Genomic DNA, 230686 nt, shown 5'->3' with positions numbered 1-230686 from the left:
GTACTCTGCGCCCGCGCTGGGGCGTGGTGTGGGGAACCCTCCTGTCGGGGCACCTGGGACTCGCGCTGTCCGCGGTCGCGGTCGCATCAGTGGGGAGCACCGCGGCCGGCAGGCTGCCGGCCGCGATGGCGACGGCCGTCGCCGGCGGCCTCGCGATCGGCTTCTTCCTGCACTACCTGACGACCTACCTCCACGAAGGCGCCCACTACAACCTCGCACCTGCCCGCCGGGCCAGCGATGTGCTGACGAACGTCTTCGTCGGGAGCCTCGTCGGAATGGACGTCAGGGCGTACCGGAAGGTGCATTTCGATCATCATCGCTATCTCGGGACGACGCGGGACCCCGAGCGCAGCTACTTCCTTCCGCTCGATTCGCGGTTCCTCCTCGAAGGGGTCACCGGCATCCGCCTGGTCCGCGCCCTGAAGGAGTACCGCGAGACGATGAGGAGCAAGTCGCCGGCCGCGGAGACCGGCAGGACCGCGTCCTTCGGCCCGGTGTTCCTGGCCGCCTGCCTGGTCAACGGCTCGATCGTCGGCTGCGCCCTGTGGCGGGGGGCGTTCGCGCTGGCCGTCTCCTGGGTGCTCGGCCAGCTCGTGTTCCTGCCACTGATCAACACGGTGCGCCAGGTGCTCGAACACCGCAGCGAGTTCGCCGATGACAGGACCGACTACCGGCGCGTCGCCCACGGGCCGGTGAACCGGCTCTTCGGCGGCGGCCCGTTCGCGACGGTCTTCGGCTCGGCGGGATTCAACCGCCACCTGCTGCACCACTGGGACCCGAGCGTGTCCTTCACCCGGCTCGGAGAAGTGGAGAGATTCCTGATGGGCACCGAGATCGCCCCTCTGCTGCGGCAGCGCCAGACCACCTACTACCGCGCCTGGCGCCAACTGGACCGGATATGAGCGAGTCCACCGCGCCGCGGGCGGCGGCGGGTCGGTACAGCGGCAAGCCGGCGCCCACGTGCCCGGCGTGTGACGGTGACACGGCACGCCGGTGGGCGCGGGCGCGCGACGTCGAGTACCGCACCACCGACGAGGAGTTCGACTACTACCGCTGCGCCTCGTGCGGCGTCGTGTTCATCGACCCCATGCCGGTCGACCGGCTCGGCCAGATCTATCCCCCCAACTACTACGCCTACAGCGCCGAGGAGCGGTCGTTCGTCCACCGGATCAAGGACGCCCTGGACGCCCTGCGCTTCCGCCGCATCCTGTCCGGGCTGTCCGGCACCCGCCTGAGCGTTCTGGACGTGGGCGGCGGAGACGGCCGGCAGCTCGACGTGGTACGCGGGCTCGACTCCCGCGTCACGTTCACGCAGGTCGTCGACCTCGACCCGGAAGCCCGCACCCGGGCCGTCTCGCGGGGACACCACTACTTCTGCGGCCGTGTCGAGGACTTCGCCACGGACGACCGGTTCGACCTCATCCTTCTCATCAACCTGATCGAGCACGTCAGCGAGCCTGGCGAGGTGCTGCGCACGCTGCGCCGCCATCTCACCCCTCAGGGCACGGTTCTGATCAAGACGCCGAACACCGACAGCTGGGACGCGCGGCTGTTCCGGCACCGCGACTGGGGTGGCTACCACTGCCCGAGGCACTGGGTCCTGTTCGACCGGCGGAACTTCACGAAGCTGGCCGAGGAGAGCGGGTTCGCCGTGCGCCGGTTCTCCTACACGCAGGGGGCGCCGTTCTGGAGCACCAGCGTGCTGGCCGCGCTGGCGCGCCGGGGGTGGGTGACGATATCGGCCGAGCGGCCGGTGACACGGCACCCGCTGTTCCCGCTGCTCGCCTCCGCGTTCGCGGGCCTGGACCTGGTGAGGATGAGGATGGGCGGGCGCCCCTCCCAGATGTTCCTCGAACTGGTGCCGGTCAAGTAGCCGCCCGTAGGTAACGCGGCAGGGCCCTGGCCCGGCCCCGTCACCTGACGTCTCCTCCCCCCTCCCCGATCTCAGGGGAGGGGGGAGGCGCGGCTAACTGCTGGGGTCGAACAGCACGTCGACCCAGTAGTTGGTGGCCTGATAGGTGTTCGACGGGAACGTGTTCGTCCCGCTGTAGTTGTACACGCCGTTGCCGCCGGACGCGCCGTCGGCCGGTGCGAGGAGCGGGTTGTTCGTGTACTGGCCGGTGAAGTACTGCAGTGTGTACGAGAAGTGCCCGGTCGTCGTGTTGTACGAGGCGACGTAGGTGGTGCCCGCGGTCACCGGGACAGGAGTGTCGAAGAACACCTGCTGCCAGCCGGAGGCGGTCTCGTTGCTGAAGGTCGCGCTGGCGAGCAACTGGCCGTCGGTGGTCCACAAGCTGCCGATATGGGTGCCGACGTTCTGCGCGCCCTTGTAGAACCGGATGCCCCTGATCGTCCCGCTGGTGGTCGCCTGGAACTTCACTCCCAGCACGACCGGACTGGGATCGGGATGCGAGTCGACGGCGGGAACCGTCGTGTTGTCCCACAGGCTGTTGGACGGCGCGAACACCACGTCGACCCAGTAGTTGGTGGCCTGGTAGGTGTTCGACGGGAAGGTGTTCGCCGCGTTGTAGTTGTACACCCCGTTACCCCCCTGCGCGCCGTTCGCCAGCGCCAGGAGCGGCGGGTTGCTGTACTGGGTGTTGAAGTACTGCAACGTGTACGGGAAATGTCCCGACGCCGTAAAGGCGGACGCGATGTAGGTGGTACCGGCCGTGACCGAGATGGGCGTCGCGAAGTTCACCTGCTGCCAGCCCGACGCGGTCTCGTTGCTGAAGGTCGCGCTGGCGAGCAACTGGCCGTCGGTGGTCCACAGGCCGCCGATATGGGTGCCGACGTTCTGCGCGCCCTTGTAGAACCGGATTCCCCTGATCTCTCCGGTGGTGTTCGCCTGGAACTTCACGCCGAGCGTGACCGGGGTGGAGTCCGGCGCGGCGCCGACGGCCGGAACCGCCGAGTTGTCCCACAGGCTGTTGGACGGCGTGTAGACCACGTCGACCCAGTAGTTGGTGGCCTGGTACGTGCTCGTGGGGAAGACGCTGGTCGCTCCGTACTGGTAGACGCCGTTACCCCCGTCGACACCGTTGGCGAGCGCCGTGAGCGCCCCGTTCACCACCCCCGTCTGGAAATACGAGAGGTCGTAGGAGTACCTGCCGTTCGGCGCGAAGTAGGAGGCCACGTAGGTGGTGTTGATGCTCACTGGGACGGGCACCGAGAAGTTCACCTGCTGCCAGCCGGACGCGGTCTCGTTGGTGAACGTCGCGGTGGCCAGCAGCTGTCCCGTGGAGGTCCAGAGTTCACCCGTGTGCGTGCCCGTGTTCGTCGTGCCCTTGTAGAACCGGATGCCTCTGATGAACCCCGCGGTGGTCACGCGGAACTTCACGCCGAGCTCGACGGACTTGGTGTCGTTCGCCGAGACGATGGTGGGCACGGCCGTCGGCGGCCAGATCGTGCAGGGGCACTGCACGGTGACGTTGACGGTGATCGAGGTCGGGACCACCTGGAGGTTGCCGATGTCGTCGACCGCCCGCACCATGATGGCGACCGGCCCGGAGATGTTGGGCGGGGCCCAGTCGTACTGCCAGTTGGTGAGCCCGGTGGCCTGGAACCACCGGGTGCCGCCGTCGAAGGAGATCTCGATGCCCGCCACGACCCCGCCACCCGTGTCGGCCGCCGTTCCCTGGACGGTGACGGTGGTGCCGCCCACCAAGGAGGCACCGGTCGACGGAGTGGTGATCGCCGAGGTCGGAGGAGCGGTGTCCGTCGACTGGGTGGCCGGGACCAGACCCGGTTGCAGCGTGACCGGCTGGCAGTTGCACAGGTCGGCGAAGAGGTTCACCGTCGCCTGCTGCATGTCGATGCTGGTGGGGGTGCCCGGATAGGTGTGGTTGGCGTCCAGCCCCCACGCCCACTGGACGGTGCCCGCTCCGAACACCAGAGAGCCGCTCGCGGTCTTGTAGAGCTTGAGACTGTGCGTGGCGACCCCGGCGCCGAACGTGCTGCCGAAGTCCAGCAGATACTGCGTCGGCTTCGCCAGGGTCGTGCTGGAAAGCTTCACGGGCCCCGGCTGCATGAATCCGTTGTCCGGGGCCTCGTCCCACTCGAAGCCGAGCGTCCCCGCCGGGAAGGTCGCCACCTGGCCCGGCTGGAGGTTCGCGACGGAGGTGTTCCGCCACAGCCGCATCTGGGCGAAGGTGGCGGGCACGGTCATCGAGTCGTTCACGACGCCGTTGACCATGAACAACGTGCCCGTCACGGCGTTCTCCGGTCTTCCGCCGTCGGACGGCGGGGAGAAGCGCGGGTCGCGCCACGACCCGGTCCACTGAGGGCTCGGATCGATCTTGGCGTTGGCGTGTGTCTCCTTGTAGCAGACCATCGTGCGGAACGCGGTCGACGTGCCGTCGATGCTGGGCTCCCACCTGGTCTTCCAGAACATCTCGTTCCCCGAGAAGAAGGCCAGATTGACCCCGTTATCTCGGGCGTTCTCCACGTTTGTTCTCATTTCGTCGGACCAGTACTCGTCGTGTCCGACCGACATGAAGACCTTGTGCTGGAGCAGGAGCGGTGCCCGTGCGGCGGTGTCGACACTCGAGAAGTAGCTGACGTCGTAGGCGTTGGCCTCCAGCCACCTGACCATGGGGTACTCGATGGTGAAGAACCACGTGTTGTTGTCGCCCAGGCAGCAGGTGCAGCAGTTCGTCGTGAACGGGCGGTTGTAGCTGACCTTGTAGGCGCGGCCGATCGGCGCGTTCCCGTAGTACAGGCTGTTCCCGCCGTAGGCGTTGTACGCCTGCCAGGCGGCGTCGGAGGTCTTGAACAGCAGCTCCGAGTTCCGGACGTCGTCCCGGAGCACGAAGATCACATGGCTGGCACCGGCCGTCCCGTCATCGCGGACCAGCTTTCCGATGTAGACGCCGGAGACGGCGGTGTTCGGCACCGCCCAGGACGCGGACACCGCCCAGTTGCCGCAGTCGACCAGGGCGGTCGCCGGATCGGTCAGGCATGCCGGCTGCGTCTGCGGGAGCGGCACCGAGGGCTGAATCGTCGCGATCTTGCGCGCCCCCATGCCGCCGTAGTAACCGATGCGATAGATGTCCATGTGGTAGGCGGTCGCCGCGGTGTCGACCTTGAACTGCACGGTCTCGCCGATGTTGACGCTCATCTGCGTGGCGTAGCCCTGGATGTTGCTGTCACCGGCGCCGGGGACGTCCCACTCGGAGGCGGGGTTGCCCGGGAGGCTGTTCTCTATGCAGATGACGGAGGTCGGCGGGCAGGCGGCCGCGCGCCCGCCGCGCGCGCCTCCCTGCTCCTGCGCCCTCTGGAAGCCGACCCCTTTTCCCCGCCCGTGCGCCTTCTGGAAGCCGGCCGCCGCCTTCTCCAGGTTCCGCGTTTTCCGCAGGCTGCGCGCCACATCCTCGGGCCCCTGCGCCTTCGGGGATCGCGCCCGCTTCTTCCGCCCGCGCGAGTCCGCCGGCTTCTTCGTCCGGTGCGCCTTCCCGGAGCCGCCCGCCTTCTTCCCGGCGGCCGGGATGACCTCCGGCCGGACGTTGGCGACCCGGCCGGCGTTCGCGAGCGACTTCGTCGCCCGGCCGATTCCGAGAGGTCCGATGGCGGCCACGAGCGCACTGCAGACGAGCAACGCGACCCAGAGCGTCCACGTCCGTTTACGGACTGCCCGGGTATGCGGCCCGGTCGCGCGTGGGCCTGGCGAAGAAGGACGAAGAGGCCGAGTCGTGGTCATGCGCGCAAGCGTGGCAACCGCAGCATCATCCGAAGCACATGGACGCTCCGCCTCAACGCTATTCTTACCAGCCTTTGTCCAGGTCGAGAGGTCGCGCATTACCGGCCAAAAGGTGCGGATGTCGAAGTGGCGCGGTCTCTCGCCCGGTCACGGCGGCACGCCCGGAGACACGGCCACCACGTGAACGCAATTATGCGGTCACGTTCCGTAGTATGAGCTGGTAATCCAAGACCCGGCCGCGCGTGGCCCCTTTCCCTTTCTCGCTGGATTGGCAGTCTGATGACGCTTTCGAAACATGTGCCCGGCGACACGGGTGTCGGGATTCCCTGGTACCACGCGCTGCGCTGCCCCCGCTGCCACGGTGCGCTTCGCAACGGGAGCGAGTTGCGCTGCGACGCGTGCCGGGTCGCGTACCCCATCGACCACGGCATCCCCCGGTTCGTTCCTCCGGACAACTACGCCGAAGGATTCGGATACCAGTGGAACCGGCATCGTCTGACGCAACTCGATTCCCATTCCGGCATGCCGATCTCCCGCGATCGGCTGCTGGGCGCGAGCGGCTGGACCGCCGGCGAGCTGCGCGGAAAGACGGTGCTCGAATGCGGTAGCGGCGCCGGGCGTTTCACCGAGGTGCTGTGCGAGACGGGTGCCCTCGTGACGTCGTTCGACATTTCGAGCGCCGTACACGCGAACGCCGCCTCGAACGGCCGTTTCCCCGACCTGCGGCTCGTCCAGGCCAGCATCTACGAAATGCCCTTCCCGGAGGAGTCGTTCGATTTCCTGTTCTGCTTCGGGGTCATCCAGCACACGCCCGACGTGGAACGCACGTTCAAGACGCTTTTCCGCTATCTGCGGCCGGGGGGCCGGTTCTGCATCGACGTGTACGCCGCGCTGATCGCCTATCCGCACCCGAGACAGCTGCTGCGGCCGTTCACCAGGAGCATTCCTCCGGCCAGGCTCTACGGGATGGTCGAGAGCGCCGTGCCACGGCTGCTGCCGATCTCCCTGGCCCTCGGCGCCGTCCCGAAGGCCGGGCCGTGCCTGGCACGCCTCGTCCCGGTGGCGACCCATCGCCATCTGGGTCTGAAGGACGTCCGGACGATGCGCAACTGGTCGGTGCTGGACACCTTCGACTGGCTCGCGCCGCGATACGAGAGACCGCAGACCCGCCGGCGCCTCGCGCGGTGGACCAAGGACCTGGCCCTGCACGAGGTGTCGATCCAGCGGCGCCGCGGGCTTCACGTGATCCGCGGCGTCAAGTAGATGTGCGGGATAGCGGGGATGGCGTCGACGTCACGCCCCGACCCCGATCTCGTCCGGCGCATGTGCGACGTGATCGTTCACCGGGGTCCCGACGGCTCCGGCTTCCACGACGACGAGCACGCGTCGCTCGGCATGCGACGGCTCGCGATCATCGATGTGGCGAACGGCGACCAGCCCGTCTACAGCGAGGACGGCGATGTCGTCGCGGTCTTCAACGGCGAGATCTACAACTTCGCGGAGCTCCGGAAGGAGCTTGCCCAGCAGGGACATCGCCTGCGCGGAGCCGGGGACTCCGAGTGCCTCGTCCATCTGTACGAGGAGTACGGCGCCGACATGGTGCACCGGCTCCGGGGCATGTTCGCCTTCGCCGTCTGGGACCGCGCCCGGCAGCGGCTGACCCTGGCCCGGGACCGCGTCGGGAAGAAGCCGCTGTACTGGCGGTCCGACCGGGCCTCGATCTGGTTCGGATCCGAGCTGAAGTCCCTCGCGCAGGACCCCGCGATGCGCCGCGAGGTGGATCCGGTCGCTCTGGATCACTACCTGACCTACCAGTACGTCCCGGCGCCCTGGTCGATCTATCAGGGCGTGCACAAGCTCCCGCCGGCGCACCTGCTCATCTGGGAGCAGGGCCGGGTGACGGTGCGCCGCTACTGGCGGCTCGACCGCGCGCCTGAGCCGGTGGTGGACGAGCGGGAGGCGGAGGAGCGGCTGCGTGAGCTGCTCCTGGAGGCCACCCGCGTCCGGATGGTGAGCGAGCGTCCCATCGGAGCGTTCCTGTCCGGCGGCATCGACTCGTCCGCGATCGTGGCCGCCATGGCCATGCAGAGCCGGGAGAAGGTCAAGACGTTCTGCGTCGGCTTCGAGGACAGCCGGTACGACGAACGCCACAAGGCGCGGATGGTGGCCGACCGGTACTCGACCGACCACCACGAGCTCGTCGTGACGTCCGACCTGCTGGACGTCCTGCCGCGCCTGGCCTGGCACTTCGACGAGCCCTTCGCCGACTCCTCGGCGATTCCGAGCTTCTACGTCGCGCGGATGAGCCGGCAGCACGTCACCGTCGTGCTCAACGGGGACGGCGGCGACGAGTGCTTCGGCGGCTACCGGCGCTACGCCGTGATGAACCAGTCGAGAAGGATTCCACGCATGCCTCGCGCCCTAGCGGCCGCGACCGGCCGCGCCGGCTCTCTCATCGTCGAGCGGAGCGGGTTCGGATCCTTCGCCCGGCGCTTCGGCCGGACGTTGCAGTTCGCCGCGGCGCCTCCCGCACGGCGCTATCCGCGCCTGATGTCGTGCTTCACGCCGGAGCAGAAGTGGGAGATCTACAGCGACGCGCTCCGCGAGCGGCTGGCGGGCGTGGACAGCTACGGGCTGCTGGAGGATGCCTTCGACGCCTCGTCGGCGGACTCCGACCTCGGCCGTGTCCTCGATGTGGACACCGTCACCTACCTCCCCCACGACCTGCTGGTCAAGGTCGACATCACGACCATGGCCAACTCCCTGGAGGCCCGCTCCCCCTTTCTCGACCATCATCTGATGGAGTGGGCGGCACGCCTCCCCGCCGCGTACCAGGTGCGTGGCGACCAGACCAAAGTGCTGCTCAAACGGGCCGTCGCCCCCTGGCTGCCGGAGAAGCTGATGCGCTATCCGAAGCAGGGGTTCGGCGTTCCCCTCGCCACCTGGCTGCGCGGCGAGCTGCGTGAGCTGGCCCATGACGTGCTCACGGACGACACCGCCCGCGCCAGGGGCCTGTTCAGGCAGTCAACGGTCCGCGATCTGCTCCGGCGGCACCTCGACGGCGGCGATCACAGCGCTCGCCTGTGGACGCTCCTGCAGTTCGAGCTCTGGCACCGGGCGCACGCGGCCCCGAGCGGCGCCGTCACGGCCGAGGCGGTCTGCCCCTCGTCCTCCTTGGCACCCGCGAAGGAGTGACCCCTCCCCGGCGTACGCGCGGGGCGACCACCGCCGCGTATCGCGATGGGTGACATCTCCTTTGGCGCGCATAAAGGAGTGACAAGGACATCGCCGGGCGCGGGCGTCCACGCCGCTCCGGGGTCACAGCGTCGCCAAGCTTGCACGCATGGCCCACACTCCGCCCGTTCAGGGCTCCCCGGCGAGCGCGCTCGAACCGGTGAGAACCGCCCAGGCGCACGAGCAGCCACGCCGCCGGAGGCCGCCCCACCTCTCGGCGTGGCTGCCAGGGCTGTCCATGATGGTTCTCGTCGCGGCGGTACTGCGCCGATACGGCGTCTCCGTGCCGGACATGGCCGCCTTCGGCGCCTACGTCGCGGTGGGGCTGGCCCTTCCCGGCACGCTGCTCGTCCGGGCCCTGTACGGCGGAGCGCGCACGCCGGCGGAGGAGATCGCACTGGGGGTGACGCTCGGCTACAGCGTGGAGGTCCTCCTCTACATCGGCGCACGCGCCGTCGGGATGCCATTGCTCGTGCTGGTGTGGCCGATCGCCGTCTCTGTGCTCTTCGCCGGCGTCCCCCGCCTGCGGCGGCACTGGCGACGTGGGCACGAGGGGGAACGAGCGCCTCTCTGGTGGTCATGGTGCCTCGCGCTGCTCTTCGCGTTCCTCGTCGTCTGGAGCGCTCTCGACTTCTTCCGGACTCATGCCATCACGTGGCCGGAGCTCGGCGCCGCCTCCATCGACATGCCGTTCCACCTGGCTCTGGTCGGTGAGCTGAAGCACCATGTGCCCCCAACGGTGCCCATGGTGGCCGGCGAACCCCTGCTGTACCACTGGTTCGTCTACGCGCACCTCGCGGCGGCGAGCTGGATCACCGGGGTGGAGCCCCTGGTGCTGGTGTTCCGCCTGGCCATGCTGCCCATGCTGGCCGCTCTCGTCGTCCTGCTGGGGATGACCGGACGGCGCGTCACCGGCTCGTGGGCCGGAGGGGCGCTGACCGCGGCGGGCACGATCTTCGTCGCGGTGCCGAGCCTGTACCTGGGCACGAACGGGTCGTTCACGTGGGGAGGCGTCCCCGACCTCGCGTGGACGAGTCCTACCCAGACCTTCGGCGCCCTCCTGTTCGCCCCGGTCGTCCTCATCCTCATGGACGTCCTCGCGGGCCGGCGGCAGACCGCCGGTACGTGGGTCCTGCTCGGCGTCTTCCTCCTGGCGGTGATGGGGGGCAAGGCGTCCTATCTTCCGCTGCTCGCGGCGGGTCTGGCGGCGGTGGCCGTGGTGGAGGCGGTCAGGCGGCGCCGCGCGCCCTGGCCGGCGCTCGCGGCCCTCGGCATGACGACGGCACTTTGCCTCTATGCGCAATTCGTCCTTTTCGGCGGCGTCCGGCAGGGTCTGGTCGTCTCCCCGCTCTTCACCATGCGCACGACATGGGGTGAGCTGACGGGGCTGGGAGACCAGGCCGACCCGCCGGTGGCGGCGGTCACCGGCATCACTCTCATATATGTACTGTGCTGGTTCGTCGTGCTGTGCGGCGTCCTTGGGTTGGCGAGCAGGCCGCGTTCGCTCGGACGGCCCGGGGTGATCCTCATGCTGGGCATCGGCGCGGCGGGCCTCGGCACGATGTTCCTGCTCGGGCATCCCGGCCGGAGCCAGCTCTTCTTCCTCTGGGGCGCCTACCCCTATCTGGTGACCGTCACGGTCCACGGGCTGCTCGTCCTGCTGCGGCGAGCGCGGGTCTCGCTCAGGTCGGTGCTGTGCTCGGCCGGCGCGGGGGTGGTCGCCGCCTACCTGATCCCGGTCGCCTGCGGGGTCAGGGTGCCCCTGAGCCCGGGTCAGGCGGACACGATTCTGTACCGTCCCTACGTCGCCCTGTCTGCCGTCGCCGTGGTGGTGTCGGTGGTCCTGATCGCCACGAGGGGAGCCCTTCGCGCTTGGGCTCTGGTGACCACCATGCTCACGGCCATCGGACTGCCCGCCGACCTGCACGCGCGCGTGCTGTCGACCGTGGACCGCCTCACCGGGCACGACCCTCCGGTGGCGGCCGTGCCCGTGGCCGCGCCGGCGGTCCCTCCGGGCGCCCTGACCGCCGGGCGGTGGCTCCGCGCCCACTCGGATCCGGACGACCTGGTGGCCACGAACGCCCACTGCCGCTGGGGATACGAGGACCCATGCGACAGCCGCCACTTCTGGGTGTCCGCGCTCAGCGAGCGGCGCGTACTGGTCGAGGGATGGACGTACACCGCGGCGAATCTGCGCCGCTGGCGTCAGGGACAGCCGCCGGAGCACATCCCCTTCTGGGACCAGGAGCTGCTCAGGGCGAACGACGCGGCCTTCACGGCGCCCTCCGAAGCCGTCCTCCAGCGCCTGCGCGACCGTTACGGCGTGCGCTGGCTCTTCTTCGAAGGAAGCCGGACCGTCCAGAACCCGGCTGCCGGAAGATTCGCGTTCCGGTCCGGCGACTACACCGTGTACGAGCTGAAGTGATCCGCGGCCTCTGGCATGTGAGACGAGGCATGCGGGGCCCGTACGGCCGGGCGCGCGGGGTGCGCGCCGGCGGGCCGATCGAATCTCCTGTCCGACCTCCGGGCGCGACGCGGCCGGAGATCCACCCGAAAGTGGTTGCCATGCGAATCCTGCATATCGGATATCGGCTCCCGCCAGAGCCCGGCGGCCTGGAACGTCACATCCAGCGCCTCACCCATGAGCAGCTCCTCCGCGGCCACAGGGTGGTCGTCGCCCACAGGCGGGGGGCGGCGCCGGACGGCGCGGAGACTCTGCCACTGGTGCAGAACCGTCTCAGCCGCGCCGTCTCCAGGAGGTCCGACGTGGTCGCCTTCGGCATGGAGTGCGCGCGTGCGCTGTCTCACGCCGGAGACCTCGACGTGGTCCACCTGCACGGCGACCACCGCGAGGCGCTGGCCCTCGGATCCGCCGCCCGGCGACTGCGGGTGCCCCTGATGCTCACCGTCCACGGAGCGCTCACGACGCGCCACCGGCCGATCATGCCGTTCGCCTTCCGCCACGTCGACGAATTCGTCGCCATCGGCGCCCGGCCGGCGGAGGACCTGGTCAGAGCGGGGATACCGGCCCACAAGATCTACACGATGTCCAGCGGCCTCGATCTCGACCGCGTCACCTGGTTCCGCGGGCGGAAGCCGGCCGAATCAGGATTGATCGTCAGCGTCGGCTCTCTGAACAAGGTGAAGAACCACGCGCTGACGATCGAGGCCTTCCACGAGCTGCGCGCCCACCGTCCCGACGCGCGCCTGGTCATCGCCGGCGACGGCGTCGAGCGCGCCGAACTCGAAAGGCTCGCGGGAACAGGCTCCGGGATCCGGTTCGCCGGGCACCTCTCCGAGGACGGCGTCTACTCGCTGGTGAGCCGCGCCCAGGTTTTCGTGCTCTCCTCACGCAGGCTGCCCTCCATCGGGGAGGGAATCCCCACCGCCGCTCTGGAGGCCCTCGCGCTGGGCACCCCCGTCATCGTCTCCTCCGACGCCTCACTCGAGCCGGTCATCGAGCCACGCGCGTACCGCACCTTCCGCAGCGGGTCCGTGGCGGCCCTGGTGGCGCAGCTGCGAGCGGTGCTCGACGACGAGACATCCCGTGCGCAGCTGATCGAACGCGGCAGGCGGGCCGTGTCGGCCCTCGACTGGTCGCTGGTGGCCGGCCGCGTCGAGGAGCGCTACATGAACCTCATGCCCGGCAGGCCGCGCCTGTCCACGGAGACGTCATGAAGGGAGCTACGGCCGGCTCCCCGGCGAGCCGCGCCCGTAGACCATGGTGAGCCCGCTCGATCACACGGTCAGCCGGATGCGCCCGCCCGCCGGGCGCCATCTGCGGACGTTCACCTCCCTGGCCGCCGCCGGCCTGGTCGAGGCCGTCCTGTCCTCGCTGGGCCTGGTCGCTCTGGTGCGGATGACCGGCACCGAGATTTCAGGGCAGGTCATCTTCGCCCAATCGGTGGCGAGCGTCTGCTTCCTGCTGTGCGACCCTCGTCTGGACAACACGGTCCAGCGATACGTCCCCCTCGAAGAGCGGCGAACCGGGCAGGGCTTCGCGCTGTTCACGCGCCTGCTCCGCTGGGATCTGACGATCCGTGTGAGCGCGATCGGCGTCTGTCTCGCGGCGGTGATGACAGCGCGCCTGCTGGGCTTCGTGAGCACCGATCTCGCGCTCATGCTCGCTCTCGCGTTCGTCGCACGCGGATCCCTGGCGGCCAACGGCGCCGTCCGCGCCGCCTTCCCGTTGGCCAACCGGCTGCATGATCTCGGACTGCTCCGGCTGGGCTGCGCGATCCTCGCGTTCCTGCTGGCCTTGGGCGGGCTCCTGGCCGGCGGCCCCCTGGGCTATCTGATCGGCCAGGCACTGGGCTCGGTGGTGACCGCCACGGTGGTGGGCACGCTGGGCACCCGCAGGTTGCTGGCGGAGATCGGGCCGTCGGCGGCCAAGGTCCCGATACCGGCGGGTCTGATCGCCTTCACCGTGAAGGCGACCAGCGGGACCGCACTGTCCGAGGTGTCTGATTCCGGGATCCTGACGGTCGCGGGACTGCTCGGAGGCTCCACCCTCGTGACCATCATCAAGATCGCATCAGCTCCCGGCCGGCTGTATTCGACGTTGGTCATGCCCGTCGCGTCCATGCTGCATCCCCGCCTCGCCCGCGCCGCGGCGGCGGGAGAGGAGAGGACCCTCGCCCGCCGGGACCTCATGCGCGCGACCGCCCTGCTCACCGTGGCGGGGGTCCTGGCACTCCTCGTCGTGCTCCCGGTCATCGGCGACGTCCTCCGCCTGGTCTACGGGGGGGAGTACGCCGGAATCGGCGCGGTGGCGGCGGCGCTCGTCGCGGCGGCATGCGTCAAGGGAATGGTGTGCTGGTCCAACGTGCTGCCCCTGGCCCTCGGCAGGCCGGGCTGGAGGCTCGCCTACCTCGCGGCCGAAGGGGTCCTCCTCCTCGGCGTCCTCCTCATCGCCGACCGGACCTCCTCGGGCGCCCTCCAGACCGCGCTCTCCTTCGCCTGGGGGACGTTGCTCGTCTCCGTTCTCGGCACAGGCGTCTGGATGGCCTTGCTCCAGCGGATATCGGCACCGGCGGGCGATCGCGCGGACACGGCGGAGCGCTGTGCGGCCCACACGCGGCGGTGAGGCCGCCGGCGCTCTCAAAGGTGACGCGTCGTCCGCGCGAGCTCCTCGTACAGATCCTCGAACCACTCGGCCGTGCCGGCCATGTCCACGGTCGCCGAGCCGGCGTTCGCTCCCCCGCGTAGCCGGCGATGCGTCGCGGGCTCCATCGCCTCAAGGATGCCCGCCGCCAGGGCCCCGGACGACCTCGGATCCGTCAGGATGCCGTTGCGGCCCGAGTGGACGAGCTCGCCGATGCCTCCCACCTCGGTGGACACCACCGGCACCCCCGCCGCGAGCGCCTCCATGACCACCACGGGAAGGGCCTCGTGAAGCGAGCTCAGCACCACCAGGTCGGCCGCCGCGACCAGCCTCTTCGCCCTCGGCACCCGGCCCAGGATGCGCACCTGGCCGCCGACCCCGTGCCGGTCGATGTCGCGGGCGACCTGTTCCCGCAGAGGGCCGTCGCCGACCAGGAGGAAGACGGCGTCCGCGCGGGTCAGGAGTACCCGGGCCGCGGCCTGGACCAACAGTGAGTGGTTCTTCTCCGGCCTGAAGTTGGCGACGCAGACCACGAGGAACGCCCCTTCCGGCACGGCGAACTCGTGCCGGACCGCGTCACGCCGCTCCGCCCAGAACCGCTGCTCGGCGACGTCCACGCCGTGGACGCGGGTCAGCACCGGGCGGGCCCCCCGGGTGGACGACCGTGCGACCCGCGACGACACGGCCACGATCTGGTCGTCCAGGCGCCGGGTCAGGCAGTCGAGGAACGTGCTGGCCCTGGTCGTGACGCGTCCGAGGAGCGCGTCCGGCCGCCGGGCCCTGAGAAGGTCGTCGCGGATGTAGTGGACGGTCGAGACCATGACCGGGCGCCGGCGACCGAGCCGGACGAACGGCCGCAGGATGAAGGCGGGCAGCGGGGAGTGCACGTTGAGGACATCGGGCGCGAGACGGCGAACGGTCGTGACCAGCCTGGCGCAGGCGAGGAGCCGAGCCCGTGACCCGAGGTCGACGACGTGGACACCGAGGTCTTCCAGCTGTTCGATCAGCTCTCCGGTCGCCGCCCGCATGCACACGACCGTGTAGCGGTTGTTCCTCTTGCGGGATTGCCGGAGCCGCTCGACCAGAAGCACTTCGACGCCCCCCATGTCGAGGGTCTTGACGACCTCGCACACGTGAAGACCACTCGTCTGGCGCCTCCGCCTCATCGCGAGCCGCCCCCTCATCGCGGGCCACCGCCGAGGACGGGCAGGCGGCTCTCTCCCGGCGTCGCCGGAATCGGGCGGCCCCGTTCGCGCCGGGCCGCCCTGGACCACGCGACCGCGGCCAGCAGGCTCGTGACCATGACGATCGGTATGCGCTGGCGGAAGATGAGGCCGACGTTCGCCATGGTGGTCGCGTAGACGATGGTGCTGGGAACGATGAACAGAAGGAGATAGCAGGCGGTCGCGCGATCGTGGCGCCACAGCCAGACGGCTCCACGCACCGCGCTGTAAAGGAGGAAGTACCAGATGAGCGCATCGAGCTTGCCCAGCTGCAGTGTCAGGCTGCCGTCCGTCCAGGGGAACGGGGAAAGGAGCGTGTAGACCACCTTGAGCCCGAGTTGGTTCCAGGGGTTGCCGCCGTCGTCGAAGGTGACACCCGAACCGCCGATGGCGTTGCTTTGCCGGAAGGTCTCCGACTGGCCGTAATCCAGCTGATGCTGCATCGCCTCGACCGGTGCGCTGTCACCGAGGTTCCCGAAGGGAAGCAGCATCAGCAGTGTCATCAGCACGAGCATGCCGCGCAGGGAGAACGCTCGCTTGACACCGGCGAAGCCGAGGACCATCGGCATCGCGCACATGAACACCATGTACGGGCGCACGTACCACAGCGCCCACAACGACAACACCAGCAAGAGCACTTTGCGCGGGTCGAAACGCCGCAGGTTCGAGACTCCCAGGCCGAGTGAGGCCACGACGAGAAACGCGTTGAACCCCTCCTTGAACATGTCGGAGGTGTGCAGCAGGAACGCCGGCATGAACGCCGTCAGGAGGAGCAGCGAGAAGGCCGCGCGCCGGTCGGCGCCGACCAGGCCGGCGAGCTTGTACATGATCAGGCACAGCGCGCAGGCGAGCAGCGCGACAACGGCCGTGCAGGCCAGTGGGGCGGGGCCTCCGCACAGGTAGATGACGAGCGCGAAGACATTGCAGGGCACTGCCGCGGAATAGAGCGAGCCGATGTCGTCGGACGTCACGAACTGGAATCCCTCGCGTTTCCAGAACGCCACGACCTCCATGGCCCTCGACTCGTAGGTGATGTTGTCGCCGCCGTATTCGATGACATGGTTCTGCATCACCAGGACATGGATCGCCAGGCGGACGGCGAACGCGATCAGGAGCACCGGCAGCACTCGCTGGACCGCCTGCCCGTCCAAGGTCGCGTGGACCAGCCATATGAGTACCAAAGCGGCGGCGGCGACGATGACATATTCCATGAGAAGTACCCTTAATTCGCCTCGATGTAGGACCGCAAACGTCCAGCGATCCACCTGAGCCGCGGTGTGGAACTCTGCGAGGCAGACGCTAGCGCCGAAGAACAAGCGGCGGCGCTCGCGGCGGACGAGCCCCGTTCGACCATTACCTTTGTTTGCGACTTCTTTTTACCGGGTCTGAATACGGCGCCCTGACCTTTTGACGGGAATCCGTGCGATTCATCCGTGAGGAGTGCTCCGCCCGAGGGAACACCGATTTCGGACTAGGCAACCGGATGCTCATCACCTGAATCACGATGCCCGCGCCACCGCTTCCGCCCGCCTCCGACGTTCGCCGGCTTATGCGGTCGGCGCCCTCCGGGAATGCGTTTCGATCATGTCCGGGTAGGGATAGGGAAAACATTTCGCCACCACCATGACGGTGTCGGCGAACAGATCAAACAGCGAGCTAGCTTCTCGGATGTGACCAGTCCGATTCGTGTCATGGAAATCATCGCCCGGATGAACGTAGGCGGCCCCGCCACCCAGGTGTCGGGGCTTTGCGAGCTGTTCGACCAGGAGGAGTTCGACCATCGCCTGTACACCGGTTACGTCCACGGCGGCGAGGAGGACCGCCTCCGGTTGCGGAAGGTGGCCGTCCAGGTCCACCGGGTGCCCGGCCTCGGCCGGTCCATCGACCCGACCGGAGATCTCCGCGCCCTCCACAGGCTGGCCGGCGCCATGCGCGCCTTCCGGCCGCACATCGTGCATACCCGGACGACCAAGGCGGGCGCTCTCGGCCGTATGGCGGTCACGGTGTCCGGTGTCGGAGCGGCCAGGGTCCACGTGTTCCACGGCCACCTCTTGGACGGATACTTCTCCGGGCCCAAGCGCTGGGCGTACGTGCGCGCGGAACGGTTCCTCGCCACCCTGTCCGACCGGCTGGTGACCGTGGGCTCCCAGATCCGTGACGACCTTCTCCAGGCCGGGATCGGGCGGCCGGAGCAGTACGTCGTGATCCCACCGGGGGTGCGGCTGGGCCCGGTTCCCGGCCGCGCCGGGGCTCGCCACGCCCTGGGGCTCGCCGCCGACGCGCCCGTCGTCGCCTACGTCGGCCGGCTGACCCGGATCAAACGGCCCGACCGGTTCGTGGCCGTGGCCGAGGCGGTGCTGCGGCGCGTGCCCGACTGCCGGTTCGTCGTCTGCGGAGGCGGCGAGCTGCTCGAAGACCTGGAACGGTGGATCCGCCCCATCCGCGGATCCTTCCATCTGCTCGGCTGGAGAGCCGATGTCGAGACCGTCTACGCCGGGGCCGACGTGGTCCTGCTGACGTCCGACAACGAGGGCGCGCCACTGAGCCTCATCGAGGCGGGCATGGCCGGGATACCGGTCGTCTCCACCCGCGTGGGAAGCGTCGCCGAGGTGGTACGTGACGGGGACACCGGTCTGCTCGCCGCGCCGCGCGTGGACGAGCTGGCGGCGCACGTCGTCCGGCTGCTGTCCGACCGCGCGCTCGCGCACCGGATGGGCCGGAGCGCCCGCGACTGGACGACGGCCGCGTTCGGCGTGGAACGCCTCGTCGCCGACACCGAAGCGCTTTACCGGACACTCCACGGCGCGTCCCGGCGGCGCCCGGTCCCAGAGACGAGCCACATGTGAGAATCCTCATCACCGGTGGCGCCGGGTTCATCGGCGCCAACCTCTGCGATGCGCTCAGGCGCCGGCCGGAGGTCGCGGGCATCACCGTACTGGACGACCTCAGCAGCGGGCGGCTGCACAACATCGACCACCTCGGCGTGGACTTCGTGCTGGGCAGCATCCTGGACCCGGATGTGCTCCGGCCCCTGGTCTCCGACGCCACGACGGTCATCCACCTCGCCGCTCGCGCCTCGGTGCCGCGGTCCCTCGACGATCCCCTGGCCACCCATGCCGTCAACGCCACCGGCACCCTTCAGGTCCTTGAGGCCTGCCGGGCGACCAGGCCCCACGTGATCCTCGCGTCCTCCTCCTCGGTCTACGGCGCCTGCAGGGAGCGGCTCAAACACGAGGACCTCCCCACCCGGCCGCTCAGCCCCTACGGCGTGAGCAAGCTCGCGACGGAGGCCTACGCCCTGGCGTACGCGGAGAGCTTCGGCCTGCCGGTTCTGCCCTTCCGCTTCTTCAACGTCTACGGTCCCCTGCAGCCGGCGGGGCACGCCTACGCGGCCGTCATCCCGACGTTCGTGTCGGCGGCGCTGGACGGCCGCCCGTTGCCGGTCCACGGCGACGGGCGCCAGTCGCGGGATTTCACCTACGTGGGATCGGTGACCGACGTCCTCGTCCAGGCGGCCCTCCAGCGGGTGACGAGCGACAAGCCGGTGAACCTCGCGTTCGGCACCCGCGTCTCGCTGCTGGAGCTGAAGGACGTCCTGGCCGAGGTGCTCGGCCGGCGGATCGACACGACGTTCCTCCCACCACGGGCGAGTGACATCCGCGAGTCGCAGGCCTCAACCCGCCTGCTCCGCCATCTTTTCCCCGGCGTGCGTCCCATGACGCTGGCCGACGGACTCCGCATGACCGTGACCTGGTTCGACCAGGCGATGAGTTCCCAATCAGCCTCGCATATGTAATGGGAGAAGTCGGTGAGCACCCAAATAGGGAACACCTATCTGATCACAGGAGGGAGCGGCTTCGTCGGCTCGCATCTGGCCGACGCGTTGCTCGCTCGCGGCGATTCCGTCGTGGTCGTGGACAATCTGTCCACCGGACGACTGGGCAATCTCCGCCCACACCCCAGGCTGCGGTTCGTGCAGGGGTCCGTCCTGGACGAGCTGGTGGTCGACGAGCTGGTCCACCAGTGTGACGTCGTCGTGCACCTCGCCGCCGCCGTCGGTGTCAAGCTGATCGTCGACCAGCCCCTGCGGTCTCTGACCACCAACATCCGCGGGTCGGAGATCGTCATCGAGGCGGCGCACCGCTATCGCCGTAAGATCCTCGTCACCAGCACCAGCGAGATCTACGGCAAGAACTCCTCCGGGCCCCTGCGGGAGAACTCCGACCGCATCCTCGGGAGCCCTGCCGTGGTGCGATGGGCCTACAGCACCGCCAAGGCCGTCGACGAGATCCTCGCCAACGCCTACCACAAGGAACGCGGCCTGCCGACGATCATCGTGAGGCTGTTCAACACCGTCGGGCCACGGCAGAGCCCGGCCTACGGCATGGTCATCCCCCGCCTCGTGCGGCAGGCGCTCAACGGCATCCCGCTCACCGTCTTCGGCGACGGGACCCAGACCCGCTGCTTCGTCCACGTCGCGGACGCCGTCGACGCGCTCCTTCGGCTGCTCGACGACGAGGCGGCGATCGGGCAGACCTTCAACGTCGGATCCGCCGACGAGATCAGCATGCTGGAACTGGCCAAGCTGATCATCGAGCGCGTGGGATCCACGTCCGGAGTCGATCTCATCCCCTACCACGAGGCCTACGAACAGGGCTTCGAGGACATGACCCGCAGAGTTCCCGACACCACCAAGCTGTGGGAGCTGACCGGCTGGACGCCCCGCCGCGACCTGGACACGATGCTGACCGAGATCATCAGCGAGGCCCGCGAGGATCTCGCGGTGTCCACACGGTGAACGGAGCGATCACCCTGGCCGCCGCGGCCGCCTGCCTGCTGAGCGCGGCGATCGCTCCGCCGCTGAGGCGCCTCGCGCTGCGGTGGGATCTCACCGACCGTCCCGGCGGGCACAAGGCGCACCACCATCCGACCCCCTACCTGGGCGGAATCGCGATCGTCCTGAGCACGGTCGTGCCCACGGCCGTGGTGCTCGGGCTCTCCGACCGGCGGATCACCGTGATCCTGCTGGCCGCGACGGCGGTCGCCGCGCTCGGCCTGATCGACGACGTCGCGTCGCTGCCCGTGGTCACCCGGTTGACCGTGGAGTCGGTGGCGGCGGGCGGGGTCGTGCTCTCCGGCGTCCACATCACGCTGACCCAGACATGGGTCGACAAGCCCATCACGGTCATGTGGATCGTCCTGATGACCAACTCCTTCAACCTGCTGGACAACATGGACGGAGCGCTGGGCACCGTCGGCACGGTCACCGCCGCCTTCCTCGGCGGAGCGGCCCTCGTGAACTCCCAGCAGTCCTTCGCGGTGCTCTTGGGGGCGCTGGCCTTCGCGTGCCTGGGCTTTCTGGCGCACAACTGGCCGCCCGCGAAGATATTCATGGGAGACACCGGCTCCCTTTTCATTGGGTTCGTCCTCACCTGTTCCGCGATAGTCCTCGTGGCGGGCCAGAGCGTCGTCATGACCGTGGCCGGGCTGCTCCTGTGGACCTTCGTCGCGGTCGTCGACACCGTCGTCGTACTCGTGTCCCGGATACGCGCGGGTCGCTCGCCGCTGTCAGGCGGCACCGACCATGTCTCCCACCGGCTCCGCCGGGTCGGCCTCGGCGCGCGGACGGTTCCCGCGACCCTCGGCATGATCACGGCGCTGCCCGGTGCGCTCTGCCTGGCCGTCGCCCTCAGCTGGATCCCGCCGCTCACCGCGGCGATCGTGGTGGGCGGGATCGCCACCATCCTCATCTCCCTGCTGCAGGGCGTCAGCGTGTACCCCCCGGCCCAACCCCTGGAAAACCTTCCGAAGATCACCGAAAGGCGGCGATGATCCGGTGGATCTGCTCCACTTCATACGGCTCGCGCGCAGGAACTGGCCGCTCGTCATCCTGTCGCTGGTCCTCTCGGTGGGCGCAGCGCTTGTCGTGACCGCGAAGACACCGCCGAAGTACGTCGCCACGATCACCATGATGGTCTCCGGTTACGACAAGGTGGGCAGTCTCACCACCGCGTACCAGGCGGGAATGCTGTCGACGCAAAGGGTTCAGTCCTACGCCAACCTGCTGACCAGCCGCCGGCTGATCAGCCAGATCGCCGGCGGCGAGGACGTCCGGCGGCTGCAGGCCGGCGTCAAGGCGGAGGCCATACCGGCCACCATGCTGCTCAGAGCCATGGTCACCGATGGCGATCCCGCACGCGCCGCCCGCCTGGCAAACGCCCTGGGCGCCAAGTTCACCCGGCTGATCGACCAGATCGAGCGGCCCACGCCCAAGAGCTCTCCCACCGTCAAGATCACGGTGGTGGACCCGGCCGACGTCCCGAGGACCCCGGTCAGTCCCCGTCCTCTGGTGAACATCGCGCTCGCCGTGCTGATCGCCTTGCTGCTCGCGTTCGGCTCGCTCGTCGTACGCGACCGGCTGGACACGACCGTCAAGACCTCCGAGGTCCTGCAGCAGATGTCCAGGAGCTCGGTCCTCGGGGTGATCACCTATGAGAGGGACGCGCGCCGGTTCCCCCTGATCGTCCGGGAGAACGGCCGGTCGACCAGGTCGGAGGCGTACCGCTCGCTGCGTACCAACCTGCAGTTCATCGGAGTCGACCGGCAGCCCAAATCGCTGGTGGTCACGAGCTGCCTGCCGGGCGAGGGCAAGTCCTCCACCTCGGCCAACCTCGCGATCACACTGGCCCAGGCCGGATGGCGGGTGATCCTGGTGGACGGCGACCTTCGCAGCCCGCGCATCCCGGACTACCTCGGGATCGAGGGCTCGGTCGGTCTCACCGACGTGCTGATCGACAAGGCGCGCCTGCAGGACGTCATCCAGACCTGGGGCGAGCCGAGCCTGTCGGTGCTGCCCGGCGGCCAGATTCCGCCCAACCCGAGCGAGTTGCTCGGCTCGCGCGGGATGCGCGCGGTGCTCTCCCAGCTCGTGGACGACCACGACATGGTGATCATCGACGCGCCGCCGCTGCTCCCCATCACCGACGCCGCGGCGCTCGCGGCCATCTGCGACGGAACGCTGCTCGTCGCCCGGTACGGAAAGACCCGGCGGGAGCACCTCGTCCGGGCCGTGGAGACACTGTCCTCGATCAACGCCCGGCTCGTCGGAGCGGTGCTCAACTTCGCGCCCGGCAAGCGCTCCGCGTACTACGGGTACGGCTACCAGGCCAGGGCCGAGGTCAAGACCCCGGTGAACGTGTGAGCAACTCGAGTGGGACGGCGAGCGACTCCGCGATCCGCCGTCCCGCCACCCGGTAGGCCCGCGAGCGGCCACCGTAGGGGTCGGCGATGTCGGGCCGGTCCACCCGGACCAGCCCGCGCAGCGCCCTCACTTCGGCGACCAGCGCGCGGGCCCTGTGCACGGCTTCCCGGTGGCAGGTGACCACCTCGGCCGGCACGGCCAGGGCCAGGGTGCCGAATTCGACCAAGGTGAACGTCCGCGCGGCGGCCAGGGGCCGCATCTCCACCGTCCGGGCGCGGTGCTCCGAGGCGGCGGTGAGCACGAGATCGGCCGAGGCGACCAGCTCAGGGGTCAGCGGGCGGGAACGGAAGCCTCCGGGGTCCGCCCCGAACCGGGTCAGCACCCGTTGCGCGCGCTCGGTCATCGGCCTCCCCCGCTCGGCGCCGGTCCCCGCGCTGGTCACCTCGACCGCCGGGCACGGCCCGAGAGCCGACCTGGTGAGCCGCTCCGCCAGCGGAGAGCGGCAGATGTTGCCCGTGCACACGAACAGGATGCGGAAACGCGCCTCCTCCGGCGCCGCGGGCGCCGCTCCCGCGTCTCTCCAGCATCGTGGACCGCAGCCCGCGTGCCCGGGAGGCACCGGAGGGACGGTGCCGGCCGAGCTGTCGGGCACCGTGGTCATCAGCGAGCGCACCCCCGCGCGTCGGGGGTGATCCGGGTGTACTGCGGGCGGACCAGAGGCTGCACCGGGACCACCGGCGGCTCCGCGGAGGCGGGCTCCACGAGATCGAACCGCAGTGTCCGCGACTGGCGGGGGTCCAGCTCCAGCAAGGTCGAGTACACCGGATGCGAGCGCTCGACCTCCCTGATGACCGAGACCCGGTCACCGTCGACGGACACCGCCCTGATCTCGGCCCCGACCCCGGCGTACAGCGACACCCACAACAGGTTGGAACCGACGGGACGGGGACGCGGAGGAGCGTCGAGCCTGTCGGTGACGTAGGAGGGCAGCGGCCCGCGCGGCACGTCGTTGGTGAGCCGGACCCGCACGGTCGTGGAGCGGCGCCCGGCCTGGCACGGGCCCAGCTCGTAGTCGAGCGAGCGGTTCAGGTAGTAGTCGAGCTTCCCGCCGGCCGAGTTGTTGACCACCAGTCCTGCGTACGGTCCTGGCCGGCGCGGCAGCACGCCGCCGAGCGCGGTGGAGGACAGGCGCCGCTGCTCGGCGTCGTGGCGGCTCCACATCTGGATCCGGTGCTCCTCCACCATGGGCTTCAGGACGGGCAGCACCCGGGATGGGTCCTCGAAGGACCTGGGCAGCGCCTCGCTGACGGCCTTCGCGATCCCGACGAGGAACCGCTTGCGCGCCGCCGGGTCGGTGTAACGGGCGTACGCGGCGCGCTCGGTCAGGTCGACGACGTTCGTCGCGGTCACCTTCTCCCCACCGGGAAGGGTGACCGGCCCGATCAGGCCGAGCAGGTAGGACAGGCCGACCGGGTCGATCGCGATGGCGCCGTCCAGCCGCTGGTGGGTCTGGCGCTCCCACAGCGCGGTCCAGGTCTTCGCGGCATAGGGAAAGTGCGGGGAGAGGTTCGAGACGGAGAGCAACTCGACCGCGCCGGCCCCGTACCGCGCGCGGAACGCCGGGCCGTGGTCGGCGACGGGGCGCGGACTGGCGTCCAGACCGGTGTTGGCGGCGAGCCGCTGGACGGCGATCCGGCCGTGGTCGGCGGAAAGGACGCCGAAAGCGCCCACGAGGCCACCGGTCCCCCGCGACTCGGCGTTGGTCTGGAAGGCCAGGAAGTAGCGACGCGGGCCATCGTTGCCGAGCACCGGCGGGATCACGGTGGCGGCGGTGGCGGCGCCGCCGATCCAGCGGCGCAACCGGTCCAGCTCGTACAGCGCCGTTCCCCGCGCCTGGTCCAGGCTGGCCGCCCCGGTACGAGCCGGGGTGGCCACCAGGCGGGTGCGCACCCGTGCGAGCCGGGCCTCCGCATCGTCGAGAACCGGGGCCGCCGTGCGAAGGCCGTCGAGCAACTGGCGCATGTCGTCCGCGGAGCCCGCCCCGGCCGCGAGAAACGACGTGCCGGTCCGCTGCACGCGGGCCAGCACGTCGGTGATCTCGGCGGCCGTCTCGGCCAGGCCCCGCACGGTCGTCGCGCCGTCAGCCACGAAGGGCAGGTGGGTGATCAGCGACCAGTCGAGACCGCTGGTGAGGCGCCGGGCCTCGGCCGCGTGACGCTGCGCGGTCGCCAGCGTCACGGCCATCCGGTCGAGGTCACGGGCGGTCATCACCGCTCGTAGGTGCTCCAGGGCGTCCCTCGTCGCCTGCAGCTGGTCGCGCACGCCGAGACCGAGATGGACCGACCAGCCCCCGACCAGCACCAAGGCCGCGACGGGGAGCGATACGGCTGCGACGACCCGGCGACGACGCCTACCGCGCACCGGCGGATCGGCGACGCCGTACGGAGATCAGAACGCCGGCGGTACCCGCTGCCAGAAGGCCACCGCCGATCCCCGCCAGAGCACCCACCGGCGCTCCCGTGAACGGCAGCCTGTTACCCGCTTTCTGGCCGCCGGGCTTCTCACCGCCGGGTGCGCCACCACCGGGTGCGCCACCACCGGCTTGGTGGCCTCCCGCCTCGTGGCCGACGGCCCCACCACCGGACTCGGCACCACCGGAGTGATACCCGCCGGCGTGATGCCCTCCGCCGTCATCCGAGTGCTCCTCGCGAATTATCTTGCCGCCCTGGATCACTTCGTCGCCGTCCGCCGCATGGTGGTCGTCTTCGTTGAACACCTTCTTGTGGTCGTCGAGTTCGTTGAACACCTTCTTGACATCACTGGCAGGGCGCGGCGGATAGGGATTCGGATTCGAAGCGTACGACGATGACGGCAGCCCGGTTCCGGCGACGGCCGTTCCGGCCGTTCCGAGTACCGCGCCACATCCGGCGACCAGCGCGAACAGAACAGGCACCGCGCGTTTCCCAGCCATTTGAACTCCCCGACGGCGATAATTCAGACCACGGAAATATGGCCCGAATACGGGCAACGTTTCCCTAGAAGCATGTATATCGATCGTCGGCGGAGGGCGTACCTGTCCGACTCGCGGCCTTTACCGAAGCATCACCGGACCTTGTCGCCCAAAAAGCCCCCGCCGTGGGAGGGGTTCACGGCGGGGGCTTTTCTCTGGGAGAGGAGGTTCGTTTTCGGTGCCCCGTGGCCGGGGCGCCGGCTCAGCGGCCTACGTTGGCGGAGTGGCCGATGGCCAGACCGCTGTCGGTGTCGAAGAAGTGGAGGTTCTGGGTGTCCACCACGAGGTCGACGTTCTGGCCGGGGCGGACGTGGCTGCGGGCGTTGACGCGGGCGGTCCACAGCGACTTGTCGCCGATGAGGGGCAGCACGGCCGCCTCTTCGTCGTCACCGGTGTCCTGGGCGGCCACGGTGTCCTTGTGCTCGACCGGCGGGGCGTCGATGAGGAACAGGACGTTGATCTCGCTGCCCAGCTCCTCGGTGACCTCGGCGCGGGTGGGGATGTGGGCCCAGCCGGTGGAGCTGCCGTTGGCCGCGGAGGCGTCCTCGAAGTCGGAGGGACGGATGCCGAGGATGAGCTTCTTGCCGAAGTACTGGTCGAGGCCCGGCTTCTCGGCGAAGGTGGACTCGGGGACCGGCAGCTTGAGGCCGGCGAACGACACCGCCGCGCCGGAGTCGCCGCGCACCAGCTCGGCGTTGACGAAGTTCATCGACGGCGAGCCCATGAAGCCCGCGACGAACAGGTTGACCGGGCTGTCGAAGAGGTTCTGCGGGGTGTCCACCTGCTGGAGGATGCCGTCGCGGAGCACGCAGACCCGGTCGCCCAGGGTCATGGCCTCCACCTGGTCGTGCGTGACGTAGACCGTGGTGACGCCGAGGCGCTCGTGCATCTGGTTGAGCGAGGCGCGCATGGAGACGCGGAGCTTGGCGTCGAGGTTGGACAGCGGCTCGTCCATGAGGAACGCCTGCGGCTCGCGGACGATCGCGCGGCCCATGGCGACGCGCTGGCGCTGGCCACCGGACAGGGCGGCGGGCTTCCGCTTGAGGTACTGGTCGAGGCCGAGCATCTTGGCGGCCTCCTGAACGCGCTTGGCGATCTCGGCCTTCGGCATCTTGCGGAGCTTCAGGCCGAAGGCGAGGTTCTCCTCGACCGTCATGTGCGGGTAGAGCGCGTAGTTCTGGAAGACCATGGCGATGTCGCGGTCCTTCGGCGGCAGGTGGTTGACCACCCGGTCGCCGATGGCGATCTCGCCGCCGCTGATGTCCTCCAGACCGGCGATCATGCGGAGCGCCGTGGACTTACCACAACCAGACGGACCGACGAGGACCATGAACTCGCCGTCGTGGATGTCCAGGTTGAGGCCGTTCACAGCCTTCACACCGCCGGCATAGATCTTGTCAACGTTGCGCAGAACGATTGATGCCATGACAGTCCTTCGTGCGTCCGGGTGCCGCCGGATGTGGATACGTTTTCATGAATCTCATCTGAACCGGACATCTCTGTCAAGCCCTTCCGAAATATAGGCTCCTCACACTGTTCAGATGGCGTTCCGTTCTTTGCTCCTGCGTGGAAACCATGATGGAATCGTTTCCATGAAGGTGAGTGCACAGCGCCGTACGACCATCAAGGACGTGGCCGAGGCGGCGGAGGTCGGGGTGGCGACCGTCTCGCGCGTGCTGTCGGGCACGGGCTCGGCCAGCGCGGCCACGCGGGAGAAGGTCCTGGCCGCCGCCGCCCGGCTCGACTACCGCCCGAGCGCCCTGGGGCGCAACCTCCGCCGGCAGCGCACCGGGGGCATCGGCCTCCTCGTCCCCGACATCACCGACACCTTCTACGGCAGGCTCACCGACGGCGTGCTCGCCTGCGCCCAGTCGGCGGGCGAGCCGGTCATGATCGGCACCACCGGCGACGACCCCGAGCGGGAGGCGGAGCTGATCGGCTCGCTGCTCGAGGAGAGCGTGGAGCGGGTGATCGCGGTGCCGTGCGGCGACGGCGAGATGTGGGGGCCCGCGTTCCGCGCCGGGCTGAGCGTGGTCTTCGCCGAGCGCCCGGTGCAGGGGCGCGAGAACGTCCCGTCCGTGGTGACCGACGACCGCGCTGGGGTCCGCACGGCCGTCGAGTACCTGGCGGGTCTCGGGCACCGGCGCATCGCCTTCCTGTCACGGCACGGCCAGTCGCAGCGCGTACGCGCGTTCCGCGAGGCGCTGGCCGCGCTCGGAGTCCAGGTCGACGAGGAGCTGATCGTGCGCGCGCACGCGACCCGCGACTCGGCGTACGCCGCCGCCGCCGGGCTCTTCCAGCACCGCTCCGACCTCACCGCGGTGCTGGCCGGGGGCAACATACTGGGCGAGGCCGCCGTCCTCGCGGCCAAGGAGCTCGACTTCCGCATCCCCCGCGACATCTCGCTGATCATGTTCGACGACGTGCCCTGGGCGGAGCTGTGCCATCCCCCGCTCACCGTGATCTCTCAGCCCGCCCAGGACATGGGGTACCGCGCCGCCGAGCTGGTGCTGCGCGAGGGACGCCGGTCGCGCACGGTCACGCTGCCGACCGAGCTGATCGTCAGGGGAAGCTGCGGGCCGCGCCGCTGAGGGCCGCCGCTAGCCGACCACCTTCTCGATGGCCTCGACGACCGCGGCGTCCTCGGGGTCGGTGCGGGGACGGAAGCGCGCGACGACGTTCCCCTCGCGGTCGAGCAGGAACTTCTCGAAGTTCCACGCCACGTCTCCCGCCTCACCCGAGGCGTCGGGGACGGCCACCAGCGAGGTGTAGAGCGGGTGGCGGCCCTCGCCGTTGACGTCGAGCTTCTCCAGCAGCGGGAAGTCCACTCCGTAGGTCGTGACGCAGAACTCCTGGATCTGCTCGGCCGATCCGGGCTCCTGTCCGGCGAACTGGTTGCAGGGCACGCCGACGACCGTGAACCCCCGGTCGCCGAACCGCTCCTGGAGCCGGACCAGGCCGGCGTACTGCGGGGTCAGGCCGCACCTCGACGCCACGTTGACCACCAGGGTGGCCTTGTCGCCGACGAGCTGTCCAAGCGTGGTGGGCGCGTCGTCCAGTGTGCGCACCGAAATATCCCTAAGACTCATAAAGCCACATTAGTCAGGCATACGCGCCGTGGGCGGCTCGCCGGGCGGCGGGTCCCGACCTTCCCGTGTCCACGGGCGGTACCGCGCCAAACCTCAACCGCCCGGCATTTCTGGATCATGTGGTGATCATGTGGGGCACGACACGGGCCAACGCGCCCCCGCGATACGGAAGAGATGTACCGCGATGATCGCAAACAACTTCCCCAGGCGTGTCGCGAATCGCGGGCCGCGGGCGGATCGGCCACTAGAAACCGCCCTAGAACACGTCGCGGCGCCTTCCGGGGACACCAGTGTCTTCAACCGAATCGGAACGGCCACGCGGACGTCGCACGCCCGAGCCACGGGCGTGCGACGGAGGTGGCCGCCCGCGTGCGGCCGCCTTCCGCACGCGACCCGATGAATAGGACCGATTTGGACAGTAACCGCGCTTTTCGTGGCGCAGTCGCGGCCGTCATCGCCGCCGCCGCCCTGAACGGGACGGCCGGACCGGCACAGGCCCTCGCGGGGTCTACGGGAACGGCCGACGCCATCACCGGCACAGCAGAACCACCCAATGCCGAGACCGGACCGGTCGAGACGGCACTGGAGACGGCCCCGGCCGAAGTGGCGACAGCCACCTCGTCCGGGACGGCAGGCCCCGTCATGGGCCCCGCGACGGCAGGCGCCCCAGCGGGCGCGACCGCCGCGAAGGCCCCCTTCGCTCCGGCGCCACTGGCTCCGGAGATCCTCGCTCCACTCGATGCCGCGAACGCGACGACGGCTTCCGTCGCCGCACCGCGAGGAGCGACCGCTCTACCCGGCCGGCCCGCGAGCACGGCCTGGTCCCGCGCCCGGCCCGCCTGGATCAGGACGACGCCGGCGGCGAGGCCGATCTGGACCCGCGCGGGGCTCGCGGGAATGGCCGAGCTCATCGGAGCCCCGAAGGCGACGGTGACGGCGGCCAGGGTGGCGAGGGCCGCCAGGAGGATGCCCATCCGGGTGCACCGCGGGGTGTGGAGGACCTCGGCGCATCCGAACGTGCGCGTATGGGCGCCGAAGACGCCCAAGGGCAGGAACAAGGCGATCGCGTACCGCCTGGTCACCCAGCGATCCTGGCCGGTGACCCAGTTCCGCTGCCTCGACAGCCTGTGGACCAGGGAGAGCAACTGGAACCACCGGGCGCAGAACCCCTCGTCAGGGGCCTACGGCATCCCGCAGGCACTGCCGGGGTACAAGATGGTCGGCATCGGGCACGACTGGCGCGTCAACCCGGCCACGCAGATCCGATGGGGACTGAAGTACATCAAGGGGCGCTACGGCTCGCCCTGCGGCGCCTGGGGTCACTTCCAGTCGCACAACTGGTACTGAGAGGGGAGTGCCCAGGGGAAGGGCGCACTCCGGCGCCCGGGGGGACATCACCCCCGGGCGCTTCTCTCCTTGGAGTCCTCCAGCTGCACGGCCACCGCCCGGATCAGCATGTCGAGCCCGTACTCGAAGGTCTTCTCGTGGTCGCACACGCCGAGCAGCGGCGCCAGCGTGCCCACCTCGGGGAACAGCGCGGTGTCCACCTCGGACATCTGGACGTCCCCGCGGTGCACGGGGGCGAACGTGGGCGTCACGCCGACCTCGCGCAGCAGCGACCCGATGATGTAGGCGATGAAGGTGCGCAGGATCTCGACGGCGTCCTCGCCGTCGAAGCCGGCCTCGCGCAGCGTGGCCAGGGCGCGCTCGACCGGGAACAGCCCCGCGGGCGACTTGAGCTGGCGGCTCACCACGACCATCGTCGAGCGCGGGTAGTGGTGGGCGATCTGCCGGAACGCCCGCGCCTGGATGCGCACCCGCTCGGTCCACTCCGCCGAGGGGTCGTCGGTGAAGGTGATCTCGGACAGCACGCTCTCGGCCACCGCGTCGAGCAGCGCCGCCTTGTTGGGCACGTGGTTGTACAGCGACATGACCCCGACGCCGAGCTCGGCCGCGATCCGCCGCATGGAGATCGCGTCGGCGCCCTCTCGCTCGATCAGGTCGACGGCGGCTGCGACGATGCGGGATCGTGTGAGGGCTGGCATGAGGTCATTCTCTCCCTGCGCATTGACGTACGTACAGCGTACGTGCCACTCTCCAGTTGTACGTACGGTGTACGTTCTCCACTGGAGGCCTCTGTGTCGACGCACGAGCTCTACACGATCCCCGCCGAGCTCTCCACCTGGGACGTGGAGATGGCCGGCTCCTCCCGGTTCACCTGGGAGTACGACGAAGGCCGCGACCGCATGCTCGCCCTGTACCAGAAGGGCAAGGACAAGCAGTGGGACTCGGTCAAGCGCATCGACTGGGGCCTCGAGGTCGACCCCTACGACGTCCTGGGCATTCCCGACCAGTCCATCGCCATCTATGACACCCCTCTGTGGCACAAGATGGACGAGAAGGCCCGCAAGGAGGTCAGGCGGCACGGCGCCGCCTGGCAGTTCTCGCAGTTCCTCCATGGCGAGCAGGGCGCGATGATCTGCTCCGCCCGCATCGTGGAGTCGGTGCCCGACCTGGACTCCAAGTTCTACGCCGCCACGCAGACGATGGACGAGGCCCGCCACGCCGAGACCTACGCCCGGTTCCTCCAGGAGAAGGTGGGCATCGCCTACCCGATCAACGAGCACCTCAAGGCCCTGCTCGACGACACGCTGAGCGACTCGCGCTGGGACATGCCCTACCTCGGCATGCAGGTGCTGATCGAGGGCCTCGCCCTCGCGGCGTTCGGGGTGATGCGCGACATCACCACCAAGCCCCTGCCGAAGCAGATCCTCGCGTACGTCATGCAGGACGAGGCCCGGCACGTCGCCTTCGGCCGGATGGCGCTGCGCGACTACTACAAGCAGCTGTCGGAGGCCGAGCTGCGCGAGCGCGAGGACTTCGTGATCGAGGGCTGCTACCTCATGCGCGACCGGCTGCGCGGCGTCGAGCAGTGGGAGACCCAGGGCTTCTCACCGGACGAGGTCAAGCTGGCCATGAAGGCGGTCGACGAGTCGGAGTACCTCAAGCTCTTCCGCTCCCTGCTGTTCAGCCGCATCGTGCCGTGCGTGAAGGACATCGGGCTGTGGAGCGAGCGCCTGCGGAAGGCGTACGCCGACATGGGCGTGCTCGACATGGCCGGCCAGAACCTCGACGCGCTCATGCGGCAGGACGAGGACATCGCCGAGAAGCTCGACGCCGAGCGGTTCGCCGCCGAGCAGGAGGAGCGGGCGGAGGAGATCGCCGAGACGATCACTCTCGGCGGCGACGGCTGAGCCCGCCGGACGCGGGGGGTGGTCGTCCGCACGACCACCGACGTCAAGGCCCGCGGGGCTCAGCGCAGGGTGAGCACGAACACGAGCGCGCCCGAGGCGGCGGCCACCACGCCCACCCACGCCAGCATGGCGTCCGCCTCGGCGTCCAGCGGGCGGCTCCCGGCGATCGCCCGCTGGACGCGCCGGTGCCGCACGCCGCTCCTGGCCAGCAGGATTGCGCCGCACAGGGCGGCGAGCGCGAACGAGGCCACGGCCACGCCGTCCCCGGAGTGCCGCCCGGCGATCCCGGCCGCGATCAGCCCGCCGGCCCCCAGCGCCGTGGCGGTGCGCGTCCAGGCCAGCGCGGTGCGCTCCATGTGCAGGCCGTCCCGCCCTGCCCTCTCGGCCGGGCGCGCGGGCCTGGTCATCGGGCCACGACGATGAGGATGAGCGCGAGCACGGCCACCGCCGCGACGCCGTACCCGAACAGCGGGGCCAGGGCGAGCGGCGGGAGGGGCGCCTGGCGCCGCAGCGCCCGCTGCACGTGACGCCAGCGGGGGTAGGCCATGGCGGCGGCCAGCGCGGACAGCAGCACCAGGACGACCGCGAGCGCCGTGCTCACCCAGGGGATGAAGACCTCCCCCGGCACGGCCGCCATGGCCACGCCGCCCGCGCTCAGGGCCAGCGACGTGCTCAGCCAGGTCAGGAACGTGCGCTCGTTGGCCAGCGTGAACCGGGGGTCCGGTTCGTGCCCCTCGATGTCCATGAGGAAAGGTTAATTTACGAGTACTCCCCCTAGAGTTGACGGGTTATTCGGGCCTGTCAGGTGCATTCCTGGGCAATCGTCTTGACGGCCTGGGCGGTGTCGTTGGCGACCTTCTGCGTGGCGTCCACGGCCTCGTTGGCGTTGTTGACGTTCAGCTTCTTGAAGTTGTCGGCGAGCTTTTGCAGGGCTTCGTTCAGAGTGGTGTTCCCGGCGGTGTTGGCCACGTCCTCCAGCTTGGCGGCTCCGTCTTCGAGCGCCTTCTCCATGGCCTTCGGGTCGTTGGCCAGGCTCGCGACCTTCGCGCCTGTCTCGCTGATGACCTTGTTGGCCTCGATGCAGGCCTGGGCTTTGTCGACCGTGCTGCATCCGGTGGTGAGCAGGGTGAGACCGATCGCGGACGCTGCGGCCAGGGGGATGAATCGCATGGTGAAGACCCTAGCCAACTTCACTCACCGCTGGCCGCCGGAGAAATACTCCTCCAGATCCGGCGAGAGCGGCGGCACGTCGAGCGGCACCGAGCCGTTGCGGAGCGACTCGGTGGCGAGCAGCCCTGCGGCGACGCTGTCCCTGGCCGCCACCGGGGAGGTGTCGGTGACACCGCCCTCGCGGGCGAACCGGACGAACTCGCTGACCAGCTCTTGATCGGCGCCGCCGTGGCCGCCCTCCCCCGCGAAGACGGGCACGGTCAGGTCGCCCTCGGGGTCGTAGCCCCGCCTCCCGGCGTTCCACACGCGCACCACGCTCCCGGTCTCGGTGTCGCCGAAGTTCTCGAGACGCCCCTCGGTGCCGATCACGGTGTAGTTGCGCCAGTAGTCGGGGGTGAAGTGGCACTGCTGATAGGCGGCGTAGACGCCGTTCTCCAGGCGCATCTGCATCATGGACAGGTCCTCGACGTCGACCACGGGGTTGAGGCCCTTCTGGGCCAGCGGGGGCCAGTTGCGCGCCGGGTCGTACCAGTCGCCGGGCAGCCCCTCGGCGCGGTCGGTGATCCCGCCGTACACGGTCAGCCCGCCCATGCCGGTGACGCGGGTGGTCCTGGAGCCGGCCAGCCAGTGGATCACGTCGATGTCGTGGGCGCCCTTCTGCAGCAGCAGCCCGCCGGTGTTGCGCCGGTCGGCGTGCCAGTCCTTGAAGTAGTAGTCGCCCCCGTCCCCGACGAAGTGGCGGCACCAGATCGCCTTCACCTCGCCGATGGCCCCCTCGGCGATCAGCCGCCGCATCGTGCGCACGACCGGCATGTGCCGCATGTTGTGGCCGACGTAGAGCCGGGTGCGCTGCTCGCGGGCGGTACGCAGGATCAGGTCGCAGTCCTCCAGGGTGATCGCGAGCGGCTTCTCGACGAAGGTGGGCTTGCGCGCCCTCAGCGCCCGTACGGCCAGGCCGGCGTGCGTGTGGTCGGGGGTGAGGATGATCACGGCGTCGACGTCGTCCTCCAGCAGGCCGTCGAAGCCGGCGGTCGTGCGCAGCCCGGGGCCGAGGTCCCGGCGGGCGGCGGCGAGCGCCTCCTCGCGGGGGTCGCAGACGGCGACGACGCGGCTCCCCCGCCCGGGCCGGTGCGCCTCCAGCGCCACCGACCGCCGCAACCCGAACCCCGCCACCCCGATCCGCAGATCCGGCCCCCCACCGTCCGAAGGCTTCGCGCCGCCGGGAAGCCGCCCGCCGCCCTCCGTGGCGGCGCTCCCACCGCTCATCTCCTGGCCCATGGTTCCCCTCATTGCCTATTTATGCCGATTTATCGGCATAAATAGGCACCTTAGAACACCGCCAGCGGGATGGGGGGCAAGCGCTGCACTACGATTCACGATCGAGGAGGGGATCACTGTTGGACTGTGAAGACATGGCCATCGACGCGGAGGCGCCCCCGCGCACGCCCGACGGGTGCGAGGAGTGCCTCGCCGAGGGCAGGCGCTACGTCCACCTGCGCAAGTGCGTGCGATGCGGGCACGTCGGATGCTGCGACTCCTCGCCGGGACGCCACGCGACCGAGCACTACGAGCAGACCGGCCACCCGGTGATGCGCTCGTTCCAGAACGGCGAGAGCTGGCTCTGGTGCTACCTGCACGAGATCGTCGGCTACCCGAAGGCCGCCCGGTAGGCCGGCCTTCCGGCACGTGACCGCTAGTCGCGCGCCAGGGTCGCCTCCTCGTAGTCGAGCTCCCTGGTGACCCGGCGCAGCACCTCGTCGTCGATACGGCGCTCATCGCGCATCCGCACCAGCACCGAGCGCTCCGCCTCCAGCATCGAGCGGCGGAGCCTGCGGTACAGCGCGCTCGGCGTCTCCTCGCCCTCGGGGCCGATGCCTCCCCCGAGGCGCTCCCAGGCGCCCATGGCACGACGCTCGGCGTTGTTGCGCAGCCGGTCGATCACCTCGGCGTGCGTCTCGATGACGCCCTCCTTGGTGAGCTCGTCGAGCCGGGCGAGCGCCGCGCCGGCCGCCGCCTGCTGGGCCGCCGCCTCCGAGAGGTTGTCCTTGTAGACCTCCTGGTCGCTGGTGACGCCCAGCTTCCTGATCAGCCAGGGGAACGACATCCCTTGCACCAGCAGGGTGCCGATCACGACGACGAAGGTCAGGAAGAGCAGCAGGTCGCGGTTCGGGAAGCCGACCGGGAGGGCGAAGGCCGCGGCCAGCGACACCACGCCCCGCATGCCCGCCCAGCCGATCACCGCGACGTGGGAGGCCGGCGGCCGCGGCTCGCGCTCCCGGATCCGGCGGAACAGCAGCCGGGGCAGGTGGACGCCGGGGATCACCCACAGGATGCGGGCCACCACGACCGCCGCGAAGATCGCCGCGGAGTACCCCGCGACGCGCCAGGGATCCTGCTCCCTGAGCCCTTCCAGGATGAGCGGGAGCTGGAGCCCGATCAGCGTGAAGACGATGATCTCCAGGAAGAAGTCCAGGACCTTCCACACCGAGTACGAGACCACCCGCGTGCCGTAGTCGGCGCGGTTCATCCGGTGCCCCAGGAAGACGCCGACCACCACCACGGACAGCACTCCCGAGACCTCGGCCGCCTCGGCCGCGAGATAGGACACGAACGGGATGAGCAGCGAGATCGTGTTGGTGATCAGCGGGTCCTTCAGGCGGTTGAACAGAAACCCGAAGGCGTACGCGAGCACGAGGCCGATGAGCAGCCCGCCCCCGGCGGCGTACGTGAACTGCCCGAAGGCCCCCAGAAGGCTGACCCCCTCGCCGGTGACGGCGGCCACCGCGACGCGGTAGGCCGTGAGGGCGGTGGCGTCGTTGAACAGGCTCTCGCCCACCAGGATCGTGATGATCTTCCGCGGCAGCCCCAGCCTGCGGGCGACCGCGACGGCCGCCACCGCGTCGGGCGGGGCGACGATCGCGCCGAGGGCGAAGGCGGCGGCCAGCGGCAGGCCGGGGATCAGGAGGTGCATCAGCAGGCCGATCACCGCCGCGCTGAAGAGCACGAGCCCGACCGACAGCAGCCCCACCGGCCTGCGGAAGTCACGCAGGCGCAGGTACGAGCTGTCCAGCGCCGCCGAGTACAGCAGCGGCGGCAGGAAGACGAGCAGCACCACCTCGGGATCGAGCTCGTACTTGGGCATGCCGGGAATGTGGGACCCGATCAGCCCGACGACCAGCCCGGCGAGGACCAGCAGGAGGGGGGCCGGCCAGCCCCGCCGGCGCGCGAAGGCCGCGATAGCCACGGCACCGGCGGGGAGCAGCACGAACTGGAGCGCTGTGGGAATATCCATCGATCAGCAGGATATGCCGCGGTTCACCACTCGCGGCCGTTCTCCTGCGGGTATGGGCGGCCGGCCTCGTCGGTGTGGGGCCTGCCGTCGGGCCGGACGCGCTCGCCGGTCGTGTACATCGGGTCGTGCACGTACGGGCGTGACAGCTGCGGGTCGGTGGAGTCGCCGGGCGACTGCGCCAGGGACCCGAGGCCGAGCGGGTCGGACGGGTCCACGGCCGACTGCGCCGGGACCTGCGGAGACCAGTCGTATCCCTGAGCCTCGTCGGCCGCGCGGTAGGCCTGGCCAGGCTGCCCGGGGGCGGCCTGCTGGCCGAAGGGCAGGGAGTCGTTCACGATCATGTTCTCCCTCGGTACGGCGTCGCCGTACCGGGACGCGCCGCCGTACTCGGGAGGCGGGGGGAACTCCGGCGAGGAGCCGTAGCTCGGCGGGGCCGAGTAGTCGAGAGGGGGCGTGGCGTAGTCGGCGGACGCGAAGGGGTCGGTCGCCGGACGGCCGTACTCGGGCTTGGACCCGAACTCACCGCTCGGCCCGAACTCGCCGGTGGGCCCGAACTCCTCCCGGGGCCCGTAGTCGTCCCGGGCGGCGTACTCGCCCCTGGGCGCGTACTCGTCCGGGGCCGTGAACTCGCCGGTGGCGCCGAACTCGCCCCCGGTGCCGAACTCGGACGTCGAGCCGTAGCCGGGCTCCGCCGTCGTGCCGTAGTCGGTGTGCGGCCCGAAACGGCCTCCGGCGCCGAACTCGGCCTGGGAACCGTAGTCGGCTCGCGCACCGTAGTCGGACCGCGTGCCCTGCTCGCCCTGGGGCGCGAAGTCGGCAGGCGCCGCGTAGTCGCCGTTGAACGTGTAGCCGTTCGGGGGCGTGTAGTCGGGGTTGACGCCGTAGTCGGCCGAGGCGGCCTGCGGCACCTGCTGCGGGCCGGTCTCCGGCAGCGGGGCCGGGGCCTGGTGGCTGAAGGGCGGCGGGGCCTGCGGGGGGAACTGCTGCGGGACCAGCCCGAGCGCCGCGTCGGCCTGCGCCGCGTAGTCGGCGTTCGACGGGTAGTCGGCATGAGACGGGTAGTCGGTGGGCGCGGGGTAGCCGGGCTGCGCCGGGTAGTCACCCTGCGCGGCGTACCCGGGGTGGTCACCCTGAGAGGCGGCCGGCACCGGGTAGTCGGGGTAGTCGCCCTGGGGAACGGCCTGCGCGGGGTAGTCGGGGTAGTCACCCTGCGGAACGGCCTGCGCGGGGTAGTCGGGGTAGTCACCCTGCGGAACTGCCTGCGCGGGGTATTCGGGGTAGTCACCCTGCGGAACGGCCTGCGGGGGGTATTCGCCATGGCCCTGCGGAACGGTTTCCTGCGGGAGGCGGTCGCCCGGCGGGGCGTACTCGGCGGGACGGGTGCGCGGGGCGACCAGTTTGTCGACGGCGGGCGCGGCACCGCGCGCTACCAGCACGTCCTTGGGCCCGAGCGCCGGCACCGTCTCCTCCGGGTAGCCCCCGGCCACGCCGCGCGCGTAGGCGGCCTGCTCGTCGGCGTAGGAGTGGGCCTGTGTGTAGTCGTCGTCGTGGTCTTCGGGAACGCCGGCCGGGCGGGCGTACTGCCCCGTTCCCGGGTACTCGTGGTACTCCTCGTACTCGGCCTGCTCCTGGTGCTCGGCCTCGTCGTCGTAGTCCGCTTCACCCTCGGGGTACTCCCCGCCCGCCTCCGCGTAACCCTCGTCGAGCGTGTCGAGGAGGCGGCCGACGTCGTCCATCGGCATGCGGAAACTGGCGGTGCACATCTCGCCCCGCCACAGGCTGAGGACCAGGGTGCCCTCGTGCCAGGTGACCCGGAGAACACGCTCCTGGCCACGGGCGTCGAAGAACACCTCACCGAACGATGGCAGTGGGACAACTTCCGACATGGTAGACATCGTGCTTTAACCAGCCTTTATTCGTCCACTCGACCTCAGAAACCCTACCGAACCGTTCGCGTCGCCGTCATGGCAGACCCCGCAGGCCACCCCTCGCACACCCGCCCCACAATGGGTCAGGCGTACGGTAGATCTTCTTTGACCCCCCGGGACCCAGCCCCGTCAGTCTGCCACGCGGAGCGTGATGCGGCTTCCGGAATGCCGAGATGAACCCGGAACGCACCGCGAGTCGCCACCGGTTTCGGGGCGCGGCGACCCCTCGGGGGCCGGTAGCGTTGCGTGTCGTGCTCGACGACTCCCTCAGCTCCGCCGACGACGTCCTCGACGACACCGACGTCGTCCCGCACGACGACGACACCCTCGATGACGACGAGGAGACGTTCGAAGAGGAAGAAGACCTTCCGCCGGTCGAGCAGCTGCTGAGCGCCGCCGTCACCGGTGTCGGAGGAGCCGAGAGGCCCGGCCAGGTGAAGATGGCGCAGGCCGTGCGGCACGCCATCGAGCACGACGAGCACGTCGCCGTCCAGGCGGGCACCGGCACCGGCAAGTCGCTGGCGTATCTCGTGCCCGCGATCCGCCACGCGATCGAGTCGGACAACGCCGTCGTCGTCTCCACCGCCACCATCGCCCTCCAGCGCCAGCTCGTCGACCGCGACCTGCCCCGGCTCTCCGAGGCGCTCGCCGACTATCTTCCCCATGAGCCACAGTTCGCCATCCTGAAGGGAAGGCGAAACTATCTGTGCCGCTACAAGGTGACGGCCGCCTGGCCCGATGAGGACGACGACCAGCTCTTCGACCCGCGCGAGGTCAGCGCCACCGGGCGCATGGTCCAGCGCATCCAGGAGTGGGCGGAGGAGACCGAGACCGGCGACAGGGACGAGCTGGTGCCGGGGGTCAACGAGCAGGCCTGGCGGCAGTTCTCCGTCACCGCCAAGGAGTGCCTCGGCGCGCAGCGGTGCCCGAGCGGCGCCGAGTGCTTCGCCGAGCAGGCCAGGGAGCGCGCGGGCAACGTCGACGTGGTGGTCACCAACCACGCGCTGCTCGCCATCGACGCCATGGAGGAGTTCGCCGTCCTGCCCGAGCACGACGTCGTCGTGGTGGACGAGGCCCACGAGCTCGTCGACCGGGTGACCAGCGTGGTCACCGACGAGCTGTCCGAGGTCGCCGTCGCGACGACCGTACGCCGCGTCGGGCGGCTCATCGAGCAGGGCGTGGCCGACCGCCTTCAGGAGGCTGGCGAGGACCTGAAGGCGCTGCTCGCCGCCGCACCGCCTGGCCGCCTGGACCAGCTCCCGCAGGTCCTCGGGGACACGCTCTCCGTTCTCCGCGACGCCGCGTTCGCCTGCATAACCGCCATGGGCTCGCGCGGCGGCGACATGTGGGGCGGGGGCAAGAACGACGATCCCGAGAAGGCCGGGCAGCGCAAGGCGGCGTTCACCGCGCTCGACGAGCTGCACGACACCTCCGTCCGCATCCTTGAGGCCTTCGGGGGCGACTCCGAGGTCGACAGGGCCGAGGTCGTGTGGCTGGAGGGGGCGACCGACCGCCGTCCCGCCATGCTGAAGGTCGCGCCGCTGAGCGTCGGCGGCATGCTGCGCGACAAGCTGTTCGCCGACCGCACCGTGATCCTCACCAGCGCCACGCTCGCCCTCGGCGGCACGTTCGAGGGCATGGCCCGCCAGTGGGGCCTCGGCCCCGCCCGCCCCGACGACGGCGGCCTCCAGGCCCGGCCGGAGCAGGACGACTCCGGGGCGTCCCCCGAGAAGCCCGGCGAGGGCCAGGCGGGTCCCGAGCCCAAGACCGGCCAGAAGCGCAAGGACTGGGTCGGCCTCGACGTCGGTTCACCCTTCGACCACGCGCGCAGCGGCATCCTCTACGTCGCCAAGCACCTTCCCCAGCCGGGGCGCGACGGCCTTCCCAAGGAGTACCTCGACGAGATCACCGAGCTGATCGAGGCGGCGGGCGGCCGCACGCTCGGGCTGTTCTCGTCCATGCGCGCCGCGAAGGCCGCCACCGAGGCGCTGCGCGAGCGGTTGGAGGTGCCGCTGCTGTGCCAGGGGGACGACTCCACGTCGCTGCTGGTCAAGCAGTTCGCCGAGGACCCCGCCACCTGCCTGTTCGGCACGCTGTCGCTGTGGCAGGGCGTCGACGTGCCGGGGCCCTCGCTCAGCCTGGTGATCATCGACCGCATCCCGTTCCCCCGGCCCGACGACCCGCTGGCGTCCGCCCGGCAGCGGCACGTCGCCGCGAAGGGCGGCAACGGATTCATGGCCGTCGCGGCCACCCACGCCGCGCTGCTGCTCGCCCAGGGAGCCGGAAGGCTGCTGCGGGGTCAGAGCGACAAGGGCGTGGTGGCCGTCCTGGATCCCCGGCTCGCGACGGCCCGCTACGGGAGCTTCCTGCGCGACTCGCTGCCGCCGTTCTGGACGACGAGCGACCCCCAGAAGGTGCGCGCCGCGCTACGCCGCCTCACCGCCACCGCCTGACCGGACGCCCGGCACTCCCGGCGACCGCCGCCGGCCGAGTCGTGGGGAGTCCACAATGGTTCACCCAGGTCGCCCGCCGCGCGCGGTGACCAGGGGCAGGACCGGCGTGCGCGTCTCCGCGATCTGCCGGGCGACCGCCACCGATCCGGCGACGGGCGGGGAGCCGGCGGCTCCGTGAATCTGATTCCCACCTCCGGCCGGCCGCCCCGCGGTTCCCGATCGCGACTGCGGACCGTCGGTCTGCGCGACCCGGCACGCTGCCGTTGATGTGGCTGCGGTTCCCGCGTGTGGAGGCTGTGTGGCGAATGTGTGGTCTCCGCGTCGATCGTTGCTCGTAAGGCGATCACGATCGAGAGGAGGGACGGGTCCGCGCCAGATGATCTCGAGGTGTGAACGGGATCGACGATCGCGTCCGGGCAGGCCGCCGCCTTGGGCCGCAGGTACCTCGATCACATATGCAGCCAAGCTCATGAAACGGAGTGCAACAGCATCATGTCTGTCAGCCTTAAGCGGGGACTGGCCGTCCTCGTCGCGACCGCGGCGACAGTGACGACCATGTCCGTGGTCTCTCCGGCCTTCGCGTCCTCGCGAGTGCTCTATGCCATCTATCCGACGTCCGCGGATTGCCGGGCGGCCGGGAACGCGCTGATCCGGGCGAAGTACGCCCGTGACTTCGAATGCCTGTGGGACAGCCCAGGGTTCGCCCTCTGGGTGCAGACGGTCAAGTAATCCAAGCACGACCCGCAAGGAGGATCCGATATGCGACGCAAGCCCGGACGGGCCGTAGCCGTCCTCATCGCCACAGCGGCGGCCGCCGTGAGCATGGCCGCCACCCCCGCCATGGCCGCCTCGTGGAAGCTGGTAGAAGTCTTCCCGACCTCGGGTGAGTGCTATTCGGCCGGGGATGCCTACGTCCGCGTGCACTACGCGCAGAAGTACCAGTGCAAGTGGGACAGCCCTGGATTCGGTCTCTGGCTGTACCGGTAACGATGCTCCGGGCGCGCTCGGCGGAATGTCCCGGCCGAGCGCGTTCCCGATGACTCTCTTCGTCGCCATCCCACGAGTACGAAGCTTTCTCAGTGCACCTGGTTCGCGTGAAGCTCGAGTAGTACGGCGATCTCCTCGCACTCTGACGGCGAGATGGTTTCCAGAGCCGTCGAAGCCTTCTGCCAGGCGCCGACGGCCGCCTCAAGGTCCCCGGCTTCACGGCGCACGTCGCCCAGCGCACGCAGCGCCAGGCCCTGACGCCGGGGAGCGGGAATGCCCTGACAGATCGCGACGACCGTCTCCAGGACCGTGGCCGCCTCGTCGAACCGCCGCCGCGAGCGATGGAGCTCCGCCCAGACGAACAGGACGCGAGCCTCGCCCAGACGTTCGTCCACGCTTCGGTACGTGGCCAGAGCCTCGCCCAGGAGATGCTCGGCGTCCTCGAACAGCCGCAGAGCGAGTTTGGCGGAGGCGAGCCCCAGGGAGGCGTAGGCCGTGCCACGGGGGAAACCGAGATCGGCGAAGAATGTCAGGGCCTGGGCGAAGGACTGTTCGGCGGCGGCGGGCTCGTCCTGGGCGAGCTGGATCTCACCCAGGAGGATCCGGGCGAACTCGCGGGCACGGACGTCGCCCACAGACCCGGCCTGCTCGACGGCGCGTTCGATGTAGGGACGGGCAGCGGCATGCCTGCCCTGGTTGAAGTGGATCTGGCCTATCCCCCGCAGCACCGCGATCTCCGAACCCCGATCACCGGCCTCTGCCAGGCCGCCCGCCGCCTCGTCGTAGCAGGCCAGCGCCGCCGGGTATCTCCCTTCGACGCGATGCAGCTCGGCCATGTTGACCAGAGCGAGCGCGTGCCCGTACCGGTCGCCGACCTTCGCGAACAGCCGGAGCGAATCTTCCAGGACCTCGCCGCCGCGGAGGTTCTCGTCCTGTGCGAGGAACAGCCCGGCGAGTCCGTTCAGCACAGCCGCCTCACCTCTGAGGTTCCCCGCGTCGCGGGCGCAGGACAAGGCGGTTTCGTGCGTCATCCGCCATTCGTCGTAGAAGCTTCGGGTCTCGAACAGGTGCATGGCGCTGGAGGCGAGCTCCCAGCACAGCTCGTCGAACCCCAGCGACGCGCATTGGCGGACGGCGGCGACGACTCCGGCGCGCTCGGCGTCGATCCAGGCGAGCGGATCGCCTACGATACGGTCGGCGACCTGGAGGTCAGGCTGCCAGCTGCCTCCGTCGCCGTGGACGACACGGTAGTCACCGCCACACAGCCGGGCATGCGCGTGCCGCGCCATGACCAGCCAACCGCTCAGAGCGCGTTCGAGGGCCGTGGTCCGTTCGGCGTCCCCCTCCTCGTCCTCGGCGCGCTCTCGCGCGTACATACGGGTCAGATCGTGGAACCGGAAACGAACCCGCCCGTCAGGACCTCGGCCCGCGATGTCCAGGAGGCGGACATCGACCAGCTGCTCGATCAGATTCTCGGCCTCGGGCTCAGGCACGTCGAGCAAGGCGGCGCCGGCCCAGATCGCGAAGTCGGGCGCTTCCAGCAGCCCCAGCCGGCCGAACATCCGCTGCGCCTGAGAGGAGAGGCCTTGGTATCCGACGGCGATGCTGGCCCGGACCTCCCGGGAGCCGTGGGAAAGCCGGCTGAGGCGACTGCGGGTGTCGCTCAGGCAGGAGACCAGGTCACTCAGGCTCCAGTACGGCCGCGCGGCGAGCTTCGCGCCGGCGATCCGCACGGCCAACGGCAGCCTGCCGCAGAGCTGCACCAGCTCACGGGCGTGGTCCGGCGATTCGGCGGCCTTCTGGGGCCCGATGATGTGTTCCAGCATCTCGACCGCCTCGTCGACCGAGAGTACGTCGAGGTCGATCAGCTGGGCCGCCGGCAGCGCCGTCAGGCGATGCCGGCTGGTGATCAGAACGGCGCATCCCGGCGTGCTCGGGGTCAGCGGGGAAACCTGCGCCTCGTCCAGCGCGTTGTCGAGCACCACCAGGTAGCGCTGGTCGGCGAGCTTCGAGCGATAGAGTTCAGCGCGCTGGTCCAGTTCGGCCGGCACCGTGGAGCTGTCCATCCCGAGCGCGCGCAGGAACCGGCCCAGCGCTTCCGCGGGATGGACGGGATGCTTCTCACCCCCGCGCAGGTCGATGTACAACTGCCCGTCGGGAAACGCGTGCCGGATTTGATGGGCGATGTGGACGGCCAGCACTGTCTTGCCCACGCCCCCTTGACCAGAGATGGCGCCGACGGGCACGGTCGCACCGGTGGACGCCTCCTGGCGGCGCGTCGAGAGCAATTCCTTCGTCACGGCGGACAGCTCCTCGCTCCTGCCGACGAAGTCGGCGTGATCGGGTGGGAGCTGGCAGATCGGGCCCCGCCGTTCCGGGTCGGTCGCGGCCAGGTCATCGGTCAGGATGACGGCCTGCAGCCGCCGCAGTTCCCTGCCGGGCTCGATGCCCAGCTCGTCCACGAGCCGGGCGCGGGCCTGCCAATAGGCCTGCAGAGCCTTGTCACGCTGCCCGTCGGACGCGAACGCGAGCATGAGCAGCTGCCACGCCCGCTCGCAAAGAGGATTCTCCGCCAGGAAGAGCCGCAGCTCGCCGATCGCCTCTCCATACCGGCCGATCCGGAGTTTCGCCTCGGAGCAGTCGAGCCGCGCATCGGTCAGCCGCTCCTCCAGCTCGCTCACGCGGGCGAGCATCGAGCTGCTCAGCTGGATGCCCTCGACGGGACGCCCGCGCCACAACAGCAAGGTGCGCTCGAACCGGCGGACGGCGGCGCCGACGTCACCCTGCTTCACCTCGGCTCGCGCGCGCCGTACCTCCTGGTCGAACGTGAGCAGATCCACCTCCTCCGGACCGGCTTCCAGCAGGTAGCCTGACCTTTTCGTCGACAGTCGGGTATCACCGGAAAGCGCCTTGCGTATCTGGGTGATATGGGTGTGCAGGTTGGAGACGGCCGAGGCCGGAGGGGTCTCCCACAGCGCGTCGATCAACCGTTCCCGTGAAACCCAGGTGTTGACGTTGAGAAGGAGCACCGCCAGAACCGCGTACTGTTTGCCTCTGAGATGGATCTCTCGCCCGTCGGCCCCGCGCACGTAAACGGGGCCTAAGACGCCGAAGGTCGTTGTCACCACGGCCGTACTCCCGCTGGGTCGTTCTGGGGTTAATCCATGGCTTCTTGCGACAGCTGTTGATCACGATAGGCCCGCGAAGGCCGGTGCCGTCAAGGGGCTCACGTGTGCGCCCTCCCTTCTCCTGGTGGAGCGGGCGCCGGGCCTTCGGTGCCGGCCCGCAGGTTGTCGAGCATGCGCCGCAGCATGCCGGTGAGCAGGCGCGACTCGTGCTCGGAGAACCCCGCCGGCAACCGTGAGGTGACCTGCCCGAAGAGGGGTGCCACCGGAATAAGGTTCGTTGGATTCTCCGCGATTGCTACTGGGACCCCCCGGGATCCGGGGCTTGCCGATCGGCGGCCGTGGGCTACTGTTCTAGAACAGTCGAGAGAGAGAAGACGAGCATGGGCGAGATGTCCTGGTCCGGTCGGCAGGGCGTCACGGTGCCCGCCGCCGCCCGCGCGATGAGCGACCCCGGCGCCACCGGCCGGTTCGGAACCTACGGCGGGCGGTACGTGCCGGAGTCGCTGATCCCGGCCTGCCACGAGATCGAGGCGGCGTTCCGTGAGGCCTGGGGCGACCCCGAGTTCCGCAGCAGGCTTTCCACCCTGCTCACGGTCTACGCCGGCCGCCCCACTCCGTTGACCCCCGCCTGGCGGCTCTCCCATGAGCTCGGCATCACCCTGTTCCTCAAACGCGAGGATCTCGCGCACACCGGCTCACACAAGATCAACAATGTGATCGGCCAGGCGCTGCTCGCTCACCGGATGGGCAAGGAACGGCTGCTGGCCGAGACCGGCGCGGGCCAGCACGGCGTCGCCACGGCGACCGCCGCGGCGCTCCTGGGCCTCAAGGCGACCGTGTTCATGGGCGAGCGGGACATCGAACGGCAGGAGCTCAACGTTCTGCGGATGAACGTGCTGGGCGCGGAGGTCGTGCCGGTCACGACCGGGAGCCGCACCCTCAAGGACGCCTGCAACGAGGCGATGCGGCACTGGGTGTCGTCGGTGGACGACTCCTACTACTGCATCGGGTCGGTGATGGGCCCGCATCCCTATCCGTGGATGGTGCGCGAGTTCCAGCGGGTGATCGGTGAGGAGGCCCGCGCCCAGTGCGCCGCCGAACTCCCCGTCGGTGTGCCCGACTACGTGGTCGCCTGCGTCGGCGGCGGCTCCAACGCCGCGGGCACGTTCGCCGGCTTCGTCGACACCACTGCCCGGCTCATCGGGGTCGAGGCCGAGGGCGGCGCGGCGGCGACCTTCGGCAGGGTCGGGGTGCTGCACGGCTTCCGCTCGCTGGTCCTCCAGGACGAGGACGGCCAGGTGACGGAGGCCCATTCGGTCGCGGCCGGCCTCGACTATCCGGGGATCGGCCCCGAGCACGCCCATCTACGCGACGGGGGGCGCGCCCGCTACGAGACCGTGAACGACGAAGAGGTCGTCCAGGCGCTGCTGTGCCTGGCCCGCACCGAGGGGATCCTGGCCGCGCTGGAGTCCTCGCACGCCGTGGCCTGGGTGATCCGGGCCGCCAAGTCCGGCGAGATCGCGCCGGGGTCGACCGTGATGCTGACTCTCTCCGGCAGGGGAGACAAGGACATCGCCTCCATCAAGGAGCTGCTGTGACCGAATCCCTGGAAGAATTCCTGATCGCACGCCGTGGCACGGGGCGTCCCCTGCTGGTGCCCTATGTCACCGCCGGGGTCACCCCCGGGTGGACGGACGTCGTCCACGCCTACGCCGACGCCGGAGCCGACGCCGTCGAGCTGGGCTTCCCCTTCTCCGATCCCATGCTGGACGGCGTCACGATCCAGGAGGCCTCCGACCGGGCGATCGCGGCCGGGACCACGGTCAGGGGGATCCTCGAGAAGGTCGCGACGCTCGACGTCGACGTGCCGCTCATCGCGATGACCTACAGCAATCTGGTGGTGCAGCAGAGCACCGCGGAGTTCTGTGCGGCGCTCACCGCGAGCGGGCTGCGCGGGCTGATCGTGCCCGACTCGCCCCTGGAGGAGGTCGGGGAGCTGGCGGACGCCGCGGCGGCCGAGGGCCTGGATCTCGTGCTGCTCGCCGCTCCGTCCTCCTCCCGGGCCAGACTGCGCGAGATCACCGAGCGCAGCCGGGGCTTCGTCTACGCCCTGACCCGCATGGGCACCACCGGCGAGCGCGGCGAGATTCCCGAGCAGGCCGCCCGGCTCGGCCGCGAGCTCAAGGGACTCACCGACCGGCCGGTCCTGTTCGGTTTCGGGGTCTCCAACCCGGCGCAGGCCGCCGCGCTGGCGGGTCATGCCGACGGCGTCGTGGCGGCTTCGGCGCTGATGCGCAAGCTCCTCGACGGCGCCCGGCCACGCGAGCTGGGAGAATATGTGGCGAGCATTCGACGCGCACTCGACCAGGGAGCCAGATGAGCAGTACGCCCCGCTACCGCGCCATCGCCGACGACCTGACCCACAAGATCAAGTCGGGCCACTACCGCGCGGGCGAGGCGTTGCCCGCGCAGCGTGAGCTCAGCGCCTTCTACGGCGTGACGATGATGACGCTGCGGCAGGCGTTGCAGGTCCTCAGCGGCGAGGGTCTGATCGTCCAGCGGGCCGGCCGCGGCACTTATGTGACGCCGGCCAGTGCGGAGTACCCCCTCGACACGCTGCGCAGTCTCGGCGACGACCTACGCAGGCAGGGTTACCCCCTGCGGACCGAGGTGCTGTCGGCCGCGATCCGGCAGGCCCCGCGCTCGCTCACCCGGCTGCTGGGCGACGCGCCGGCCGACCGCCGGGCTCTCCGGCTGGCACGCGTACGGCATCTGCTGGGCCGGCCAGCCGTCCACCAGGTCTCCTGGATCGTCGAGCCGCACGCCTCGGCGATCAAGGGGACCGATTTCACCGAGACCCCGCTGTACACCGCGCTCGCCGACGTCGGCGCGCGAGTGCACCGGGCGACTGAACGGGTCAGGCCGGCCCTGCTCACCGCCCTGGTCGCGGCGCGGCTGCAGCACCCGGCGGGCAGCCCGGTCTTCGTCAGCGAACGGGCGACCTATGACGACCAGGGCGCCCTGGTCGTCATGGACCACGCCACGATCCTCGGCGAGTGGATGGAGATCAGGGCCGAGCGCAAGGCCACGGACCTGTCGCTGCACTGGGTCTCCCAGCGCTGACCGTTCACGGTTTGAGGAGAAGATCCAGACGGCGACCCCGCGACCTGCCGGGCGGCCGCCAGGTCGTAGATGATGAACAGTCCCGGCGAAGGCAGTGGTCACCCCGCTAGGCGTAGGGCTCCAGGCGGGGGCGTTTGGGGTCGACGGCGTCGCCGGAGGAGGTGCCCCGCAGGCGGCGGCCCACCCACGGGATCAGGTGCTCGCGCAGCCACAGGCGGTCCTCGCGGAGCTTCGCCCTGCGGTCGACCTGCTCCCTGGGCGGCCAGGCATGGCGCCAGTCGTCCTCGGACGGCACGCCGAGGACCTCGCAGACCTTCGCGGCGACCAGGCGGTGCCCCTCGGCGTTCATGTGGAGCCGGTCGTCGCTCCACGCCCGCCAGTCGCGGATCGGCTGCATCGACCACTGGTCGACCACGTGGCAGCCGTACAGGTCGGCGATGGAGCGGATGTGCAGGTAGAACACCGCGAACCTGCCCCGCACCTGCCGCATGAGCGGGGTGTCACGCGGGTCCACCCCGGTGAACAGCACGACGTCGGCGCCGGTGGCGCGCAGGTCGCGCACGGCCCTGGACAGCGTCTTGGCCATGCGGTCGGGGTCGCTGCCCGGCCGCAGCAGGTCGTTGCCGCCGGCGCAGAAGCTGATCAGGTCGGGCTTCAGCTCGATCGCCACCGGCACCTGGTGCTGCACGATCTGGTCGATCAGCTTGCCGCGCACCGCGAGGTTAGCGTACCGGAAGCCGGGCTCCAGCGCGGCGAGGCGCTCGGCCACCCGGTCGGCCCAGCCCCGGAAGTGCCCGTTCTCACCGGGGTCGTTGAGCCCCTCGGTGAAGCTGTCGCCGATCGCGACGTAGGAGGTGTAGGCCCTCATCGCCCGTCCTCCGCGATCGCCCGCAGCGCCAGCTCGTACGACCGCAGGCCGAACCCCGCGATGGTGCCGCTGGCGACCGAGGCGACCACCGAGGTGTGGCGGAACTCCTCGCGCGACGCGGGGTTGGAGATGTGCACCTCGATCAGCGGCGCCGTGCGCTGGGCGATCGCGTCGCGCAGCGCGTACGAGTAATGGGTGAAGGCGGCCGGGTTGAGGACCACCGGGATGGCCCCGTCGGCGGCCTCGTGGATCCACGACACCAGCTCGGCCTCGTCGTCGGTCTGCCGGACGTCCACGGTGAGGCCGAGCTCCCTGCCGGTCTGGCGGCACAGGGCGGCCAGGTCGTCGAAGCTCGCCGCGCCGTAGACATCGGGCTCGCGGATGCCGAGCCGCCCGAGGTTCGGGCCGTTGAACACGAACACCGTTCTCATCGCGCCCCGCCCTCCGCGCCGCAGACGAACCTCAACCTCATCGCGCCCTCGCCGTGCCGCTCACGCCGGACACGAAAGCCGCCGTCGGCAGCCGCCGTCGGCGCGATCTCCGCCGTGCCCTCCGCACGCCCGACCGTCATCGTCCGACCTCACGGTAGGCGGCCTCGAGCAGCTCCTCCGGGGGGTCCTCCAGGCGCGCGACCTTGCCGATGTCGTCGAGGATGACGAACCGCTGCTTGGCACCGCGGTTCTTCTTGTCGACGCGCATGTGGTCGCGCAGCTCGGGCCAGGCCTCGTGGCGGTAGGCCGTCGGGAGGCCGACCGAGCTCAGGATCGACCGGGTGCGCTCCACGAGGCCCGGGCCCGCGTGGCCGGACAGCCGGGACAGCTCCGCGGCGTAGACCATGCCGATGGCGACGGCCTCGCCGTGCCGCATGTGGTAGCTCTCGACGCGCTCGATCGCGTGGGCCAGCGTGTGGCCGTAGTTGAGGATCTCGCGCATGCCCGACTCGCGGAGGTCGGCCCCCACGACGTCGGCCTTGACCCGGATCTTGCGCTCGATCAGTGCCCGTGTGTGCCGGCCCTCGGGCACCCGGGCGCCCTCGGGGTCGTCCTCGATGAGGAGCAGGATGGTCGGGTCGGCGATGAAGCCGCCCTTGATGACCTCGGCGAGCCCGGCGACGTAGTCGTCGCGCGGCACCGAGACCAGGGTGGCGAGGTCGCACAGGACCCCGACCGGCGGGTGGAACGAGCCGACGAGGTTCTTGCCCTCGGGGGTGTTGATGCCGGTCTTGCCGCCCACCGCCGCGTCGACCATGCCGAGCAGCGTGGTGGGCATCTGGACGACCTTGACCCCGCGCAGCCAGGTGGCCGCCACGAAACCTGCCAGATCGGTGGTCGCTCCCCCGCCGACGCCGACCACGGCGTCCGACCGGGTCACTCCGTACCGGCCCAGGGCCGACCAGAGCTCGGCGGCCACCTCGATCGACTTGGCGCGCTCGCCGTCGGGCACGGGAAGCGCCACGACGGACAGACCGGCGGCCTCCAGCACCCCGCAGACCGGGCGGGAGATCTCGGGAAGGCTCGCCGGGTGGATCACCGCCACTGTGCGCACGCCGTCGCCCAGCAGGCCCGGCAGCTCCGCGAGCACACCGGCCCCGACGACCACGTCGTACGGGCGCTCGCCCCTGACCGTGATGCGGGTGCTCGTCACGCCGGAAGCTCCTTCAGGATCTCGTCGGCGATCTCCTCGGGCGCCCGGCCGTCAGTCGCCACGACGATCGAGGCGAGCCGCTCGTAGACCGGGCGGCGCTCCTCCATGAGCCTCTTGAGCTGGCTGCGCGGGTTGAGCACGAGCAGCGGGCGCGCCTGCGCGAGACCGACCCGCTGCACGGCGTCGGACAGGCCGACCTGGAGGTAGACCACCGAATGCCCCGCGAGGAGCTCCTGGGTGGCCTCGTTGAGGATGGCGCCGCCGCCGAGCGCGAGCACGCCGTCGTGCCCGGCGAGCGCCTCGCGCACCGCCGCGGCCTCCAGCTCGCGGAACCGCTCCTCGCCGTCGTCGACGAAGATCTCGGCGACCGGCTTGCCCGCCACGGCCTCCACGTCCGTGTCGGTGTCGCGGAAGGCCGCGCCGAGACGCTGGGCCAGCAGGCGGCCGACGGTGGACTTGCCCGACCCGGGCGGGCCCACCAGCACAGCTCTGGGAGACGTCACTTGATCACCATCGACGAAAGGTAGCCGGAAAGGTTGCGGGCGACCTCCTCAACGGAGTCGCCGCCGAACTTCTCGACGGCCGCGTCGGCGAGCACCAGCGCGACCATCGCCTCAGCGACGATACCGGCGGCGGGAACCGCGCACACATCCGACCTCTGGTTGATCGCTTTGGCGGGCTCGCCGGTGAGCACGTCGATCGTGGAGAGCGCGCGCGGCACGGTGGAGATCGGCTTCATCGCGGCGCGCACCCGCAGCGGCTCGCCGTTGGTCATGCCGCCCTCGACGCCTCCGGCGCGGTTGGTGACGCGGCGGACGCCCTCGGCGGTGTTCTCGATCTCGTCGTGGGCGCGGGAGCCCCGCCTGCGCGCGGTGTCGAACCCGTCGCCGACCCCGACGCCCTTGATCGCCTGGATGCCCATGAGCGCCCCGGCGAGCCGCGAGTCGAGGCGCCGGTCCCAGTGGACGTAGCTTCCGAGGCCCGGCGGCAGCCCGTACGCGACGACCTCGACCACCCCGCCGAGCGTGTCGCCCTCGCGCTTGGCCGTGTCGATCTCCTCGATCATCGCCGCGCCGGCCTCGGGATCGAGGCAGCGCGCCGGGTGCTCGTCGACGGCGGCGAGCTGGTCGGGCCCGGGGATGAGGCCGTCCGGGGCCTCGGCGGTGCCGATGGCGATCACGTGGCTGACGATGTCGACGCCGAGCGCCTGCTTGAGGAAGTTGCGCGCGACCTGGCCGAGGGCGACCCTGGCTGCGGTCTCGCGGGCACTGGCCCGGTCGAGGATCGGGCGGGCGTCGTCGAAGCCGTACTTCTGCATGCCGGACAGGTCGGCGTGGCCGGGACGCGGGCGCGACAGGGGCGCGTTGCGCGCCTGGGCGGCGAGAAGCTCGGGGTCGACCGGGTCGGCCGCCATCACGGTCTCCCACTTGGGCCACTCGGTGTTGCCCACGCGGATCGCGACAGGGCTGCCCAGCGTGCGGCCGTGGCGCACGCCGCCGACGATCGTCACCTCGTCCTGCTCGAACTTCATCCGCGCGCCGCGGCCATAACCCAGGCGACGCCTCGCCAGGGCCTGCTCCACGTCGGCGGTCGTCACCTCGACCCCGGCGGGCATCCCTTCGAGGATCGCGACGAGCTCGGGGCCGTGGGACTCACCTGCGGTCAACCAGCGCAACATGATGACAAGTCTTCCATGCACGGCCCAGTGCCATCGCCGCCCCCGAACCGATCAGCGCGGTCACTGCGGCAAGGACTCCGACCCGATCAGCGCAGTCGTTCCGGCGACGGCTCCCAGCCGATCAGCGCAGGACCGCGGCGAGGGCTCCGAGGAGGATGAAGGGCCCGAGGGGGAACTGGCTCCGCAGGGTGCCCCGGCGGGTGACCAGCAGCACGACGGCGTAGAGCGCGCCGAGGAACTGGCCGCCCACCGCGCCGGTTATCCAGGCGTCAAGGCCGAGGGCGCCGGTCAGCATCCCGGTGAGCCCGGCCAGCTTGACGTCGCCGAGCCCGAGCGCGCCGGGCCGTGCGAACCACAGGACCGCGTAGACGCCGGCCAGCGCCAGACCGCCCAGCAGCCCCGCCATCAGGTGGCCCGTGGGGGCGAGCAGCAGGACGAGGATCGGGTAGGAGGGCAGCGTGAGGGCGTCGGGCAGCCGCTGGGTCCGCCAGTCGATCAGGGCGAGCGCGCACCCGGCCACCGCCGCGTACGACCAGGCGGCGAGCAAGGGAGTCCACCCGATCCGCCACGCGACCAGTGCGCAGACGGCGGCGGTGCCCAGCTCCACCAGAGGCGGCCACGCGGGCACCGGCACGGCGCGCGCCATGCGGCGAAACGCCTGACGAGCCTCCACCCGGTACGCCCGCCGCGCCTCGGCCGCCTCCTCCCGCGAGAGCCCGTCCTCGGGGGTTTCCTGCCCCGAGAACCCGTCCTCGGGGGTTTCCTCCGGCGAGAGCCCGTCCTCGGGGGTTTCCTCCGGCTCCCCGGACGGGTCCCCATCGGGCCTGGCGGCCGGAGGGCTCCCGCCGTGCCCGGCGGCCGGATGGCCTACTTCGGCTGCCCGGCGATCGCCATCGGGGCGGCGGTCGTCGTCAGGTCCGACGGCCGGGCCGAAGCCGCTTGCCAGGGCGCGGGCGTAAGACCCCGCGACCAGCCCGAGGAGCGCGGCCCCAGCGACGACGAAGCTCACCCGCCGACCCTAATCCCTGATGGGCCAGCTGGACCGGTGGTGACCGGATCACGAGAAGGCCCGGGGCCTACCGGGGTCCCTGTCCTAAGGAGTGAAGCCGGGGCCGTACTGGGCTCCCTCGTCAGAGACCGGAACCGGGGCCCGTACCGGCCTCCATCGCCGGAGGACTCAAAGGGAAGGGTGGACGACCTTCGGGAGTTCAGTGCTTGGGGCGGCGGAAGCGCCGGAAAAATCCGCTTTTGGGGGTGGTAACCCGGGCGACGGTCACCTCGGCGTGCTCGGCCAGCCCGTTCAGCAGGGCCTGGATGCCCTCTCCCTCGGCCGTGACGTGCCCGATCGAGGCGAGGGCACGCAGCATTCCGCCCTCGATCGCGAACGGCACCGGGCCTGCCACGTCGATCACGACGGCGGCGGCCTCCTCGCCGAGCGCGGCCCGGCAGACCTGCGGGGTCACGGCCTGCATGGGCCGGGCGTCCGCACGCCAGAGCTTCAGCGACTCGGTCCCGGTGAACGCGGGAACCGCCTTCCTGCCGTCGGCGCCGACCAGCACCGGCAGGGCCATCTCGCTCTCCTTCTCCTGCCTGAGCCCGTGCTCGCCGACCTCGGACTCCGTCAGCAGGGCCACGACGGGCACGAGCAGGCGCGCCGTGCTCAGGGCCGACACCACGTCGGTGGAGTCGGCCGTACCGGCGGCGAAGGCGGCCAGCGCCGCCGCGACGGACGCGTCGGCGCTGCCGTCGTCGCCGGGGACCAGAGGCTGCGGAATGCTTGGCACGACCCGCGAGCCTACCCGCCACGCCGGTCCGCTCGTGTCAGCCGAGGTCGGCGATGGCGGCCACGGGGCCGCCGCCCGAAGGGCCCTGGTGGACGGCCGCGACCGAGACGAACACGGCCGGGTCGCCGGTGACGCTCGCGGCCACCCCGCCGACCGTGGCCTTGATCTGCCGGTGCCAGTGCACGTCGGAGTCGTCGAGCATGATGTTCCTGCGCCCGCGCACCCGGCCGCTCGGGTCGGCCTCGCACTTCATGAACACGTTGACGAGCTTGTCGCCGAGGTCGCTCGGGTGCGGGCGGTCGGGCAGCTCGATGCCGCTCCCGCGGATCGCCTCCCAGATGCCGTCGGCGTCCAGCGCGTCCTTCATCACGCTGTGCCCGATGCGGTACCTGCCGCCGATGCCGCGCACGTTGCCGACCACGACGATCTGCGCGCGGTCGAGCTCGACGCCGGAGGAGCACGAGGCGACGCTGGAGTAGAGGGACAGATCCTTGTGGATCTGGTCGGCCGAGGGCATCTCGATCTCGCCGAGCGCCACCGCGATGCCGAGGGCGGTCGTGGAGTTGGAGATGTCCATGGAGGGGCCGGTGTCCTCGATCACGACGTCCTGGCCGCGCGACTTCGCGTCGGTGATCGTGGCGAGGGTGAGCAGCGGGGTCTTGGTCTGGACGTAGTGGACGTCGGCCGGATCCTCGATGCCCGCGATCTTCATCGCCTCGCGCACGCCGGCGGCGACCTTCTCCACCATGGCGGGGCGGCCGATGTCCTCGGGCAGGATGACGTCGCTCATCGCGACGCCGACCGAGACGCGCGGCTCGTCCGAGGGCTCGACGCTAGAGGGGTCCACGGAGGCGAAGATCGTCGCATGCGGGCTGAGCACACCGTCGGTGCCGCCCGACCACACCAGCGGCACCTGCGCGGCCTCCTCGGGCGTACGGGTGCCCTTGGCGACGAGCACCTCGCGGAAGGCGCGGTCGGCGAGGATGCGGGTGTAGTCGTTGACGCCGCCGTTGCCCTCGGTCTTGCCGATCACGGCGAGCACCCGGTCGGCCTCGATCACCCCGTCGTCTATGAGTTTCGCGAGCCCGGAGGCGTCGGTGACGCTCTCGATGGCGACCTTGCGCACCTCGATCGGATCCGGCATATCTCCTACCTCTCAGTCATTTCACTCGTCTAATCCAGGACGCATGGAATACGGCACGCCTCGCGCCGCGGGCGGTCACGGCTCGATGATGGTGCCGGCACCGCCGGTCAGCGCCCCGCCGATGTGCTCCAGCGAGGTGATCACCGCCCGGCCGCCGCCCTCGGCGAACCGCAGCGCCGCCTCCACCTTGGGGCCCATGCTGCCACTCGCGAAGTGCCCCGCCGCCTGAAGCGCGCGCATCTCCCCGACGGTGACGCGGCCGATCGGGCGGGCCTCGGCCGTGCCGAACCCGGCGACGGCCCCGGGAACGTCGGTGGCCAGGACGAGCACGGTCGCCCGTACGGCGGGCGCCAGCACCGCGGCGGCCGTGTCCTTGTCGACCACGGCCTCGACCCCGCCGAGCGAGCCGTCGGCGCGGCGGACGACGGGCACTCCCCCGCCTCCCGCGACCACCACCGTGTACCCCGCGTCCATCAGGGCGAGCGCGGCCGGCGCGTCGAGGATCTCCAGAGGGCGCGGTGAGGCCACGACCCGCCGGAAGCCCCTGCCGGGGAACTCCCGCCACGTCTGGCCCAGTTCCTCGAACCTGCGCGCCTCCGCCTCGGTGAAGTACCTGCCGATGGGCTTGACCGGGTTCTGGAACGCCGGATCGCCGGCGTCCACGAGCGTCCGCGTCACCACCACGGCCGTACGGCCGCCGAGGGCGTTGAGGATCAGCACGCCGATCGTGGCCTGGGTCTGCGCGCCGCACCAGTCGAGCGGCACGGGGGGCACCACGTCGGCGGCGAGCTGGTTCTTCAGGAGAAGGTTGCCCACCTGGGGGCCGTTACCGTGCGTGAGGATCACCTGGTGACCCTCGGAGATCAACGCGGCGACGTGCGCCATCGCCCCTTCGACGGCCTGCCGCTGATCGACCGGCGACGCGCTGCCGTCGGGCGCGGTCATCGCGTTGCCACCGAGAGCGATCAGTACGCGTTCACCCACAGCCCGAAGCTATCCACACTGGCACGTCACCTCATTGGCCATAATTGCCCACAAACCACGCCTCCTTCGGAGTAATTCGCCAAGCCGAGCGCCTTGATGGCTCTGTCGCCACTATTCGGCCTCAGAGAGCCCGCACATCGGTGAACACCTGTTCAGGAGCGGTCCACGGCGTCATACTGGTCAAGATCGGCCGCCCGCCACCGAGCGGGCCGTCCGCCACACGTTCTACCCCAGCAGCCCGCACGGCTCGTGCCCGTCCCCCTGGCGGTCCCCATGACCTCGTCCGACGCGCTCACCGACTGGCGGCGGCTCGACGCGGTGACGCGGAGCGCCGTGAAAGACCAGGCCGTCCGGGGGCGCCCCCACCACCGGCCACGGGTCGCCGCCGTCTCGGCGCGTTACGCGGGAGCCGCGCTGGCCAGGCCGACGGGGTGGATATCGCGGTCGTCGTGGGCGTTCTCGTCGTCGTCCCGCTCGCCCTCCTGTGGGACGCCGAGGACATGTCCTGGCCGGACAGGCTCGTCGTCGTCGCCCTGGCGAACGTCCTGCCCATCGTCATCACCGCCGAGATCCTTCGCGGCAGGCGCGAACGGCTGCTCCGGATCCTCACCGCGAACCGGGAGCCCCGCGCGTTCGCACCGCTCGTCTCCGCGCCGGGCACACACGTCGGGGGCGCGAGGCTGACCGCCCGCGTCACCGCCAGGCGGCTCCTGCGGGCGGACACCATCCCGCTCGGCATGCTCCTGTGGCTGCTGATCGGCCTCGCCGCGCTCCTGTTCTCCTCGGGTGAGAGGCGGCTCGGATACCTGATCATCCTCATGATCATGCTCTTTCAAGGGTTCGCCGCCGTGCTGCGCTGGCTGTACTGGCTCCGCGGGAACCGCACGGCGCTGGTCGTGGCCGCGGACGGCGTCGTGATACCGGGCGTGCCGGACATCCGGCTGGCGTGGGAGGACATCGGCGAGGTCAGGCTCCTCCCCCTCCCCGCCTTGTACAGGAACGGCCGTCCCGGCGACACGGTCGTGGCGTTCGTGCCGGCGGACCGCCGGAGGCTGTCCCGCGAGCGGGACACGCCGCGCTGGGGAGACGTGCGGACCGGCTTCTTCGCCCTGCCGGACGGCTGGCTGGCCCCCGCCGCCGACGAGATCGCCTCGGCGGTCGTACGGCTGTCGGACGTGCCGGTGGTCGACTACCGCTAGCGGCCGGCTGGAACCCTGAACTCATCGCCGGGAATGTCACCACATGCGGGTCAGCAAGGCCGGCGGCACCGCCGGGACTGACCCCATCCCCGGCCGAACCGGGATGGCGGCGAGGCGTCAGGGTGCGGGCCGCCGCCTAGACCGGGGCGACGAAGCCCCAGAGGACCTGGGCGATCTCGTCCACCTCGGCGAACTCGCCCGAGGCCACCGCGGAGACCAGGTCGTAGACCGAGTCGTCGTCGGTGTCGAGCTCGACGCCGTTGTATTCCAGGAAGACCACCGTGCACACCCAGGCGAGCCGCTTGTCGCCCTCGACGAACGGAGGGTGGACGGCCAGGGAGTGGAGCAGCGAGGCGGCCTTGATCAGCATGTGGGGATACGCCTCGTGGCCGAACATCGAGGCCTGCGGCCGGTGGACGGCCGAGTCGAGGAGCCCGGCGTCACCGAGCTCCGGAGGCGCCCCCGCCGTGAGCTCGGCGAGGTCGATCACCTGCTCCACGGTCAGATAGCGCGTCATCCGCCGGGCTCCGGGGCCGGGTGGATCAGGCGGGGTCCCGAAGGCGGGCGGGCCGGGGGGCGCGTCATTCGCCGAGCCGGTCGAGGACGGCCCGCCAGCGCCTGACCGCGGCGACCCCGAGGCGGCGCACCTCCTCGTCGGCGTCGTGGCGCGCGATGTACTCGTCCACGGCGGCGTGCACGACCTGCTGCACGCTGCGCCCTTCCTTCTCGGCGCGCCGGCGCAGGGCCTCTGTCTGCTCGTCACTCAGGCGAAGCGTCATGGCCATACCTCCACGGTACGCATCCGGCATCAGGATGATATTGGACACGGCGAGTGTATGACTATTTACAGAACGCTGTCAGCCGATTTCCCGTGCAGACGGCTGAGCCGCGCGACCGCCTCGTCGATGATCTCGTCCCTCTTGCAGAAGGCGAACCGGACGAAATGCCTGCCCAGCTCGGGCCGGTCGTAGAAGACCTGGGTGGGAATGGCGACGACTCCGGCCAGCTCGGGAAGGCGTCTCGCCAGGTCGACGCCGTCGGTGAAGCCGAGCGGCCGGATGTCGGTCTGCACGAAGTAGGTGCCGGCGGGGCGGTACACGCCGAATCCCGCCGCGGACAGCCCCGCCATGAGCCGGTCGCGCTTGGTGGCGAGCGCGTCGCGGAGCCCGGCGACCCACCCCAGCTCCTCGCGGAGGGCGTGGGCGACGGCGAGCTGCCACGGGGCGTTCGCGGTGAACGTCAGGAACTGCTTGACGGTCTGGACGGCCCCCACCAGCTCGGCCGGCGCGCAGATCCACCCCGTCTTCCAGCCGGTGACGGAGAAGGTCTTGCCCGCCGAGGAGATCATGACGGTGCGCTCGCGCATGCCCGGCAGCGTGGCGAGCGGGATGTGCTCCACGCCGTCGAAGGTCAGGTGCTCGTACACCTCGTCGCTGATCGCGATCAGATCGTGCTCCTGGCACACGGCGGCGATCGCCGACAGCTCGTCGGCGGTGAAGACGGTGCCGGTGGGATTGTGCGGTGAGTTGACCAGGATCGCCCGGGTGCGCGGGCCCACGGCGGCGCGCAGCTCATCGGGGTCGAAGGCGAACCTGCCCTCGGACGGGCGCAGCGTCACCGGCCTGCGCACCGCCCCGGCCAGCGAGATCGCGGCGGCGTAGGAGTCGTAGTAGGGCTCGAAGACGATCACCTCGTCACCGGCCTCGCACAGCGCGAGGACGGAGGCGGCCAGCGCCTCGGTGGCGCCCAGGGTCACCAGGATCTCGCGGTCGGGGTCGTAGACCAGCCCGTAGTGCTCCTTGCGGTGCTCGGCGACCGCCTGCCGCAGCTCGGGCAGGCCGGGCCCGGGAGGGTACTGGTTGAAACCCTCGCGGATCGCCGTCACGGCCCGCTCCAGCATCGCCGAGGGCCCGTCGGTGTCGGGGAAACCCTGCCCGAGGTTGATCGACTCGGTCCGTACGGCGAGCGCCGTCATCTCGGCGAACACCGTCGTGCCGAACTCGCGCATGCGGGCGACCAGAGGTTCGTTCACGCCGGTCAGCCTATCGGGCCGCCGCGCGCTAGCCTCTTCGAGTGATCGCCCTGTTTACCCCCGATTGCGGGATGCGTCACTTTGGTCCTCCCTGGTGACGCGCATCCGGGAGCTGGACGCGCTGCGCGGCTTCGCGGTGTGCGGGATCACGCTGGTCAACACCTGGCAGCACACGGTCGGCGCGATCGGGCGGCACACCACGACGCCCGTCGACTGGATCGTCGAGAACCTCCTGCAGAGCCGCTTCTTCCCCATCTTCTCCTTCCTCTTCGGCGTGAGCTTCGTCCTGTTCCTCCGGTCCGCCGCGCGCAGGACGCCGCGCCCCCGGCTGGTCCTGCTCCGCAGGCTCGCCGTACTGGCCTGCCTCGGGCTGCTCCACCGGATGGCCAACCCCGGCGAGGTGCTGCTGCCCTACGCCGTCACCGGGGCGATCGTGCTGCTGCCCGCGTCCTACCTGCACCGCCTGCTCGTACTGCTCGCCGGGGCCGCCGCCACGCTGTGGGCGGCGCTCGCGCACGCCGGAGGGGTCTGGCTCGTCCCGGGCGTGTTCCTGCTCGGCATGGCGGTGATCGAGTACGCCCCGGGGCCGCGCGCCCTGAAACCCGCGTTCCTCACCAGTGCCCTGCTCGGCGTGGCGCTCACCGGAGCGTGGGTGTACCTGTGGGGGCGTCCGGGGGCGTTCGACTTCCCGTACACGGTGAGCGTCTACCCGCTCGCCGGCCTCGCCGCCGCGACGGCCTACTGCACCGGCGTGCTGCTCCTGCTGCGCCACCGGCCCGGCTCCCTGGCGTTCCTCGAACCGCTCGGGCGGATGGCGCTCAGCGCGTACGTCTCCAGCACCCTCGCCATCCTCGCGGCGCTGCCCCTCCTCGTGCTGGACGGCGGCAGGACCGGGGTCGTGGCCGTCGCGGCGGTCACCATCGCCGTGCAGGCGGCCTTCGCCCACTGGTGGCTGGCGCGTTTCAGGTACGGCCCGCTGGAGTGGGCGTGGCGCTGCCTCACCTGGTGGGAGATCGTGCCGAACCGGCGCCCGGCCGAAGGCCCTCCGGCCTGACCCGGCCGTGGCTCTCGGCACGCGAGGCCTCTGGCCTTAGGCTTGTGCGGTGACCCGCATCGCCCTGTGCCAGATCCCGGTGTCCGAGGATCCCAAGAGCAACCTCGAGTGCGTGCGCGACGCCCTCGGAAGGGCCGCCTCGCGCGGCGCCACCCTGGCCGTGTTCCCCGAGGCCACGCTGACCCGGTTCGGCAAGGGCGTCGCCGAGCACGCCGAGCCGCTCGACGGCCCGTTCGTCACGGCCGTGGCCGACGCGGCGCGGGCGCACGAGGTCGCGGTCATCCTCGGCACCTTCGAGCCCGCCGGCGGCCGGGTGCACAACACCGCCGTCGCCCTCGACCGGCGCGGCAGGCTGCTGGCCGCCTACCGCAAGATCCACCTGTTCGACTCCTTCGGCGCCCGCGAGTCCGACCTGGTCGCGCCGGGCGACACGCCGGTGGTCGTGGAGCTGGAGGGCCTGCGCGTCGGCCTGATCACCTGCTACGACATCCGGTTCCCCGAGCTGGCGCGCGCTCTGGTCGACCAGGGCGCCGACGCGTTCGTCGTGATCGCCGCGTGGGGCTCGGGCCCGATGAAGGAAGAGCACTGGGCCACGCTGGTCAGGGCGCGGGCCATCGAGAACACCATGTGGACGGTCGCGGTCGGGCAGGCCCCGAACCCCGAGGCCAGGGACGGCTTCGGAGTCGGCAGGAGCATGCTCGTCGACCCGATAGGAGTGGTTCGCACCGATCTGGGCCCCGCAGGCGCCGTCCAGGTCGTCGAGATCGACCCGGCCGAGACCGAGCGCGTGCGCACCACGCTTCCCTCCCTGGAGCACCGGCGCCCAGATATTTATCGCGCCGTGCCGAACGCCGAGGTCCGCGGATCGTAAAATGCGGGATGTGAGCGAGCCGGCGCGAAGTACTCAGATGCAGAAGGTCATACCGCCTCGCCTGCTGGTGCCCTATCTCGCGGGCCAGCGAACGATCATCTCCGGCTATGTCTACCGCGTCCAGGACTGCTCACGGCTGACCAGCCCTGAGCAGATCGTCTCCGCGCTCGACCTCTCCTTCGAGGGCTCCGAGCTCACACCCTCGGTTCCCGAGCTGTACATTCTCCGGTGGCAGGTCCGCGACACCGACAACTACGTCGTACCCTACGGCCCTCACATGGGCGGAGATTGGAACGATTCGCCGCCCTTCGCGGGCAACGGGTTCACCACCTCCCGCCAGCACGTCGTCCCCCAGTTCCACACCACCCCGATGCCCATCCCGGCGGGAGCGGAGATCCAGCACGTGACCACGCGCGGCGAGCGGCGGTTCGCCGAGTACGACGGGCTCACCTGGCGGCGCGCGGCATGAGCGACATCGAGCCCGTGGGCCTCGGCTTCATCGCCCACCAGCACGAGCAGACCTACGCCGCCGCCCTCGGCCCCGGCCCCGACGACGTCATCCTGTTCAGCGAGGAGTCCAGGGAGGGGTTCGCCCAGACGGGCGGCTACTGGCGGCGGCAGGTCCGGCGCGGCGACCTCGAATGGCTCGTCCTGCTGCGCACGGTGGGCGCGTTCGGCGGGGAGCCCTGCGTGGTGCTCGACGAGGACGACGACGGCCTGCACATCGCCTACACCGGCCACAGCGGCCTCAAGGCCGAGGCCCTCGGCTACTGGATGGTCGACCACGGGGCGTACGAGGTGGTTGTGCCGCACGAAGAGGTCCACTCCATCCGCGTCGAGCGCATCCCGATCCCCTGTCAACCGACCCAGGCCGCGAGTGTCTCTGGTATGTGACCCAAGCTCCCGTTCTATCCCGCGAGCGACCGACCTTCGCCGAGATCTTCGCCGCGCACTACTCGGCGATGGTCCGGCTGGCCGGGCTGCTCGGCGCGGACGACCCGGAGGACATCGCGCAGGAGGCCTTCGCGCGCCTGCACCTGAGACAGGCGCGCCTACGCGATGACGGCGCGGCCGTGCCGTACCTCCGCTCGATCGTCTGCAACCTGACCCGCAACCGGATACGCCACCTGAGGCTCGTACGGCTGCGCAGACCCGAACCGCCTCCTCCGGAGCGCAGCAGCGAGCAGGCCTTCCTGATCACCGAACGGCACCGCGACCTGCTCGAAGCGGTCGGACGGCTGTCACGGCGGCAGCGCGAGGCCCTGGTGCTGCGCTACTGGCTCGACCTGTCAGAACGCGAGATCGCCGACGCCATGGGCGTCTCCCCCGGCTCGGTGAAGAGCCACACCAGCCGCGCCATCGCGGCACTCGGCCGTGCCCTGGAGGAGAACGATGATTGAGCAAGACCTGCGCGACGCCCTGCGCGCCCAGGCCTCGGCCTACGAGGTCGGCCCGCACGCGTGGCTGGAGGTACAGCGGCGCGCCGGACGGGCACGCCGCCTGAGGTGGTCGATGCTGGCGGCCGTCCCGCTCGCTGCGGGCGCCGTGCTGGCCGGGGTGCCTTTGGTCATCCTGCACGGCGGGCCGGGCACGGTCACCGGCGCCACGACCGCCGCCTCCGGCGAGCCCGCACCGACGTACAAGGACGCCTACGAGGCCGGCATCGCGGCCAATCCGCCGATCGGCGGGACGATCGGCGTGGTCAACCCCGCGGACGGAAGGTCGATGCGCCTGTGGTTCGCCCAGGTGAAGGGCAAGTACGTCGACCTCTGCTCGGCCACCCAGCTGTCATCGGGCGGCACCGTCGGGGGCTGCTGGTACGACTCGCGAAACCCCGCCCATACCGGTGAGAACGGCTGGTACGTGGGTGGCAGCGGGGGAATGCTGCCACGCCCGGACGAGGTCATCAGCTACGGCGCGGCCCGGGACGCGGTGACCAAGGTCGAAGCGGTGACCCGCGACGGCTCCCGGATCCCCGGCACGATCCACCGCCCGAAGGGCGCCCCGCTGGCGATCTGGACCGTGTCCTACCCTTCCCGGGCCAAGGTGACGGCATTCGAGCTCTCCGGCGCCGGTGAAAAGGTCCTCCAGCGGGTGAAGGCCGACACCGCCCCTCCCGCGGAGCCGAACGCGAGGCCCCTCGGACCTGCCGTGGAGCTGGGCGGGGGGATGACCGCGCGACTGCACGAGGACCAGACCCTGGTCTGGCGGCGCGACGGAAAGGTGGTCGCGTTCACCGTCGTCGCGTCGTCGCCCGTCCTGAAACCCGGAGAGACCCTCGCGGACACGCTGGTGGGCAACCAGACGCCGGTGATGTCACAGTTCACCGAAGGCCGCTGGTTCGGCTTCGCCAGGGCCGGCACCGACCAGGTGGTGCTGACCTTCAAGGGCGGCGACTCCATGCGGGCCCTCAAGGACGGCGACCCCGTACGAGCCCTCAGGGACGGCGGCTCCGTGCGGACCGGGACGACGCCCGCCCCGTGGAACCAGGACGCGGTGCTGTTCTCCGCGCCGTACACGCACAAGGGCGACATCTATGCCGAGGGTTACCTGATCACCGGGTACGACCGCGACGGCAGGGAGATCTGGCGCGAGGACGCGAAGCCCGTCCCCCCGCTGTGGCAGGCCGCGCCGCCCTCCTCCTCTCCGGGCGGTCCGGAGTCTCCTGGATCCTCCAGCCCAGCCGGGACTTCCGGTTCGTCCGGTTCTCCGGGTCAGACGGCGCCGCCGAGGTGACGGTAGCGGGCGAGGCGGGTGGTCAGGCGGTCTTCGGGCGGATGCCGCATCAGGCCGATGATCTCGTATTCGAGGGTCCTGGCCACCCGCTCGCAGAAGGCCTCGGGCTCGTAGGCGGCGTCGGGTAGCTCGGGGATGATCCGGTCGACGATGCCGTCCCGCTTGAGGTCCGTCGCCCGCACTCCCTGGGTCTTGGCGATCTCGGGGGCGAAGTCGATGGTGCGGTACAGGATCGCCGACGCGCCCTCGGGCGGGAGCGGGGACAGCCAGCCGTGCTGGGCGCAGAGCACCCGGTCGGCGGGCAGCAGGGCCAGGGCGGCCCCGCCCGCTCCCTCCCCGAGGAGCAGGCAGACGGTCGGCGCGTCCAGCATCACGAGGTCGGCGAGGGAACGGGCGATCTCGGCGGCCAGCCCGCCCTCCTCCGCCGCCTTCGACAGCGCCGCCCCGGCCGTGTCGATCACGGTGACCAGCGGCAGGCCCAGCTCAGAGGCCAGGTGCATGCCCCGGCGGGCCACCCGCAGCCCGGCGGGACCGAGGTGGCGGCCCGCGCTCTGCCGGCGGCGGTCCTGGCCGAGCACGACGGCTGGAGCCGTGCCGAACCTGGCGAGGGCGAGCAGCAGGCCGGGGTCGTTCTCCCCCACACCCGTGCCGTTCAGCGGGGTGACGTCGGAGGCGCCCAGCTTGAGCAGGGCCCGCACCCCGGGCCGGTCGTCGCGCCGGGACCGGCTGATCGCCTCCCAGGCCTCCACGGCTACGGCCCGCTCCTCGGGCTCCGGCCCGCGCGTGAGCCCCTCCCCGCGTACCCCGATCTCCTTGGGCGCGCAGAGCACCGACAGCGCGCGGATCGCGATCGCGCGGGCGTTCTCGGCCGACACCACGGCGTCGACCAGGCCGTGCCTGAAGAGGTTCTCCGCGACCTGCACGTCCTGCGGGAAGGGATATCCGTACAGGGACTGGAACACCCTCGGGCCGAGGAAGCCGATCAGCGCGCCCGGCTCGGCGGCGGTGACGTGGCCGAGCGACCCCCACGACGCGAACACCCCGCCGGTGGTGGGGTGGCGCAGGTAGACGATGTACGGCAGGCCGGCGGCACGGTGGGCGGAGACGGCGGCGCTGATCTTGATCATCTGGACGAAGGCGAGCGCGCCCTCCTGCATCCGAGTGCCGCCCGAGGCCGGGGCGGCGAGCAGCGGCAGCCCCTCGGCCGTCGCCCGCTCGACCGCGCGTACCAGCCGCTCGGCGGCGGCCACCCCGATCGACCCGGCGAGGAAGGAGAACTCGCAGGCCATGACCGCCACACGGCGCCCGCCGAGCAGCCCCTCCCCGGTCACCACCGACTCGTCGTACCCGGTCTTCGCCCGCGCGGAGGCCAGCTCCCCGGCGTACGGGGAGCCGGGCGGCGCGGGGTCCACGGTCGGCTCGTCCCACGACTTCCACGAACCGGGGTCGAGGACGGTGCGGATGAGGGTGTTGGCGTCCGGCCGGCTCGGGCTCATCGGCTCCCTCCGCCGTTCCCTGTGCACCCGGCCTTCCGCGTCCAGGTGTTCGGCAGTGACCTCATCACCGGCCGGATCACACTTCCCGCTTCGCCAGCCAGTCGAGCACGGCCTGGTTGTCCTGGCCGAGCGCGGGCGGGGCGAGGTGCTCGGCGGGCGGCTCTCCGTCGAACCTGAGCGGCGAGCCCGGCAGCTCGATGACGCCGAGCTCCGGATGGTCGACCGTGACGACGAGATCCTGCGAGCGGGTCTGGTCCCAGGCGTAGACCTCGTCCAGTGTGCGGATGGCCCCCGCCGGGATGCCCTCGCCGGCGAGCGCGGCCAGCCAGTGGGCCCGGTCATGGGGGGCCAGCGCCTTCTCGATGTCGGCGATCAGCTCGTCGCGGTGCGCGAACCTCTCCCTGTTGACGACGTACTTCGGGGTGGCCGGGTCGATGCCGAGGAGCGCGGCGAGCTTGCGCCACTGCACGTCGTTGGCGACCGCGATCTGGATCATCCCGTCGGCGCAGCGGAACGCCCCGTACGGCGCGATGGAGGCGTGGTGGTTGCCGCCCGCCCCCGGCACCTTGCCGCCGACCGTCCAGGCCGTCCCGTGGTAGGAGTGCACGCCCACGACCGAGGCGAGCAGCGACGTGCGCACGACCTTCCCTCTGCCGGTGCGCTCCCTCTCGTACAGCGCGGCGAGCACGCCGTAGGCACCGTGGATGCCCGCGAGCAGGTCGGCGATCGAGGCCCCGACGCGGTACGGCTCGGCGGGCGAGGGGCCGGTGAGGCTCATCAGGCCGGCCTCGCCCTGCACGATCTGGTCGTACCCCGGACGGCCGCCCTCGGGGCCGTCGTGGCCGAAGCCCGTGATGGAGAGGATCACCAGGCGCGGGTTGAGCTCGTGAAGGCGCTCCACGGGGAAGCCCAGCCGGTCCAGCACGCCCGTACGGAAGTTCTCGACGAGCACGTCACTCTGCCTGATCAGCCGGGTGAGGAGCTCGGTGCCCTCCTCGGACTTGAGGTCGAGGGCCACGGAACGCTTGTTGCGATTGGCCGACAGGAAGTACGTGGATATGTCGCCCGAGGGGCCGACGAAGGGCGGGCCCCAGCCACGCGACTCGTCGCCGCCGTCGGGGTGTTCCACCTTGATCACCGTGGCGCCCAGGTCGCCGAGCATCTGAGCTCCGTGCGGCCCGGCCAGAGCTCGGGACAGGTCGAGGACGACGATGTCACTGAGAGGTCCCTGCAAGGTCAGCCTCCACGGGGGTCGGGGGGAGATCCACGTTCCGGTGTCACCGGCAAGCCTGCCAGGTCTCACCACCCGCCCGACACCCAGGTCGCTCCCCGATTCGGCCCGGCGCTCGCCCCGTGGTGCGCGGCGGGTCACAGGGATCCCTTGACCCGATCACCGCTCGTCCACACCGGCGCCGGGCGGCCCGAGACCGTACGACCGGGACGCCTTAGCGGACATCCAGGACGCTCGCGTACGTCCTGGACCCCCGGCAACCGGCTGAGTCCTCCGGACGTCCCCGGCGCGGGAACGCCCTGGGCTGTCCTGCTTGTGGCTATTTGTGCGTCTTACGCCCACGCCACTTGTCCATGTACTCGCGCAGCTTGCGCTGGTTGTTCGGGTCGCGGGCCATCGTCTTCGCCTTCTCGACCCGCTCCTGAGCCTTCGGGCTGCGCAGGTACTCCTTGATACGGTCCACCATCGATGCCATCTCTTCACCGCCGTCTGCTCGGTCACCGTTTCCAATGAACGGCTACCCAGGACGACCCTCGCCAATCACGCATTGTGCTCAGTAGCTGCAAAAACAGGACAACCAGTGACGGAACCACGACGAATCCGCGATCGCGGCGTGACGATTCCCGCCCCGGGGCAGCCCACCATGACGTGGGCTAGGTTGGTGACCCGCCGGGTCGTCGGAGGGGGCGAGAACGCATGGGGGCACAGTCCGTGGCGTCGGGGAGGGCGCGCTGACCGGCACCGCCGGGCCGTCCAGGGCCAGGGTCATGGAACGGGTCAGGCGGCTGCTGGACCTGGCGGAGCACCCCAACACCGGCGAGGAGGAGGCCGCGCTCGCCTCCGCGCACGCGGCGGCCCTGATGCTCAGGCACGGCCTGGACGCGTCCGCCGTGAGACGAGGATCCACCGGCCGCGCGGAGACCATCGACGGCATCGAGTTCGAGGTGTCGAACCGCGGCGGGCACGCCCGGGAACGCTGCTGGGCCCTCCACCTCGTCTGCGACGCACTCGGATGCAAGGGCGCGCAACGCTGGACCGGCGTCAAGGGCCGGGGCATCCGCGGCGCCAGGCACGTCACCATGACGGTCGTCGGGCCCGAGGCCGTCCTGGACAGCCTGCGCGTGCTCCTGCCCTCCATCAGCCTGCAGATGGAGAACCAGGTCAGACCCGCTCTCCGGCGGTTCACCGCGTCCGAGCTGGACGCGGTGACGGCCAAGGACCGGCGCGCCCGCGCCGCCGCCGACTACCGCCGGGCCTTCTACGTCGGCTTCGGCTCCGGCGTCTCCGCCAAGCTCCGCGACCGGGTGGCCGAGGTCGCCGAGCAGGTCGCGGGCACGGGAGCCGAGCTCGTGCTGCTGGACCGCACGGCCCTGGTGCGGGCCGAGTTCGACCGCCGCTTCCCCGGCCTCAGGCCGGCCCGCGCCACCGCACTCGACCGCCACGGGTACGACACCGGCCGCGAGGCGGGCCGCCGCGCCGACCTCAACGACCGCAACCTCGACAGCCTCACAGCCGGCGAACTGACCACGTGAAGCGGCCTGGCGAACTGACCACGTGAAGCGGCCGGCGAACTGACCATGTGAAAGGGACCCATGGGCGTTGGCGCCCACGGGTCCCCCATCCTGCTCGGAATGGCCGCCGCCGGGACGACCTTGTTGTGGGGCCGACCGCGGCCGGCTCGCTGTCAGAAGGTGGAGACGTTGAGCAGCTTCTCCTTGATGCCGTCCGGGTCGCCGGCGTTGTTCCAGTTGGTGGTGCCCGCCGCCTGGAGCGCGGCCTTCACGGCCGCCGGGGTCGCCGTCGGGTGCGTGGCCTTGTAGAGGGCCGCTCCGCCCGCGACGTGCGGGCTGGCCATCGAGGTGCCCGAGATGGTGTTGGTGCCGCTGCCCGTCCAGGTGGACAGGATGCACACGCCGGGCGCGATGAGGTCCACGTCGGCGCCGTAGTTCGAGAAGTCGGCGAGCGTGTCGTCGACGTCACTGCGGCAGGTGGCCGCCGCGCCGCCGCCGGGGAGCCCGTTGAAGTCGGCGAGCGCGCTGACCGTGACGACCTCGTCATAGGCGGCCGGGACGTGGTTGGCTGCGTTGTCGGTCTCGTTGCCGGCCGCGACCACGAAGGTGACGCCCGCGGCGACGGCCGCGCAGATCGCGCGGTGCATGGCGTCGCCGTTGGTGTTGCCGCAGTTGCCGTCGTCGGCTCCGAGACCCCCGAGGCTCATGTTGGCGACCTCGATCTCGGAGGCGTGGGCGGTGACGTAGTCGATGCCGCAGATCACCTGCGACCAGCTGCCGCTGCCGCTGGCGTTCAGCACGCGCACCGGCCACAACCTGGCGCCCGGCGCCACCCCGACGACGGTGCTGGTGTTGTCGAGCGCGCCGATCGTGCCCGCCACGTGCGTCCCGTGGCCGTTGCCGTCATTTGCGCTGGTGCCGTTGTTGCAGTTCTTGGCGCCCGCCGTGTAGACGTTCAGGTCGGGGTGGGTGAGCTGGATGCCGGTGTCGATGATCGCGACGTCGACGTTGACGCGCGTGTCCACGCCGTTGATGGCGGCGGTGGGGCTGAGCTCGGCGTCCACCCGGTTGACTCCCGTGGGGAGCGTCTGGGCGTCGATCGACACCACGCCGTCGGGCTGTACGAACTGCACCTGCGGGTCGCGGGCGAGGTCTGCCGCCGCGGCGGCGGTCATCCTCGCCGAGTAGCCGCGCAGCGCGTGACTGTAGACGTTCTTGAGGGTCGCGCCCTTGGACCGCGCCTGGGTGTTGGCGACGGCCGAGGGATCGGCTCCGTCTCGCAGCACGACGATGTAGTCGCCGGTGGGCGCGAGGCCGGCGGCGACCGCGGCCGTGGCCGGGCTCACCGCCATGACGAGGGAACCTGCGAAGAGGATGGTGAGGAGCGTTTTGCGCACGGGGGGATCCTCCACTCTGCGGTCCGGATTGGACCAGCAAAGTTGACATTGACCACCCCAGTCAGACCTTTCCACCCCAAATCCGGATTTGTAACATAAATTTGACTTAAGTCATTTAGGTTGTCAGATTTCCCGCAAAAGGGGTGGAACAGCTGTCGAGCAGCACGGCTGGTTCAAGGTCCCGACCGGACACGACGCAGCGATGACTCGCGCACGACAGCTTGGCGCCAGGTCACGACCCAGCCGAGCACCGCCGGCAACCGCGCCGGCGGCTTAGCGTCCCCTGGTGAATACGAGACACGACAGCCCGGCTCTCTGGGAATCCTTCGCCGCCATCCAGCGCATCCGATACACGGTGTGGTGCGTCGGCCTGTCCTTCATGCTGCTGATCACCAGCACGCAACCGTGGATGCGCTCCAAGGAGTCCCCGTCCGCCGACACCGCGCTGTCGCTGTGGGACCTGCCGTCCTCCGACATCCAGATCATCAGCGAGAACGGCACCAGCGCGCTCGGCATGCTGATGCTGACCCTCTCCCTCGCCGTGCTCACCGCGCTTAACCCAGTACGCCCGTTTATGCTGGTCACTCTGCTGTCAGCAATATTGGGCTTTCTCAATCTCATGTGGCTGCAACAGGCTCTCCCCAGACCGCACAGTCGTTTCACCTGGAGCACGGCCTGGGTCGCACCGGGATCCGCCACGACCGCCGCACTCGCAGAGGCGCTCGCGCTCATCCTCGGCCTCGCCATGGTGACGGTGGCTGACTCGTCGGACGAACGGGATGTAATCCGGCAGACGTCGCCGGACATCGCGGAACGATCTGAAACCTCCCCGTGGTCTCCCTACCCCACCCGCAGACTCGCCCACGCGGCCCGGGGGATGACCCTCGCCTTCCTGCTCTTCATCGCGGGCACCCTGCCGTGGATGCGCCTTCGCCATCACCATCGCGACGGGAGCGACACGATCAGGCACCTGTCCCTGTGGGACCTGTCCGACTCGTCCATCAGCGACGAGGTGATCACGGCCGGCCAGGTGACGCTCACCCTGCTGGTCGCGTCATGCCTACTCGTCTTACTGGTCGCAGCCGAACCAAACCGCATGGTCGCCGCCTGCGGCGCCCTGTCGCTCTGTCTCACCGGGGCGTCGCTCTTTCGGCTCTGCTTCGTGGCCGGCGACCTCCACGGCCGATACCCAGCGGCCGAGTTGACCACGCTCCCCGGCCTGGCCGTCACGATCGTCTTGCTCCTTGCATCGACAACCGCCCTCGTGGGGCCGCCCCTGTGCCGCAGGCTGCGAACGTCCGCCAGACGCCCCCACGCAGACCGCCACCCGGTTTGACACACGCCCTCTCCGCGCGTCGCCGTCTGCGTTAGGTTTGTGGTCCGGCAACTGGTGCGTCGGAGGGGGCGTGAGCTCGTGAACGCTGTGCCACCAGGAACGGGGCCGCTGTCACCGGAGTTCACCGGGATAGATCCCGCGCTGATGGACCGGTTCATCAGCGAGATGGAGCACGCGCGGGGGCTCATCGGCGAACACACGCAGGCGATCCGCCAGGTGTTCGCCACCGAAGGCGTACCCGCCACCTCGCTCGATCCGATCAGCGAGGTGGAACGCTGGATCGACGAACGCCTCCCCGATCTGCGCCGCCGCAGCAAGATGGCCCACGACACCGCCAAGCTCCCCAGCTGGTCCCCGGAAGCGGCGAATGGCCTCGTGTCGTACGAGGAGAAGGACGTTCTGCCTGCGGCAGAGGCACGCCGTCTGGGCGCGGAGCTGGCCGCGAAATACAAGAAGCTGGACTCCGGCCTCTTGTCACCCCTCAGCCGGGACCAGAGCTATCAGCGGATAGTCGACACTCTCGCCTCGCATGTCAACGATCCCGAATACACCGCCGCGTTCTTCGCGGCCCTCGGCCGGCAGGGCACGCTCGACCTTCCGGCGACCCTGCGACACAACCTCGCACCGCCCGGAGAGGCGACCCTCGCGCCACCCCGGTCCGACGACGGGGTACTGCGCACCATCAGCCAAGCTTTCGGCACCGCCGTCTCGGCCGGATCCCATGTGCCCGGGTTCTCTCAGATCAAGGACTCACTGGCGAACACCGCCCTGTCCGGCCCTGATCAGGTCAACGCCGGCCTCCTGTTGAGCGCGGGATCCTTCCCCGCGAAATGGCTCGCTCAAGTGGCTGTGGCACAAGGCCTCGGAAAGCCACGCAAGGTCAACGCGGGACTGCTGTACGCACTGGGAAACAACCCCGGCGCAGCACGCCTCGCCCTGAGCGCCGTCACAGGACAAGACCAGTCGAAACTAATCAAGCTCCTCAAGGACTTCACCGCCCACACCAGTAGCATGTCGGCGTCGGCCGGTGAGGCCGACGCCTTCGGGCGCATGCTGGCCGCCGCCTCCGGCGCCTACGACGAGAAGGACGGCCGGCACAGCAAAGACGCAGCGGCGTTCGCCTTCACCGTCATGACGACCCTCGGGGGCCTCAACATCGGCAGAGCCACCCGCATACACCTATCGGAGATCGCCGGCGCGTACGCGACCGAGATAGCTGAGGGAGCGGATTTCAGCGACGCCAACCACCTGCTGCCAAGCGCGTTCGGAGAAGTGACATCCCAGACCCCAGGGTTAAAACCCATATTCCGTCTGAGCCCGAAGGACACCTACCGGTTCATCGAGACCTTCTCCGACAGCACAGCGAACCAGCGACCATTCCGGGAAGGCATGGGAAACCTGGCTCACAGACTGATCAATGCTGAAGTTCCCGCCATGCTGAAGAGCGAGGATTCCACCCGGTTGAGCGACGTTTTCGCTGCCTTGGGCAATGTGGCCGGACTCCAGCTAGCCGCTGAAAAGAAGCACAGCAAGGCTGCGGATGACGCCGACGACGCAGCAGGGAAGAACTTCAGCACCATATCCGGCAATGCCTTGGGCGTCATCGGCATCTTTATCCCAGGCGAGGAGTTGGGAGCGACCCTGTGGACCTTGCTGAGTGGGGCTTGGTCGGCATGGGACACATACAAGCCAGATAGGGAAAAAGAGGGCGAAAAAGTCGATAAGGCCAATCATGAGGAAACACTCGGCCGCCAGCATGGCATAGCGCAATCACTGATTGACGCCGGAATCAAACCGAAGGTGTCGCTGCGCGACTATCAGACGATGTACCCATCTGGCGCCTCTATCGTTGGCGACGATGACAAACTTCGCCCCTTTGCCGAGATCCTTAAGTCGAAGAAAAGCGGCAGCCTGGAATCCCTTGACCGTTGGTTACTGGAGAACGGCATGGGCAAGAGCAGCCAGCTCTCAATCGGCGAATTGTCCAATCGTTTTGCCGACAGATTCGAGGGCAAAAAAGAGCGCACAAAGGAACGCGCCCTCGACTTCGAATAACAACTCAAGAAGGCCGCAGGCACTCAGTCTCACCCCGTATCGAGTATTCACCCTTCGTGTGCGAGTTTAGAAGCAGAACAGTCGCCGTTGAGTTGTCGGCAACCGTCACCGTCCCGATGCCACCGTTCCCATCAACTATGGAGTAGTCTCCAATTCGTTTGAGGGCTCCAAGCATCATGTCGTTAAGCGCATCCGGTGCCGTCCCTACTTCAAGGTCTCGACCTGTGGCAGCATAAGTCCGTTTGGCTTTTCCTTCGGCACATAGGATGTCTTTACCGCCGGGATCCACGATGGTAACGCTCTGGGCATTTCGTTCCTTCAAGAGTTGAAGGATGTGAGTTTTCAACGTCTGCCCCGCTTGGGCGGCAGTTAGGCCTTTGTCGGACGTACAGGCGGCCAGGGCCAGCGGCATGAGCAGTGCGAGCACGGCGGCGTTGCGGCAGAGCTTTACGGGACTGGACAGGATGAGCATCGTCTTCGCCTCCACGTCTGGCCGGAACCCGGTCGGGTCCCACATAATCTCAGTGAGAAGCGCTGCGCCACCTAGTATCTACATCCCTACTGAGACTTCCACAGCAGCAGGAGTCCGGCGTTGCCCCTCGACGACGATCTGGTGCCGAACCCGAAATATCGGGATCTGGAGACGGCACTCGCAGCCGTGCGTGCGCATGTTCATGTGCTGGAGACCGCTCTCGATCGCGCGTGTGCGCAGTTCGGTGGTCAGGCGGTGTGGGTGGGGCCGACCGCGCGAGCCTTCGGTGAGGAGTTGAACGGCCGCAGGGCACGCATCAAGACGGCCGCGCAACACGTGATCGCGGAGCTGGAGGCGGAGCTCGGCACGACACCCAGCAAGGTATCCCGCGCGGCGGCTTCCAGCATGAGCGGCTGGAGCTGACCGACGACCGTCTTTGAGCCCTTCGGATCGACAGTCCTCGCCTGTCATCAGGCGTCATATCTTCCGAGGTGGTCATGCCTTCCTAGGTGATGGCACGGAAAGCATTCCAGGGTCTGGAGCTCGGACATCGGCCAGCGCTTCGCGCCAATCGGCAGTCGTCGCCCCCACGCCAGCGAGTAGCGCGTCGAACTCATAGGCGCGTACAACCACGCTGATGACGGGAAGAGTATTCGGGTCACGGATCGCCCTGGTGGCGAGCCGGCAGGCCTCCTCGATCTCCCCCGCCTTGGCCAGAGCTGTGGCGTGCGCGAAACGTACCAGCGCGGGGTCACTGGAGACGGTTGGATCGTAGGCCGCCAGCGCCCGATTCGTCGCCCGCCCGGTACCTTCAACATCGCCAAGGTCCGCCCATCCCCGTGCCTCGTAAAAGGCCTGCCGCTCAGGTTGGAAGGACAGGATCCCTGGAAAGACGCTGTGAGCTGGGCACCGCTCCAGGGTGGTACGAGAACGGTTGATCGCTCGCTCGAAAGCTGCACGGTCGCCGAGGGTGGCGTGCGCCAGTGCCGCGAGACCCCAGAGCCAGGCTATTGAGGGCGTTGCCCCCACCGCTTGCTCCATTCTCGGGCTGATCAGGGCCAGCACGCCGCGCGGGTCACCTGAATAAGTCGGTGCCAGCGCTGCGCTGGCCAAGGCCAGGTCGGCGAGGTAGCGGTCTCCGGCCTCATCCGCTGCTCGCGCCGCCGCCGTCCACCAGCGGTTGGCCAGCGAGAATTGGTTGGCGTTGAATAGGATTTCCCCGACGACGACAGAGAGCTTGGATCCAATCCGAGCCAGGCGCCGCTGCGCTTCCAACGGCTGCCGTTGGGTGAGCAGTTCCCGCACGCTTGACAAGTGCAGAAGCACCTCGGACAGCAAGCTGGCGGGAACGACCTTTTCGACCTTCTTACCAAGCCTGTCTGCCTCAGTTTCCAGGAACAAGAGTCGACTCTCGCCCACCGTGGTGGAGTCGAGGACCTGCTCCAGGAGGTCGGGGCCACGCCAGACGCCTTCGATGAGGCCCGCAGTCATGGTCACGGCGCCGAGTTGGAATACTTCTCGCCGGTTCGTGGCCGCCTCCCGGGTGTCGGGGCGCGTCTGGGGGACGCCGGGGTCCTTCTTCACAGGGTCGTACGGGGCGAGCAGTTCCGCAACGGTGTGCCCGGGAAACATGCGCTCGAGGACCCGGCAATGGTCGGTGTGCGGCTTGGTCTTGAGATGGCCTTTGAGCCAGCGGCCGAACGCCTCCCGGCTGGGAGATGAGCCGATCAGGTTCCGGTCGATGCTCCGGGCCACCTTGTCGTACTCCAGGCAGAACGCCCGATGCGTCTCCTGGTGACGCTTCAGCAGCAGCGCCTTCAAAAGTGTCGTTTGACCGGGCACTGGTACTACCTACTCTCTGTACTCATCCGATAACCGAAAGCAAGCACTCCCCACGGTAGATCTCGCCGCTGCTGACTTCCGGCTTTTCCGTCACTTGATCGCGTACGACACAGAGGCGACACGGATTCGACAGCGTGACGACCTCTCATGGCGCATCTGAATGCTGCTCGCCGCCATACGTGCTTCCTAGCGTCACCGCCGAACGCGAGAAGCGAGCAATGGAGGTGTGACACGTGCCCGGCGAAGACGATGGAGCCGACCTGCCGAGATGAGAACCCATCCCGCCACGCTGTGAAGGGCGTGTGCGAGAACTCCCCCGAGAAGGACATTCGACCACGATGCGCGACAACGCCATGAGCACCGGAACTGACATCCGGCTGCTGGAGAAGGCCGTGTTCCCGGCCACTGAGACAGCCGTGGGTGAGGCCCGGCGATGGATTCGGAAGATCCTCGACGGCCAGTCGCGCTGCGACGACGCCGTACTGCTGCTGTCGGAGGCGATGACCAATTCCGTCGTCCACACCAAATCCCCGGTGATCGGCACGGTCGTACTCATAGAGAAGGACGGCCGTGTCCAGGTCGAGGTCATCGACGATGGAGCCGAAACCCTGCCCTCAGTGCCCTCCGCGGGCTGCCACTCCCCCGATGACCTCGCGGAATCCGGACGCGGAATCCGGCTGATCCGCGCGTTGTCGAGCCGGTGGGGATTCAGCGAGGAGAGCCCCCGCTGCGTCGTGTGGTTCGCCCTTGATCCGTGGTGATCCATGCCGTGCACATGTTGGCACGGCCTTGAAAGGCTCCCGTCGCGGCCGGAGCGCGATCGATTGGGGGCTGCGACGGCGAACTTCGCCGGGGCTCGTGGGCATCTATCGCCGTGTTCGGGTGACGGGACGACGGGTGGTCGGTGTGGCGGGGAATCTGCGGGCGGAGGATCCGGAGCGGCTGGGGGCTATTGGCTGGTGGGGGCGTCGTGTACGAGGCGTACGACAGCGAGGGCGGGCCGGGCGCACGCTCACCGGGCAGGAGTGGCAGCGCTACCTGCCCGGCATACCGTACAGAAATGTGTGCCCTGCCTGATTCAACCCCCGAGCCTCCGGCCGTAGTCAGGGTCTCAGATGTTATCTACCGTTGAGGCAAATCGCCGGGTTTTGGCTGTTAAGGGTGATTCTGGTGGTGTGGGAGGGGATCCGTGGACCAGCCGGTTCTGGAGGCGCAGCGGTGGGTCAACTCGGTCTATGAGAAGGTCGCCGGATATCGGCCCATCCTTGAGGATGGAAGGGCCGGCCGGCTGACCGTGCGGGCACTGGTACGAGCACTCAGGCACGAGCTGGGCGTCACCCCGGGCGACGAGTTCGGGCCGGAGACGCTGGAAGCCCTCGCCGCCGCGTACCCGATGGTCGGCGCGGGCACCTCCAATCAGAACATCATCAAGATCGTGCAGTGCGGGCTCTCCTGCAAGGGCTACGACGGCGGCGGCAGGTCCGGCGCGTACGACTCGGCCACCGGCACCGGGGTGACCAGGATGCGGGCGGACATGGGGGTCGACGAGGCGTTCCCCCCGAACGGCGTCTCACCGAAGGTCTTCCAGGGCCTGCTGTCGACGGACTCGTACGTCCCCACTACTGGCGGCTCGCAGCGGATACGACAAATCCAGAAATGGTTGAACGGCACCTACGTGCACCGCAGGGACTTTCCCATCATTCCGTGCGACGGGCACTTCTCCCGCGAGGTGCACAGGTCTCTGTTGCTCGGGATCCAGTTCGAGATCGGGATGGACGACGACGCCGCGACGGGCCGGTTCGATCCCGGCATCCAGGAGGGCATCAGGGACCAGGCCGTGCTCGGCCCCGGCGCGACCGACGTGCAGAAACGGTTCGTCCGGCTGTTCCAGGCGGCGATGGTCCTCAACGGGTGGGACGTCCCCTTCGACGGGGAGTACAGCACCGCCGTGGCGGACAAGGTCGCGGAGTTCCAGGGGTTCGCGCGGCTCCTGCCCGACAACGGCATCGCCGGTTACCAGACGTGGGCGTCGCTGCTGGCGAGCGACGGCGACCCCACCCGCAGGGGAACGGCGTGCGACTGCCTCACCGAGATCACCCCGGCCCGGGCATTCGTGCTGAAGGTCGAGGGCTACCTGACCGTGGGGCGCTACCTGACGGACGCCCCCGGGCCGACGCAGGATGGGAGGCCCCAGCCTGACGGGAGGACGCAACCGGACGCGAGGCCCCAGCCGCGCGAACGCGTCCAACAGAACGAGACGACCCAGCCGGACGCGAGGACCCAACCGGACGAGACGACCCAACCGGACGCGAGGACCCAACCGGATGGGAGGATCCAGCCGGACGAACGCGTCCAACTGGACGAGAGGATCCAGCCGGACGAACAGAGCCGGCCCTATGAGCGGATTCGGCCGGGCGAGCTGGAGACGATCGCGTCCGGGGGGTTGAGCGCGTTCCCGATCTACCAGGCCGGCGGCCGCACGCGGGACTACTTCTCCGCCGGGCAGGGAGCCGAGGACGCCCTGACCGCCCTGGAGACCGCTCGGGGCCACGGGTTCGCGCGCGGGACGACGATCTACTTCGCGGTCGGCTTCGACGCGCTCGACAGCGACATCGAGCAGCGGATCATCCCCCACTTCCGGGCGCTGGCCACTCGGATGAGGCACTACGGCGGCGAGTTCAAGATCGGCGTCTACGGCCCGCGCGACGTGTGCGGCCGCCTGGCGCGAGAGGGCCTGACCGTGTCGAGTTTCGTCGCGGACAGACCGGCAGGTTTCGGTGGCAACCTCGGCTTCCCGCTGCCCGCCGACTGGGCGTTCGACCAGATATCGATGCTCACGCTCGGTACCGGTCCCGGCAGCGTCCAGATCGGCAATGCCGTGGCCTCCGGCCGGGACCCGGGCCAGTCGCTGTTCGTGTCGCCCACCCCGGCGAGCGGACCGCTGGACGTCCACTTCGACCTGTCACGCCGCGAGGAGCTGCTGGACGACCTGAGGTCCATCGCGGGCCACGAGACGCCGGTCCGGCGGGACTCCACCGACCCCTCGCTCGATCTGGTCCTGCGGCACGACGCGCTGATCACCGGGCTGAGCCGCGCCTACCGGATGCGCAAGGCGCTGATCCAGAGCCCGATCTTCTGGGAGACCCGCTGGCTCACCCCCGAGGACGCGCCGGAGGATCTCGCGGTCACGGCCTACTACGGATACCGCGCCGAGCTGGAAGCATGGCAGGAGCTGCCGCCCGAGCAGCAGGTGATCACGGCCGAGCCGACCCCGCCTTCCCCCCAGAAGGACGACGCGAGAACCGGCCTCGGGCGGATGCTCGCGCGCTCCGCGATCACGGCGCACAACCACGCGGTCGACGCCGGCCTCGTCGAGGGAGAGCGGCTGGACCCCGATGACTGGCACGTGATGCGAGACATGTGGCGATGGCTCCGCGAGGACCCCGACCACAACATCAGCACCGTGCCGCTGATGCTCGTCAACGCCGCGCACGAGGCCGGTGTGGAGGGCGACCTTCTCGCCTACGACGACGCCCGGCTGAGCCAGGTGATGGCCCGGTACAGGGGCACGGGGCCGGACGCCGAGCGGTACGGTCGCGAGCTGCCGGCCGTCTACGCGGTGTTCGAGAAGCACAACGCCTGCCTGAGGTAGCGTCACACCGTTCGAGAACCGCCTCCCCGAGCCGCCCGAGGCCTCACCTCACGTGTCGACGTCGGCCTGCGACCTCCCCCCGGACAGGAGCGGGTAGCCGGGTCCTCGGTCGAAGAAGGCGGGCGGCCGGGCCGTGCGCAGCTCGGCGCGGAGCGCTTCGGTGGCGGCGAGGTGGACCTCGGGCTCGCCGGCCGAGCCGTACAGGATGACGCCATAGTCGTCGCGTGCCGACTCCGCCGACACCTTGCCGTCGCGGACGTCGGCCGCCACCAGCGCCGGGTCGCGGTCGTACGGGGAGCCCCAGCCGCCGCCCCCGGTGGTCCTGACCCGGACGATCTCGCCCTCCTTCACGGGGAAGTCGTCGACGAGCCCCTCCATCTCCCGGTCGCCGACGGTCACGAGGAACGGGCGGCCGGCCCTGCCGCCGTTCACTCCCCAGCACGCGAGGATCGAACGGTCGGCGATGGACATGAACGAGGCGTCACGCAGCATGCGGATGTGCTTGTCGTAGCCGAGGCCCCCGCGATAGAGCCCCGGGCCGCCGGAGTCGCGGGCGAGCCCGAGCCGCTCGACCCGGAACGGCCAGCGCGACTCGGCGAACTCCACGGGGATGTTGCGCGAGTCGGGGACGACATGGATGGTGTCCTCCCCGTCGGCGTACCAGCGCCCTCCCGAGCCGCCGCCGAGCACCTCCCGCATGAGGTACGGCCGGCCCTCGTGGTCGTCCCCGTACACGCCGGTGTAGCGGATGGTCTCCTGGTCGGCGGGCATGCGCCCGCCGGTGGCCTTGGCGAGCACCCCGGCGAGCACGCCGAGCAGGCGCAGGATGACGAAGGTACGGGCGTTCGTCGGCGCGGGGAAGATCGGGGTGAGCAGGGTGCCCTTCTCGGGGAACCTCATCTCGATCAGGGGGACGACGCCCTCGTTGACGTCCAGCTCGGCCATCCGCTCCGGGGTGTCGGCGAGGTTGCGGAGGATGGGCGCCAGCCACTTCTTCAGGAACACCCCGTCGGCGTAGTCGCCGGCGTGGTTGATCGGGCCCTTGGCCTGCGGGGAGGTGCCGGTGAAGTCGATGACGAGGGGCTTGTCCGCCGCGTGGTCGACGGTCAGCGTGATCCGCTGGGTGTGCAGCCTCGGCTCGTCCACGCCGTCGTGCTCGGCGTAGTCCTCCCAGACGTGCACCCCCTCGGGGATCTTGGCGAGCAGCTCACGGCGGAACGTCTCGGTGGTCTTGGAGATGATCGCGTCGAAGCACGCCTCGACCGCCGCCCTGCCGTACCTGCCGAACAGCTCGCCGAGGCGGCGGGCGCCCATCAGGCAGGCCGAGCACTCCGCGTCGAGGTCTCCGGCCAGGGAGTCGGGCATGCGGGAGTTGCGCGTCATGATGGTCAGCGCGGCGCGGTTGGGCTCGCCCCGGTCCCACAGCTTGATCGGCGGCACCATCAGCCCCTCCTCGAACGCGCTGCGCGCGTGGGAGGGCATCGAGCCTGGCACGGCCCCGCCGATGTCGTCGTGGTGGCCGAACGCCTGCACGAACGCCACCACCTCGCCGTCGTGGAACACCGGCACGGTGACGCACAGGTCGGGGAGGTGACCGATGCCGCCCTCGGAGAGGTAGACGTCGTTGTGGAAGAAGACGTCGCCCGGGTTCATCTCCGAGACCGGGAAGTCGCGCACGATCGGCTGGACGAGGGCGGAGTACGAGCGGCCCGTGAGCTTGCGCAGCCGTACGTCGTGGATGCCCGCCCTGAAGTCGTGCGCGTCGCGGATCATCGGTGAGCGGGCCGTGCGGGCGATCGCCGTCTCGACCTCCATCTCCACCGACGCGAGCGTCCCCTCGACGATCTCGACCAGCACCGGGTCAACGGTTGTCACTCGCCCGCTCCGTCCTTGTGCGCGGTGGCCCTGCGGACCACGAGGTTGGCGTGCCGGTCCACCTCGGCGGTGAAGCCAGGGTGCAGGGGCAGCGTCGAGCCGTACTCCTCGATCACCGCGGGCCCCGTGACGACGTCGCCGCGGCGCAGCTCGTCACGCCGGTGGACCGGCGCCGTCCACCAGCCGTTCTGGTGGAGCGGCGAGTCGGAATCCTCGTCGAAGTACACCGGCCGCTCACCCGGGAGAACCGTCGTCGCGCCGGCGGCCGGGGGGAGCTCGGGGATGACGGGCCGGGTGATGGGGCCGATGCCGGAGACCCGCAGGTTGACCCACTCGACGGCGTGCCGGGGGTCGTCGCGGTAGCCGTACCCGTAGAGCTTGTGGTGGGCCTCGTGGAACCGGTCGAGCACTTCCGCGCGCCACGCCTCGTCCACGGGGCCGCCGGGTGCGGGCACGCGCACCTCGTACGCCTGGCCGTAGTAGCGCAGGTCGGCGCTGCGCGCGTAGACGTGCCGGTCGGCGGGGAACCCCTCGCGGTCGAGCGTGGCGGCGGCCTGGGCCTCCAGATCGCCGAGGATGCCCGCCGCCGTGTCCAGGGAGAGCTCGCGGGTCACGTGCGTGCGGACGTAGTCGTTCTTCACGTCCACGGTGAGCAGCCCGAACGCCGACACGTTGCCGGGGTTGGGCGGGACGACGACGGCCGGGACCGACAGGATGTCGATGAGGCGGCAGACCAGCAGCGGCCCCGAGCCGCCGAAGGCGACCATCGGGAAGTCCCGCACGTCGAGGCCGCGCTTGACGGTGATCTGGCGGATGGCGTTCGACTGGTTGAACGCGCTGATCTCCAGGACGCCGACGGCCGTGCGCTCGGGCGACAGGCCGAGCTTGCCGGCCAGCGCCTCGATGCCCGCCCTGGCCGCGTCCGCGTCCAGCGGGATCTCGCCGCCGAGCAGGTGGGGCGGCACGCGGCCGAGGTAGACGTGCGCGTCGGTGACCGTCACCTCGGTGCCGCCCTTGCCGTAGCAGATGGGGCCCGGGTCGGCGCCGGCCGACCTCGGCCCGACCTTGAGCGTGCCCTCGGGGGAGATCCAGGCGATGGAGCCGCCGCCCGCGCCGACGGTCACGATGTCGATCATCGGGATCTTGCACGGGTACCGGCCGATGGAGCCCTCGGTGGTCAGGGACGGCTCGCCGTCGACCACCACCGCGACGTCGGTCGAGGTGCCGCCGCCGTCCAGGGTGATGACCGAGGGATGCCCGCCGGTGCCGGCGATGAGCGCGGCGCCGAGCGCGCCCGCGGCCGGGCCGGACAGCACCGTCGTGATCGGCTGGTGGACCACCTCGGTCGCGGACAGCACCCCGCCGTTGCTCTTCATCACCGAGAACGGCATGCCGAGGCGCGAGGAGAGGTTCGCGATGTAGCGCCGCATGGTGGGCTTGACCGCCGCGTCGACCAGGGTCGTCACCGAGCGCTCGTACTCGCGGTACTCGCGGAGCACGTCGCTCGACAGGGACACGACCGCGCCGGGGTGCTCCCGTTCGAGCACCTCGCGCATGCGCCGCTCGTGCGCGGGGTTGGCGTACGAGTGCAGGAAGCACACGCCGAGCGCGGTGACGCCGCGGTCGCGGAACCACCGCGCCACCCGCACGGCCTCCTCCTCGTCGAACGGCCGCACCTCCTCGCCGAGGTGGTCGAGCCGCCCGCCGACCGTCTTCACCCGGCGCACGGGCACGATGCGCGGCGGCTTGACCCAGAAGTAGGAGTTGCCGTAGCCGTCCGGCACGCTCTGCCGGGCGATCTCCAGGATGAACTCGAAGCCCTCTGTGGTGACGAAGCCCAGGTCGACCGGACGGTCTTCGAGCAGCTGGTTGGTCGCCACGGTCGTGCCGTGCACGATGCCGCCGACCTCGGACAGGCTCCGGCCGGCCAGGACCTTGTGCACGCCGTTCATGAACCCGTCGGCGGGGTTGGCCGGGGTGGAGGGGGTCTTGGTCGTGGTGATCTCACCGGTCTGCTCGTCCACCGCGACCACGTCGGTGAACGTGCCCCCGGTGTCGACGCCGATTCGGACGCTGCGCATGCCTTCAGTGTCTACTGAACGCCTCCGGATTCCGGAATCAGCAACATCCGCCAAGGAATCGGCCACTCGTAGGCAGGTATAGCCCTGCATTCAGGCGACCCCGGTTCCGTGGAACCTCCTGCCCGCGCGAGCGGTAGGAAGGGCATGGAGCGACGCGAATTCCTGAAGGTGACCGGCGGCCTCGCCGGCGCGGCACTGCTCACGTCCTGCGCGCGGCCTCCCGCCGCCGCACCGGCGTCCCCCGCGGGCACGCCCCGGCCCCCCGCCCACGTGCTCTTCGCCGACGTCTCGGCCCGTCTGTCCGCCCTCGACACCCGTTCAGGGGCGACGATCTTCTCCACGGCGCGGCCGGTCGCGGGAGCGGGCTGGGATCGCCTGTACACCGTGTCCCCGGCGGGCGAACTGCTGACCCTCGACGCCGTGACGGGCAGGGAGCTGAGCCGCGCCACCGTCCCACACGGCGTGGTCGCCCGTGTGGTGTCGCCGCTCGGGGACGTCGTGGCCCTCGGCGCCCCTGCCCCGGCCTCTCCGTACGGCCGGCCGGGGCGGCGCTCGACGACCCTCGTCGTCGCCGATCCATCCGGGTCCACGGCTCCCAAGGTCGTGCGGCTGAAGGGCAACTTCGAGCCCGACGCCTTCTCCACGGACGGGAAGGCGCTGTTCCTCCTTGAGTACCTGCCCGCGACCTCGCCGGAGAGCTACCGCGTCAAGGCCTACGACATCGAGCGAGGCTCGTTCTCGCCCCTGCTCACCCGCGAGAAGCGGCCCGTGCCGGCGGGGGCCGAGGAGACGATGCGGGGTGAGGGTCGGGTCGCCGTGCTGTCACCCGGCCGCGATCGGCTCTACACGCTCTACACCCACCAGCCCAACCACCTGCACACCCGCGACCTGGTCGCGGGCAGGACCACGGGGGTCCACGCGTTCGTCCACGTGCTCGACCTCGGCCAGCGGTGGGCCTACTGCCTCGACCTGCCGGAACCGTTCGGACGCGGCCCGGCGGAGGGCCACACGCTGGCGGTGTCCGCCGCCGCCCTGTACGTCTACGACGGAGCCGGCGGCACCCTGCTCCGGGCGGGCACCGAGTCGCTGGAGATCGAGAGGACGGCCGTCGTCGGCGCGTCGTCCGGCGCCGCGTCGGCGGCGTCGGAAGGCGCTTCGCTGTACGTCGCCGCCGGGCCGTCCGTGCGGTCGATCGATCCCGGCTCGCTCGCCGTGCGGGGCGAGTGGCGCCTGCCGGCGGCCGCCCGCGGCGTCGCGGTGACCCCGGACGAGCGCGCCGTCTACGCGGGCGTCACCGGCGGCGTCGTACGGTTCGACGGCCGGGCGGGGCGCGAGGTCTCCCGCATCGCGGTCCCGGGCATCTCCCTGCTCCGTCACGCGGCGACGCGCCCGGACGGGTGACCGGCTCGACCGGCCCGGACCGGTCACGCCCGCCCGCCGGCCCGGCGGCCGGGCTGTATGCTGACGCCCCGTGAGTGAAATGTCCGCCCTATCCGCCGTGCCCGCGCATCCCCACCGAGACGGCGTGCTGAGGTTCTTCTACGGCCCCATGGACTGCGGCAAGTCCACGCTGGCACTGCAGATGAACTACAACCACGGCCGCCAGGGCAGGCGGGGGCTGGTGCTCACCAAGCACGACCGCTCGGGCGGACCGAAGGTCACCAGCCGTATCGGCCTCGGGCTCGAGGCCATCGAGGTCGACGACGACCTCGACCTGGTCGAGCTCGTACGCGCGCACGACCGCGTCGACTACCTCATCTGCGACGAGGCGTGCTTCTACACGGGCGCCCAGATCGAGCAGCTCGCCGACCTGGTGGACGGGCAGGGCGTCGACGTCTACGCCTTCGGCCTGGCCTCGGACTTCCGGTCGCGGATGTTCCCCGCCGCGCAGCGCCTGTTCGAGCTGGCCGACGAGGTGTCGCGGTTGCAGGTCGAGGTGCTCTGCTGGTGCGGGCGCGAGGGCAGGCTCAACGCCCGCGTCGTGGACGGGGTCATGGCGCGCACCGGGGAGCAGGTCGTCATCGCCGACACCGACGCCGCGCAGGTGCACTACCGCGTGCTGTGCCGCCGGCACTACCGCGCCGGCGACCTCGGCGACTCGGCGCACGCCCAGCACCCGGCCTCCACGCCCGCCTGACGGCTCCTAGACCGGGCAGGCGTCGCCCTGGCCCGGCGGCGTCGCCTGGCCGGTGAGGGAGGCGACCTCCGCAAGGGCGGCGAGCAGAGTGTCCTCTGGCTGCGCGCCCGAGACGGCGTACTTGCCCTCGAACAGGAAGAGCGGCACGCCGCTGATGCCGAGCTCGCGGGCGCGGTCGATCTGCGCGCGGGTCTCCTCGGCGCCGTCCTCGCCGTCCAGGGACGCCTGGACCCCCACCTCGCCCGCGAGCCCGGCGAGGGTCTCGCGGTCGCCGATGTTCAGCCCGTCGGTGAAGTAGGCGCGGAAGAGGCGCCTGGCCATCTCCTCGCCCCTGCCCTGCCGGGTCGCGGCGAGGATGAGCCGGTGGGCGTCGAAGGAGTTGGCCTGGACGGCGCGGTCCATGTGCAGCTCGAGGCCGGACTCGGCCGCCGCCCCCGTCACGCGGCCGGTCATCTGCCGCGTCTGCTCGGGCCCGCCGAACTTGCGCTCCATCCACGCGGTGAGCGGCTCCCCGAGGGACTCCGCGTCCGGCGCGAGCTGGAACGGGCGCAGCTCCACCTCGACCTCACCGCCCTGCTCGCGGTAGCGCTCGGCCGCGCGCGCGAAGCGCGTATGGCCGATGTAACACCAGGGGCAGACGACATCAGAAAAGATCTCAACCTTCACACGATGCTCAACCCCGTCACATCAGGCAAACATTCCTGGGATGCCGTCAGGGGGCGGAGGAGATGTCGTCCATGCGGGCGGCGAGCTGCTGGGGATCGCCGCCGAGCAGCGCGGAGGTCGCGCGCCACCAGGCGAACCACTCGCCGCTGCGCCACATCCAGTCGACGCGCTCGATCGCGGCGACGACGTCGCCCTTCGCCTGCCACCACGGGCCGACCTGCTCGGCCGTGGCGCCGTGGCGCAGCGCCCAGTGGCGCAGCTGCTCGGCCGCCCGCTGGTCGACGGTGACGGCGTACGGGTCCGGGTCCTCGCCGGGAAGCGGGTGGGGGCCGAGCCCCGCCGCCACACCCCAGCTCCACTGGGCCTCGGCGGGCCCGGAGTAACGCAGCGTGGCGAAGTCGAGGTTCGATCCCGGCTCGCCGCCGGGCCGCTCCACCACCACGGCGTCCAGGCGGCCGCCGGCGTCGAACGAGACGACCAGGCGCTGCCCGGGGGTGACGCCCTCCGGCAGTTCTATGCGGTCCTCTCCCTGCCAGGAGTTGAGGTCCACCGACCCGACCGGCGAGCCCCACGCCATGTCGGCGGTGTCGTCGGCGATCCAGGCGGCGAGCATCTCCAGCACGGTGAGGTCGGTCCACGGCTCGATGGCGGTGCCGGCGGCCAGCACCTCGTCGGGGGCCGGTATCTTCCCGCCTCGGCCGGCCGACCACCATCCCCTGCCGAGCGCACCGGTGCCGATGAGCAGGCCGGCGATGGCGGCGAGCTCGGAGGACCGCCGGGTGAGCGCGGCGCCCTGCGCCAGCTCCGCGCACCGCGCCATGCGGTCGTCGCCGAGCGCGGCTCGGGCCTCGCTCAGCAGCAACGCGGCCGTCGGATGCTCCTCACCCAGCAGGTCGCGGATGAGCCGCCGGGCCTCCGATCGAGCATCCTCCGCACGGAACTCACGCATATCACCACGTTACGCCGGGAGATCCTCTTCCGCGAGGTTCCGTAACAACCCTGGGATCTACCTGACACGTAAGGCGGATCGGGCCCGCGCCGCCGTCACCAGGCCCGCCCGTACGGCCGCGCGGGGCCGGAGCCGCCCCGGCGACCAGGGCAAAGGGACGGGCAACCGCCTGCGCCCGGGCGCGCGAACGTTGCCGGGAGCAGGCGAAAGATCTAACGAGAGCGGCCGGTGCGGCCGAGCAGCCATCCGATGACGGCGCTGCCGAGTGCGACGCCCGCGCCCATGCCGAAGGCCGTCAGCACCGGCCAGACCGGGGCACCGTTCCGTGAACGCCCGGACGCGCCCGGCGCCTCGCCGCGGGGTCGCTCGAACACCTGCCCGGCCTCGTGCGGCCCGGCCACCTGTGGCGAACCGCCGTTCGCGGACGGGGTCGCGGACGGCACGAGCGCCAGGCCGGCGGGGACCTCCGCCGCGGGAGCGGCGCCCACCTGAAGGTGCTGCTCGACCGCGTTGAAGAACTCCCCCGCGGTCTTCTTCGCGACGGAGCCGAGCATGCGCTGGCCCACTCCGCCGATCATGCCGCCGACGACCGCCTCGGCGTCATAGTCGACCCGGGTCGCACCGCCGTCGACCTCGCTCAGGGTGATGCGCACGGTGGCGTCCACGGTGCCGGGGGCTCCGGCGCCCCGCGCGCGGAGCGTGAACCGCTCGGGCTCCTCCGGGTCGGACAGTGCGACCTCGCCCTGGTAGACACCCTTGATGGAGGCGACGCCCGCGGTCACCGTCATGCGGTAGGTGTCGCCGCCCGTGGACTCCAGCCGCTCGCACCCAGGGATGGTGCGCACCAGGACCGCCGGATCCTGCAGGGCGGCCCACACGCGACCCCGGTCGACTCCGACCACGGCACTGCCAACGACCTTCATGGACACCTCCGATGCCGAGAGACTAGAGACCGACCCGCGACGCGGATAAGGGCAACTTCTGCCCGCCGGTGCCGCAGGGCGTCGTCAGGTCTCGCCCGGCTCACTGCCATGCGTCTCTTGTGGGCATCACGCTAACACCGCCGCGACCCCGCCGCCTTGAAGGCGGTGACGGACCATTCCTGGGACAAACGCGGGACATTATCCCGAAAGCGTCCCGAGTTTGAGCCAAATTCATGAGCAGCCTCCGCCTTTACCCGGGTTCGGGATATAACTAGCCAATTGTTCCGCAGCTTGCGGAGGGGCGGACGCGCAAGGGGACGGATGACCGTGGGTGCTCAGACGGCGGGGCTTTACTTCTCTGTCCTGGGCCCGCTCACGGCGAGCCGCGACGGGGAGCGACTCGACCTCGGCGGCAGCCGCGTCAAGGCCGTCGTCGCGACCCTTCTGATCGCCCAGGGCAAGGTGGTCACCGCCGAGCGGATCGTCGAGGCGGTCTGGGGCGAGCAGGCTCCGAACAGCGTCATGGCCAGCCTGTATTCCTACGTCACCAAACTCCGCAAGTCCCTCGAACCCGACCGGCCGTCGCGGGCGCCCACCGGCATCCTCGACCGCCAGGGCCCCGGGTACGTGCTGCGCGTCCGGCCCGAGTCGGTGGACGCCGAGCGCTTCGCCGCGCTGGCCGAGCGCGGCGCCCGGCTGCTGGCCGAGGACCCGGCCACCGCGGCGGAGAGTCTTGAGACCGCGCTCGGGCTGTGGCGCGGGCCCGCGTACGTCGACCTGGGCGAGAGCGACGCGGCCACGGCCGAGGTCGCGCGGCTGGAGAACGCGAGGCTGGCCGCGCGCCAGGACCACGCGGCGGCCCTGCTCGCCATGGGCACGGCCGTCCCCGCCGTGGGCGAGCTGGAGACGCTGGTCCGCGAGCACCCGCTCGCCGAGCGCTCCTGGGAGCTGCTGGCCCTAGCCCTGTACCGAGGGGGACGCCAGGGCGACGCGCTCGCCGCGCTGCGCACGGCGCGCGAGCGGCTGATCGACGAGCTGGGCGTGGACCCCGGACCGTCCCTGCGCGCCATGGAGGCCGCGGTGCTCCAGCAGGACCCCGGCCTGGACTGGCAGCGTCCCCGGGAGACCGCGGTGCTCGCCGAGCCGGTCGAGCAGCGGGAGGCCCCGCGTCCGCGCCTTCCCGCGCCACTGACCCGCCTCATCGGGGGCGAGGGCGCGGTGAGCACGGTGCGAGGGCTCCTCGCGACCCACCGGCTGGTGACGATCACCGGCGCAGGCGGCACGGGCAAGACCCGCATGGCCCTCGAGGTCGCCCACCAGCACACCGACCAGGCCGAGGGCGAGGGGCCGTGGCTGGCCATGCTCGCCGACGTGGCCGACGAGGCGCTGCTCCCCGGCACGATCGGCGCGGCGATGGGGACGGCCATCACCAAGAGCGCGGACGACCTCGCGGCCTCGATCGGCGACCGCGAGACGCTCCTCGTGCTGGACAACTGCGAGCACCTGGTGGACGCCGTGGCGTGTCTCGCGGAGGACCTGCTGACCCGGTGCCCCGGCCTGCGGCTGCTGGCCACGAGCAGGGAGCGGCTGTCGATCGCCGGAGAGGCCACCTGGGACCTGCCGCCGCTGGACCCCGACGGCACGGGTGCCGAGCTCTTCGTGGAACGATCCCGGGCGGTGCGCCCCGGCTGGCGTCCCCGGCACGCCGAGCGCGAGCTGATCTCCCGGATCTGCCGGGAGCTGGACGGCCTGCCCCTCGCGATCGAACTGGCGGCCGCCCAGACGCGCGTCCTGTCGCTCCAGCAGATCGAAGAGGGGCTCAACGACCGGTTCGCGCTGCTCGCGGGCGGCTCGCGCACCGCCCCGGCCCGCCATCGCAGCCTGGAGGCCGCCATCGAGTCGAGCGTGCGGCTGCTCGACCCGGCCGAGCGGCGGCTCCTCGGCTGCCTCAGCGTGTTCGAGGGCGGGTTCGACCTGGAGGCCGCAGAGCGGCTGGACGACCGGCCGCCCGTGCTGCCCCGGCTGAGCGCGCTGGTCTCCAAGTCGCTCGTCACCGTGGACGGCGCGGGCACGCCCCGCCGCTACCGCATGCTGGAGACCATCCGGCGGTACGCGATGCGCGCCCTTCCCACCGGCGAGCGGCCCGGCTGGGCGAACCGGCACGTCGCCTGGGCGGTCGAGCTGGCCGAGACCGCCGACCGCCGGCTCCGTACGTTCGACGGCGAGCTGTGGATGCGACGGCTCCGGTACGAGCAGGCGAACATGCGCACCGCGCTCGGCCACGCTCTGGCGAGCGGCGACGGGGACTCCGCGCTGCGCATCTCCACGGCGCTGGCCTGGCACTGGTACCGGGCGGGGAACGTGCACGAGGGCATCGGGTGGCTGTCCAAGGCCCTGGAGTGCGCGGGCGCCGACCACCCCGGCCGGGGACAGGCCCTGATCGGGCGGGCGCTGCTGCGCTACCTCGCCGGTGACCCGATCACCGCCAACGACGACGTGGAGGTCGCGCTGCGCCAGGCCGAGGCGACCGGCGACATCGAGGTCATGGCGCGCGCCCTGCCGTACAGGGGGTACTTCCTGCAGCTCAGCGGCAACCCCAGCCAGGCGCAGCTCGCCCTGTCCGAGGGGTGGAAGCACGTACGCGCGGCGGGCCTGCCCTGGGTGGAGGCCGAGCTGATGATGGTGCGCGGGCAGATCACCCGCGTCGCCGGGGATCCCGCGCTCGCCGCCGGGCAGCTCGTCCAGGCGGCCGACATCGCCGAGGCGTGCGGCCACGACTGGGCGTACTGCTCCTCCGGCTGGATCGGCGCGAAGGTCGCCATGGACCTCGGCGACGCGGACCGTGCCGTGCAGCAGTCGGCGCGGCTGGTGGTGCACCTCGACCGCACCGAGGACATGACCTCGTGGCTGGCTTGCGCGCACGTGCTGGCAGGGGCGCTCGGCATGGCGGGCCGGGCGATGGAGGGCGCCGTGCTGCTCGGCGCGGTGTCGGCCATCGGCTCCCGCGTGGGCTACTCACCCCAGCTCATGGACCCGCTCGACGGCCCGCGCAACGTGGCCGTCGTGCGCGCCACCCTCACCCCGGAGGCGTACGAGGAGGCGACGGCGATGGGGGCGAGCCTCACCAAGGAGGACGCCACCGCGATGGCCCGCCGTCTCATCGTCAGCACCCCCGGCGACAAGGACCACCGGACGGTGCTCCGCCTCGACCGCTTCTGAACCGTTTCCGCGCTCACCACGTGAAGTTCCGCGCTCACCGCGTGAAGAGGTAGATCTCCACGGTGGCCTCGCCGCCCGGCAGGCCCTGGTCGTGGTAGGCGCGGACGACGGCTCCCTTCAACAGTCCGGGGAAGGCCGCCCTCAGGCCGCGGTTCACCTTCTCCGCGAGCCTGGTGCCCGCCTCCGGGCTTCCGGCGCCGAACGTCATCACCAGGCCGGCCCGCCGGCCGGTGAGCCGTCCCCCCGTGGCCCTTCGGACCTCACTCCGTACCCGCGCGGTGCCCGTGCCGGTGACCGTCAGCCTGATGGGGGCCCGGGACAGGCCCACGGGCCGCGCGGAGGGAGTGGGGGCGGGCCTGCTCCCGCTCGTCACCGGGGTGGGCACGGGGGTGACCGGCCGGTCGGCCACGGCGGCGGGCTGGGAGCCCAGCACGATGAGCACGAATCCGGCGAGAAGGTCGGCGAACAGCCATCCCGCGATGGCCATCGGGGCCATCGCGGTGCCGGGCCGCCGCCACACGGCGCCTCACCCCTCCGTCCGGGGGGCGGACGCCTTGAGGTCCAGCTCCCACAGGCCGACGGCGGTCCGATCATCCCTGTACTTCTGGTCGGGGGTGTTGAGCTGCCACATCAGCCGCGTGAGGGGCGGCGGCCTGCGCGTCCACTCCGCCGTCACGAGATCGCGGACCTGGCCCCGCTCCAGGAACCCGGCCGTGCTTCCCGCGCAGACGACGATCGCCTGGCCGGGCCCGGTCTGGAAGCCGGTCCAGCGGACGGGGTCCGGTGCCGGCGGGAACAGCGCGGCCCCCTCGCCCGCCTGCTCGCCGTCCGGGAACACCGTGTCCCACCGCCCGTCCGCGCCCAGGGCCAGGACGGAGCCGGGGCCCACCCCGAACACCAGGTGGTGCCTGCTCGACGCGTCCCCCAGCCGGGTGAGCACGCATGTCAGCTCGGTCGCGAGCTGGTCGCCGCCGAGCGCGCGCGCCCGCGCCGCCTCCTTGAGCGGATCCTCCAGCGCGGCCAGGGTGCCGCGCAGCGACTCAGCCAGCCGGGGGCCCGCGTCGTCGTCCCCCTTGATCAGGTCCTGCCAGGCGTCCTGGATCTCGGGCGCCCGGTCGGCGAGCCTGTACTGGATGCTCCGGCAGGCCTGCGCGGCGCCGACCTGCGAGTAGCGGCTTCCCCTGCGGCCCGCCGCGACGGCCGTCAGCAGGACGGGCGGCTGGAAGGTGTCGATCACGGCCAGCGCCATCGTCTGGCGCCGCACCTTGCCGTCCGTACGGGCGGCGTCGCCGCGCACGGAGGCGCCCCGCACCACCAGGCCGCCGAGCCGCGCCCCGTCCGCCACGCTGTCGGGGACGGAGTCGGGCACGTCCGGCAGGACCTGCGGGTCGAGAAGGTGCTCGGCCTTCCGCCCGTCCCCGTAGGAGCCGATCGGCACCTCCGGCTCCTGCCGCTCCACTTGGACCTCCTTCTCGACGTACTCCACGGAGGGCCGGCGGGCGAGCTCCTCGCGCGCCCGCCGCAGGCCCTCGTTGGCACGTCCCAGCTCCTGCCGCGCGTGCCTGAGCTCCTCCGCCACGGGCTGGAGGCGGCGCAGTTCCTCCTGGCCGCGATCGAGGTCCGCCCTCGCCCGCCGCAGCTCGGCCTGGTGGCCGCGGAGCTCCTGGCGTGCCGGCCGCAGGCGCGCGTGCGCGGCGAGCGCCCAGCTCAGCGAGGCCAAGAAGGCGGCGATCGCGATCAGAGTGACGAGCCCGTCTATGGCCATTCCCTGCGCCCCTTGTCCTGTCCGTCGCCGGCGTGCTCGCCGGCGCACAGCGCGGTCACCGCCTGCTCCAGCACGGCGGCGTGGCGGTCGCGGGCGGCCTCGGCCGCCTCCGCCGCCATGATCTGCCGGGTCACGGACACATTGACGTCCGCGACCACCCGGGTGAGCTCCTCGCCGATGCCGGCCATCTTCTCCGTCAGGGTGACCGCGGCCGCCGCCACGGCCTCCTGGTAGGTCTGCCCGACGTCCCGCGCGGCCTCTCCCGCCGACGCCCGGATCGCCTCGGCGAAGCCGCTCCCCGCCCTGGCCAGGTCGTCCGTCGCCCCGGTGATGCGGTCGCCGAGGCCCGCCAGCGTGGCGTCGATCCGCTCCGTGACGGCCGCGAGGAGCCTCTCCCCCGCCTCCCGCGACTCCTTCAGTCCGGACGCGGCGCTGTCGGCGGCGGCGTCCAGCCGTACGGCGGCCCGGGCGGCGCGCTCGGTGACCTCCTCGGCCAGCGTGGTGGCGGCCTCCCGCATGGAGGACGTCGCGCCCGCCACCTCGGCGCCCGTGTCCCGCAGCCGGGTCACCGTCGTGCCCAGCTCGCCGATGGCCGCGTGCAGGCGCTCGGAGACCACGATGTTGCGTCCCGACAGCCCCGCCATGCTCTCCTGCACGAGCGCCGCCTGGTCGAAGATGCCCCCGAGCACGGCCGCCGCCCTGGACAGTTCGGCCGCGAACCGGGCCGGCGAGGCCAGCCTGCGCCGGTTGAGCAGCATCTGGGCCCGGGTGAGCACGGGAACGAGCCGGGAGAGCAACTCGGCTCGCCGGCGCCCGGCGGCGCGCTCGTCCGCGCGGGCGAGCCAGGTGCCCACCAGGTTGAAGAGCAGCAGCAGGCCGAGGGCGGTCAGCGTGTAGCCCGCGACGTGGGAGAGGTCGAGGAGCGGGTTCAGCTCACCGTGGAAGCCGGACTGCCACAGGTCGAGGAAGGTCCGTCCCCCCGCGGCGGCGCGGCCGGCCGCCGAGTCCAGCATCCGGCCGTACGCGGCGACCGCCGAGGCGAGGCCGAACCAGGTCAGCAGGACGGGGACGAAGACCAGCCCGGAGGTGGCGACGGACAGGACGAGCCCGAGCCGGGGGTGGCGTGAGGCGGGCAGGATGGCGTCCGGCCGGGCGAAGGTCGCCAGCAGGTCCATCTCGACCCAGTCGCCGGCCGCCTGGGCGTCCTCCACGAGAGCGAGACCCAGGGACACCAGCTCCGGTGCCCGGGGTCCGAGTTCCGGTTCTTGGGCGAGTTCCCCCAACGCTTTCGCGATTTGGGCGCCACTCGCCGATATAGCCCTCATAGCGTTGTCTCTCCAGTTGATCCGGTTGGCCAGTGAAACACGGAAACCAAGTCGGAAATCTCATCCATTGATGGTTTTCGCGAGAAGAGATGCTTTTACGCTCGCGGCACGGCTGATCCGTCACGGAGGAGGAATGTGGTGGCCGATGAGGAGAACACCGGGGTGCTACGGGAGATCGCCCGGCTCCGCGAGAAAGCGGAGCGGCTGCACAGCGCTCTGAGCTCCCACCCGTTCCCCGACGAGCCCGGTGTCTCGAGCCTTCGGGAACGGGTGGAGCAACTGGTCGTCGATCAGATCAACCTGGCCAAGAACCCGGTGACGATCGGCGTGGTCGGGCAGTTCAGCGTGGGGAAGTCCATGATGCTGGGCACGCTGCTCGGCAAGCCGGACCTGCTGCCGACCGAGCAGCGCCCGACGACGGGGAACGTCACGGCCCTCACGCTGCTCGCGGCGAGGCCGGGCCAGCGCACCCACGTCGAGGGCACGGTCGGCGTCCACTATCTCAGCCGGCAGCAATTGATCAATTGCGTCGGCGAAATCATGGGCCAACTGGTCCACGAGACCGACAAAATCATCGCGGCGGACGAGGTCGCGCCGCTCGATGGCTACAACCCCATTGATCAGGGCTGGATAAAGTTCGAAAGATGGTGCCAGAAACACCTATGGGGAGAAAAGCACGTAAATCCCACCCTTCGTAAGACGGCGCAGGAGCTGCTGACGCTACGCGACGCGCACCTCAGCGCCGAGGCGCTGCTCGGCGAGACGGTGCACGTGTCCAAGGACCACATCGACAGGGCGATCGACCTCGGCGCGAGCGACGGCGTCCCCGAGTCCTACCCCGAGCGCGACGTCAGGCCGGGTATGGGCAGGCGCGACGTCGAGCAGCGCCAGGAGGACCTGCGCCTGACGTTCCCGCTGATACGCCGGGTGGCCTACACCGTGCGGGTCGACCCGCGCGTGTGGGCGCTCGACGGGCTGCGCGACCAGAACGAGGTCGTGCTGCTCGACTTCCCCGGGCTCGCCGCCGACCGGTCCGCCAAGCGCGACGCGTTCCTCAGCGAGAGCGAGCTGCGGGACATCCACACCATCATCACCGTCATCGACGCGCCCACCCCCGAGACCGAGGTGCCCGACCGCTTCTACAACATGCTGGAGAGGCACGGCCGCAAGCCCGCCGAGCTGCGGGACTCCGTCCTCGCCGTCGGCAACCGCTTCGACCGGATCACCCCGCCCGACCTGCCGGGGGACCGGACGCACGTGACCATGGAAGACCTGTGGCAGGAGTCGCAGAACCTGCGGGGACTGTGCGTCCGGGCGCCCGACCTGGTCCAGAAGCAGGCCGGGCGGGTGCGCCTGGTGTCCTCCGCCGTGGCGATGAGCCTGTGCGACCTGCCCGCGACGTTCAGGGGCCAGGAGATGGCGAAGGTGGCTGCGGCCGTCGAGGAGGCACCGGCCCGCGCGGCGGCCTGGAAGGACCTCGCGGCCCGGGTGCTCGGCACGCAGCCGGGGAACGTGTGGGGACGGGCGCTTGAGGCCCTGGCCGAGGACGGCGGCTTCGCCTCGCTGCGCGACCTGATCGAGGACCACGCCCGCACCCACGGTCTGGCCAACAAGCTGCGCGCGATGCGGCGGCTGGAACGGCTCATCGGCGACGAGCTGCCCAAGCTGAAGCGCTTCGTCACCGCGTCAGGCCAGCCGCCCCCGGGCGGGAGCGCCGCCGCACGCGAGCGCGTCGGCGCCCTGTTCACCGAGCTGCGGCGGCACCACGGCGAGCTGCTCAGGGCGGTCGGCGAGTTCCGCAACCCGCTGACCGTGCGGGACGCCGACGGAGTGCCCCTGGTCCAGGCGGTGCGCGAGGCCGCGGTCACCGAGACGATGTGCTGGCCCCAGTGGCAGGAGATCCTCCGGCGGGCGCAGGGCGGATTCGTCCGCAAGAACCAGGAGCAGCAGCGGTCCCGCGCCGACCGCCTGCTGCGCGCCAAGGCCGCTCAGGGAGACGACACCACGGCCGCCTTCGTGGAACCGTTCGCCACCACGTACGCGGACGCCGTCAAGAACGGGCACGCGCGGCTCTCCGCGATCCTCGGCGAGTGGCTGGACGCCCAGAACGCGCGCCTCGCCCCCCTGCGGGAGCGGTTCCTCGACGACGAGGTCCAGCGACTGCTGGACGTGGGCCTGCCGAGGATCGCCCACCGCGTCGGCGACAACGTCGACCAGGTGCTGGACATGCTCACCGAGGTCTCCTGGCTCGCCTCCCCCGAGGAGGGCGAGGACGTCGGCGCGGACCCGGAGGACGCGCGCGGCCCGCAGGACGGCACGGACGTCCAGGACCCGGCCGGCGAGCGCCTTCCGGTGTACGTCGACAGGGCGCTCCCCTGGCACCCGCGCGTGCCGGAAGGCAGGAACGACTGGGAGCAGAAGCTCGCCCGGCACCAGATCTACCTGTTCAGGCTCAGGCGGGCGATGGCCCTGAGCGTCGCGGACGCCGCCACCGAGGCCATCACCACGCGCATCACGCGGGTGCACGCCGAGCTCCGCCAGGACCTTGAGTACCTGTACGAACGCATCCCCGGACGAGCACACGTGAACCTGATGTTCCCTGCCGAGCCGCAGCCGGGCGAGGCCGCCGGAGAGGCCGCCGACGCCACGCCGGGCGACGAGTCGCCGCTGATGAAGCTGATCAGAGAGTGGGGAGTGGCGTGATGCTGCTGAACCTCGTATTCGAGACGCCCGCCGAGCACGCCCTCCACGTGCAGGAGACCGCGCCGCTCACCTTCCACCTCTACGAGCGGGACGGGGACTACCTGCTTCCCGGCGCGGTGCTCACCACCGTTCCCGGCATGCCGCAGGTGGAGGTGCAGGAGGTCCGGGTGGTGCCGGACGGCGACGGCCGCCGCGACCACGAGCTGGCCGCGATGTGGAACCATGCCGCCTCGCAGTCCCGCGGGTGGGTCGTGTCCAGGAAGGTGCTGGCGGAGGGGCTGCGGCTGCCGGTCAGCCGGGTCGCGTCCGGCCCGAGCGCGCCGGAGTGGCCGGTGCGGGCGTCGGTGAAATGGCGGTACACCTTCACCGACACCTCCGGGGTCGCCGCCTACGACGAGCGGCCCGTACGCGTGCTGTTCGCCGCCCCCGGCACCCCGCCGCCTCCGCCGCCGGGGCCCCCGCTCGATCCCGAGTGGCAGGACGTCCCCTTCCCGATCCGGGAGCTGAAGGAGCCCTACTACCAGGGAGTCGCGGCGGTGGACTTCGGCACGTCCTCCGCCACCGTGACGATCCTCGACAGCCGGCGCCCGCAGCGGCTGCCCCTGGACCCCCAGCAGGCGAGGCAACTGCGGGAGAAGCTCGCCGGCCTGCTGCGGGACTGCCCGCCGGAGCACCTCGCCGGGCAGTGGCGCGACCTGCTGGCCAAGCTCGTCGCGTCGGTCGCGGAGACCCTCGGCGAGCGCGCTCCACGCGACCTCACCGCGCTCGCGGCGGAGCTCAGGCAGGCGGTGGCGGTCGGCCGCGACCCGGACACGCTCACCGACGCGCTGCTGGACACTGTGTGCCTGGCTCTGGACGAGTGCCTGGTGGAGTCGGGCGAGACGCTCGCGGCGTGGCTCGCCCCCCGCCTGCTCGACGCCTACGACAGCGCCTTCCTCGTACCGAACCTGTTCGAGCTGTCGCTGCGCCAGGTCGAGCTGGACCCGGGCAAGAGGCGGCCCGAGATCCTGCCCAGCACCGTGGAGATCGTCGATCCCAGCCCCGTGCGGATCGCACTCGGGGTGGACGGGCCGGAGGTCAGGCGGGGGCTCAAGTCCGACCTGATCAAGCCGGAGCTCCTCGGGGACGGCATCACGGGACGGGGCGGGCGGGGCGCGACGACCGACGACCTGATCGCCGCCGTCTACGCCGAGCTGATCGAGCGTACGGAGGTGTTCGCCAGGCCGGACGGCGAGGAGGACCCGCCGGCCATGCTCACCAGCGTGGTCGTCACCTACCCGACGACCACGCCGCCCGGTGCGCGGGAGCGGCTGCAGCGGCTCATCAGGAAGACGCTGGACATGCCCCAGGTCATCACCAGCTTCGACGAGGGCGTCGCGGCCGGGCTGTTCTTCCTGATGCGCGACTTCGGCACCGACCGGGGCGAGCTGGGCACCGAGGCGCTGATCTCCCGCTCCCGCAGGATCGGCGACGACCCGCCCACCTGGCGGCAGAACATGCTGGTGATCGACGTCGGCGCGGGCACCACCGACATCGCGCTGATCCGGCTGACGGTGATCGACCACACGAGGGCCATCGAGAACGTCGACCCGCTCGTCCAGGGCCGCTACTACGTGATCAGGCCCGAGGTGGTGAACTCCACCGGCCACCTCCAACTGGGCGGCGACTACCTCACCCTGCGCGTCTTCTACTGGCTCAAGGCGGCCGTCCTGGACGCGCTGATCAACGGGGACGGGTTCGAGACCGAGCGGCGGGCGCTCGCCCAGAAGATCGCCGGGCGCGGCCAGGAGAGCGGGAGGAGCGCGCTCGCCAAGCTCGTCGCGATGTCGGACGCGTCCTTGCCCGCGCCGCGCGAGATCGCCGACGTGCTCCGCGACGCGCTGCCCACTCACTGGGCCAAGGACGCGAAGTCACCACAGAAGCAGGCCTTCCACCTCCTGTGGAAGCTGGCGGAGCAGACGAAGATCGAGATGGGCCGGTGGACGGAGGAGACCTACCCCGTCCCCCTGGACGACGTGCAGAGCATGCTGAACGCCATCGACCAGGACAACGCGGGCGCCCAGACGAGGCTGGTGGACCTCCTTCCCAAGGAGAGCGTCGCCCTCGACCTCGGCGAGTTCACCCGGCTCGCCCGTCAGATCCTCAGCCAGGCCGTGGGCATGGGCCGCTGGCTCGTCGAGGAGAGCTTCCCGAAGAGCTCCGACGAGCGGCTCGACCGGGTCATGCTGTCGGGCCAGACCAGCACGATGCCCCTGATGCGCGAGGTCGTCATCGACGAACTGCCCGGCAACGAGGGGAACGACGAGCAGGAGCGCCTGCTCACGTGGAACCCCGCCGCGGTCATCGTCGAGGCCGACTACGCCAAGGCCGCCGCGTCGCTCGGAGCCTGCTGGGCCCAGTCGGTGTACCTGCGCAACATGGGCCTGACCGGGGCGGAGCCGGAGCTGGCCAGAGGACGCACCCACGTCCAGATCGCGGTGGACAACCTCTTCTACACGCTTCCCTGCGCGTTCCAGCTCCAGGGCTACGGAAGGAACACCATCCCCCTGCTGGCGGCCGGCCACGCGATGCGCGAGGTGGACGCCGAAGGCACCATCGCCGCCCGCGACACCACGTGGCAGCCGCTGCTCCCCCTCCACGAGGTCCACCGCCCCATCGGGAAGGCCGAGACCATCCAGTGGGGGGTGTTCAACTTCGGCACCCGTCAGGAGGAGGGGTTCCGCCCCGATCCGAAGGTCTTCCTGCCCAGCTCGGACGGCCTCCAGGAGTCCAGGATCAAGACCCTCTTCGAGGTGGACCAGAACCTGATCCCGTACCTCTACCTGTGCCAGGGGGAGGCGCACTACCACGTGAGCGCCGACGAAGGGGAGTTCGTCGACCTGCGCTCCGAGCTGGACCCCCGCACGTGGGACGACCACGAGAGGCGGCTCCGCGAGCTACCGGCGCCGCTCATGGTCTCGGTGGTCGAGGAGGACGGCACGGAGGTGGAGACCCGGGAGATCTTCCCCGCGTGGTCCCCCGACGGGCAGAAGGTGAGCGCGTACTTCGACAGGTTCTTCCACGAGAACGACGCGCTGGACAGCGGCTACGTGCTCGGGCGCGTGTCCGCCCCCCTCCCCTCTCCTCCGCAGAGCGGCTACTACCAGTTCTTCCTGCGGCGCCCCGACGGGAACCGCGACGAGCTCGCCCCGCTGCGCGCGCCGGGGCCGGTCGAGCCCACCGCCCGGTACGTGGCGACGCTGGACGTGCGCGGGCGGCTGCGCCTCCACCGGGGCGAGCCGCCGTTCTGGAAGGCGGAGAGCCTGCGCGACGTGGAGCGGCACAGCGGCTCGGTCTACAAGGTCACGATGGACAGGGGCGTCTCGGAGCTGGAGCCGGACCGTGATCCCTTCACCGGAAGGCACTGACCATGGCGACGGACACCACGGCGGGAACGGCCGCCGGTTCTGAGCGGACGCTGGACGACGCCCTCCGGCTGCTCCTCGCGCTGCTCCCGGAGGAGGGCGAGGTCCGCGGGAGGCTTGAGGAGCTCGTCGTCGCGCTCACCGGGACGGGCATGCGCATCCATTCCACCGACCCGGCCGCCGCCGACGCCTGCGTGGCGGCGCGCGACGGCCTGGAGAGGCTGCTCAGGACCAGGACGGCCGGACCCGCCCGGCCGTCCGGCCGGGCCGGGGACACCTCGACGGCCGACCTGCACGAGGCAGCGGAGCACGTGACGGGAGAAGAGCCCGCGGGCGATACCGCCGAGGGCGAGGAGGCGGACGGCCCGGAGGCGCCTGTCGTCGGGCAGGCGGAGGCGACGGACGCGCGGGACGGCGCCGTCGCGACCGTACCGCCCGTACCGCCGGTACCGCCCGGCGAGGGGACCGAGGGTGGCGGAGTGGACGTGAGCCCCGGCGACCTGACGGAGCCGGCGCCGGCGAAGGCGTCACCCCTCGAAGCCGTTGGGAAGGCGTCGCCCATAGAAGCCGTGAGGGAGGCTCGGCGGCCGGTCGTCGGGGACCTGGACGCGATGACCGCCGAGGCTCTCGCCGATGTCCTGACGCGCATGTCCGGGGACAGGGACGTCTCGCCCCATGCCGTCCCCTACCAGGTGCCCTCGGCAGGGAGCCCGCGCGAACGGGCCGCGGTCACCTGGGAGCGCGTCCACATGCTCGCGCTGCGGCTGGCGCCCGAGGTGGCGGACCTCTGGCGCGGGCGTGCCTGGGAGGCGGTGGGGTCCGCCGCCCGCGACCACGCGGCCGCGACGGGCGCCGCCGTTCCCCAGGCCACTCCGCCCGATGAGCCTCCTGACCTGCCTCCGGCGCTGGAGGTCATCGGCTACCCGGGCCCCGACCTGTCGACGAGCTCCGACGCCTCGACCTGGGACGACCTCCGGCGCTCCCTGGCGAAACGCGACCTTGCGCACCTGGTCGACATGGCACGTCAGGCCTGCTGGCTCGCGGGCCACGACCAGGGGCTCTGGCACGGCTTCGACGTCGTGACCAAGGGACTGGAGGAGGCGAGCGGGAGCAACCTCAACCTGTACCTGTCCAACATGCGCACCCGCCTGACGAACCTGGACGGCGACTCGCCGGAACCGGTTCCGGAGTTCCGCCGGCTCCTGGCCCTGGACGAGGCACTCCGCGGCCTCGTGCCGCTCCCGCTCCCCCATCGGCGAAGCTGGTGGGACCGGCGCACCGCCCTGCTGTCCGACGGCCTCCTCGCGCACCCCCGCGGCGGCGACTGCAACCCGAGCCTCCAGGGGAGCACGTTCAGGACCCTGGTCACCACCCAGCGGGTCGACGACGGCGACCCCTCGGTGAGCGCGAGCAGAGCGGGCACGTCCCCGTCCTTCGAGGGCAAGGTGGTGTGGGTGCTCAGGGTCGCCGACCCCGAGCCGCCCTCCGGCAGGCCCTCCCTGGCGCGCGTGGTCTACGTGAAGAGCACGTGAGGTGCACGCCGTACGGGAGGTCCTGCGGCGCAGGGAGAGCTCGGCCAGGATTCTGGCCGGGCTCCCCACGGCTCTGACCTGCGGCCTGCTGACGCCGAGGCTGCTCGACGACGTGACGGCCGTGACCGGGGACGCCCTCGCCTCGGGCGGCTTCGGGTTCCGCGTGGTCGCCATGTGGGCGGCACGCGACGAGGACGGCCGCCTGATCAGGGCCCTGGTCAGTGCCGCGCTCCCGGAGGACGGAGCCCTGGGCGCCGCCGCACGACGGGAGGCCGGAGCCCTGGGCGCCGCGCTGGAGACCGGCGTGACGCCGGCCCTGCCTCTGGAGATCGCCCCGGCGGGCGCCGGCCCGCGCCTGGTGCTCGGGGACGAGGAGGCCGGAACGCTGAACGACCTCCTCGTCCATCTCCGGCGACGCCCGGCGGCCGCCACGGGGGCGCCGCCGGGCCTGCCACCGCGTCCACCATCGAGCCCACCACCAGGCCTGCCGCGCCCGCCATCGGGCCCACCGTTCGGCCCGCCATCGGACGCGAGCGCCGCCGACGAGCCGTTCACCGCCGAGTACCACGGGGCGGGGCCGGCCGGTGAGGCCCTGCGGCGGCGTGCCCGGCTGTACGAGCGCGCGGCGGCCTACGGCGTGGTCCCGCGAAGCATCATGTCCACGCGAAGCACCATGTCCACGCGAAGCACCATGTCCGCGGGAAGCACCATGTCCGCACACAGCCGCATGTCCCCGCGAAGCACCCTGTCCACGCGACCCGTCCGTCCGCCGCGCCTGGAGGTTCCCGCGGGCCCGTTCGGACACGAGCACGTCGCGCACGCGACGTCCCTGATCGTCGTCCCGGTGCCCGACGCGGGCGACGACGCGCGCGCGGCGGCGGTCGCGGCCGAACTGGAGGGCGCGCACGGCTTCCTCGCCGTGGTGTCGGACGCGGACCTGACGGCACCCGCGCCCCCGCGACGGCTGGGCGACCTCGCGGCGTGGCTCCGGCAGGCCCTGGAGATCCTCGGCCCCGACCGTGTCACGCTCGTGGTGGACGGGGTGGACCCGCGCGGGTCCGACCCCGCCACCCGCCGCGCCTGGGTACGGCTGCGGACGGCGAGCGTCCTGCGCCTTCCGCCCGCCTGGCCCAGAGAGGCGATCATCGTCCTCAGCTCACGGTCGATGGCCCGTCACGGGGACTACTCGATGATCCTGCCGCTGCTCGGACGGCTCACCGCTCCACTCCGCGCCGAACCCGAGACGGTCTACGCCATCGCGACGGCCAGGCAGTTGCTACGCGCCTGTTCGCTGATCGGGCGGCGCTGCGAGACGGTGCTGGCGGCCCCGGTCTCCGGGAGCGGAGGATCGGCTTCCGGCCCGGGGGACGGCGTCCAGCGGCGTGCCCGGCTCTGCGCGCGTGCGGCGCTCCCCCTGGCCGGCGAGGTGGTCTGCGAGCTCTCGGACGCGCTCCCCGAGTGAACGGCCCCCGGCGGCCACACCCCGTCGTCGTGGAGCAGGTCGTCGATCCTCTCCTGCGCTTCCCTCGCGCTCACGACGTCCCCCCGTCGCCGTCGCCGGAGTCTCCCGGCATCGGGCTCCCCTTCTGTTCACGGCCGGCCTGCGGCGCGCCGCCGAGGCCGATGGCGACTCCCGAGATGGCGGCGCCGTCCCTGGTGACGATGCTGTTGTAGTAGTGGTTGTGCCGGCCGACGATGGACCGTTCCCGCTCCGTGCGCTGGTGCTCCCAGGCCGCGAGGCGGCGGCGCAGCTCGGCCGTGTCGATGAGGCGGGCCTGCCCGAGGGCGGTCAGCGTCAGGTTGCCGTACTCGCTGGAGTACGCCCCGCTCACCATGTGCGCGATGAGGCGCTGATCCGTACGGGGGATCTTGGAGACCGCCTCCCAGATGTGGCGCCGGAACCTTTCGAGATCGTGGAGCTCGTCGTCGATCACCGCCTGGTTGACCGGCGGGTAGGGGCTCTCCGGGCAGACCCGCGCGGCCCTGTCGAGAAACCCCCGCGCCTGGGCGTGGTCCTGGGGCGGGCCGAGGGCGATGAGCGCCGCCTCCACCAGCAGGGTGCAGGCCGACTGCCGTGCGGTGAGGTCTCCCTGGCCGGACGGGGCGATCAGGCCCTGCCCGTGTTCGAGCAGCGCGTACGCGCCCGGCCGGTCGGTCTCGGCCACCAGGCGGGCCAGGGCGGTCCACGCGTGGACCGCCAGCGGCCGGTGGGCCAGCACGGTGCGGAACGCCCTCTGGGCACCCGCGTCGTCGCCCATCTCCGCCAGGCAGGTGCCGAGCAGGTACCACGCCGTGTGCGCCGGATCGACGCGGGGATCGGAGAACTCGGTGACCAGCGTGGTCAGCTCGGCCGCCGCCCTGGAGTAGCGACCGGACGACAGGTCGAGCCGCGCGCGCTGGAGTCTCACGCCGGCCCGCGTGGCGGGGTCGGCCGCCGCCGCGGCGGCCAGGTCGAGGGCAAGCGCCGCGTCGTGGAGGCTCACGCCGTGGTCGATCCAGATCTGCGCGGCGTTCGTCAGGACCACCGGGTCGTTCGGTGACAACCGCAGCAGCTCGCCGTACCGGCGCAGGGCCTCGGCGTGCATGCCGTTGGAGTGGTGCCGGATCGCCGCGTTGAGCGACTCGCTGTACTGGCGCGGCTGCGACTCCGCGAGCTTCTCCCTGCGTTTGAGTGACGCCCGGTGCGCGTGCAGCGCCCGTACGACGGCCAGGCCCGCGACGGCGATCAGCGATCCGGCTCCGTTCTTGACCTCTTCGCCGTCCACCGCCGCTCCCGTCAGTACTCGTCGATGTTGACGATGCGCCCGAGTGCGCCGGGATGCTCGCGTGCCCGCGAGGGGGTGGCGCGGATCGGGCGGGGCCGGTCGCGCCCGCCCTGACCGGCGTCCGGCACGCTGATCCACGCCTCGGTGACGACGTCCTTCGAGCGCACGGTGACCTGGTGGAAAAGCTGCTTCCTCAGGTCGCGGTACTCGTGCTCGATGACGTCCTCGAACAACTGCGCCGACACGGCGATCGCCAGGTCGGCGTCCGGGTGCTCCTCCAGCGCGGCCCGCAGCTCGTCGCTGTCACGCAGGCGGCAGACCATGTTCACGGCCCTGCCGACGAACCCGCTGTCCCCCACCTGCGTCGGGCCCTGGTGGAACGCGACGCGCAGCCGCAGCCGCACGGGCGCGTCCTTGCCGAGATGGCGGTTGTGCTGCCGGAGCGCGATGCGCAACTCGCTGACGAACCCGGCGATGACCCGTGCCTCACTCACACCGGAAGGCAGCAGCAGGAGCAGCCCGTCGCCCTGTTCCTGGCGGAACATCACGGTCGCGGCCTCCGACTCGGCGTACGTGCCGCGCTCGGCGACGTAGAGCCGGTCGAGGCCCGCCTCCTTGCTCGTCTGGGCGATGACCTCGACGAGACGGCGCTGGATCTCCTTCTGCTCTGGATCGGACCGCCGGCTGTACTTCTCGACGTCGAGGCCTATGCACAGCCGACGGACTTCTCCGCTCAGGTCGTTCACCGGTTCGCTCCTTCGGACGAGGCGGTGCTGGAGTTCACCCAGCATCGCCGCCCCGTCACGCCGGAACCTCATAATCCAACGGGTTCTCGCCCAGTCCTGCGAAGCTCTGGAGCCTGCGGATGTCGTGGACGACGATGCGGCGGTAGCCCGTGCCGACGACCCCGGCCCTCCGCAGCACGGTCAGGGCCTTGTGCACGGTCGGGTCGGCGGCCCCCACGAGCGCGGCGAGCTCCGGCTGCGTGAACGCGACGCCGATCATGATGCCCTCCCCGACCGGCTCGCCGTACGACCACGCCAGCTCGACGATGACGCGGGACAGCCGCGTGAGGGTCGAGAACGTGCCGTACTCGACCCGGCGGCGGGTGGTCCAGCGCACCTTGTTGACCACCGCCCGGTTGACGGCGAGCGAGGCCTCGGGGCAACGGCTGAGAAACGCCACGAAGGTCTCCTGGGAGATGAGCTGCACCAGGCAGGGGCCCGCCGCGGTGACGGTGGCCGCGCGGGGGTGCCCGTCGAGGGCGGCGAACTCCCCCACCAGGTCGCCGCCGACGCGTATGCCCAGCAGCGCGACCTTGCCGCTCTCGGTGTTCGCCGTGACCTTGACGCAGGCGTCCACGAGGAGGAAGACCTCGGTGGACCTGTCCCCCTCCAGGATCAGCGTCTCGCCCGTGGTGAACTGCCGGGGGCGGCCGAGCCCGAGCAGTTCCTCCCTCGCGGCCTCGCCGAGGCCGCCGAGGAGGCTGCCGCGCGGCCACTTGCCTACCTTGCGAATCACACGGCGCCGCCCGGGTTCGGGGCCGTTCATAGTGATCCTCCCAAATGTGATGACGGCCGGCTCACGGCCGGATGGTTGAAGCCCGGACCCCCCCGAGCTGTCCGGCGATGAGGAACGCCGTCTCCACGACGATCCGGGGAGCTGGTAGCCGTCCTCACCGGAGCGCGATGTCTGTTCCGGCGCGCTCCGGGTGCCGCGATCTCGTTTGCGCTTTCAACTATGGGCGGGGCTCCTTGCGAAGACCTTGCGGCTGGGTGACGGCGGTGACCGGTGGGTTGCGGCAAGGGATCATCGCGATGGCAAGATGGCTCACCATGATCTGGGGACGGAAGGCGTTACGCGTCGCGATCGGGGTCGGGCTCGCCGGCATGTGTTCCGCGAGCGGCACCGTCCTCCCCTCCGTACCGGACGCCGCGCGGGCCCTCCCGCCGCGCTCCGCGACCGTCCCGCCCGGCGCGACTCCGGCGGCCTCCCCGTACGCGGGCTCCCCCTCCCCTTCCCCTGACGCGACTCCCGGCCCGTCGTCCTCGGCGGGGGCGGCGGAGGCAGGGCCGGCTCAGACAGGGGCGCTGCCGAGGCCGGGCGAGGTGGAGCGCGTACGGAAGCGCGCCGGACGGCCCGCGGTGGTGACCGCCGTCCCGACCAGGCGCAAGGTCGTCTTCCTCACCATCGACGACGGCTGGGAGCAGGATCCCGGGTTCGTCGAGCTGGTCAGGCAGCGCGCGGTCCCGATCACCGTGTTCGCCATGCGTGACGCGGTGGAGGCCAGGGGCGTGCCCGACCCCGGCGCCGCCGGCGGGCACTACGTGGGCGCGGGCAAGTGGTCCTACTTCCGCGAGCTGCGCGACCTGGGCGTGCCCATCGAGGACCACACGCTCACCCACCCGAACCTGTGGGGGCTCGGGTACGAGGCGCAGAAGGCCGAGATCTGCGGCTCCGCCAAGGTCATCGCCAAGGAGATCGGGCGCCGCCCCGCGCTCTTCCGGCCGCCGTTCGGCAACTTCAACGACAGCACCCTGCGGGCCGTCAAGGCGTGCGACCTGTCGGCCCTGCTGCTGTGGACGGCCAGCGTCCAGCCGGGCGGCAAGATCTCCTACCAGACGCCCGACAAGAAGCTCCACCCCGGCGACATCCTGCTGCTGCACTTCCGGGCCGATCTGGCCAGGGACTTCCGCGTCCTGCTCGACAAGATCGAACGGCGGGGCTTCGAGCTCGGCAACCTGGACGCCTACCTCAGAGCGGCCGGGATCCTGCCTCCGGCTCCCTCCGGCGGTGTACCCGCGGATCAGCCCGTGGGGTGACGCGCCGGACGCGGCCGGGAGCGGACCATTGGACATGCCGCCGGGGAGACCCGGGGTCCATCCCGGGAGGACGGGGCACGAGCCCCTTGTGACCGGGACACCCCGGCGAGCATTGTCGGTTCCGCGGGGGGACCGGGGTGCCGCGAGTGGGGGCCGGTCGCCGGTGGGCCTGTAGGGGGGACCGCCGGGCCGGTGTGACGAAGATCGCATGACTCGCGGCACCCTCCCGCCTCATTTGCTCTACGCGCTGTAGTACTACTTTAAGTAGAACTACGACGTGTAGAGCTCCTGGCCCGTGAGGGGAACATGGACGCATTGGACCTGGCGCGGTGGCAGTTCGGGGTCACCACCGTGTACCACTTTCTCTTCGTACCCCTGACGATCGGCCTCGGGGTCTTCGTCGCCGGGCTGCAGACGGCCTGGCACCGCACGGGCAAGGAGCACTACCTCAGGCTGACGAAGTTCTTCGGGAAGCTGTTCCTGATCAACTTCGCGATGGGCGTGGTCACGGGCATCGTCCAGGAGTTCCAGTTCGGGATGAACTGGAGTGAGTACTCCACGTTCGTCGGCGACGTGTTCGGGGCGCCGCTGGCGATGGAGGCGCTGCTCGCGTTCTTCCTGGAGTCGACGTTCCTCGGTCTGTGGATCTTCGGCTGGGAGCGGCTGCCCAAGCGGATCCACCTGGCGTGCATCTGGGCCGCCGCCATCGGGTCCAACCTGTCGGCGTACTTCATCCTCGCGGCGAACGCCTGGATGAAGCACCCGGTGGGCTACGAGGTGGTCGACGGGCGGGCCAGGATGACCGACCTGTGGGCCGTGCTGACCAACTCGACGGCCACTGCCCAGGTCCCGCATGTGATCGCGGCGGCCTTCATCGTCGCGGGAGGCTTCGTCATCGCGGTGAGCGGCTACCGGATCCTGCGGGAGCGGCGCCTCGGCGGGGAGGCCACCGTCCCCCTCACCCGGGCGGCGCGTGGGCGGGCCGCCACCCGCGACCCCGCCATGTGGCGGACGAGCCTTCGCGCCGCGCTGGTCATGACGGCGATCGCCGGAGCGGTCGCGGCGGGGAGCGGCGACCTGTCGGGGCAGCTCCTGCGCGAGCAGCAGCCCATGAAGCTGGCCGCCGCCGAGGGGCTGCGCCACGACGTGAACGGGGCGCCGTTCTCGCCCGTGCCGGGCCTGGAGGTGCCGAAGGTGCTCAGCCTGCTGGCAGCCCACGACCCGAACGCCGAGGTCCAGGGCATCGACGACATCCAGAAGCGGTACGAGAGGCAGTTCGGCCCCGGCGACTACCAGCCGAACGTGCCGGTCGTGTTCTGGTCGTTCCGGGTCATGATCGGGTTCGGGGTCACCACCGTGGGGCTGTCGGTCCTCGGGCTCTGGCTGACCCGGCGGCGCCGCTCGACACCGGAGTGGTTCGCCAGGGCCTGCCTGCTGGCGCTCCCGCTGCCCACCCTCGCGATGGTCGCCGGCTGGCTGCTCAGCGAGATCGGGCGGCAGCCCTGGACCGTCCAGGGCGAGCTGCTCACCGCGGCGAGCGTCTCGCCGGGGGTGAGCCTGGGCGAGGTGGCGATCTCCCTGTCGATCTTCACGGTCCTGTACGGGGTGCTGGCGCTGGCCGAGGCGAGGCTGCTGATGCGGCACGTCAAGGCGGGACCCGAGCCCGCCGAGCCATCCGCCGAGCCCCGCCGCCCGGACGACCTGGACACCGAGGCGGCCCGCCTCGCGCCGACCCTGATGTACTAGGAGACCGCCATGGAGCTCACCACCGTCTGGTTCCTGGTCATCGCCTTCCTGTGGACCGGCTACTTCGTGCTCGAAGGCTTCGACTTCGGCGTCGGCGCGCTGCTGCCCGTGCTCTCCCGCGACGAGGGCGAGCGCAAGCAGATGCTCGCGACCATCGGCCCGGTCTGGGACGGCAACGAGGTCTGGCTGATCACGGCCGTGGGCGCCATGTTCGCGGCCTTCCCGGTCTGGTACTCAGGGCTGCTCAGCGGGTTCTACCTGCCGCTGGTCATGGTCCTGATCGGGCTGATCGTGCGGGGCGTGGCCCTCGAATGGCGCGGCAAGGTGACCGCGCGGGAACGCGTCCTGTGCGACGCGGGCATCGTGACCGGCAGCGTGCTGACCGCGTTCCTGTGGGGGGCGATCTTCGGGAACCTGCTGTACGGCACCACCGCGGCGACCGTGCTGGGCGGAGCCCTCTCGCTGGCGCTGGCGGTGCTGCACGGCGCGGTGTTCGTCGCCCTGAAGACGGCGGGGCCGCTCCGCGCCAGGGCACGCCGCGCCGCGCTGGCGGTGGCGGTGGCCGCCCTGCCGATCGCCGTCGTGGCGCTCCCCGGGCTCCCCTCGGCGGGCCAGGCGGGCCCGAACGAGGCGGCCGGCCCGGCTTACCAGGCCGGGAAGGCGGGCGTGGCGCGCGTGATGGGCACGGCGGACGCGGGCTGGACCTCGCATCCGCTGCTGTGGGTGGCGGCCCTGGCCGCCATGACCGCCCTGGCCGCCGCCGTCGCGCTGATCTGGCGCCGCCGTGAGGGCTGGGCGTTCACCGCCACCGCCGCGTCCATCGTGCTGGTCACCGCCACGCTGTTCGGAACGCTGTGGCGGGCGCCGCTGCCGGGCCTCACCGTGGCCGAGGCGGCCTCCGGCCCGTACACGCTCGGCATCCTCACCTGGATCGGGCTGATCGCGCTGCCGTTCGTGCTGGCCTACCAGGGCTGGACGTACTGGGTCTTCCGCAGGCGCGTCACCGCCTGAGCCGCCGGGTGGCCGCGGGCGGCGCCCAGGACGGGCGGGTGCGGGCAGGAGGAGCCGCACCCTCGTCGCTCGAAGGGTCACCAGATCCGCACCGGCATGGCGCGGAAAACTGGCCGTCAGGCCATAGACAGGCCATAGACAGGCCTGAAACGCGGTCACGGCGTGGCGCGGTGCCTCAGGTCGTGCAGGTCGGAGGGCGAGATGGGCATGCGGTCGATGGTGATGCCCTCGGCGTCCTCGATGGCGGAGGCGATGACGGCCGAGACGGGGATCACCCCGGCCTCGCCCGCGCCCTTGATCCCGAGGGGGTTCAGCGGCGACGGCGTCTCAAGGTGAGCCGTCTCGATGAACGGCACCTCCGTGGCGTACGGCATCAGGAAGTCCATGAACGACGCGTTGAGCAGCTGACCATGGTTGTCGTAGACCATGCGCTCGTACAGCGCGCCGCCCACGCCCTGCGCCACTCCCCCGTGGATCTGCCCTTCGACGATCATCGGGTTGATGAGCCTGCCGCAGTCGTGCACGACGGCGTACCGCAGGATGCGGATCTCCGCGGTGTCCGGGTCGGTCTCCACGATGGCCGCGTGCATGCCGGAGGCGAACGTCGAGCGGACGGGCGAGTAGTAGTCGCGCCCCTCCAGCCCCGGCTCCTCCCCCTCGTCCACGGGCGGCCGGTCCATCGGGGCCGCGCCGGAGAACTGGGTGGCCCGCTTGGTCTCCTCGTCGAAGGCGTACCGCAGGGGGTTGGACAGCACGGCCACCGTCGCCAGCGGGATGGACGCCCCGGGGTTGCCGGCCACGCGGACGAGCCCGTCCTCGATCTCCAGGTCGCGGGGATCGGCCTCCAGCGCCTCGGCGGCGATGCGCAGCGCCTTGTCGCGCACCTTGCGGCAGGCCAGGGCGATCGCGTTGCCGCTCATCACGGCGGCACGCGAGGCGAACGTGCCCACCGCGTACCCGAAGCGCCGCGTGTCCCCCGTCACCACCGAGACCTTCTCCAGCGGCACCCCGAGCTCGGTGGCCGCGATCTGCGCGAACACCGTCTCGTGCCCTTGGCCCTGCGAGGTCAGGCCGGTCGAGACGTGCACGCGCCCGTCGGAGGTGACCTGCACGTGGCCGCCCTCGTACGGGCCGACGCCCGTGCCCTCGACGTAGCATCCGAGGCCGATGCCGATGCGGCGCCCCTCCGCCGCCGCCTGCGCCCTCAGCTCCGCGAAGCCGTCCCAGCCGATCAGCTCCTTGATCATCCGCAGCGACTCGGGGTAGTCCCCGCTGTCGTAGATCAGCGGCCGGCCGTCCTGGAAGATCAGGCCCTGGTCGTAGGGGAAGTCGCCGGGCTGGATGAAGTTGGCCGCGCGCACCTCCGTGCGGTCGAGGCCGAGATGGGCCGCGATGCGGTCCATCGTGCGCTCCATGCAGAAGACGCCCTGCGGGCGCCCCGCCCCTCGGTACGGGGTGACCTGCACCGTGTTGGTGTAGATGGAGGAGAACTCCACGCGGTAGGCGCCGATGCGGTACGGCCCCAGAAGCTGGGTGGCGGTGATGATCGGCACGATGATGCCGTACGGCGTGTACGCGCCGTGGTCGTGCATGATCGTGACGTCGAGGCCGAGGACGCGGCCCTGGTCGTCGAAGCCGACGCGCACGTGCTGCACCTGGGCCCGCTCGTGGGCCGAGGAGATGAAGTGCTCGCGCCGGTCCTCGGTCCACTTGACCTCCTGGCCGAGCAGCATCGCCGCCCAGGGGACGAGGACCTCCTCGGGCCAGGGGTGCACGATCTTCACGCCGAACCCGCCGCCCACGTCCGGCGCGATCACCTCCACCGAGGGCAGCGGCAGCCCCAGCTTGGAGGCGATCGCCATGCGGACGCTCGTCGAGGTCTGGGTGGAGGAGTAGACGCGCAGCGACCGGTCGTCGGAGTCCCACCGGGCGTAGACGCCCCGGCCCTCCAGGGGCATGGACGCGCTGCGCTCGAAGTCGAGCCGGAACGACAGCGTGTGCGGCGCCGCGTCGATGGCCTCCGCCGCCCCGAGCCCCCGCTCCGAGGGCACCTCCTGTACGAGGTGGGCGCCGAGGTTGCCGGGAACGTCCTCGTGCACCAGGTGGGTGCCGTGCGCGGCCTCCTCGATGCCGACGACCGGCTTGAGGAACTCGTAGTCCACCTCGATGAGGGCGGCGGCGTCCTCTGCGAGATAGCGGTCGCGCGCCACCACCATGACCACCGGCTCGCCGACGTGCCTGACGATGTCCCTGGCCAGGGGGTAGGCGGTGCGCCCGTGGGTCAGCGCGGGGTGCGGGATCAGCAGGGGCAGCGGGTCGCGCACGCGCTCCGGCAGGTCCTCCCAGGTGTAGATCGCGACCAGGCCGTCCACGTCCACGGCGGCCGACACGTCGATGTCGCGGATGCGGGCGTGCGCGTGCGGCGACCGCACGAACGCGGCGGCGAGCGCCTCCCGCCCGAGGTCGTCGACGTAGCGGCCCTGGCCGGTGATCAGCCGCCGGTCCTCCCTGCGCTGCACCCGCTCGCCGAACAGCTTCGTCGTCACGCTTCATCACCCATCAGCTCGGCCGCGCGGTGGACCGCCTTGACGATGTTCTGGTAGCCGGTGCAGCGGCACAGGTTGCCCGAGATGCCCTCGACCACCTCGTCGTCGGTGGGCGAGGGGTTGTCGCGCAGCAGGGCGGTGGCCGTGCACAGGAAGCCCGGGGTGCAGAAGCCGCACTGCAGCGCGTGGCACTCGGAGAACGCCCGCTGCACCGGCGACAGCGTGCCGTCGGGCGCGCTCAGCCCCTCCACGGTGGTGATCTCGTGGCCGTCCACCGAGACCGCGAAGGTCAGGCACGACCGCACGGGGGCGCCGTCCAGCAGCACCGTGCAGCACCCGCAGACACCGTGCTCGCAGCCGACGTGGGTGCCGGTCAGGCCCAGCTCGCGGCGCAGGCAGTCGGACAGCAGCCGCCGCCCCGGCACCTTGGCCTCGCGCACGACGCCGTTCACGGTCAGCGAGATCTCGTGCAACGCTTCAGTCATTCGAGGACTCCCCCAGCTCGTCGGCGGCCTCCTGGGCGGCGACGCGCAGCGCCCGCTCGGCCAGGACCCCGGTCAGGTGCCGCCGGTAGCCGGCCGTCGCGTGGATGTCGCCGTCCGGGTCGATGCGGTCCTGTACGGCCCGCGCCACGGCGGCCCAGTCGACGGAGGCGGCGGGCCGGTGGGCGCACACCTCCGACAGGTCGAGGAGCACCGGCACCGGGCCGACGCTCACGCACGCGACCCTGGCCGAGGCGATGCGCAGGTCGTCGTCGAGGGTCACCACGGCGGCGGCGCCCGCCATCGCGTAGTCGCCGTGCCTGCGCGCGACCTCGCAGAAGGCGGTGCCGGTGCGGGCGGGCAGGGACGGGAAGAACGCCGAGACCGCCAGCTCGCCCGGCTCCAGCGCCGACTCCATCGGTCCGGTGAAGAACTCGCCCGCCGGGACGTCGCGCTCGGGGGCCCCGTGCCGCGCCAGCCGTACCGACCCGTCGAGGACGGTCAGCACGGCGGGCAGCTCGGCCGAGGGGTCGGCGTGGACGAGGCTGCCGACGATCGTGCCGCGGTTGCGGATCACCGGGTGCGCCACCAGCCTCAGCGCGTCGCGGAGCAGCGGCTGCGCCCGCGCGGCCGCGGAGGACCGCTCCACGGCCGCGTGCCTGGCCAGCGCCCCGACCCGCACTCCGCCCCCCTCCACCGCGATGGTGTCGAGCGAGGCGACCCGGTTGATGTCGATCAGGTGCGACGGGGCGGCGAGCCGCATGTTGAGAAGCGGGATCAGGCTCTGGCCGCCCGCCAGCACCTTGCCGTGGGCCCCGGCCCCGGCGAGGACCTCAAGGGTCTCGCCGAGGTCGCGGGGCGCGTGGTAGTCGAACGCCGAAGGCTTCACGTGCTGCTGTCGCTCCCTTCCACGAGGGCCGGCTCGGGCCCTGACCCGCCCGCGGGCCCGGGCTGACCGGCGATCACGCGGAGCAGGTGGTATCCGCCGAGCACCACGATCGTGCCGAGCGCGATGCCCGCCAGCGAGAAATCCTTGGTGATCTGGTGCGACACCGGCCCGATGGCGAGGATGATGCCCGCTCCGATCGGCACCATGTTCACCGGGTTGGAGAAGTCGACACGGTTCTCGATCCAGATCTTCGCGCCCAGCAGGCCGATCATGCCGTACAGGATGACCGTGATGCCGCCGAGCACGCCGCCCGGCGTGGCGGCGACCAGCGCGCCGAACTTGGGGATCAGGCCGAACAGGATCGCCACCACGGCGGCGATGTAGTAGGCGGCCGTGGAGTAGACCCGGGTCGCCGCCATGACGCCGATGTTCTCGGCGTACGTGGTGGTGGGCGAGCCGCCGACCGCGGTGGCCACGGCCGTGCCGACACCGTCGGCGAAGACCGCGCGGCCCATGTACGGGTCGACGTCGGCGCCGGTCATCTCGCCGACGGCCTTCACGTGCCCGACGTTCTCGGCGATGAGGGCGATGACGGCCGGGAGCACCAGGACGATCGCGGACCCCGCGAACTGCGGCGCGTGGAACTCAGGCAGCCCGAACCAGGGAGCGTCCGCGACCGCCTGGAAGTTCACCCGGGGGTGGGTGTCGACCTTCCCGATGCCGGCGTTGAAGGCCGTGATGTTCCCGAAGGCCTTGTCGGCCAGCCAGGAGAGCACGAAGCCGACCACCAGGCCGACGAGGATGCCGATGCGCCCGATGAACCCCTTGAAGGCCACGATGATGACGAAGGTGACCACCATGGTGATCAGGGCGATCCACTGGTCCTGCGGCCAGTAGACGTCGGACACGACGTAGGCGAGGCCGAACCCGATGAGCATGACCACCGCGCCGGTCACGACGGGCGGGAAGATCTTGTTGATGGCCCGGACGCCCAGGTAGTGGATCGCGACGCCGCACAGCGCGAGCACCACGCCCGCCACCAGGATCGCGCCCGTCACCGTGGCGCTGTCGCCGCCGGCCGCGCGGATCGCGACCACGGCGCCCACGAACGACGCCGACGTGCCCAGGTAGCTCGGGATCCTCCCCTGCACGATCAGCAGGAACAGGATCGTGGCGACGCCCGACATCATGATCGCCAGGTTGGCGTTCAACCCCATCACCAGAGGGAACACGAACGTCGCGCCGAACATGGCGATGACGTGCTGCGCGCCGAACCCGACCATGCGCGGCCAGCTCAGCCGCTCGTCGGGCTTGACCACCTCCCCAGGAGCGAGACCGCGCCCGTCGCCGTGCAACTTCCATCCGAAGGCCATATGAGCCCCTTCACTGACCGGGCCGGGCGGTCGGTGGCCACCCCGCGGGCGGACCTCCTCGGCGTACTGCTATCTGTTCGCGTTGTTGCGGGCACATTAGACCTGTGAAGGGCCGTCCACATGGTAAGGATCTGCCAAACGTGCCCGCCTCAGGAGCAGTCCTCTTGCGCACCGGCACCTCCCTGTCGCCGTTAGCCCGGCTAGATGCCCCGCATGCGCAGCACGTGCAGGGCCAGCGTGAGGTTGAGGCGCAGGTGGGCGTCCTCGGTGAAGTTGCCGAGCATGCGTTCCAGCTTCCCGATGCGGTAGCGCAGCGTGTTGTAGTGGAAGTGCAGGCGGCGGGCGGTCTCCGCCACGTTGAGGTTGGTCTCCAGCAGCACCTGGAGCGTGCGGCGCAGATCGGCGTTCTCGGCGTCCTCGTCGAGCGCCAGCGGCCCGAGCGTCTCCTTCACGAACGCGTGCAACTCGGCGGTGTCGTTGACGAGCGACAGGAGCCGGTAGACGCCGAGCTGGTCGAAGTGGGCGACCGCGCCCGGCCCGTGGAGCTGGCGGCCCACCCTGGCCGCCTTCAGCGCCTGGCCGTAGGCGTCGGGCAACAGCTCGGCCCCCTGCGCGACCCTGCTCATGCCCGTGGAGAAGGTGGCGGGCTGGCAGTCGGCGAAGGCGGCCACGGCGTCCTTGGCCAGCCGGGCCATGTCGACGCCCGACCCGACGATGGCGACCACCTCGTGGGAGAAGCCCGCGACGGCGCCGCGCGGGTCGTGCCGCCGCAGCGCGGTGACCCACGCGGTGAGCAGCCGGTCCGGGGGGATGTCCCACTCGGGGTCGATCTCGGCGACGAGCACGCCGACGGGCCGTTCGAGATCCCACGCGAAGGCGCGGGCGCGGGCGGCCGCCCTCGGCCCGCCCCTGCCGGTGAGGACGTCCCGCAGGAAGTCGGCGCGGTACTTGCTCTCGACGGCGGCGACGGCCTCCTGCCTGGTCACCACGAGGGCCGCCACCGTGGCGGCACGTTCCAGGATTCCGATGTCGCCGTCCTGGATGGCTCCGCCGGGGCTGTGGGCGACGATGCGCCCGTGGTGGTGGCCGCCCGCGACGACGGGGACGACCGTGTAGTCGCCGCCGGAGACCGCGGGGGCGGCGCGCAGCAGCGTGGTGTCGCCGGCGGCTTCGAGCACGTGACCGGCGGGGTCGACGACGGCGACGGCCACGTCGAGAAGCCCCGCCACCTCGGCCACGACCTCGCGCAGCCCGCCGCCGGCCAGCACGATCTGCACGAGCGCCCTGTGCGCCTCCTCGGTGCGGGCGAGCAGCGCGGCCTGCCGGTTGAGGATGTCGGTGAGCACCTGGTTGAGGATGTCGTCGAAGCCGACGTCGTTGGGAAGCAGGATCAGCGGGAAGCCGAGCCGGTCGGCCTGCTCCACCATCTCGGCGGGCAGCTCGTCGACGTACCTGCCGAGCTTGATGCCGAGCGCCGCGAGGCCGCGCTCGTCGAGGTCGGTGACGAGCCGTCCGAGGGACTGCGGCGTGTTCCGGAGGGGGTATCCCGTGGTGAGCAGCAGTTCGTGAGGCTTCACCCACGCGAGGATGTCGGGCACCTCCATGACGTTGAGTCGCTGGACGATGCGGTCGAGGCCGGTCCTGCCGCCGATCAGGCGGGCTCCCGCCAGTGTGGATACGCCGAGGACCTCGCCCACGGACACGCCGTGGATGATGGTGCCCGTGGAGGCCAGTCGCATCGCCGGGGGTGATGGGTCAGCTGTCATGGTGCTGCTCCAGGGTGGAACGCCGTTTCAGAGATTCTGACGGAACACCCTGTCTGTCAACAAGAGCCAACTCCTTGGAGAACTGTTGGCATCTTTCTCCGTACGGCCGATCTCCAGGACCGTTCTACGGTTCCCCCAGACTCGCGGGGAGGCCGAGTGACACTGGGGACGCGTACACGGATCCAACACCGCGCGCCGGGGGATGCGAAAGCGTTCGGCGCGGCGAGCACCGCGCTGCGCCCGGCGCTCGAGTCGCCGCGGCGGCCCGCACGGGTGCTGGCGGTGTTCCCGCTGGGCGTCTACCTGGAGATCCGCACCGACGTCGAGCCGTCCGTCGTGGCGGTCGTCACCGGGGAGGCGACGCGGCTGCCCAACGCCGTCGTGCTGAGCGACCCGCTGCCCGCGACGGCGGCGGGCGACGAGGCCGCGGTCGGCGACGGGTGCATCGAGATCGGCCGCCTGACCGTCCGCGTCCGCCGCTGGTGGGATCCCGCGCCCTCGCTCGGGCCGATCGAGCTCCCGCGCCTGGAGCGGGTGCTCCCTCGGCTCGGCGAGATCTGTCAGGCGTCGCCCCGCAGGCCCGGGCTCGCCGACGGCGGCGCGGGAGCGCTGCTCGCCGAGGGCTGCGCCCGGGGCTCGCTGACGGCGGCCATCACCGCGACCGAGCAGCTCATGGGCCTCGGCCCCGGACTGACACCCAGCGGCGACGACATGCTCGCGGGCGTGCTGGTCGCGCTGCGCCAGGTCGGCAGGGCGGCGGGCGTGGGCAGGGCCGTGTGGCTGGCCGACTGGCTCGCCGCGACCGTGGCGTTCGACGCCCGCACGCGCACCACCCCGATCTCGGCGACGCTGCTCCACTGCGCCGCCCAGGGCCAGGCCTGCGCCGACGCGCTCGCGGTGCTGCGCGGGATCGCCGGCCACCAGCCGCTCGAACCCGCGGTGCACCGCCTGCTCCGGCTCGGCCACACCTCGGGCGCCGACCTCGCCTGGGGCCTGCGAACGGGTGTGTCCGCGGTCGTGGAGCTCGCAGGGAGCTTACGAACGGCCAGGTGAACAACCAGGTAAGCGCTCCCGCGGGGGACGCGGTGAGCGATGATCGACATGTGAGCGGACTTCTTACGAGGGGCGGTGAGCGACCGTTGGCCATGACTACCGATCTGGTGGAGGTACGCGCCGGGGTCTATCACGACTCGGTGAGCCTGATGCGGATCAGCCAGGCGCTGAGCTCCCGCCCGGGCGTCACCGTCGCGGTGGTGGCCATGGCGACCGAGCTGAACCTCGGGCTGGCCAGGGAGGCCGGGTTCGAGATACCCGAGACCGGGCCGTCCGACCTGCTGGTCGCCATCCGGGCCGAGTCGGACGCGGCGCTGAAGGACGGGGCTGAGGAGCTCGACCGGCAGTTCGCCGCCCTGGCCAGGGGCGGAGGGCCGGGCGGCGCCCGCGCCGAGAGCCCTCCTCGTACGACCCGGGCGGCAGCGCGGGCGTGGGACGCCTCGCTGGCGCTGGTGTCGGTGCCCGGCGAGCACGCCTTCGCCGAGGCGATGGACGCGATCGACGCCGGGCTGTCGGTGATGATCTTCAGTGACAACATCCCGGTCGAGCAGGAGGTCCTGCTCAAGGAGCGCGCGAGCGAGCGGGGCGTGCTCGTGATGGGCCCCGACTGCGGCACGGCGGTCGTCGGCGGGGCCGGGCTGGGGTTCGCCAACGTCCTGCGCCCGGGGCGCGTGGGCGTGGTGGCCGCCTCGGGCACCGGCGCCCAGCAGGTGACCTGCCTGCTCGACCACGCGGGCGCCGGGGTGAGCCACGTCCTGGGTGTGGGCGGCAGGGATCTGTCGGCGGCGGTGGGCGGGCGGTCCACGCTGGTGGCCCTCGCGGCCCTGGACGCCGACCCGGCCACCGAGCTGATCGTCCTGATCTCCAAGCCGCCCGCCCCCGAGGTCGCGGAGGTCGTGCGCCGGGCCATCGATGGGCTCGCGACGCCGGTCGTCACCGCCCTGCTCGGGCCCGGGCAGGGCGACCTGACCTCGGCGGCCGAGAAGGCCCTCCGCACCCTCGGCCTGCCGGTGCCCGAATGGCCCTCGTGGACCGTCCCGCAGGAGGGCAGGCCGTCGGCCGGCCTGTGCGGGCTGTACTCCGGCGGCACGCTGTGCACCGAGGCGCGCATCATCGCGGGCACCGGCGAGTTCACCGACTTCGGCGACGACGAGTACACCCGGGGCCGCGCCCATCCGATGATCGATCCGACCCTGCGCCTGGAGGCGCTCGGGCGGGCCTCCGGCGTCGTGCTGCTCGACGTGGTGCTCGGCCACGCCGCCGAGCCCGACCCCGCGGCCCGGCTGGCACCCGCGGTCAGCGAGGCGTGCGAGCGGGGCGCGTCCGTGGTGGTGTCCCTGGTCGGCACGGAGTCCGACCCGCAGGGCCTGCGCCGGCAGGCGGACGCCCTGGTCGAGGCCGGGGCCTCGGTGTTCACCTCCAACGCGGCCGCCGCCAGGCACGCCGCGAGCCTGATCGGGAGTGCCCTGTGAGGTTGTCCATGCTCGACGGCGAGCCCCGCGTGATCACCGCCGGCGCCGCCGTGCTCGCCGAAGCGCTCGACCAGCAGGCCGTGCCGCGCTTCGGGGTCGACTGGCGGCCCCCGCTCCCGGGCACCTCCGGGGCCCTGGCCAAGGTGCTCGCCGACCCGCGCAGGCAGCGCGCCAACGAGGTCGCCGTCGGCCGGCTGCTCTCGGCCCGCCCCCAGCTCGTCGGGGTGAAGCCCGCGCGCGACGTGCTCGACCTACCCGAGCGCACCTTCTTCCACGCCGGGCCCCCCATCGACTGGGAGCGTGCCTCGGGGCCGATGCGCGGAGCGCTGATCGGCGCCGCGATCTTCGAGGGTCTCGCGTCCGACGCCGAGGAGGCCGAGCGCCTGCTGGTCTCCGGGAGCGTGAAGCTCGACTCCTGCCACCACCACCGCACCGTCGGGCCGATGGCCGGGGTGGTGAGCCCGTCGATGTGGATGTTCGAGGTCGTCGACGGCGAGCACGGCGGCACCGCGTACTGCTCGCTCAACGAGGGGCTGGGCAAGGTGCTGCGGTACGGCGCCTACGGGCCCGACGTCGTCGAGCGGCTGCGCTGGATGGGCGAGGTGCTCGGGCCGGTGCTCGCGGGGGCGCTGGCCGTGAGCGGCCCGATCGACCTGCGCTCGCTGATCGCCCAGGCGCTCCAGATGGGCGACGAGCTACACAACCGTAACCGCGCGGCCACCTCCCTCATGGTCCGCGAGATCGCCCCGGCGATCGTGGAGGCCTCGCCCGAGCACGCCGCCGCCGTTCTGCGGTTCATCAACGGCAACGATCATTTCTTCCTGAACGCGGGAATGGCGGCGGGGAAGGTCAGCGCCGACGCCGCCAGGGACGTTCCCGGGTCCTCGCTCGTGGTCGCCATGGCGCGCAACGGCACCGATTTCGGCATCCAGGTCTCCGGGCTCGGCGACCGGTGGTTCACCGGCCCCGCCGGGGTTCCCGACGGCCTCTACCTGGGCGCCTACGGGCCGGACGACGCCAACCCCGACATCGGCGACTCCACGATCACCGAGACGTCCGGTCTGGGCGGGTTCGCCATGGCCGCCGCGCCGGCGATCGTGCGTTTCGTCGGGGGCGACGTGTCGGACGCGATCGCCGCCACCCGGTCCATGTACGAGATCACGCTGGCGGAGCACCCGGCGTACCAGATTCCCGGGCTCGGCTTCAGGGGCACTCCCACGGGCATCGACATCGCGCTGATCGCGAGGACGGGGCAGCTCCCGGTCGTCAACACCGGCATCGCGGGCCGCGTGGCGGGAACCGGGCAGGTCGGCGCGGGTCTGGTCAGCCCGCCGGCCGAAGCGTTCACCTCGGCTCTGGCCGCGCTCGCCGATACGTAAAAGATGACCGAATTCCCATTGACCCGGCTTTGACCCTAATATCAGTGGCCAGCCTCACCGTCTTGACGACGCACATGATCCATACATGATCCACAAAATGGGGATATGACGCGGACGAGCGTGAATTGGGGACCGCGGTATGACGACCGATCGCGCGCTCGGGAGGGCGCCCTCCATGACCGAGGGTAAGAGCCCCTTGGGCGACGCCGGGGTCGCGCCAGAGGGTCAGGGACGGCTGGTGGGCCGGCGCTACCGCCTGCTCTCGCCGGTCGGCCGTGGTGGCATGGGCATGGTCTGGCACGCCCATGACGTGCTCCTCGACCGCGACGTCGCGGTCAAGGAGCTGATCCTGCCCTTCGGCCTCGACCACGCGGGCAAGCAGGTCGCGCACCGGCGCATGCTGCGCGAGGCCAGGTCCGCCGCACGGCTCAGCCACCCGGGCATCGTCACCGTCCACGACGTCGTCGAGGAGGACGGACGTCCCTGGATCGTCATGGAGCTGGTGCGCGCCTGGTCGCTGGAGCAGGCCGTGCGGCAGAGCGGGCCGCTGCCGGTGGTGCAGGCCGCCGAGATCGGCGTCCGCGTGCTCGACGCGCTGCGGCACGCCCACGCCGCCGGCATCCTGCACAGGGACGTCAAACCCGGCAACGTGCTGCTCACCGCCGACCGCGTGGTGCTCACCGACTTCGGCATAGCCGCGATCGAGGGTGACGTCACCATCACCCAGACGGGCCTGCTCATGGGCTCGCCCGCCTACATCCCGCCGGAGCGGCTCCAGGGCCGCCCGATCACCCACGCGGCCGACCTGTGGTCCTACGGCGCGACGCTCTACGCCGCCGTCGAGGGCCGCCCGCCGTACGAGGGGCCGGACGCGGTGGCCGTCCTCGGCGCGGTGCTGACGCAGGAGCCCAACCGCCCGCAGCGCGCCGGAGCGCTGCTGCCGGTCATCGAGGGGCTGCTGCGCAAGAACCCCGCCGACCGTATGCCCGCCGCCCAGGCCGCAGAGCTGCTGGAACGGGTGCTGCGCACCCACGGCTCGGGGCTCGCGCTCCTCGGCGACCGTCATGTCCCGACGCCCCTGCCGACGCAGGCCGACTCGACGCCGGTGCACATGCTCCCTCCACTCGACCCGCCGTCGGGGCCGATGCCCTCGCGCATCATCGAGACCCCGTCGGGACCCGTGCGAATCCCGTTCGACCAGGACTCCGCCGGCCAGGCCGGTCACCTCGATCCGTCGCGCGCGCATGGCGGCGGCTCCGCCACGGGGGCCACCGCCTACGGGGCTCCTGGCGGCTACGACGCGCTCGACAGCCCTTCCGGCTCGCAGCGCTCCCCCTTCGACGGGCCGGACGGCCCGGCGGGCGCCCGGCCGAACCCCTACGACGCGCTGCGCAGCCCCTCGGGTCCCCAGCCGGTGGGCCCGTACGACGCCCTGCGCAGCCCCTCGGGACCCCAGCCGGTCAACCCCTACGACGCGCTGCGCAGCCCCTCGGGACCGCAGCCGAGCCCGTTCGACGCCTTCCGGAGCCCTTCGGGACCGCAGCCCGACCCGTATGACGCGCTGCGCAGCCCCTCGGGACCGCGGCCGGCCGACCCGTACGACGCGCTGCGCAGCCCCTCGGGGCCCCAGCCGAGGCCCTACGAGGGGCTGGACAAGTCCCACGGCACCCGGTCGAACCTGTACGACGCGCTCAAGAGCACCTCCAGCCCCCAGGCGCAGGCCGGCGCCGCCCGCGACTCGCTGGTGGCCGGGACGCCCGGATCCCGGGTGTGGCCGGCGAGGTCCGGCCCGAACCTGGCCGACGAGCTCGCCAGGGACCTCCCCGGCGACCCGTTCGCCGGCCCCGACCGCAAGGGCGACGGCCGCGGCACGCGCGAGGAGAAGCCGGACGCCCGTACGCGCCGCCGCGGGATGGAGGACGACGACGCCCGCGAGGGCCGCTCCCCCGTCCTGCTCGTGCTCGCCGGCATCGGGGTCGTCGGCGTGGTGGCCGCCCTGCTGTTCGTGCTGTGGCCCACGGGCTCCCCGTCGCAGGAGGCCGTCGCCAGCCCGCTCGTCGCCACCGGCGGCCCGGCCCCGGCCGGGCCGTCCTCGCCAGAGGCCTCGGCCCCCGACGACCAGGCCGTGCCCACCGAGATCCCGGCGAGCTTCCGCACGCACACCGCGGCCGGCGCGTCGGTCGCGGTGCCCAAGGACTGGACGGTCTCCACCTCGGGCGAGGCGGTGACCTACCTCGGCCCGAAGAGCTCCGGGCGGCGCATCCAGATCAAGAAGGTGCCCTCCACGGGCGACGACGGCCTGGCCGCGCTCACCAAGGCCAAGGACGAGGCCACGCTCACCGACTACGCCCAGGCCCGCCTGGAGTCCTCCACCTTCGGGAACGGCAAGTGGCAGGCGAGCGTCTGGGAGTACACCTACACCGCGCTGAACAACGTGACCGCGCACGCCGTCACCCGGCACATCGCGATCGACGGCAAGACGGCCTTCGAGGTGACGTTCACCGCGCCCGACGCCGAGTGGGACCAGACGGACAACCGCCAGACGATGGCCGTGCTGTGGAGCAGCTTCAAGCCCGCTTCCTGATCACCCGGCGCTCGGCGGGGCGAGCGGGATCGCCACCTCGTCCTCCATCGGGGGCTCGATCTCCTGAGGGCGGCAGCCGGTGGCGGCGAAGCAGCGGATGCGCAGCGTGCCGTCCTGCACGGAGACGTGCAGGAAGCTCTTGAAGAACGGCGGGGTGTCCCAGTCGGACAGCTCGGAGAACCAGCGGTGGAAGGTGCGCCCCACCGGCAGGCGGAACGGCATGGGCCAGCCGCCGAGGATGCGGGCCGCCCACTTCATGCGCGCCGTGATCTTCACGGGCCGGCCGGGGACGGTGGGCTCCGAGCCGTCCGCGCCCACCGTCCCGTCCGTGCCGTCGCCCGTGCCGACCGGGCGCGGCGGGGTGTTGCCGATGTGCCTGGACATCAGCACGAGGCCTTCGTCGGGCGTGAGGTAGAGCCAGGGCATGCGCAGCCGGGCGCGGTAGAGGTTGCTGTAGAACGACAGCGAGTCGCCTCTCAGCGGGTAGCACTTGAAGGCGTCCTCGCGCACGCCTCCCACGTCGACGCGGGGGATCGTGTGCGTGGCGTGCATGAACGCCCCGCCTCCGCCGGACACGATGTACTGGATGGTGCGCCCGCCGACCTCGACCGGGTAGCGCTGGTAGTTGTGGGTGTCCCCGCCGATGGCGGCGACGTAGTTGTTCGCGGGGTCCGTGACGATCTCGTCGACCGTGCCGCCGTCCTCGATCGGGCACGGGTGGTACTCGTTGCGGTCGTAGATCGGCTTGCCGGTGATCAGCACCTTGGGCCGGGGGTCGGCCGACACCCGGCGCAGCCAGGCCCCCTGGTCGCGGTCGATGGTGCCGCGGATGCCGGTGTCGATGCCCACCAGCAGCAGGCCGGGCAGGTCGATCACCCAGTAGGGCGCGGGCTGCGCCGCCCGCTGGGCGGGACTCGACCGTCTCGCGCGCGCCTCGGCCAGGCGCGGCTCGTCGATCGTCTCGGGCTTGGTCCAGAACAGGCCCCGCAGGCCCGAGGGCGACAGCGAGAACCCCTGGCGCCGCGCCTCCAGCGCCGGCGCGTCGCAGAAGACGCGCATGAACCCGCCGAGCCCGTCGTACCAGTCGTGGTTGCCGGGGATGGCGTAGATCGGGGCGGGATAGTCCTTGTACGGGCGGAAGAACTTGTCGTCGTACTCGTTGCCCGAGCCCGTGGGGTAGATGACGTCGCTCGCGACGACCGCGAAGGCGGTGTCGGCGCCGATGGCGAGCAGCCCGGGCACCACGGCGTACTGCGAGGCGTCGCCCTCGCCGGTGTCGCCGATGATCAGGAAGCTGTACTCGGCCCCCAGATCAGGCTTTATCCGGAAATCGGGGTCGACGCCGCTCTCCTGCCGTGCCGCCATCCAGCGCCGGCGCACCTCGTTGGACGGGTCGCCGAAGAGCTGGGCGAGGATCTCGTTGCGCGAGCGCAGCAGGGTCCTCACCGCCAGCCAGGAGAAGCTGTCCTCGTTCGGGCGCAGCTTCTGGAACGTGCCCATCTCCTGGCAGGACCACCCGGCGCCCTCCTCGGACACCCGGGACGAGACCCGCCTGCCACGCGCGGCTGCCCGCTCCACATCGACCATGACCCTATCTTTGCCGTGATCTTGATGGATCGCACGCCGACTCACCAATCGGGTCTCCCGGACGTTTCACTCCCGGCCCCCCAGACCGGTCGATCAGGGGATCAGGACCCCCGGATTGAGGATGCCGGCCGGGTCGAGGCGCTCCTTGACCGCGCGGAGGATCTCGACCCCGAGCTCGCCTATCTCGTCGGCGTACGCCGACCGATGGTCCCTGCCGACGCCGTGGTGGTGCGAGATCGTGCCGCCCGCCAGCCCGATCGCCTCGTTGACCGCCCGCTTGGCCGTGTCCCACTGCCCGAGCGGGTCCGCGGTCTGGGAGGCGACCACGGTGAAGTACAGCGACGCGCCCGTCCCGTAAACGTGCGACAGGTGGCACATCACCAGCGGCGGCCCGCCGGGGCCCGACAGGTCCGCGGGCGCGAGCGCCACGCTGAGCACCAGCCGAACGGCGTCGTAGAGCCTCGGGATGTTCGACCAGAAGCAGGCGGTCTCCAGCGTCTCCACGGTCGCCCCGGCGGTGAGCAGCGCGTCGCGCAGATACGGCGCGCTGAAGCGTCCGTGGGCCCACGCCTCGCCCGGCTCGGGGCCGAGGTAGACGCCGCCCAGCGCGGACAGGGTCTCAGCGGTGCGCTCACGCCGGTGGGCGACGTCGCCGGCCTCGCCCTCGTACCCGACGACGGCCAGGCATCCCGCGTCGGGCCGTACCCCGCCGATCTCCCCCGGCTTGGCGAGGCCCACCATGGTCTCGGTCTCGTCGGACAGGCGCAGCACCGTCGGGAGCGGCCCCTCCTGCGCCACGCGCCGCAGCGCGGCCGTCCCCGCCGTGAAGGACGCGAACCGCCACCCCTCGTACACCTTCTCCGCCGGCGCCCGCCGCACCCGCAGCCGCATCGAGGTGATGACCCCGAAGGCGCCCTCCGAGCCGAGGACGAGCTGGCGCAGGTCGGGCCCGGCGGCGGACTTCGGCGCGCGGCCGGACTCCAGCGTGCCGCGCGGGGTGGCCACGGTCACGCCCACCACCATGTCGTCGAAGCGGCCGTACCCGGCCGACGCCTGGCCGCTCGATCTCGCCGCCGCGAAGCCGCCCAGGGTGGCGTACTCATAGGACTGGGGGAAGTGGCCGAGGGTGAGCCCGTGCCTGGCCAGGAGCTGCTCGGCCTGCGGGGCGCGCAGCCCCGGCTCAAGGTCGGCGACCATCGACTCGGTGTCCACCGAGATGAGCCGGTTGAGCCTGGCCAGGTCGAGGGCCACCACGCCGGCGAAGCCCTGCCGCGAGGCCACCAGCCCGCCGACCACCGAGGTGCCGCCCCCGAAGGGCACGACCGCGACCCGGTGGTGCGCGCAGATGCGGAGCACCTCCAGCACCTCGTCGTGCGACCCGGGCAGCAGCACCGCGTCCGGGGCCTCCGAACCGTCGCCGTCGCGCATGCGCAGCAGGTCGGGCGTGGACTTGCCCCTGGTGTGGCGGATCCTGGCATCGTCGTCGAACCGGACGTGCTCGCCGCCGACGGCCTTGCGGAGGTCGGCGAGGATCAGCGGAGACAGGGCGGCGGCGCGCAGCCTGACCTCTCCGAAGGACGCGGCCGGCCGCGCGGGCTCACGCACGCCGAGCAGCTCGCTCAGCAGCTTGCGGACGGACTGGGGCAGCTCGGCGGCCTTGGCGGGATCGCCCCAGCCTGACCAGAGCATCGGTTCCGCGGCGGTGTCGGGAGTTTCCACGTCCTACACTGTGACACGCCCGGCTGTGGTCGCCATTCCGGGTGTCCCCTGGAGAGGTGCCAGGACCATGAGCCACAACCCCGGCGTCGCCCCCGGATCCTCCCTCAACGCCTCCCGGCGTGCCCGCGAGCTGGCCGAGGCGCGTGAGACGGTCGTGGACCTGCTGGTGGTCGGGCTGGGCGCCACGGGCGCGGGCGTGGCGCTCGACGCCGCCTCCCGCGGCCTGTCCGTCGCGGCGATCGACGCCCACGACCTGGCTTTCGGCACCTCGCGGTGGAGCTCCAAGATGATCCACGGCGGGCTTCGCTATCTGGCCAAGGGCCAGATCGGGGTGGCCATGGAGAGCGCGGCCGAGCGCGGGGTGCTGCTGCGCCACACCGCTCCCCACCTGGTGCGCGCCCAGCCCTACCTGCTGCCCCTGACCCCCGAGGTGTCCAGGGCACAGGCCGAGGTCGTGATGGCGGGCTACCGGCTCGGAGACCTGCTCAGGGCGTCGGCGGGAACCCCGCGCCACCTGCTCCCCGGCCCGTCCCGCGTGGCGGCCGCCCGCGCCCGCGCCCTCGTCCCGGCCCTGCGCCCGCACGGGCTGCGCGGCGCGCTGGCGTCCTTCGACGGGCGGGTCGTCGACGACGCCCGGCTGGTGGTCGCGATCGCCAGGACCGCCGCCGCCCACGGCGCCTGGGTGCTCACCCGGTGCCGGGCCCTCACCCTGTCCGGCGACGGCGCGGAGGTCCGCGACGAGCTGGGCGGCGAGACCTTCACGATCCGCGCCCGCAGGGTCGTCAACGCGACGGGCGTGTGGGCGGGGCGGCTGACCGCCTCGGTGTCCATGCGGCCCTCCAGGGGCACCCACCTGGTCCTGCGGCCGGGCACCCTCGGCGAGCCGCGCGCGAGCCTGCACGTGCCGATCCCCGGCGAGGGGGCGAGGTTCGTCCTGGTGCTCCCCCAGCCCGACGGGCGCGTCTACGTCGGGCTCACCGACGAGCCGGTGGACGGCCCGATCCCCGACGTGCCGGAGGCTCCCGAGACCGACATCGCGTTCCTCCTGGAGGTGCTCAACTCCGTTCTGGAGGTTCCCGTCGCCCGGGCGGACGTGGCGGGCGCCTACGCGGGCCTGAGGCCGCTGCTGACCGGCGATGGGCGCACGGCCGACCTCTCCCGCAGGCACGCGGTCGTCAGGGCCTCTGACGGCGTCGTGACGATCGTGGGCGGCAAGCTCACCACCTACCGCAGGATGGCGGAGGACGCCGTCGACGCGGCCTTCCCCCGCGCTCCCCGGAGCCGCACGGCCCGCCTGCCCCTCGTGGGCGCGGACGTCTCCGCCCCGGCCCGGGGTTCGCGGGACGGCGTCCCGAGGCGGCCGTCCGAGCGGTACGGCGTCCCGAGGCGGCTGTCCGAGCGGTACGGCTCGGAGGCGGCGGCCGTCCATGCCCTCGCGGACCGCGATCCCGAGCTCGCCGAGACGCTGCCGACGGGCGTCACGACGGCCGAGCTGGTGTGGGCGGTGCGGCACGAGGGCGCGCTGGACGCCGGCGACCTCCTCGACCGCCGCACCCGCATCGGGCTGGTGCCCGAGGACCGCGCGTCGGCCCTTCCCGCGGCCGAGCGGGTGCTGCGCGACCACGCCCGCTAGCCCCAAGCCGGAGCTCCCGGCAACCCGCCCGGCGAGACCGTGAGTTATGTCACACGAGGCGTCGACATAGGGGTGGAGAAAAAGGACACCCCACAAACCTGCGCCCCGCCGCACAAAGCCCCTTACCGTTAGGTTAGTCTTACCTAAGTCTGTAGGGAGGATCGCGTGACGAGAGACCGGGCCCGGGGGTGCGAACACCCGGCCGGATGCCATACAGGTGAGGTGCCGGCGCTCGCGAGCGCGACCGTCGGCGCCCGGTTGTGGCTGCTCATCGAGCATGCCGGGCCGTGGGCGTCCCATCTGGCGGAGTGCGAGCTGCCCGCGGGGGTCCACGCGCTCATCGGGCGCGCGACCGAGCTGGGGATCCGTCCCCAGCTCATCAGGCGTCCCCTGCACCGCCGGGCGACGCAGGGGCCGGTCAGGGTCATGGTGGCCGACACCACGGCGGACGTCCCATGGATCGCGGAGGGGTTCTTCGAGGACCCTGGAGATCTTGACCTGGGATCTCTTGTGCGCGGAGTGGTTCCGGAGTCCTGCATACTGGTGAAGGAGCCGGTGTTCCTGGTCTGCACGCATGCCAGGCGCAACGCGTGTTGTGCCCGCATTGGCCTTCCCATCGCGCGGGTTTTGGGTGAGAGCCTGCCGGGAAGAGTGTGGGAAACCACTCATGTGGGCGGCGATCGATACGCCGCTAACCTTGTGTGCTTGCCACACGGGCTTTACTACGGCAGCATGTCTCAGGCTGCCGCGATCGCGGCGGCAAACGCGTACCGGCACGGTGAGATCGTTCTCGACCGTTTCCGGGGACGCGCAGGCATCCCTGAGCCATCGCAGGCCGCCGAGCATTTCGTCCGGGCACACACGGGCGAGCTCTCGGTAGGCGGAGTGGCCGTGGAATCCACCAGGCTGGACGGTGACGTCACCGAGGCGATTGTGCGCCACGGGGACGTCCGGTTCAGGGTTGTGGTCGAGCGGACGGTGTTCGCGCCATGCGGTATGGCGTGCGCCGACACGATCATGACCTACAGGCTGGCGGCGCTGGAGCATCTCCAGCGTGGCACGCCCGTTCTGACCTGAGGCTCCTCACGGAGCCGGGAACACCACGGACTACCACGGCGTTGGAACCAGGGACGCCATATGCGTCCAATGCGGCACAAACACGAAATACCTCTCACCTAAGGTGGTTTCTCATGTCTCAGGTACGTCGGCAGATCGCCCGCCCGCGCCCCAGCTGGGGTTGGCAGGATGACGCCGCGTGCCGGGGAGAGGACCTTGTGCTGTTCTTCGGTCCCGACGGCGAGCGTCAGCCGGAGCGCGACATTCGCGAGCGCAAGGCCAAGGCCATCTGCGCCCAGTGCCCTGTCCGTGCTGAGTGCCTCGACTACGCCCTCTCCCGTCCGGAGAAGTACGGCACGTGGGGCGGGCTCAACGAGGACGAGCGCGCGTCCGAGCGCCGTCGGCGCATGCGGCGTGCCGCGAGCGCCGGCATCAGCGCTGCCTGAACCTCCACCGGCATGTTTCCCCCGTGATCATGCGGCTTTTCCGATCCTGTACGCCTCCAGGGCCGCATTTGCCGCATGATCATGCGGGTGTCATTCCCCTCCGGGGTGACGCCCACACCTTCCCCCCACCCCCTACGCAGGCGAAGGTCCTCGTTCACCGCCCCTGCCGCAGCAGGCGGAGAACGTCCGCGTCCGTCAGCTGGTCGAACCGCACGTACCACTGGCCGACAGCGTGAAACCCGGGCGGGGTGGCGATCACGACCACCTCGTCCGCCTCGTCTCTCAGCTCCGCGACCGTTCTCGGCGACCCCACCGGCACGGCGAGCACCAGCCTCCGTGGCCTCCCCGCCCGTACGGCGCGCAGCGCAGCGCGGGCCGTCGCGCCCGTCGCGAGCCCGTCGTCCACCACGACGACGTCCCGCCCCGCCAGCCTGGGGAGCGAGCGCTCGCCCCGGTAGGCGTCCACCCGCCTCGCGAGCTCGCGCCTCTCCCGCTCGACGATCGTCGCGACATCCTCCGCGGTCAGCCTCAGGCGCGCCAGGAACGAGGCGTCGAGCACCGGCTCCCCGCCCTCGGCGATGGCGCCCACCCCGAGCTCCGGCTGCTCGGGGTGGCCGATCTTCCGGGTGACGAGGACGTCCAGCGGCGCGTCCAGCCGTTCGGCGACCGGTGCCGCCACCGCCACGCCACCGCGCGGCAGGGCGAGGATCACCGGATCGGCGAGGCCGAGGTCCGCCAGCATCTCGGCGAGCTGGGCGCCCGCCTCCGCCCTGTCGGCGAAGGGCAGGGACACCCGCCGACTAGCGCCCATGCCCCTTTCGTACCCTTCCTCCAGAACCACAAGCGGTCAGGGGCGGCCCCGGTTGCGCATGGACTTGTGGATGATCTTCCACTTACGGGTCTCCTCGGCCCGCAGCCGGGCGTCGCCGCGCCTGGCCATCCACGCCGCCTCGCGCTGGAGCTTGCGCCAGCTCTCGAGCCTGCGCTCCGGCAGCTCGCCCGACTCCAGAGCCTCGAGGACGGCGCACCCGGGCTCGCTCTCGTGGGCGCAGTCGTCGAACCGGCAGCCCTCGGCCAGCTGCTCGATGTCGGAGAACACCAGGTCGACGCCCTGGCTCATCTCGTACATGCCGACGCGGCGGATGCCCGGTGTGTCGATCACCAGGCCGCCGCCGGACAGCGGGATCAGCTCGCGGTGCACGGTGGTGTGCCGGCCCCGCCCGTCGCCCGCGCGCACCTGCTGGGTCTCCATCACCTGCTCGCCTGCCAGCGCGTTGACCAGCGTCGACTTGCCCGCGCCCGAGGCCCCGAGTATCACCGCGGTGCGCGAGCCGTCGAGGTGGCCGCGCACCACCTCGACCCCCTCCCCGGTCACCGAGCAGACGGCGTGGAGGTCCACGCCCGGCGCGACCGCCGCCACGTCGTCGAGCAGCCCGGGGAGGTGCTGCCCGACCAGGTCGGACTTGGTGATGATCACGACCGGCCGTGCCCCGCTCTCCCAGGCCAGGGCGAGGAGCCGCTCCACGCGGCCGAGATCGGCGAAGTCGCCGGCGTGCATCGCCGGCTCGGCGACGAAGACCACGTCGACGTTCGCGGCCAGCACCTGCCCGCGCGAGTCGCCGGACAGGCCGCCCCGCGAGTCGCGGCTGACGCCGCCGCGCACGAAGGCGGTGCGCCTCGGCAGGATCGCGTCGAGCTCGTAGCGGCCCTCCGCGAGCATGGTGAGCGCGGCCCAGTCGCCCACGCAGGGCAGGGCCACGGGGTCGTTCACCGTCGCCCGCCGCAGCCGGGCGGCGTACTGGGCGTGGTGGTGGCCGTCGATGGTGATGACGTCGGCGGCACCGCGGTCGACGCGGGCCACCCGGGCGGGGACGGCGCCGCCCGGAAGATCGGCGGCGAGGGACTCGTTCCAGCCGAGAGAGAAAAGATCATGACCGAGAGTGGTCAACTCAGGCACCCTTCGAGAACCGGGCGCCTGGCGGCTTCAGCGCGTGAGCGGCGCCCGGGAGGAAATGGACATGGGTGATCTCCAAAAGACCCGCATCTTCCTCACCTCCCGGTCGTTCACGGCCGCATCTCTCAGAAGCGGCGAAGCCGGGCCCACTTTATCGCGGGCCCGGCCGTCGCGGGCAACACATTTTTCCCGTGGCACACGGCACTGCCTGACCGGTCGGCCGGTGCCGGACGCCCCGCGGGGGCCCGGCCGGTGCCGGACGCCCCGCGGAGGCTCGCCGGTCAGCTCAGGCCGGGCGCGGGGAACTTGCCGGTCAGCTCGCTGACCTCCCCGTGGACGCGCGCGATGACCTCGTCCGCGTCGCCCTTGGCGATCGCGGTGACCACCTCGTCCATCCAGGCGCCGATCTGGCGCATCTCGGCCTCGCCCATGCCGCGGCTCGTGACCGACGGCGTGCCGATGCGCAGGCCGGACGGGTCGAACGGCTTGCGCGGGTCGAACGGCACGGTGTTGTAGTTGGTCTCCAGACCGGCGCGGTCGAGGGCCTGCGCGGCCGGCTTGCCCGCGGCGCCCTTGGACGTCAGGTCGATCAGGATGAGGTGGTTGTCGGTGCCACCCGAGACCAGGTCGAAGCCGCGGCTCGACAGCTCGTCGGCCAGCGCCTTGGCGTTGGCGACCACCTGCCGGGCGTACGCCTTGAAGTCGTCGGTCGCGGCCTCACGGAGCGCGACGGCGATCGCGGCCGTGGTGTGGTTGTGCGGACCGCCCTGGAGACCGGGGAACACGGCCTTGTTCAGGGCCTTGGCGTGCTCCTCCGAGGTGGCCATCAGCATGGCGCCGCGCGGGCCGCGCAGCGTCTTGTGCGTGGTGGTGGAGATGACGTCGGCGTGACCCACAGGCGAGGGGTGCGCGCCGCCCGCGACCAGGCCCGCGATGTGGGCGATGTCGGCCGCGAGGATGGCGCCGACCTCGCGGGCGACCTCGGCGAAGGCCGGGAAGTCGATCGTGCGCGGGATCGCGGTGCCGCCGCAGAAGATCAGCTTGGGGCGGTGCTCCAGGGCGATGGAGCGCACCTCGTCCATGTCGATGCGGCCGGTGTCCTTGCGCACGCCGTACCTGACCGGGTTGAACCACTTGCCGGTGGCGGAGACCGACCAGCCGTGGGTCAGGTGGCCGCCGAAGGGCAGGCCCATGCCCATGACGGTGTCACCCGGGTTGAGGAACGCCATGTAGATCGCGAGGTTGGCCGGCGAGCCGGAGTACGGCTGGACGTTGGCGTGGTTCACGCCGAACAGCGACTTGGCGCGGTCGACGGCCAGGGTCTCGACCTGGTCGATGACCTGCTGGCCCTCGTAGTAGCGCTTGCCGGCGTAGCCCTCGGAGTACTTGTTCGTCAGCACGCTGCCGGTGGCTTCGAGAACGGCCCTGGAGACATAGTTCTCCGAGGCGATCAGCTTGACGGTGTCCGCCTGGCGGCGTTCCTCCGCCCTGATCAGCTCGGCGATCTCCGGGTCGACGTCCGAAAGAGAACTCATGGCCCTACCCTTCGTTGGCATCTGGCGAAGACCCAGGCGCTCGGCCTCCGACCCTTTCGCTCCCTGGTGGTGACCCACCCAGACACGCCGGTCACGTCGCGTTAGACGATAGCGGACTCACCGTTTCGGCTTGTTCCGTCGGGCCACAGGCGGTCGAACTCCGCGTTGAGCGTGGCGCCGATGAGCACCGCCAGCGCCGTGATGTAGAGCCACAGCAGCACCGCGATAGGGGCGGCCAGCGAGCCGTAAATGGACAGCGGCGTGAACCAGGCCGCCAGCACCTCGCGCAGGACCGCCGCGCAGACGATCCAGATGAGCAGCGCCAACAGCGCTCCGGGCATCTCGCGCCACCAGCGCGTCCGTACGGCCACGCTGACGTGGTACAGCAGGGTGAGCACGATCACCGACCCGACGACCACCACCGGCCAGTACAGGACCCCTACCAGCCCGCTGTATTGCGGGAGCGCCCCCGACAGCAGCGTGGGCCCGATCACCAGCACCGGTATCACGATCAGGCCGATCACCAGGGCGGCGATGTAGAGCCCGAACGACAGGATGCGGGTGCGGATGATGCCCCGGGTCTCCCCCAGGCCGTAGGCGATGGAGATCAGGTCGACGTAGACGAACAGGGCACGCGAGCCCGACCACAGCGCGAGCAGGAAGCCCACGGAGATCAGCGAGACCTGGCCGCCCCTCAGCACGTCGTCGAGCAGGGGCTGCACCACGCGGTCGACGGTGTTGCCGGTGAACAGCAGGTGCGCCTGCTCCAGCACCCACCCCCGGGTCTCGGCCACGGTGCCCGAGCCGAGGATGCCGCTCAGGTGGCCGAGGAGGCCGATCAGCCCGAGGACGAACGGGGGGAGCGACAGCAGGGCGAAGAACGCGGCCTCGCCCGCGAGACCGGTCACGCGGTAGTTGAACCCGGCCACCGTCGTCGCGCGGGCCAGCGCCCACATGCGCGACGCCTGGACGGACCTCCATGTCCTGGAGCCCTGGACCGCGGACAGCCCTGCCGTGGCGTTCTTCCTGGCCCTGGCCCTGACCAACCTCCAGCGAGGCATCCGCCCTCGGGGGCCGGACGACCTGGTCGGAGCGTCGGTGGACGTCATGGCATCCAAAGGTATTCGCAACACGGCTCTACCACGACCCCACCCTGTGACGATCTCCGTTCGTGGCGTGTACCCCATACGCCGGCGTTCTACCGGGGGAGGCGTTAGCAACCCCCCATAATAGCCATTCGGTGCAAATCAGCCCGGACTAGGTCATGGGGTCGTCAAAAACAGTCTCATGAGTTCTTACGAGGTGAGAGCCCTGGACTGGCCTGCCGGACGGCCGCCGCCCGGCGGTCCGGCGAACGCCTGGGCGACCGACATCCACGCGGTCGCCGTCCGGCCCCGCACAGAAAGGCCGGTGTCGGCGAGGTTGCAGCGCTGGGTGACCAGCAGGCAGAAGTCGAGCGCCGGGCCCCGCACCAGGTCGCCGGCGTCCTCCGGGCCGTGGCTCCACGGTGTGCCGTCCGGGAGCGTGAGCTCGACCCGCACGGGATCGGCCGGCGGGTCCATCCCCCGCATGGCGAAGCCGTACGGCATGGCCCGCGCGCCGAGCAGGGCCACGTGCCGGAGCCGCGCGGTGGGCACGCGCGCGACCTCCAGCGCGTCGGCCACGTCCTGCCCGTGCGCCCAGGTCTCCATCAGGCGCGCGGTGACGAAGGAGGCGGCCGACATGTCCGGCCCGTACCACGGCAGCCGTACCCGGGGGTCGAGCTTCTCGAAGGCGTCCAGGCTGCGGTCGCGGGCGGTCGCGAACCAGTCGAGGACCTGCTCCGGCGACAGGCTGCGCGCGGCGGCGGCGATCTCGTCCACCGCCGAGTCGCCCCTGGCCATCAGGGCGGGCAGCGCCGCGCGGAAGCCGCCGGGGTCGGTCGCGGCCGTGGTCGCGGCGTCGTCGAACCACGCGAGGTGGCTGATCTGGTCCTGTACGTCCCACCCCTCGGCCGGGGTGGGACGCGCCCAGCCTGCCGCGTCCAGACCACGGATCATGGCCGTCAGCTCCGCGCTCTCCGCCCGGAGATCGTTGATCAGCTCGGACATGGAGACGCCCATGACACCTCCGCGTTACGAGGGGCTCGCGCCAGCGTAACCGAGTCATGTTCTAGAAGGAACAGGAGGAAAATGGGGGATGTGATCTGCGAGGAGTGCAAGGACGATCGGCATGACGAGTGCCCGGGCGGCTCCTGGTGCGACTGCCAGCACCGGCCTCCGGACGAGCCCCGCGAGCCCTCGCTCGTCTGGCCGAGCCAGGGCTGAGCACGCCTGATGTCCAAACTGTGGACCCGATATTGGACATCTGGCACGCGAGGGGTATCGTTTGGGCCATGCCAGTGGACCCGCTTCTCGTCGTGCGAAGGCACGTCGACCTTCTGCGTGTCCGCAGTGCCATCTGTATTGACGCCCGTTGATCGTCGCTCCCTGTTGACTTCTGCCAGCACGGGCGCGTGACAGGCGTCCTTTTTTTGTGCCCCCGCACTCGCCGTCGAGCCGGGAGGCAGGCCTGTTCCGCGTGCGTGTGACCTGATGACCATTCTCGGCAAAGGACGCACCATGACCAGCCCGCCCAGGCCTGCGAACCGCCACCACAAGCGCCCGCGAGGCGAAGGCCAGTGGGCTCTCGGTTACCGTGAGCCGCTGAACAAGAACGAGGAGAACAAGAAGAACGACGACGGGCTCAACGTCCGTCAGCGGATCATCGACGTCTACTCGAAGCAGGGGTTCGACTCGATCGACCCCGCCGACCTGCGCGGGCGGTTCCGCTGGTTCGGTCTCTACACCCAGCGCAAGCCGGGCATCGACGGAGGCAAGACCGCGATCCTGGAGCCGGAGGAGCTCGACGACCGCTACTTCATGCTCCGCGTCCGCATCGACGGCGGGCAGCTCAGCCTGGCCCAGCTCCGCACGATCGCCGACATCGCCAACAGGTACGCGCGGGGCACGGCCGACGTCACCGACCGGCAGAACATCCAGCTCCACTGGATCGAGGTCGAGTCGGTTCCCGCGATCTGGGAGGCGCTGGAGGCCGTCGGGCTGTCGACCATGGAGGCCTGCGGCGACACCCCGCGCGTCATGCTCGGCTGCCCGCTGGCCGGCATCGACGCCGAGGAGGTCATCGACGCCACCCCGCAGATCGAGGACACCGTCTCGCGCTACATCGGCGACAAGGCGTTCTCGAACCTCCCCCGCAAGTTCAAGTCGGCGATGAGCGGCTGCCCGGCGCACTGCACGGTCCACGAGATCAACGACATCGCGTTCGTCGGAGTGGCCGACGAGCACGGCGAGAAGGGCTTCGACCTGTGGGTGGGCGGCGGCCTGTCCACCAACCCCATGCTGGGCAAGCGGCTGGGCGCCTTCGTCCGCCCCGAGCAGGTGCACGAGGTCTGGGCCGGGGTCATCGGCATCTTCCGCGACTACGGCTACCGCAGGCTCCGCCACCGGGCGCGCATCAAGTTCCTGGTCAACGACTGGGGGGCCGAGCGGTTCCGCGAGGTCCTCGAGAAGGAGTACCTCGGCTACCCGCTGCCCGACGGGCCCGCGCCCGAGGCGCCGCGGGGCGGGCGCCGCGACCACGTGGGCGTGCACAGGCAGAAGGACGGCAACTTCTACGTCGGCTTCGCCCCCAAGGTCGGGCGGCTCGACGGCGACCGGCTCAACCTGATCGCCGACATCGCCGAGCGGTACGGCTCCGACCGCGTCCGCACGACCGTCGAGCAGAAGATGGTCATCCTGGACGTGGCGCCCGACAAGGTGGACGGCGTCGTCGCCGACCTTGAGGCCGCCGACCTGCAGGTCAACCCCAGCACGTTCCGCCGCCAGACGATGGCCTGCACCGGCATCGAGTACTGCAAGCTGGCGATCGTCGAGACCAAGGGGCTCGCCTCCGACCTCATCGACGAGCTGGAGCGCCGCCTTCCCGGCTTCACCGACCCCCTGACCATCAACGTCAACGGCTGCCCGAACTCCTGTGCCCGCATCCAGGTCGCGGACATCGGCCTCAAGGGCCAGCTCATCACCGACGCGAGCGGCGCCCAGGTGGAGGGCTTCCAGATCCACCTGGGGGGCTCTCTGGGCGTGAACCCCGGCTTCGGCCGCAAGGTCCGGGGGCTCAAGGCGACCGCCGCCGAGCTTCCCGACTACGTCGAGCGCGTCCTGAAGAACTTCCAGAGCCAGAAGAACGACGCGGAGAGCTTCTCCGAGTGGGTCCAGCGGGCAGAGGAGGCGGACCTCAAGTGAGCTCCGGCCAGAGCCCGCTGGAAGGGGGGCACGCGTGACCGAGCGCGCGGTCCCCTTCCACTGCCCTTACTGCGGCGACGAGGACCTCGAACCCTATGAGGGCGACGGCGGCTGGTACTGCCGGTCGTGCGCCCGCGCCTTCAAGCTGAAGTTTCTCGGCATCGGCGTGCGCTCATGACCGGCGGCCCGGCGGCGCCCGCATCCACTGACGAACGAGGATTGGTGAGCAAGCCATGACACTGGTGGAGATCGAAACCGGGTTGGAACGCCAGCGCGGCGTGCTCGACCTCCGGAGCATCGTCGACTCCGCGGCGGAGTTCCTGGAGGAGGCCTCCGCGCGGGAGATCATCCGCTGGGCGGCGGCGACCTTCGGCGACCGGCTGTGCCTCACCTCCTCGATGAGCGACGCGCTGCTGATCGACCTCGTCAGCCGGGTGAAGCCGGGCGTCGACGTGCTGTTCATCGACACGGGCTACCACTTCGCCGAGACGATCGGCACCCGTGACGCCGTGCAGCAGGTGTACGACGTGAACGTGATCAACATCAGGCCGTCGCGCACGGTCGCCGAGCAAGATCGCGAGCTGGGCCCGCGGCTGAACGGCCGCAACCCCGACCTGTGCTGCTACCTGCGCAAGGTAGAGCCGCTGAACCGCGCCCTGGAGCCGTACCTCTCCTGGATCTCCGGCATCCGGCGCGACGAGTCGCCGACGCGCGCGAACACCAAGGTCGTCGAGTGGGACGCCAAGCGCCAGATGGTCAAGGTCAACCCCATCGCGCGCTGGACCCAGGACGACGTCGACAACTACATGGCCGACAACGGCGTGCTCATCAACCCGCTGCACTACGACGGCTACCCCTCGATCGGCTGCGCGCCCTGCACCCGGCAGGTCGCCCCCGGCGAGGACCCGCGCAGCGGCCGCTGGGCCGGGCTGGGCAAGACCGAATGCGGCATCCACCTCTGACCCCCGTCCACGGCCACTTCCCGCCGCTGGTGGCGGTGGCGCACGGGTCGCGTGACCCGCGCGCGTCCGCCACGGTGGAGGCCCTCCTCGACGAGGTACGGCTCGCGCGCCCGGGCATCCCGGTGCACGCGGCCTACCTCGACCATTCCCGTCCGTCGCTCGGCGAGGCGCTCTCAGGCCTGGACGAGGCCGTGGTGCTGCCCCTGCTGCTCACCGAGGCGTACCACAGCCGCGTCGACATCCCCTCCGCGCTCAGGGAGGCGCGGGCGGGCCGTCCACGGCTCCGCGTCCACCAGGGAGCCACCCTCGGGCCGCACCCGCTGCTGATCACGGCCCTGGAGCGGCGGCTCGCGGAGGCCGGAGTGGAGATCGGCGACCCCGAGACTGCCGTGGTCCTGGTCTCGGCGGGCTCCAGCGACCGCCGGGCCAACGCGGTGATCGCCGGCCTGGCCCGCACCTGGGCACGCTCACGCGGCTGGCATTCGGTCACCCCCGCCTACGCCTCCGCCGCCTCCCCCACCCCCGAGGACGCCACGCTGAGCCTCCTCCACGCCCGCACGCCCGATCCAGCCGTCACACCCCGTGCGGCGGGTACGGCCCGTCCGGCCCGCGTCGTGGTCGCGCCTTACCTGCTCGCCTCCGGGTACTTCGCCGACAAGGTCCGCGGGAACACCCTGCGAGCCGGCGCCTCCACCGTGGCCGACCCCCTCGGCCCCGCCCCCGAGCTGGTCACCGTCCTGCTCGAACGCTACGCGCAGGCCGTACGAACGTCCCCCACCGGCACACCCGCCCCGGCGACCGCCTGACCGCCGGCGCGGCGTCGCCGGGTCACGCGGTTCGGTGATCGGCGAAGAGAAGCGGCCCTTCCAGGGGGTTGTCTCCGGGGCAAGGGCGCCCGCGCCGCGGGGCTCGTCTCATTGCCAGGGAAAGGCGTTTCAGCGCCCGTACGTGCCGTGCCGTTGATCTTCATACGACTACGCAGAGTTATCATCTACTACGAGGCGTGAGGTATGTCGGGGTCCTTGTTCTGTTGGGTCAAGTGTTCGGACTTCGCGTCGCCTCTCTCATCCACCTGAGCATTGGATCCAAACATGCGTAAACCGTTTTACGTGATCGCCGCGGCCGCCGGCCTCGGCCTTGTCGCGGCGACCGCTCTGCCCGCCATGGCCGTCGACACCACCGTCACTTTCGCGATCACGACCGCCGGCCTCACGATCAGCGCGCCGGGGTCGGCGAACATCGGCTCGGTGGCGTCCGGCTCCGCGAGCATCTCGGGGCAGATCGGTCCCGTCACGGTGACCGACCTGCGCGGCACCCTGAACGGTTCCTGGACCGCGACCGTCATCGGCACCGACTTCACCACCGGCGGGGGCACGGGGCCCGAGACCATCCCGGACATCAACGTCAGCTACTCGCCCGGGCCTGCCACCGCCACGACGGGCACGGGCACCTTCACGCCCGGTCCCGGCGGCATCATCAATGTGCCGCGCGTCGCGTTCACCGGTACCGCGCTCACAGGTAACAACACCGCCACCTGGGATCCGACGCTCACCGTGACGATCCCGGCCGCGGCCGTCGCCGGAACGTACACCGGCACCGTCACCCACTCGGTCGCCTGACCGGAGCCGGCGGCAATCGTGCCTCTTCGTCACCTCGCTTTGGGGCTGCTGGCGGCCGGGGCGCTCGCCCCGGCCGCCGGCACGCTCGACGGGCCGGCGCCGGGAGCGGCGGGATCATCCGGGAAGAGCATCGGGATACGCCTGGTCGACGCGCCCGTCGACGCGCGGGCCAACTCGCGGGCCTGGTGCTACATCATCGATCACCTGGCGCCGGGTTCCGTCATCCACCGGCGGGTCGAGGTGTCCAACGCGACCGATTCGCCCAGGACTCTTTCGCTCTACACGGCAGCGGGGGCGATCCGCGATAGGAGATTCCAGTTCGCCCCAGGTCGCACGCCCAACGAGCTTTCCACCTGGACCACCACGGACCGGTCCGAGGTCGCCATGGCGCCGCATGCCCGCTCGATGGTCACAGCGACCATCGCCGTGCCGCGCGACGCCGCCCCCGGTGAGCGCTACGCGGTGATCTGGGCCGAGGCGGTCAAGGCCCCGCCGCCTGGTGGAGGCGTCTCCGAGGTCAACCGGGTCGGTGTCCGGATCTACCTGTCCGTCGGCTCCGGCAACCCGCCGGCGTCCTCGTTCACCATCGACTCGCTGACCGCCGAGCGGTTGGCGGACGGCCGGCAGGTCGTCCTGGCGCAGGTGCACAACACCGGAGGCCGCGCGCTGGACCTGAGCGGCGACATGAAACTGTCGAACGGCCCCGCGAACCTCAGCGCGGGCCCGTTCAAGGTCGAGACCGGCACCACGCTCGCTCCCGGGAACATCGGATCCGTCACCGTGGTCCTCAGTGAGCAGGTACCCGATGGTCCGTGGCGCGCCCGCATCCGTCTCCAGAGCGGGCCGACGAAACGCGCCGCCGAGGCGACCATCCGGTTCCCCGCCGCCGTGGGGACGGCGCGAGCGATCAAAGCGGAGCCGGACACGAGCCGGCTCCCCATGGCGGTGCTCGTCATCGGCGTCGTCCTGTGGGCGCTCACGACGGCCACGGGCCTGCTCGTCCAGCGAAGGCGCCGTTCGCGCCGGGAATGGAGCGCCGCCGGGAGAGATCTCTAGGCGAACCAGTGGGTGATAGCCGCCGGCCACGCCGGCGGGCAGGGTCACGGTGGTCGTCGATCGGGCACCACCCCTGCTGAACGAGTGCTTGGTCGATCCGCGATCGGCGTGGGACCATGGGAGCCGGCGTCTACGAGAGGCGGCTCCATGCTGGAAGGTGCCGCGGGTCATGGCATCACCTTCGTACTGGCCATGATCTCGGCGACCGTCTTCCTCATCCTGCGGTGTCAGCGCCTCGGCCGGCCGTTCGGGCCGAGCAGTCGATGGCTCGCCCTGGTGGTGATCATCCTCACGGCACTGGCCACGACCCTTGTCGCCCTGGTGGTGACGGGACTGAACGACGAGCTCCGCGCGCTGGTCGGCGTCGTCGCACCGAGTGGGCTCTGGCTGGGGTACATGCGCCAGCGCCAGGACGGGCGCCGCTCGCTCGGACAAGAAGTGATGACGTTCTGGCTCGCCTCACTGCTGGAGCGATTACACCAGGCGATGGCGGAGGATCGCGAGGTCTGGTGCGAGAGCCGGGTGGACGACACCTGGAGCACGCACCAGCTGAGCATGGCCGCGGAGCACTACCACGAGCGCATTCGCCAGCGGATGTCGGCGGACGAGCGGCGCAGGGAACGCGTCCAGAGCCGGCTGCAGGCGATAGAACGGCGTCTGGACGTCGCGGCGCTCATCGAGGACGGTGCGGGCAAGTCGAAGGTGGTCACCGCGCTCAGCAGCTCTCCGGTCACCAGGAAGACCCGCTACCAGCGGTATCTCAATGACTTCGCCCGGCTGCACGGGGTGCTCGTCCACGATGCGGAGCGCGAGCTGATGCGCCTGCTCGACTCGGCGTACCGGTGCGGGCTGCGGTCGCTCACGCGCTACGACCCGGCCGTACTCGATGTGGCGAAGGCACGGTCGCATCCGTGAACGGCCGGGACTCTTCACCGGTCGTCGAGAAGCTCAGCGGACTCCGCGATGGCGTTCAGGCTGAACTCGAACCGCGTGCCGAGTGCCTCCACCACCGCGCTCACCGTGCGCAACGTCAGATTCTCGTCACCGGACAGGATCTGGCTCACGCGGCCCGCCGACACGCCCATGAGGGCGGCGAGGTCGGCACGGGAGATCTTGTGCTGCCGCATGTACCACGAGATCTCGTCGGTGATCTCCTGGGCGAGCCCCCCGGGCTCCGCCGACCGGCGCTCCTCGAAGGCGGACCGGTCCGCCTGACGTCGTAGGGCCATGGCGAGCTCGCTCTCGTGCTGTCGCTTCCAGTGACTCAACATTAGCCTTGCCTAAACCTTTAGTCAAGCCTAAAGCCGAGGGGCGTCCATCCGCCACATCGGCTCCAGACGAGGGCTTGTAAAGTGATATCACTTTGCTATGGTTGTGCCTGTAGATGACAACCCCCGAGGGATGGTGGCAGCGGTGGAGAAGATCGGTGAGGTGGCTGTGGAGATGCCGGCTCCGCAGGTGAGTGAGCGGCGTCCGCTCAGCGTGTCCGGCTGGCCCATGCTCGGTCTCGCCCTGATCATGGCGATCCCGGGCGCCCTGGTGCTGTACCGGGCGAACGAGGGCGGGTCCTCCGGCCTGGTGCCGGTGGGGCTCCTCCTGCTGCTGGTGGCGGTCCTGCTGCTCGGCGGCATGATGGCGATCGCCCCCGGCGAGGCGAGGGTCGTGCAGCTCCTCGGCCGCTACCTCGGCACAGTGCGCACCGACGGGCTGCGGTGGGTCATCCCCTTCACCCAGAAGCGGAAGATCTCCACCAGGATCCGCAACCACGAGACCGGCGTCGCCAAGGTCAACGACGCCGACGGCAACCCGATCGAGATGGCGGCGGTCGTGGTGTGGCAGGTGGAGGACACCGCGAAGGCGGTGTTCGAGGTGGATGACTTCGTGGAGTTCGTCTCCATCCAGACCGAGACGGCGGTCCGTCACATCGCGGGCAGCTATCCGTACGACTCCCACGACACCGGCCAGCTCTCGCTCCGCGACAACGCCGACGAGATCACCGGCAGGCTGTCGACCGAGATCGCCGCGCGCGTCGCGTCGGCCGGGGTCAAGGTCATCGAGTCGCGGATCACCCGCCTTTCGTACGCCCCGGAGATCGCCCAGGCCATGCTGCGGCGCCAGCAGGCAGGCGCGGTGGTCGCGGCCAGGCGGCAGATCGTGGAGGGCGCGGTCGGCATGGTGGAGGCGGCCCTGCACCGGCTCGACGCGGCGGACGTGGTCAACCTCGACGACGAGCGGAAGGCGACGATGGTGAGCAACCTGCTCGTCGTGCTGTGCGGCGACAGGGATGTGCAGCCGGTCGTCAACACCGGCTCCCTTTACCAGTGACCGAGCGGAAGAAGATCCTTCTGCGGCTTGATCCGGCCGTCCACGACGCGATCACCCGGTGGGCGGGGGACGAGCTGCGCAGCACGAACGCGCAGATCGAGTTCCTGCTCCGCCGGGCCCTCGCGAACGCGGGCCGGCTCCCCGGCGACGTGGGGCGCATGCCCCGGCGCGGCCGGCCCCCCAAAGACGACGAGAGCCCCGGCCGTGACGGCGACGGCGGCGAGGTACACGACGGCCTTGGCGCCGGCGACGGCGGCACACGTGACGGCAACGGAGAGGAGTGAACGGTGGACGTACCGGAGTTCCTGCACGAGCGGGTCTATCTGCTCGCCTACGACACCGAGCGGGGGCGGATGGCCGAGCGCTGGCATCTCGGCTACCTGGTGCGCGCGGGCATCCTGGCCGAGCTGCTGATCCAGGGCCACCTCGCCGACGCGACCGGCGGGCCGGTCGCGCGCACCCCGGCGGTGGCCGACCCCCTGCTCGACGGCGTGCTCCAGCAGGTCGCGGGCTCGCGGCGGCGCACCTGGCAGCACTGGGTGAGCAAGGGCTCGGGCGCCGCCGCGCGGGAGGTGCGCGACCGGCTGGAGTCCGGCGGCTGGATCCGTGTGGAGCACGGCCGCCTCCTCGGCCTCTTCCCCACGGCCAAGGTGACCGTCCGCGACACCCGCGTGGTGAAGCAGCTGGTCACCATGGCCTCCACGGCGCTGCGGCCCGGTCGGCCCGCGTCACGGCTCGACCCCAGGGACGCCGGGCTCGCGGCCCTCGCGGCGGCGGTGAAGCTCAGGACCGTCCGGCCCCGCTCCCAGTGGCGCGCCGTCCGCAACCGGAGCGACGAGCTGTCGGAGGTGGTGGCCCCGGTGCCGAAGGCCCTTCGCAAGGCCATCCAGAGCGCCGAAGCGGCCGCCGCCGCGGTCTGATCAGCCCGCGTACGAGCCGAGCACGTCGAGCGTCTGCGGCGCCGGGGGTTCCCCCACGATCCACTTGGCCACGGTCGCCCGGAGCTCCTGCGCCACTCCCATGCCGGGCAGGGGGTTCTCGACCCCCTCGTCCAGCTCCAGCATCGCGACGAACTCGGTGCCGCCGGCCGCGCGGTAGTAGGAGTACCGGAGGCCCTCCGGCCGCCGCGACGCGAGCGCCGCGAACGCCGCCTCGACCGCGCCGGCGACGTCCTCGACACCGTCTTCCGCCACCTGGTAGCGAATCATCATCACGGACATGCCAATCTCCTCGTCGATCGTCTCTGCTCTCACCGACATGACGGAACGCGACCTGGAATGGTGACCGATGGCACGACCGACCCGAGCGGGCGGCCTCCGGTCACTCAGGGCGCGTCGTATGCGTCATGAACATGACGGAGCGCGGCGGGGAAAGGTGACCGATGGACGAGCATGACCGGCTGGCGGAACGATTCGAGACGCATCGCGGCCACCTGCGGGGGGTCGCCTACCGGATGCTGGGCTCGCTCACCGAGGCCGAGGACGCCGTCCAGGAGGTGTGGCCCCGGCTCAGCCGCGCCGACCTCAGCGGAGTCGAGAACCTCGCGGGATGGCTGACCACGGTCGTCTCCCGGGTGTGCCTCGACATGCTGCGGTCCCGAAGGTCACGACCGGAGGAACCCGCCGGGCGGCCGGGGCCCGACCTGGCCTCGGACCCCGGCGAGGGGGGCGACCCCGAGCACGAGGCGCTGCTGGCCGACTCGGTCGGCCGCGCGCTGCTCGTGGTGCTGGACAGGCTGGCGCCCGACGAGCGCATCGCGTTCGTGCTTCACGACATGTTCGCGGTGCCGTTCGACCAGATCGCCCCCATCGTGGGACGCTCGCCGGTCGCCGCGAAGAAGCTCGCCAGCCGCGCCCGCCACCGGGTGCGGGGTACGGCCGCGGTGTCCGGCGCCGAGCCGGCCCGGCACCGGCACGTGGTGGACGCCTTCCTCGCCGCCTCGCGTGGTGGCGACATGAACGCGCTTCTCGCGGTGCTGGCCCCCGACGTCGTACGCCGGGCCGACCGCGCCGCCCTGCCCGCCGGCGGGAGGGCGGAGATCCGCGGCGCGCGGGTCGTGGCGGAGGAGGCCGTGGTCTTCGCACGGCATTCGCGGTTCGCCGAACCGGCGCTCGTGAACGGGGCCGTGGGGATCGTCGTGGCCCCCCGTGGACGGCTGCTCATCGCCCTCACCATCGCGATCGAGGGAGACAGGATCGCCGCGTTCGAGGTGATCACCGACCCCGCGCGCCTCCACCGGCTCGACCTGGCGGTCCTGGACGACTGACCCGCCCCTCACACGCGGGGTGCCCCGGCGTCCACGATTGACCGACTGAATCGTCCACGTGGCGGGCGTGCCGCGAGGCCTGCTCACGATGTGAAACCCCGACACACACAGTCGACGGGTCGATCGTCGACTGAGGCGCTACGGGCGCGGCGGGTACGGCGGCTCGGGGGGAAGCGGGGGAAGCGGGGGCATCGGGGGGCCGCCCCGGCGGGCGTCCCTGCGGGCCTGGCGGAACTGCTGGCGCTGCTCGCGCCACTCGTGGCGCTGCTCCCGCAACGCGTCATGCTGGGCCCGGTGAAGCTCGTGCCGCTGCGCGTGGAAGCCGCGCAGCTCCTCGCGGGCGTCCCGCCGCCTCTCCCCCGCCCATTCACTCCAGGCGGCCCGCCCCCGCTTGATCGGCTTGGCGCGGGAGTCGCCCACGACCTTGACGTCCCCCATCAGCACGTACGCCCGCACCCGGATCACCGGGACGTTCTGCCCTGGCGGGGCCTCCAGGACGTCGACCTTCCTGTCGCCCATGACGGCGACGCCGCTCAGGTCGACCTCCACGCCGTCGGGAACGATGATCTTCACGCTGCCCATCACCGCCGTGGCGACGATGTCGACCTCGTTGGAGCGCACCTCGGCCTCGCGGAGGTCGAGCGTCACGTCGCCCATCACCGCGACCGCGCCGACCTCCTGGTCGACGCGCCACTTGCCGCGCCGCTTGGTGTCGCCCATGACCGCGACGTACCAGCGCCTGGCCAGGCCGGGCCGTGGGGCCGAGGCGGCGGGGGCGCTCGCGGGGAACGGCCGGGCGCCGGCGGCGCCCGGCAGGTCGCTCGTGAGCTGGGCCAGCTCGGCGTGGTTGGTGGCGAGGTAGGCGGCCTCGGTGCGCTCGGTCAGCTCCGACAGCGTCAGGCGCCCCTCGACGGAGGCCTCTCTGAGCTGCTCCACCACGGCCTCGCGCTCGGCGTCCGAGGCGCGCATACCACCCGGATCGTTCATGTCAATGAATCTAGCGCGATGTTCCCGATAGTCCGATCCTCCGAAAGGAGGAAACCCGCCGTCAGGGCCCCGACAGCGCGGGCGAGGCCTCCAGCACGTCGCGGGCCAGGGCGGCGTCGCCCGTCACCTTCACCGGGATCGTGCCAGGGGTGCCGCGCCCGCCGAGGAGAAAGCAGAACTCCACGACGTCACAGGTGAGGTCGGCGTGCGCGGGTGAGCCGTCGTCGGGCACGGCGACGCGGGTGACGTCGAGCGGAACGTGCCAGGCGCCGCCTCCCGGCCCCGTCAGCGTGAGCCGTATCGCCCGGCCTCCGCCGTCGGCGCCGGAGAGCAGCATCGTCCACGGGAGCAGCCGCGCGCAGAAGTCGGCCGTCGGGTGCAGGTGCTCGGCGAGCGGCCGGGGCAGGGGCAGCCCGACCACCGTGGCGGCGTCGTCGGTGTGGATCCAGGTCTCCAGCATGCGGGCCAGCAGGTGGTCGGACACCGGGAAGCTCATGCCCCCAGGGTCGACCGGCGTGGCGGGCTCCATCTTGGCCGCGGACTCGCAGATCGCCTCCGCCTGGGCACGCCACTCGGCACGGACGCGCTCGGGCGGCAGGCCGTCCGCGAAGGCGATCATGTCGGCGGTGCGGCCCAGGGTGTCGTTGGCGGCCAGCGGCGGACCGGCCACCGGGGCGCCGATCGCGGCGGCGACCAGGCTGTCGGTGGCGGCCAGGTGGGCCACGAGCTGCTGGAGCGTCCAGCCCTCGACGATCTCGCGCGCCCAGTCGGCGGGCGAGGCCGAGGCGAGCAGGGCGTCCATGGCGGCGACCCGGCCCGCGTACGAGGCGACGAACCCGGTGGTGACGGCCGAGCGGCGGGCGGAGCGCGCGGCGGCGAGCAGCCGTGTCAGGGCACCGGGAGGCGGCGCGTCACCGGCCTCGGTCATCATGTCGAGGCTCAGGCGCGTGTACGGGTCGGAGGGGCCGGGGATCTCCTCGCCGGGCGCCGGGTGGCGATCCACCGTCACACCTCCTTCTCGGCCAGCTCGTCGGCGAGCCGGCGAAGGCCCAGGCGGATGCGGGACTTGACGGTCCCCTCCGGCAGGCCGAGATCCTCCGCCGCCTGGCGGTAGGTACGGCCACGGTAGTACGCGAGTTCGATGGCCTCGCGCAGGCCTCGGGGAAGCCGGCTGACCGCGAGCCGCACCCGGGCGACCTCGTCGGCGGCGAGGACCCAGTCTTCGAGCGGGCTCGGCTCGGGCTCGGCGAGACGGGGGCCGAGGGCGGAGACCCGGTGGCGCTCCTCGGTGCGTACGTGGTCGACGGCGCGGCGGTGGGCGATCGTCGCGAGCCACGAGCGCAGCGAGCCGCGGTCGGGGTCGAAGGCCAGCGGGCGCTCCCAGAAGGTGACGAAGACCTCCTGGACGATGTCCTCGGCGATCACGCGGTCGCGCGTGACCCGCAGCGCGAGTCCCAGCACCAGCGAGTACAGCCGGTCGTGCACCTCGCCCAAGGCGCTCTCGTCCCCGCCGACGACCCGCTGGTGAAGCGACCGGTCGTCGGTCTGCCCAGGCGCCTCCACCGGCCCCACCCCTCCTCGCTCGGCCACCCGAGCATCCCACTGTTCCCGGGAAATGTTGAGATGGATGGCGAAGCGCGTATCAAGAAGTGCGCTTCGCGACCAAGAAGCGCGCATCGACCCGCACGGAGGCTCCCTTGACGCACGACGTCTTCAACCAGGTCCCCCCGCTCACCGGCCACGACGTCTCCGCCGACCCGAGCCTGCTGGACGGCGTGAAACGCGAGGGCGCCGACTGGGCGCTCGGGGAGCTGCGCACCCTCGGAACGCTCGCCGGATCGGCCAGGGCGCAGGAGTGGGGCCGTCTGGCCAACGAGCACCCGCCCGTCCTGCGCACCCACGACCGGTACGGCAACCGGATCGACGAGGTGGAGTTCCATCCCGCGTGGCACGAGCTGATGTCGGTGGCCGTCGGCCACGGCCTGCACGCCACGCCCTGGACCTCGCCCCGCCCCGGCGCCCACGTGGCCCGCGCCGCCAAGTTCTACGTATGGTCGCAGGTCGAGGCGGGTCACGGCTGCCCGATCTCCATGACGTACGCCAGCGTGGCGGCGCTGCGGCACACCCCGGCGCTGGCGGCCGAGTGGGAGGGGCCGCTGGCCTCCCGGAACTACGACTTCGGCCTGCGGCCGGCCTCCGCCAAGCGGGGCGTGCTCGCGGGGATGGCGATGACCGAGAAGCAGGGCGGCTCGGACGTCCGCGCGAACACCACGAGGGCCGAGCCGCTCGGCGACGGCACCTGGGCGATCACCGGGCACAAGTGGTTCAACTCGGCGCCCATGTGCGACGTCTTCCTGGTGCTCGCGCAGGCCCCGGGCGGGCTCTCGTGCTTCCTGCTCCCCCGCGTGCTGCCGGACGGCTCGCGCAACGCCATGCGGATCATGCGGCTGAAGGACAAGCTCGGCAACAAGTCCAACGCCTCGGCCGAGGTCGAGTACGAGGGCGCGGTGGCCCACCTGGTCGGCGAGGAGGGCCGGGGGGTCAGGACCATCATCGAGATGGTCAACATGACCCGGCTCGACTGCGTCATCGGCTCCGCCTCCGGCATGCGGTACGGGGTGACGCAGGCCGTCCACCACGCGACCCACCGCAGGGCGTTCGGCAAGGCCCTGGCCGACCAGCCGCTGATGCGCAACGTGCTCGCCGACCTGGTGCTGGAGTCGGAGGCCGCCACGGCCGTCATGGTGCGCCTGGCGGGGGCGACCGACAAGGCGATCCGCGGCGAGACCGGCGAGGGCGTGCTGCGCCGCACGGCTCTGGCCGCCGCCAAGTACTGGGTGTGCAAGCGCGCCCCGGTGCACGCGGCCGAGGCGCTGGAGTGCCTCGGCGGCAACGGGTACGTCGAGGAGTCGCAGATGCCCCGGCTGTTCCGGGATTCCCCGCTCAACGGCATCTGGGAGGGCTCGGGCAACGTCGCCGCGCTGGACGTGCTCAGAGCCATCATGAAGGAGCCCGAGACCCTCGACGCGTTCTTCGAGGAGGTGAACCTCGCCGCAGGCGCCGACCACCGCCTCGACATCGCCATCCACCAGGCCAAGGATTACCTCACCGACACAGCCGACATCGACTACCGAGCCCGCCGAGTAGTCGAACGCCTTGCCCTCACTCTCCAGGCATCCCTGCTGGTCAGACACAGTCCCCCGGCCGTGGCCGACGCCTTCTGCGCCTCCCGCTTGGGCGACGACTGGGGCCACGCATTCGGCACCCTCCCCCCTGGCGTGGACCTCGCAGCGATCATCGACAGGGCTACCGTGAAGATCAACTAGACAGGCTCGGGAGCGGCCCGAACGAGGCGGTACCTGGCCGCTCCACCGAGCATCCCCAGGCGGCTGGCAATCCCCCACGAGAAGATCATCCGCTGGCGCCGCCGCTAGCAATCAGCGGTTTCCCCGAACCCCTGGCGACGCTGAGATCAGCCGGTCGAATCCGACCTGTTTCGTCTTTCTCGTCGATCAGTCGGCTTCTGTAGGCGCGGGGCTGCCCGGCGGCGCCCTGCGGGGCGTGAGCGCCCTGTTCCACCTCGTCTGCGGGGCGGCGCGGACAGCGGCCGAGGCCCGGCGCGCGGAAGCCAAGACGGGGAAGGCCGACAGCGACTGGTGGGCGGGGCGGACCGCCCTGCCGGCGGAGGCCGCCCCGACTTCGCCGATCTGGCCGGCCGGGTTCTTGATGCCCGGCGCGAAGACCCACTCGCCGAGTGCCGGGTTGAGCCGTCGCCCCCCGACTACCGGAAACGTCGGCTCGCTCGCCGGCCTCCGTACCGCCGCCGCGATCGTTGATTGACTTGCTCACCAGGACGAAGTGAACGCCTGAAGGCGACAGATGCCGATCAAGGATGACGATCGACTGAGCTGAGAGCTCAGAGTTCGATGGTACGACTCGTCTTGGATCCTTGGTAATAGTTGTTGTAATAGAAGCGGCATGTGGCCTTGTAGTGGTCACCGTTGGTGCCCTTTATCCAGCCCGACTTGCCGGAGACGTACCTTCCGTACTTGCCGACGCTGACCACGATCCCATGAGTGTGCCAGTTGAAGGAGTGGCGATGGATGGGGCGGCAGCTGATCTCCCAGTTGTAGGGGTGGGGGCAGGAGCGCCCATCCACCGTCCCGGAGATCCCGTAGTGCGTGTTGTCCTTGCGGGCGATGTAGACGGCGTACGTGCTGCAGGCCCTTGTCGCTGTAGCGGCCGTCCCAGCCTGGCGCATCACCATGGCGGCGTCGGCCGATCCGGTGAAGAGACCCCCTGTCCCCAGCGCCATTGCGATCACGGATGTCCGGAGGATCCATCTGCGCGTGCGCGTCCCGGAATCGTACATCATTTCTCTCCCTTTTTGTTGTCGCCATCTCGTAGGCGAGATTCAATGGAGATCTGGCTAAGAGCCTGTGACGGGGAAGGTTGGTCTTCAGGCCCCGGGAGCTTTGTGCTCCTCTCGAGAGCACGCTGGTTCGTCTTAAACGATGCGGCGGCTACAAATTTCTAGGCGTCTTAAAAATAGGGCAGCCCGTCAAGGCGAACCAATGGTCACGACGCACAATTCGGGAGCCGTATGGTGCACGGTGCACAATCGTATTTGTCCCGCGTGAGCCGGGACCGTGTGCCGTCCGGCGGCGAGATGGTCGCGTCCGTGATCTGAGCCGGTCAGCGCAGGGGTGACGGCGTCGCGATACGGCCGGTGATGTAGAGGGCGTGGACGAGGTCGTAGACGCCGGGCCCACCCGAGAGGAGGTCGCGGTTGAGCAGGCTTTGCGCGGTGATGAGGTGAGCTCTGATGGTGTTGCGGCTGATACCGAGGCGGTGGGCGGTCTGCTGGGCGTCGATGTTGGTTTCGATCCATGCTCGCAGCGTCTCGTGCAGGTCGTGGCGGTGTCTGTGCTGATCCAGCGGTTTGAGGAACCCTTCAGCCCATTGGTGGGCGGCTTGTCCGCGCAGTGCCCGGGCGACGTCCGGCAAGGCCGCCGGGTCTGGGCTGTCGCCGAGGCCGGGGCTGGTGATCCTCAGTGCCAGGGCCAGCGCGGCGCGACAGCCCACGTCCCTCAGTTCCAGCCTGAGCGCTTCCTCAGCGCGCTTGAGGTGAGCTGTGACGGTGTTGCGGCTGATGCCCAGGAGATTCGCGACGCCGGATCGGGGGAACTGCAGGGCCAGGCCGAGGATGTCGACAGTGAGTTTGGGAGCGGAGTCCAGCGGCTGAAGCAGGCAACGGGCCCAGCGGTGGGCCGGCTCGCGTGGCAGGACCTCGTCCAGGGACGGCTCGCCCTGGAAGACCGCTACCCGGGCGACGCTGTGGCGGGCAACTGCCACGGCGTGCAGGGCCTCCTCATAGGCCTGCGCTGTCGCGGTCAGCGGATGCGGCCGGCTGATACCCAGCAGGTACGGCGGATCGGCCGCCAGGCCCCGCAGCAGTCCGGGTAAGCCGCGCCGGTCGGCGCCCGGCCCTTCGTCTTCGTCTTCTCCGGCTAGGCAGATGAGGTGCTCGTCGTACACGGGACAGCGCATCATGAGGCCGCGGCCGTGGTAGCCCGAGGCGTCCTCGTATGCCCACGCGATGCGGTCACGCTCCGCCGGGGCGCACCGGAGGATACAGACCCGCAGGTGGCTCGCGTTGAGCAGCGGCGGGACAGCCCCGGCGCTCATCCTGCGAGCCAGGGTGACGTCACCCGCGACCATCGCCATGCACAGGGCCAGCCGCATCTGGTGGGATTTGCGGCTGTAGGCGAGGGACACCTGGGCGGCTTCCCGGGCACGGTACAGGGCCGCGATGATGCTGCCGGTGTGCGAGCACAGCGACACGGCCTCACGTGGCAGGGCCTCGGTGCCGACGACCAGCAGCACTGGACGCGGGGGCTGGGTGCCGACGGCTTCCAGGAGTATCCGAAACCCCCCGGCTTCCTTGGCCACCGACGCGGCCTCCCCATGGGCCAGGTGTCTGAGGGTCGGCTCCAGCGGCCCCAGAATCTCTCTGGGAAACCCGGACGTCGACAGGTCCACTGTGCCTGAGTGGCTGACGAGGGCGATCTCCACACAGCATTGCTCATGCAGCCAACTGACTACCGCATTGAGGCGGGCATCCAGTTCCGGCCTACGGGCCGCCTGGCCGACCAGACGGAGGAATTCATCGAGACGCCCGTCAAGCTCCGATGTCTCCCGCGCGTACCCCACAGCGCGCCCTCTCCCTCCTTCCTTCTTTAGTGCGACTACGGCGCCTTCCGGGCATCAGGCCGCAGGCCAGTCACGGGAAGGCCGGTCACCAAAGTCTTTACCAGCAGGAGTGGAGAAACCAGACAGGCTAAGTTGTTGCAAGCCCTTTAGGGGAAAACCCACAGGACCGAAACGGTCGGCGGGACTCGGTGGTGCCGTCACTGCCCGTTCTGTTCCTCGGGCTGTTCAGGAGAGGGGCCGCCGGCGACGGTGAGGGCCACCGTGTCGGAGCTGTAATCCCAGGCCAGGTCGACGACCCAATCGTCCTTGATACGGTCGGCCGTGACGGGACTCGCGGTATGAGCCTTGTCAGGGTCGCCGAAGAACAGGTAGTACTTGGGCTTCAGACCACGCCGGTCCAGCTCGGCGCGGACCTCCACCACCGTCTTGCCGCGGGCCTCGTAACCGTCCAGTGCGTCACTCTTCATCAGTGAGTCGTTCACCGGCCCGTTCGCTCTATAAGGTTCACCAGGGGCCGCGGGGCGACCGATGCCGATGACGATCTTCCCGGTATAGCCCGCGGGTATGCTGATCTGCCCACACCACACCGAACCACAGGCACGGATTGCCTTGATCGTCATGCCCGTGCCCTCCGGAAAGTCCCCAGGTGCCAGTGGACCGATCATCTTCCCCACCTGCCTGGGCCGGACCGGGATCTTCTCCACCACGGCGTCCAACCCGACGGCGTGGAAAGCCTCGGTGAAGGTCGTGACGTCGGCCTTGGGGTCGTTGACGGTGATGTCGAGGTACTGGTCGACCCGCTTCAGCGAGACGGCGGCGTTGGCGTACTCGGTGGCCGGGCCGCGGGCCGGCAGCCCGACGACGATCGCGGCGGCCACGGAGAGGGCCATCACCATGCCGATCAGGGCAGGTCTGCGGGCACGGCCGCGCCGGAAGGCAGACCAGGAAGGTCGGCGGCGCTCTGGCGGAGTCGCGACGATCTCCTCGAGAAGGTCATGGACTCCCTGGCTCATAGCGGGTTCGGCGTGCCCCGCGGCAGGGTCGATGGCGAACACCATACGGTCGATCTTGCTCATCGGTTTTCCCCCCTGAGCGCGGCCATCACAGATACTTCCCCGGTCGTCCCGAGCAGCTTGGCCAGGCGCTTGCGGGCGCGGTGCAGGCGCAACCGGGCCGCGGTGTCGCTGCAGCCCAGCACCTTGGCGATCTGCGGACCGGACAGCTCCTCCCAGCAGGCCAGCGCCAGCACCTCGCGGTCGGCCGGGGCGAGGGCCGCGAACGCCGTCCGTACGGCGTCGGTCCGCGGATCGGCGAGCGGCGCTTCCTGCCCGGCGGCCAGCTCATCGCGCAGCCGCGAGGCCAGCGCGGTGCGTCGCGACTCCCCGCGCCGGTGGTTGGCCAGGACGCGGCGGGCGGTGCCGTACAGCCACAGCACCGTGGCCTCCCCTTGAGGAATGTCGTCCAGCCGCCGCCAGGCGATGAGGAAGGTCTCGGCGATCACATCGGCGACATCGTCGGCCGAGTCGGTGCGGCGCAGCGCGTAGCGGTGGACGGCTCTGTAGTGGGCGAGGTAGAGCGCCTCGAAACGATCTCGCACGCCGGGAGGCACAGGATCGTGCACAAACTTCTCCTCATCAAAGGTGCCGAAACACCTCAGCAGATGTCCGGCACCTCCGCGAGTGTTTCATCCCTTGGTCAACGGTCCTCGTCCGCGCGTGGTGGCGGACCGTCCCATCGGCGGCACGTGGCCGTGGGTGCCGGGGAGGAGCGACTGCAGCGCCGCGAGGCCGCCGGACTCGACGGGTGAGGGGGGCGCGGACTCCGGCGCGGTCGAGCGGAACGTCGTCGGTGCCATCCCGTAGACCGCGCGGAACCGGCGGGAGAAGTGGTACGCGTCGGCGAAGCCGCACTGTACGGCGATCGCGCCCATGGAAAGGTTGCTCTGCCACAACAGCGGTTCGGCTCTGGTCAGGCGCAGCAGCTCGATGGCGGCGACCGGCCCGACGCCGAACCGCCGCCGGAACGTGCGGCACAGCGTGCTCGGCGAGACCTGGGCGGCAGCGGCGAGCCGTCGCATCGGGATCGGCCTCGCCCGCCCGTCGGACCAGTGCTCGCGCACCGCGCGCATCATCGCGACGACCGGTTCCGGCAGGGTCGCGGGTGCGGGTTCCGCCGGCGCGGGACCGGCCAGGAAGGTCAGCGCCAGCAGGCGGAGCGTCTCGCACGCGTGGACCTGCCACGCGGGCGGGCACTCGGTCCCGAGCCAGAGCAGGTACTGGCACAGGGCGCCCATCGGTTCGTGCCGGCCGGTCAGGTCGCGCACCAGCGGCCGGCCGGCGGGCACGTGGCCGGTGAGCGTGAAGTGCACGTACGCGTGCCGGGTCGGGGTGCGGGGATCCCAGCGGAACGAGTCGCGCATTCCCGGCCGGACGAGCAGCAGCTTCCCCGGGGTCAGCGGTAGCGCGACCTCGTCCCACAACCAGGTGGCGCTGCCCCGGAGGAGCCAGACGAACTGGTACGACCTGGCGACCCGCGGGCCGAACGTCGAGCCCGGCGGGTAGTCCGCGACGGTGGGCCCGAGGCGGGGTACCAGGTCGACGGAGATCATCTGCGGGCCGTCATCTGTCACAGCCGCCGTCCCGGTTCGGGCGAACCCGTGGCCGTCGCACCTCCTGCAGACCTTTGTACTCGTACGGGTCGGTGCCGGCGACGAGGACGATGTCCCGGTAGTCCGCCTGCGCCATGTTCGTCCCCTCCGGTGGGGCATCCCACGGCAGCAGGGACTCCGCGCTCATGTAGTGGTTGACCAGCGCACGCCGGTAGCCGTGCCGGCCGCTGTTGGGCAGCGACTTGTGCAGCAGGTGGCCGTTGAACACGAGCACGGAGCCGGCCGCGATCTCGACGGGCACCGCGTCGGAGTCGCCGAACGGGAAGCCGTAGGACTCCACCGTGCAGTCGTAGCGCGGGTCGTCGTGGTCGCGGTTCGGGTAGAGCACGCCGGACCGGTGCGATCCCGGCAGCACCCAGAGGCAGCCGTTCTCGATGGTGGCGTCGTCGAGCGCGAGCCACGCCGCCGCGAGCGACCGGTCGCGGGTCGGGATGAACATCTCGTCCTGGTGCCAGGCCTGCCCCGGCTCTCCCTCGGACTTGATGAACAGCATCGACTGCATCGCCTTGACGTTCGGGCCGATCAGCGAGGTGAGCGCCGAAACGATCGCCTGATGGCGCATCGTGGCGAGCATCAGGCCGGAGAGCTTGTGCGGGTAGTGGATGCACAGGAACCTGCGCAGCACGTCGTCGTCGGTGTCGGCGGGCCCGGCGGGGAGCGCGCCCTGGATGTCGCCGAGCTCGCCGCGGCAGATGCGGACGGCCTCTTCGACCAGCTTGTCGACCTCGCCAAGGTCGAGGGCGTGCTCCAGGACGACATAGCCGTCACGCTCGTACCAGGCCTTCAGTTCAGCGTTCGTCACCGCTCAATCATGGCTTTCCCCGCCGCGTTCCAGCCATGGTGCGAGCGCGCACCAGGATGGCGAATCGTGTCATCGCTTGACCCTTGCCGAAACGGGTGATTAGCATTCGACACGCTTACTAATACGTATTAATAGGAGTTGACGTGGCTCCTCCCCGACGACAGCGCCGGGCCACCCAGGTGGACATCGCCAGGCGCGCCGGTGTCTCGCAGGCGACCGTGTCGCTCGTCCTCAGCGGCGGCGCGGTGAGCGACCAGATCGCCGAGCCGACGCGGCAGACGGTCCTCGCGGCGGCCGCCGAGCTCGGCTACTCGGTCAACGTCGCCGCCCGCAGCCTCAAGGGGGGTCGCAACCACCTGCTGGGCCTGTACACGTTCGAGCCGGTCTTCCCGACCGACCAGCGCGACTTCTACTTCCCGTTCCTGATGGGCGTCGAGGAGGAGACCGCACGGCAGGGCTACGACCTGCTGTTGTTCAGCTCGGTCGGCTCCGGCGACCGCGCGATCTACTCAGGCGGGGTGAACCGCCTGAAGATCGCCGACGGCTGTGTGCTGCTCGGCCGCAACGTGCGCCGCGAGGAGCTGGCGGAGCTGGTCAGGGAGGACTTCCCGTTCGTCTTCATCGGCCGCCGGGAGCTCGAGGGCGCCGAGCTGTCCTACATGGGGGCCGACTATGTGACGGCCACCAGCGACCTCGTCGCGGAGCTGATCCGCTTGGGGCACAGGCGGATCCTCTACCTGCGCGCGGTCGAGGACACCGAACCCACCCGCGACCGCGAGGCGGGTTACCGGCAGGGCCTCGCCGCGGCCGGGGTCGCGGTGGACGAGTCGCTGATCCGCGGGCTCGCCGACCCCGCCGACCTGTCGCCCGAGTTCGTCGAGCGCTGGACGGGCGCGGACGGCGTCACCGCCATCCTCGTCGAGCCGAGCGAGGACAACCGCCTGACCGCCGCGCTGGACGCGATCAGCGCGGCGGGCAGGGTGCGCTTCCCGGGCGACTGCTCGATCGCGCTGCTCGGCGACCCGCCGTCGTGGACTCCTGAGCTGCGGGACTGGACCCGCTTCTCCCTGCCCCGTGCGGAGATGGCCCGAACGGCCGTGCGGATGCTGGTCGACCTGCTCGGCGAGCCGGCCGGCGCCCCCCGGCAGGTCACCGTGCCGTGCGGCTTCGTGGCCGGCGATTCCATCGGTCCCGCTCCCGGCCGGACGTGGTCCCGGTGACCCGCATGGTGGCGCGCCCGGACCGGCGCTGATCGACCGGCCGGTGGCGACGCCGCGATCGAAAACGACGAAGCACATCTCTTACCCGGAGGTAGAACGTGGCACAGCCGGATCCGAAGCACACCCACATCGGCCGCAGAACCTTCGGCATAGGGGTCGCGGCGGCGTCACTGGCCGCCGCGATCGGCACGGCCGCCCCCGCCGCGGGCGCGACGACTGCTCGGCGGCGGCCGGTCGCCTTCGACGACACCACGCTGTGGGACAACACCGTGGATCCGCTTGAGAGCTACCACGTCCACGGACTGACGGTGCTGCCGGACGACACCATCCTCGTCGCCACCGAGGGACGGCACGAGGTGTGCGACGCCGGCCCTCGCGACCTGCTGGTGCGTCGTAGCGAGGACGGCGGCGACACCTGGGAGCAGACGCGGACGCTGGTCGCGTCGGCCGGCGGCCAGTCGTGGGGCAACCCGGCCTTCGTCGTCGACCGGACCACGGGCGGGGTCTTCCTGTTCTACATGCTGTCGATCCTGCTGCCGGAGAACACCGGCTGCTCCGGCGACATCGGCGACCTCTACATGATCTCCAGCGCGGACGGCGGCCGCACGTGGAGCGAGCCGCGTGAGATGTCCGGCCTGTTCGACCACTTCCCCTACGACTGGGCACTGCACGGCCCCGGCCCGGGCCACGGCATCCAACTGGACAACGGCCGGCTGCTGCTCAACTGCTCGCACCGTCGGGTGATCATCGGCAACACCGTCGAGCAGCGGTACTACGGCGTCGCGTCGATCTACAGCGACGACCACGGCCAGACCTGGCAGGCGACCGGGGAGGTGCCGGTCTCCGTCGACTACCCGATCAACGAGGCAAGGGTGGTCCAGCGATCCGACGGCACGGTGCTGGTCAACGGCCGCGCGGCCTCGGGCGGTAACCGGCAGCGGATCGTGGCGGTCAGCGCCGACCGCGGGCTGACCTGGTCGCCGCCGCGCCTGGACGGGTCCACCGGCACGTTCAACGCCGTGGACGCGAGCCTGCTGCGCTACACCGGCGGACCCGGCTCGTCCGAAGTGGACCGGGTGCTGTTCAGCCGCCCCGATTCGCCGGTGCGCACGAACATGACGGTCTCGGTCAGCTACGACGAGGCGCACTCGTTCCGCTACAGCCGGGTGATCAACGAGGGCCGGTCGTACTACTCCGAGCTCGCCCGGCTCTCCGACGGCACGATCCTGCTGGTCTACGGCTGCGACGGCGACAACCCGAGCTTCCCGCGCCGGGTGGCCATCTGCCGGTTCTCCCTCGAATGGCTCACCCACGGCCGGGACGGCCTGCGCAGGGGTCCCCGGTACGACGAACGCCTCGTCGACCTCTCGACCGGCGCGCACGCCTCCGGCGGCACCGTGTCGATCGTCACGGACGCGGTGGCCCGCGGGGGAAGCCGAGCCGTGTTCACCCCGGACCAGGCCGGCGCCCACGTCGAGTACACAGTGGACGTCCGGCGGCCGGGGTCCTATGAGCTGCTGCTGCGCTACTTCCGGGCCGCCGCCGGCGGTCTGGTCACCGTCACGGTCGACGGCCGCAGGCCGAGGACCGCGGTGCTGGACACCACGGCGGACCGGGCCGACGGCTACGACGTCGCGCGGCTCGGCACCGTCGGGCTGAAGGCGGGGCGGCACAAGATCCGGTTCACCGCGTCCGGGGCGGGCCGCGGGGGCGGCACGCTGGTCTCGCTGGACACGCTGAGCCTGATCGGCGCGCCGTCACAGGCCGACGTGCGCGACGAGGTGGTGGTCGACAACGACGAGCTCGGCTACCAGGTGGTCAGCGGCACCTGGTCGGCGGGGACGAGCGTGGCCGGCTACCGGGGCGGCAACTACCGCTCGGCGCCCGCCGGAACGGGCGAGAGGGTCGTCCGATGGCGCCCGGTGGTCCCGCACGACGGCGACTACGAGGTCCAAGTCTCCCATACCGCGCACGAGAACCGCGCGAGCGACGCGCCGTTCACGATCATCCACGCGGGCGGGACCAGCGTGGTCCGGGTCGACCAGCGGGTGCCCGGGGTCACCGAGCCGCGCGGCGGCTCGTGGGTGTCGCTCGGCACCTACCGCATGACCGAGGGACCGGCCACGATCGAGCTGAGCAACGCCGCCAACGGCGTGGTCGTCGCCGACGCCGTCCGGTTGCTGCGCTAGTTCCTTCCCTTCCTACGGAGAGGCGGACGGCGGAGCCCGCACTTGGGAGCCCTGTGTGCGTAGTACGTCACCGAGCCGCTACGGGCGGGAAACGGGGAGGAAACAGGCTGGCATTGTCATGAGAGGGACTCACCGGCATGTGGTGAGGCGCACCTAGGGTTCCGCCCTCCCGCGCGGGGAGGGGCTGGTCCAAGAGGTGCAGGCGGCCTAGGCCGTTCCACGGCGGGACAAAAACCCGGGAGACAGTCATGTCGGCTGCCTCCTGAGTGAGGCGTTCTCAAAAGGGAGTGCCGTGGGCCACCTTCACGACAATTACGGACCCGAGGCGCGCTACGCCGTCGAACGCGAGGCCGAGCTTCCCACCACCATGCACCGGCGCGAGATCGAGCGCGGCCTGGAGTACGGCCTGCAGGGCGCGGACTCGATCGTCGACCGCACCATCCCGACCTTCTCGCGGGGAGAGCTCCCGCACTTCGCCGGGATCAACACCTTCCTCAAAGCCCCGTACGTCGAGGACGTGCGGCGTTGCGGCGAGTACGACGTGGCGGTGCTCGGCGCCCCCTTCGACGGCGGCACGACCTACCGCTCGGGCACGCGGTTCGGCCCCCAGGGCATCCGCAAGATCTCGGCGCTTTACGGGCCGTACAGTTTCGAGCTGGGCGTGGACCTGCGGGAGTCGCTCACGATCGCCGACCTCGGGGACATCTTCACCATCCCGGCCAACATCGAGAAGACGTTCGACCAGATCAGCAAGGCGGTGTCGCACGTCTACGCCAGCGGGGCCTTCCCGGTGGTGCTGGGTGGCGACCACTCGATCGGTTACCCGACCGTACGCGGCATTGCCGAGCACGTTTCCGGAAATGTCGGCATCATTCACTTCGACCGGCATGTCGACACGCAGGAGACCGACCTCGACGAGCGGATGCACACCACGCCGTGGTTCCACGCGACCGACATCCCGAACGTGCCGGCGAAGAACCTCGTGCAGATCGGCATCGGCGGCTGGCAGGCGCCCCGTCCCGGCGTGAAGGTCGGCAGGGAGCGCGGCACCACCATCATGACGGTCACCGACTGCGTCGAGATGGGCATCGAGGCCGCCGCCGAGCGGGCCCTGGAGGTCGCCTGGGACGGCGCCGAGGCCGTCTGGCTGTCCTTCGACGTCGACTGCCTGGACGCGGCCTTCGTGCCCGGCACCGGCTGGCCCGAGCCCGGCGGCTTCCTCCCCCGCGAGGTCCTGAAGTTCATCCAGCTCATCGCCGACGCCCGGCCGCTCGCCGGCATCGAGGTGGTCGAGTGCGCCCCGCCGTACGACAACGCGGAGATCACCGCCCTCATCGCGACCCGCGTCATCTGCGACACCCTCGGGTGCCTCGTCCGCGCAGGCCACCTCCCGAAGCGCCCCGCCCCGCCCGCGAAGCCCGAGAGGGGAGCCGCATGAGACTCAGGCGCCTCATCCTGCCCGCCGCCGTCCTGCTCGTCCTGAGCACCGCCTGCGCCGCCCGGGAGACCGCCACGCCGCCGGCCTCGACCGGGGCGTCGAAGATCAGGCTCGGCTTCAGCGCGTGGCCCGGCTGGTTCCCCTGGCAGGTCGCGCAGGAGCAGGGATTGTTCGCCAAGAACGGCGTCGAGGTGGAGCTGAAGTACTTCGACAGCTACACCGACAGCCTCAACGCCCTGGCCACCGGCAACATCGACGCCAACAGCCAGACGCTGAACGACACCCTGGCCTCGATCGCCGGAGGCGCCAAGGAGACCGTGGTCCTGGTCAACGACAACTCCACCGGCAACGACCAGATCATCGCCAAGGAGGGCGTGAAGAGCCTCGCCGACCTCAAGGGCAGGACCGTGGCGGCCGAGCAGGGCACCGTCGACCACTACCTGCTGCTGCTCGCGCTGCGGAAGGCGGGCCTGACCGAGGCGGACGTGAAGTTCCAGCCGCTGCCCACCGACGCGGCGGCCGCCGCGTTCGTCGCGGGCCAGGTGGACGCGGTCGGCGTGTTCGCGCCCTTCACCACCACCGCGCTCAAGCGGCCGGGCAGCACGACGATCGCCAGCTCCGCCGACTTCCCCGGCGCCATCCCCGACCACCTGGTGGTCACCCGGGACCTGGTGGACAAGGACGAGAAGGCCGTGCAGGCGCTGGTGAGGACCTGGTTCGACACCATCTCGTGGATCGGGCAGAACCGTCCCAAGGCCCTAGAGATCATGGCGAAGCGGGCGGGGGTCGGCGTGACCGACTACGAGACCTACGACAAGGGCACCACGATCTTCACACTGGAGCAGAACCGCACGGCGTTCGCGACCGACCTGCCGGCGAGCGCCAAGGAGATCTCCGGCTTCCTGGTCGCCGGCAAGCTCGTCGACACCGCCCCCTCGCTGGAAGGCCTGCTCGAACCCAGGTTCGTCCAGGCGGTCCAGCCGTGAGCACCCGGGCCGCCGTCGCGGCCGTACCGGCGGTGAGGCCATGAGCGGCCCGGCCGCCGCCGAGGCCGTCCACGTGGGGGCGGCGGTGAGCGGCCCGGGGGCGGGCCGGCGCATCCGGCTGCTGAACTCCGCCGTGCCCGCCCGCATGGTCTGGGTCCTGCGCGCCCTGTCGGTGCTCGTGCCGCTCGCCGCGTGGTGGGGGCTCAGCGCGAGCGGCGTGGTGAACCCCACCTTCCTGCCCTCCCCCGCCGCCGTCTGGACGGCCGGGACGGACATGGCGGTCAGCGGCGAGCTGTGGACCGACCTTCTGGCCAGCCTCGGCAGGATCGGGCTCGGTTTCCTGCTCGCGGTGCTGATCTCGGTGCCGCTGGGGTTCACGATGGGCGCGCTCCCCTGGGCTCAGGCGCTGCTCGAACCGGTGATCGGCCTGCTGCGCTACCTGCCCGCCTCGGCGTTCATCCCGTTGCTCATCATCTGGCTGGGCATCGGCGAGGCGTCCAAGGTGGCGCTCCTGGTCCTCGGGGTGGTCTTCTTCAACACCCTGATGACGGCCGACGTCGTGCGGCAGGTGCCCCGGCGGCTGCTGGAGGTCTCCGCGACCCTCGGCGCGGGTCGTGTGCGCGTCGCCTCACGCGTGGTCTTCCCGTACGCGCTGCCCGGCATGATCGACGCGATGCGGGTCAACGCCGCGGCGGCCTGGAACTTCGTGGTCGTGGCGGAGCTGATCGCGGCCACCTCCGGGCTGGGCTACCGGATCACCCGGGCGCAGCGGTTCCTGCAGACCGACCGCATCTTCGCGATCCTGGTGGTCATCGGCCTGATCGGGTTGACCATCGACATCACCCTGCGCCTGGTGCGCGCACGCGTCGGGAGGTGGGCCGCGTGACGTTGCGGCTGGAGGGGGTCGGCAAGGAGTTCACGCCCGGCACTCCGGTGCTGGCCGGCCTCGACCTCACGATCGCGCCCGGGGAGTTCGTCTGCGTGGTGGGCGCCAGCGGGTCCGGCAAGAGCACCCTGCTGTCGCTGGTCGCCGGGCTCACGCCGCCGACCACCGGCCGGGTGCTGCTGGACGGGGACGAGGTGACCGGCCCAGGTCCCGACCGAGGGCTGGTGTTCCAGACGGCCTCCCTCTACCCGTGGCGGAGCGTGGCGCGGAACGTCGCCTTCGGGCTGGAGTCGCTGGGCATCCCCCGCGCCCGGCGCGAGGAGCGGGTGGGGCGACTGCTCGACGAGGTGGGCCTCGGCGGCCTCGCCACCGCCCTGCCGGGGCGGCTGTCGGGCGGCCAGCAGCAGCGCGTCGCCATCGCCAGGGCGCTCGCCTGCTCGCCGCGCGTGCTGCTGCTCGATGAGCCGTTCGGGGCCCTGGACGTGCAGACGAAGGAGGACATGCAGCTCCTCATCCGCCAGGTATGGCTCGACGTCTCCACGACTGTGATCATGGTCACGCACGACGTCGAGGAGGCGGTCTTCCTCGGGCAGAGGGTGCTCGTGCTGTCCTGCGACCCCGGCAGGATCGCCCGTGACCTCCCCGTCGGCCTCCCCGCCGCCCGCTCGCTGGAGGACAAGCGCTCGGCGGAGTTCCTGGCCCTCCGGGCGGAGGTCGAGGATCTGGTCCGTGCCGAGCACCGTGCGCACCAGGCGCGCGTGTAGGTTCGGCTTGGCAAGGACCTCAATATCGAAGGGATGATCGCAATGGCGACGACACGTACCGCGACGACCCAGTGGAAGGGCGCGCTGCTCGACGGCTCGGGCACCGTCTCGCTCGACACCTCGGGGGTCGGGACGTTCGACGTCTCGTGGCCCTCGCGCGCCGAGCAGGCCAACGGCAAGACGAGCCCCGAGGAGCTCATCGCGGCGGCCCACTCGTCCTGCTTCTCGATGGCTCTGTCGCACGGGCTCGCCCAGGCGGGCACGCCGCCGCAGCAGGTCGAGACGAAGGCCGACGTGACCTTCCAGCCGGGCGAGGGGATCACGGGCATCGTCCTGTCCGTGCGGGCCCAGGTGGCCGGCATCTCCGCGGCGGACTTCCAGACCGCCGCCGAGACCGCCAAGGCCAACTGCCCGGTCAGCAAGGCCCTCGCGGGCACCACCATCACGCTGAACGCCGAGCTGATCGGCTGACGACCCGTCCCGGCCCCCGCGTGCGACGTCACGCGGGGGCCGTTTCGTGTTGTTTGTACTGTTTACCTGCTGTTTGCGTGTTATATAGTGATTTATCGGGTTCGTGTCGCACTGGCGGGTGCGAGGCGAGGTCTATCCGATCATTACCCCTAGCGGGGCAAAAGATCTGGTAAATCAAACTCGCGGCCCTAATATCGACAGTAGAGCCGGGACGTAAGCATCCAGGGACGCGGCAACGGAGCCCTGACCAGAAAGGAGCTGACGGGGCACCGGGTCACGACAGGAAACACGACGCGATCGAGCTGCACCGCGGACCGTTCCCACGACCACAATGAGGCTACATGCGTGAGGTCTGGCCTGGAGAGCCGTACCCTTTGGGCGCCACCTGGGATGGAGCCGGTACGAGCTTCGCACTCTTCTCCGAGGTCGCCGAGCGGGTCGAGCTCTGCCTTTTCGACGACGCGGGCGCCGAGACCCGCATCGACCTCCCCGAGGTCGACGGCTTCGTCTGGCACGGCTATCTCCCCGGCGTCATGCCCGGCCAGCGGTACGGCTACCGCGTGCACGGGCCGTACGACCCCGGGAGGGGGCACCACTGCGACCCCGGCAAGCTCCTGCTCGACCCCTACGCCAAGGCGGTCGAGGGGGACGTGCACTGGGACAGGTCGCTGTTCTCCTACCAGTTCACCGACCCCGGGCAGCGCAACACCGACGACAGCGCCCCCCACATGCCGAAGAACGTCGTCGTCAACCCGTTCTTCGACTGGGGCAACGACCGCTCGCCCCGCACTCCGTACCACGAGACCGTGATCTACGAGGCGCACGTGCGCGGGCTCACCATGCGCCATCCGGACGTGCCCGAGGAGCAGCGCGGCACCTACGCCGGCCTCGCCCACCCGTCGGTGATCGAGCACCTGCTCAGCATGGGCGTGACGGCGGTGGAGCTCATGCCGGTGCACCAGTTCGTACCCGAGCACGCGATGGTGGCCCGCGGCCTCACCAACTACTGGGGCTACAACACGATCTCCTTCCTGGCCCCGCACAACGCCTATTCGAGCGCGGGACAGCGCGGCGGGCAGGTGCCGGAGTTCAAGTCGATGGTCAAGAGCCTGCACGCGGCGGGCATCGAGGTGATCCTCGACGTCGTCTACAACCACACCGCCGAGGGCGACCACATGGGGCCCATGCTGGCCTACCGCGGCATAGACAACGCGTCCTACTACCGGCTGCTCGACACCGACCGCCGGCTCATGCTCGACTACACCGGCTGCGGCAACTCCCTGAACGTCCGCTCGCCGCACGCGCTCCAGCTCATCATGGACTCGCTGCGCTACTGGGTCATGGAGATGCACGTCGACGGCTTCAGGTTCGACCTCGCCTCCGCCCTGGCCCGTGAGCTGCACGACGTCGACCGGCTGTCCTCGTTCTTCGACCTGATCCAGCAGGATCCGGTGATCTCGCAGGTCAAGCTGATCGCCGAGCCGTGGGACGTCGGCCCCGGCGGCTACCAGGTGGGCAACTTCCCGCCGTTGTGGACCGAGTGGAACGGCAAGTACCGCGACAGCGTCCGCGACTTCTGGCGGGGCGGCCAGTCGGTGCTGCCGGAGTTCGCCTCCCGCCTGACGGGCTCCTCCGACCTGTACGCCACGAGCGGGCGCCGGCCGGTCGCCTCGATCAACTTCGTCACCTGCCACGACGGCTTCACGCTGACCGACCTCGTCTCCTACGACCACAAGCACAACGAGGCGAACGCCGAGAACAACCGCGACGGCACCGACGACAACCGCTCGTGGAACTGCGGCGCCGAGGGGCCGGTCGAGGACCCGGCCATCGTGATGCTGCGCCGCCGGCAGCGCCGCAACTTCCTGACCACGCTGTTCGTGTCCCAGGGCGTGCCGATGCTGCTCCACGGCGACGAGCTGGGCCGCACGCAGCACGGCAACAACAACGCCTACTGCCAGGACAACGAGGTCTCCTGGGTCGATTGGTCCCTGCTCGGGTCCGAGTCCGACCTGCTCGACTTCGTCCGTACGATGTCCAGGTTCCGCAGGAAGCACCCGGTCTTCCGCCGCCGCCGGTTCTTCCTCGGGCGCATGCTGGAGGGCGACGTCCGCGACATCGTGTGGCTCACGCCGTCCGGCAAGGAGATGACCGCGGGCGACTGGCACAGCGGCTTCGGCAAGGCGATGGCCGTCTTCCTCAACGGCGAGGCGATCAGCGAGCCTGGCCCGCGTGGCCAGCGCATCAGCGACGACTCGTTCCTGCTGCTGGTGAACGGCCACCACGAGGACATCACGTTCACCCTGCCGGGCTCGGAGTACGGCCCGGGCTGGCAGCCCGTCCTCGACACCAACGACGAGGGCCCCTACGACCAACGCCCCTCAGGCGTGACCCACGAACCCGGCAAACCCATCACGGTCACCAACCGCTCAATGCAGATCCTCCGCTCAACCGCCAGGGGCTGACGGCTCACGCCGGTTGGTGATCACGCCCTCGCTCATTGACAGCGCGTGGGCGTATTCGACTCGGTGGCCGGTCAGACGGCACAGGAGTCGTGGCCGGCATCGGTTCCCCGCAGGGCCTCCAGTTCCTCGGCACGCTGCGCTTTCAGTCCCTTCCAGTCATCGCCGACGGTCAGCACCAGGCGAGCGGTGCCGGCGGTGGGAACGAGTTTCGGAGCGGCCGCCATCAGGTCCGCTCTGAGGGTGGAGACGCGGGCCGCCCCATTGGGGGAGTACAAGATGGTGGTGGCCGGGTATGGTCTTCGCGGGGCGTCGCCGATCTTGGCGATGTGGTAACCACGCTGCTCCAGGGCGGCGGCGACCTGAGTGGCCAGGCCGCCACGCTGGGTGCCGTTGCGCACCTCGATCTGGATCTTCGAGCGAGGCACCTTGCTCTGGCCGCCCTTGACACCCGCCCCTTGGAGGGTCTTGTCGCCGGCGACGACGCGAAACAGCGTTCGGGCCTGTGGTTGCACCCACTCGACCCGCCCGGGATGGGTGAGCGAGTAGCGCCAGGGAGTGGTGATGAAATGGATCTGGCCGGCTGCCAGCCCCTGGACGCTGTCGGCCAGGTCCTTCATCACGCTGGGAGTGAGGCCGGGGTCGGTCGTCACCGATTTGGTCGCCGCGTCCAAGAAGCCGAAGAGCCGAGCGGGGTCGGTGAGGGTCTCGCCGCTCATCACCTTTTTGATCATTGAGGCGACGAACATCTGCTGCCGCTGAATACGGCCGATGTCGGAGCCGTCCCCCAGGCTGTAGCGGGCACGCACATAGCCCAGGGCCTGCTCTCCCTTGAGCGTCTGCCGCCCTGCGGGCAGGCGCAGCAGCGCCTTCTTGTCGTCGATCGGTTCTGGCAAGCAGACCTGGACGCCGCCGACCGCGTTGACCATGCCCTTGAATCCGCTGAAGTCGACCTTGACGAAGTGGTCGATGTGGATACCGGTGAGCGTCTCGATGGTCTTCCAGGTGCAGGCGATGCCACCGGAGTTGAACGACTCGTTGATCATGCCAAGGTGCGGCCGCTGCCCTGGCAGATTTCCCTTCGCACGGCATGCGGGCAGCTGGACCAGCGAATCCCGCGGAAAGCTGATCACCATCGCGTTGTCACGCTTGGACGACAGGTGAGCGAGCATGATGGTGTCGGTGCGCTCGCCATCGATGCGGTGGCCGTACTTGGCGTTCTTGCCGTCCCGCTGGTCGGAACCGACGACGAGCACGTTGAGCGCGGTGGTGGAAGCCTTCGGCGGGCGGGTGGCGCCGAGCTCGTCGGCGGCGACATCGATGTGCTTGACGTTGCCGCTCAGCCGCACGTAGACGCCCACCGCGACACCGACGACGATGAGCACGATCGTCATCACGATCGCCAGGACCCACCGCAACCAGCGCCGCCTGCGGCCCTGTCGCGGAACTCCTGCGGGCGCGGAAGGGGGCGTGCCCTCAAGCCCGCTGGTCACGTGATCGTCCATGGGGACGAAGCCGGCGGCGCCGTCCATGGCCAACAGCCTCGCCGGACGGATCTCGGCCGTCGAACGTCGTTCACTAACACCTCATATAGCGGGCATGCGGACATGCCAGGGGCCATCTCAGAAGTCCCGACAAAATGATCCGGGCCGTATGCCCCGGGCGCGCTCATGGTCAAGCTGTGCGGTCGGCGCCGGCTCAGCTCACCCACATGCTGTGGGCGTTGAGCGCGCAGATGAACGCCCACAGCAGAATGGCCGCCAACCGGTGCGATGCCCTGCCGGATCCGATTCGCGGCTGCGCTTCCGCCATGCTCGCTCCCCTGCTGTCAGGGCTCAGTTGATGCCGCTCTGCGCGTGCGGCAGATCGGGGTCGGCGGCCACGATGGGGCGAGGAGCGGCCCCTCGTCGCGCCTCTGGCGGCACGTCGGCCTTGGTGGTGTCATCTGTCATGGCCGCGGTCTCGTTCTTGAGAATGCGCAGGGACTTGCCCAGGGCGCGGGCCGCGTCCGGCAACTTCTTGGAGCCGAACAGAAGGATCAGCGCCAGCGCCAGGACCAGCAGATGGCCAGGCTCGAGTCCGTTGCGAAGAAGCATGGTGCTTTATCCCTTCCCGCCTCGCCGGGACGCGTCTCGCCGCGCCCGTCGCTTGCTGCATTGCGCAACTATACAACCGATAGCGGGCGTCCGCGGAGCAGCATGCCTGAAGGCACTCACCACAGCGCCGAACCCTACGAGCCGTCCGCAGTCCGCAGAACGCGTACATCTAGCCGCCGACGGTCACAGTGGTCCATCACCGACATTCTCGGCCGCGGCTACGCCGGTTCCTCCGCCGTGATCGCAGCGCCTTCGGTTCCTGACGGCTGACGGCAATGGCGGCTCGACCGGCCAGGACCTCTGTTCGGTCCTCTTCTTCGGCTGAGCAGCGCCAGCGCGCCACCGTACAGCACCACTACAACGGCGAGCAGCGCGTAGAACGTGACCGGCAGCGTGGTGAGACCGAGCGCGGGAGCGAGCGGAGACAGCGGCAGCAGCACGCCCACAGAGGCCAGGGCACCGGTTGCCGTCATGAGCGGGACAGAGACGCGCCGCCATGTCCGCAACAACAGCATCATCAGCGCCTGGGTGAGCAGGTTCTCGACGAACCACCCGGTGTGGAAGGACGATTGTCCGCTCGCTTGTGTCGAGCCGAGCACCACCGACCCCAGCACGGCGAATGTCGCCAGGTCGGCGATCGCGTTCAGCGATGCGAAACCGACGATGAAACGAAGCAGGCCCCGCGGCCGCAGCTGCGAAGGGCGCCGCAGTACGGCGGGATCGGCCCGATCGAACGCGAACGCGAGCTGAGCCGCGTCGAAGCACAGGTTCTGCACCAGGACCTGTGCCGGAAGCATGGGCAGGAAGGGCAGGAGCAACCCTGCGCCGAGCATCGCGATGACGTTGCCAAGGTTGGAGGACAGCGCGACACGCAGGTAGGTGATGATGTTGCCGGTACTGCGGCGCCCGACGAGGATCGCGTGATCAATCGCGGTGAGGTCCTTGGCGGCCAGGACCACATCGGCGCTCTCGCGCGACACGTCCACGGCATCACGCGGGCAGATGCCCACGTCGGCGGCCTGCAAGGCGGGCAGGTCGTTGACGCCGTCACCAAGGAAACCGGTCGTGCGCCCTGCCTCCCGTAGAACCCTCACGATCCGGGCCTTGTGCTCGGGAGTGCAGCGGGCGAAAACCGTGGCGCGTTCGGCGAGCTCGAACAGGGCCGCGTCGCCGAGGCCGTCGATCTGATCGGCGACGACCGCCACGCCGGGGTCGATGTTGAGATCACGGCAGATCTGCGCGGCGGTCGCGGGATGGTCACCGGTGAGGACCTTGACCGTGACGCCGCGACGAGCCAAGGCGGCGAGCGCGTCCGCGGCGCCGGGCGCGAGCGCGTCACGCAACCCGACGAAACCGAGGAAGGTCAGGCGATGCTCGTCGCCGGGGCCGTGATCGCGGTGGCCGGCGGGCCGCTCGGCAAGCCCGACGGCAAGCAACCGCAAGCCCTCCCCGGCCTTCTCCTCGGCGAAGCGGCGCAACCGATCCCGGGCGATGTCGTCCAGGCGTCCATCCGTACCCGCTGTGCGCACCTGGGTGCACCGTTCCAGCACGGCCTCGACGGCGCCCTTGACCACCAGCGTGTGCGAAGCCGTACGTCCGGGGCGGCGCACCACCGCACAGGAGATGCGGCGTACCGGATCGAAGGGCAGCGCGGCCACGCCCTCGTATTCATCCAGCTCCTCGGTGGCATCCAGAATCGCCTCGTCAAGGGCGTCCGGAGAAGGGAGATCGGCAAGCTGCAACGTCCACAGGCTGTTGACGGCCGCCCACCGGAGCACCTGCCGATCATGGCGGCCGTCCGCATCGACCGAACAGTCGACGACCGGGCGGTCCTGCGTGAGGGTGCCCGTCTTGTCGGTGCACAGAACCTCGATCGCGCCGAGATCGTGGAGGGCAGGAAGGCGTTTGACGATCACTCCCCTGCCGCGCGCGAGGGCGGCCGACCCTCGGGCCAGCGCCGTGGTGACCACGACCGGCAGCATTTCCGGTGTCAGGCCGACCGCCACGGCGACAGCGAATGGCAGCGCCTCCAGCCCTCGCCCGCGCAAGGCGACATTGACCATGAGGGCGAGCGGCGGGATGAGCAGCATGAACCGGACAAGACCCCAGGAGATCCCGTTCACCGAGCGATCGAACGCCGAAACTCGACGCCCCTGTGCCGGCTCCCGGTAGGCGCCGGCGAACTGGGTTCGAGCGCCAGTGGCGACGACGACCGCCAGAGCGCTTCCTGAGACGACGCTGCTGCCCTGAAAGCACAGGTATGGCAGGTCCAGCAGCGCTCCGGTGCGTGAAGGTGAATCGGCCGCGTGCTTGGCGACGGGCCGGGATTCACCGGTAAGCGCGGCCTGATGAACGGTGAGGCCACTCGACCGCAAGAGCCGCACGTCCGCGGGCACGAGATCACCCGGGCCCAGTTTGATCACGTCACCAGGCACCAACTGGTCGACCGGGATCTCCCGCGACTGCGGAGCGGCGTTCTCACTGACCCGTCGCCGCGCCGTCGCCGTCATGGGGAGCAACTCACGCAGAGCGGCCGCGGATCGATCGGCCCGGTACTCCCCGCTGGACCTCAGCACGCAGCTGACGACGACCAACACGACGATCACGCCGGCCGTGCCCCACGAGGCTATGGCCGCCGACACCAGCCCAAGGCCGAGCAGCACCAGCGTGAACGGATCGCGCATGCTGCGCCCCAAGCGCCACAGCCACGACGCCGCACGCTCTGCCGTTACCCTGTTCTCGCCATAGCGCAGCAACCGCTCCTCGGCCTGCGCCTCCGCCAGCCCGCGTAGCCCAGTCTCCAGTAGCCGCAGCACTTGGAGTCGTGTCAGCTTCGCCACATCGAGGATGGACAGGTGAGCGGGGCTCCCATCCTGCGAACCCAGGTCTGCGGAAGCCGTCTGAGCGTCAGCCGCCCAGACCACGGACGCGCCCCGATGACCCACGCTGGTCGGCTCGGCCGGCGAACCGTCCCACCAACCACTGAACCAAGGCGACCACATCCTGGTCGTCGACCAGGTACACCACCCGGCGGCCCTCGCGCCGCGACCGTACTAACCCTGCCAGCTTCAACTTCGTCAGATGCTGGCTCACAGCGGGCAACGCACCACCCACGCGTTCGGCGAGCCCGCTCACATCGCTCTCGCGCTGGGCCAGCGCCCAAACAATGTGCAGCCGCGCGGGCGAGGCCAGCAGCCCGAACGTCGCGGCAGCCTCGGCCAGCACCTCAACGGGCGGGTCGTTGAAGTCTCCGCCGCTCGTCGCCACTGTCGCTCTCCCGTTCGCCCGGGACCTGCCCTCGTCCCCGCAAGAGCCCAGTCTAGGCGCGCGAGGCTGTGATCCCGGTCAGGAGGCGCAGCGCGCTACCGCCCTCACGTGCTCGGCGGCGGCGCAGGGGAGATCATCGCTCGCAGGCCTGCCGCATCTCCGGGTCGGCATTCAATTGGGACGCCTCAGGGCCTTGTCGCGGGGCGTGTCGTTCGGAACCTGCTCGATATGCCGGGCATGTGAGCGAGGCCGGCTGAACCGCGGAGGAGGATCGTGCAAGGGGCGGCGAGGATTGTTCTACGATTTCCGCAGGTCACGGTGGTTGAATGGGGTCATCGGTTCTCCCGCGGAGCAGGAAAATGCCTGTCCGCCCGCGGATCCCATCACACCGCAAGGGTCATGGCATGAGGGAAACAGTACTTTTCGCCCGCGAGTTCCTGCGCAGTCCGCTCCGGACGGCCTCCCTGATCCCGAGTTCGGCCCGCCTGGTCGAGCGGCTCGTCGCCGCCGTGCCGGAGCGGGGCGAGCCCGTGGTGGTGGAGCTCGGTCCGGGCACCGGACCTGTCACCGAGGCGATCCAACGCAAACTGGCAGGCCGCGGCCGTCACATCGCGGTCGAAGTGAACGAGCGGCTCGCCACGCATCTGGTTCAGCGTTTTCCCCGCGCCGAGATAGTCACCGGCTCCGCCTGGGAACTGCCCCGCATCCTCGCTGACCGGGGCCTGCGCACGGCGGACGTGGTGGTGAGCAGCCTCCCCTGGTCGGCGTTCACCGGCCCGGAGGGCCGCGTCCTCGTACCGAAAATCGCCTCGGTTCTGTCCGAGAGCGGTGTGTACACGCAGTTCACCTACACCTGGACCCACTGGGCCCCTCCGAGCCGTCACCGGCTCGCGCAGCTGCGGCAGGCGTTCGAAGAAGTGGTCGCAAGCAGGACGGTGTTCCGCAACCTGCCTCCCGCCTTGGTGTATTCCTCCCGCAGGTCGCGTGTTCCGGCCGGTCAGTTCTCTGCGTCGGCAGTGGGCACCGCGAATCTGATCGCGTCCTGACTGGGTGGCGCGCCGAAAAGGCGCCGGTATTCTCGGCCGAACTGGGACGGGCTGTCGTATCCCACGCGGTATCCGATGTGCGCGATGTCTTTTGGATGTGCCGCCAGAAAAGCCGGGCCTCATGGAGTCTGATCTTCTTCTGGAACTGAATGGGACTCATTCCGGTGACGCCTGGAATTTCACGGTACTCGTACACGTACTCGCCGGTCCATCAATCCTTTCCGGCTCATGCGAAATCACAAAGAGGATCGTGCAAGGCTTCGCCACTTTTAGGCAAAAGCAATTCTCCGGCGGACTGGTCGAATGTCTGGAGTCTCTGAGGCTCTGCTGATCGGGGTTCTCTGTATTGAGGAAGGAGAAGCGGTATGAGGGACGGAACCCGCAGTGAGATACGTCTTCGCGTCAACGGCCTGACGCACCGTCTGAACGTCGATAATCGCAGAACACTCCTCGACGCGCTCCGTGAGGACACGGGCCACACAGGGCCGAAGAAGGGCTGCGACCGCGGACAGTGCGGCGCCTGCACGGTGCTCCTGGAGGGCCGGCGTGTGGTGTCCTGCCTGACGCTGGCGGTCGCCGCCGACGGCTCGGACGTCACGACGGTCGAGGGTCTCGCGCAGGACGGTCAACTGCGGCCGCTGCAGCAGGCGTTCGTACAGCTCGACGGTTTCCAGTGCGGCTACTGCACACCCGGGCAGCTCTGCTCCGCGGTCGGCATGCTGGCCGAGCACGCGGCGGGCTGGCCCAGCGCGGTCACCGCCGATGTCTCATCCGAGGGACCGGCACCGGAGTTGGACGCCGAGGAGGTGCGCGAGCGCCTGAGCGGCAACCTGTGCCGCTGCGGCGCGTACCCGTCGATCGTGCGCGCCGTGCTGGAGACGGCGTCCCGCGAGGAGGTGACGGGATGAAGGAGTTCAGCTACCAGCGGCCGAAGCAGGTCCGTGACGCCCTCGCCCTGGTCGCCGGCGACGACGGCGCCCGGTTCCTCGGCGGTGGAACCAATCTCGTCGACCTGATGAAGGACGGCGTCGAGACGCCCACCCGGCTGGTGGACGTGCGCCGGCTGCCGCTGGACGGTGTCCGCGAGGCACCCGACGGAGGACTCGTCATCGGCGCCACGACGACCAACAGCGACGCGGCGGCCCATCCCGAGGTGCGCCGCCGGTATCCGGCACTCACCCAGGCCGTGCTGGCGGGCGCGTCGGGGCAGCTGCGCAACATGGCCACGGTGGGCGGCAACCTGCTGCAGCGGACCCGGTGCGGCTACTTCGCGGACCCCTCGCAGCCGTGCAACAAGCGCAGCCCCGGCAGCGGCTGTTCCGCGATCGCCGGAGAGCACCACAACCACGCGATCCTCGGCTGGTCCGACCACTGTGTGGCCACCCATCCCTCGGACATGACCGTGGCCCTGGCCGCGTTCGACGCGGTCGTGCACTACGAGACCCTGGACGGGACCCACGAGATCCCGCTGTCCGAGTTCTACCTGCCGGTCGGCGAGACCCCGCAGCGGGAAACGGTGCTGCCCCCGGGCGCCCTGATCACCGCGGTCACCCTGCCGGCCGCCGCGGCGTCCCCGCGTTCGCGCTACCGCAAGGTCCGCGAGCGCGCGTCGTACGCCTTCGCCAACGTGTCCGTCGCGGCCGCGCTGGACGTCCACGAGGGCATCGTCAAAGGCGCCCGGATCGCGCTCGGCGGCCTCGCCTCACGGCCCTGGCGCGCCCACGTCGCCGAGTCCGCCCTGCGGGACGCTCCCGCCACGGCCGACCGCTTCGGTGCCGCCGCCGACGCGGAACTGTCCGCCGCGCGGCCGCTGCGCGACAACGCATACAAGGTCACGCTGGCGCGCAATCTCGTCGAGGCCGTCCTGACCGAGCTCGCCCACCGGGCCGAGTGACGAAGCGGTCCCGTCACACGCCCTGAAGGAGATCCACGCATGAACGCGTTCTCGACCAGCGCATCGCCGGCACCGGCCGGGCACCCGGCCTCCGGACCGGCCACCGCCCCGTTGGCCGGCACGGCGGAACCGCCCCCGGGCGCCGTGGGCACGGCGCGGCCCCGCATCGAGGGCGCGGGCAAGGTCACCGGCAGTGTGCGCTACGCGGCGGACGAGCCGATGCGCGACCTGGCCCACGGCTGGGTCGTCACCTCCACGGTGTCCCGCGGACGCATCCGCGACATCGACACCTCCGCCGCGCTGGCCATGCCCGGCGTGCTGGGCGTGATCGACCACCGCACCGCGCCCCGGGTCAACCCGCAGGCGGCGGGCTTCTTCGGTACGGACGGCGGCCTGCAACTGCTGCAGGACGAGACGGTCCCCCACGCCGGCCGGCCGATCGCGCTGGTGGTGGCCGAGACGCCGGAGCAGGCCCGGGCGGCGGCCCTGGCGCTTTCGGTGTCGTACGACGAGGAACCGCACGACACGGACTTCTCACTCGACCACCTGGCGGCCAGGCCGGCATTGCCGCTGTTCGGCGAGGACGCGAACGTCGGTGACGTGGACGCGGAACTGGCCGCGAGCGCGGTGGTCGTCGACGAGCGGTACCGCACGCCCGAGGAACACGGCAGCGCCATGGAGCCCCACTCCGCGACCGCGTGGTGGGAGGACGGGCGCCTGCAGGTCATCGACTGCAACCAAGGCCCCTTCCTGGTCGCCCAGACGCTGGCCGCGCTGTTCTTTCTGGACCCGGAACAGGTGCGCGTCCGCGCCGAGCACGTCGGCGGCGGTTTCGGCTCCAAGACGCTGTGCGGGCCCCACCTGATCCTGGCCGTGATGGCCACGACGCTGCTGCGGCGGCCCGTCCGCGTCACCCTGACCCGCAGCCAGGTGTTCCAGACGATCTCGATGCGGCCGGCGACCGACCAGCGCGTCCGGATCGGGGCCGACGCGGACGGCCGGCTGCGGGCGATCGACCACACACCGGCCTTCGAGCTCTCGCCGCTCGCCGAATACCTCGAATACTGCACCGAACTCACCAAGACGCTCTACGCCGCCCCCGCGATCCGTACCCGGCTCACCGCGGTCCCCCTCGACATCCTGCCGCCGTACTCGCTGCGCGGACCGGGTGCGACACCTGGTTCGTTCGCACTCGAATCCGCCATGGACGAGGTGGCGGAGCGGCTGGGCATGGATCCGCTCGAACTCCGGCTGCGCAACGAACCCGCCGTCGGCCCGGTCTCCGGTCTGCCCTTCAGCCGCCGCAATCTCGTCGCCTGTCTGCGGGAGGGCGCGCGCAGGTTCGGCTGGGCCGCACGCGACCACCGCCCAAGGACGCGCCGGGAGGGACATCTCCTCGTCGGCACCGGGCTGGCGGCCACGTCGTTCGGCGCGGGCGCGCTGCCCTCCTCGGCGGCCATCACCGCCGAGCCGGACGGCACGTACACCGTGGCCGTCGGCGCCTCCGACATCGGAACGGGCGCGCGCACCGCGCTGACCGCGGTGGCCGCCGAGGCATTGCGGGTCGATCCCGGGCGGATCCGCATCCTGATCGCGGACAGCGACCTCGGCCCCGCGTGGAGCGCCGGCGGCTCCCGGGGGACAACCTCCTGGTCCTGGGCCATCACCGAGGCCGCGCGGAAGCTGCTCGCCCGGTCCGACGATCCGACACGGCCGCTGACCGTCTCGGCGGAGACCAGCGAGTCGCTCAGCAGGGTGCCGCCCAAGGAACGGCACTCCTACAGCGCCGTGTTCGCCGAGGTGACCGTCGATCCGGCCACCGGCGAGGTGCGCGTACGGCGCCTGCTGGGCATGTTCGCCGTCGGCCGCGTAGTCAACCCGCTGCTGGCCCGCAGCCAGCTCGTCGGCGGCATGGTCACGGGCCTGTCCATGGCCCTGCACGAGGAGGGCGTACGGGATCCGGTCACCGGCCGCCACGTCAACGGGGACTTCGCCGGCTACCACATCGCCGCACACGCCGACGTACCCGACGTCGAGGCCGACTTCGTGCCCGACTACGAACCCGGCGACCCCTCGGGCATCAAGGGCGTCGGCGAGATCGGCACGGTCGGCACCGCGGCCGCGATCGCGAACGCCGTCTGGCACGCCACCGGCCGACGCCAGCGGATCCTCCCCATCCGTCCGGACCGCGTGCTGGAAGAAAGGCCTGAGTGGTGAGCCGACCGCGAGAAAGGGCTCCCGGACCGATGCCGTCGCGGCCCCGGTCCGGGACCTGAACAGGAGGTACGCCTGCTACGCGAAGTGTGGCCCTTCATCGACAGCGGTGGCCCAGCACGTTGACCACTCGGCCGTTGGGGTCGCGGACGAAGAACCGGCGCACTCCCCACTCCTCGTCCTGCAAGGGATGCACGATCTCCGCACCGCTCTCCCGCATGACCGCATAGGCCGCATCCACGTCGTCCACCTCGACGCTCATGTCGGGGGTGACTGATGCGGTTTTGTCGCTGGCAATGAAGCTGACCTGCGCTGCCGGACTGGACGGGGAAGCGAGCGTCATGATCCAGCCGAGGTTCATGACCTCCTCGAAGCCCAGCAGCCCATAGAACTCCCGGCTCTCCTGCACAGCCTCTGACTGGACGTTGGGCACGACACGGCGAACGGCCATCGACAACTCCAAGCGAGAATACGTGTCTCTGAGACTCCCGACGTCTACACGCCCTAGCAGCCGGGATAGGTGCCGAAGCTCCCGGCCGAACTCAGCGATGCGATGCGTCACTTTTGAACGCTGGTTCGGGAGGCGGCGGACAGTAGGGTGAGCGCCGCCTGGCGGGCATGCTCGGCCGCGCCGGCAGTGTCGTGATGTTCGGCGACGACGGTGGCGCCCTCGACCAGCATGAGCAGTTGCCACCCCAGCTTGTGTGGATCGGCGGCGCCAGCGCGTCTGGCGATGCCGGTCAGGAGTTCGAGGTAGCGGCCCAGGTGGCGGGCCGTGATGGCGCGCACGGCCTCGACGTGGTGCTGGGCGGCCGCGTTCAGGATGGCGCAGCCGCGGAAAGCCGGGTCGTCGTACCACTGCTGGAGGGCGCCGAACACCGCGGTGAGCTGGTCGGCGGGCTCGTGTGCGGCAGCCGCGATGGCTTCGGCCAGCCAGCTCGTCACCCGCTCACTGCGAGCCTCCAGCATGGCCTGCACAAGTTTGTCCTTGGTGCCGAAGTGCCGGTAGAGCGTCTCCTTGGACACTCCGATGCGGGCGCAGAGTCCGGCGACGCCGATGCCATCGAGCCCGTGCTCGTACAGCACTCGGGTGGCCGCTTCGAGGATGGTGGCGCGGGTGCGCTCGGGATCGATCGTCGAGCCCTTGGGGACTGGCATTCCACAGATGGTACCGCTCGGTTCGATCAACTGCTAGCATCCGAGATCGTACCGATCGGTTCGATCTTTGGAGTGTGTCATGTCCGACCTTCGTGTCACCGGCCCGCCGCCTGATCGCGGCTCTCCGATCGACCGACCCGCACCATGCGGTGGCGGCCAGGCGACCTCACTGACGCGAGACCAATGAGGCCACCAGCACGGCAGGCGTCATGGCAGGCGGCGCGGCTGGCACTCGGCACCGCCTCGGCGCTCGGACTGGCCCGCTTCGCTTACGGACTGCTCCTGCCGGCCATGCGAGACGACCTTCACTGGACCTTGGCGGAAGCCGGGGCGATAAGCACCGCCAACGGACTCGGCTACCTCCTCGGCGCGCTGGTGACCGCCATGATCGTGCGCCGCCTGGGCAGCGCCGCCGCATTCCGCTGGGGCATGGCCCTCACTGCACTGTCGCTGGCCGCCACCGCGGCCGGCGATGACTACCTGGCGTTGCTGGCCGCGCGAGCCGCGGCCGGAGCGGCCGGAGCGGTGGTGTTCATCACCGGCGGCGTGATCGCATCACGCATCGCCACCCGGGTCGCCTCCGGCGCGCCCATCACCATCTACTTCGCCGGCACCGGGCTGGGCATCGTCTTCAGCGGCGCGACCATCCCGCCGCTGGCCGATCAGTGGCACCTCGCCTGGGTCGGCCTGAGCGTCGCCGCCGCTCTGGCGACGCTGGCAAGCTGGACCGCCGCGCGTACCGGCGAGGAAGCGCCGGCCGCCACTGCCGGGCGAGCACGGGTGCGCCCGCTATGGGGAATCGCCCTGGCCTACCTGCTGTTCGCCGCCGGGTACATCACCTACATCACCTTCCTGTCCGCCTACCTCGCCGACCGGCACGCTCCGATCGCGCAGGTGGTGCTCACCTGGACGGCGCTTGGCCTGGCCGTCGTAGCGGCACCCGCGCTGTGGAGCCGCCCGGCCACGAACTGGCCCGGCACCCGGACCCTGGCCACCCTGCTCGGCGTCCTCGGCGGTGGAGCGGCACTGGCCCTGTCAGCGCCCACACCGCCGGTCATCCTCGCTTCCGCGCTCCTCTACGGGGCGACGTTCATGGGTGTTCCCGCCGCCGTCACCACGCTCATCAGGGGCAACACCGCACCCGCCGACTGGATCGCCACGCTGGCTGCCTTCACCACGCTGTTCGCGGCCGGGCAGACCGCCGGTCCCTGGATCGCCGGCATCGTCGCCGATCGGACCTCGACCGACGCCACCTTGGTCTGGACCGCGATCCTGTGCACCGCAGCGGCCTTGGTCGCCGCCACCGCGAGGCCGTCCGCGCCCCCGGCACCGCCGACCACGGCGCGCGACCCGATGGCACTCACACAGACACCTGATGCCGGACTCCGGTGATCTCGCGCCCGAGCTGACGCCCGCGGGCGACGACACCTCGGCCACTCTCAATAGCGCACGTCCAACAACGACAAGGAGCACTGCTGTGGCAACCTTCGTCCTCATCCCCGGCATGTGTCATGGCGGCTGGTGTTTCGAGGAACTCACCGAACAGCTACGCGGCCACGGACACCGCGTCCACCCGCTGACATTGACCGGACTCAGCGAACGCAGCCACCTGCTGCACGGCGGAGTGAACCTCGACACACACATCCAGGACGTGAGCGGCGTGCTGGCGGCCGAGAACATCCAGGACGCGGTGCTGGTCGGCCACAGCTACGGGGGAATGGTGATCACCGGCGTCGCCGACCGCGTACCCGAACGGGTGGACTGCCTGGTGTACCTGGATGCCGTCGTGCCCGAGCACGGAGACTCCTGCTGGAACCTGGTCTCCGACCAGGAGCGGCAATGGTACATGGACGTAGTGGAGACCGGCTACGCGACGCGGCCGCTGCCGTTCTTCGACGCACGGGCCACCCCTCACCCGCTCGCCTCGCTGATCCAACCGCTCCGGCTCACCGGCGACCTCGCGCACATCCGGCGCCGAGACTACGTCTACGCGGCGGGGTGGGACGGACAGTCCCCGTTCACCCCCGTCTTCGAACGCCTGCGTGAGGACCCCTCCTGGACGACCCACGCGCTGGACAGCGGGCACAACCTCATGCGCGACGCCCCGCAGCACCTGTTGAAGATCCTGCTCGAGGCCGTTGAACCCCGCGCGGCTACATGGTCGTGGCGGCGAGGAGGATGAGGATGAAGGTGAGGATTCCGGCCGCGGCGTGGAGGATCACGGGGAGGAGGGGGAAGCCTTGTTCGGCGCCGCGGGCGTGTCTGCCGGCGCCCAGCCAGCGGGTGAACATCACGAAGCCGAGCAGGGTGGCGAGGCAGAGCAGCCCGAGTGACAGCCAGATGTAGCCGCCGCGGGCGGTGAGGACGAAGGCCGCCCAGGCGGCGAGCGAGGTCACACCGAGCACCGGGTGCATGACGACCAGCACGGTCGGGAAGCGGGTCACCTTGGCCGTCTGCCGGCCTCCCGACAGCCAGAGGCACAGCAGGTAGATCCCGAACCCGGTGGTGACCAGCCACACCGCGACAGTGACCACTCGCACCAAGGTCCTCCCGATCCCCGAAGATTTTCTTCCCCACCTACATCTCCGGACGACCGCGTAACGCTACGCGCCCTATACCTCACATGTCGCTAATATGCTGAAGCGTTACTTCAAGGACGGCCGATCCCGCTCGCGTGCCGGGCACCGAGCCTGTGCCAAGGTAGAGAGCGTGCGACGCATCCTTCCCAGCTCAGCGGACGACGTCGACCTCGCCGAGGCCTACGCGTACCCCCGAGGCGAGTGGCTGCGCCTCAACATGGTCGCCGGTGTCGACGGGGGCGCCTGGCTGAAGGGCCTTTCCGAGGGCCTGTCCGGCAAGGGCGACCGCCGCGTCTTCGGAGTGCTGCGCGGCCTCGCCGACGTGGTGGTGGCCGGTGCCGCGACCGTACGCACCGAGGGGTACGGCCCCGCCCGCCCGCGCGCGTCGTGGGCGGAGCTGCGCCGGGGACGGCCGCTCGTCCCGCCCATCGCCGTCATCACGCGGCGGCTCGACCTCGACCTGGCCGGCCCGCTGTTCACCGAGGCGGAGCCGTACGCCAGGACGATCGTGATCACCACGGAGCGCGCGCCCAAGGACCGGCGCGACGAGGCCGCCAGGCACGCCGATGTGATCGTCGCGGGCGACGAGCGGGTCGACCTGCCCCTCGCCGTGGAGGCGCTGCGCGAGCGCGGGCTCGGCCGGGTGCTCTGCGAGGGCGGTCCGCGCGTCAACGCCCAGATGGCGGCGGCCGGGCTGGTGGACGAGCTCTGCCTGACGATCAGCCCGCTGCTGGCGGGCGGCGACGCGGCGCGCATCCTCAACGGCCCGGCCTCCAACATCCGGCTGAGCCTCGCACACGTCCTGGAGGAAGACGGCTTCCTCTTCTGCAAGTACGTACGGGAGCAGGCATGAACCTTCCCGCCCCACCCAACCTTCCACCCGAGATGAGCCTTCCGGTCGCTCCGCCCGTGGCGCCGATGCTGGCCAAGGCCGTCAAGGAGCTGCCGGCCCAGGACGGCACCCTGCTCTACGAGCCCAAGTGGGACGGCTTCCGCTGCGTCGTGTTCCGCGACGGCGACGACGTCTACCTGGGCAGCCGCAACGAGCGGCCGTTCAACCGCTACTTCCCCGAGCTGATCGAGGCGGTCAGGCGAGAGCTGCCCGAGCGGTGCGTGGTCGACGGCGAGATCGTGCTGCGGCGCGGCCAGATCCTCGACTTCGACGCCCTCCAGCAGCGCATCCACCCGGCGGCCTCGCGGGTGAGGCTGCTGGCGGAGCAGACCCCCGCGTCGTTCGTCGCCTTCGACCTGCTCGCCATCGGCGACGAGAGCCTGCTGGAGACCCCCTTCGGGGAGCGCCGCGCGCGTCTGGTCGACGCCCTGGCGGGCGCGGGCGACCGGGTACGGCTGACGCCGGTCACCGACAGCGACGAGCGGGCGGGCGAGTGGTTCGAGATGTTCGAGGGGGCCGGGCTCGACGGCATCATGGTCAAGCGCACCACCCAGCCGTACGAGCCCGACCGGCGCACGATGTTCAAGGTCAAGCACGAGCGCACGGCCGACTGCGTCGTGGCCGGGTACCGCGAGCACAAGTCCGGGCCGGTCGTCGGGTCGCTGCTGCTCGGGCTGTACGACTCGGCGGGCGTGCTGCACCACGTGGGGGTGGCGGCGTCGTTCCCGATGAAGCGCCGGGCCGAGCTGATCGACGAGCTGAAGCCGTACCTGCTGACCGACCTCGGCGACCACCCCTGGAGCTCGTGGATGTCGCAGGACGAGAGCACCACCCAGCGCATGCCGGGGGCGATCTCCCGCTGGAGCGCCGGGAAGAACCTCGCGTTCATCCCGCTCAGCCCCAAGCTGGTGGTGGAGGTCGCCTACGACCACATGGAGGGCAACCGGTTCCGGCACACCGCCCAGTTCCGCCGGTGGCGCACCGACCGCACGCCCGAGTCGTGCGACTACGAGCAGCTCGAACACCCCGTCGGCTACAACCTGGACGACATCCTCGCCCGCTGAGCACGCCCCGCGCCTGTGGCGAAGCGGCGGAAGGGACATGGGCGGCGGACCCATGTCCCTTCCTTCATGACCAGGCGTATCGGCTTGGTCTGGTTGCCGGATCAGTACCCCCTCACCGATGTCCTCTCGGACCTCTGGTGCTCGCTCCGCCTCTCCGACCGCTCGCTGCGCATCTCCGACCGCTCGCGCTCGCTGGGCCTCTCCATGCGATCGCGCTCCCTCGGACTCTCCATGCGATCGCGCTCCCTCGGCCTCTCCATCCGATCGCGCCTGGGCATCTCCGACCGCTCCCGCTCGCGCATCTCCGACCGCTCCCGCTCGCGCATCTCCGACCGCTCGCGCTCCCTGCGCGTCTCCGACTGCTCCCGCTCCCTGCGCCGCTCGGACCGCTCAAGGTCCCTGCGCAGCTCGGACCGCTCCCGCTCCCTGCGCCGCTCGGACCGCTCAAGGTCCCTGCGCAGCTCGGACCGCTCGCGCTCGGCGCGCCTCTCCGACCGCTCGCGCTCGGCGCGCCTCTCCGACCGGTCGCGGTCCCCGTCGTCGCGCGGCATGACACGGAATCCGGGTGCCGTCGCCAGCGTGCTCTGCTCGGTGCCGGCGACCACCGCCGTCACTGGGCTTGATGCGGCGGAGGCCTGTGCGGCTCCGGTGGTACAGAGCGCGAGCGAGAGGAACGCCGGACCAAGCAGCATCACGGATCGCTTGCCTACCATGGCCGACTCCTTTCCATGTCCGGGCCACCCGTAATGATCGTCGACGGTCCCAGGTGGCCGCTCTTGGCGTCGAACCACATGGTTTCCGGGGTCGCGCCACCGCGCCGTGACACCGACGTGACGATGGATGAGGCCGACGGGCGGGATCCGCTTCCACACCGGGCATATGACTCGGCGTTCGTCATTCCTCGACGTGGATGGCGAGTGCCGGGCATACGGCCGCGGCCTGGCGGACATCCTCGGCCAGGCCGGCCGGCGGGGTGGGGTTGAGCAGGACCACGATGCCGTCCTCGTCTCGCTGGTCGAACACGTCCATGGCGGCCGTCACGCACTGCCCTGAAGCGATGCACCTGTCCTGGTCGATGGTTATCTTCACGAAGACCCTTTTTGTTCGCTGTTGATGAGCTGCCGGTGACGTCACCAGGTCACGGGAAGCTCGTAGACGCCGTAGACCTGCCCGTCGTGCTTGAACGAGATCTGGTCCAGATCCGTCGCCAGGCGCAACGTGGGGATGCGCCGGTAAAGGGCGCTGTAGACGACCTGCAGCTCCATCCGGGCCAGCGGCTGGCCCAGGCACTGGTGCACTCCGAAACCGAAGGCCACGTGCAGGCGGGCGTCCCGGCGGACGTCCAGTTCGTCGGGGTCGGGGAAGGTCTCGGGATCGCGGTTGGCGATGTCGTTGGGCATGATCAGCCCGTCACCGGCGCGGATGACCTGGCCGGCGATCTCGATGTCCTCGAGCGCGACCCGGCGGCGTCCGCTGTGGGTGATGTTGAGATAGCGCAGCAGTTCCTCCACCGCTCCGGCGACCAGCTTCGGATCGTCGCTCTCGCGTCCCAGGCGCCGGCCAGGACCTGTTTGGACAGCGGCGGCCGATCGTAGGGCGGATGCGGCTCGGCGCCCAGGATGCTCAGGCCTCCCTGGTAGCCCCTGCGGCGCAGGGCCTCGGCGGTGGCCAGCCCGGCCGCTGAGGCGCCGACCACCACGACACCGAAGGGATCGTTCACACGCTCTCGCTCAGCTCGATGGCGGCCGCTGGGCAGACGGCGGCGGCTTCACGCACCCTCGCCCGCAGGTTCTCGGCGGGCTCCGCCGCCAGCAGGACCACGATGCCGTCGTCCTCGCGCTGGTCGAACACCTCTGGCACGAGCAGCACGCATTGGCCCGCGCCGCAGCACCTGCCCTCGTCCACGCTGATCTTCACTGTCCACGTCCTTCCTGCTTCAGGCAGGCGTGCACGTCCGGCGTCACGGGCGCCGACCACAGCCCGACGATCGCGTCGATCAGCCCGGTCGCGACGCCGTGCCAGCTGGAGCGGGGGGTCGGCCTGCCGTGGGCCAGGGCGCGTTCGTGCTCTGCGCACACGTGCACCATCAGGTGACTGGTCATGTCGCCGCGCTCGGCCCGCACCTCGACCGGCAGCGCGGGAAGGCAACGGTGCAGCCCGTCGACGATCCGCACGAGCGTGGGCGAGGTGAGAGCCTCGTCGATCATGATGTCGCGCAGTGCGGGGTCGGTCATCACCTGGGCGCCGAACCGGGCGAACCAGGTCGGGCTGCCCATGGCGGCCAGATGCTCGCAGACCGGACGCACCAGGCAGGCCACCCAGTCACGCACCTCGGCGGAGTCGCCGACCTCGGCCAGCATCCGCCCGCGGATGTGCTCGATCCGCTCGGCGTTCTTGCGCACGATCGCCCGCACCAGGTCCGCTTTCGTGCCGAAGTGGTAGCCGACCGCGGCGTTGTTGCCCTGCCCGGCGGCCTCACTGACCTGGCGGTTGGACACGGCGAACACCCCGTGCTCGGCGAACAGCCGCTCGGCCGCCTCCAGGATCTGCTCCCGCGTCGCGCTGGCCCGCTCGGCTCGCACGGTCCTGCCGCCCATGGTCACCACCGCACCGGAACTTCACGCAGCCCGCCGACGACCAGCCCGTCGAGGCGGCGCAGATCCTCCACCGCGACGGCCAGGTCCAGGGACGGTAGCCTGCGCACCAGCACCTCGAGCACGACCTGCAGCTCGGTGCGGGCCAGCGCCTGCCCAAGGCACGAGTGCGCTCCGGCGCCGAAGGCCAGGTGCGGGTTCGGGCTGCGGCCGAGATCCATGTCGCCCGCGCCGTCGAAGACGCTCTCGTCGCGGTTGGCCGCCGCCATGCTGCACACCACCGTCGTGCCGCGCGGCAGCAGCGTCCCCCCGATCTCGGTCTCCTCGCCCAGGTAGCGCGGCATGCCGAACCCCGAATTGGCGTCGAACCGCAGGGCCTCCTCCACCGCCGAGCGCACCAGTGACGGGTCGGCCACCAGCCGCTCCCAGCGCCGCCGGTCGGCCAGCAGCATGCCGGCCATCTTCCCGATCATGTTGGCCGTGGTCTCGTGCCCGGCCACCAGCAGAGCCATGCCGGTGGCCACCAGCTCCCCGTCGGACAACCCGCCGCCCTCTGCGCCGGTGCCCCTGATCAGCTCGCCGAGCAGATCGTCACCCGGCTCCGCCCGCTTGGCGGCCACGTGAGCGGCCATGTACTCCACGAACTCGGCCTGCGCCGCGTCGATCTCCGCCTGGCCGTACCGTGTCAGGTTGAGCAACGTGTCGGACCAGTAGGCGAAGCTGTCCCGGTCGGCGGCGGGGATCCCGAGCAGATCGCAGATCACGTACACCGGCAGCGGGAAACCCAGGCTCGCCTTGAGATCCGCCGGATGACCGAGCTCGACCATGTCGTCGACGAGCCGCTCGGCCATCGCCTCGATCACCGGGCGCAGCGCCGCCATCCGCTTGGCCGTGAACCACTTGCCGACCTGGCGCCGCCACCGCTGATGCCCCTCCCCGCCCTGCGGGATCGCCATCGCCATCTCGGTGTTGAACACGCCCCCCGACTCGCTGTCGGAGAGCCGGGCCGCGTCCTCCGCGTTCAGCTGCCGGGTGAACCGCGGATCGGACAGCACCCGCCTGACGTCTTCGTAGCGAGTCAGCAGCGACGCCTCATCACCGCTGGGCAGCTTCACTCGCGCCACCGGGCACCGCTGCCGCAGCCGCGCCCACTCCGCCGGTGGCTCCAGCGCCGCCTCACCGGGAATCGGGTAGTGCAGCACCTGCTCGCCGTCACCTTGGCTCACCACGACCTCCTCCGGACTGACTTTCAGCACCGCCAGTAAACCCAGCCTGTTAACTTTAAGTCAAGCGCTTGATTTAAATATCGAGCGGCATCGTGCACCTCAACCGCCCACGCCGGAGGCTTCAGCCTTGCTAGACGACCTTGCGGTACCTTCCCGAACGGCCGGCCCACCGCGGGCGAACACCATCGTGGTGGTGCTCGCCCTGGCCGGGATCGTGGTCTCGCTCATGCAGACCTTGGTGATTCCGCTGGTCCCCCAGTTACCCACGCTCGTCGGAGCCTCGGCGTCCGACACCACCTGGGCGGTCACCGCCACGCTCCTCGCGAGCGCGGTCGCGACGCTTCGGTCTGCCCGCGGCCGCCCTCCTGGCCGAACGCGCCGACTGGCACGCGCCGTTCTGGACGGCCGCGGGCCTCGGCGTCCTCGCCACCGTCCTGGTGCTGAGACTCGTACCGGAGTCGGCCGTCCGCACCGGAGGACGCTTCGACCTGGTGGGCGCGGCCGGATTGTCGATCGGGCTGCTCTGCCTGCTGGTGGCCATCTCCAAGGGCGCCGGCTGGGGCTGGGCCAGTGCCCGGACCCTGGGCCTGCTCGGCACGTCGGCCGCCGTGCTCCTGCTGTGGGGATGGTGGGAGCCGCGCACCGGCGAGCCGCTGGTGGACCTGCGCACCACCGCTCGCCGGCAGGTGCTGTTCACCAACCTCGCGTCCGCGGTGTTCGGGTTCGCGATGTTCGCGATGTCCCTGGTGCTCCCGCAGGTGCTGCAGTTGCCGAAGGCCACACCGGCTATGGCCTGGGAGAGACGATGCTCACCGTGGGCCTGGTGCTGGCGCCGTCCGGTCTGGTGATGATGGCCATGGCGCCGCTGTCCGCGCGTGTCTCGAAGGCCAAGGGCCCGAAGGTGACGCTGATGCTCGGCGCCGTCGTGGTCGCCGCCGGCCATGGCGTGAGCATCGCGCTGATGTCGGCCATCTGGCACCTCGTGCTCGTGTCCGCCGTGATCGGAGCCGGCATCGGCCTCGCGTACGGAGCCATGCCCGCCCTGGTCATGGCGGCCGTGCCGGTGTCGGAGACGGCCGCCGCCAACAGCCTCAACACGCTGATGCGGGCCATGGGGACCTCGATCTCCGGCGCGGTGGCCGGCGTCGTCCTGGCCCAGATGACCACCACGTTCGGCGCCGTCACCCTCCCGTCCGCGGACGGTTTCCGGGTGGTCATGGCCATCGGCGCCGGCGCGGCCCTCATCGCCCTGGTCTTCGCGTCCTTCCTCCCCCGCCGAAGCCCTGTCACGGCGACACCGCACACCACCGCCACGGCACCGGTCACGGGGAAGGCCATGCGCTGAGCCGCCGAAGGGACATGGGCGGTAACCCATGTCCCTTGTTCTTGCGACCAGGCGTATCCGCTCAGGTCCGCTGGTACCAGGTCAGTACCTCCTCATCTCCTGGCGGCCGCGCCGCTAGAACATGTCGCGGTCGTCCCGCATCTCCGACCGGCCGAACCGCTCGGACCTGCCGCGGTCGTCCCGCATCCGGTCGTCCCGCATCCGATCGTCCCGCATCCGATCGTCCCGCATCTCCGACCGACCGCGCCGCTCGGACCTGCCACGGTCGTCCCGCATCTCCGACCGGCCACGCCGCTCGGACCTGCCACGGTCGTCCCGCATCTCCGACCGGCCACGCCGCTCGGACCTACCGCGATCGTCCCGCATCTCCGACCGGCCACGCCGCTCGGACCTACCGCGATCGTCCCGCATCTCCGACCGGCCACGCCGCTCGGACCTGCCACGGTCGTCCCGCATCTCCGACCGGCCACGCCGCTCGGACCTACCGCGATCCCGCATCTCCGACCGACCGCGCCGCTCGGACCTGTCACGGTCGCCGTACCGGCCGCGGTCACCGTCGTCGCCTGGCATGACGCGGAGTCCCGCTGCCGTCGCGCCGTACTCGGCGCCGGCGACCACCGCCGTCGCCGGGCTCGGGACGGCAGAGGCCTGCGCGACTCCTGCGGTGGGCCAGAGCGCGAGCGAGACGAGTGCCGGACCGAGCAGTGTCAAAGGACGCTTGCCTACCATGTGCCGACTCCTTCTATGTCCTGGCCACCCGTAGTGGTCGTCGACCGTCCCGAGTGACCGTCCTGTCGTCGAACCACATGGTTTCCGGCACCGCGCCACCGCGTCGTGACACCGACGTGACGAGGGGGCGACGCCGCGACGCTTTCGAGGGCGGGCGACCGCGTTTCAACGGTGGACGATGGCGCGCAGGCCGGCGACGAGCTCACTCACGAGCGGTGTCGGGCGGAGTCCCAGCTCGGAGCCCAGAAGGTGCTCGTAGCGCTCGAAGTCGCGGAGCGCCTCGGCCTGGTTGCCTTCCGCGAGATGGGCGCGGATCAGCGCGGCGTGGGCACTCTCGCGCAGCGGCTCCGCCCGTACGGCCACGCCGGCGGCGGCGACCGCGTCGGCGAACCGGCCGGCCCTGATGAAGTCCTCGGCCAGGGCTTCCAGGGCGTGCAGGCGCAGCTGGTGCCACTCCTCGGCCTCGTGGACCACCCAGTCGTCGTACCAGCCGGGCAGCAGGTCGACCGACAGCGTCTCCACCGCGGCCGCGCTGAGGTCCTGTTCGGGCGTCGGGGTGCCCGGGTCGAGGATGCGCTTGGCCAGCGACCGGGCCTCGTCCACGTCGACCCCGGCGGCGGGCCTGAGGCGTACCTCGGTCGCGCCGATGTCGAGGATCTGCCGTCCGACCCCTTCGAGACGCGCAAGCGCCGACCGGAGGCTGGCGTACGCGCGCCGCTCGGGCCGGTCGGGCCACAGCGTGCCTGCCATCAGAGTCCTGGGCACGGCCTGGCCGCTGAGGGCGACGAACGACAGAAGGCGCTCGGATCCTCCCGAGACCGTCACCTGCTCGCCCCCGGCCAGCAGCCGGAAACCCCCCAGAAGGTCGACCCGCAGAACGGGCCGGTCGCCGCTCTCCATTGTTCTGCTGCCTCCCGCGTGGAAAGCGAGTCGTCTGGTAAGCAGCCCTCCCGTCGCCGTCTCTTCCCCGGCTATGTACCCGGTAGATGGCGATATGTCCCGTTTTATTGGGTCAGCATGCAGCCTGCCGGGTCGCCGGAGCGCTGACCTCCGTCACGCACGCGTCATGCTCCGGTGACGCTCGCTGCGTCACGCTCTCATTTGGCCGCCACCTTCGGCGGCACGAGAGGAGGTCGATCTCCATGAGGAGAAACGTCTTTGCAGCGCTCGCCCTGAGCGGCGCGCTCGTCGTACCCGCGACGCTCGCGTCGGCGGCCCTCGCTGCCACTCCTTCCGATGACCTGATCAAGGGCGGGTACGAGTCCCTGGCGTCGTGCCAGAGCGCCCTCCCCGACATAAAGGAGCAGCAGTCCTCCATCGAGACGTCACTCGCCTGCAAGGCGTACACCGAGCCGTCGTCCGCCAAGATGTGGGGCGTCTACACCGCGGAGACGACGACCGAGCAGACCCCGGTCACCGAGTCGTAGCGGCCCTCGGCCGGCCGGCGACGCCCCGGGCTACGACGGGGTGAGCGACCGGGCCGGCGTGCACTGAGCACCGCCCGGCGAGCGGGGCGGCACGTGCCCCCCAGGCACGTGCCGCCCCGTTCCCGCGTGCGCGGCCGTCAGGCCTTCCGCCCGAGCCCGCAGAACTCGTCCACCTCGCGGACGAACTGGCTCTCGTGGGGGTCCGGCCGCCAGCTGGGGCAGGAGACCACGCCCGGCTCGACGAGCTCCAGGCCGTCGAAAAAGCCGCTGATCTGCTCCGGGGAGCGAAGGTTGTAGGGGACCGAGCCGCTGGCGTTCCAGATGGCGATCGCCGCCTCGAACTCCGGCCCTCGCACGACGTTGGTGCCGTCGGCGATCGCCAGGTAGCTGCCGGAGGGCAGGGCGTCGGTCAGGCGCTTGACGATGGAGCGCGCCTCCTCGATGTCGGAGACGTGACCGAGGATGTTCAGCAGCATCAGGGCCACCGGCCGGCCGAAGTCCAGAGTGGTGCGGCCCGCGGCTTCCAGGATCGTTTCGGGGTCGCGCAGGTCGGCGTCGATGTACTGGGTGACGCCTTCCGGCGCGCTGACGAGCAGGGCGCGGGCGTGCGTCAGCACCACCGGGTCGTTGTCGACGTAGACGATGCGGGACTCCGGAGCGATCCGCTGGGCGACCTCGTGGGTGTTGTCCTGGGTCGGCAGCCCGGTGCCGATGTCCAGGAACTGGCGGACACCCGCCTCCGCGGCCAGATAGGTCACCGCGCGCGACAGGAACGTCCGTGAGCTGCGAGCGATCTCCACGATGTCGGGGAAGACCTCGCGGAACTGGTCGCCGACCTCGCGATCGACCTGGTAGTTGTCCTTGCCCCCGAGCCAGTAGTTCCAGATCCGTGGCGAGTGGGAGACCGTGGTGTCGATCTTTTGCGGCTCGCCGGGCGGCAACGAGCTTTCGGTCACGGGGCGCTCCTGTCGGAGGTGGGACGACTGGAACTCCAAATTAATTGGCAAAACCGTCATTCCACAGCAGTAACCAATCTTGATCATAAACCGTGATATGTCAGGCCGGATGACGCCCGGCCGATGACCGAATCGCACGGCTTCCCGGATGTTGTTGAGCAAGCGTACGCTTGGTTAGATCCGGTACGGCCGACGCGGGAGTTGAGGATGGCGGAGAGCATCGCGGAGTACCGCAACCTGATCGGGGGCGCGCTGGCACCCGCCGCGGACGGCCGCACGCTGGACTCGGTCAACCCGGCGACCGGCGAGGTCTGGGCACGGATCCCCGCGAGCGGCCGGGCCGACGCGGACGCCGCCGTCGCCGCCGCGAGGAAGGCGTTCCCCGGCTGGTCGGCGATGCCCGCCCTCGGGCGCGCCGGCTTCCTGCGCGAGGTGGCCGAGGTCTTCGCGGCCAACGCCGACGAGCTGGCCCGGATCGAGACGCGCGACAACGGCCGCATCCTGCGCGACACCCTGAAGAAGGACCTGCCCGGCATGACGTACCTGTGGCGGATCGCCGCGGGAGACGTCCTCGACGCCGTGAAGGGCGACACGGTCATCCTCGGCCCCGACACGCTCGGCCTCACCCGGCGCGAGCCGTACGGCGTGGTGCTGGGCATCATCCCGTGGAACTCCCCCATCTCGACGTTCTCGGCCAAGGCCGCGTACGCGCTGGCCGCCGGGAACACCGTGATCGTCAAACCCGCCGAGCAGGCGTGCGCGTCCGTGCTGCGGCTCGGCGAGCTGCTGGCGGACGTGCTGCCGCCCGGAGTGCTGAACATCGTCAGCGGGCTCGGCGAGGAGGCCGGCGACGCGCTGGTACGGCACCGGGGGGTCGCCAAGATCAGCCTGACCGGCTCCACCCAGACGGGCCAGGCCATCACGCGGGCCAGCGCCGACTCGCTGAAGCCGCTCACCTTCGAGCTCGGCGGCAAGTCCCCCAACATCGTGTTCGCGGACGCCGACCTGGACGCCGCCGCCCAGGGCGTAACGGTCAACTCCGTCTACACGGGCAACGCCGGGCAGGTGTGCGTCGCGGGCTCGCGCATCCTGATCCAGCGGCCCGTCTGGGACGAGATGATCGAGCGCGTCGCCTCCGTCGCCGCCGGCCTCACGCTGGCCGACCCGCTCGACCTCTCGACGACGATGGGCCCGATCGTGTCGGCGGGCCAGTACGAGCGGGTCACCGGATACCTGGAGATCGCCGAGAAGGAGGGCGCCGAGCTGGTCTTCGGCGGCACCTGCGGCGCCTCCGTGGTCCCCTCGATGCCAGGCGGCTACTGGGTGGCCCCGACGCTCTACACCACCACCGACAACTCGCTCCGCGTGTGCCAGGAGGAGATCTTCGGCCCGGTCGCGGTGGCCATCCCCTTCGACACCGACGAGGAGGCGCTGGCCATCTCCAACGACTCCTCCTACGGCCTCGCCGCCGGGGTCTGGACCCGCGACCTCGGCCGGGCGCACCGGTTCGTCCGCGACCTGCAGAGCGGCACGGTCTGGGTCAACACCTTCCGCCAGATGCCTCCCGGGCTGCCGTTCGGCGGCGTCAAGGACAGCGGCTACGGCCACGACTCCGTCCTCGCGTACACGCGGGAGAAGGCCGCGATCATCCAGACCTGACGGCCGGGTCATCGAGCACGCACCGGGGAGCCAGGAGTGACCATGTCCACGAAGTTCACGCCATCCGCACGGCAGGCCATGGCCCGCTAACGCGCCGCGCCGGGCGCCGGATGCAGGACCGACGCGAGCTCGGGGATGCGGGCGCGGTAGCCGTCGAGCAGGAGGCGGGCCACGGAGACCGAGTCGACCAGCGGGTGCGAGGCGAACGCCCGTAGCGCCACGCCCGCCGAGCCGGTCACCGCCGCCTCGATGGTGAGCTGCTCGACGGCCTTGACCTGCTGGACGAGCCCGAGGAACTGGCCGGGCAGCGGCTTGGTCGCCAGCGGCCGCACCCCGCCGGCGTCCACCACGCACGGGATCTCCACGACGGCCTCGGGCGGCATCCCGGCGACCGCCGAGCCGTTGCGGACGTTGAGGATCATGGTGGTGCTGCCGCCCCGGGCGATGGTGGTCATCAGCGCGAGCGCGATGCCCTCGTACCCGCCGGCCGACAGATCGGCCGCGTCACGCTCGCCCGCCTGGGCGGTGTCGCGGGTCTCGGCCATGTAGGAGGCGTCGCGCTCCCTGCGGGCGCGCTGCCACTCGGCCAAGGCGTGCTCGGGCTCGCGCCGCACCGCCGAGTAGAAGCGCTCCTGCTGCTGGAGCAGCGCCTCGCCGCGGGTCTGGGCCGCGCCGCCGATCGCGGCCACGGCCTCCCGGGTGAAGTAGTAGTAGTACAGGTATTCGTTCGGCAGCGCGCCGAGCGACCGCACCCACTCGGGGCCGAACAGCCGCGCCTCCTCCACCAGCTTGAGCGCCGTGTCGTCGGCGAGCAGGTCGGGAAGGACGTCACGGCCGCCGTACGACAGCCCGCGCAGCCAGCCGAGGTGGTTGAGCCCGACGTAGTCGGGGGCGGTGCGGGCGGGGTCGAGACCGAGCGACCTGGCGGCCCGGCGGATCAGCCCGACCGGCGAGTCGCAGATGCCCACCACGCGGTCGCCCAGGACCCGCTGCATGGCCTCGGTGATCATGCCGGCGGGGTTGGTGAAGTTGATGACCCACGCCCGGGGCGCGACCACGGCGACGCGCTCGGCCACGTGCAGGGCCACCGGGATCGTGCGCAGGCCGAAGGCGATGCCGCCCGGGCCGATGGTCTCCTGGCCGAGGATGCCGAGGTCGAGCGCGACCCGCTCATCGGCGGTGCGCCCCTCCAGCCCGCCCACCCTGATCGCCGAGAACACGAACGTGGCGTCGCGCAGCGCGTCGTCGAGGTCGGTGGTGACGCGCACGCGCGGCGGGTCGTCATACCCCGCCGCGAGCTGCGCGAGCACGTGGCCGACGGCGGTCAGGCGCTCCTCGGAGACGTCGTACAGCACGACCTCCTCGACCCTCGGCCTGCCGGTGTCGCGCAGCAGCGCGCCGTAGACCAGCGGGACGCGGAAACCGCCGCCGCCGAGGATGGCCAGCCTCATACCTGCTCCTTCAAGTCAGCAGCACCTGCGCCCCCGCCGCGGTGAGGGTGCGGACGGTCGGCTCGTCGGCGCCGTCGTTCGTCACGACCACGTCGAGTTCCTCGGGGCCGCACACCCGCAGGGCCCCGTTGCCGGGGAACTTGTGCCGGTCGACCAGGAGGACCACCTGCCCTGCGGCCACCATCATGGCCCGCTTGAGCGAGACCTCGGCGATCGTGGAGTCGGTCACCTGCCCGTCGGGGCGCACGCCGCTGGCGCTCAGGAAGACGCGGTCGGCGGACACCTGGCGCAGGGCCTCCTCGGTCAGCACGCCGACGAGCGAGGAGTGGTGGGCGCGGCGGAGCATGCCACCGAGCAGCAGCAGCTCGACGGCGGAGTCGCCGCGCAGCACGTCGACGACGGCCAGGCTGGAGGTGACCACGGTGACGGGGCGGCCGGTCAGGTGCCGGGCCAGCAGCACGGTGGTGGTGCCGATGTCGAGCAGCACGACGTCGCCGTCGCGGACGAGCCGCGCGGCGCGGGCGGCCACGGCGTCCTTGTCGCGCTCGCCGGGGCTCGCGGCCCGCGCGGAGACGAGGTCGTCGTCGGCCGGCGCTCCGCCGCTCGCGAGCGCTCCCCCGCGCACGCGCGTGAGCGTGCCGTCGCGGTCGAGGATCTCCAGGTCGCGGCGGATGGTCGAGGGGCTGACGCCGAGCTGGGCGGCCAGGTCGCGCACGCTCGTCGCGCCCGCGAGGCGGACCCGCTGCATGATCTCGGCATGCCGGACGTGCTGGAGCACAGCCAGGATGGTATCAGTCATCCTTGCGCGCCACTAAGCAAAAATGAGCATCATCGCCCGTCAACTCTTGATCTGGGCGGGCGAAACGTGCAAGAGTGCGCACATCTTCGCTCAGTCGAGGAGGACTCACTCCGTGTCTGGCCAGGCGTACGACCCACTAGCCGATCAACGCAGCCCGGACGGGCCAGAGTTCGACGTGTTCACGGCGGGCACCGTCTTCCTCGACATCGTCTTCACGGGGCTCCAGGCGATGCCGGCCGCCGGCACCGAGGTCTGGGCCGACGGCATGGGGTCGTGCCCGGGCGGCATCGCGAACCTCGCGATCGCCTCCAGCCGCCTCGGCCTGCGCACCTCCATGGCCGCCGCGTTCGGCGACGACGACTACGCCGACTTCAACTGGCGCATCCTGTCGGAGCAGGAGTCCGTCGACCTGTCCCGGTCGCGCCGGTTCCAGCGCTGGCACTCCCCTGTGACGGTCTCGATGGCCGTGAACCGCGACCGCAGCATGGTCACCCACGGCCATCCCCCGCCCATGGCCGCGACCGAGATGATCGGCCGGCCGCCCCGCTCCAGCGCGGTGATCGTGCCGCTGTCGGTGGAGGAGCCGCTGGGCGGCGGCGACACCGGCACCTGGGCCGATCTCGCGCACAAGGACGGCGCGCTGATCTTCGCCGACGTCGGCTGGGACCCCTCGGAGACCTGGTCCCCCACCCTGCTCGACCAGCTCGCCGTCTGCCACGCCTTCATGCCGAACGCCGTGGAGGCCATGGCGTACACCGGCACCGAGACCCCGCGCGAGGCCCTGTACGAGATCGCCGACCGGGTCCCGCTGGCCGTGGTCACCGACGGCGCCAACGGCGCGATGGCGATCGACTCCACGACCGGCGAGGAGGCGTACGTCCCGGCGCTGCGGGTGACCGCGCTCGACCCGACCGGCGCCGGCGACGTCTTCGGCGCGGGCATGGTCCTCGGCACGCTCTCGGGCTGGCCGCTGGCCGACCGCCTGGCGTTCGCCGGGGTGTGCTCGGCGCTGGCGGTGCAGCAGTTCGGCGGGTCCCTCGCCGCGCCCGGCTGGGGGGACATCGCCGACTGGTGGCACGACGTACGGGCCGCCGCCGGCACCAGCGGGGCCTACATCGCCTCTCTGGCCCGCCGGTACGCCTTCCTGGACAAGCTGGTCCCCACCGTCCCCGTGGGCGCCGTCCGCCGGGCCGCCGCGACCATGTCCCGCCACGCCGACGTCGGAGCGGGCACCACGCCGCACGAGCCTGAATAATTCCGGTCCCCCGAGTGTTGATCCCTATCGCCGTTGGGGGGAGTTGCCCGGCGCCGCCTTCCGGGGTCCCGGCACGATCCCCCGGGGCGCAGGGGACGGAGCAGGACCATCGAAAGGACGACGAACATGACGAGGCCCACAGTCGGTGAGATCGGTGTCTGGCAGGCGAGGCCCGCGTTCACCCCGAAGCTGGCGCTGTCGCTGGAACAGCTCGGCTACACCGCGCTCTGGGTGGGCGGATCGCCGGACGGCGACCTGCGGCTCGTCGAGGAGCTCCTCGACGCCACCACGACGCTGACCGTCGCCACCGGCATCGTCAACATCTGGAAGGACGACCCGCAGACCGTTGGGGCCTCGTTCAACCGGATCGAGGCCGTACACCCGGGCCGCTTCCTGCTCGGCATCGGAGCGGGACACCCCGAGGCGACTTCGGAGTTCACCAAGCCGTACGCCGCCCTGGAGAGCTACCTCGACGGGCTCGACGCGGCCGGGGTGCCGGTCGAGAGCCGGGTGCTCGCGGCGCTCGGCCCGAAGGTCCTGCGGCTGTCCGCCGAGCGCAGCGCCGGCGCCCATCCGTACCTCACCACGCCCGAGCACACCAGGCAGGCCCGCGAGATCCTCGGCGCGGGCGCGCTGCTGGCCCCGGAGCAGAAGGTCATCCTCAGCCAGGACGTGGACCACGCGCGCGGGCTCGCCCGGCAGGCCGTACAGATGTACCTGGGCCTCCGGAACTACACCTCCAACTGGCGCAGGCTGGGATTCGGCGACGACGACCTGGCCGGTGAGGGCAGCGACCGCCTGATCGACGCCCTGGTCGTCTACGGCGACCCGGCCACGGTCAAGGGCCGGATCGACGAGCACCTCGCCGCGGGCGCCGACCACGTGAACATCCAGCTCCTGACCGACCCGGGCACCGACCCCCTGGACGACTACCGCAAACTCGCCGAGGCACTGATCGGCTGACCGGCGCCTACGGCTTCGCCTTGCCAGGCCGCACGCGCTCGCGTTCGCCTGCGGGCGCGGGCGCGGGCCACCACAGCGGCCCGCGCCCCGTACGGCGAAGAAAGCACTCTCCCTGCGCCGTGAGCCGATCAGCCTGGCACGGCGAGGGCAGGACTCACGGGGTCGTGACGCCGACCCAGTTGACGAACCACCCCCTCGTCTTCGCGTCGGCGGGCGTCAGGGGGGCCCAGTCGCTGTACCGCAGGTACACGCGGAAGCTCTTCGCGGTCGCTCCGTAGACGGCGTTGGCGCCTGTCAGCTGGAAATGCTTGTCGATGCCACCGAGGGAGATGAGGTAGACCGGCGTGCCGGCGAAGTTGGCGGAACTGGTGTCGACGTCCAAGGAGATGCCGTTGGTGTTGTACGCGACCCAGCCCACTCCGGGGTCGGTGCGGCCGGCGCCGATCTGGATGGCGGACCGCGCTGACGGCGTCTTCACCGCTGACACCGGCTCGGTGGTCGGGTTCTGCTCGGCGTGTGCGGTCCCCCCGGCCATCAGCACGGCACCGATCGCCAGAGCGGCGACGGTCATGGACCTCTTGACGGACATGCGTTCTCCCTCGATAGAGATGCCCCGGCGGTCATGACCTCGGGGGAACGCTGTTCGCGCGGAGCGACCAGTGCTCGCCATGGCGTCGGAGGACACAAACGATCATCGCCAAGAGTAGCGAAGTGATCACGCATTGCCGTGGCACGCCACCATCTCAACGGCGGCGTGCTGCGGTGATCCACAAGCCGGCTCGATGATGCCCGAGCCGGGAACCACGCCCACCCCGGCGACGCCGGGCACTCCCGCCGTGCGCGGGCGCCGCGCTTGGCGGTGAGGGCTACGGCCGTCGCGGAATCAGCCGGCCTCGTCGGCGGCGCCGGACGGCCTCGCCTTGCTGGGCTGCACGCGTTTGGGTTCGCCGGGCATCTTGGGGTAGTTGGGCGGGTACGGCATGTCGCCGCGCTCGTCCTTGGCGTACCACTCCAGCAGGGGCTCGATGGAGAACGCGCGGTCGTCGATCTCCCTGTGCACGTCGCCCAGCTCGGCGAACCTCGGCGGGACGGTGCGGATGTCGAAGTCGCGCGGGTCGACGTCGGCCAGCTCCTGCCAGGTCACCGGCGTGGACACCGGGGCGTACGGCCTGGCGCGCACGGAGTAGGCGCTGGCGATGGTGCGGTCGCGCGCGTTCTGGTTGTAGTCGATGAAGACCTTCTCGCCGCGCTCCTCCTTCCACCAGGCCGTGGTGGTGAGGTCGGGGCGGCGGCGCTCCACCTCGCGGGCGAGGCCGATGGCGCTCTGCCGCACCTCGGTGAACGACCACCGGCGCTCGATGCGCACGTTGATGTGGATGCCCCGGGTGCCCGAGGTCTTGGGGAAGCCGCGCATGCCGAGCTCGTCGAGGACCTCGAGCACGGCGAACGCGGTCTCCCTGGCGTCGTCGAAATCGGTGCCGGGCTGGGGGTCGAGGTCGATGCGCAGCTCGTCGGGATGCTCGACGTCGTCGGCGCGGGTGGGCCACGGGTGGAAGTCGATGGTGCCGAGGTTGGCGCAGTAGGCGATGGCGGCGACCTCGGTGACGCGCAGGGCGTCGGCGGTGCGGCCGCTCGGGAACCGGATGGTGACGGTCTCCAGCCAGTCGGGGTGCCTGGGCGGGATGCGCTTCTGGTAGATCGCCTCGGACTGCACACCGTCGGGGTGGCGCTTGAGGTAGGTGGGACGGTCCTTGAGCGCGCGCAGAGCCCCCTCGCCGACCGAGATGTAGTACTCGACCAGCTCGCGCTTGGTGGCCCCGATGTCGGGGAAGTAGATCTTGTCGGGGTTGGTCACCTTGATGACCCGGCCCCCGACGTTCAGCTCGATGAACGGCGACGCCATGCCTCCGACCGTACCCCGCGGCGGTGACAGAAACCGGAACGTCCCCCGGTGAACCGGGCGTGGGACGGTCCGTCCCGGAGTACCTCGGTGGCGGACCGGGCGCTCGAACGGGACGGACCTCGACGATCGCCCGCCACGATCGCCGGACCCGGCGCTGACGTGCCACCCGTCCGGCGGCCTCCCCCGGCCCGCGACGGCGCGCCGCGTGGACGCGGGCACCGCCCGAGGCGGGGATGGACCGGCGATCCTCCCTCAACTGGAGGTGATCAACCCTCCACCGATAAAGACGCTGAAAGCAGTCGGAAAGGATGCTCGGCCAGCAGAATTTCGCCAGATGTCTGACGAGGTCCTTACGTCCCGGATCCGGGATCGCCCCGACCGCGCACGCGCATAGGCTGGAGGCATGGAGAAGGTGGTCAAGAGTGACGCCGACTGGCGTGTCCAGCTGTCCCCCGAGGAGTTCCGCGTGCTGCGCCAGGCGGGCACGGAGCGTCCGTTCACCGGAGAGTACGTCGACACCAAGACGACAGGGGTCTACTCCTGCCGCGCCTGCGGGGCCGAGCTGTTCCGCTCCGACACGAAGTTCGACTCGCACTGCGGGTGGCCGTCGTTCTTCGAGCCGTCGGAGTCCGCGGCCGTGACCCTCATCGAGGATCACTCGCTCGGCATGACCCGCGTCGAGGTCCGCTGCGCCCGCTGCGACTCCCACCTCGGGCACGTCTTCCACGGAGAGGGCTACCCGACCCCGACCGACGACCGCTACTGCATCAACTCCGTCTCGCTGCGGCTCGTGCCGGGCGAATAGCGGTTCCCGCATGAGATCGCGGGCCGCCCGGCGAGCGGCTCGCGATCAGTGATGACGGGCGCACGGAACGTCACGGACGGTGCATGCGGGGCCCAAGGCCGGGTAGGAACACCTGAAAGTCCTCCGCCCCGATCGACCAGCAGGTTCCGTCCCGTCCGGAGGCTGCGTGCACCTACGCCACAGGTGGGAGACCATCGAGGCCATAGGCCAGGTGGTCACGCAGCGCTGCGTGGTCTGCGGCAGGACCCGGGTGCGGGTGAGGCGGCCCGAACCCCGAAGGCCCGAGCCCCCGAGGCCCGGCTCCCCTAGTCCGGAGCCGGATGGGTGAGCCGGCACGAGTTGTCCCCCGGGCCGAGGATGTTGGCGAGCACCGGGTTGCCGTTCTGGCCGTACTCCGCCTGGACGAACACGACCGGGTGCTGGTCGCCGACCTCCTGCACGAGGTATTCGAGACCCCGCTTGCACAGGTCGATCGCCGCCTTGGAGTTGTGGGCCGACTCCGGCAGGTCGGTGTAGATCCGCAGGTACTTCCCCACGGTGCGGATGTCGGTGATCCGCTTGACGGCCTTGTCGTCCACCCACCGCTTCTTGAAGTAGCTCACCGCCTCGGCGTCGGTGTGCTTCGACGGGCCCGAGGCGGTCTTCGCCGCGCCGCGCGCCTTCTTGGCGCCCGAGCTCGCCGCCTCGACGCCGGAGCCCTTCCCGGCCGGGGCCGGCGTCGCCGAGGGCGCGCCCTCGGCGCTCGGTGCGCGCGAGGGGACGCCGGACGCCGACGCCCCGCCGCCGGGCCGTACGAACACCGCGCCGACCGCCAGGCCCGCCACCACGACGGCGGTCAGCCCGGCGGAAAGCTCTAGAACCCGTGCCCGGCGCACCTTGCGCCGCCGGTGCCCCCCTCGCCTGGAACGTGCCAGACTCTTGCCGCTCTTCACCCTTTGCCTCACATCGACATGGGATATCCCCCCGAGTATGCCAAAGATCGCGAACTCACGTGAGTTGTTCATGCAATCACAGGCATGGGGTGTTTGGGGCAAGAGTGACACATGTCGGGGTTTGCACCCCGATGGCCGGTTACGGCAGAGCGGCCACCAGCTCCTCCAGAGGCTTGCGGGTGCCGGTGTAGAACGGGACCTCGAGGCGGGTGTGCCTGCGGGCCTCCGAGGCGCGCAGGTGCCGCATGAGGTCGACGATGCGGTGCAGCTCGTCGGCCTCGAAGGCGAGGATCCACTCGAAGTCGTTGAGCGCGAACGACGCCACCGTGTTGGCCCGCACGTCGGGGTAGTCACGGGCGAGCCTGCCGTGCTCGGCCAGCATGGCGCGGCGCTCGGAGTCCTCCAGGAGGTACCACTCCAGGGAGCGCACGAACGGGTAGACGCAGACGTAGCCGCGCGGCTCCTCCTCGGCCAGGAAGGCCGGGATGTGCGACTTGTTGAACTCCGCGGGGCGGTGCAGCGCCATCACCGACCAGACCGGCTCGCTCGCCCGGCCCAGGGAGGTGCGCCGGAAGCGGCCGTAGACCTCCTGGAGATCCTCGGGCGTGGTGGAGTGCCACCAGAACATGTAGTCGGCGTCGGCCCGGAAGCCGGCCACCTCATACGAGCCCCGGGTCACGACGTCCTTCTCGGCGGCCTGCGAGAGCACGGCCTCGACCTCGTGGGCCAGCTCCTGCCGGTCGCCCGGCAGCGGCTCGCGCACCCGGAAGACCGACCACATGGTGTAGCGGATGACCTGGTTGAGATCGCGCGCCTTGGGCCGCGCACTGCTCTCCGTCACTGATCGCACTCGCCTTCCATCGACAGCTTCAATCGCCTTGCGCCAGCGGGGCTCTCAGCGGGTGCCGGCCGCTCGCTGGTCCTCACGCCATTCTCCCCCGCGCTCCTCCCGGAGGTACGCGAGGACCCCCGCCGCGGCCGTGCGGGCGGTCGCGACGCAGGCCGGGATGCCCAGCCCGTCGTACGCGGCCCCGCACACCGCGAGGCCGGGCTGCACGGCGACCGCCGCGCGGACGCGCGCGACCCGGTCGAGGTGGCCCACGTCGTACTGCGGCAGCGCGCCGCCCCAGCGGCTCACCCGCGTCGAAAGCGGCAGCCCCCTGACCCCCATGGTCTCGGCCATCTCGGCCATGGCGAGCGCCACCAGCTCGTTGTCGTCGCGCTGGAGGATGAACTCCTCGCCCAGGCGCCCGATCGAGCAGCGCAGCACCAGCAGGCCGGGATCGCTCTCGGCCAGGTGCGGCCACTTGACCGTGCTGAACGTCACGGCCTTGACCGGCCGGCCCTCGATCGGAGGCACGAGGTAGCCGCTGCCGGCGGGCTGCTCGGGGAACGCCGTGCGCGGGTAGGCCAGGGTGACGATCGCCATGCTGGCGTACTCGATGCGGGCCAGCTCGGCGGCGGCCTTCGGCACCTCGTCGGCGAGCAGCCTGCCCGCCGCCGGCGCGGGCACCGCCACGATCACCGCGTCGGCCTCGATCGTCTCGGGATCTCTGGTGGGCCCGGTCACCAGGCGCCAGCCGGTGCGGGTGCGCCTGAGCTCGCGCACCATGACGCCGGTCCTGATGTCGGCACCGGACGCCGCCGCGACCGCGCCGGGCAGGCTCCCCATGCCGGCCTTCAGCGTGGTGAACACCGGGCCGGCGTCCTTGGGCGCCTCCCCGCTGATCGACCGGGCGGCCTTCAGCAGCGAGCGCTCGGTGCGCGCGATCGTCGCGACGCGGGGCATGGTCGCGTCCAGGGACAGGAACTCGGCGCGCCCGGCGTAGACGCCGCCGAGCAGCGGCTCCACCAGCCGGTCGACGACCTCGCCGCCCATGCGCGCCCGGATGTACGCCGCGACCGAGACGTCGGAGGTGACCAGCGTCGCGGGCAGGATCTGGTCGAGCGGCACCCGGGCGAGGCCCGCGGGCGACAGGACTCCGGAGCGGCCGAGCTCGATGATGTCGGAGGGAACGCCCATGACATGGCCCTTGGGCATGGCCCGCAGCGCGCCCCGGGTCCAGACCGAGGCGCCCGTGGTGCCCGGATGGACCAGCTCGTCGCCGAGCCCGACCATGCGGGCGAGCTCCTTGCCCTCGGGACGGCGGGCCAGCATGGCCTCGGCGCCCTCGTCCACGGGCATGCCAGCGACCTCGGAGGCGCGCAGCTTGCCGCCGACGCGCGGGGCGCCGTCCAGCACGGTCACCGAGAGGCTGTCGTCCTCATGGCGAAGATGCCACGCCGCGGCCAGCCCGGCGATGCCCCCGCCCACGACCACGACATGCCGCCGAGTCCCTTCCATGTCTCCAGACGTTACCCGCCCGCGAGCACCTCGCGCGCTGGTCACGGCCAGGCTCTGGGGCGGTGGGCGGAGAACGTGACGCCATTGTGACGCGGCTTGGTCAAACCCGGCGCCCGCGGGTCTCGTCAACAAGGGCATGAGCAGATTACGGAGCCGCCCCTCGCTGGTAGCGACCCTGGTGGCCGTCGTCCTCGCCGTCTCGGCCTGCGGGGGGTCACAGGATCAGTCGAGCTCGGGGGCCGCCCCGGCCGCCCCGCCGGTGGACGTGCGGGCCCCCGCGCCGGCCGCCGGGCAGGCGGAGGGCGGCACCGGGCAGGGCGGGAGCGGGGCCACGGGCCAGGACTCCGGGTCCCGCTCCTCCGGGGACTCCGCCAAGGTGGAGGTCCGGCAGGCGGACCGGTCCATCGTCTACACCGGCGAGATGGAGGTCCGCGTCAAGGACGTGACCGTCGCGGCCGAGAAGGCCAAGCAGATCGTCGCCGCGGCGGGCGGGCGCGTGGACAGCGAGCAGTCCACCTCGTACGGGCGCGAGGGCAGGTCGTCCATCGTCTTCAAGATCCCCCCGGACCGCTATCAGGCCGTGGTGGCCCAGCTCGGCAAGGATCTCGGCGTACGGGAGTCGCTGAGCCTTGGCACCGAGGACGTGAGCCAGCAGATCGCGGACGTCGACAGCCGGATCAAGTCGTCCAAGTCCGCGCTCGAACAGGTCAGGAAGTTCATGGCCAAGGCCAAGACCATCGGCCAGGTGCTGGAGGTCGAGCGGGAGATCTCCACCCGCGAGGGCGACCTGGAGTCGCTGCAGGCCCGGCAGAGGACCCTGGCGGCCCAGACCGCCCTCGGAACGCTGACCCTCCGGCTCGTGCACGTCACCCGGCCCGCCCCCGCGCCGCCCAAGCCGAAGCCCGCACCGCCGAACTTCCTCAGCGGCCTCAAGGCGGGCTGGCACGCCCTGGCGAGCACGACCAGGATCGCCCTGACGGTCTTCGGCGCGCTCCTGCCCTGGCTGGTGGTGCTCGGCGTGCTGTGGGTCGCCTACGTGGCCGTACGGCGGCGCGTGCCGTCCTTCCTCCCCGGCCCCGGGGCGGCGCGACGGCCCGTACCGGACGCTCCCGAGGAGCCCGAGGAGCCCGAGGCCGCGCGGGAGCGGTGATCAGCGGGCGGAGGCCTCGTGCACGAGGTCGGTGAGGCGGGCGAGCTGGCCGGGGTCGGTCGTGGGCAGCACCCCGTGGCCGAGGTTGAACACATGGCCCTCGGCCGCCCGGCCCCGCTCGACGATGTCGCGGGCGCGGCCCTCGACGACGTCCCACGGCGCGAACAGCACGGCGGGGTCGAGGTTGCCCTGGAGCGCCTTGCCGGGGCCGACGCGGCGCGCGGCCTCGTCGAGTGGCACCCGCCAGTCGACGCCCACCACGTCGGCGCCCGCCTCGCCCAGCAGCCCGAGCAGCTCGCCGGTGCCCACGCCGAAGTGGATGCGCGGCACGTCCAGGTCGGCAAGCCCGGCGAAGATGCGGCTGGTGTAGGGGAGGACGAACTCGCGGTAGTCGGCCGGGGCGACGGCGCCGACCCAGGAGTCGAAGAGCTGGACCGCCGAGACGCCGGCGTCGATCTGCACCCGCAGGTAGGACAGCGTGATGTCGGTGAGGCGGCCCATGAGCGCGTGCCACAGCGCGGGCTCGCCGTACATCATGGCCTTGGTGTGGTCGTGGTTCTTGGAGGGGCCGCCCTCGATCAGGTACGACGCGAGCGTGAACGGGGCCCCGGCGAACCCGATGAGCGGCGTGGGGCCGAGCTCCTTGGTCAGCGCCCCGATGGCCTCGGTGACGTAGGGCACGTCGCCGGCGTCGAGGGCGCGCAGCGTGCCCACCCCGGCGGTGTCCCTGATCGGGGCGGCGACGACGGGGCCGACGCCCGGCTTGATGTCGAGGTCGATCCCGATGGCCTTGAGCGGCACCACGATGTCGCTGAAGAAGATCGCCGCGTCCACCCCGTACCGCCGCACGGGCTGCATCGTGATCTCCACGATGAGGTCGGGCGTCGCGCACGCGGTGAGCATCGGCACGTCGGCGCGCACCGCGCGGTACTCGGGCAGCGAGCGTCCGGCCTGGCGCATGTACCAGACGGGCGTGTGGGGCACGGGAAGTCGCCGGCAGGCACGGACGAACGGGGACTCGGCGGTCTCGGGATTCACCCATCCAGGGTGCCATGTGAAGCGGCCGGTCCACGCACCGCGTACGTGCGCTGTGCGCCGCGTGCCGGCGCCGGGGCTTGATACCAAAGCTTGCCGCGAAAAAGATATTTACCGGGCGGATGTCCGGTCATGCTAATGGAAGCCGCGAACCGTACACTATGTCTGGTTCGGTAGGCCAAGGTCGTGCCAGACCGGCCGACCGCCGAGTCAAGGCAATCCCAAGCGCAGGTACAGTACGTCTCACGTGAGGTCCGTGATCATGTCGCGGCTGGCTCAAATGTTCGTCAAAACACCGCGCGGCGCTGATTCCGTGACCACTTTCGGGACACGCCGAGCGCGTTGCGGGGAAATGTCGCCGTGACGTGTCAACGTCGGACCAGCCCTCGAGTTCACGGACAAAGGCGCGCGGGTGGGGAGCGCCGGCCAGGCGACGCGCACTCCTGTCCGTCCGAACTCTCGATCCCGGGACCCGACGAAAGGCTCGCGATGACCGCGATGTGGAGTTCCTCCGAGCACCGCACGGTGCGTTGTGCGCGCCGTGCCGTCGAACGGGGATTCGAGCGGCGGCACCGCCTCGGCGGGCACGACGACGGCCGCGACCGGAGCTCCGCGGAGCGTGGCGTCGGCCCGGTGATCGCGGCTTGATCACCACCTGTGCTCCCGGCGCATACCCCCCTGCTTCCGGCATCGCCCACTCCGGCCTACGCTGCCATCATGACCATCGGTGACGCGCCACCGGCGCCTGCCGCATTCCGGCGGGCCCTGGAAAGCCTGCGTCCCGCCGAGGTCAGGCCCGAAATCGAGCTGGAGGACATTCCCGCCCCCCAGCGGCTCGCCCCCTACTCCGGCGCTGTCGGAGCATCCGTCTACCGCGACGACGACGAGCTCGCGGTCGGCCGGCTGATCATGTTGTTCGACCCCGACGGCCAGCGCGGATGGGATGGTCCCTTCCGGCTGGTCGCGTACGTCCGCGCCGACATGGAGCCGGAGATCACCTCCGACCCGATGCTCGGGCCCGTGGCGTGGAGCTGGCTGACCGAGGCCCTCGACTCCCGCCGCGCGCGCTACGCCGCCGCGGGCGGCACCGTCACCCGCGCCGTTTCCGAGGGGTTCGGCAACAAGGCCGACGACCCGGTCACAACCGAGCTGGAGCTGCGCGCGTCGTGGTCCCCGCTCGAAGAGGACCTGTCGGCGCACGTCGCCGCCTGGTGCGACCTGATGTGCCTCGCCGCGGGCATCCCACCCCTGCCACCCGACGTCGCGGCCCTCCCGCAACGGTCCGCGCGTCGCGAAGACCCGGAGTCCTTCAGGACGTGACCGACGACGAAATCATCCCCGCATCCGAGATAGTCCCGCTTCTGGAGCCCCGCGAGGGCATCCCGCCGGTCATCGAGGACCCCGCCGCGCTCGCGGCGGCCGTACGCGCGTTCGCCAAGGGCACCGGCCCGGTCGCCGTCGACGCCGAGCGCGCCTCCGGCTACCGCTACAGCGGCCGGGCGTACCTCGTGCAGCTACGCCGCGCCGGCGCCGGCAGCGCGCTCATCGACCCCACCTCCTGCCCCGACCTGTCGGAGCTGGACTCGGCGCTGGCCGACGCCGAGATCGTCCTGCACGCCGCCACGCAGGACCTCGCCTGCCTGGCGGAGATCGGCTTCACCCCCCGCAAGCTGTTCGACACCGAGCTGGCCGGGCGGCTGCTCGGCTACGAGCGCGTCGGCCTCGGCACGATGGTGGAGAACGTCCTCGGGCTCCGCCTGGAGAAGGGCCACTCGGCGGCCGACTGGTCCCACCGGCCGCTCCCCGAGGACTGGCTGCGCTACGCCGCGCTCGACGTCGAGGTGCTCATCGAGCTGCGCGACATGCTCCACGACGAGCTGGCCGCCAAGGGCAAGCTCGGATGGGCCCAGGAGGAGTTCTCCTCGATCCTGGCCGCTCCCCCGGCGCCGCCGCGCACCGACCCCTGGCGGCGCACCTCGGGCATCCACCGGGTGCGCTCCCTGCGCGGCCTGGCCGTGGTGCGCGAGCTGTGGACGCTGCGCGACGAGCTGGCGCGGGAGGCCGACCTGGCGCCCGGCCGGGTGCTGCCGGACTCGGCGATCGTGACCGCCGCGCTGGAGCAGCCCCGCACGACCAAGGCCCTGACCGACATAGCCCCCTTCACCGGGCGCAGCGCCCGGCGCCACCTGCGCGAGTGGCTCAACGCCATCGGACGGGCGCGCGTGCTGACGGAGACGCAGCTCCCCCAGCCGAGCGGCCCCGGGGACGGGCCCCCGCCCGCGAACCGCTGGGCCGACCGCGATCCGGCCGCCGCCAGGCGGCTGGCCGTCGCGAGGGCGGCGGTGGCCGCGCTGGCGGAGACCCACCACATGCCCACGGAGAACCTCCTCCAGCCGGAGGCGATCCGGCGGCTCACCTGGGAGCCTCCCGCCGACCTCGACGAGGGGACCGTGGAGGCCCGGCTGCGCGAGCTGGGCGCCCGCGAGTGGCAGATCGCCCTGACGGCGGGCCCTCTGTCGGTGGCGCTGACCCGCCTGGCCGCCAAGGAAGAGCCCGAGGGCTGATCGCCTTTACGAAGTAAGGCAAGGTCAGGTGTTCGCGAGCTTCCGCACGCTCTCGCGGAGCACGACCTCGCCCTCGACGGGTGTCCGCCTGGGCACGTCGTCCGGCGAGAGCGCGAGGTCGAGCGCGAGCGATCCCATGCGCGCGAGCGGCAGCCGTACCGTCGTCAGCGCGGGGGCGAGGTCGCGCAGCGACGCGATGTCGTCGAACCCCGCCATCGACAGATCGCCCGGCACGTCGACCCCCTGCTCCCTGAAGGCGGCCAGCGCCCCGACCGCCATCACGTCGTTCACCGCGAACACGCAGGTGGCGCCGGTGTCCATGCTCACCAGCTCGACGGCGGCGTCGTACCCGCCGTCCCTGTCGAACCCGCCGTTCACGACGATCGGCGCGGGCAGGCCGAGCTCGCGCAGCCCCTGGGCGAAGCCGGCCGCCCGGTCGATGGCGGTGTAGAGGTTCGGCGGCCCTGCCAGCACGGCGAAGCGGCGGTGGCCCTGGCCCGCGAGCGCCAGGGCGAGCTTGCGGGCCCCGTCGTGGTTCAGCGGGGTGACGGTGTCGATGCCGAGGAGGTCCTGCCCGATCATGGCGACCCGGCCCCCGGAGGCGCGGTAGAAGTCGAGCTCGGCGCGCAGGCGGCGGATCATGGCGTCGTCCACGACGCGCGACCCGGCGATCAGCACCGCCCGGGCCCGCTGGGCGTTCAGCGTGGCGACGAGGGCGATCTCGCGCTGAGGGTCGCGGTAGGTCGTGCCGAGCGTCACCACCATGTCGTGCCGGTCGGCGGCGCGGATGGCGCCGTCGGCGATGGCCGCGAAGTAGGGATCGGTCAGATCCTGGATCACCAGGCCGACGACGTTGCTCGCGCCCCGCGCGAGGGCCTGCGCGGTCGCGTCCACCCGGTAGCCGAGCCTGGCGGCCGACGACTCGACCCGCGCCCGCAAGGCCGCGCCCACCCGGCGGCTGCTGCCGTTCAGCACCCGTGAGGCTGTCGCCAGTGACACCCCCGCGTCCCTGGCGACGTCTTCCAGCGTGACCATGGTCATCCTCCCGCGCCCCGGCCTGCTCCCCTCTCATTGTCCAGCGGTCTCGGGCGCCTCACGCACGGGTACCGGGGGATTCGGGGGTAGTCGTGGCCTTGAGGACACGGGCGTCACTTCACGGCGACCGGGGGGTGGTCGTCGACCCGGCTGTGCCGCATGCCGTACACGAAGTAGAGCGCGACCCCGATCGCCATCCAGATGAGGAACCTCAGCCACGTCTCGACCGGGAGGTTCAGCATCAGGTAGACGCACGCCAGCACCGACAGGACGGGCACCAGCGGCACCAGCGGCGTGCGGAAGGCGCGGGGCAGCTCGGGCCGGGTCCTGCGCAGGATGACTACGCCGATCGAGACCAGCACGAACGCGAACAGCGTCCCGATGTTGACCAGCTCGGCCAGGGCCGACAGCGGGATGAGCCCGGCCAGCAGCGCCGTGGCCACGCCGATGATGATCGTGATGCGGTACGGGGTGCCGAAACGCGGGTGGACGGCGGCCAGCCCCCGGGGAAGCAGGTTGTCGCGGCTCATGGCGAAGAAGATGCGGCTCTGGCCGAGCATCAGGATCATCACGACGGTCGTGAGCCCCGCCAGGGCGCCGACGCTGATGATCGTGGCCAGCCAGTCCTGGCCGAGGACGCGGAACGCGCCGGCCAGCGGCGCCGAGCGGCTGAGCCGGTAGTACGGCTGCATGCCGACGACGACCAGCGACACCGCGACGTACAGGACGGTGCAGATCACCAGGGAGGCGATGATGCCGATGGGCAGGTCGCGCTGCGGCCTCCTGGTCTCCTCGGCGGCCGTGGCCACCACGTCGAAGCCGATGAAGGCGAAGAAGACGATGGCCGCGCCCGAGAAGACGCCGAGCACCCCGTAGGCCACCGGTGCGACGCCGAACAGCACCTGGATCAGCGGCGCCTTGAGGCCGTCCGCCGCCGGGATCGGCTGGGACGGCGGGATGAACGGGCTGAAGTTCGCGCTCTTCACGAAGAACAGCCCCGCGACGATGACCAGCAGCACGACGGCGACCTTGATCGTCACCACGACGAGGTTGAACCGCGCGGACAGCTTGATGCCGGCCACCAGCACGGCCGTCAGCGCGAGCACGACCACGACGGCGGGGACGTTGAACGCGGCGTGCTCGCCGGCGAGCGTGGGGGGCAGGTGGACGCCGAGCGTGGCGAGCAGCTCGGAGAAGTATCCCGACCAGCCGACCGCGACCACCGCGCCGCCGAGGGCCAGCTCCAGCATCAGGTCCCACCCGACGATCCACGCGGGGAACTCCCCGATGGTGGCGTACGAGAAGGTGTACGCGGACCCGGCCACCGGCACGGTCGAGGCGAACTCGGCGTAGCACAGGGCGGCGAGCGCGCAGACGACGCCGGCGATGACGAACGAGAGAGCGACGGCCGGGCCCGCGGTGTCCCTGGCCACCTGGCCGGTGAGGACGAAGATGCCGGTGCCCACGATCACGCCCACACCGAAGACGGTCAGGTCGAGAGCGCTCAGGTTGCGGCGGAGCCGGTGCTCGGGCGACTCGGTGTCCTCGATCGAGCGCTCGACCGTCTTGGTACGGAAAATCGACATGGGCCACGCCCCCTGATCGTCATTGATCGCGCAGGACGCCTTCCGCGAAAGCGCGGGTCATGCGTACCCCCGGGTCGGACAAACATTCCTCATTCTTCCCACGGTCGGGAACCGGGCCGGATTTCCGGCGAGCCGGCACGCGACCGGATCAAGAAGGGGAATGACCAGGGGAAACCCGGGATCACAGAGCCTGGGCGCCGGCGGGGCCGCACCGGCCCCGCCGAGCACCACATCAGAGCGCGGGGTCGCCCTCCAGCGCCGGGGAGCGTCTGGCGACCGCCTCGGTGATCTCGCGGGCGAGATCCTGGCCGGTGAGGCCGATCTCGGAGAGGATCTTGGCCCGTTTGGCGTGGTCGAGGAACCGCTGCGGGATGCCGAAGGTGCGCACGGGGACATCGACGCCCGCGTCTCTGAGCAGGCGGGCCACCGCGTCGCCCACCGCGCCGACGCGGCCGTTGTCCTCCACGACGGCGACGAGCCTGTGCGCCGCGGCGGCGGCCACCAGCGCCTCGTCCAGCGGCTTCACCCAGCGCGGATCGACCACGGTCGCCGAGATGCCCTGCGCGTCCAGCAGCCTGGCGGCCTCCAGCCCGGCCTGGGCCATCGGCCCCGCGGCCACGAGCAGCACGTCGGCCTCCTCGCCCGCCTGCCGCAGGATGTCCATCGCGCCGAGCCTGCCCACGGCCTCGATCTCGGCGCCGACCGCTCCCTTGGGGAACCGGACCACCGTGGGGCCGTCATCGACCTCGACCGCCTCGGCCAGCAACTCGCGCAGCCGCGCGGCGTCACGCGGCGCGGCGATCGAGAGCCCCGGGACCACCTGGAGGATCGACAGATCCCACATGCCGTTGTGGCTGGCCCCGTCGTCGCCGGTGACGCCCGCCCGGTCCAGCACGACCGTGACCGGCAGGCGGTGGAGCGCGACGTCCATCAGCAGCTGATCGAAGGCACGGTTGAGGAAGGTGGCGTAGAGCGCGACCACCGGGTGCAGGCCACCGAGCGCCAGACCCGCGGCGCTGGTCAGCGCGTGCTGCTCGGCGATGCCGACATCATAGGTGCGGTCAGGGTAGGCCTCGGCGAACGCCGCCAGGCCGGTGGGATGGAGCATGGCCGCGGTGATCGCCACGATGTCGCCACGCTCGGCGCCCAGGCGCACCAGCTCCTGGCTGAACACGTTGGTCCAGCTGTGCGGCTTGGGCTGCTCCTCACCGGTCAGCGGGTCGAACGGCTGCGGCGAGTGGAAGCAGTCCTCGTCGTGATTCTCAGCGGGCGAGTAACCGTACCCCTTGGTGGTGAGGACGTGCACGATGACCGGCCCCCGGAAATCGCGGGCCTTGCGCAGCGCCGCCTCGACGGCCTGCTCGTCGTGGCCGTCGATCGGGCCGACGTACTTCAGCCCGAGATCCTCGAACATCACCTGCGGCGCGACGACGTCCTTGATGCCCTTCTTCAGGCCGTGCAGGGTCTCATACAAGGGGGCGCCGACCACGGGCACCTTGCCGAGGTTCTGCTTGACGAACTCAAGGACATGCTCGTAGTTCTGCGTCATACGCAGCGACGCCAGATGCGAGGCCAGGCCGCCGATCGTCGGAGAGTAGGACCTGCCGTTGTCGTTGACGACGATGACGAGCGGCAGGTCAGGGTCCTTGGCGTGCCCGGCGATGTTGTTGAGCGCCTCCCAGGCCATGCCACCGGTCAGCGCACCGTCACCGATCACCGCGACGACCGTGCGACCGGTGTCGCCGCGCAGCTTGTACGCCTTGGCGAGCCCATCGGCGTACGACAGAGCGGTCGAGGCATGGGAGTTCTCGATGACATCGTGATCGGACTCGGCCTGGCTCGGGTAACCCGACAGGCCGCCCTCCTGACGGAGCGTGACGAAGTCGGCCGCGCGCCCGGTGAGCATCTTGTGCACGTACGCCTGGTGGCCGGTGTCCCACAAGATGCGATCTGTCGGCGAGTCGAAGACCCGGTGCAGCGCGATCGTCAGCTCGACGACCCCGAGATTCGGGCCGAGGTGGCCTCCGATGCGGGAAGTGGCGTCGACCAGCAGGTCGCGCAACTCCGCGGCCAGCGCCGGAAGCTCGCCGACCTCCAGACGCTTGAGATCTCCCGGACCCTTGACGGATTCCAGCAGGCCGGCCCGCCCTGCGCCCGAACCGTTGGTTCGCTGGCTCCGCTCGCTCACGGAATCATCCCCTCCGCCTGTTGTAGACCCGCCCGAGTCTATTTGCCCGGAAGCCCCGTGCCAGCGGCGCTCCGGCCTTGCCTAAGCGTCCCACTCTGTGGACGCTCCTGGGCCAACCTCTCGAAACCTCCCGGACTTGTCCACATTAGATCGGTTTTACGGCAAGTGGGCGGCTCGCGTACCCTCACGAGACCATGCGAAAGTCCTCCCTCGTCCTCCTCTTCGTCGTGATCGCCGGCTCGCTGCTGGGCGGCACGGCCAACGCCGCCCAGGCGGCCTACCCGATCAAGAACACGGACATCCTCACCAAGAACGCTCTGTACGCCTCAGGCCGCCTTCCAGCCGCTTCGTGCCCCGAGCCGGCGGTCCAGGCGGGGAACGTGGCCTCGGTGAAGAGCTATCTGGTGCCGCTCGTGAAGTGCCTGGACAGGGCGTGGGCGGCCCAGTTCGCCAAGGCCGGCCTGCCGTTCACCAAGCCGCCTGTGAGGTTCATCACCAAGCCCCAGAAGATCTGCGGCGCCAAGTGGGGCAAGGACGTCCAGGCGATCTACTGCAACACGAGCCGCCAGATCATCATCATGCTCGACAGCGCCGTGGTCGACGACCCGTCGGACCTGTTCCTCATGGACGTGATCGCCCACGAGTACGGCCACCACGTGCAGAACATCGCGGGCATGTGGCGCGCCTTGGACCGGCTGCCCAACGACGGCAAGGCCGAGTTCTACGAGCAGACGCGCCGGCACGAGCTGCAGGCCGAGTGCCTGGCCGGGGCCTTCATCGGCAGCGTCTGGCCCTCGCTGGACCGTACGGGCGAGGACTGGAAGTCCCTGCTCGACGCCGACCGGCGGAGCGGTGACGAGACCGCCGACGTCCGCGACCACGGCAAGGGACGCAACATGGCCAACTGGCTCAACCGCGGCTACAAGGCGGCGAGCCCCGCCGCCTGCAACACCTGGATCGCCGGCTCGGCGATGGTGGCCTAGCAACGAGGATCGGCCCAGTCGCGGTCCCGCCGGCTCGTCTTCTCGCCTAGTGCCGTAATTATCGGACTATGGACGGATATAGCGGCTAGCCTGCTCTGCTGTGATCATTCGCAAGCTCTCCATCGCGCTGGTGGCGGGCATCTTCATGGCGGGCACGGCACAGGCCGCCCCGGCGTCGGCGGCCGGCTATCCGATCAGGAACACGGCCGCGCTGACCAGAAGCCCTCTCTACGTCTCCGGCCGGCTTCCCGTGTCGGACTGCCCGGAAAGGCCGGTCACGCCCGGCAGCGCGGCCTCGGCCAAGAGGTACGTCATGCCGATCTTCACGTGCCTGAACGAGTCGTGGGCCGCCCAGCTGAAAAAGGCCCGCATCCCGTTCTCCAAGCCGCGCCTGCAGTTCATCTCCAAGCCGCAGCGGGTGTGCGGCCAGAAGTGGCCCTCGCACGCCCAGGGCATCTACTGCCCTTCCGACCGCCGGATCGTGGTGCTGCTCGACAAGCACCTGACCCAGCAGGCCGAGGAGCTGTTCCTGCTGGACCTCATCGCCCACGAGTACGGCCACCACGTGCAGAACATCACGGGCATCGAGCGCGGGTTCAACCGCCTGCCCCGCCGGAGCAAGACCGAGTCCAACGAGCAGCTGCGGCGCCTCGAACTCCAGGCGGAGTGCTTCGCGGGAGCGTTCATCGGCAGCGTCTGGGACTCCCTGGACCGGACGGCCGACGACTGGGACTTCCTGCTCGAAGCCACCCGTGAGAGCGGCGACGAGAACAGCAAGGTCCGCGACCACGGCAAGGGACGCAACATCGCCAACTGGCTGAACCGCGGCTTCAAGGCGGCCGGCCCCTCCGGCTGCAACACCTGGATCGCCGGCTCCACGATGGTCGCCAGCTCCCCCCAGGGCTAGCGGGGCCGGGCGCGGGCGGCTAGGGGCCGACGCGGGCCAGGGCCTCCAGGGGGTCTGCGAGCACCTGGGCGAAGGCCAGCTCGGCGGCGCCCACCAGCGTGGTGTCGTCGCCCAGTGCCGGGGTGCGCAGCCGCAGGCTCTCGCGCGAGGCGTGCAGGACGTCGGTGGTGATCCGGCTGCGCACCTGGGCCGCCGAGCCCAGGTAGATCTCCCGGAGTATGCCCCCGAAGATGACCATCTCGGGGTTGAGGATGTTCACCAGGTTGGCGACGCCGAGGCCGAGCCAGTCGCCCACGCGGGCGAGCGCGTCCTGGGCGACGATGTCGCCGCGGTCGGCGGCGTCCACGACGCTGCGCACCGCGTCGCGCCCGATGTCGTCGCCGAAGCGGCCGGCCGCCTCCAGCAGGGCCCGCTCCCCCACCTCGGCCTCCAGGCAGCCGCGCGACCCGCAGCCGCAGGGCCGGCCCCCGGCGTTGACGACCATGTGGCCGACCTCGCCGCCGTAGCCGCCCTGGCCGCCGAGCAGCTGGCCCGCGGCGATGATGCCGCCCCCGATGCCGACGTCCCCGTGCAGGTAGATGAGGTCGCGGCAGCCCACGCCCACCCCCCGCGCCTGCTCGGCCAGCGCGCCGAGGTTGGCGTCGTTGCCCACGGCGACGGGGATGCCCAGCGCCAGCCTGGCCTCCAGCGCCTCGCCGAGGGGGATGTCCTCGACCCCCATGTTCGGGCTGAACCGGACCACGCCGTCGGAGCTGCGCACGCCGCCGCTGAACGCCACCCCGGCTCCGACGCAGACCGTGTCGGAGCGGGTCTTCTTCAGCATCTGCCCGGTGAAGGACGCCAGGCGCCCGACGACGCTCTCCAGGACGAAGGGCCCGCGCTCCCGGATGGCCTCGCGGCGGTCGAGGATCACCCCGCCCAGCCCGACCCGGGCCGCCACCACCCTGTCGACGCCGATGTCGAACGCCAGGACGTACACCCGGGACTCGGGCCTGACCACCAGCGAGGGGCGCCCGGCCCGGCCGGTCTCCGTCGGGAGCTCCTCGCGCACCAGGCCCGCCGCGGTCAGGTCGGCGGTGAGCGCCATGATGGTGCTGCGGTTGAGCCCCATCTTGGTGGTCAGCTCGGACCGGGAGGTGGGCCCGTTCAGGTGGACGTGGCGCAGGACGACGCCGAGGTTGTGGCGCCGGATCTCCTCCTGCGAGGGGCCCGCGCGCATCATCCGTGGTCCTCTGGTTCCTCGTGCGATCAGATCGGGGGGGGACGGCCCGCCGTGGCGGCAGGCCTGATGAGCACGCCGTGGGTGTTCATATGAACACCCTGGGCGTCACCTTGGCAAATCGTGGCGCGTGCGTGACCTCCATGCGCGATGTACGGCCCGGCGTGGGCCGGGCCTCACCTCAGACCGGACGCGGCGGCGCGCTTGCGCGACAGGGCGTCGACCCCGGCGGCCAGCAGCAGGACCGACCCGGTGACGATGTACTTCACGCTGGCGCTGTAGCCCATCAGGCCCATGCCGTTGTTGATGACCGCGACCACGGCCCCGCCGAGGACCGCGTCGAGCACCCTTCCCTTGCCTCCGAACAGGCTCGTGCCGCCGATCACCGCGGCTCCGACCGCGAACAGCAGCACGTCGCTGCCGCCCGTGCTCGGGTCGACGGAGCTGGCCTGGGAGGCCAGGACGATGCCGCCGATCGACGCCATGCCGGAGCAGATGACGAAGGCGCTGATCCGGATGCGGTCCACCCGGATACCGGCCCGGCGCGCCGCCTCGGCGTTGCCGCCGACGGCGTAGATGTGCCTGCCGAAGGCCGTGCGGCGCAGGACGAAGGTCCAGAACACCAGCAGAGCCAGCACGAGCGGGACGACGATCGGCACGCCCTTGAGCGAGACCAGCAGGACGTTGCGGCTGCGCTCCAGGTTCAGCGCGTACACCGCGAAGCCGCCGAGGACGGCCAGCGTGCCGACCCGGAAGGCGATGACCGTCGCGGGGTCCGCGAGCAGGCCCCGGCCGGCGCGGCGCCGCGCCCGGACTACCTGGACGAGGGCGTACACCACGACGCACACCGCGTACAGGATCCAGCCGAGGGCCGGAGGGAGGTACCTGTTCTCGATCGCGATGATCACCGGGTCGCGGATCGCGATGTTGTTGCCCTCGTTCACCAGCACCAGCAGCAGGCCCTGGAAGGCCAGGAAGGCGGCCAGCGTCACCACGAACGACGGGATGCCGAGCTTGGCGACCAGCGCGCCGAGCGCGAGCCCGATCACCATTCCCGTGACGATCGCCGCGGCGACGCTGAGGTACCAGGGCCAGCCGTGGTTGGTCATCGCGACGGCGAGCACGGCCGCGCAGACGCCGCTGGTGTAACCGGCGGACAGGTCGATCTCGCCGAGCAGGAGGACGAAGATCAGGCCCATGGCGATCAGGCTGATCGCGGCGCCCTGCGTGAACAGGTTGGCGAAGTTGGTCGCCGAGAGGAACACCGGTCGGAGGATCGCGAAGGCCGTGCAGAGCACGACCAGCCCGAGGATGGCCGGCAGGGCGCCCATGTCACCGCCTCGGACCCGGGCCACGTAGCCGCGGAAGTTGCCGCCGATGCTGGGGGTCTGCGCGGCGGCCTTCTGCCCGGGAAGCATGGTCGTACTCATGCGGTGACTCCGTTGACGTTCTGCAGGCCGAGCTCGCCGCTGCGCCCCGAGGTGATGAGCTCGACGACCTGCGAGTGGGTGACATCGGCCGTCTTCACCTGCGCGGCCATCCGGCCCAGGTACAGGGCCGCGATCCGGTCCGAGACGGCGAATACGTCGTTCATGTTGTGCGAGATCAGGATCACCGCCAGGCCGTTGTCGGCGAGGCGGCGGACCAGCTCAAGCACCTGGGCGGTCTGGGCGACGCCGAGCGCCGCAGTGGGCTCGTCCAGGATGACGACCTTGCTGTTCCACAGCACGGCCTTGGCGATGGCGACCGTCTGCCGCTGGCCGCCCGACAGGCTGGAGACGAGCTGGCGGATCGACTGGACGGTGCGGACCGAGAGGCTGTCGAGGGTCTTGACCGCCAGCTCCTCCATCGTCGCCTCGTCGAGTACCAGCCCGCTGGTCTTCTCCCTGCCGAGGAACATGTTCTGGACGATGTCGAGGTTGTCGCAGAGGGCGAGATCCTGGTAGACGATCTCGATGCCGAGTTCGGCCGCCTCGCGGGGGCTCGTGACGTGGACGGGCTTGCCGTCGAACAGGAACTCCCCCGCGTCGATCGCGTAGGTGCCGCCGATGCACTTGACGAGGGTGGACTTGCCTGCGCCGTTGTCGCCGACCAGCGCGGTCACCTCACCGGTGTGCGCGGAGAAGGCGACGTCGTGCAGGACCTGCACCGGACCGAAGCTCTTATCGAGCCCGCGGATCTCCAGGACGGGTTGGGATGACACGTTGCTCCTCAGTGCTGACGGTACGGCCCGCGTCCGGCTGGGGAGACCTCTTGTGGAGGCCTCCCCCGCATGCGCGAGCCGTACCGAACCTCGCTGCTACTGGATTCCGGCCTCGGTGCACTTGGCGGCGAACTCGCCCGTGCACAGCTCGTCCTTGGTGACGAAGCCGTCCGCGACGACGTCCTTGACGTTGTCGAAGGTGATCGACTGCGGGTCCAGCAGGACAGAGGGGACGTCCTGGTTGGTCTCGGTGTCCTTGACCGTGCCGTTGACGGTCGGCTTCTCACCCTTGGCCAGCGCGATGGCCAGCTCCGCGGCCGCGTCGGCCTCCTTCTTGACCGCCTTGTAGACCGTCATGCACTGGTCACCGGCGAGGATGTTCTGCAGGCCCTGGACGCCGGCGTCCTGACCGGTCACCGGCACCTTGCCGTTGAGCTTCTGCTTCTTGAGCACGGTGATGGCGGCGTTCCCGAGGTTGTCGTTGGCCGCGAGCACACCGGCGATCTTCGGGGAGGAGGTCAGCATCTGCTCGAAGATCGTGCCGCCCTTGACCGGGTCCCAGTCCGGCACGGACTGGTCCGGGCCCTTCTCGAACTCGCCCGAGTCGTACTTGGGCTTGAGCACGCCGTCGTAGCCCGCCTTGAACAGCGTGGCGTTGTTGTCGGTCGGCGAGCCGTTGAGCTCGGCGATCAGCGGCTTGTCGACCTTCTTGTCGGCGAGGCACTTGACCAGGCCCTCACCCTGAAGGGTGCCGACCTTGGTGTTGTCGAAGCTCACGTAGTACGAGGCGCCGCCGCCGAGCGTCAGGCGGTCGTAGTCGATGACCGGCACACCCTGGGCCTTGGCCTTGTCGATGACGGCCTTGCCGGTGCCGCTGTCCAGGTTGACGATCGCGAGCACCGTGGCGCCGTTGGTGATCATCTGGTCGGCGATCGTCTGGAAGGCGGTCTTGTCGTTCTGGGCGTTCTGGATGTCGTAGGCGACACCCGCTGTCTTGAAGGCCTCTTCGAGGTACTTGTGGTCCGCGGTCTCCCAGCGGGGCGACGACTTGCTGTCGGGAAGGATGACACCGATCTTGCCCGGCTTGGCGGCGGAGGACGCGGGGGCCGCGCCGCTGCTCTGGGCGTCGGTCGTACCACCGCTGTCGCCCCCGCAGGCGGTGAGACCGAGGGAGAGCGCCGCCGCGGCGGCTGTCAGGCCGAGGATCCCCTTGCGCATGTGTGCACCGGGTCCTTTCTGCATGAATGGCCACTTCGTGGGGTGGCGTGGGGGTCTGTTTTGGGAGGTGCCCGGCCGAGCTCTGACCGGGGAAGCAACGGCTTCGACCGGGTCTCGGCTTGGCCGTTTCTTTGAATGTTGTTTGCGGCAACGTATTCCTCCCTGAGCCCGCGCGCCAGACCTCAGGCGGCCAAAGTTTGTTGTCGCCGGTAACAATCAGGAAACGCAAGATTAACCGGCCAGGCTCTGCGTGATCAGGACGAAGGCCGAGGCGGCGGCCACCACGAGGATCCCCGCTCGCACGCGCCCGCCGTCGAGGAAGCGCCGCAGGGGTCCTGAGACGGCGAACCCCGCGACCATGAAAGGGATGAGCGCCAGCCCCGCGACCGCCGACCGGCCGGGCAGCTTGCCGACCGCGGCGAGGATGGCCAGGGACTGCGCGGCCGAGAGGAAGAAGTACATCGCCAGGGTCGCCCGGATGCGCGGCCCCGCCGCGTGCTGGTAGACGATCCCCATGGGCGGGCCGCCGATGCCGGTCGCGGTCCCCGTGATGCCGGACACGAAGCCGGCCGCGGTCAGCGTCGCCCCGTTCCTCGGGATCGCGACCGCCGACGCGGTGACCGCCACGGCGACCAGCACCATCGCGCCGACGAAGATCCCGAGGACCTGGGTGCTGACGTAGACGACGATGAACGCGCCGATGGCGCTGCCCGGCAGCCTGCCGAGCAGCGCGAAGCCGAGACCGCGCCAGTCCACCCTGCGCCACTCGGTGGCAAGGGTGAACAGCGGGAGGGTGACGTTGACGATCTGGATGGCGCCGGGCATCACGGTGGGGTCGAGCACCGTGATCATCGGCGCCGCCACCAGCCCCAGCCCGAACCCCACCCCTCCCTGGACGACCGCCCCAACAAATACCGCCAAACCACCCAAAAGCAGTAGAAGCGCCTCATGACTCATGGGTGGCACGGTAGATGCTGATCACCCATCTACCGCAACCGGTTATCCGGCCAGGTCAGCGCCGCTACCAGGCGACCGGCAGCCGGTGCACGCCGTAGATCGCCATGGTGGACCGCGTCGCGACCTCCTCGGGAGGGACGGCGAGGCGCAGGCCGGGGAAGCGGCGCAGCAGCGCGGGGTACCCGACGCGCATCTCGACCCGGGCGAGCTGCTGCCCGAGGCACTGGTGGATGCCGTGGCCGAAGGCCAGGTGCCCCGTCCCCGGCCGGGTGAGGTCGAGCGTGTCGGGGTCCTCGAACTGGCCGGGGTCGCGGTTGGCGGCGGACAGGGACACCGTCACCGTCTCGCCCGCCTTGACGACCTGCCCCTCGATCTCGACGTCCTCCCGGGCCGCGCGCACCGCGCCCAGGTGGACGATCGTGAGGTAGCGCAGCAGTTCCTCGACGGCGGTCGCCGCGAGGGAAGGGTCGTCGCGCAGCGCGGCCAGCTGCACGGGGTTCCGCAGCAGCGTGAAGGTGCCGAGCGCGAGCATGTTCGCCGTGGTCTCGTGGCCCGCGACCAGCAGGAGCATCGCCACGCCGGTGATCTCGTCCTTGGTGAGCTGCCTGGCCGACACCAGGCTGCTGATCAGGTCGTCGCCCGGCTTGGCGCGCTTGTGGTCCACCAGCTCCCGCATGTAGCCCATCAGGTCGTCCATCGCCTCGCGCACCTGCTCGGGCGTCGAGCCGAGGTCGAGCATCACCCGGGACCGCCGCTGGAACCTGTGGTGCCCGCTGTACGGCACGCCGAGCAGCTCGCAGATCACCAGCGAGGGGATCGGCAGCGCGAACTCCTCCACCAGCTCGGCCGGCGGTCCCGCCTGCTCCATGGCGTCCAGCCGGTCGGAGGTGATCTTCTCGATCCTCGGCTCCAGCCGCTTCATGTGGTGCACGGTGAACTGGCCGGTGAGCTGCCGGCGGAAGCGGGTGTGCTCGGGCGGGTCCTCCTGCAGGAAGAACCCCGGCACCTCGGCGAGCAGCTCCTGGATGACCCGCTCGCCGATCGGCGGGTGCAGCAGGCTCGGGTCGGTGCTGAAGCGGGGGTCGGCGAGCACCGCGCGGGCGGCGGCGTGGCCGGTCACCAGCCAGCCCACGTGCCCGTCGGTGTAGAGCAGCGGCCGTATCGGCCCCTCCTCGCGCCACCGGCGCAGATCCTGCGGCGGATCGAAGGGATTCTGACGATGGAGGGGAAGGGCCACCGGGCTCGACATGGCGTGCGTCATCCTGCATTCCTCCCTTTTCTTCATAAGACACTACAAGCCTCGAAATTTCGGTGAATTAAGGGAGTTATCGCTTGTGGTCAAATTTGCCGACGATCACGCCTGCCCCTGCGCCGCAGCAGGTCAACGGCGTGCGAAGGCTCCCAGAAGCACACCGGAAGCACACCGCCGCGGATACGCCCGGCCGGCCTGCCGAATAAACCCCTTGGCGGAGAAAATCCCCCGAGCCCCGGCGACCTTCAGCACATAATCGCCGTGAAACCGGTCAAGCCTCCGCCAATACCAGAACGTTTCACGACATATCATCTCAAGCGCGGTAACTTTATCGCGCAAAGAAGGACCATCCCTGCCGCCGAGAGCGGTGCCCCCGCAGTGCTCTTCGATGCGCCTCCGGAGCCGGCGGCCGCACCCGTGACCCCCATCTGGCCGAGGACGGGGCATACGTGGAGCGGGGGGCCCGCCGGAACGCCGGACAGCCCGGCGGATGGGTGTTCCGCCGGGCTGTCCTCTGTGTGGGAGTGAACCCCCGAGAGCGGGGCCTCGGGCCCCGCCTTACCCTGCTCAGCTCTTGGCGAGCAGGGAGCGCAGGACGTACTGCATGATGCCGCCGTGGCGGTAGTAGTCGGCCTCTCCGGGCGTGTCGATGCGCACGACGGCCTGGAACTCCAGGTCCCCCGCCCTCACCGTGACGGTCGCCGGGGTCGTGCCGGAGTTGAGCTCCTCGACACCGGTGATGTCGAAGGTCTCCTCGCCGGTCAGGCCCAGCGAGGCGGCGGTCTCGCCCTCGGGGAACTGCAGCGGGAGCACGCCCATGCCGATCAGGTTGGAGCGGTGGATGCGCTCGTAGGACTCGGCGATGACGGCGCGCACACCGAGCAGCGCCGTGCCCTTGGCCGCCCAGTCGCGCGAGGAGCCGGAGCCGTACTCCTTGCCCGCCAGCACGACCAGCGGGATGCCGGCCGCCTGGTAGTTCACCGAGGCGTCGTAGATCGTGGAAACCGGGCCGCCGTCCTTGGTGAAGTCGCGGGTGAAGCCGCCCTCGGTGCCCGGCGCGATCTGGTTGCGCAGGCGGATGTTGGCGAACGTGCCCCGGATCATGACCTCGTGGTTGCCGCGCCGGGAGCCGTAGGAGTTGAAGTCCTTCAGCTCGACGCCGTTCTCCTTGAGGTAGCGCCCGGCGGGCGAGTCGGACTTGATCGAGCCGGCCGGGGAGATGTGGTCGGTCGTGACCGAGTCGCCGAGCAGCGCCAGCGTGCGGGCGCCGTGGATGTCGGTCACGGCCTCCGGCTTGCTCGGCATGCCCTCGAAGTACGGCGCCTTGCGCACGTATGTCGAGGCCGGGTCCCACTCGAAGGTGTCGCCCGTCGGGATCGGCAGCGAGCGCCAGGCCTCGTCGCCCTTGAACACGTCGGCGTAGTCACGCCGGAACATGTCCTCACCGATCGAGGAGTTGACGACCTCGGCGATCTCCTCGGTGGACGGCCAGATGTCCGCCAGGTACACCGGCTCGCCGTCGGCGCCGGTGCCGAGCGGCTCGGTGTTCAGGTCGAGGTCCATCGTGCCCGCCAGGGCGTACGCGACGACCAGCGGCGGCGAGGCGAGGTAGTTCATCTTGACGTCGGGGTTGATCCGGCCCTCGAAGTTGCGGTTGCCGGACAGCACGGCGGTGACCGCGAGGTCGCCCGACTGGACGGCCTCGGAGATCTCGTCGGGCAGCGGCCCGGAGTTGCCGATGCAGGTGGTGCAGCCGTAGCCGACGAGGTTGAAGCCGAGCTTGTCGAGGTAGGGCGTGAGCCCGGAGCGCTCGAAGTAGCCGGTGACCACCTGCGAGCCCGGGGCCAGCGAGGTCTTCACCCACGGCTTGCGCGTGAGGCCCTTGTCGACGGCGTTCCTGGCCAGCAGGGCCGCGCCGATCATGACGTACGGGTTGGAGGTGTTGGTGCAGGAGGTGATCGCGGCGATGACCACGGCGCCGTGGTCGAGCTCGAACGACGTGCCGTCGGCGAGCGTGACCGGGGTCGGCGTGCGCGGCCGGTCGCGGCCCGCCTCCGAGCCGGCCTCGGTGGCGGCGACCGGCTTGTCCTCCTGCTTGTCGTGCCCGTTGGCGCTGGCGTTGGAGGCCGGCGAGTCGGAGGCGGGGAAGGACTCCTTGCCCTCCTCGTCGGTGCCGTTGGCGTCAGGGACGAACACCCGCACGTCGTGCCGCCAGGTCTCCTTGGCCGAGGACAGCGCGATGCGGTCCTGCGGGCGCTTCGGGCCGGCGATGGAGGGGACGACGGTCGACAGGTCGAGCTCGATGTACTCGGAGAAGACCGGCTCGCGGGACGGGTCGTGCCAGAGCCCCTGCTCCTTGGCGTACGACTCGACCAGCGCGACCTGCTCGGCGCTGCGGCCGGTGAGCTTGAGGTACTTCACCGTCTCGTCGTCGATCGGGAAGATCGCGCAGGTGGAGCCGAACTCGGGGCTCATGTTGCCGATCGTGGCCCGGTTGGCCAGCGGCACGGCGGTGACGCCGTCGCCGTAGAACTCGACGAACTTGCCGACGACCCCGTGCCGGCGCAGCATCTCGGTGATGCGCAGGACCAGGTCGGTCGCGGTGGCGCCCGGAGGCAGCTGGCCGGTGAGCTTGAAGCCGACGACGCGCGGGATGAGCATGGAGATCGGCTGGCCGAGCATCGCGGCCTCGGCCTCGATGCCGCCGACGCCCCAGCCGAGCACGCCGAGGCCGTTCTCCATGGTGGTGTGGGAGTCGGTGCCGACGCAGGTGTCGGGGTAGGCCTTGCCGTCGCGGATCATGACGACGCGGGCCAGGTGCTCGATGTTGACCTGGTGCACGATGCCGGTGCCCGGCGGGACGACCTTGAACTCGTCGAACGCCGTCTGACCCCAGCGCAGGAACTGGTAGCGCTCGTGGTTGCGCTCGTACTCGCGGTCGACGTTGCGCTGGAAGGAGTCGGGGCCGCCGAAGAAGTCGACGATGACCGAGTGGTCGATGACCATCTCGGCCGGCGAGAGCGGGTTGATCTTGCTCGCGTCGCCGCCGAGGTCCCGCACGGCCTCGCGCATGGTGGCCAGGTCGACCACGCAGGGCACACCGGTGAAGTCCTGCATGATCACCCGGGCGGGCGTGAACTGGATCTCCACGCTCGGCGCGGCGGCAGGGTCCCATCCGCCGACGGCGCGGATGTGGTCGGCGGTGATGTTCGCGCCGTCCTCAGTGCGCAGGAGGTTCTCCAGCAAGATCTTCAGGCTGTACGGGAGACGCTCCGCCCCCTCGACGGCGTCCAGCCGGTAGATCTCGTAAGCCGCGTCACCGACGCGGAGGGTGTCACGGCTGCCGAAGCTGTTCGCGGACACGGAGACTCGCCTCCCTCATTTCACGCTCATCGCCACTGATGGCAGGGCGCACAGTTTTCCTGGTTCGCCCCATAGATCCTGCCGCACCGGTGGAGTGCCATCGCCAGTTAGGCTGCCCTAACCACCTCGGTCGCGGCGCGTGTCTCTCGATATCAAGATATCCCTTCAGATATCTCGACATCAAGTTACCCACCAGTAGGCAGTCAGACGGCCGCCGGCATGAGGCGCACCGCCAACAGGCCTATCACGACGACGGACAGCACGGGGCCGAGGATCTTGATCTCGAAGGCCCTGCCGGTCTTGATCCCGATCCGGTAGGGCAGGAGCCATCGGTGCTTCAACGGCCACAGCACCGGGCACCCGCGCTCGGTCAGGCAGTCGCCGACCACGTGCGCGAGACATCCGATCGTGATGGCGAGGCCGAGCCAGAGGTAGCCCACGTCGCGGGAGTGGAACAGGACGAAGGTCCCCGCCGTCAGGCCGATGTTCACCAGGGCGGAGGTGATGGTCTTGCCGGGGACGCCGATGCCGATCGACCGCAGCGCCAGCCCGATCATCAGGATGACCACGATGTCGCGGCCGATCGGGTAATGGTCGGCCAGCACATGGCAGCCGATCCCGGCCGCGATGGCGAACAGCAGCGAGTGGGTCGCGTGCCGGTGGCCCCCGCTGGCCCAGTTGAACGCCTTGCTGAGCACCCACGTGGCCGGACCGAACGTCTGGGCGATCGTGGCGTGCGGGTGGTCGAGGTCGGGGAGCATCGCCGCTCCCGCGCAGACCAGGGCCCCGGCGATCAGCTCGCCGGGCGAGAGCACGTTGGCCACCACGGGCGTCAGCTCGCCCGCGAGCCCGCCGAGCGCCGGAAGCGCCGTGAGCCCCGGCGCGATGAGCAGCCAGGCGGCGGCACCGCTCAGCGCGTGTGTATGCCCCATCATGCGTAGATCACGATCGGGCACCCTACGGCAAAATCTCCCCCATGCGGCGGAACCGTCTCGGCAACCGGGCGGCGTGTCGCCGGCGTCCTGAGTGCTGCCTGGTCAGGGCCGTGCGGGGTGCCGGGAAAAGCAGACGGGACCGTTCCGCTCCAAGAGCACCCCCCAGCCCTCTCAGAGCAGAACGATCCCGTCCGAAACCTGATAACGCTCGGATCTCGGCATGTGTTCCCGGTGTCGCGTGATCTGCGTCACTTCCTTCGAAATCGACCACCGCTGTGGCGATCGGCGGCGCGGGACCTGACTTCCTCTTGACGATTGGTTGTTTTTCAGAACGTTCGCGATATATCGTTGAAGCATCGAGAACGATCGAAAGTCGATCGCCACTTGCAAGGGGGAAGACATGACCCACACGTATCCGATCGGAGGCGCGCCCTGGCCCGGCCCGCGCGCCATGAAGGGCGCCGCACTGGCCGCCCTCGGCTCCATGGCCGCCGCCTGGCACCACGGGCACCCGCACCAGGGCCCCCAGGGCCACCCGCACGAGGAGGAGGGCCACGAGCGCCGGTTCCGGGGGCACCGGGGGCCGAGGCCCTTCTCCTGGGACTTCGGCAGAGGCCCGTTCGGGCCCGGTTTCGGGTTCGGGGGCGGCCGCCCGCCGTTCGGCAGGGGTGCCCGCAAGGCCAAGCGAGGCGACGTCCGCGCCGCCATCCTCGCCCTGCTGGCCGAGGAGCCGCGCAACGGCTACCAGGTCATCCAGGAGATCGCCCAGCGCAGCCAGGGAGGCTGGAAGCCCAGCCCGGGCGCGGTCTACCCCGCGCTGCAGCAGCTCACCGACGAGGGCCTGGTGCGCGCCGAGGAGACCGACGGCCGCAAGACCTTCCAGCTCACCGAGGCGGGCCTCGCCTACGTGGCCGAGCACCCCGAAGAGGTGCGCGCCCCGTGGGAGGACATGACGCCCAACGTCGACGAGAGCGTCTACGAACTCTTCGATTTGTCGCGCCAGGCCGCCGCGGCGCTCTTCCAGATCGCGCAGACTGGCAGTGACGGGCAAATCGGACAGGCGAAGCAGATCTTGGCCGAGACGCGGCGCAAGCTCTACCAGATCCTGGCCGACGGCGACACTTCGGAGGAGTGACCCTCGATGACCTCGCGGGACGATCTGCGGATCGGTGACGCGGAACGCGACGAGGTGATGACCGCCCTGCGCGAGCACTTCGCGCTGGGCCGGCTCACCCACGACGAACTGGACGAACGACTCGACACCGTGCTCGCCGCCCGCACGGCGGGCGATCTGCGGAAGGTGACGGCCGACCTTCCCGGGCCGTCCTCACCACGCCCCGTCGACCACGCCCGTGAACGGGCGGACGGGTGGGCGCCGCCGCACCACGCCGACCTCGCCACCTGGGGCTACCACATGGCGAGCAGGGCGGACGCGCGCCGCGAGCGGTTCGAGCGGAGGCGCCACGACAGGCCCCCGGTCTTCCTGTTCGTGCTCGCCTTCATCCTCATCGCGTCGTCGGTGTCCGGAGTGATCGGGCCGCTGTTCGCGGTGGTGAAGGTGCTGTTCTTCATGGGGCTGGTCTTCGCCCTGGTCCGGCTGGCGCACCACCGGCACCATCTGCGCCATCCCCGCCTCGGGCGCCGCCACTGAGTGCCCCTCGGGGCCCTTCGAGTATCACGGCCGGGCGGACCCTCAGGGTCCGCCCGGCCTCGCCGTGCGTGCCCTGTCCCCGGCGATTTGGGTCTTGACGCTCCCAGTCAGCGGTCTCATGATCGGCCTGTCTTCCCGACCGCCGCCGTTCCCGGGTTTCGGTTCATGTGGGTCCGGGCATGGTGGCGCACGTTCTCCGCGATTACCTCGCGCCACCGGCCCTGTGGCGAACCGCCGAGGGCTCCGCACCCACGAACGAGGAGTAGCCGATGGTCCCGATTACGGACAATCACTTAGATTGCCACGTTTTCGAGCGGGTGCGCGAAGCGGAGGCGGCGGTCATGCCGCCGGAGGTGTACGGACCGGAGTTCCGCGAGGCCTACGAGAGCGCCGACGGGGTGGTGTGGAAGCTCGAACGCGCGCAGAACTTCCACGAGCCCTACGAGCCGAGCTGGGTGGCGATGACCGAGGGCGACTGGGAACGTTCCCTGCGGCTCGTGGACGAGCTGCGCGGCTCGCTGCCCGCCGATTACGACGGGTACGCCGAGTTCCGGCGCGTCCGCGTCGTCGAGACGCCCATCACGCCGTACATGCAGTGGGAGCTGCACGTCCTCGCCGCGCGCGCCGAGGCGGGCGAGCGGGCCCGTGTCGTGCCGGTCTCCGCCGTACGGCCGTTCGAGCGGTCCGAACCGCTCCCCGAACTGCTGATCTTCGAGTCCACCCTCATGTACGAGGTGCTCTACGACGCCGCCGGCGCCCACCTCGGCGGTCGCCGCATCACCGACCACGACGTGGTCGAGCCGTGCCTGGCCGCCCTGATCGGGCTGTACGAGCAGGGCGAGGAGCTCGCGGCGTACCACCGGCGCGAGGTCGTGCCGCTGCCGCCCCCCGCCGTCCGGCCGCTCGCGTCCTGACGCCTCAGAGCCGGGGGTCGACGGGCTCGGACTCCAGTGCGAGCACCGCGAAGACCGCCTCGTGCACCCGCCAGAGCGGCTCGCCCTCCGCCAGCCGGGCGAGCGACTCCAGGCCGAGGGCGTGCTCGCGCAGGGCCAGCGACCGCTTCCTGCCGAGGAACCTGCGGCGCAGCACGTCCAGGCTCTCGGTGTAGTCGGGTCCGTAGATGATCCGCAGGTACTCGCGCCCGCGCACCTTCACGCCCGGCTGCACGCGGCCGGGCACGGGGTGCGCGGGCTTGACCACCATGCCCTCGCCCCCGGCCTCGGTGAGCGAGGTCCACCACCCGGTGGCCGCCGTCCGCGACTCCTCCGACTCCAGCGAGACGAAGACGTGCCTGGTCGGGGTGACGAGGTCCGAGTGAAGACGCGCCAGCTTCTCCAGGTGCCAGGAGTGCGGCTCCTCCCCCGCCGTCGCCCGTCCCTCCACCGCGAGGATCTGGAACGGCGCCAGCCGTACCCCGGACAGGCCGGAGACCGGCCAGCAGTACCGCGCGTAGGCGTCCCTGAAGCGGGCGGCGTTGCCGGAGCGGCGCCGGGTGCGACCCAGGAGATCGCCCACGTCCAGACCGCGCCCGGCCGCGGCCTCCAAGGCGGCCACGGCCTCGGGCAGGGCCGCGCGGGCCGCGGCGCCCACGGACGCGTACTGCTCGCGGATCAGCCCGCCCGCCTTCGCCGACCAGGGCAGCAGCTCGGCGTCCAGGACCATCCAGCCGGTGCCGAGCTCGTCCCAGAGCCCCGCCTCCGACACCGCCGCCCTCAGCCCGTCCACCAGCCCGGCCGTCAGGGCGGGATCGTCGAAGAACGGGCGTCCGGTGCGGGTGTGCACGGTGCCGCAGGTGCCGTCGGTGATCCCGAACCGCGCCGCGGCGTCCTCCGGGGTGCGGGTCAGCACGGCGACGGCCCGCGACCCCATGTGCTTCTCCTCGCACACGACCTCGGTGACCCCCGCCCCGCGGAACTCCTCGAACGCCTCGGCGAGGTGCTCCAGGTAGCCGTCCAGCGACGAGGTCTCCGGCGGGGCCATGGTCGGCGGCAGGTAGACCAGCCAGCGCGGGTCCACGGCGAACCGGCTCATGATCTCCAGCGCCGCCGCGGAGTTCTCCTCCCGGATCTTGATCTTGCCGCCGGTGCGGACCTCCACATACCTGGTGCCCTGGACGTCGCCGATGTCCAGCAGCCCTGGGTCGCGCCGGGCGGCCGGGGTCAGCGGGCGGGCGGGCTCGTACCAGACCCGCTCGGCCGGCACAGAGACCAGCTCGCGCGCGGGGTAGCGCAGGGCGGTGAGCCTCCCGCCGAACACGCAGCCGGTGTCCAGGCAGATCGTGTTGTTGACCCACTCGGTCTCGGGGACCGGCGTGTGGCCGTACACGACCATGGCCCGGCCCCGGTAGTCCTTGGCCCACGGGTAGCGCACCGGCAGGCCGTACTCGTCGGTCTCGCCTGTCGTGTCGCCGTAGAGCGCGAAGGAGCGCACCCGTCCGGAGGCGCGGCCGTGGTAGGCCTCCTTCAGCCCGGCGTGCGCCACCACCAGCGCTCCGCCGTCGAGCTGGTAGTGGCTGATCAGGCCGTCCATGAACGCCTTGGCCGACTCGCGGAACTCCTCCGGCTCGCCTTCGAGCTGCTCCAGGGACCGTTCGAGGCCGTGCGCGATCGTGACCTTGCGGCCGTTCAGCGCCCGTACGAGCTTCTGCTCGTGGTTGCCGGACACGCACAGCGCCGTCCCGGCCGCCACCATGCCCATGACCAGCCGCAGGACGCCGGGCGAGTCGGGGCCTCGGTCGACCAGGTCGCCGACGAAGACGGCGGTCCTGCCCTCGGGGTGAACGGCCCCCACCGGCCTTCCGGCGTCGTCCCTGCGCAGCGTCCATCCGAGCTCGGTGAGCAGCGTCTCCAGCTCCGAGCGGCAGCCGTGCACGTCCCCGATGAGGTCGAAGGGGCCGGTCAGCTCACGCCGGTCGGTCCAGGCCTTCTCATAGGTGATCTCGACGTCGTCGACGGCCTCGCCCCGGAGC

At 70.8% G+C, this 230686-nt stretch carries 203 protein-coding genes, 2 pseudogenes and 1 riboswitch (2 of these 206 running past the window's edge); of the genes and pseudogenes, 98 read left to right on the top strand and 107 right to left on the bottom strand.

The window, feature by feature from the left end:
* Both OG589_RS05685 and OG589_RS05680 read left to right on the top strand, forming a co-directional pair.
* On the top strand, positions 1-902 hold the 3' portion of the coding sequence (locus tag OG589_RS05685) for a fatty acid desaturase (RefSeq protein ID WP_405146820.1). Its footprint begins 91 nt before the window's first position; 902 of the gene's 993 nt are visible here — the last part of the coding sequence; its start codon lies beyond the left edge, outside the window; its stop codon occupies positions 900-902.
* Complete coding sequence (locus OG589_RS05680) at positions 899-1873, top strand: class I SAM-dependent methyltransferase (RefSeq protein ID WP_405146818.1); 975 nt, start codon at positions 899-901, stop codon at positions 1871-1873. Before OG589_RS05685 ends, OG589_RS05680 begins: the two co-directional genes overlap by 4 nt.
* Before the next feature lie 93 nt (positions 1874-1966).
* On the opposite strand, the gene OG589_RS05675 is transcribed toward OG589_RS05680, so the two are convergent.
* Positions 1967-5575, bottom strand: a complete 3609-nt coding sequence (locus OG589_RS05675) for a DUF4082 domain-containing protein (protein WP_405146816.1) — start codon at positions 5573-5575, stop codon at positions 1967-1969.
* 402 nt (positions 5576-5977) lie between these two features.
* Between OG589_RS05675 and OG589_RS05670 the strand changes: the two genes are divergently transcribed.
* The 5 genes from OG589_RS05670 (at position 5978) to OG589_RS05650 (ending at position 14018) form a co-directional block, all read left to right on the top strand.
* Entirely contained in the window at positions 5978-6961 is a 984-nt protein-coding gene (locus OG589_RS05670; protein ID WP_405146814.1) for a methyltransferase domain-containing protein, read from the top strand.
* Positions 6962-8893, top strand: a complete 1932-nt coding sequence (gene asnB, locus OG589_RS05665; protein ID WP_405146812.1) for an asparagine synthase (glutamine-hydrolyzing) — start codon at positions 6962-6964, stop codon at positions 8891-8893. It abuts the gene before it with no gap.
* A 148-nt stretch (positions 8894-9041) separates the two neighbouring features.
* Complete coding sequence (locus OG589_RS05660; RefSeq protein WP_405146810.1) at positions 9042-11357, top strand: hypothetical protein; 2316 nt, start codon at positions 9042-9044, stop codon at positions 11355-11357.
* Positions 11358-11497: 140 nt separating this feature from the next.
* A complete protein-coding gene (locus OG589_RS05655) occupies positions 11498-12610 on the top strand; it encodes a glycosyltransferase family 4 protein (RefSeq protein WP_405146808.1) in 1113 nt (370 codons plus the stop codon).
* A gap of 76 nt (positions 12611-12686) precedes the next feature.
* On the top strand, positions 12687-14018 hold the full coding sequence (locus OG589_RS05650; RefSeq protein WP_405146806.1) for a hypothetical protein: 1332 nt from the start codon (positions 12687-12689) through the stop codon (positions 14016-14018).
* A gap of 14 nt (positions 14019-14032) precedes the next feature.
* On the opposite strand, the gene OG589_RS05645 is transcribed toward OG589_RS05650, so the two are convergent.
* Both OG589_RS05645 and OG589_RS05640 read right to left on the bottom strand, forming a co-directional pair.
* Positions 14033-15169 carry a glycosyltransferase gene (locus tag OG589_RS05645; RefSeq protein ID WP_405146804.1) on the bottom strand — a complete coding sequence of 379 codons (1137 nt, stop codon included), beginning with the start codon at positions 15167-15169 and terminating at the stop codon, positions 14033-14035.
* 47 nt (positions 15170-15216) lie between these two features.
* Positions 15217-16524, bottom strand: coding sequence for a hypothetical protein (locus OG589_RS05640; protein WP_405146802.1), 1308 nt, complete (start codon positions 16522-16524; stop codon positions 15217-15219).
* A 444-nt stretch (positions 16525-16968) separates the two neighbouring features.
* On the opposite strand from OG589_RS05640, the gene OG589_RS05635 reads away from it, so the two are divergent.
* Genes OG589_RS05635 through OG589_RS05615 form a run of 5 tightly spaced genes read left to right on the top strand, consistent with a single transcriptional unit; the run spans position 16969 to position 22460 of the window.
* Entirely contained in the window at positions 16969-18105 is a 1137-nt protein-coding gene (locus OG589_RS05635) for a glycosyltransferase (RefSeq protein ID WP_405146800.1), read from the top strand.
* Positions 18102-19055, top strand: a complete 954-nt coding sequence (locus OG589_RS05630; protein WP_405146798.1) for an NAD-dependent epimerase/dehydratase family protein — start codon at positions 18102-18104, stop codon at positions 19053-19055. Before OG589_RS05635 ends, OG589_RS05630 begins: the two co-directional genes overlap by 4 nt.
* Before the next feature lie 12 nt (positions 19056-19067).
* Positions 19068-20057, top strand: coding sequence for an NAD-dependent epimerase/dehydratase family protein (locus tag OG589_RS05625; RefSeq protein ID WP_405146796.1), 990 nt, complete (start codon positions 19068-19070; stop codon positions 20055-20057).
* Positions 20054-21091 (top strand): MraY family glycosyltransferase, encoded by a 1038-nt coding sequence (locus tag OG589_RS05620; protein WP_405146794.1) that lies wholly within the window; start codon positions 20054-20056, stop codon positions 21089-21091. Before OG589_RS05625 ends, OG589_RS05620 begins: the two co-directional genes overlap by 4 nt.
* Positions 21092-21095: 4 nt before the next feature.
* Positions 21096-22460, top strand: a complete 1365-nt coding sequence (locus OG589_RS05615) for a polysaccharide biosynthesis tyrosine autokinase (protein ID WP_405146792.1) — start codon at positions 21096-21098, stop codon at positions 22458-22460.
* Here the strand turns inward: OG589_RS05615 and OG589_RS05610 are convergent.
* The 4 genes from OG589_RS05610 to OG589_RS05595 all read right to left on the bottom strand — a co-directional run bounded on the left by OG589_RS05610 (position 22438) and on the right by OG589_RS05595 (position 26896).
* Positions 22438-23121 carry a hypothetical protein gene (locus OG589_RS05610; protein ID WP_405146790.1) on the bottom strand — a complete coding sequence of 228 codons (684 nt, stop codon included), beginning with the start codon at positions 23119-23121 and terminating at the stop codon, positions 22438-22440. The two genes, OG589_RS05615 and OG589_RS05610, sit on opposite strands and share 23 nt — an antisense overlap.
* Positions 23121-24821 carry a DUF4012 domain-containing protein gene (locus OG589_RS05605; RefSeq protein WP_405151963.1) on the bottom strand — a complete coding sequence of 567 codons (1701 nt, stop codon included), beginning with the start codon at positions 24819-24821 and terminating at the stop codon, positions 23121-23123. Before OG589_RS05605 ends, OG589_RS05610 begins: the two co-directional genes overlap by 1 nt.
* Before the next feature lie 49 nt (positions 24822-24870).
* Positions 24871-25431: a hypothetical protein gene (locus tag OG589_RS05600; protein ID WP_405146788.1), complete on the bottom strand. Its 561-nt coding sequence runs from the start codon at positions 25429-25431 to the stop codon at positions 24871-24873.
* 241 nt (positions 25432-25672) lie between these two features.
* The gene (locus OG589_RS05595) at positions 25673-26896 is read right to left on the bottom strand and encodes an ABC transporter ATP-binding protein (RefSeq protein WP_405146786.1); all 1224 of its coding nucleotides are present in this window, start codon (positions 26894-26896) and stop codon (positions 25673-25675) included.
* Between the two features lie 166 nt (positions 26897-27062).
* Between OG589_RS05595 and OG589_RS05590 the strand changes: the two genes are divergently transcribed.
* The gene (locus OG589_RS05590) at positions 27063-28061 is read left to right on the top strand and encodes a LacI family DNA-binding transcriptional regulator (protein WP_405146784.1); all 999 of its coding nucleotides are present in this window, start codon (positions 27063-27065) and stop codon (positions 28059-28061) included.
* A 9-nt stretch (positions 28062-28070) separates the two neighbouring features.
* On the opposite strand, the gene OG589_RS05585 is transcribed toward OG589_RS05590, so the two are convergent.
* Positions 28071-28559, bottom strand: a complete 489-nt coding sequence (locus OG589_RS05585) for a glutathione peroxidase (RefSeq protein ID WP_405146782.1) — start codon at positions 28557-28559, stop codon at positions 28071-28073.
* A gap of 411 nt (positions 28560-28970) precedes the next feature.
* Here OG589_RS05585 and OG589_RS05580 point away from each other — a divergent pair, with 411 nt between their 5' ends.
* Positions 28971-29906, top strand: a complete 936-nt coding sequence (locus OG589_RS05580) for a hypothetical protein (RefSeq protein WP_405146780.1) — start codon at positions 28971-28973, stop codon at positions 29904-29906.
* A gap of 47 nt (positions 29907-29953) precedes the next feature.
* On the opposite strand, the gene OG589_RS05575 is transcribed toward OG589_RS05580, so the two are convergent.
* Positions 29954-30604 (bottom strand): TetR/AcrR family transcriptional regulator C-terminal domain-containing protein, encoded by a 651-nt coding sequence (locus tag OG589_RS05575; RefSeq protein ID WP_405146778.1) that lies wholly within the window; start codon positions 30602-30604, stop codon positions 29954-29956.
* Positions 30605-30697: 93 nt separating this feature from the next.
* Between OG589_RS05575 and OG589_RS05570 the strand changes: the two genes are divergently transcribed.
* Positions 30698-31813: a ferritin-like domain-containing protein gene (locus tag OG589_RS05570; RefSeq protein WP_405146776.1), complete on the top strand. Its 1116-nt coding sequence runs from the start codon at positions 30698-30700 to the stop codon at positions 31811-31813.
* 59 nt (positions 31814-31872) lie between these two features.
* On the opposite strand, the gene OG589_RS05565 is transcribed toward OG589_RS05570, so the two are convergent.
* From OG589_RS05565 to OG589_RS05550, 4 genes are read right to left on the bottom strand one after another with little or no spacing between them, the layout of a single operon-like run.
* A complete protein-coding gene (locus OG589_RS05565; protein ID WP_405146774.1) occupies positions 31873-32220 on the bottom strand; it encodes a DUF202 domain-containing protein in 348 nt (115 codons plus the stop codon).
* A complete protein-coding gene (locus OG589_RS05560) occupies positions 32217-32558 on the bottom strand; it encodes a YidH family protein (RefSeq protein ID WP_405146772.1) in 342 nt (113 codons plus the stop codon). The genes OG589_RS05565 and OG589_RS05560 overlap by 4 nt, the downstream gene beginning before the upstream one ends.
* Before the next feature lie 56 nt (positions 32559-32614).
* Positions 32615-32983 carry a hypothetical protein gene (locus tag OG589_RS05555; RefSeq protein WP_405146770.1) on the bottom strand — a complete coding sequence of 123 codons (369 nt, stop codon included), beginning with the start codon at positions 32981-32983 and terminating at the stop codon, positions 32615-32617.
* Positions 32984-33007: 24 nt separating this feature from the next.
* The gene (locus OG589_RS05550; RefSeq protein WP_405146768.1) at positions 33008-34273 is read right to left on the bottom strand and encodes a Gfo/Idh/MocA family protein; all 1266 of its coding nucleotides are present in this window, start codon (positions 34271-34273) and stop codon (positions 33008-33010) included.
* Between the two features lie 122 nt (positions 34274-34395).
* Here OG589_RS05550 and OG589_RS05545 point away from each other — a divergent pair, with 122 nt between their 5' ends.
* Positions 34396-34653, top strand: coding sequence for a UBP-type zinc finger domain-containing protein (locus OG589_RS05545; RefSeq protein WP_405146767.1), 258 nt, complete (start codon positions 34396-34398; stop codon positions 34651-34653).
* A 23-nt stretch (positions 34654-34676) separates the two neighbouring features.
* Here OG589_RS05545 and OG589_RS05540 read toward each other — a convergent pair whose 3' ends face one another.
* Together OG589_RS05540 and OG589_RS05535 are read right to left on the bottom strand one after the other, a co-directional pair.
* Complete coding sequence (locus tag OG589_RS05540; protein WP_405146766.1) at positions 34677-36275, bottom strand: Na+/H+ antiporter; 1599 nt, start codon at positions 36273-36275, stop codon at positions 34677-34679.
* A gap of 23 nt (positions 36276-36298) precedes the next feature.
* Positions 36299-38161 carry a hypothetical protein gene (locus OG589_RS05535; RefSeq protein WP_405146764.1) on the bottom strand — a complete coding sequence of 621 codons (1863 nt, stop codon included), beginning with the start codon at positions 38159-38161 and terminating at the stop codon, positions 36299-36301.
* A 425-nt stretch (positions 38162-38586) separates the two neighbouring features.
* On the opposite strand from OG589_RS05535, the gene OG589_RS05530 reads away from it, so the two are divergent.
* From OG589_RS05530 to OG589_RS05515, 4 genes are all read left to right on the top strand, one after another.
* Entirely contained in the window at positions 38587-40656 is a 2070-nt protein-coding gene (locus OG589_RS05530) for an ATP-dependent DNA helicase (RefSeq protein ID WP_405151962.1), read from the top strand.
* A 55-nt stretch (positions 40657-40711) separates the two neighbouring features.
* Positions 40712-40834, top strand: a complete 123-nt coding sequence (locus tag OG589_RS05525) for a hypothetical protein (protein WP_405146762.1) — start codon at positions 40712-40714, stop codon at positions 40832-40834.
* A 314-nt stretch (positions 40835-41148) separates the two neighbouring features.
* Complete coding sequence (locus tag OG589_RS05520; protein ID WP_405146760.1) at positions 41149-41385, top strand: hypothetical protein; 237 nt, start codon at positions 41149-41151, stop codon at positions 41383-41385.
* A 30-nt stretch (positions 41386-41415) separates the two neighbouring features.
* The gene (locus OG589_RS05515; RefSeq protein WP_405146758.1) at positions 41416-41643 is read left to right on the top strand and encodes a hypothetical protein; all 228 of its coding nucleotides are present in this window, start codon (positions 41416-41418) and stop codon (positions 41641-41643) included.
* Positions 41644-41732: 89 nt separating this feature from the next.
* Here the strand turns inward: OG589_RS05515 and OG589_RS05510 are convergent, their stop codons facing one another.
* Both OG589_RS05510 and OG589_RS05505 read right to left on the bottom strand, forming a co-directional pair.
* A complete protein-coding gene (locus tag OG589_RS05510; RefSeq protein ID WP_405146756.1) occupies positions 41733-44771 on the bottom strand; it encodes a BTAD domain-containing putative transcriptional regulator in 3039 nt (1012 codons plus the stop codon).
* A 98-nt stretch (positions 44772-44869) separates the two neighbouring features.
* Positions 44870-45034, bottom strand: a complete 165-nt coding sequence (locus tag OG589_RS05505) for a hypothetical protein (protein WP_405146754.1) — start codon at positions 45032-45034, stop codon at positions 44870-44872.
* A 117-nt stretch (positions 45035-45151) separates the two neighbouring features.
* Here OG589_RS05505 and trpB point away from each other — a divergent pair, with 117 nt between their 5' ends.
* Genes trpB through OG589_RS05490 form a run of 3 tightly spaced genes read left to right on the top strand, consistent with a single transcriptional unit; the run spans position 45152 to position 47894 of the window.
* Entirely contained in the window at positions 45152-46369 is a 1218-nt protein-coding gene (trpB, locus tag OG589_RS05500; RefSeq protein WP_405146752.1) for a tryptophan synthase subunit beta, read from the top strand.
* Entirely contained in the window at positions 46366-47151 is a 786-nt protein-coding gene (gene trpA / locus OG589_RS05495) for a tryptophan synthase subunit alpha (RefSeq protein ID WP_405146750.1), read from the top strand. Before trpB ends, trpA begins: the two co-directional genes overlap by 4 nt.
* On the top strand, positions 47148-47894 hold the full coding sequence (locus OG589_RS05490) for a GntR family transcriptional regulator (RefSeq protein ID WP_405146748.1): 747 nt from the start codon (positions 47148-47150) through the stop codon (positions 47892-47894). Before trpA ends, OG589_RS05490 begins: the two co-directional genes overlap by 4 nt.
* A 106-nt stretch (positions 47895-48000) precedes the next feature.
* Here the strand turns inward: OG589_RS05490 and OG589_RS05485 are convergent, their stop codons facing one another.
* The 10 genes from OG589_RS05485 to OG589_RS05440 all read right to left on the bottom strand — a co-directional run bounded on the left by OG589_RS05485 (position 48001) and on the right by OG589_RS05440 (position 55996).
* The gene (locus tag OG589_RS05485) at positions 48001-48762 is read right to left on the bottom strand and encodes an SGNH/GDSL hydrolase family protein (RefSeq protein ID WP_405146746.1); all 762 of its coding nucleotides are present in this window, start codon (positions 48760-48762) and stop codon (positions 48001-48003) included.
* Entirely contained in the window at positions 48759-49193 is a 435-nt protein-coding gene (gene aroQ, locus OG589_RS05480; RefSeq protein ID WP_405146744.1) for a type II 3-dehydroquinate dehydratase, read from the bottom strand. The genes OG589_RS05485 and aroQ overlap by 4 nt, the downstream gene beginning before the upstream one ends.
* On the bottom strand, positions 49190-49333 hold the full coding sequence (locus tag OG589_RS05475) for a hypothetical protein (protein ID WP_405146742.1): 144 nt from the start codon (positions 49331-49333) through the stop codon (positions 49190-49192). The genes aroQ and OG589_RS05475 overlap by 4 nt, the downstream gene beginning before the upstream one ends.
* A complete protein-coding gene (gene aroB, locus OG589_RS05470; RefSeq protein ID WP_405146740.1) occupies positions 49330-50406 on the bottom strand; it encodes a 3-dehydroquinate synthase in 1077 nt (358 codons plus the stop codon). Before aroB ends, OG589_RS05475 begins: the two co-directional genes overlap by 4 nt.
* Positions 50403-50909 carry a shikimate kinase gene (locus tag OG589_RS05465; protein WP_405146738.1) on the bottom strand — a complete coding sequence of 169 codons (507 nt, stop codon included), beginning with the start codon at positions 50907-50909 and terminating at the stop codon, positions 50403-50405. The genes aroB and OG589_RS05465 overlap by 4 nt, the downstream gene beginning before the upstream one ends.
* Positions 50906-52084, bottom strand: coding sequence for a chorismate synthase (gene aroC, locus OG589_RS05460; RefSeq protein WP_405146736.1), 1179 nt, complete (start codon positions 52082-52084; stop codon positions 50906-50908). Before aroC ends, OG589_RS05465 begins: the two co-directional genes overlap by 4 nt.
* 121 nt (positions 52085-52205) lie before the next feature.
* Entirely contained in the window at positions 52206-53093 is an 888-nt protein-coding gene (locus OG589_RS05455) for a prepilin peptidase (RefSeq protein WP_405146734.1), read from the bottom strand.
* Between the two features lie 199 nt (positions 53094-53292).
* Positions 53293-53868: an SseB family protein gene (locus OG589_RS05450; RefSeq protein WP_405146732.1), complete on the bottom strand. Its 576-nt coding sequence runs from the start codon at positions 53866-53868 to the stop codon at positions 53293-53295.
* Positions 53869-53905: 37 nt separating this feature from the next.
* Entirely contained in the window at positions 53906-55012 is a 1107-nt protein-coding gene (locus tag OG589_RS05445) for a ring-opening amidohydrolase (protein WP_405146730.1), read from the bottom strand.
* Positions 55013-55087: 75 nt separating this feature from the next.
* Positions 55088-55996: a carbamate kinase gene (locus OG589_RS05440; protein ID WP_405146728.1), complete on the bottom strand. Its 909-nt coding sequence runs from the start codon at positions 55994-55996 to the stop codon at positions 55088-55090.
* 449 nt (positions 55997-56445) lie between these two features.
* Here OG589_RS05440 and OG589_RS05435 point away from each other — a divergent pair, with 449 nt between their 5' ends.
* The gene (locus OG589_RS05435; protein WP_405146726.1) at positions 56446-57195 is read left to right on the top strand and encodes a hypothetical protein; all 750 of its coding nucleotides are present in this window, start codon (positions 56446-56448) and stop codon (positions 57193-57195) included.
* Positions 57196-57331: 136 nt separating this feature from the next.
* Here OG589_RS05435 and OG589_RS05430 read toward each other — a convergent pair whose 3' ends face one another.
* The 3 genes from OG589_RS05430 to OG589_RS05420 all read right to left on the bottom strand — a co-directional run bounded on the left by OG589_RS05430 (position 57332) and on the right by OG589_RS05420 (position 59227).
* Positions 57332-57712, bottom strand: a complete 381-nt coding sequence (locus OG589_RS05430) for a type II toxin-antitoxin system death-on-curing family toxin (RefSeq protein WP_405146724.1) — start codon at positions 57710-57712, stop codon at positions 57332-57334.
* A gap of 64 nt (positions 57713-57776) precedes the next feature.
* Positions 57777-57974 carry a ribbon-helix-helix protein, CopG family gene (locus OG589_RS05425; protein WP_405146722.1) on the bottom strand — a complete coding sequence of 66 codons (198 nt, stop codon included), beginning with the start codon at positions 57972-57974 and terminating at the stop codon, positions 57777-57779.
* A gap of 65 nt (positions 57975-58039) precedes the next feature.
* Complete coding sequence (locus tag OG589_RS05420; RefSeq protein WP_405146720.1) at positions 58040-59227, bottom strand: pyridoxal phosphate-dependent aminotransferase; 1188 nt, start codon at positions 59225-59227, stop codon at positions 58040-58042.
* A 94-nt stretch (positions 59228-59321) separates the two neighbouring features.
* Between OG589_RS05420 and OG589_RS05415 the strand changes: the two genes are divergently transcribed.
* The 6 genes from OG589_RS05415 to OG589_RS05390 are packed head-to-tail and all read left to right on the top strand — an operon-like array spanning position 59322 to position 63888.
* Positions 59322-60281: a DUF418 domain-containing protein gene (locus tag OG589_RS05415; protein WP_405146718.1), complete on the top strand. Its 960-nt coding sequence runs from the start codon at positions 59322-59324 to the stop codon at positions 60279-60281.
* 49 nt (positions 60282-60330) lie between these two features.
* Entirely contained in the window at positions 60331-61152 is an 822-nt protein-coding gene (locus OG589_RS05410) for a carbon-nitrogen hydrolase family protein (RefSeq protein ID WP_405146716.1), read from the top strand.
* Positions 61153-61162: 10 nt separating this feature from the next.
* Positions 61163-61621: a hypothetical protein gene (locus OG589_RS05405; RefSeq protein WP_405146714.1), complete on the top strand. Its 459-nt coding sequence runs from the start codon at positions 61163-61165 to the stop codon at positions 61619-61621.
* Positions 61618-62046 carry a hypothetical protein gene (locus OG589_RS05400; protein WP_405146712.1) on the top strand — a complete coding sequence of 143 codons (429 nt, stop codon included), beginning with the start codon at positions 61618-61620 and terminating at the stop codon, positions 62044-62046. Before OG589_RS05405 ends, OG589_RS05400 begins: the two co-directional genes overlap by 4 nt.
* On the top strand, positions 62043-62552 hold the full coding sequence (locus OG589_RS05395) for a sigma-70 family RNA polymerase sigma factor (RefSeq protein WP_405146710.1): 510 nt from the start codon (positions 62043-62045) through the stop codon (positions 62550-62552). Before OG589_RS05400 ends, OG589_RS05395 begins: the two co-directional genes overlap by 4 nt.
* Positions 62545-63888 carry a hypothetical protein gene (locus OG589_RS05390; protein ID WP_405146708.1) on the top strand — a complete coding sequence of 448 codons (1344 nt, stop codon included), beginning with the start codon at positions 62545-62547 and terminating at the stop codon, positions 63886-63888. Before OG589_RS05395 ends, OG589_RS05390 begins: the two co-directional genes overlap by 8 nt.
* On the opposite strand, the gene OG589_RS05385 is transcribed toward OG589_RS05390, so the two are convergent.
* From OG589_RS05385 to OG589_RS05375, 3 genes are all read right to left on the bottom strand, one after another.
* Positions 63867-65384 (bottom strand): carboxyl transferase domain-containing protein, encoded by a 1518-nt coding sequence (locus OG589_RS05385; RefSeq protein ID WP_405146706.1) that lies wholly within the window; start codon positions 65382-65384, stop codon positions 63867-63869. The genes OG589_RS05390 and OG589_RS05385 overlap by 22 nt on opposite strands.
* 76 nt (positions 65385-65460) lie before the next feature.
* Complete coding sequence (locus OG589_RS05380) at positions 65461-66618, bottom strand: CaiB/BaiF CoA transferase family protein (protein ID WP_405146704.1); 1158 nt, start codon at positions 66616-66618, stop codon at positions 65461-65463.
* Positions 66619-66934: 316 nt separating this feature from the next.
* Positions 66935-67081 carry a hypothetical protein gene (locus OG589_RS05375; RefSeq protein ID WP_405146702.1) on the bottom strand — a complete coding sequence of 49 codons (147 nt, stop codon included), beginning with the start codon at positions 67079-67081 and terminating at the stop codon, positions 66935-66937.
* 301 nt (positions 67082-67382) lie between these two features.
* Between OG589_RS05375 and OG589_RS05370 the strand changes: the two genes are divergently transcribed.
* Positions 67383-68147 (top strand): DUF2786 domain-containing protein, encoded by a 765-nt coding sequence (locus OG589_RS05370; protein WP_405146700.1) that lies wholly within the window; start codon positions 67383-67385, stop codon positions 68145-68147.
* A 152-nt stretch (positions 68148-68299) separates the two neighbouring features.
* Here the strand turns inward: OG589_RS05370 and OG589_RS05365 are convergent, their stop codons facing one another.
* Positions 68300-69523, bottom strand: coding sequence for a S8 family serine peptidase (locus tag OG589_RS05365; RefSeq protein ID WP_405146698.1), 1224 nt, complete (start codon positions 69521-69523; stop codon positions 68300-68302).
* A 379-nt stretch (positions 69524-69902) separates the two neighbouring features.
* Here OG589_RS05365 and OG589_RS05360 point away from each other — a divergent pair, with 379 nt between their 5' ends.
* Both OG589_RS05360 and OG589_RS05355 read left to right on the top strand, forming a co-directional pair.
* Entirely contained in the window at positions 69903-70859 is a 957-nt protein-coding gene (locus OG589_RS05360; protein ID WP_405146696.1) for a hypothetical protein, read from the top strand.
* A gap of 78 nt (positions 70860-70937) precedes the next feature.
* Entirely contained in the window at positions 70938-72914 is a 1977-nt protein-coding gene (locus OG589_RS05355) for a DUF6571 family protein (RefSeq protein WP_405146694.1), read from the top strand.
* Positions 72915-72918: 4 nt separating this feature from the next.
* Here OG589_RS05355 and OG589_RS05350 read toward each other — a convergent pair whose 3' ends face one another.
* Entirely contained in the window at positions 72919-73386 is a 468-nt protein-coding gene (locus OG589_RS05350) for a hypothetical protein (protein ID WP_405146692.1), read from the bottom strand.
* Positions 73387-73506: 120 nt separating this feature from the next.
* Between OG589_RS05350 and OG589_RS05345 the strand changes: the two genes are divergently transcribed.
* Positions 73507-73809 (top strand): hypothetical protein, encoded by a 303-nt coding sequence (locus OG589_RS05345; RefSeq protein ID WP_405146690.1) that lies wholly within the window; start codon positions 73507-73509, stop codon positions 73807-73809.
* 72 nt (positions 73810-73881) lie between these two features.
* On the opposite strand, the gene OG589_RS05340 is transcribed toward OG589_RS05345, so the two are convergent.
* The gene (locus OG589_RS05340; RefSeq protein WP_405146688.1) at positions 73882-75207 is read right to left on the bottom strand and encodes a hypothetical protein; all 1326 of its coding nucleotides are present in this window, start codon (positions 75205-75207) and stop codon (positions 73882-73884) included.
* Positions 75208-75566: 359 nt separating this feature from the next.
* Here OG589_RS05340 and OG589_RS05335 point away from each other — a divergent pair, with 359 nt between their 5' ends.
* Together OG589_RS05335 and OG589_RS05330 are read left to right on the top strand one after the other, a co-directional pair.
* The gene (locus OG589_RS05335; protein ID WP_405146686.1) at positions 75567-75989 is read left to right on the top strand and encodes an ATP-binding protein; all 423 of its coding nucleotides are present in this window, start codon (positions 75567-75569) and stop codon (positions 75987-75989) included.
* Between the two features lie 428 nt (positions 75990-76417).
* Positions 76418-78880 carry a glycoside hydrolase domain-containing protein gene (locus OG589_RS05330; RefSeq protein ID WP_405146684.1) on the top strand — a complete coding sequence of 821 codons (2463 nt, stop codon included), beginning with the start codon at positions 76418-76420 and terminating at the stop codon, positions 78878-78880.
* A 48-nt stretch (positions 78881-78928) separates the two neighbouring features.
* Here the strand turns inward: OG589_RS05330 and OG589_RS05325 are convergent, their stop codons facing one another.
* Together OG589_RS05325 and OG589_RS05320 are read right to left on the bottom strand one after the other, a co-directional pair.
* Positions 78929-80755 (bottom strand): hydantoinase B/oxoprolinase family protein, encoded by a 1827-nt coding sequence (locus tag OG589_RS05325; protein WP_405146682.1) that lies wholly within the window; start codon positions 80753-80755, stop codon positions 78929-78931.
* The gene (locus tag OG589_RS05320) at positions 80752-82836 is read right to left on the bottom strand and encodes a hydantoinase/oxoprolinase family protein (RefSeq protein ID WP_405146680.1); all 2085 of its coding nucleotides are present in this window, start codon (positions 82834-82836) and stop codon (positions 80752-80754) included. The genes OG589_RS05325 and OG589_RS05320 overlap by 4 nt, the downstream gene beginning before the upstream one ends.
* A gap of 144 nt (positions 82837-82980) precedes the next feature.
* Here OG589_RS05320 and OG589_RS05315 point away from each other — a divergent pair, with 144 nt between their 5' ends.
* Together OG589_RS05315 and OG589_RS05310 are read left to right on the top strand one after the other, a co-directional pair.
* Positions 82981-84237, top strand: a complete 1257-nt coding sequence (locus OG589_RS05315) for a hypothetical protein (protein WP_405146678.1) — start codon at positions 82981-82983, stop codon at positions 84235-84237.
* A 79-nt stretch (positions 84238-84316) separates the two neighbouring features.
* Complete coding sequence (locus tag OG589_RS05310; protein ID WP_405151961.1) at positions 84317-84973, top strand: thymidine kinase; 657 nt, start codon at positions 84317-84319, stop codon at positions 84971-84973.
* Positions 84974-84979: 6 nt separating this feature from the next.
* Here OG589_RS05310 and OG589_RS05305 read toward each other — a convergent pair whose 3' ends face one another.
* The 3 genes from OG589_RS05305 to OG589_RS05295 all read right to left on the bottom strand — a co-directional run bounded on the left by OG589_RS05305 (position 84980) and on the right by OG589_RS05295 (position 87511).
* Positions 84980-85639 carry a DsbA family protein gene (locus OG589_RS05305; protein ID WP_405146676.1) on the bottom strand — a complete coding sequence of 220 codons (660 nt, stop codon included), beginning with the start codon at positions 85637-85639 and terminating at the stop codon, positions 84980-84982.
* Between the two features lie 46 nt (positions 85640-85685).
* Positions 85686-86588 carry a hypothetical protein gene (locus OG589_RS05300; RefSeq protein ID WP_405146674.1) on the bottom strand — a complete coding sequence of 301 codons (903 nt, stop codon included), beginning with the start codon at positions 86586-86588 and terminating at the stop codon, positions 85686-85688.
* A gap of 212 nt (positions 86589-86800) precedes the next feature.
* Positions 86801-87511, bottom strand: coding sequence for a carbon monoxide dehydrogenase subunit G (locus OG589_RS05295; protein WP_405146672.1), 711 nt, complete (start codon positions 87509-87511; stop codon positions 86801-86803).
* 321 nt (positions 87512-87832) lie between these two features.
* Between OG589_RS05295 and OG589_RS05290 the strand changes: the two genes are divergently transcribed.
* On the top strand, positions 87833-90730 hold the full coding sequence (locus OG589_RS05290) for a BTAD domain-containing putative transcriptional regulator (protein ID WP_405146670.1): 2898 nt from the start codon (positions 87833-87835) through the stop codon (positions 90728-90730).
* A gap of 34 nt (positions 90731-90764) precedes the next feature.
* On the opposite strand, the gene OG589_RS05285 is transcribed toward OG589_RS05290, so the two are convergent.
* From OG589_RS05285 to OG589_RS05275, 3 genes are read right to left on the bottom strand one after another with little or no spacing between them, the layout of a single operon-like run.
* Positions 90765-91250 carry a hypothetical protein gene (locus tag OG589_RS05285; RefSeq protein ID WP_405146668.1) on the bottom strand — a complete coding sequence of 162 codons (486 nt, stop codon included), beginning with the start codon at positions 91248-91250 and terminating at the stop codon, positions 90765-90767.
* A 6-nt stretch (positions 91251-91256) separates the two neighbouring features.
* Positions 91257-92495 carry a protein phosphatase 2C domain-containing protein gene (locus OG589_RS05280; RefSeq protein ID WP_405146666.1) on the bottom strand — a complete coding sequence of 413 codons (1239 nt, stop codon included), beginning with the start codon at positions 92493-92495 and terminating at the stop codon, positions 91257-91259.
* Positions 92486-93727, bottom strand: coding sequence for a hypothetical protein (locus tag OG589_RS05275; protein WP_405146664.1), 1242 nt, complete (start codon positions 93725-93727; stop codon positions 92486-92488). The genes OG589_RS05280 and OG589_RS05275 overlap by 10 nt, the downstream gene beginning before the upstream one ends.
* Positions 93728-93958: 231 nt before the next feature.
* Between OG589_RS05275 and OG589_RS05270 the strand changes: the two genes are divergently transcribed.
* Genes OG589_RS05270 through OG589_RS05255 form a run of 4 tightly spaced genes read left to right on the top strand, consistent with a single transcriptional unit; the run spans position 93959 to position 102921 of the window.
* A complete protein-coding gene (locus OG589_RS05270) occupies positions 93959-96523 on the top strand; it encodes a dynamin family protein (protein ID WP_405146662.1) in 2565 nt (854 codons plus the stop codon).
* On the top strand, positions 96523-99930 hold the full coding sequence (locus tag OG589_RS05265) for a hypothetical protein (protein WP_405146660.1): 3408 nt from the start codon (positions 96523-96525) through the stop codon (positions 99928-99930). The genes OG589_RS05270 and OG589_RS05265 overlap by 1 nt, the downstream gene beginning before the upstream one ends.
* 2 nt (positions 99931-99932) lie before the next feature.
* On the top strand, positions 99933-101459 hold the full coding sequence (locus OG589_RS05260) for a hypothetical protein (protein WP_405146658.1): 1527 nt from the start codon (positions 99933-99935) through the stop codon (positions 101457-101459).
* Between the two features lies 1 nt (position 101460).
* Complete coding sequence (locus OG589_RS05255) at positions 101461-102921, top strand: hypothetical protein (RefSeq protein WP_405146656.1); 1461 nt, start codon at positions 101461-101463, stop codon at positions 102919-102921.
* A 70-nt stretch (positions 102922-102991) separates the two neighbouring features.
* On the opposite strand, the gene OG589_RS05250 is transcribed toward OG589_RS05255, so the two are convergent.
* From OG589_RS05250 to OG589_RS05240, 3 genes are read right to left on the bottom strand one after another with little or no spacing between them, the layout of a single operon-like run.
* A complete protein-coding gene (locus OG589_RS05250; RefSeq protein WP_405146654.1) occupies positions 102992-104224 on the bottom strand; it encodes a tetratricopeptide repeat protein in 1233 nt (410 codons plus the stop codon).
* 11 nt (positions 104225-104235) lie between these two features.
* A complete protein-coding gene (locus tag OG589_RS05245) occupies positions 104236-104970 on the bottom strand; it encodes a hypothetical protein (protein WP_405146652.1) in 735 nt (244 codons plus the stop codon).
* A gap of 55 nt (positions 104971-105025) precedes the next feature.
* The gene (locus OG589_RS05240; RefSeq protein ID WP_405146650.1) at positions 105026-105745 is read right to left on the bottom strand and encodes a Crp/Fnr family transcriptional regulator; all 720 of its coding nucleotides are present in this window, start codon (positions 105743-105745) and stop codon (positions 105026-105028) included.
* A 296-nt stretch (positions 105746-106041) separates the two neighbouring features.
* Here OG589_RS05240 and OG589_RS05235 point away from each other — a divergent pair, with 296 nt between their 5' ends.
* The 3 genes from OG589_RS05235 (at position 106042) to cydB (ending at position 109803) form a co-directional block, all read left to right on the top strand.
* Complete coding sequence (locus tag OG589_RS05235; RefSeq protein ID WP_405146648.1) at positions 106042-107046, top strand: polysaccharide deacetylase family protein; 1005 nt, start codon at positions 106042-106044, stop codon at positions 107044-107046.
* A gap of 306 nt (positions 107047-107352) precedes the next feature.
* The gene (locus OG589_RS05230) at positions 107353-108792 is read left to right on the top strand and encodes a cytochrome ubiquinol oxidase subunit I (protein WP_405146646.1); all 1440 of its coding nucleotides are present in this window, start codon (positions 107353-107355) and stop codon (positions 108790-108792) included.
* A gap of 9 nt (positions 108793-108801) precedes the next feature.
* Positions 108802-109803 carry a cytochrome d ubiquinol oxidase subunit II gene (gene cydB, locus OG589_RS05225; protein WP_405146644.1) on the top strand — a complete coding sequence of 334 codons (1002 nt, stop codon included), beginning with the start codon at positions 108802-108804 and terminating at the stop codon, positions 109801-109803.
* A gap of 155 nt (positions 109804-109958) precedes the next feature.
* Here the strand turns inward: cydB and cutA are convergent, their stop codons facing one another.
* The 5 genes from cutA to OG589_RS05200 all read right to left on the bottom strand — a co-directional run bounded on the left by cutA (position 109959) and on the right by OG589_RS05200 (position 116859).
* Complete coding sequence (gene cutA / locus OG589_RS05220; RefSeq protein ID WP_405146642.1) at positions 109959-112349, bottom strand: aerobic carbon-monoxide dehydrogenase large subunit; 2391 nt, start codon at positions 112347-112349, stop codon at positions 109959-109961.
* Positions 112346-112834: a (2Fe-2S)-binding protein gene (locus OG589_RS05215; protein ID WP_405146640.1), complete on the bottom strand. Its 489-nt coding sequence runs from the start codon at positions 112832-112834 to the stop codon at positions 112346-112348. Before OG589_RS05215 ends, cutA begins: the two co-directional genes overlap by 4 nt.
* Complete coding sequence (locus OG589_RS05210) at positions 112827-113720, bottom strand: FAD binding domain-containing protein (protein WP_405146638.1); 894 nt, start codon at positions 113718-113720, stop codon at positions 112827-112829. Before OG589_RS05210 ends, OG589_RS05215 begins: the two co-directional genes overlap by 8 nt.
* The gene (locus tag OG589_RS05205; protein WP_405146636.1) at positions 113717-115093 is read right to left on the bottom strand and encodes a uracil-xanthine permease family protein; all 1377 of its coding nucleotides are present in this window, start codon (positions 115091-115093) and stop codon (positions 113717-113719) included. Before OG589_RS05205 ends, OG589_RS05210 begins: the two co-directional genes overlap by 4 nt.
* Before the next feature lie 200 nt (positions 115094-115293).
* Positions 115294-116859 (bottom strand): PucR family transcriptional regulator, encoded by a 1566-nt coding sequence (locus tag OG589_RS05200; RefSeq protein ID WP_405146634.1) that lies wholly within the window; start codon positions 116857-116859, stop codon positions 115294-115296.
* A gap of 156 nt (positions 116860-117015) precedes the next feature.
* Between OG589_RS05200 and OG589_RS05195 the strand changes: the two genes are divergently transcribed.
* The 4 genes from OG589_RS05195 (at position 117016) to OG589_RS05180 (ending at position 123347) form a co-directional block, all read left to right on the top strand.
* Positions 117016-117912 (top strand): DUF2877 domain-containing protein, encoded by an 897-nt coding sequence (locus tag OG589_RS05195; RefSeq protein WP_405146632.1) that lies wholly within the window; start codon positions 117016-117018, stop codon positions 117910-117912.
* A 92-nt stretch (positions 117913-118004) separates the two neighbouring features.
* A complete protein-coding gene (locus tag OG589_RS05190) occupies positions 118005-119384 on the top strand; it encodes an FdrA family protein (RefSeq protein ID WP_405146630.1) in 1380 nt (459 codons plus the stop codon).
* Complete coding sequence (locus OG589_RS05185; RefSeq protein ID WP_405146628.1) at positions 119381-120763, top strand: DUF1116 domain-containing protein; 1383 nt, start codon at positions 119381-119383, stop codon at positions 120761-120763. The genes OG589_RS05190 and OG589_RS05185 overlap by 4 nt, the downstream gene beginning before the upstream one ends.
* A gap of 139 nt (positions 120764-120902) precedes the next feature.
* Complete coding sequence (locus OG589_RS05180; RefSeq protein ID WP_405146626.1) at positions 120903-123347, top strand: protein kinase domain-containing protein; 2445 nt, start codon at positions 120903-120905, stop codon at positions 123345-123347.
* Here the strand turns inward: OG589_RS05180 and OG589_RS05175 are convergent, their stop codons facing one another.
* Together OG589_RS05175 and OG589_RS05170 are read right to left on the bottom strand one after the other, a co-directional pair.
* Positions 123348-124934, bottom strand: a complete 1587-nt coding sequence (locus OG589_RS05175) for a metallophosphoesterase family protein (protein WP_405146624.1) — start codon at positions 124932-124934, stop codon at positions 123348-123350.
* Between the two features lie 93 nt (positions 124935-125027).
* Complete coding sequence (locus tag OG589_RS05170) at positions 125028-126623, bottom strand: FAD-binding oxidoreductase (protein ID WP_405151960.1); 1596 nt, start codon at positions 126621-126623, stop codon at positions 125028-125030.
* Between the two features lie 97 nt (positions 126624-126720).
* Between OG589_RS05170 and OG589_RS05165 the strand changes: the two genes are divergently transcribed.
* The 3 genes from OG589_RS05165 to OG589_RS05155 all read left to right on the top strand — a co-directional run bounded on the left by OG589_RS05165 (position 126721) and on the right by OG589_RS05155 (position 129788).
* Complete coding sequence (locus OG589_RS05165) at positions 126721-128286, top strand: glycerol-3-phosphate dehydrogenase/oxidase (protein WP_405146623.1); 1566 nt, start codon at positions 126721-126723, stop codon at positions 128284-128286.
* A gap of 222 nt (positions 128287-128508) precedes the next feature.
* Complete coding sequence (locus OG589_RS05160) at positions 128509-129363, top strand: sucrase ferredoxin (RefSeq protein WP_405146621.1); 855 nt, start codon at positions 128509-128511, stop codon at positions 129361-129363.
* Between the two features lie 113 nt (positions 129364-129476).
* The gene (locus tag OG589_RS05155; protein WP_093171423.1) at positions 129477-129788 is read left to right on the top strand and encodes a WhiB family transcriptional regulator; all 312 of its coding nucleotides are present in this window, start codon (positions 129477-129479) and stop codon (positions 129786-129788) included.
* Between the two features lie 154 nt (positions 129789-129942).
* On the opposite strand, the gene OG589_RS05150 is transcribed toward OG589_RS05155, so the two are convergent.
* The 5 genes from OG589_RS05150 to OG589_RS05130 form a co-directional block, all read right to left on the bottom strand.
* Positions 129943-130599: a phosphoribosyltransferase gene (locus tag OG589_RS05150; protein ID WP_405146618.1), complete on the bottom strand. Its 657-nt coding sequence runs from the start codon at positions 130597-130599 to the stop codon at positions 129943-129945.
* A 36-nt stretch (positions 130600-130635) separates the two neighbouring features.
* Positions 130636-131745: a ribosome small subunit-dependent GTPase A gene (gene rsgA, locus OG589_RS05145; protein ID WP_405146616.1), complete on the bottom strand. Its 1110-nt coding sequence runs from the start codon at positions 131743-131745 to the stop codon at positions 130636-130638.
* A gap of 278 nt (positions 131746-132023) precedes the next feature.
* Positions 132024-133277 (bottom strand): serine hydroxymethyltransferase, encoded by a 1254-nt coding sequence (glyA, locus tag OG589_RS05140; protein WP_405146614.1) that lies wholly within the window; start codon positions 133275-133277, stop codon positions 132024-132026.
* Positions 133278-133378: 101 nt separating this feature from the next.
* On the bottom strand, positions 133379-134386 hold the full coding sequence (locus OG589_RS05135) for a YihY/virulence factor BrkB family protein (protein ID WP_405146612.1): 1008 nt from the start codon (positions 134384-134386) through the stop codon (positions 133379-133381).
* Between the two features lie 186 nt (positions 134387-134572).
* Positions 134573-135379: a TIGR03084 family metal-binding protein gene (locus tag OG589_RS05130; protein WP_405146610.1), complete on the bottom strand. Its 807-nt coding sequence runs from the start codon at positions 135377-135379 to the stop codon at positions 134573-134575.
* Between the two features lie 69 nt (positions 135380-135448).
* On the opposite strand from OG589_RS05130, the gene OG589_RS05125 reads away from it, so the two are divergent.
* The 9 genes from OG589_RS05125 to OG589_RS05085 all read left to right on the top strand — a co-directional run bounded on the left by OG589_RS05125 (position 135449) and on the right by OG589_RS05085 (position 142112).
* Positions 135449-135583 carry a hypothetical protein gene (locus tag OG589_RS05125; protein WP_405146608.1) on the top strand — a complete coding sequence of 45 codons (135 nt, stop codon included), beginning with the start codon at positions 135449-135451 and terminating at the stop codon, positions 135581-135583.
* 68 nt (positions 135584-135651) lie between these two features.
* Positions 135652-135735 carry a putative leader peptide gene (locus OG589_RS05120; RefSeq protein ID WP_405151959.1) on the top strand — a complete coding sequence of 28 codons (84 nt, stop codon included), beginning with the start codon at positions 135652-135654 and terminating at the stop codon, positions 135733-135735.
* 142 nt (positions 135736-135877) lie between these two features.
* Positions 135878-137560: a nitrite/sulfite reductase gene (locus OG589_RS05115; protein WP_405146606.1), complete on the top strand. Its 1683-nt coding sequence runs from the start codon at positions 135878-135880 to the stop codon at positions 137558-137560.
* A 34-nt stretch (positions 137561-137594) separates the two neighbouring features.
* The gene (locus OG589_RS05110) at positions 137595-137738 is read left to right on the top strand and encodes an Insertion element protein (protein ID WP_358509928.1); all 144 of its coding nucleotides are present in this window, start codon (positions 137595-137597) and stop codon (positions 137736-137738) included.
* Positions 137739-137793: 55 nt separating this feature from the next.
* Positions 137794-138522 carry a phosphoadenylyl-sulfate reductase gene (locus OG589_RS05105; RefSeq protein WP_405146604.1) on the top strand — a complete coding sequence of 243 codons (729 nt, stop codon included), beginning with the start codon at positions 137794-137796 and terminating at the stop codon, positions 138520-138522.
* Entirely contained in the window at positions 138504-139328 is an 825-nt protein-coding gene (locus OG589_RS05100; protein ID WP_405146602.1) for a sirohydrochlorin chelatase, read from the top strand. The genes OG589_RS05105 and OG589_RS05100 overlap by 19 nt, the downstream gene beginning before the upstream one ends.
* 285 nt (positions 139329-139613) lie before the next feature.
* Positions 139614-140141, top strand: a complete 528-nt coding sequence (locus OG589_RS05095; protein WP_405146600.1) for a hypothetical protein — start codon at positions 139614-139616, stop codon at positions 140139-140141.
* An 18-nt stretch (positions 140142-140159) separates the two neighbouring features.
* The gene (locus tag OG589_RS05090) at positions 140160-141197 is read left to right on the top strand and encodes a peptidase (RefSeq protein WP_405146598.1); all 1038 of its coding nucleotides are present in this window, start codon (positions 140160-140162) and stop codon (positions 141195-141197) included.
* 147 nt (positions 141198-141344) lie between these two features.
* Entirely contained in the window at positions 141345-142112 is a 768-nt protein-coding gene (locus OG589_RS05085; RefSeq protein ID WP_405146596.1) for a hypothetical protein, read from the top strand.
* Between the two features lie 14 nt (positions 142113-142126).
* On the opposite strand, the gene OG589_RS05080 is transcribed toward OG589_RS05085, so the two are convergent.
* Complete coding sequence (locus tag OG589_RS05080; protein WP_405146595.1) at positions 142127-142426, bottom strand: helix-turn-helix domain-containing protein; 300 nt, start codon at positions 142424-142426, stop codon at positions 142127-142129.
* 184 nt (positions 142427-142610) lie between these two features.
* Between OG589_RS05080 and OG589_RS05075 the strand changes: the two genes are divergently transcribed.
* The 3 genes from OG589_RS05075 to OG589_RS05065 are packed head-to-tail and all read left to right on the top strand — an operon-like array spanning position 142611 to position 144442.
* Positions 142611-143522 carry an SPFH domain-containing protein gene (locus tag OG589_RS05075; RefSeq protein ID WP_405146594.1) on the top strand — a complete coding sequence of 304 codons (912 nt, stop codon included), beginning with the start codon at positions 142611-142613 and terminating at the stop codon, positions 143520-143522.
* On the top strand, positions 143519-143806 hold the full coding sequence (locus tag OG589_RS05070) for a hypothetical protein (RefSeq protein WP_405146592.1): 288 nt from the start codon (positions 143519-143521) through the stop codon (positions 143804-143806). The genes OG589_RS05075 and OG589_RS05070 overlap by 4 nt, the downstream gene beginning before the upstream one ends.
* 3 nt (positions 143807-143809) lie before the next feature.
* Positions 143810-144442, top strand: coding sequence for a GPP34 family phosphoprotein (locus OG589_RS05065; protein ID WP_405146590.1), 633 nt, complete (start codon positions 143810-143812; stop codon positions 144440-144442).
* Here OG589_RS05065 and OG589_RS05060 read toward each other — a convergent pair whose 3' ends face one another.
* Complete coding sequence (locus OG589_RS05060) at positions 144443-144742, bottom strand: hypothetical protein (RefSeq protein WP_405146588.1); 300 nt, start codon at positions 144740-144742, stop codon at positions 144443-144445.
* A gap of 161 nt (positions 144743-144903) precedes the next feature.
* On the opposite strand from OG589_RS05060, the gene OG589_RS05055 reads away from it, so the two are divergent.
* The gene (locus OG589_RS05055; RefSeq protein ID WP_405146586.1) at positions 144904-145788 is read left to right on the top strand and encodes a sigma-70 family RNA polymerase sigma factor; all 885 of its coding nucleotides are present in this window, start codon (positions 144904-144906) and stop codon (positions 145786-145788) included.
* Positions 145789-145926: 138 nt separating this feature from the next.
* Here OG589_RS05055 and OG589_RS05050 read toward each other — a convergent pair whose 3' ends face one another.
* From OG589_RS05050 to OG589_RS05040, 3 genes are all read right to left on the bottom strand, one after another.
* On the bottom strand, positions 145927-146775 hold the full coding sequence (locus OG589_RS05050) for a DUF1707 domain-containing protein (RefSeq protein ID WP_405146584.1): 849 nt from the start codon (positions 146773-146775) through the stop codon (positions 145927-145929).
* A 61-nt stretch (positions 146776-146836) separates the two neighbouring features.
* The gene (locus tag OG589_RS05045) at positions 146837-147778 is read right to left on the bottom strand and encodes a maleylpyruvate isomerase family mycothiol-dependent enzyme (protein WP_405146582.1); all 942 of its coding nucleotides are present in this window, start codon (positions 147776-147778) and stop codon (positions 146837-146839) included.
* A gap of 2 nt (positions 147779-147780) precedes the next feature.
* On the bottom strand, positions 147781-148365 hold the full coding sequence (locus OG589_RS05040) for a sigma-70 family RNA polymerase sigma factor (protein ID WP_405146581.1): 585 nt from the start codon (positions 148363-148365) through the stop codon (positions 147781-147783).
* Between the two features lie 107 nt (positions 148366-148472).
* On the opposite strand from OG589_RS05040, the gene OG589_RS05035 reads away from it, so the two are divergent.
* Entirely contained in the window at positions 148473-150101 is a 1629-nt protein-coding gene (locus OG589_RS05035; protein WP_405146579.1) for an isovaleryl-CoA dehydrogenase, read from the top strand.
* A gap of 235 nt (positions 150102-150336) precedes the next feature.
* Positions 150337-150615, top strand: a complete 279-nt coding sequence (locus OG589_RS05030) for a hypothetical protein (protein WP_405146578.1) — start codon at positions 150337-150339, stop codon at positions 150613-150615.
* A 76-nt stretch (positions 150616-150691) separates the two neighbouring features.
* Here OG589_RS05030 and OG589_RS05025 read toward each other — a convergent pair whose 3' ends face one another.
* From OG589_RS05025 to OG589_RS05000, 6 genes are all read right to left on the bottom strand, one after another.
* A complete protein-coding gene (locus tag OG589_RS05025; protein ID WP_405146576.1) occupies positions 150692-151090 on the bottom strand; it encodes a hypothetical protein in 399 nt (132 codons plus the stop codon).
* A 380-nt stretch (positions 151091-151470) separates the two neighbouring features.
* On the bottom strand, positions 151471-152988 hold the full coding sequence (locus tag OG589_RS05020; protein WP_405146575.1) for a helix-turn-helix domain-containing protein: 1518 nt from the start codon (positions 152986-152988) through the stop codon (positions 151471-151473).
* A gap of 197 nt (positions 152989-153185) precedes the next feature.
* Positions 153186-154064, bottom strand: coding sequence for a hypothetical protein (locus tag OG589_RS05015; RefSeq protein ID WP_405146573.1), 879 nt, complete (start codon positions 154062-154064; stop codon positions 153186-153188).
* Positions 154061-154609: an RNA polymerase sigma factor gene (locus OG589_RS05010; RefSeq protein WP_405146571.1), complete on the bottom strand. Its 549-nt coding sequence runs from the start codon at positions 154607-154609 to the stop codon at positions 154061-154063. The genes OG589_RS05015 and OG589_RS05010 overlap by 4 nt, the downstream gene beginning before the upstream one ends.
* A 63-nt stretch (positions 154610-154672) precedes the next feature.
* Positions 154673-155617, bottom strand: a complete 945-nt coding sequence (locus OG589_RS05005) for a helix-turn-helix domain-containing protein (RefSeq protein ID WP_405146570.1) — start codon at positions 155615-155617, stop codon at positions 154673-154675.
* On the bottom strand, positions 155607-156458 hold the full coding sequence (locus tag OG589_RS05000; protein ID WP_405146569.1) for a phytanoyl-CoA dioxygenase family protein: 852 nt from the start codon (positions 156456-156458) through the stop codon (positions 155607-155609). Before OG589_RS05000 ends, OG589_RS05005 begins: the two co-directional genes overlap by 11 nt.
* 143 nt (positions 156459-156601) lie before the next feature.
* On the opposite strand from OG589_RS05000, the gene OG589_RS04995 reads away from it, so the two are divergent.
* The 8 genes from OG589_RS04995 (at position 156602) to glgX (ending at position 166877) form a co-directional block, all read left to right on the top strand.
* Positions 156602-157678, top strand: a complete 1077-nt coding sequence (locus OG589_RS04995) for a LacI family DNA-binding transcriptional regulator (protein ID WP_405146568.1) — start codon at positions 156602-156604, stop codon at positions 157676-157678.
* A gap of 98 nt (positions 157679-157776) precedes the next feature.
* Positions 157777-159867: an exo-alpha-sialidase gene (locus OG589_RS04990; protein WP_405146566.1), complete on the top strand. Its 2091-nt coding sequence runs from the start codon at positions 157777-157779 to the stop codon at positions 159865-159867.
* Positions 159868-160009: 142 nt separating this feature from the next.
* Positions 160010-160111: riboswitch (guanidine-I (ykkC/yxkD leader) on the top strand.
* A gap of 48 nt (positions 160112-160159) precedes the next feature.
* Complete coding sequence (locus tag OG589_RS04985; RefSeq protein WP_405146564.1) at positions 160160-161305, top strand: agmatinase family protein; 1146 nt, start codon at positions 160160-160162, stop codon at positions 161303-161305.
* Entirely contained in the window at positions 161302-162291 is a 990-nt protein-coding gene (locus tag OG589_RS04980; RefSeq protein ID WP_405146562.1) for an ABC transporter substrate-binding protein, read from the top strand. Before OG589_RS04985 ends, OG589_RS04980 begins: the two co-directional genes overlap by 4 nt.
* A gap of 40 nt (positions 162292-162331) precedes the next feature.
* Positions 162332-163177: an ABC transporter permease gene (locus tag OG589_RS04975; protein ID WP_405146560.1), complete on the top strand. Its 846-nt coding sequence runs from the start codon at positions 162332-162334 to the stop codon at positions 163175-163177.
* Entirely contained in the window at positions 163174-163941 is a 768-nt protein-coding gene (locus OG589_RS04970) for an ABC transporter ATP-binding protein (RefSeq protein ID WP_405146558.1), read from the top strand. Before OG589_RS04975 ends, OG589_RS04970 begins: the two co-directional genes overlap by 4 nt.
* Before the next feature lie 42 nt (positions 163942-163983).
* Complete coding sequence (locus OG589_RS04965) at positions 163984-164412, top strand: OsmC family protein (RefSeq protein ID WP_405146556.1); 429 nt, start codon at positions 163984-163986, stop codon at positions 164410-164412.
* A gap of 341 nt (positions 164413-164753) precedes the next feature.
* On the top strand, positions 164754-166877 hold the full coding sequence (glgX, locus tag OG589_RS04960; RefSeq protein ID WP_405146555.1) for a glycogen debranching protein GlgX: 2124 nt from the start codon (positions 164754-164756) through the stop codon (positions 166875-166877).
* 71 nt (positions 166878-166948) lie between these two features.
* Here glgX and OG589_RS04955 read toward each other — a convergent pair whose 3' ends face one another.
* From OG589_RS04955 to OG589_RS04940, 4 genes are all read right to left on the bottom strand, one after another.
* Positions 166949-168268 carry an LCP family protein gene (locus tag OG589_RS04955; protein WP_405146553.1) on the bottom strand — a complete coding sequence of 440 codons (1320 nt, stop codon included), beginning with the start codon at positions 168266-168268 and terminating at the stop codon, positions 166949-166951.
* A gap of 441 nt (positions 168269-168709) precedes the next feature.
* Complete coding sequence (tatA, locus tag OG589_RS04950; protein WP_405146551.1) at positions 168710-168970, bottom strand: Sec-independent protein translocase subunit TatA; 261 nt, start codon at positions 168968-168970, stop codon at positions 168710-168712.
* Positions 168971-169188: 218 nt separating this feature from the next.
* The gene (gene mgtA / locus OG589_RS04945) at positions 169189-171810 is read right to left on the bottom strand and encodes a magnesium-translocating P-type ATPase (RefSeq protein WP_405146549.1); all 2622 of its coding nucleotides are present in this window, start codon (positions 171808-171810) and stop codon (positions 169189-169191) included.
* 67 nt (positions 171811-171877) lie between these two features.
* Positions 171878-172237 carry an ArsR/SmtB family transcription factor gene (locus OG589_RS04940; RefSeq protein ID WP_405146547.1) on the bottom strand — a complete coding sequence of 120 codons (360 nt, stop codon included), beginning with the start codon at positions 172235-172237 and terminating at the stop codon, positions 171878-171880.
* Between the two features lie 404 nt (positions 172238-172641).
* Here OG589_RS04940 and OG589_RS04935 point away from each other — a divergent pair, with 404 nt between their 5' ends.
* From OG589_RS04935 to OG589_RS04920, 4 genes are all read left to right on the top strand, one after another.
* Positions 172642-173283, top strand: a complete 642-nt coding sequence (locus OG589_RS04935; protein ID WP_405146545.1) for a class I SAM-dependent methyltransferase — start codon at positions 172642-172644, stop codon at positions 173281-173283.
* A 365-nt stretch (positions 173284-173648) separates the two neighbouring features.
* A complete protein-coding gene (locus OG589_RS04930; protein WP_405146544.1) occupies positions 173649-174191 on the top strand; it encodes a (2Fe-2S)-binding protein in 543 nt (180 codons plus the stop codon).
* A complete protein-coding gene (locus OG589_RS04925; protein WP_405146542.1) occupies positions 174188-175177 on the top strand; it encodes an FAD binding domain-containing protein in 990 nt (329 codons plus the stop codon). Before OG589_RS04930 ends, OG589_RS04925 begins: the two co-directional genes overlap by 4 nt.
* Positions 175178-175216: 39 nt before the next feature.
* Complete coding sequence (locus tag OG589_RS04920) at positions 175217-177394, top strand: xanthine dehydrogenase family protein molybdopterin-binding subunit (RefSeq protein ID WP_405146540.1); 2178 nt, start codon at positions 175217-175219, stop codon at positions 177392-177394.
* A gap of 94 nt (positions 177395-177488) precedes the next feature.
* Here the strand turns inward: OG589_RS04920 and OG589_RS04915 are convergent, their stop codons facing one another.
* Positions 177489-177842: a VOC family protein gene (locus OG589_RS04915; protein ID WP_405146538.1), complete on the bottom strand. Its 354-nt coding sequence runs from the start codon at positions 177840-177842 to the stop codon at positions 177489-177491.
* A 107-nt stretch (positions 177843-177949) separates the two neighbouring features.
* Positions 177950-178549, bottom strand: coding sequence for a TetR/AcrR family transcriptional regulator (locus OG589_RS04910; protein WP_405146536.1), 600 nt, complete (start codon positions 178547-178549; stop codon positions 177950-177952).
* A gap of 183 nt (positions 178550-178732) precedes the next feature.
* Between OG589_RS04910 and OG589_RS04905 the strand changes: the two genes are divergently transcribed.
* Complete coding sequence (locus tag OG589_RS04905; protein ID WP_405146534.1) at positions 178733-179941, top strand: YbfB/YjiJ family MFS transporter; 1209 nt, start codon at positions 178733-178735, stop codon at positions 179939-179941.
* 85 nt (positions 179942-180026) lie between these two features.
* On the top strand, positions 180027-180731 hold the full coding sequence (locus tag OG589_RS04900; protein WP_405146533.1) for an alpha/beta fold hydrolase: 705 nt from the start codon (positions 180027-180029) through the stop codon (positions 180729-180731).
* Here the strand turns inward: OG589_RS04900 and OG589_RS04895 are convergent.
* A complete protein-coding gene (locus OG589_RS04895; RefSeq protein ID WP_405146531.1) occupies positions 180703-181089 on the bottom strand; it encodes a hypothetical protein in 387 nt (128 codons plus the stop codon). The genes OG589_RS04900 and OG589_RS04895 overlap by 29 nt on opposite strands.
* Positions 181090-181258: 169 nt before the next feature.
* On the opposite strand from OG589_RS04895, the gene OG589_RS04890 reads away from it, so the two are divergent.
* Both OG589_RS04890 and OG589_RS04885 read left to right on the top strand, forming a co-directional pair.
* Complete coding sequence (locus tag OG589_RS04890; RefSeq protein WP_405146529.1) at positions 181259-181981, top strand: pyrimidine reductase family protein; 723 nt, start codon at positions 181259-181261, stop codon at positions 181979-181981.
* Between the two features lie 32 nt (positions 181982-182013).
* Positions 182014-183084 (top strand): ATP-dependent DNA ligase, encoded by a 1071-nt coding sequence (locus tag OG589_RS04885; RefSeq protein WP_405151958.1) that lies wholly within the window; start codon positions 182014-182016, stop codon positions 183082-183084.
* 101 nt (positions 183085-183185) lie between these two features.
* Here the strand turns inward: OG589_RS04885 and OG589_RS04880 are convergent, their stop codons facing one another.
* The 7 genes and pseudogenes from OG589_RS04880 to OG589_RS04850 all read right to left on the bottom strand — a co-directional run bounded on the left by OG589_RS04880 (position 183186) and on the right by OG589_RS04850 (position 186904).
* Entirely contained in the window at positions 183186-183797 is a 612-nt protein-coding gene (locus OG589_RS04880) for a hypothetical protein (protein ID WP_405146527.1), read from the bottom strand.
* Between the two features lie 181 nt (positions 183798-183978).
* Positions 183979-184173, bottom strand: coding sequence for a ferredoxin (locus tag OG589_RS04875; RefSeq protein WP_405146525.1), 195 nt, complete (start codon positions 184171-184173; stop codon positions 183979-183981).
* A gap of 41 nt (positions 184174-184214) precedes the next feature.
* A complete protein-coding gene (locus OG589_RS04870) occupies positions 184215-184595 on the bottom strand; it encodes a cytochrome P450 (RefSeq protein ID WP_405146524.1) in 381 nt (126 codons plus the stop codon).
* A gap of 41 nt (positions 184596-184636) precedes the next feature.
* Positions 184637-184804, bottom strand: a pseudogene (locus tag OG589_RS04865) (FAD-dependent oxidoreductase); the annotation flags it as partial.
* On the bottom strand, positions 184801-185001 hold the full coding sequence (locus OG589_RS04860; protein ID WP_405146522.1) for a ferredoxin: 201 nt from the start codon (positions 184999-185001) through the stop codon (positions 184801-184803). The pseudogene OG589_RS04865 and the gene OG589_RS04860, both read right to left, overlap by 4 nt.
* The gene (locus tag OG589_RS04855) at positions 184998-185681 is read right to left on the bottom strand and encodes a TetR/AcrR family transcriptional regulator (RefSeq protein ID WP_405146520.1); all 684 of its coding nucleotides are present in this window, start codon (positions 185679-185681) and stop codon (positions 184998-185000) included. Before OG589_RS04855 ends, OG589_RS04860 begins: the two co-directional genes overlap by 4 nt.
* 2 nt (positions 185682-185683) lie before the next feature.
* Positions 185684-186904 carry a cytochrome P450 gene (locus OG589_RS04850; RefSeq protein ID WP_405146518.1) on the bottom strand — a complete coding sequence of 407 codons (1221 nt, stop codon included), beginning with the start codon at positions 186902-186904 and terminating at the stop codon, positions 185684-185686.
* Between the two features lie 226 nt (positions 186905-187130).
* On the opposite strand from OG589_RS04850, the pseudogene OG589_RS04845 reads away from it, so the two are divergent.
* Positions 187131-188249 (top strand): annotated as a pseudogene (locus OG589_RS04845) (MFS transporter).
* Positions 188250-188363: 114 nt separating this feature from the next.
* Here the strand turns inward: OG589_RS04845 and OG589_RS04840 are convergent.
* Positions 188364-188978 (bottom strand): hypothetical protein, encoded by a 615-nt coding sequence (locus tag OG589_RS04840; RefSeq protein WP_405146517.1) that lies wholly within the window; start codon positions 188976-188978, stop codon positions 188364-188366.
* 165 nt (positions 188979-189143) lie between these two features.
* The gene (locus tag OG589_RS04835; protein WP_405146515.1) at positions 189144-189878 is read right to left on the bottom strand and encodes a BTAD domain-containing putative transcriptional regulator; all 735 of its coding nucleotides are present in this window, start codon (positions 189876-189878) and stop codon (positions 189144-189146) included.
* 242 nt (positions 189879-190120) lie between these two features.
* On the opposite strand from OG589_RS04835, the gene OG589_RS04830 reads away from it, so the two are divergent.
* The gene (locus OG589_RS04830; RefSeq protein ID WP_405146514.1) at positions 190121-190405 is read left to right on the top strand and encodes a hypothetical protein; all 285 of its coding nucleotides are present in this window, start codon (positions 190121-190123) and stop codon (positions 190403-190405) included.
* Between the two features lie 137 nt (positions 190406-190542).
* On the opposite strand, the gene OG589_RS04825 is transcribed toward OG589_RS04830, so the two are convergent.
* The gene (locus OG589_RS04825) at positions 190543-191361 is read right to left on the bottom strand and encodes an SAM-dependent methyltransferase (RefSeq protein ID WP_405146512.1); all 819 of its coding nucleotides are present in this window, start codon (positions 191359-191361) and stop codon (positions 190543-190545) included.
* Positions 191362-191568: 207 nt separating this feature from the next.
* On the opposite strand from OG589_RS04825, the gene OG589_RS04820 reads away from it, so the two are divergent.
* A complete protein-coding gene (locus tag OG589_RS04820) occupies positions 191569-193020 on the top strand; it encodes an aldehyde dehydrogenase family protein (RefSeq protein WP_405146510.1) in 1452 nt (483 codons plus the stop codon).
* A gap of 86 nt (positions 193021-193106) precedes the next feature.
* On the opposite strand, the gene OG589_RS04815 is transcribed toward OG589_RS04820, so the two are convergent.
* Positions 193107-194471 (bottom strand): 6-phospho-beta-glucosidase, encoded by a 1365-nt coding sequence (locus tag OG589_RS04815; RefSeq protein WP_405146509.1) that lies wholly within the window; start codon positions 194469-194471, stop codon positions 193107-193109.
* Positions 194472-194481: 10 nt separating this feature from the next.
* Complete coding sequence (locus OG589_RS04810) at positions 194482-195270, bottom strand: DeoR/GlpR family DNA-binding transcription regulator (protein WP_405146508.1); 789 nt, start codon at positions 195268-195270, stop codon at positions 194482-194484.
* Between the two features lie 112 nt (positions 195271-195382).
* Here OG589_RS04810 and OG589_RS04805 point away from each other — a divergent pair, with 112 nt between their 5' ends.
* Together OG589_RS04805 and OG589_RS04800 are read left to right on the top strand one after the other, a co-directional pair.
* Positions 195383-196525, top strand: a complete 1143-nt coding sequence (locus OG589_RS04805) for a PfkB family carbohydrate kinase (RefSeq protein ID WP_405146507.1) — start codon at positions 195383-195385, stop codon at positions 196523-196525.
* A gap of 126 nt (positions 196526-196651) precedes the next feature.
* Positions 196652-197488 (top strand): LLM class F420-dependent oxidoreductase, encoded by an 837-nt coding sequence (locus OG589_RS04800; protein WP_405146506.1) that lies wholly within the window; start codon positions 196652-196654, stop codon positions 197486-197488.
* Between the two features lie 154 nt (positions 197489-197642).
* Here OG589_RS04800 and OG589_RS04795 read toward each other — a convergent pair whose 3' ends face one another.
* The gene (locus OG589_RS04795; RefSeq protein ID WP_405146504.1) at positions 197643-198077 is read right to left on the bottom strand and encodes a hypothetical protein; all 435 of its coding nucleotides are present in this window, start codon (positions 198075-198077) and stop codon (positions 197643-197645) included.
* 294 nt (positions 198078-198371) lie between these two features.
* Positions 198372-199391, bottom strand: coding sequence for a non-homologous end-joining DNA ligase (ligD, locus tag OG589_RS04790; protein WP_405146503.1), 1020 nt, complete (start codon positions 199389-199391; stop codon positions 198372-198374).
* Positions 199392-199794: 403 nt separating this feature from the next.
* Here ligD and msrB point away from each other — a divergent pair, with 403 nt between their 5' ends.
* Positions 199795-200196 carry a peptide-methionine (R)-S-oxide reductase MsrB gene (gene msrB, locus OG589_RS04785; RefSeq protein ID WP_405146501.1) on the top strand — a complete coding sequence of 134 codons (402 nt, stop codon included), beginning with the start codon at positions 199795-199797 and terminating at the stop codon, positions 200194-200196.
* A 305-nt stretch (positions 200197-200501) separates the two neighbouring features.
* Here the strand turns inward: msrB and OG589_RS04780 are convergent, their stop codons facing one another.
* The 3 genes from OG589_RS04780 to hemG form a co-directional block, all read right to left on the bottom strand.
* Positions 200502-201140 carry a hypothetical protein gene (locus OG589_RS04780; protein ID WP_405146499.1) on the bottom strand — a complete coding sequence of 213 codons (639 nt, stop codon included), beginning with the start codon at positions 201138-201140 and terminating at the stop codon, positions 200502-200504.
* 127 nt (positions 201141-201267) lie between these two features.
* The gene (gene hemQ / locus OG589_RS04775) at positions 201268-201909 is read right to left on the bottom strand and encodes a hydrogen peroxide-dependent heme synthase (RefSeq protein ID WP_405151957.1); all 642 of its coding nucleotides are present in this window, start codon (positions 201907-201909) and stop codon (positions 201268-201270) included.
* 114 nt (positions 201910-202023) lie between these two features.
* Positions 202024-203472 (bottom strand): protoporphyrinogen oxidase, encoded by a 1449-nt coding sequence (gene hemG, locus OG589_RS04770; RefSeq protein ID WP_405146497.1) that lies wholly within the window; start codon positions 203470-203472, stop codon positions 202024-202026.
* A gap of 136 nt (positions 203473-203608) precedes the next feature.
* Between hemG and OG589_RS04765 the strand changes: the two genes are divergently transcribed.
* Complete coding sequence (locus OG589_RS04765) at positions 203609-204622, top strand: DUF4349 domain-containing protein (RefSeq protein ID WP_405146495.1); 1014 nt, start codon at positions 203609-203611, stop codon at positions 204620-204622.
* On the opposite strand, the gene hemE is transcribed toward OG589_RS04765, so the two are convergent.
* Positions 204623-205660 carry a uroporphyrinogen decarboxylase gene (gene hemE / locus OG589_RS04760; RefSeq protein WP_405146493.1) on the bottom strand — a complete coding sequence of 346 codons (1038 nt, stop codon included), beginning with the start codon at positions 205658-205660 and terminating at the stop codon, positions 204623-204625.
* Between the two features lie 714 nt (positions 205661-206374).
* Between hemE and OG589_RS04755 the strand changes: the two genes are divergently transcribed.
* Positions 206375-206977, top strand: coding sequence for a DUF3000 domain-containing protein (locus OG589_RS04755; protein WP_405146491.1), 603 nt, complete (start codon positions 206375-206377; stop codon positions 206975-206977).
* A complete protein-coding gene (locus tag OG589_RS04750) occupies positions 206974-208221 on the top strand; it encodes an HRDC domain-containing protein (RefSeq protein WP_405146489.1) in 1248 nt (415 codons plus the stop codon). The genes OG589_RS04755 and OG589_RS04750 overlap by 4 nt, the downstream gene beginning before the upstream one ends.
* A 24-nt stretch (positions 208222-208245) precedes the next feature.
* Here OG589_RS04750 and OG589_RS04745 read toward each other — a convergent pair whose 3' ends face one another.
* From OG589_RS04745 to dxs, 3 genes are all read right to left on the bottom strand, one after another.
* On the bottom strand, positions 208246-209256 hold the full coding sequence (locus OG589_RS04745) for a LacI family DNA-binding transcriptional regulator (RefSeq protein ID WP_405146488.1): 1011 nt from the start codon (positions 209254-209256) through the stop codon (positions 208246-208248).
* 113 nt (positions 209257-209369) lie between these two features.
* Positions 209370-210842: an amino acid permease gene (locus OG589_RS04740; protein WP_405146486.1), complete on the bottom strand. Its 1473-nt coding sequence runs from the start codon at positions 210840-210842 to the stop codon at positions 209370-209372.
* Positions 210843-211074: 232 nt separating this feature from the next.
* Positions 211075-212979, bottom strand: coding sequence for a 1-deoxy-D-xylulose-5-phosphate synthase (dxs, locus tag OG589_RS04735; RefSeq protein ID WP_405151956.1), 1905 nt, complete (start codon positions 212977-212979; stop codon positions 211075-211077).
* Between the two features lie 245 nt (positions 212980-213224).
* Here dxs and OG589_RS04730 point away from each other — a divergent pair, with 245 nt between their 5' ends.
* Positions 213225-214013: a neutral zinc metallopeptidase gene (locus OG589_RS04730; RefSeq protein ID WP_405146485.1), complete on the top strand. Its 789-nt coding sequence runs from the start codon at positions 213225-213227 to the stop codon at positions 214011-214013.
* A gap of 100 nt (positions 214014-214113) precedes the next feature.
* Positions 214114-214920 carry a neutral zinc metallopeptidase gene (locus tag OG589_RS04725; protein WP_405146484.1) on the top strand — a complete coding sequence of 269 codons (807 nt, stop codon included), beginning with the start codon at positions 214114-214116 and terminating at the stop codon, positions 214918-214920.
* Positions 214921-214939: 19 nt separating this feature from the next.
* Here the strand turns inward: OG589_RS04725 and OG589_RS04720 are convergent, their stop codons facing one another.
* The 8 genes from OG589_RS04720 to OG589_RS04685 form a co-directional block, all read right to left on the bottom strand.
* A complete protein-coding gene (locus tag OG589_RS04720) occupies positions 214940-216142 on the bottom strand; it encodes an ROK family protein (protein ID WP_405146483.1) in 1203 nt (400 codons plus the stop codon).
* Between the two features lie 173 nt (positions 216143-216315).
* Positions 216316-217569, bottom strand: coding sequence for a sugar ABC transporter permease (locus OG589_RS04715; protein ID WP_405146482.1), 1254 nt, complete (start codon positions 217567-217569; stop codon positions 216316-216318).
* Positions 217566-218342: an ATP-binding cassette domain-containing protein gene (locus tag OG589_RS04710; RefSeq protein ID WP_405146481.1), complete on the bottom strand. Its 777-nt coding sequence runs from the start codon at positions 218340-218342 to the stop codon at positions 217566-217568. The genes OG589_RS04715 and OG589_RS04710 overlap by 4 nt, the downstream gene beginning before the upstream one ends.
* Before the next feature lie 96 nt (positions 218343-218438).
* Positions 218439-219560 carry a sugar ABC transporter substrate-binding protein gene (locus OG589_RS04705; RefSeq protein WP_405146480.1) on the bottom strand — a complete coding sequence of 374 codons (1122 nt, stop codon included), beginning with the start codon at positions 219558-219560 and terminating at the stop codon, positions 218439-218441.
* Between the two features lie 231 nt (positions 219561-219791).
* A complete protein-coding gene (locus OG589_RS04700; RefSeq protein WP_405146478.1) occupies positions 219792-220517 on the bottom strand; it encodes a sulfite exporter TauE/SafE family protein in 726 nt (241 codons plus the stop codon).
* A 64-nt stretch (positions 220518-220581) separates the two neighbouring features.
* Positions 220582-221778, bottom strand: a complete 1197-nt coding sequence (locus OG589_RS04695; protein WP_405146476.1) for a cytochrome P450 — start codon at positions 221776-221778, stop codon at positions 220582-220584.
* Positions 221779-222336: 558 nt separating this feature from the next.
* On the bottom strand, positions 222337-225132 hold the full coding sequence (locus OG589_RS04690; RefSeq protein ID WP_405146474.1) for an aconitate hydratase: 2796 nt from the start codon (positions 225130-225132) through the stop codon (positions 222337-222339).
* Positions 225133-225335: 203 nt separating this feature from the next.
* Positions 225336-226067 carry a metal-dependent hydrolase gene (locus OG589_RS04685; RefSeq protein ID WP_405146472.1) on the bottom strand — a complete coding sequence of 244 codons (732 nt, stop codon included), beginning with the start codon at positions 226065-226067 and terminating at the stop codon, positions 225336-225338.
* 400 nt (positions 226068-226467) lie between these two features.
* Here OG589_RS04685 and OG589_RS04680 point away from each other — a divergent pair, with 400 nt between their 5' ends.
* The 3 genes from OG589_RS04680 to OG589_RS04670 all read left to right on the top strand — a co-directional run bounded on the left by OG589_RS04680 (position 226468) and on the right by OG589_RS04670 (position 228632).
* Complete coding sequence (locus OG589_RS04680; RefSeq protein ID WP_405146470.1) at positions 226468-227202, top strand: PadR family transcriptional regulator; 735 nt, start codon at positions 226468-226470, stop codon at positions 227200-227202.
* 6 nt (positions 227203-227208) lie between these two features.
* On the top strand, positions 227209-227718 hold the full coding sequence (locus OG589_RS04675) for a DUF1707 domain-containing protein (protein WP_405146469.1): 510 nt from the start codon (positions 227209-227211) through the stop codon (positions 227716-227718).
* A 317-nt stretch (positions 227719-228035) separates the two neighbouring features.
* On the top strand, positions 228036-228632 hold the full coding sequence (locus OG589_RS04670; protein ID WP_405146467.1) for a DUF6879 family protein: 597 nt from the start codon (positions 228036-228038) through the stop codon (positions 228630-228632).
* A gap of 4 nt (positions 228633-228636) precedes the next feature.
* On the opposite strand, the gene OG589_RS04665 is transcribed toward OG589_RS04670, so the two are convergent.
* Positions 228637-230686, bottom strand: the 3' portion of a protein-coding gene (locus tag OG589_RS04665) for a polynucleotide kinase-phosphatase (protein WP_405146465.1). It continues 464 nt past the right edge of the window; the window shows 2050 of its 2514 coding nt (coding positions 465-2514); its start codon lies off the right edge, out of view; the stop codon is at positions 228637-228639.

It is taken from the genome of Sphaerisporangium sp. NBC_01403 (genome assembly GCF_045040145.1).
GTDB lineage: Bacteria > Actinomycetota > Actinomycetes > Streptosporangiales > Streptosporangiaceae > Sphaerisporangium > Sphaerisporangium viridialbum.
Note: the sequence above shows the minus strand (reverse complement) of the source record. Positions and strands in the feature narration are given on the sequence as shown.

Coding starts and splice junctions, on each gene's coding strand:
- OG589_RS04905 (WP_405146534.1), top strand. CDS start 178,733: ATGAGGCCACCAGCACGGCAGGCGTCATGGCAGGCGGCGCGGCTGGCA.
- OG589_RS05100 (WP_405146602.1), top strand. CDS start 138,504: ATGCGGCATCCACCTCTGACCCCCGTCCACGGCCACTTCCCGCCGCTG.
- aroQ (WP_405146744.1), bottom strand. CDS start 49,193: ATGAGAACGGTGTTCGTGTTCAACGGCCCGAACCTCGGGCGGCTCGGC.
- OG589_RS05350 (WP_405146692.1), bottom strand. CDS start 73,386: ATGCTCATCCTGTCCAGTCCCGTAAAGCTCTGCCGCAACGCCGCCGTG.
- OG589_RS05550 (WP_405146768.1), bottom strand. CDS start 34,273: ATGAGGGGAACCATGGGCCAGGAGATGAGCGGTGGGAGCGCCGCCACG.
- hemQ (WP_405151957.1), bottom strand. CDS start 201,909: ATGTGGTCGGTCTTCCGGGTGCGCGAGCCGCTGCCGGGCGACCGGCAG.
- OG589_RS05205 (WP_405146636.1), bottom strand. CDS start 115,093: ATGGCCTTCGGATGGAAGTTGCACGGCGACGGGCGCGGTCTCGCTCCT.
- OG589_RS05300 (WP_405146674.1), bottom strand. CDS start 86,588: ATGCGTGAGTTCCGTGCGGAGGATGCTCGATCGGAGGCCCGGCGGCTC.
- OG589_RS05650 (WP_405146806.1), top strand. CDS start 12,687: ATGCGCCCGCCCGCCGGGCGCCATCTGCGGACGTTCACCTCCCTGGCC.
- hemG (WP_405146497.1), bottom strand. CDS start 203,472: ATGGAAGGGACTCGGCGGCATGTCGTGGTCGTGGGCGGGGGCATCGCC.
- OG589_RS05375 (WP_405146702.1), bottom strand. CDS start 67,081: ATGGTGGACCGTATCAAGGAGTACCTGCGCAGCCCGAAGGCTCAGGAG.
- OG589_RS04765 (WP_405146495.1), top strand. CDS start 203,609: ATGAGCAGATTACGGAGCCGCCCCTCGCTGGTAGCGACCCTGGTGGCC.
- OG589_RS05180 (WP_405146626.1), top strand. CDS start 120,903: ATGACGACCGATCGCGCGCTCGGGAGGGCGCCCTCCATGACCGAGGGT.
- OG589_RS05475 (WP_405146742.1), bottom strand. CDS start 49,333: ATGACGGTCGGGCGTGCGGAGGGCACGGCGGAGATCGCGCCGACGGCG.
- OG589_RS05120 (WP_405151959.1), top strand. CDS start 135,652: ATGCCAGTGGACCCGCTTCTCGTCGTGCGAAGGCACGTCGACCTTCTG.
- glgX (WP_405146555.1), top strand. CDS start 164,754: ATGCGTGAGGTCTGGCCTGGAGAGCCGTACCCTTTGGGCGCCACCTGG.
- OG589_RS05670 (WP_405146814.1), top strand. CDS start 5,978: ATGACGCTTTCGAAACATGTGCCCGGCGACACGGGTGTCGGGATTCCC.
- OG589_RS05430 (WP_405146724.1), bottom strand. CDS start 57,712: ATGACGCGCTATCTGACCGTGGAGCAGGTGATCGACCTCGCCGAGCTC.
- OG589_RS05315 (WP_405146678.1), top strand. CDS start 82,981: ATGGAGCGACGCGAATTCCTGAAGGTGACCGGCGGCCTCGCCGGCGCG.
- OG589_RS05310 (WP_405151961.1), top strand. CDS start 84,317: ATGTCCGCCCTATCCGCCGTGCCCGCGCATCCCCACCGAGACGGCGTG.
- OG589_RS05085 (WP_405146596.1), top strand. CDS start 141,345: ATGCTGGAAGGTGCCGCGGGTCATGGCATCACCTTCGTACTGGCCATG.
- OG589_RS05555 (WP_405146770.1), bottom strand. CDS start 32,983: ATGCGATTCATCCCCCTGGCCGCAGCGTCCGCGATCGGTCTCACCCTG.
- OG589_RS05105 (WP_405146604.1), top strand. CDS start 137,794: ATGACACTGGTGGAGATCGAAACCGGGTTGGAACGCCAGCGCGGCGTG.
- OG589_RS05370 (WP_405146700.1), top strand. CDS start 67,383: ATGGAACGGGTCAGGCGGCTGCTGGACCTGGCGGAGCACCCCAACACC.
- OG589_RS05680 (WP_405146818.1), top strand. CDS start 899: ATGAGCGAGTCCACCGCGCCGCGGGCGGCGGCGGGTCGGTACAGCGGC.
- OG589_RS04705 (WP_405146480.1), bottom strand. CDS start 219,560: ATGCGCAAGGGGATCCTCGGCCTGACAGCCGCCGCGGCGGCGCTCTCC.
- OG589_RS04755 (WP_405146491.1), top strand. CDS start 206,375: ATGACCATCGGTGACGCGCCACCGGCGCCTGCCGCATTCCGGCGGGCC.
- OG589_RS05135 (WP_405146612.1), bottom strand. CDS start 134,386: ATGACGTCCACCGACGCTCCGACCAGGTCGTCCGGCCCCCGAGGGCGG.
- OG589_RS05150 (WP_405146618.1), bottom strand. CDS start 130,599: ATGGGCGCTAGTCGGCGGGTGTCCCTGCCCTTCGCCGACAGGGCGGAG.
- OG589_RS05335 (WP_405146686.1), top strand. CDS start 75,567: ATGCGCGACAACGCCATGAGCACCGGAACTGACATCCGGCTGCTGGAG.
- OG589_RS05485 (WP_405146746.1), bottom strand. CDS start 48,762: ATGAGGGCCTACACCTCCTACGTCGCGATCGGCGACAGCTTCACCGAG.
- OG589_RS05095 (WP_405146600.1), top strand. CDS start 139,614: ATGCGTAAACCGTTTTACGTGATCGCCGCGGCCGCCGGCCTCGGCCTT.
- OG589_RS05015 (WP_405146573.1), bottom strand. CDS start 154,064: ATGAGCAAGATCGACCGTATGGTGTTCGCCATCGACCCTGCCGCGGGG.
- OG589_RS05130 (WP_405146610.1), bottom strand. CDS start 135,379: ATGGGCGTCTCCATGTCCGAGCTGATCAACGATCTCCGGGCGGAGAGC.
- OG589_RS05445 (WP_405146730.1), bottom strand. CDS start 55,012: ATGCCGGATCCGATCGAGGTGCGCAAGGTCGCCATCGAGAGCGTCACC.
- OG589_RS05360 (WP_405146696.1), top strand. CDS start 69,903: ATGCTGCTGATCACCAGCACGCAACCGTGGATGCGCTCCAAGGAGTCC.
- aroC (WP_405146736.1), bottom strand. CDS start 52,084: ATGTTGCGCTGGTTGACCGCAGGTGAGTCCCACGGCCCCGAGCTCGTC.
- OG589_RS04715 (WP_405146482.1), bottom strand. CDS start 217,569: ATGAGTACGACCATGCTTCCCGGGCAGAAGGCCGCCGCGCAGACCCCC.
- OG589_RS05585 (WP_405146782.1), bottom strand. CDS start 28,559: ATGAGTCTTAGGGATATTTCGGTGCGCACACTGGACGACGCGCCCACC.
- OG589_RS05390 (WP_405146708.1), top strand. CDS start 62,545: ATGATTGAGCAAGACCTGCGCGACGCCCTGCGCGCCCAGGCCTCGGCC.
- cydB (WP_405146644.1), top strand. CDS start 108,802: ATGGAGCTCACCACCGTCTGGTTCCTGGTCATCGCCTTCCTGTGGACC.
- OG589_RS05320 (WP_405146680.1), bottom strand. CDS start 82,836: ATGCGCAGCGTCCGAATCGGCGTCGACACCGGGGGCACGTTCACCGAC.
- OG589_RS04675 (WP_405146469.1), top strand. CDS start 227,209: ATGACCTCGCGGGACGATCTGCGGATCGGTGACGCGGAACGCGACGAG.
- OG589_RS05400 (WP_405146712.1), top strand. CDS start 61,618: ATGAGCGACATCGAGCCCGTGGGCCTCGGCTTCATCGCCCACCAGCAC.
- OG589_RS04810 (WP_405146508.1), bottom strand. CDS start 195,270: ATGACTGATACCATCCTGGCTGTGCTCCAGCACGTCCGGCATGCCGAG.
- OG589_RS04830 (WP_405146514.1), top strand. CDS start 190,121: ATGAGGAGAAACGTCTTTGCAGCGCTCGCCCTGAGCGGCGCGCTCGTC.
- OG589_RS04740 (WP_405146486.1), bottom strand. CDS start 210,842: ATGTCGATTTTCCGTACCAAGACGGTCGAGCGCTCGATCGAGGACACC.
- OG589_RS05385 (WP_405146706.1), bottom strand. CDS start 65,384: ATGAGCCCGAGCCGGCCGGACGCCAACACCCTCATCCGCACCGTCCTC.
- OG589_RS04880 (WP_405146527.1), bottom strand. CDS start 183,797: ATGGTAGGCAAGCGATCCGTGATGCTGCTTGGTCCGGCGTTCCTCTCG.
- OG589_RS04695 (WP_405146476.1), bottom strand. CDS start 221,778: ATGACGCACGCCATGTCGAGCCCGGTGGCCCTTCCCCTCCATCGTCAG.
- OG589_RS05055 (WP_405146586.1), top strand. CDS start 144,904: ATGGACGAGCATGACCGGCTGGCGGAACGATTCGAGACGCATCGCGGC.
- OG589_RS05545 (WP_405146767.1), top strand. CDS start 34,396: ATGGCCATCGACGCGGAGGCGCCCCCGCGCACGCCCGACGGGTGCGAG.
- OG589_RS05235 (WP_405146648.1), top strand. CDS start 106,042: ATGGCAAGATGGCTCACCATGATCTGGGGACGGAAGGCGTTACGCGTC.
- glyA (WP_405146614.1), bottom strand. CDS start 133,277: ATGAGTTCTCTTTCGGACGTCGACCCGGAGATCGCCGAGCTGATCAGG.
- OG589_RS04820 (WP_405146510.1), top strand. CDS start 191,569: ATGGCGGAGAGCATCGCGGAGTACCGCAACCTGATCGGGGGCGCGCTG.
- OG589_RS04835 (WP_405146515.1), bottom strand. CDS start 189,878: ATGGAGAGCGGCGACCGGCCCGTTCTGCGGGTCGACCTTCTGGGGGGT.
- OG589_RS04840 (WP_405146517.1), bottom strand. CDS start 188,978: ATGGTAGGCAAGCGTCCTTTGACACTGCTCGGTCCGGCACTCGTCTCG.
- OG589_RS05610 (WP_405146790.1), bottom strand. CDS start 23,121: ATGACCACGGTGCCCGACAGCTCGGCCGGCACCGTCCCTCCGGTGCCT.
- OG589_RS04815 (WP_405146509.1), bottom strand. CDS start 194,471: ATGAGGCTGGCCATCCTCGGCGGCGGCGGTTTCCGCGTCCCGCTGGTC.
- OG589_RS05215 (WP_405146640.1), bottom strand. CDS start 112,834: ATGACTGAAGCGTTGCACGAGATCTCGCTGACCGTGAACGGCGTCGTG.
- OG589_RS05565 (WP_405146774.1), bottom strand. CDS start 32,220: ATGACCAGGCCCGCGCGCCCGGCCGAGAGGGCAGGGCGGGACGGCCTG.
- OG589_RS05170 (WP_405151960.1), bottom strand. CDS start 126,623: ATGCTCTGGTCAGGCTGGGGCGATCCCGCCAAGGCCGCCGAGCTGCCC.
- OG589_RS04700 (WP_405146478.1), bottom strand. CDS start 220,517: ATGAGTCATGAGGCGCTTCTACTGCTTTTGGGTGGTTTGGCGGTATTT.
- OG589_RS04920 (WP_405146540.1), top strand. CDS start 175,217: ATGAACGCGTTCTCGACCAGCGCATCGCCGGCACCGGCCGGGCACCCG.
- OG589_RS05635 (WP_405146800.1), top strand. CDS start 16,969: ATGAACGTAGGCGGCCCCGCCACCCAGGTGTCGGGGCTTTGCGAGCTG.
- OG589_RS05520 (WP_405146760.1), top strand. CDS start 41,149: ATGTCTGTCAGCCTTAAGCGGGGACTGGCCGTCCTCGTCGCGACCGCG.
- OG589_RS05490 (WP_405146748.1), top strand. CDS start 47,148: ATGAGCAGTACGCCCCGCTACCGCGCCATCGCCGACGACCTGACCCAC.
- OG589_RS05230 (WP_405146646.1), top strand. CDS start 107,353: ATGGACGCATTGGACCTGGCGCGGTGGCAGTTCGGGGTCACCACCGTG.
- OG589_RS04720 (WP_405146483.1), bottom strand. CDS start 216,142: ATGATGCGCGCGGGCCCCTCGCAGGAGGAGATCCGGCGCCACAACCTC.
- asnB (WP_405146812.1), top strand. CDS start 6,962: ATGTGCGGGATAGCGGGGATGGCGTCGACGTCACGCCCCGACCCCGAT.
- OG589_RS05265 (WP_405146660.1), top strand. CDS start 96,523: ATGCTGCTGAACCTCGTATTCGAGACGCCCGCCGAGCACGCCCTCCAC.
- OG589_RS04955 (WP_405146553.1), bottom strand. CDS start 168,268: ATGACGATCGTGCTCATCGTCGTCGGTGTCGCGGTGGGCGTCTACGTG.
- OG589_RS05115 (WP_405146606.1), top strand. CDS start 135,878: ATGACCAGCCCGCCCAGGCCTGCGAACCGCCACCACAAGCGCCCGCGA.
- OG589_RS05260 (WP_405146658.1), top strand. CDS start 99,933: ATGGCGACGGACACCACGGCGGGAACGGCCGCCGGTTCTGAGCGGACG.
- OG589_RS04730 (WP_405146485.1), top strand. CDS start 213,225: ATGCGAAAGTCCTCCCTCGTCCTCCTCTTCGTCGTGATCGCCGGCTCG.
- OG589_RS05515 (WP_405146758.1), top strand. CDS start 41,416: ATGCGACGCAAGCCCGGACGGGCCGTAGCCGTCCTCATCGCCACAGCG.
- OG589_RS05080 (WP_405146595.1), bottom strand. CDS start 142,426: ATGGCCCTACGACGTCAGGCGGACCGGTCCGCCTTCGAGGAGCGCCGG.
- OG589_RS05290 (WP_405146670.1), top strand. CDS start 87,833: ATGACCGTGGGTGCTCAGACGGCGGGGCTTTACTTCTCTGTCCTGGGC.
- OG589_RS04685 (WP_405146472.1), bottom strand. CDS start 226,067: ATGATGGGGCATACACACGCGCTGAGCGGTGCCGCCGCCTGGCTGCTC.
- OG589_RS04975 (WP_405146560.1), top strand. CDS start 162,332: ATGAGCGGCCCGGCCGCCGCCGAGGCCGTCCACGTGGGGGCGGCGGTG.
- OG589_RS04800 (WP_405146506.1), top strand. CDS start 196,652: ATGACGAGGCCCACAGTCGGTGAGATCGGTGTCTGGCAGGCGAGGCCC.
- OG589_RS04745 (WP_405146488.1), bottom strand. CDS start 209,256: ATGGTCACGCTGGAAGACGTCGCCAGGGACGCGGGGGTGTCACTGGCG.
- OG589_RS05655 (WP_405146808.1), top strand. CDS start 11,498: ATGCGAATCCTGCATATCGGATATCGGCTCCCGCCAGAGCCCGGCGGC.
- OG589_RS04915 (WP_405146538.1), bottom strand. CDS start 177,842: ATGGCCGTTCGCCGTGTCGTGCCCAACGTCCAGTCAGAGGCTGTGCAG.
- OG589_RS05295 (WP_405146672.1), bottom strand. CDS start 87,511: ATGAAGGTCGTTGGCAGTGCCGTGGTCGGAGTCGACCGGGGTCGCGTG.
- OG589_RS05540 (WP_405146766.1), bottom strand. CDS start 36,275: ATGGATATTCCCACAGCGCTCCAGTTCGTGCTGCTCCCCGCCGGTGCC.
- OG589_RS05125 (WP_405146608.1), top strand. CDS start 135,449: ATGGGGGATGTGATCTGCGAGGAGTGCAAGGACGATCGGCATGACGAG.
- OG589_RS04980 (WP_405146562.1), top strand. CDS start 161,302: ATGAGACTCAGGCGCCTCATCCTGCCCGCCGCCGTCCTGCTCGTCCTG.
- OG589_RS04910 (WP_405146536.1), bottom strand. CDS start 178,549: ATGCCAGTCCCCAAGGGCTCGACGATCGATCCCGAGCGCACCCGCGCC.
- OG589_RS05560 (WP_405146772.1), bottom strand. CDS start 32,558: ATGGACATCGAGGGGCACGAACCGGACCCCCGGTTCACGCTGGCCAAC.
- OG589_RS05660 (WP_405146810.1), top strand. CDS start 9,042: ATGGCCCACACTCCGCCCGTTCAGGGCTCCCCGGCGAGCGCGCTCGAA.
- tatA (WP_405146551.1), bottom strand. CDS start 168,970: ATGCTTCTTCGCAACGGACTCGAGCCTGGCCATCTGCTGGTCCTGGCG.
- OG589_RS05595 (WP_405146786.1), bottom strand. CDS start 26,896: ATGGCATCAATCGTTCTGCGCAACGTTGACAAGATCTATGCCGGCGGT.
- OG589_RS05525 (WP_405146762.1), top strand. CDS start 40,712: ATGGTTCACCCAGGTCGCCCGCCGCGCGCGGTGACCAGGGGCAGGACC.
- OG589_RS05575 (WP_405146778.1), bottom strand. CDS start 30,604: ATGCCAGCCCTCACACGATCCCGCATCGTCGCAGCCGCCGTCGACCTG.
- OG589_RS04930 (WP_405146544.1), top strand. CDS start 173,649: ATGAGGGACGGAACCCGCAGTGAGATACGTCTTCGCGTCAACGGCCTG.
- OG589_RS05165 (WP_405146623.1), top strand. CDS start 126,721: ATGAGCCACAACCCCGGCGTCGCCCCCGGATCCTCCCTCAACGCCTCC.
- OG589_RS04795 (WP_405146504.1), bottom strand. CDS start 198,077: ATGTCCGTCAAGAGGTCCATGACCGTCGCCGCTCTGGCGATCGGTGCC.
- msrB (WP_405146501.1), top strand. CDS start 199,795: ATGGAGAAGGTGGTCAAGAGTGACGCCGACTGGCGTGTCCAGCTGTCC.
- OG589_RS05025 (WP_405146576.1), bottom strand. CDS start 151,090: ATGGCGCTGGGGACAGGGGGTCTCTTCACCGGATCGGCCGACGCCGCC.
- OG589_RS05200 (WP_405146634.1), bottom strand. CDS start 116,859: ATGACAGCTGACCCATCACCCCCGGCGATGCGACTGGCCTCCACGGGC.
- OG589_RS05190 (WP_405146630.1), top strand. CDS start 118,005: ATGACTACCGATCTGGTGGAGGTACGCGCCGGGGTCTATCACGACTCG.
- OG589_RS04855 (WP_405146520.1), bottom strand. CDS start 185,681: ATGGGCGGCAGGACCGTGCGAGCCGAGCGGGCCAGCGCGACGCGGGAG.
- OG589_RS05600 (WP_405146788.1), bottom strand. CDS start 25,431: ATGGCTGGGAAACGCGCGGTGCCTGTTCTGTTCGCGCTGGTCGCCGGA.
- OG589_RS05590 (WP_405146784.1), top strand. CDS start 27,063: ATGAAGGTGAGTGCACAGCGCCGTACGACCATCAAGGACGTGGCCGAG.
- OG589_RS04935 (WP_405146545.1), top strand. CDS start 172,642: ATGAGGGAAACAGTACTTTTCGCCCGCGAGTTCCTGCGCAGTCCGCTC.
- OG589_RS05425 (WP_405146722.1), bottom strand. CDS start 57,974: ATGACGCTTCGCCTGAGTGACGAGCAGACAGAGGCCCTGCGCCGGCGC.
- OG589_RS04925 (WP_405146542.1), top strand. CDS start 174,188: ATGAAGGAGTTCAGCTACCAGCGGCCGAAGCAGGTCCGTGACGCCCTC.
- OG589_RS05535 (WP_405146764.1), bottom strand. CDS start 38,161: ATGTCGGAAGTTGTCCCACTGCCATCGTTCGGTGAGGTGTTCTTCGAC.
- OG589_RS04885 (WP_405151958.1), top strand. CDS start 182,014: ATGAGCCTTCCGGTCGCTCCGCCCGTGGCGCCGATGCTGGCCAAGGCC.
- OG589_RS05155 (WP_093171423.1), top strand. CDS start 129,477: ATGTCTCAGGTACGTCGGCAGATCGCCCGCCCGCGCCCCAGCTGGGGT.
- OG589_RS04965 (WP_405146556.1), top strand. CDS start 163,984: ATGGCGACGACACGTACCGCGACGACCCAGTGGAAGGGCGCGCTGCTC.
- ligD (WP_405146503.1), bottom strand. CDS start 199,391: ATGGCGTCGCCGTTCATCGAGCTGAACGTCGGGGGCCGGGTCATCAAG.
- trpB (WP_405146752.1), top strand. CDS start 45,152: ATGGGCGAGATGTCCTGGTCCGGTCGGCAGGGCGTCACGGTGCCCGCC.
- OG589_RS05280 (WP_405146666.1), bottom strand. CDS start 92,495: ATGGCCATAGACGGGCTCGTCACTCTGATCGCGATCGCCGCCTTCTTG.
- OG589_RS05175 (WP_405146624.1), bottom strand. CDS start 124,934: ATGGTCGATGTGGAGCGGGCAGCCGCGCGTGGCAGGCGGGTCTCGTCC.
- OG589_RS05060 (WP_405146588.1), bottom strand. CDS start 144,742: ATGTCCGTGATGATGATTCGCTACCAGGTGGCGGAAGACGGTGTCGAG.
- OG589_RS04680 (WP_405146470.1), top strand. CDS start 226,468: ATGACCCACACGTATCCGATCGGAGGCGCGCCCTGGCCCGGCCCGCGC.
- OG589_RS05050 (WP_405146584.1), bottom strand. CDS start 146,775: ATGAACGATCCGGGTGGTATGCGCGCCTCGGACGCCGAGCGCGAGGCC.